This window comes from Plantactinospora sp. WMMB782, assembly GCF_049179135.1.
Taxonomy (GTDB): Bacteria; Actinomycetota; Actinomycetes; order Mycobacteriales; family Micromonosporaceae; genus Plantactinospora.
The window spans coordinates 6,981,355-7,210,996 of record NZ_JBMHMC010000007.1 but is presented as its reverse complement, the minus strand read 5'-3'; the positions used below and the strand labels follow the sequence as shown (position 1 = coordinate 7,210,996).

The 229,642-nt window shown below is 70.8% G+C and carries 202 protein-coding genes, 1 tRNA gene, 2 pseudogenes and 7 riboswitches (2 of these 212 running past the window's edge); of the genes and pseudogenes, 99 read left to right on the top strand and 106 right to left on the bottom strand.

What is annotated here, in order from left to right:
* Window positions 1–1,170 carry the 5' portion of a Dyp-type peroxidase gene (locus tag ACN28A_RS34220; protein ID WP_421402580.1) on the bottom strand. Its footprint begins 54 nt before the window's first position, so only the first 1,170 of its 1,224 coding nucleotides appear in the window; its start codon is at window positions 1,168–1,170; its stop codon lies off the left edge, out of view.
* A 59-nt stretch (window positions 1,171–1,229) separates the two neighbouring features.
* Complete coding sequence (locus ACN28A_RS34215; protein WP_421404800.1) at window positions 1,230–1,757, bottom strand: copper chaperone PCu(A)C; 528 nt, start codon at window positions 1,755–1,757, stop codon at window positions 1,230–1,232.
* 567 nt (window positions 1,758–2,324) lie between these two features.
* Between ACN28A_RS34215 and ACN28A_RS34210 the strand changes: the two genes are divergently transcribed.
* From ACN28A_RS34210 to ACN28A_RS34200, 3 genes are all read left to right on the top strand, one after another.
* Complete coding sequence (locus ACN28A_RS34210; RefSeq protein WP_421402578.1) at window positions 2,325–2,897, top strand: hypothetical protein; 573 nt, start codon at window positions 2,325–2,327, stop codon at window positions 2,895–2,897.
* A 319-nt stretch (window positions 2,898–3,216) separates the two neighbouring features.
* Window positions 3,217–3,864, top strand: coding sequence for a DsbA family protein (locus ACN28A_RS34205; protein WP_421402576.1), 648 nt, complete (start codon window positions 3,217–3,219; stop codon window positions 3,862–3,864).
* A 44-nt stretch (window positions 3,865–3,908) separates the two neighbouring features.
* Complete coding sequence (locus ACN28A_RS34200; RefSeq protein WP_421404798.1) at window positions 3,909–4,511, top strand: vitamin K epoxide reductase family protein; 603 nt, start codon at window positions 3,909–3,911, stop codon at window positions 4,509–4,511.
* Here ACN28A_RS34200 and ACN28A_RS34195 read toward each other — a convergent pair.
* On the bottom strand, window positions 4,490–4,789 hold the full coding sequence (locus ACN28A_RS34195; RefSeq protein ID WP_421404796.1) for an iron chelate uptake ABC transporter family permease subunit: 300 nt from the start codon (window positions 4,787–4,789) through the stop codon (window positions 4,490–4,492). The two genes, ACN28A_RS34200 and ACN28A_RS34195, sit on opposite strands and share 22 nt — an antisense overlap.
* Window positions 4,790–4,916: 127 nt before the next feature.
* Here ACN28A_RS34195 and ACN28A_RS34190 point away from each other — a divergent pair, with 127 nt between their 5' ends.
* On the top strand, window positions 4,917–5,672 hold the full coding sequence (locus tag ACN28A_RS34190) for a zf-HC2 domain-containing protein (protein ID WP_421402574.1): 756 nt from the start codon (window positions 4,917–4,919) through the stop codon (window positions 5,670–5,672).
* A 2-nt stretch (window positions 5,673–5,674) separates the two neighbouring features.
* On the opposite strand, the gene ACN28A_RS34185 is transcribed toward ACN28A_RS34190, so the two are convergent.
* Window positions 5,675–6,244, bottom strand: coding sequence for a sigma-70 family RNA polymerase sigma factor (locus ACN28A_RS34185; RefSeq protein ID WP_421402572.1), 570 nt, complete (start codon window positions 6,242–6,244; stop codon window positions 5,675–5,677).
* A gap of 508 nt (window positions 6,245–6,752) precedes the next feature.
* On the opposite strand from ACN28A_RS34185, the gene ACN28A_RS34180 reads away from it, so the two are divergent.
* The 7 genes from ACN28A_RS34180 (at window position 6,753) to ACN28A_RS34150 (ending at window position 14,220) form a co-directional block, all read left to right on the top strand.
* The gene (locus ACN28A_RS34180) at window positions 6,753–7,880 is read left to right on the top strand and encodes an MFS transporter (RefSeq protein WP_421402570.1); all 1,128 of its coding nucleotides are present in this window, start codon (window positions 6,753–6,755) and stop codon (window positions 7,878–7,880) included.
* Window positions 7,881–8,221: 341 nt separating this feature from the next.
* Window positions 8,222–9,409: a SagB/ThcOx family dehydrogenase gene (locus tag ACN28A_RS34175; RefSeq protein WP_421402568.1), complete on the top strand. Its 1,188-nt coding sequence runs from the start codon at window positions 8,222–8,224 to the stop codon at window positions 9,407–9,409.
* Entirely contained in the window at window positions 9,406–10,683 is a 1,278-nt protein-coding gene (locus ACN28A_RS34170) for an MFS transporter (RefSeq protein ID WP_421402566.1), read from the top strand. The genes ACN28A_RS34175 and ACN28A_RS34170 overlap by 4 nt, the downstream gene beginning before the upstream one ends.
* 212 nt (window positions 10,684–10,895) lie before the next feature.
* Window positions 10,896–11,810 carry an ABC transporter substrate-binding protein gene (locus ACN28A_RS34165; RefSeq protein WP_421402564.1) on the top strand — a complete coding sequence of 305 codons (915 nt, stop codon included), beginning with the start codon at window positions 10,896–10,898 and terminating at the stop codon, window positions 11,808–11,810.
* The gene (locus ACN28A_RS34160) at window positions 11,807–12,895 is read left to right on the top strand and encodes a FecCD family ABC transporter permease (protein ID WP_421402562.1); all 1,089 of its coding nucleotides are present in this window, start codon (window positions 11,807–11,809) and stop codon (window positions 12,893–12,895) included. Before ACN28A_RS34165 ends, ACN28A_RS34160 begins: the two co-directional genes overlap by 4 nt.
* Window positions 12,896–13,681, top strand: a complete 786-nt coding sequence (locus ACN28A_RS34155; RefSeq protein WP_421402561.1) for an ABC transporter ATP-binding protein — start codon at window positions 12,896–12,898, stop codon at window positions 13,679–13,681.
* Window positions 13,682–13,812: 131 nt separating this feature from the next.
* Window positions 13,813–14,220 (top strand): hypothetical protein, encoded by a 408-nt coding sequence (locus ACN28A_RS34150; protein ID WP_421402559.1) that lies wholly within the window; start codon window positions 13,813–13,815, stop codon window positions 14,218–14,220.
* Window positions 14,221–14,353: 133 nt separating this feature from the next.
* On the opposite strand, the gene ACN28A_RS34145 is transcribed toward ACN28A_RS34150, so the two are convergent.
* Entirely contained in the window at window positions 14,354–14,938 is a 585-nt protein-coding gene (locus tag ACN28A_RS34145) for a copper resistance CopC family protein (protein WP_421402557.1), read from the bottom strand.
* 310 nt (window positions 14,939–15,248) lie between these two features.
* Entirely contained in the window at window positions 15,249–16,010 is a 762-nt protein-coding gene (locus ACN28A_RS34140; RefSeq protein ID WP_421402555.1) for a class I SAM-dependent methyltransferase, read from the bottom strand.
* A gap of 456 nt (window positions 16,011–16,466) precedes the next feature.
* Between ACN28A_RS34140 and ACN28A_RS34135 the strand changes: the two genes are divergently transcribed.
* Genes ACN28A_RS34135 through ACN28A_RS34120 form a run of 4 tightly spaced genes read left to right on the top strand, consistent with a single transcriptional unit; the run spans window position 16,467 to window position 20,034 of the window.
* Window positions 16,467–17,552: a FecCD family ABC transporter permease gene (locus ACN28A_RS34135; protein ID WP_421402553.1), complete on the top strand. Its 1,086-nt coding sequence runs from the start codon at window positions 16,467–16,469 to the stop codon at window positions 17,550–17,552.
* A gap of 24 nt (window positions 17,553–17,576) precedes the next feature.
* Window positions 17,577–18,560: an ABC transporter substrate-binding protein gene (locus ACN28A_RS34130; protein ID WP_421402551.1), complete on the top strand. Its 984-nt coding sequence runs from the start codon at window positions 17,577–17,579 to the stop codon at window positions 18,558–18,560.
* Entirely contained in the window at window positions 18,557–19,342 is a 786-nt protein-coding gene (locus ACN28A_RS34125) for an ABC transporter ATP-binding protein (protein ID WP_421402550.1), read from the top strand. The genes ACN28A_RS34130 and ACN28A_RS34125 overlap by 4 nt, the downstream gene beginning before the upstream one ends.
* Window positions 19,339–20,034, top strand: coding sequence for a class I SAM-dependent methyltransferase (locus ACN28A_RS34120; RefSeq protein WP_421402548.1), 696 nt, complete (start codon window positions 19,339–19,341; stop codon window positions 20,032–20,034). The genes ACN28A_RS34125 and ACN28A_RS34120 overlap by 4 nt, the downstream gene beginning before the upstream one ends.
* Before the next feature lie 192 nt (window positions 20,035–20,226).
* Here ACN28A_RS34120 and ACN28A_RS34115 read toward each other — a convergent pair whose 3' ends face one another.
* The 4 genes from ACN28A_RS34115 to ACN28A_RS34100 all read right to left on the bottom strand — a co-directional run bounded on the left by ACN28A_RS34115 (window position 20,227) and on the right by ACN28A_RS34100 (window position 23,187).
* The gene (locus tag ACN28A_RS34115; protein ID WP_421402546.1) at window positions 20,227–20,778 is read right to left on the bottom strand and encodes a hypothetical protein; all 552 of its coding nucleotides are present in this window, start codon (window positions 20,776–20,778) and stop codon (window positions 20,227–20,229) included.
* 61 nt (window positions 20,779–20,839) lie between these two features.
* Window positions 20,840–22,078: a hypothetical protein gene (locus ACN28A_RS34110; protein ID WP_421402544.1), complete on the bottom strand. Its 1,239-nt coding sequence runs from the start codon at window positions 22,076–22,078 to the stop codon at window positions 20,840–20,842.
* Between the two features lie 216 nt (window positions 22,079–22,294).
* On the bottom strand, window positions 22,295–22,534 hold the full coding sequence (locus tag ACN28A_RS34105) for a superoxide dismutase (RefSeq protein ID WP_421402542.1): 240 nt from the start codon (window positions 22,532–22,534) through the stop codon (window positions 22,295–22,297).
* A 38-nt stretch (window positions 22,535–22,572) separates the two neighbouring features.
* The gene (locus ACN28A_RS34100) at window positions 22,573–23,187 is read right to left on the bottom strand and encodes a superoxide dismutase (protein ID WP_421402540.1); all 615 of its coding nucleotides are present in this window, start codon (window positions 23,185–23,187) and stop codon (window positions 22,573–22,575) included.
* A gap of 84 nt (window positions 23,188–23,271) precedes the next feature.
* Here ACN28A_RS34100 and ACN28A_RS34095 point away from each other — a divergent pair, with 84 nt between their 5' ends.
* The gene (locus tag ACN28A_RS34095; protein ID WP_421402538.1) at window positions 23,272–23,724 is read left to right on the top strand and encodes a Fur family transcriptional regulator; all 453 of its coding nucleotides are present in this window, start codon (window positions 23,272–23,274) and stop codon (window positions 23,722–23,724) included.
* Between the two features lie 503 nt (window positions 23,725–24,227).
* Here the strand turns inward: ACN28A_RS34095 and tsaD are convergent.
* On the bottom strand, window positions 24,228–25,274 hold the full coding sequence (tsaD, locus tag ACN28A_RS34090; RefSeq protein ID WP_421402536.1) for a tRNA (adenosine(37)-N6)-threonylcarbamoyltransferase complex transferase subunit TsaD: 1,047 nt from the start codon (window positions 25,272–25,274) through the stop codon (window positions 24,228–24,230).
* 2 nt (window positions 25,275–25,276) lie between these two features.
* A complete protein-coding gene (gene def / locus ACN28A_RS34085) occupies window positions 25,277–25,798 on the bottom strand; it encodes a peptide deformylase (RefSeq protein WP_421402534.1) in 522 nt (173 codons plus the stop codon).
* Window positions 25,799–25,847: 49 nt separating this feature from the next.
* Between def and alaS the strand changes: the two genes are divergently transcribed.
* Complete coding sequence (gene alaS, locus ACN28A_RS34080) at window positions 25,848–28,517, top strand: alanine--tRNA ligase (protein ID WP_421402532.1); 2,670 nt, start codon at window positions 25,848–25,850, stop codon at window positions 28,515–28,517.
* A 17-nt stretch (window positions 28,518–28,534) separates the two neighbouring features.
* Here the strand turns inward: alaS and ACN28A_RS34075 are convergent, their stop codons facing one another.
* The 9 genes and pseudogenes from ACN28A_RS34075 to ACN28A_RS34035 all read right to left on the bottom strand — a co-directional run bounded on the left by ACN28A_RS34075 (window position 28,535) and on the right by ACN28A_RS34035 (window position 35,967).
* A complete protein-coding gene (locus ACN28A_RS34075) occupies window positions 28,535–28,915 on the bottom strand; it encodes a Fur family transcriptional regulator (RefSeq protein ID WP_421402530.1) in 381 nt (126 codons plus the stop codon).
* Between the two features lie 155 nt (window positions 28,916–29,070).
* Window positions 29,071–29,580: a MarR family winged helix-turn-helix transcriptional regulator gene (locus ACN28A_RS34070; protein WP_421402528.1), complete on the bottom strand. Its 510-nt coding sequence runs from the start codon at window positions 29,578–29,580 to the stop codon at window positions 29,071–29,073.
* A 9-nt stretch (window positions 29,581–29,589) separates the two neighbouring features.
* Window positions 29,590–30,330 (bottom strand): urease accessory protein UreG, encoded by a 741-nt coding sequence (ureG, locus tag ACN28A_RS34065; RefSeq protein WP_421402526.1) that lies wholly within the window; start codon window positions 30,328–30,330, stop codon window positions 29,590–29,592.
* Window positions 30,331–30,887: 557 nt separating this feature from the next.
* Entirely contained in the window at window positions 30,888–31,607 is a 720-nt protein-coding gene (locus ACN28A_RS34060; protein ID WP_421402525.1) for a (2Fe-2S) ferredoxin domain-containing protein, read from the bottom strand.
* Entirely contained in the window at window positions 31,604–32,371 is a 768-nt protein-coding gene (locus ACN28A_RS34055; RefSeq protein WP_421402523.1) for an ABC transporter ATP-binding protein, read from the bottom strand. Before ACN28A_RS34055 ends, ACN28A_RS34060 begins: the two co-directional genes overlap by 4 nt.
* Window positions 32,371–33,339, bottom strand: coding sequence for a FecCD family ABC transporter permease (locus ACN28A_RS34050; RefSeq protein WP_421402521.1), 969 nt, complete (start codon window positions 33,337–33,339; stop codon window positions 32,371–32,373). The genes ACN28A_RS34055 and ACN28A_RS34050 overlap by 1 nt, the downstream gene beginning before the upstream one ends.
* Window positions 33,340–33,452: 113 nt before the next feature.
* Window positions 33,453–34,475, bottom strand: coding sequence for an ABC transporter substrate-binding protein (locus ACN28A_RS34045; RefSeq protein ID WP_421402519.1), 1,023 nt, complete (start codon window positions 34,473–34,475; stop codon window positions 33,453–33,455).
* 28 nt (window positions 34,476–34,503) lie between these two features.
* Window positions 34,504–34,682, bottom strand: a riboswitch (cobalamin riboswitch).
* Between the two features lie 189 nt (window positions 34,683–34,871).
* A complete protein-coding gene (locus ACN28A_RS34040; protein ID WP_421404794.1) occupies window positions 34,872–35,213 on the bottom strand; it encodes a hypothetical protein in 342 nt (113 codons plus the stop codon).
* Between the two features lie 41 nt (window positions 35,214–35,254).
* Window positions 35,255–35,967: pseudogene (locus ACN28A_RS34035) on the bottom strand (helical backbone metal receptor).
* A gap of 421 nt (window positions 35,968–36,388) precedes the next feature.
* Here ACN28A_RS34035 and ACN28A_RS34030 point away from each other — a divergent pair.
* The gene (locus ACN28A_RS34030; RefSeq protein ID WP_421402517.1) at window positions 36,389–36,979 is read left to right on the top strand and encodes a hypothetical protein; all 591 of its coding nucleotides are present in this window, start codon (window positions 36,389–36,391) and stop codon (window positions 36,977–36,979) included.
* A gap of 476 nt (window positions 36,980–37,455) precedes the next feature.
* On the opposite strand, the gene ACN28A_RS34025 is transcribed toward ACN28A_RS34030, so the two are convergent.
* Window positions 37,456–38,184, bottom strand: a complete 729-nt coding sequence (locus tag ACN28A_RS34025) for a helical backbone metal receptor (protein WP_421402515.1) — start codon at window positions 38,182–38,184, stop codon at window positions 37,456–37,458.
* Window positions 38,185–38,319: 135 nt separating this feature from the next.
* Window positions 38,320–39,717: a prenyltransferase/squalene oxidase repeat-containing protein gene (locus ACN28A_RS34020; RefSeq protein WP_421402513.1), complete on the bottom strand. Its 1,398-nt coding sequence runs from the start codon at window positions 39,715–39,717 to the stop codon at window positions 38,320–38,322.
* Between the two features lie 107 nt (window positions 39,718–39,824).
* A riboswitch (cobalamin riboswitch) is annotated at window positions 39,825–39,957 on the bottom strand.
* A 260-nt stretch (window positions 39,958–40,217) separates the two neighbouring features.
* Here ACN28A_RS34020 and ACN28A_RS34015 point away from each other — a divergent pair.
* The 13 genes from ACN28A_RS34015 (at window position 40,218) to meaB (ending at window position 56,848) form a co-directional block, all read left to right on the top strand.
* Window positions 40,218–42,917, top strand: coding sequence for a prenyltransferase/squalene oxidase repeat-containing protein (locus ACN28A_RS34015; protein WP_421402511.1), 2,700 nt, complete (start codon window positions 40,218–40,220; stop codon window positions 42,915–42,917).
* On the top strand, window positions 42,914–43,876 hold the full coding sequence (locus ACN28A_RS34010) for a hypothetical protein (protein WP_421402509.1): 963 nt from the start codon (window positions 42,914–42,916) through the stop codon (window positions 43,874–43,876). The genes ACN28A_RS34015 and ACN28A_RS34010 overlap by 4 nt, the downstream gene beginning before the upstream one ends.
* 46 nt (window positions 43,877–43,922) lie before the next feature.
* Window positions 43,923–45,056, top strand: a complete 1,134-nt coding sequence (locus ACN28A_RS34005) for a CbiQ family ECF transporter T component (protein ID WP_421402507.1) — start codon at window positions 43,923–43,925, stop codon at window positions 45,054–45,056.
* A complete protein-coding gene (locus ACN28A_RS34000; RefSeq protein ID WP_421402505.1) occupies window positions 45,053–46,672 on the top strand; it encodes an ABC transporter ATP-binding protein in 1,620 nt (539 codons plus the stop codon). Before ACN28A_RS34005 ends, ACN28A_RS34000 begins: the two co-directional genes overlap by 4 nt.
* On the top strand, window positions 46,669–47,478 hold the full coding sequence (locus ACN28A_RS33995) for an ECF transporter S component (protein WP_421402503.1): 810 nt from the start codon (window positions 46,669–46,671) through the stop codon (window positions 47,476–47,478). The genes ACN28A_RS34000 and ACN28A_RS33995 overlap by 4 nt, the downstream gene beginning before the upstream one ends.
* A 205-nt stretch (window positions 47,479–47,683) precedes the next feature.
* Window positions 47,684–47,901: riboswitch (cobalamin riboswitch) on the top strand.
* Window positions 47,902–48,037: 136 nt separating this feature from the next.
* Window positions 48,038–48,547 (top strand): acyl-CoA thioesterase, encoded by a 510-nt coding sequence (locus ACN28A_RS33990; protein WP_421402501.1) that lies wholly within the window; start codon window positions 48,038–48,040, stop codon window positions 48,545–48,547.
* The gene (locus tag ACN28A_RS33985; RefSeq protein ID WP_421402499.1) at window positions 48,544–49,185 is read left to right on the top strand and encodes a LysE family translocator; all 642 of its coding nucleotides are present in this window, start codon (window positions 48,544–48,546) and stop codon (window positions 49,183–49,185) included. The genes ACN28A_RS33990 and ACN28A_RS33985 overlap by 4 nt, the downstream gene beginning before the upstream one ends.
* A gap of 156 nt (window positions 49,186–49,341) precedes the next feature.
* Window positions 49,342–49,560, top strand: a riboswitch (cobalamin riboswitch).
* A 312-nt stretch (window positions 49,561–49,872) separates the two neighbouring features.
* Entirely contained in the window at window positions 49,873–50,124 is a 252-nt protein-coding gene (locus ACN28A_RS33980; RefSeq protein ID WP_421402497.1) for a hypothetical protein, read from the top strand.
* Complete coding sequence (locus tag ACN28A_RS33975) at window positions 50,121–50,426, top strand: hypothetical protein (RefSeq protein WP_421402496.1); 306 nt, start codon at window positions 50,121–50,123, stop codon at window positions 50,424–50,426. The genes ACN28A_RS33980 and ACN28A_RS33975 overlap by 4 nt, the downstream gene beginning before the upstream one ends.
* Before the next feature lie 196 nt (window positions 50,427–50,622).
* Window positions 50,623–51,597: a MerR family transcriptional regulator gene (locus tag ACN28A_RS33970; protein WP_421402494.1), complete on the top strand. Its 975-nt coding sequence runs from the start codon at window positions 50,623–50,625 to the stop codon at window positions 51,595–51,597.
* Between the two features lie 93 nt (window positions 51,598–51,690).
* Window positions 51,691–53,547, top strand: coding sequence for a methylmalonyl-CoA mutase subunit beta (locus tag ACN28A_RS33965; RefSeq protein ID WP_421402492.1), 1,857 nt, complete (start codon window positions 51,691–51,693; stop codon window positions 53,545–53,547).
* Window positions 53,547–55,769 carry a methylmalonyl-CoA mutase gene (gene scpA, locus ACN28A_RS33960; RefSeq protein ID WP_421402490.1) on the top strand — a complete coding sequence of 741 codons (2,223 nt, stop codon included), beginning with the start codon at window positions 53,547–53,549 and terminating at the stop codon, window positions 55,767–55,769. The genes ACN28A_RS33965 and scpA overlap by 1 nt, the downstream gene beginning before the upstream one ends.
* Window positions 55,766–56,848, top strand: coding sequence for a methylmalonyl Co-A mutase-associated GTPase MeaB (meaB, locus tag ACN28A_RS33955; protein WP_421402488.1), 1,083 nt, complete (start codon window positions 55,766–55,768; stop codon window positions 56,846–56,848). Before scpA ends, meaB begins: the two co-directional genes overlap by 4 nt.
* Here the strand turns inward: meaB and ACN28A_RS33950 are convergent.
* The gene (locus ACN28A_RS33950; protein ID WP_421402486.1) at window positions 56,775–57,338 is read right to left on the bottom strand and encodes a hypothetical protein; all 564 of its coding nucleotides are present in this window, start codon (window positions 57,336–57,338) and stop codon (window positions 56,775–56,777) included. The genes meaB and ACN28A_RS33950 overlap by 74 nt on opposite strands.
* 302 nt (window positions 57,339–57,640) lie before the next feature.
* Window positions 57,641–57,862: riboswitch (cobalamin riboswitch) on the bottom strand.
* Between the two features lie 231 nt (window positions 57,863–58,093).
* Window positions 58,094–58,217: riboswitch (cobalamin riboswitch) on the top strand.
* Window positions 58,218–58,299: 82 nt separating this feature from the next.
* Here ACN28A_RS33950 and ACN28A_RS33945 point away from each other — a divergent pair.
* Window positions 58,300–59,340, top strand: coding sequence for a peptidase (locus ACN28A_RS33945; protein ID WP_421402484.1), 1,041 nt, complete (start codon window positions 58,300–58,302; stop codon window positions 59,338–59,340).
* Between the two features lie 20 nt (window positions 59,341–59,360).
* Window positions 59,361–59,837, top strand: coding sequence for a hypothetical protein (locus ACN28A_RS33940; RefSeq protein ID WP_421402482.1), 477 nt, complete (start codon window positions 59,361–59,363; stop codon window positions 59,835–59,837).
* Between the two features lie 78 nt (window positions 59,838–59,915).
* Here ACN28A_RS33940 and ACN28A_RS33935 read toward each other — a convergent pair whose 3' ends face one another.
* Together ACN28A_RS33935 and metE are read right to left on the bottom strand one after the other, a co-directional pair.
* On the bottom strand, window positions 59,916–61,331 hold the full coding sequence (locus ACN28A_RS33935) for a glycine hydroxymethyltransferase (RefSeq protein WP_421402480.1): 1,416 nt from the start codon (window positions 61,329–61,331) through the stop codon (window positions 59,916–59,918).
* 59 nt (window positions 61,332–61,390) lie between these two features.
* Window positions 61,391–63,628, bottom strand: coding sequence for a 5-methyltetrahydropteroyltriglutamate--homocysteine S-methyltransferase (gene metE / locus ACN28A_RS33930; protein WP_421402479.1), 2,238 nt, complete (start codon window positions 63,626–63,628; stop codon window positions 61,391–61,393).
* Between the two features lie 119 nt (window positions 63,629–63,747).
* A riboswitch (cobalamin riboswitch) is annotated at window positions 63,748–63,963 on the bottom strand.
* 331 nt (window positions 63,964–64,294) lie between these two features.
* Between metE and ACN28A_RS33925 the strand changes: the two genes are divergently transcribed.
* Window positions 64,295–64,807: a glycoside hydrolase family 5 protein gene (locus ACN28A_RS33925; RefSeq protein ID WP_421402477.1), complete on the top strand. Its 513-nt coding sequence runs from the start codon at window positions 64,295–64,297 to the stop codon at window positions 64,805–64,807.
* On the opposite strand, the gene ACN28A_RS33920 is transcribed toward ACN28A_RS33925, so the two are convergent.
* Window positions 64,790–65,593, bottom strand: a complete 804-nt coding sequence (locus ACN28A_RS33920; RefSeq protein WP_421402475.1) for an SDR family NAD(P)-dependent oxidoreductase — start codon at window positions 65,591–65,593, stop codon at window positions 64,790–64,792. The two genes, ACN28A_RS33925 and ACN28A_RS33920, sit on opposite strands and share 18 nt — an antisense overlap.
* Here ACN28A_RS33920 and ACN28A_RS33915 point away from each other — a divergent pair.
* The 3 genes from ACN28A_RS33915 to ACN28A_RS33905 all read left to right on the top strand — a co-directional run bounded on the left by ACN28A_RS33915 (window position 65,592) and on the right by ACN28A_RS33905 (window position 70,058).
* Complete coding sequence (locus ACN28A_RS33915; protein ID WP_421402473.1) at window positions 65,592–66,257, top strand: TetR family transcriptional regulator; 666 nt, start codon at window positions 65,592–65,594, stop codon at window positions 66,255–66,257. The genes ACN28A_RS33920 and ACN28A_RS33915 overlap by 2 nt on opposite strands.
* Window positions 66,258–66,420: 163 nt before the next feature.
* Window positions 66,421–67,782, top strand: a complete 1,362-nt coding sequence (locus ACN28A_RS33910) for an NB-ARC domain-containing protein (RefSeq protein ID WP_421402471.1) — start codon at window positions 66,421–66,423, stop codon at window positions 67,780–67,782.
* Window positions 67,783–67,796: 14 nt separating this feature from the next.
* Window positions 67,797–70,058: a helix-turn-helix domain-containing protein gene (locus tag ACN28A_RS33905; protein ID WP_421402469.1), complete on the top strand. Its 2,262-nt coding sequence runs from the start codon at window positions 67,797–67,799 to the stop codon at window positions 70,056–70,058.
* Between the two features lie 590 nt (window positions 70,059–70,648).
* Here the strand turns inward: ACN28A_RS33905 and istB (ACN28A_RS33900) are convergent.
* The gene (gene istB / locus ACN28A_RS33900; RefSeq protein ID WP_421402420.1) at window positions 70,649–71,440 is read right to left on the bottom strand and encodes an IS21-like element helper ATPase IstB; all 792 of its coding nucleotides are present in this window, start codon (window positions 71,438–71,440) and stop codon (window positions 70,649–70,651) included.
* Window positions 71,440–72,669 carry an IS21 family transposase gene (gene istA / locus ACN28A_RS33895; protein ID WP_421404788.1) on the bottom strand — a complete coding sequence of 410 codons (1,230 nt, stop codon included), beginning with the start codon at window positions 72,667–72,669 and terminating at the stop codon, window positions 71,440–71,442. The genes istB (ACN28A_RS33900) and istA (ACN28A_RS33895) overlap by 1 nt, the downstream gene beginning before the upstream one ends.
* Before the next feature lie 380 nt (window positions 72,670–73,049).
* Between istA (ACN28A_RS33895) and ACN28A_RS33890 the strand changes: the two genes are divergently transcribed.
* Complete coding sequence (locus tag ACN28A_RS33890; protein ID WP_421402467.1) at window positions 73,050–74,168, top strand: hypothetical protein; 1,119 nt, start codon at window positions 73,050–73,052, stop codon at window positions 74,166–74,168.
* Between the two features lie 160 nt (window positions 74,169–74,328).
* Here ACN28A_RS33890 and ACN28A_RS33885 read toward each other — a convergent pair whose 3' ends face one another.
* Together ACN28A_RS33885 and ACN28A_RS33880 are read right to left on the bottom strand one after the other, a co-directional pair.
* On the bottom strand, window positions 74,329–75,990 hold the full coding sequence (locus tag ACN28A_RS33885; protein ID WP_421402465.1) for a UvrD-helicase domain-containing protein: 1,662 nt from the start codon (window positions 75,988–75,990) through the stop codon (window positions 74,329–74,331).
* Window positions 75,987–77,924, bottom strand: coding sequence for an ATP-dependent nuclease (locus tag ACN28A_RS33880; protein ID WP_421402463.1), 1,938 nt, complete (start codon window positions 77,922–77,924; stop codon window positions 75,987–75,989). The genes ACN28A_RS33885 and ACN28A_RS33880 overlap by 4 nt, the downstream gene beginning before the upstream one ends.
* A gap of 144 nt (window positions 77,925–78,068) precedes the next feature.
* Between ACN28A_RS33880 and ACN28A_RS33875 the strand changes: the two genes are divergently transcribed.
* Window positions 78,069–78,296 carry a hypothetical protein gene (locus ACN28A_RS33875; RefSeq protein WP_421402461.1) on the top strand — a complete coding sequence of 76 codons (228 nt, stop codon included), beginning with the start codon at window positions 78,069–78,071 and terminating at the stop codon, window positions 78,294–78,296.
* Between the two features lie 170 nt (window positions 78,297–78,466).
* On the opposite strand, the gene ACN28A_RS33870 is transcribed toward ACN28A_RS33875, so the two are convergent.
* The 19 genes and pseudogenes from ACN28A_RS33870 to ACN28A_RS33780 form a co-directional block, all read right to left on the bottom strand.
* Entirely contained in the window at window positions 78,467–79,669 is a 1,203-nt protein-coding gene (locus tag ACN28A_RS33870) for a TIGR02679 domain-containing protein (RefSeq protein WP_421402459.1), read from the bottom strand.
* Entirely contained in the window at window positions 79,666–82,959 is a 3,294-nt protein-coding gene (locus tag ACN28A_RS33865; RefSeq protein WP_421402457.1) for an SbcC/MukB-like Walker B domain-containing protein, read from the bottom strand. The genes ACN28A_RS33870 and ACN28A_RS33865 overlap by 4 nt, the downstream gene beginning before the upstream one ends.
* Before the next feature lie 119 nt (window positions 82,960–83,078).
* Window positions 83,079–83,498 (bottom strand): hypothetical protein, encoded by a 420-nt coding sequence (locus ACN28A_RS33860; RefSeq protein ID WP_421402455.1) that lies wholly within the window; start codon window positions 83,496–83,498, stop codon window positions 83,079–83,081.
* Complete coding sequence (locus tag ACN28A_RS33855) at window positions 83,495–84,328, bottom strand: IS5 family transposase (RefSeq protein ID WP_421402453.1); 834 nt, start codon at window positions 84,326–84,328, stop codon at window positions 83,495–83,497. The genes ACN28A_RS33860 and ACN28A_RS33855 overlap by 4 nt, the downstream gene beginning before the upstream one ends.
* Before the next feature lie 96 nt (window positions 84,329–84,424).
* A pseudogene (locus tag ACN28A_RS33850) lies at window positions 84,425–85,465 on the bottom strand (chemotaxis protein); the annotation flags it as partial.
* Window positions 85,462–86,625: a TIGR02678 family protein gene (locus ACN28A_RS33845; protein ID WP_421402451.1), complete on the bottom strand. Its 1,164-nt coding sequence runs from the start codon at window positions 86,623–86,625 to the stop codon at window positions 85,462–85,464. The pseudogene ACN28A_RS33850 and the gene ACN28A_RS33845, both read right to left, overlap by 4 nt.
* Window positions 86,622–88,193, bottom strand: coding sequence for a DUF2397 domain-containing protein (locus ACN28A_RS33840; RefSeq protein ID WP_421402449.1), 1,572 nt, complete (start codon window positions 88,191–88,193; stop codon window positions 86,622–86,624). Before ACN28A_RS33840 ends, ACN28A_RS33845 begins: the two co-directional genes overlap by 4 nt.
* Window positions 88,194–88,517: 324 nt before the next feature.
* The gene (locus ACN28A_RS33835) at window positions 88,518–88,901 is read right to left on the bottom strand and encodes a hypothetical protein (protein ID WP_421402448.1); all 384 of its coding nucleotides are present in this window, start codon (window positions 88,899–88,901) and stop codon (window positions 88,518–88,520) included.
* Between the two features lie 795 nt (window positions 88,902–89,696).
* Window positions 89,697–92,501: an RNaseH domain-containing protein gene (locus ACN28A_RS33830; RefSeq protein ID WP_421402446.1), complete on the bottom strand. Its 2,805-nt coding sequence runs from the start codon at window positions 92,499–92,501 to the stop codon at window positions 89,697–89,699.
* Window positions 92,498–95,842: a hypothetical protein gene (locus tag ACN28A_RS33825; RefSeq protein ID WP_421402444.1), complete on the bottom strand. Its 3,345-nt coding sequence runs from the start codon at window positions 95,840–95,842 to the stop codon at window positions 92,498–92,500. The genes ACN28A_RS33830 and ACN28A_RS33825 overlap by 4 nt, the downstream gene beginning before the upstream one ends.
* A complete protein-coding gene (locus ACN28A_RS33820) occupies window positions 95,839–97,074 on the bottom strand; it encodes a hypothetical protein (RefSeq protein ID WP_421402442.1) in 1,236 nt (411 codons plus the stop codon). The genes ACN28A_RS33825 and ACN28A_RS33820 overlap by 4 nt, the downstream gene beginning before the upstream one ends.
* 68 nt (window positions 97,075–97,142) lie before the next feature.
* Entirely contained in the window at window positions 97,143–98,417 is a 1,275-nt protein-coding gene (locus ACN28A_RS33815; protein WP_421402440.1) for a helix-turn-helix domain-containing protein, read from the bottom strand.
* A gap of 543 nt (window positions 98,418–98,960) precedes the next feature.
* Window positions 98,961–100,727, bottom strand: coding sequence for an ABC transporter ATP-binding protein (locus ACN28A_RS33810; protein ID WP_421402438.1), 1,767 nt, complete (start codon window positions 100,725–100,727; stop codon window positions 98,961–98,963).
* A complete protein-coding gene (locus ACN28A_RS33805; RefSeq protein WP_421402436.1) occupies window positions 100,724–102,496 on the bottom strand; it encodes an ABC transporter ATP-binding protein in 1,773 nt (590 codons plus the stop codon). The genes ACN28A_RS33810 and ACN28A_RS33805 overlap by 4 nt, the downstream gene beginning before the upstream one ends.
* The gene (locus ACN28A_RS33800) at window positions 102,493–103,308 is read right to left on the bottom strand and encodes an ABC transporter ATP-binding protein (RefSeq protein ID WP_421404792.1); all 816 of its coding nucleotides are present in this window, start codon (window positions 103,306–103,308) and stop codon (window positions 102,493–102,495) included. The genes ACN28A_RS33805 and ACN28A_RS33800 overlap by 4 nt, the downstream gene beginning before the upstream one ends.
* Window positions 103,309–103,343: 35 nt before the next feature.
* Complete coding sequence (locus ACN28A_RS33795) at window positions 103,344–104,429, bottom strand: FecCD family ABC transporter permease (protein WP_421402434.1); 1,086 nt, start codon at window positions 104,427–104,429, stop codon at window positions 103,344–103,346.
* Entirely contained in the window at window positions 104,426–105,403 is a 978-nt protein-coding gene (locus ACN28A_RS33790) for a FecCD family ABC transporter permease (protein WP_421402433.1), read from the bottom strand. Before ACN28A_RS33790 ends, ACN28A_RS33795 begins: the two co-directional genes overlap by 4 nt.
* Before the next feature lie 62 nt (window positions 105,404–105,465).
* Window positions 105,466–106,461: an ABC transporter substrate-binding protein gene (locus ACN28A_RS33785; protein ID WP_421402431.1), complete on the bottom strand. Its 996-nt coding sequence runs from the start codon at window positions 106,459–106,461 to the stop codon at window positions 105,466–105,468.
* Window positions 106,462–106,478: 17 nt separating this feature from the next.
* Window positions 106,479–108,335 carry an SIP domain-containing protein gene (locus ACN28A_RS33780; protein WP_421402429.1) on the bottom strand — a complete coding sequence of 619 codons (1,857 nt, stop codon included), beginning with the start codon at window positions 108,333–108,335 and terminating at the stop codon, window positions 106,479–106,481.
* Between the two features lie 89 nt (window positions 108,336–108,424).
* Here ACN28A_RS33780 and ACN28A_RS33775 point away from each other — a divergent pair, with 89 nt between their 5' ends.
* Both ACN28A_RS33775 and ACN28A_RS33770 read left to right on the top strand, forming a co-directional pair.
* The gene (locus ACN28A_RS33775; RefSeq protein ID WP_421404790.1) at window positions 108,425–110,017 is read left to right on the top strand and encodes a helix-turn-helix domain-containing protein; all 1,593 of its coding nucleotides are present in this window, start codon (window positions 108,425–108,427) and stop codon (window positions 110,015–110,017) included.
* A 362-nt stretch (window positions 110,018–110,379) separates the two neighbouring features.
* Window positions 110,380–110,862, top strand: a complete 483-nt coding sequence (locus tag ACN28A_RS33770; RefSeq protein ID WP_421402428.1) for an STAS domain-containing protein — start codon at window positions 110,380–110,382, stop codon at window positions 110,860–110,862.
* Window positions 110,863–111,089: 227 nt separating this feature from the next.
* Here ACN28A_RS33770 and ACN28A_RS33765 read toward each other — a convergent pair whose 3' ends face one another.
* Window positions 111,090–111,659, bottom strand: a complete 570-nt coding sequence (locus ACN28A_RS33765) for a polysaccharide deacetylase family protein (protein ID WP_421402426.1) — start codon at window positions 111,657–111,659, stop codon at window positions 111,090–111,092.
* Between the two features lie 50 nt (window positions 111,660–111,709).
* Here ACN28A_RS33765 and ACN28A_RS33760 point away from each other — a divergent pair, with 50 nt between their 5' ends.
* Together ACN28A_RS33760 and ACN28A_RS33755 are read left to right on the top strand one after the other, a co-directional pair.
* A complete protein-coding gene (locus ACN28A_RS33760) occupies window positions 111,710–112,012 on the top strand; it encodes a transposase (protein ID WP_421402424.1) in 303 nt (100 codons plus the stop codon).
* Window positions 112,009–112,905: an IS3 family transposase gene (locus ACN28A_RS33755; protein ID WP_421402422.1), complete on the top strand. Its 897-nt coding sequence runs from the start codon at window positions 112,009–112,011 to the stop codon at window positions 112,903–112,905. The genes ACN28A_RS33760 and ACN28A_RS33755 overlap by 4 nt, the downstream gene beginning before the upstream one ends.
* A 523-nt stretch (window positions 112,906–113,428) precedes the next feature.
* Here the strand turns inward: ACN28A_RS33755 and ACN28A_RS33750 are convergent.
* On the bottom strand, window positions 113,429–113,659 hold the full coding sequence (locus tag ACN28A_RS33750) for a hypothetical protein (RefSeq protein WP_421404893.1): 231 nt from the start codon (window positions 113,657–113,659) through the stop codon (window positions 113,429–113,431).
* Window positions 113,660–114,054: 395 nt separating this feature from the next.
* Between ACN28A_RS33750 and istA (ACN28A_RS33745) the strand changes: the two genes are divergently transcribed.
* The 8 genes from istA (ACN28A_RS33745) (at window position 114,055) to ACN28A_RS33710 (ending at window position 121,692) form a co-directional block, all read left to right on the top strand.
* Complete coding sequence (istA, locus tag ACN28A_RS33745) at window positions 114,055–115,284, top strand: IS21 family transposase (RefSeq protein ID WP_421404788.1); 1,230 nt, start codon at window positions 114,055–114,057, stop codon at window positions 115,282–115,284.
* Window positions 115,284–116,075, top strand: a complete 792-nt coding sequence (gene istB / locus ACN28A_RS33740) for an IS21-like element helper ATPase IstB (RefSeq protein ID WP_421402420.1) — start codon at window positions 115,284–115,286, stop codon at window positions 116,073–116,075. The genes istA (ACN28A_RS33745) and istB (ACN28A_RS33740) overlap by 1 nt, the downstream gene beginning before the upstream one ends.
* 1,750 nt (window positions 116,076–117,825) lie before the next feature.
* Entirely contained in the window at window positions 117,826–118,554 is a 729-nt protein-coding gene (locus ACN28A_RS33735; protein ID WP_421402418.1) for a hypothetical protein, read from the top strand.
* Window positions 118,555–118,889: 335 nt separating this feature from the next.
* Window positions 118,890–119,285 (top strand): hypothetical protein, encoded by a 396-nt coding sequence (locus tag ACN28A_RS33730; protein WP_421402416.1) that lies wholly within the window; start codon window positions 118,890–118,892, stop codon window positions 119,283–119,285.
* Window positions 119,286–119,293: 8 nt separating this feature from the next.
* On the top strand, window positions 119,294–119,953 hold the full coding sequence (locus ACN28A_RS33725) for a hypothetical protein (RefSeq protein ID WP_421402414.1): 660 nt from the start codon (window positions 119,294–119,296) through the stop codon (window positions 119,951–119,953).
* Between the two features lie 23 nt (window positions 119,954–119,976).
* Window positions 119,977–120,288 carry a transposase gene (locus ACN28A_RS33720; protein WP_421402412.1) on the top strand — a complete coding sequence of 104 codons (312 nt, stop codon included), beginning with the start codon at window positions 119,977–119,979 and terminating at the stop codon, window positions 120,286–120,288.
* Window positions 120,285–121,211, top strand: a complete 927-nt coding sequence (locus ACN28A_RS33715) for an IS3 family transposase (protein ID WP_421402410.1) — start codon at window positions 120,285–120,287, stop codon at window positions 121,209–121,211. Before ACN28A_RS33720 ends, ACN28A_RS33715 begins: the two co-directional genes overlap by 4 nt.
* Window positions 121,189–121,692 (top strand): tyrosine-type recombinase/integrase, encoded by a 504-nt coding sequence (locus ACN28A_RS33710; protein ID WP_421404786.1) that lies wholly within the window; start codon window positions 121,189–121,191, stop codon window positions 121,690–121,692. The genes ACN28A_RS33715 and ACN28A_RS33710 overlap by 23 nt, the downstream gene beginning before the upstream one ends.
* A gap of 100 nt (window positions 121,693–121,792) precedes the next feature.
* Here the strand turns inward: ACN28A_RS33710 and ACN28A_RS33705 are convergent, their stop codons facing one another.
* The 3 genes from ACN28A_RS33705 to ACN28A_RS33695 all read right to left on the bottom strand — a co-directional run bounded on the left by ACN28A_RS33705 (window position 121,793) and on the right by ACN28A_RS33695 (window position 123,492).
* Complete coding sequence (locus tag ACN28A_RS33705) at window positions 121,793–122,821, bottom strand: tyrosine-type recombinase/integrase (protein ID WP_421402408.1); 1,029 nt, start codon at window positions 122,819–122,821, stop codon at window positions 121,793–121,795.
* Entirely contained in the window at window positions 122,818–123,165 is a 348-nt protein-coding gene (locus ACN28A_RS33700) for an AbrB/MazE/SpoVT family DNA-binding domain-containing protein (protein WP_421402406.1), read from the bottom strand. Before ACN28A_RS33700 ends, ACN28A_RS33705 begins: the two co-directional genes overlap by 4 nt.
* A gap of 243 nt (window positions 123,166–123,408) precedes the next feature.
* Window positions 123,409–123,492 (bottom strand) — tRNA-Leu (locus tag ACN28A_RS33695).
* A 154-nt stretch (window positions 123,493–123,646) separates the two neighbouring features.
* Between ACN28A_RS33695 and ACN28A_RS33690 the strand changes: the two genes are divergently transcribed.
* The 3 genes from ACN28A_RS33690 to ACN28A_RS33680 all read left to right on the top strand — a co-directional run bounded on the left by ACN28A_RS33690 (window position 123,647) and on the right by ACN28A_RS33680 (window position 125,860).
* Window positions 123,647–124,051, top strand: a complete 405-nt coding sequence (locus tag ACN28A_RS33690) for a RidA family protein (RefSeq protein WP_421402404.1) — start codon at window positions 123,647–123,649, stop codon at window positions 124,049–124,051.
* Between the two features lie 298 nt (window positions 124,052–124,349).
* Window positions 124,350–125,084, top strand: coding sequence for a PIG-L deacetylase family protein (locus tag ACN28A_RS33685; protein WP_421402402.1), 735 nt, complete (start codon window positions 124,350–124,352; stop codon window positions 125,082–125,084).
* On the top strand, window positions 125,081–125,860 hold the full coding sequence (locus tag ACN28A_RS33680) for a 4-carboxy-4-hydroxy-2-oxoadipate aldolase/oxaloacetate decarboxylase (protein WP_421402401.1): 780 nt from the start codon (window positions 125,081–125,083) through the stop codon (window positions 125,858–125,860). Before ACN28A_RS33685 ends, ACN28A_RS33680 begins: the two co-directional genes overlap by 4 nt.
* Before the next feature lies 1 nt (window position 125,861).
* Here ACN28A_RS33680 and ACN28A_RS33675 read toward each other — a convergent pair whose 3' ends face one another.
* The 6 genes from ACN28A_RS33675 to ACN28A_RS33650 are packed head-to-tail and all read right to left on the bottom strand — an operon-like array spanning window position 125,862 to window position 132,398.
* Window positions 125,862–126,995, bottom strand: a complete 1,134-nt coding sequence (locus ACN28A_RS33675; protein WP_421402399.1) for an endonuclease/exonuclease/phosphatase family protein — start codon at window positions 126,993–126,995, stop codon at window positions 125,862–125,864.
* Complete coding sequence (locus tag ACN28A_RS33670) at window positions 126,992–128,050, bottom strand: glycosyltransferase family 2 protein (protein WP_421402397.1); 1,059 nt, start codon at window positions 128,048–128,050, stop codon at window positions 126,992–126,994. The genes ACN28A_RS33675 and ACN28A_RS33670 overlap by 4 nt, the downstream gene beginning before the upstream one ends.
* Window positions 128,047–129,060 carry a glycosyltransferase family 2 protein gene (locus ACN28A_RS33665; protein ID WP_421402395.1) on the bottom strand — a complete coding sequence of 338 codons (1,014 nt, stop codon included), beginning with the start codon at window positions 129,058–129,060 and terminating at the stop codon, window positions 128,047–128,049. The genes ACN28A_RS33670 and ACN28A_RS33665 overlap by 4 nt, the downstream gene beginning before the upstream one ends.
* Entirely contained in the window at window positions 129,057–130,037 is a 981-nt protein-coding gene (locus ACN28A_RS33660) for a UbiA prenyltransferase family protein (RefSeq protein WP_421402393.1), read from the bottom strand. Before ACN28A_RS33660 ends, ACN28A_RS33665 begins: the two co-directional genes overlap by 4 nt.
* Before the next feature lie 37 nt (window positions 130,038–130,074).
* Window positions 130,075–131,094, bottom strand: coding sequence for an NAD-dependent epimerase/dehydratase family protein (locus ACN28A_RS33655; protein WP_421402391.1), 1,020 nt, complete (start codon window positions 131,092–131,094; stop codon window positions 130,075–130,077).
* On the bottom strand, window positions 131,088–132,398 hold the full coding sequence (locus tag ACN28A_RS33650) for an aspartate aminotransferase family protein (RefSeq protein WP_421404784.1): 1,311 nt from the start codon (window positions 132,396–132,398) through the stop codon (window positions 131,088–131,090). The genes ACN28A_RS33655 and ACN28A_RS33650 overlap by 7 nt, the downstream gene beginning before the upstream one ends.
* A gap of 270 nt (window positions 132,399–132,668) precedes the next feature.
* Here ACN28A_RS33650 and ACN28A_RS33645 point away from each other — a divergent pair, with 270 nt between their 5' ends.
* The 3 genes from ACN28A_RS33645 to ACN28A_RS33635 all read left to right on the top strand — a co-directional run bounded on the left by ACN28A_RS33645 (window position 132,669) and on the right by ACN28A_RS33635 (window position 135,299).
* Window positions 132,669–133,670, top strand: a complete 1,002-nt coding sequence (locus ACN28A_RS33645; RefSeq protein ID WP_421402389.1) for a glycosyltransferase family 2 protein — start codon at window positions 132,669–132,671, stop codon at window positions 133,668–133,670.
* Window positions 133,667–134,398, top strand: a complete 732-nt coding sequence (locus ACN28A_RS33640) for a polysaccharide deacetylase family protein (protein ID WP_421402387.1) — start codon at window positions 133,667–133,669, stop codon at window positions 134,396–134,398. The genes ACN28A_RS33645 and ACN28A_RS33640 overlap by 4 nt, the downstream gene beginning before the upstream one ends.
* Before the next feature lie 94 nt (window positions 134,399–134,492).
* Entirely contained in the window at window positions 134,493–135,299 is an 807-nt protein-coding gene (locus ACN28A_RS33635; RefSeq protein ID WP_421402384.1) for an AfsR/SARP family transcriptional regulator, read from the top strand.
* On the opposite strand, the gene ACN28A_RS33630 is transcribed toward ACN28A_RS33635, so the two are convergent.
* The 3 genes from ACN28A_RS33630 to ACN28A_RS33620 all read right to left on the bottom strand — a co-directional run bounded on the left by ACN28A_RS33630 (window position 135,259) and on the right by ACN28A_RS33620 (window position 138,280).
* On the bottom strand, window positions 135,259–136,113 hold the full coding sequence (locus tag ACN28A_RS33630) for a class I SAM-dependent methyltransferase (RefSeq protein WP_421402382.1): 855 nt from the start codon (window positions 136,111–136,113) through the stop codon (window positions 135,259–135,261). The genes ACN28A_RS33635 and ACN28A_RS33630 overlap by 41 nt on opposite strands.
* A gap of 98 nt (window positions 136,114–136,211) precedes the next feature.
* Entirely contained in the window at window positions 136,212–137,237 is a 1,026-nt protein-coding gene (locus ACN28A_RS33625; protein ID WP_421402379.1) for a lysylphosphatidylglycerol synthase domain-containing protein, read from the bottom strand.
* A complete protein-coding gene (locus tag ACN28A_RS33620) occupies window positions 137,234–138,280 on the bottom strand; it encodes a glycosyltransferase family 2 protein (RefSeq protein ID WP_421402376.1) in 1,047 nt (348 codons plus the stop codon). The genes ACN28A_RS33625 and ACN28A_RS33620 overlap by 4 nt, the downstream gene beginning before the upstream one ends.
* 264 nt (window positions 138,281–138,544) lie before the next feature.
* On the opposite strand from ACN28A_RS33620, the gene ACN28A_RS33615 reads away from it, so the two are divergent.
* On the top strand, window positions 138,545–139,003 hold the full coding sequence (locus tag ACN28A_RS33615; protein WP_421402374.1) for an SAM-dependent methyltransferase: 459 nt from the start codon (window positions 138,545–138,547) through the stop codon (window positions 139,001–139,003).
* 65 nt (window positions 139,004–139,068) lie between these two features.
* On the opposite strand, the gene ACN28A_RS33610 is transcribed toward ACN28A_RS33615, so the two are convergent.
* Window positions 139,069–140,484 (bottom strand): glycoside hydrolase family 6 protein, encoded by a 1,416-nt coding sequence (locus tag ACN28A_RS33610; RefSeq protein WP_421402371.1) that lies wholly within the window; start codon window positions 140,482–140,484, stop codon window positions 139,069–139,071.
* A 347-nt stretch (window positions 140,485–140,831) separates the two neighbouring features.
* Here ACN28A_RS33610 and ACN28A_RS33605 point away from each other — a divergent pair, with 347 nt between their 5' ends.
* Window positions 140,832–141,272: a hypothetical protein gene (locus tag ACN28A_RS33605; RefSeq protein WP_421402369.1), complete on the top strand. Its 441-nt coding sequence runs from the start codon at window positions 140,832–140,834 to the stop codon at window positions 141,270–141,272.
* 21 nt (window positions 141,273–141,293) lie between these two features.
* On the opposite strand, the gene ACN28A_RS33600 is transcribed toward ACN28A_RS33605, so the two are convergent.
* Together ACN28A_RS33600 and ACN28A_RS33595 are read right to left on the bottom strand one after the other, a co-directional pair.
* Complete coding sequence (locus ACN28A_RS33600; protein ID WP_421402366.1) at window positions 141,294–143,045, bottom strand: DEAD/DEAH box helicase; 1,752 nt, start codon at window positions 143,043–143,045, stop codon at window positions 141,294–141,296.
* 150 nt (window positions 143,046–143,195) lie between these two features.
* The gene (locus ACN28A_RS33595) at window positions 143,196–143,834 is read right to left on the bottom strand and encodes a hypothetical protein (protein WP_421402363.1); all 639 of its coding nucleotides are present in this window, start codon (window positions 143,832–143,834) and stop codon (window positions 143,196–143,198) included.
* A 126-nt stretch (window positions 143,835–143,960) separates the two neighbouring features.
* Here ACN28A_RS33595 and ACN28A_RS33590 point away from each other — a divergent pair, with 126 nt between their 5' ends.
* Window positions 143,961–144,761: an SDR family NAD(P)-dependent oxidoreductase gene (locus ACN28A_RS33590; RefSeq protein ID WP_421402360.1), complete on the top strand. Its 801-nt coding sequence runs from the start codon at window positions 143,961–143,963 to the stop codon at window positions 144,759–144,761.
* A 15-nt stretch (window positions 144,762–144,776) separates the two neighbouring features.
* On the opposite strand, the gene ACN28A_RS33585 is transcribed toward ACN28A_RS33590, so the two are convergent.
* The gene (locus ACN28A_RS33585; RefSeq protein WP_421402357.1) at window positions 144,777–145,283 is read right to left on the bottom strand and encodes a DinB family protein; all 507 of its coding nucleotides are present in this window, start codon (window positions 145,281–145,283) and stop codon (window positions 144,777–144,779) included.
* A gap of 263 nt (window positions 145,284–145,546) precedes the next feature.
* Between ACN28A_RS33585 and ACN28A_RS33580 the strand changes: the two genes are divergently transcribed.
* The 8 genes from ACN28A_RS33580 to ptsP all read left to right on the top strand — a co-directional run bounded on the left by ACN28A_RS33580 (window position 145,547) and on the right by ptsP (window position 152,414).
* Window positions 145,547–146,308, top strand: coding sequence for a DeoR/GlpR family DNA-binding transcription regulator (locus tag ACN28A_RS33580; RefSeq protein ID WP_421402355.1), 762 nt, complete (start codon window positions 145,547–145,549; stop codon window positions 146,306–146,308).
* On the top strand, window positions 146,305–147,249 hold the full coding sequence (pfkB, locus tag ACN28A_RS33575; protein WP_421402352.1) for a 1-phosphofructokinase: 945 nt from the start codon (window positions 146,305–146,307) through the stop codon (window positions 147,247–147,249). The genes ACN28A_RS33580 and pfkB overlap by 4 nt, the downstream gene beginning before the upstream one ends.
* A gap of 123 nt (window positions 147,250–147,372) precedes the next feature.
* On the top strand, window positions 147,373–148,587 hold the full coding sequence (mtlA, locus tag ACN28A_RS33570; protein ID WP_421402349.1) for a mannitol-specific PTS transporter subunit IIC: 1,215 nt from the start codon (window positions 147,373–147,375) through the stop codon (window positions 148,585–148,587).
* A gap of 69 nt (window positions 148,588–148,656) precedes the next feature.
* Window positions 148,657–148,965, top strand: a complete 309-nt coding sequence (locus ACN28A_RS33565) for a PTS lactose transporter subunit IIB (RefSeq protein ID WP_421402346.1) — start codon at window positions 148,657–148,659, stop codon at window positions 148,963–148,965.
* Window position 148,966: 1 nt separating this feature from the next.
* Entirely contained in the window at window positions 148,967–149,416 is a 450-nt protein-coding gene (locus tag ACN28A_RS33560) for a PTS sugar transporter subunit IIA (protein ID WP_421404782.1), read from the top strand.
* A complete protein-coding gene (locus ACN28A_RS33555; protein WP_421402345.1) occupies window positions 149,413–150,453 on the top strand; it encodes a zinc-dependent dehydrogenase in 1,041 nt (346 codons plus the stop codon). The genes ACN28A_RS33560 and ACN28A_RS33555 overlap by 4 nt, the downstream gene beginning before the upstream one ends.
* A 31-nt stretch (window positions 150,454–150,484) precedes the next feature.
* A complete protein-coding gene (locus ACN28A_RS33550) occupies window positions 150,485–150,769 on the top strand; it encodes an HPr family phosphocarrier protein (protein ID WP_421402341.1) in 285 nt (94 codons plus the stop codon).
* Window positions 150,762–152,414 carry a phosphoenolpyruvate--protein phosphotransferase gene (gene ptsP, locus ACN28A_RS33545; RefSeq protein ID WP_421402340.1) on the top strand — a complete coding sequence of 551 codons (1,653 nt, stop codon included), beginning with the start codon at window positions 150,762–150,764 and terminating at the stop codon, window positions 152,412–152,414. Before ACN28A_RS33550 ends, ptsP begins: the two co-directional genes overlap by 8 nt.
* 205 nt (window positions 152,415–152,619) lie before the next feature.
* Here the strand turns inward: ptsP and ACN28A_RS33540 are convergent, their stop codons facing one another.
* Window positions 152,620–152,844, bottom strand: a complete 225-nt coding sequence (locus ACN28A_RS33540) for a DUF2188 domain-containing protein (protein ID WP_278062141.1) — start codon at window positions 152,842–152,844, stop codon at window positions 152,620–152,622.
* Between the two features lie 176 nt (window positions 152,845–153,020).
* Between ACN28A_RS33540 and ACN28A_RS33535 the strand changes: the two genes are divergently transcribed.
* Both ACN28A_RS33535 and ACN28A_RS33530 read left to right on the top strand, forming a co-directional pair.
* Window positions 153,021–153,839: an ArsR/SmtB family transcription factor gene (locus ACN28A_RS33535; RefSeq protein ID WP_421402338.1), complete on the top strand. Its 819-nt coding sequence runs from the start codon at window positions 153,021–153,023 to the stop codon at window positions 153,837–153,839.
* 243 nt (window positions 153,840–154,082) lie between these two features.
* A complete protein-coding gene (locus ACN28A_RS33530; RefSeq protein WP_421404780.1) occupies window positions 154,083–155,000 on the top strand; it encodes a pentapeptide repeat-containing protein in 918 nt (305 codons plus the stop codon).
* Between the two features lie 57 nt (window positions 155,001–155,057).
* Here the strand turns inward: ACN28A_RS33530 and ACN28A_RS33525 are convergent, their stop codons facing one another.
* Window positions 155,058–156,329, bottom strand: coding sequence for a multidrug effflux MFS transporter (locus ACN28A_RS33525; protein WP_421402335.1), 1,272 nt, complete (start codon window positions 156,327–156,329; stop codon window positions 155,058–155,060).
* Between the two features lie 211 nt (window positions 156,330–156,540).
* Between ACN28A_RS33525 and ACN28A_RS33520 the strand changes: the two genes are divergently transcribed.
* The 6 genes from ACN28A_RS33520 to ACN28A_RS33495 all read left to right on the top strand — a co-directional run bounded on the left by ACN28A_RS33520 (window position 156,541) and on the right by ACN28A_RS33495 (window position 162,133).
* Window positions 156,541–157,602 carry a DUF2332 domain-containing protein gene (locus ACN28A_RS33520; RefSeq protein WP_421402332.1) on the top strand — a complete coding sequence of 354 codons (1,062 nt, stop codon included), beginning with the start codon at window positions 156,541–156,543 and terminating at the stop codon, window positions 157,600–157,602.
* A gap of 40 nt (window positions 157,603–157,642) precedes the next feature.
* Entirely contained in the window at window positions 157,643–157,999 is a 357-nt protein-coding gene (locus ACN28A_RS33515) for an ArsR/SmtB family transcription factor (RefSeq protein ID WP_421402329.1), read from the top strand.
* A 168-nt stretch (window positions 158,000–158,167) separates the two neighbouring features.
* Window positions 158,168–159,307, top strand: coding sequence for a sugar kinase (locus tag ACN28A_RS33510; RefSeq protein ID WP_421402326.1), 1,140 nt, complete (start codon window positions 158,168–158,170; stop codon window positions 159,305–159,307).
* An 18-nt stretch (window positions 159,308–159,325) separates the two neighbouring features.
* On the top strand, window positions 159,326–160,078 hold the full coding sequence (locus tag ACN28A_RS33505; RefSeq protein WP_421402323.1) for an IclR family transcriptional regulator: 753 nt from the start codon (window positions 159,326–159,328) through the stop codon (window positions 160,076–160,078).
* Window positions 160,075–160,701, top strand: coding sequence for a bifunctional 4-hydroxy-2-oxoglutarate aldolase/2-dehydro-3-deoxy-phosphogluconate aldolase (locus ACN28A_RS33500; protein ID WP_421402321.1), 627 nt, complete (start codon window positions 160,075–160,077; stop codon window positions 160,699–160,701). Before ACN28A_RS33505 ends, ACN28A_RS33500 begins: the two co-directional genes overlap by 4 nt.
* A 310-nt stretch (window positions 160,702–161,011) precedes the next feature.
* Window positions 161,012–162,133, top strand: coding sequence for a CapA family protein (locus tag ACN28A_RS33495; protein WP_421402318.1), 1,122 nt, complete (start codon window positions 161,012–161,014; stop codon window positions 162,131–162,133).
* Between the two features lie 33 nt (window positions 162,134–162,166).
* Here the strand turns inward: ACN28A_RS33495 and ACN28A_RS33490 are convergent, their stop codons facing one another.
* From ACN28A_RS33490 to ACN28A_RS33475, 4 genes are all read right to left on the bottom strand, one after another.
* The gene (locus tag ACN28A_RS33490; protein ID WP_421404779.1) at window positions 162,167–163,249 is read right to left on the bottom strand and encodes an ABC transporter permease; all 1,083 of its coding nucleotides are present in this window, start codon (window positions 163,247–163,249) and stop codon (window positions 162,167–162,169) included.
* A 56-nt stretch (window positions 163,250–163,305) separates the two neighbouring features.
* Window positions 163,306–164,190, bottom strand: a complete 885-nt coding sequence (locus tag ACN28A_RS33485) for an ABC transporter ATP-binding protein (protein WP_421402315.1) — start codon at window positions 164,188–164,190, stop codon at window positions 163,306–163,308.
* A gap of 158 nt (window positions 164,191–164,348) precedes the next feature.
* Window positions 164,349–165,086 carry a response regulator gene (locus ACN28A_RS33480; protein WP_421402313.1) on the bottom strand — a complete coding sequence of 246 codons (738 nt, stop codon included), beginning with the start codon at window positions 165,084–165,086 and terminating at the stop codon, window positions 164,349–164,351.
* Window positions 165,083–166,453, bottom strand: a complete 1,371-nt coding sequence (locus tag ACN28A_RS33475; RefSeq protein WP_421402310.1) for a sensor histidine kinase — start codon at window positions 166,451–166,453, stop codon at window positions 165,083–165,085. Before ACN28A_RS33475 ends, ACN28A_RS33480 begins: the two co-directional genes overlap by 4 nt.
* A gap of 196 nt (window positions 166,454–166,649) precedes the next feature.
* On the opposite strand from ACN28A_RS33475, the gene ACN28A_RS33470 reads away from it, so the two are divergent.
* The 3 genes from ACN28A_RS33470 to ACN28A_RS33460 all read left to right on the top strand — a co-directional run bounded on the left by ACN28A_RS33470 (window position 166,650) and on the right by ACN28A_RS33460 (window position 168,953).
* Window positions 166,650–167,762, top strand: a complete 1,113-nt coding sequence (locus ACN28A_RS33470) for an LLM class flavin-dependent oxidoreductase (protein WP_421402308.1) — start codon at window positions 166,650–166,652, stop codon at window positions 167,760–167,762.
* Window positions 167,759–168,373, top strand: coding sequence for an FMN reductase (locus ACN28A_RS33465; RefSeq protein WP_421402306.1), 615 nt, complete (start codon window positions 167,759–167,761; stop codon window positions 168,371–168,373). The genes ACN28A_RS33470 and ACN28A_RS33465 overlap by 4 nt, the downstream gene beginning before the upstream one ends.
* A 112-nt stretch (window positions 168,374–168,485) precedes the next feature.
* Window positions 168,486–168,953, top strand: coding sequence for a hypothetical protein (locus ACN28A_RS33460; protein WP_421402305.1), 468 nt, complete (start codon window positions 168,486–168,488; stop codon window positions 168,951–168,953).
* A 72-nt stretch (window positions 168,954–169,025) separates the two neighbouring features.
* Here ACN28A_RS33460 and ACN28A_RS33455 read toward each other — a convergent pair whose 3' ends face one another.
* From ACN28A_RS33455 to ACN28A_RS33445, 3 genes are all read right to left on the bottom strand, one after another.
* The gene (locus tag ACN28A_RS33455) at window positions 169,026–169,865 is read right to left on the bottom strand and encodes an aldo/keto reductase (RefSeq protein ID WP_421402303.1); all 840 of its coding nucleotides are present in this window, start codon (window positions 169,863–169,865) and stop codon (window positions 169,026–169,028) included.
* 226 nt (window positions 169,866–170,091) lie between these two features.
* Window positions 170,092–171,081: an FAD binding domain-containing protein gene (locus tag ACN28A_RS33450; protein ID WP_421402300.1), complete on the bottom strand. Its 990-nt coding sequence runs from the start codon at window positions 171,079–171,081 to the stop codon at window positions 170,092–170,094.
* The gene (locus ACN28A_RS33445) at window positions 171,078–171,617 is read right to left on the bottom strand and encodes a (2Fe-2S)-binding protein (protein ID WP_421402297.1); all 540 of its coding nucleotides are present in this window, start codon (window positions 171,615–171,617) and stop codon (window positions 171,078–171,080) included. Before ACN28A_RS33445 ends, ACN28A_RS33450 begins: the two co-directional genes overlap by 4 nt.
* Before the next feature lie 174 nt (window positions 171,618–171,791).
* On the opposite strand from ACN28A_RS33445, the gene ACN28A_RS33440 reads away from it, so the two are divergent.
* From ACN28A_RS33440 to ACN28A_RS33425, 4 genes are all read left to right on the top strand, one after another.
* Entirely contained in the window at window positions 171,792–175,004 is a 3,213-nt protein-coding gene (locus ACN28A_RS33440; protein WP_421402295.1) for a BTAD domain-containing putative transcriptional regulator, read from the top strand.
* A gap of 302 nt (window positions 175,005–175,306) precedes the next feature.
* Complete coding sequence (rph, locus tag ACN28A_RS33435) at window positions 175,307–177,907, top strand: rifamycin-inactivating phosphotransferase (protein ID WP_421402292.1); 2,601 nt, start codon at window positions 175,307–175,309, stop codon at window positions 177,905–177,907.
* Window positions 177,908–178,047: 140 nt separating this feature from the next.
* Window positions 178,048–179,064: an ATP-binding cassette domain-containing protein gene (locus tag ACN28A_RS33430; RefSeq protein ID WP_421402289.1), complete on the top strand. Its 1,017-nt coding sequence runs from the start codon at window positions 178,048–178,050 to the stop codon at window positions 179,062–179,064.
* Between the two features lie 104 nt (window positions 179,065–179,168).
* The gene (locus tag ACN28A_RS33425) at window positions 179,169–179,921 is read left to right on the top strand and encodes an ABC transporter permease (RefSeq protein ID WP_421404777.1); all 753 of its coding nucleotides are present in this window, start codon (window positions 179,169–179,171) and stop codon (window positions 179,919–179,921) included.
* A 163-nt stretch (window positions 179,922–180,084) separates the two neighbouring features.
* On the opposite strand, the gene ACN28A_RS33420 is transcribed toward ACN28A_RS33425, so the two are convergent.
* From ACN28A_RS33420 to ACN28A_RS33410, 3 genes are all read right to left on the bottom strand, one after another.
* Window positions 180,085–180,744, bottom strand: coding sequence for a hypothetical protein (locus tag ACN28A_RS33420; protein ID WP_421402287.1), 660 nt, complete (start codon window positions 180,742–180,744; stop codon window positions 180,085–180,087).
* A gap of 159 nt (window positions 180,745–180,903) precedes the next feature.
* Entirely contained in the window at window positions 180,904–181,650 is a 747-nt protein-coding gene (locus tag ACN28A_RS33415; protein ID WP_421402284.1) for an aminoglycoside phosphotransferase family protein, read from the bottom strand.
* Window positions 181,651–181,748: 98 nt separating this feature from the next.
* On the bottom strand, window positions 181,749–182,327 hold the full coding sequence (locus tag ACN28A_RS33410; RefSeq protein ID WP_421402282.1) for a TetR/AcrR family transcriptional regulator: 579 nt from the start codon (window positions 182,325–182,327) through the stop codon (window positions 181,749–181,751).
* 90 nt (window positions 182,328–182,417) lie between these two features.
* Here ACN28A_RS33410 and ACN28A_RS33405 point away from each other — a divergent pair, with 90 nt between their 5' ends.
* From ACN28A_RS33405 to ACN28A_RS33395, 3 genes are all read left to right on the top strand, one after another.
* Entirely contained in the window at window positions 182,418–183,119 is a 702-nt protein-coding gene (locus tag ACN28A_RS33405) for an SDR family oxidoreductase (protein ID WP_421402279.1), read from the top strand.
* Window positions 183,120–183,216: 97 nt separating this feature from the next.
* Window positions 183,217–184,272 carry an SPFH domain-containing protein gene (locus ACN28A_RS33400; RefSeq protein WP_421402276.1) on the top strand — a complete coding sequence of 352 codons (1,056 nt, stop codon included), beginning with the start codon at window positions 183,217–183,219 and terminating at the stop codon, window positions 184,270–184,272.
* 58 nt (window positions 184,273–184,330) lie between these two features.
* Complete coding sequence (locus ACN28A_RS33395; protein ID WP_421402274.1) at window positions 184,331–185,296, top strand: hypothetical protein; 966 nt, start codon at window positions 184,331–184,333, stop codon at window positions 185,294–185,296.
* 93 nt (window positions 185,297–185,389) lie between these two features.
* Here the strand turns inward: ACN28A_RS33395 and ACN28A_RS33390 are convergent, their stop codons facing one another.
* The 6 genes from ACN28A_RS33390 to ACN28A_RS33365 all read right to left on the bottom strand — a co-directional run bounded on the left by ACN28A_RS33390 (window position 185,390) and on the right by ACN28A_RS33365 (window position 191,717).
* Window positions 185,390–187,855 (bottom strand): lanthionine synthetase LanC family protein, encoded by a 2,466-nt coding sequence (locus ACN28A_RS33390; RefSeq protein WP_421402271.1) that lies wholly within the window; start codon window positions 187,853–187,855, stop codon window positions 185,390–185,392.
* Window positions 187,856–187,865: 10 nt separating this feature from the next.
* A complete protein-coding gene (locus ACN28A_RS33385; RefSeq protein ID WP_421402269.1) occupies window positions 187,866–188,849 on the bottom strand; it encodes a phosphotransferase family protein in 984 nt (327 codons plus the stop codon).
* Window positions 188,850–189,061: 212 nt separating this feature from the next.
* Window positions 189,062–189,589 carry a hypothetical protein gene (locus ACN28A_RS33380; RefSeq protein ID WP_421402267.1) on the bottom strand — a complete coding sequence of 176 codons (528 nt, stop codon included), beginning with the start codon at window positions 189,587–189,589 and terminating at the stop codon, window positions 189,062–189,064.
* Window positions 189,590–189,761: 172 nt separating this feature from the next.
* The gene (gene fmdA, locus ACN28A_RS33375; RefSeq protein ID WP_421402264.1) at window positions 189,762–191,015 is read right to left on the bottom strand and encodes a formamidase; all 1,254 of its coding nucleotides are present in this window, start codon (window positions 191,013–191,015) and stop codon (window positions 189,762–189,764) included.
* Window positions 191,016–191,035: 20 nt separating this feature from the next.
* Window positions 191,036–191,320 carry a zinc ribbon domain-containing protein gene (locus ACN28A_RS33370; RefSeq protein WP_421402263.1) on the bottom strand — a complete coding sequence of 95 codons (285 nt, stop codon included), beginning with the start codon at window positions 191,318–191,320 and terminating at the stop codon, window positions 191,036–191,038.
* 112 nt (window positions 191,321–191,432) lie between these two features.
* Complete coding sequence (locus ACN28A_RS33365; protein WP_421402261.1) at window positions 191,433–191,717, bottom strand: DUF427 domain-containing protein; 285 nt, start codon at window positions 191,715–191,717, stop codon at window positions 191,433–191,435.
* 155 nt (window positions 191,718–191,872) lie between these two features.
* Between ACN28A_RS33365 and ACN28A_RS33360 the strand changes: the two genes are divergently transcribed.
* Window positions 191,873–192,613, top strand: a complete 741-nt coding sequence (locus tag ACN28A_RS33360; RefSeq protein WP_421402259.1) for a D-Ala-D-Ala carboxypeptidase family metallohydrolase — start codon at window positions 191,873–191,875, stop codon at window positions 192,611–192,613.
* A 185-nt stretch (window positions 192,614–192,798) separates the two neighbouring features.
* Here ACN28A_RS33360 and ACN28A_RS33355 read toward each other — a convergent pair whose 3' ends face one another.
* Window positions 192,799–193,050 (bottom strand): hypothetical protein, encoded by a 252-nt coding sequence (locus tag ACN28A_RS33355; protein ID WP_278062103.1) that lies wholly within the window; start codon window positions 193,048–193,050, stop codon window positions 192,799–192,801.
* Window positions 193,051–193,731: 681 nt separating this feature from the next.
* Here ACN28A_RS33355 and ACN28A_RS33350 point away from each other — a divergent pair.
* From ACN28A_RS33350 to ACN28A_RS33340, 3 genes are all read left to right on the top strand, one after another.
* The gene (locus ACN28A_RS33350; RefSeq protein ID WP_421404775.1) at window positions 193,732–194,496 is read left to right on the top strand and encodes a helix-turn-helix domain-containing protein; all 765 of its coding nucleotides are present in this window, start codon (window positions 193,732–193,734) and stop codon (window positions 194,494–194,496) included.
* Window positions 194,487–194,675, top strand: a complete 189-nt coding sequence (locus ACN28A_RS33345; RefSeq protein WP_421402256.1) for a DUF397 domain-containing protein — start codon at window positions 194,487–194,489, stop codon at window positions 194,673–194,675. The genes ACN28A_RS33350 and ACN28A_RS33345 overlap by 10 nt, the downstream gene beginning before the upstream one ends.
* Window positions 194,676–194,840: 165 nt before the next feature.
* Window positions 194,841–196,112: an alpha/beta hydrolase family protein gene (locus ACN28A_RS33340; protein ID WP_421402254.1), complete on the top strand. Its 1,272-nt coding sequence runs from the start codon at window positions 194,841–194,843 to the stop codon at window positions 196,110–196,112.
* 127 nt (window positions 196,113–196,239) lie between these two features.
* On the opposite strand, the gene ACN28A_RS33335 is transcribed toward ACN28A_RS33340, so the two are convergent.
* The 4 genes from ACN28A_RS33335 to ACN28A_RS33320 form a co-directional block, all read right to left on the bottom strand.
* Window positions 196,240–199,377 carry a type I restriction endonuclease subunit R gene (locus ACN28A_RS33335; protein ID WP_421402251.1) on the bottom strand — a complete coding sequence of 1,046 codons (3,138 nt, stop codon included), beginning with the start codon at window positions 199,375–199,377 and terminating at the stop codon, window positions 196,240–196,242.
* Entirely contained in the window at window positions 199,377–200,630 is a 1,254-nt protein-coding gene (locus ACN28A_RS33330) for a restriction endonuclease subunit S (RefSeq protein WP_421402248.1), read from the bottom strand. The genes ACN28A_RS33335 and ACN28A_RS33330 overlap by 1 nt, the downstream gene beginning before the upstream one ends.
* Window positions 200,627–202,372 (bottom strand): N-6 DNA methylase, encoded by a 1,746-nt coding sequence (locus ACN28A_RS33325; protein WP_421402245.1) that lies wholly within the window; start codon window positions 202,370–202,372, stop codon window positions 200,627–200,629. Before ACN28A_RS33325 ends, ACN28A_RS33330 begins: the two co-directional genes overlap by 4 nt.
* A gap of 228 nt (window positions 202,373–202,600) precedes the next feature.
* Window positions 202,601–203,815 (bottom strand): helix-turn-helix domain-containing protein, encoded by a 1,215-nt coding sequence (locus tag ACN28A_RS33320; protein ID WP_421402242.1) that lies wholly within the window; start codon window positions 203,813–203,815, stop codon window positions 202,601–202,603.
* A 647-nt stretch (window positions 203,816–204,462) separates the two neighbouring features.
* On the opposite strand from ACN28A_RS33320, the gene ACN28A_RS33315 reads away from it, so the two are divergent.
* The 3 genes from ACN28A_RS33315 to ACN28A_RS33305 all read left to right on the top strand — a co-directional run bounded on the left by ACN28A_RS33315 (window position 204,463) and on the right by ACN28A_RS33305 (window position 208,838).
* A complete protein-coding gene (locus ACN28A_RS33315; protein ID WP_421402239.1) occupies window positions 204,463–205,812 on the top strand; it encodes a helix-turn-helix domain-containing protein in 1,350 nt (449 codons plus the stop codon).
* Window positions 205,813–205,943: 131 nt separating this feature from the next.
* On the top strand, window positions 205,944–207,857 hold the full coding sequence (gene htpG / locus ACN28A_RS33310; protein ID WP_421402237.1) for a molecular chaperone HtpG: 1,914 nt from the start codon (window positions 205,944–205,946) through the stop codon (window positions 207,855–207,857).
* A gap of 42 nt (window positions 207,858–207,899) precedes the next feature.
* Complete coding sequence (locus ACN28A_RS33305) at window positions 207,900–208,838, top strand: diacylglycerol/lipid kinase family protein (RefSeq protein ID WP_421402234.1); 939 nt, start codon at window positions 207,900–207,902, stop codon at window positions 208,836–208,838.
* Window positions 208,839–208,938: 100 nt separating this feature from the next.
* Here ACN28A_RS33305 and ACN28A_RS33300 read toward each other — a convergent pair whose 3' ends face one another.
* Complete coding sequence (locus ACN28A_RS33300; RefSeq protein ID WP_421402232.1) at window positions 208,939–209,694, bottom strand: HAD family hydrolase; 756 nt, start codon at window positions 209,692–209,694, stop codon at window positions 208,939–208,941.
* A gap of 98 nt (window positions 209,695–209,792) precedes the next feature.
* On the opposite strand from ACN28A_RS33300, the gene smpB reads away from it, so the two are divergent.
* A complete protein-coding gene (gene smpB / locus ACN28A_RS33295; protein WP_421404773.1) occupies window positions 209,793–210,359 on the top strand; it encodes an SsrA-binding protein SmpB in 567 nt (188 codons plus the stop codon).
* A gap of 60 nt (window positions 210,360–210,419) precedes the next feature.
* Here smpB and ACN28A_RS33290 read toward each other — a convergent pair whose 3' ends face one another.
* The gene (locus tag ACN28A_RS33290; RefSeq protein WP_421402230.1) at window positions 210,420–210,905 is read right to left on the bottom strand and encodes an FBP domain-containing protein; all 486 of its coding nucleotides are present in this window, start codon (window positions 210,903–210,905) and stop codon (window positions 210,420–210,422) included.
* A 60-nt stretch (window positions 210,906–210,965) separates the two neighbouring features.
* Between ACN28A_RS33290 and ACN28A_RS33285 the strand changes: the two genes are divergently transcribed.
* From ACN28A_RS33285 to ACN28A_RS33275, 3 genes are all read left to right on the top strand, one after another.
* A complete protein-coding gene (locus ACN28A_RS33285) occupies window positions 210,966–211,541 on the top strand; it encodes a TetR/AcrR family transcriptional regulator (protein ID WP_421402228.1) in 576 nt (191 codons plus the stop codon).
* Between the two features lie 201 nt (window positions 211,542–211,742).
* The gene (locus ACN28A_RS33280) at window positions 211,743–212,942 is read left to right on the top strand and encodes an SGNH/GDSL hydrolase family protein (protein WP_421402225.1); all 1,200 of its coding nucleotides are present in this window, start codon (window positions 211,743–211,745) and stop codon (window positions 212,940–212,942) included.
* Between the two features lie 141 nt (window positions 212,943–213,083).
* Window positions 213,084–213,389, top strand: a complete 306-nt coding sequence (locus ACN28A_RS33275) for a hypothetical protein (RefSeq protein WP_421402224.1) — start codon at window positions 213,084–213,086, stop codon at window positions 213,387–213,389.
* A gap of 28 nt (window positions 213,390–213,417) precedes the next feature.
* Here ACN28A_RS33275 and ACN28A_RS33270 read toward each other — a convergent pair whose 3' ends face one another.
* The 12 genes from ACN28A_RS33270 to ACN28A_RS33215 all read right to left on the bottom strand — a co-directional run bounded on the left by ACN28A_RS33270 (window position 213,418) and on the right by ACN28A_RS33215 (window position 226,408).
* Window positions 213,418–214,476: a hypothetical protein gene (locus ACN28A_RS33270; RefSeq protein WP_421402222.1), complete on the bottom strand. Its 1,059-nt coding sequence runs from the start codon at window positions 214,474–214,476 to the stop codon at window positions 213,418–213,420.
* Window positions 214,477–214,553: 77 nt separating this feature from the next.
* Complete coding sequence (locus ACN28A_RS33265) at window positions 214,554–215,171, bottom strand: hypothetical protein (RefSeq protein ID WP_421402220.1); 618 nt, start codon at window positions 215,169–215,171, stop codon at window positions 214,554–214,556.
* Between the two features lie 15 nt (window positions 215,172–215,186).
* Complete coding sequence (locus ACN28A_RS33260; RefSeq protein WP_421402219.1) at window positions 215,187–216,140, bottom strand: hypothetical protein; 954 nt, start codon at window positions 216,138–216,140, stop codon at window positions 215,187–215,189.
* A gap of 45 nt (window positions 216,141–216,185) precedes the next feature.
* Window positions 216,186–217,475, bottom strand: coding sequence for an MCE family protein (locus ACN28A_RS33255; RefSeq protein ID WP_421402217.1), 1,290 nt, complete (start codon window positions 217,473–217,475; stop codon window positions 216,186–216,188).
* Complete coding sequence (locus ACN28A_RS33250; protein ID WP_421402214.1) at window positions 217,472–218,983, bottom strand: MCE family protein; 1,512 nt, start codon at window positions 218,981–218,983, stop codon at window positions 217,472–217,474. Before ACN28A_RS33250 ends, ACN28A_RS33255 begins: the two co-directional genes overlap by 4 nt.
* Window positions 218,980–220,320, bottom strand: a complete 1,341-nt coding sequence (locus ACN28A_RS33245) for an MCE family protein (RefSeq protein ID WP_421402212.1) — start codon at window positions 220,318–220,320, stop codon at window positions 218,980–218,982. Before ACN28A_RS33245 ends, ACN28A_RS33250 begins: the two co-directional genes overlap by 4 nt.
* Window positions 220,320–221,303, bottom strand: a complete 984-nt coding sequence (locus ACN28A_RS33240; protein WP_421402210.1) for an MCE family protein — start codon at window positions 221,301–221,303, stop codon at window positions 220,320–220,322. The genes ACN28A_RS33245 and ACN28A_RS33240 overlap by 1 nt, the downstream gene beginning before the upstream one ends.
* Window positions 221,300–222,349: an MCE family protein gene (locus ACN28A_RS33235; RefSeq protein WP_421402209.1), complete on the bottom strand. Its 1,050-nt coding sequence runs from the start codon at window positions 222,347–222,349 to the stop codon at window positions 221,300–221,302. Before ACN28A_RS33235 ends, ACN28A_RS33240 begins: the two co-directional genes overlap by 4 nt.
* On the bottom strand, window positions 222,346–223,686 hold the full coding sequence (locus ACN28A_RS33230; RefSeq protein WP_421402207.1) for an MCE family protein: 1,341 nt from the start codon (window positions 223,684–223,686) through the stop codon (window positions 222,346–222,348). Before ACN28A_RS33230 ends, ACN28A_RS33235 begins: the two co-directional genes overlap by 4 nt.
* A gap of 7 nt (window positions 223,687–223,693) precedes the next feature.
* Window positions 223,694–224,497 carry an MlaE family ABC transporter permease gene (locus ACN28A_RS33225; protein ID WP_421402205.1) on the bottom strand — a complete coding sequence of 268 codons (804 nt, stop codon included), beginning with the start codon at window positions 224,495–224,497 and terminating at the stop codon, window positions 223,694–223,696.
* A gap of 1 nt (window position 224,498) precedes the next feature.
* On the bottom strand, window positions 224,499–225,248 hold the full coding sequence (locus ACN28A_RS33220; RefSeq protein WP_421404771.1) for an MlaE family ABC transporter permease: 750 nt from the start codon (window positions 225,246–225,248) through the stop codon (window positions 224,499–224,501).
* A gap of 56 nt (window positions 225,249–225,304) precedes the next feature.
* Window positions 225,305–226,408: an ABC transporter ATP-binding protein gene (locus ACN28A_RS33215; RefSeq protein WP_421402203.1), complete on the bottom strand. Its 1,104-nt coding sequence runs from the start codon at window positions 226,406–226,408 to the stop codon at window positions 225,305–225,307.
* 228 nt (window positions 226,409–226,636) lie between these two features.
* Between ACN28A_RS33215 and shbA the strand changes: the two genes are divergently transcribed.
* Window positions 226,637–227,215, top strand: a complete 579-nt coding sequence (shbA, locus tag ACN28A_RS33210) for an RNA polymerase sigma factor ShbA (protein WP_421402200.1) — start codon at window positions 226,637–226,639, stop codon at window positions 227,213–227,215.
* Window positions 227,212–228,324, top strand: coding sequence for an anti-sigma-D factor RsdA (locus ACN28A_RS33205; RefSeq protein ID WP_421402199.1), 1,113 nt, complete (start codon window positions 227,212–227,214; stop codon window positions 228,322–228,324). Before shbA ends, ACN28A_RS33205 begins: the two co-directional genes overlap by 4 nt.
* Before the next feature lie 389 nt (window positions 228,325–228,713).
* On the opposite strand, the gene ACN28A_RS33200 is transcribed toward ACN28A_RS33205, so the two are convergent.
* Window positions 228,714–229,642, bottom strand: the 3' portion of a protein-coding gene (locus ACN28A_RS33200) for a glycoside hydrolase family 11 protein (protein ID WP_421402196.1). 88 nt of this gene lie beyond the right edge of the window; only the last 929 of its 1,017 coding nucleotides appear in the window; its start codon lies beyond the right edge, outside the window — the gene reads right to left on this strand; the stop codon is at window positions 228,714–228,716.

Genomic DNA, 229,642 nt, shown 5'->3' with positions numbered 1-229,642 from the left:
GGCGAAGACGGCGGAGCCGATCGGGGTGATCCAGTCGTTGAGCAGGTCGCGTTCGGCGAGCCGGCGTTGGATCGGTAGGTACTGGCGGGTGATGTCGGCCTGGTAGGCGGCGAAGATGAGGCCGCTGTCGGCCCGTCCGTCGGCGTCCGGCACGCCGTCGTAGTTGTAGGGACGGCGCAGGATCTTGAGTCGGTCGTCCATGACCCGGGCGCGGGTGACGTGCGCGAAGTCCGGCATGATCGGCAGTCCGGCCTCGTTGAGGGCGGAGAAGTCGGGCTCGTCCTGCTCGTGCCGGCCGCTGAGCGGTGCTCCGGTGTCGAGGCGTCGGCCGACGGCGAGTTCCTTGTCGGTGCGGCCGAGTTTGTCCCAGGTCTCCAGTTCGGCGCGGATCCGCCGCAGCACGAGGGTGCTGCCGTCGCGCAGCCAGTCGGGGCCGTCGGCGGTCCAGACGGACTGTTCGAAGGCGGTGGTGCCGGGGCGGGGGTTGGCGGTGCCGTCGAGTTGTCCCATCACGTTGCGTTGGGTGTGCCCGTCGGTCTGGGCTCCTCGGCTGCGGCGGAAGCCGCGTTGTAGCCAGCGGACGGCGGCGAACGGTCGGGCGTCCTTGACCAGCATCCGCTGGGCGTGGGTGACGGTGAGCGGGTCGTCGGCGCAGATCTGGACCAGCAGGTCGCCGCCGGACCAGGCCGGTTGCAGCCGGTCGATGACGAAGACCGGGAGTGTGGTGACCGACGGTGGGCGTCGGTCGTCGCGGTCGGCCGCCGTGTAGAGGGCCGGGCCGAAGCCGAAGGTGATGGTGAGTCGGGCCGGTAGGACGGCGAGTTCCGGTTCGGTGTCGGCGAGCGGGGCTCGGCCCTGGGTCAGCCGGACGGCGTCGTCGGTGAGCAGTCGCATCAGTCGGCCGAGTGCGGCCCGGTCGATGCCCCGGTGCAGGGTGAACGCGACGAACGCCGCGTGCGCCTGCGGTTCGGTGCCGATGCCGGCCTGCCGAGCGCCGTGGAACGGCACGACGTCGGTGCCGACGGCGGTCGCGGCGCCCGGATCGACCGGTACCGGTACCGGTACCGGCGGCTGCCGGCCGGCGGCGGTCGCGGCGACTCCCGCCGCCGCTCCGGCGACGGCGCCGCCGATACCCAGGGCACCGCCGGTGAGCAGGCGACGCCTGCTCACCGAGCGAGTGTCCGCCGACCGGCCGGCGATCTGGTCCGCGACGGTCTCGGAGCGGTCGGTCACGGCGCCGGGCTCATCGTCATGCCCTGGCCGGGGGTCATCGGCATGCCCGAACTCGGGTCGTAGCTCTCCTCGGCGCCGGTGAAGGGCTTGGCCACCGCCGTGAAGTCGGTGGTCTTCCCGTCGGCGAAGGTGAGGGTGAAGGTCAGTTCGTCACCGGCCCGGACCGGCCTGGTCAGCTCCATCAACATGAAGTGGTCGCCGCCGGGTGCCAACTCGTGACTGCTGCTGGCCTTGATCGTGATCCCGCCGGTCTTCGGCTGCATCACCATTTTGCCGTCTTTCATCGTCATCTCGTGCACTTCCATCGGCGAGACGGCCGTGCTCACGCCGGTGATCGTGACGTCGGTGCCGGTGTTGTTGACCAGGGTGCCGAAGGCGGCGGTCATGCCCTTGTCGGCCGCCTTGATCCACGGGTCCCGCACCATGAACGTGGCGCTGTCGGTGCTCGCCGACGGTGCCGGGCTGGGCGCGGCTCCCGATGTGTCGTCGGTCCCGCCGCAGCCAGCCACGGCGAGTACCGCCATCACGGTGACGGCGAACGTGGTTGCCCAGCCTCGTACGCCGGGTGTTACCGACCTGCGCATCTGTATTCCTCCGCTGCTCGCTCTACGTTCTACTACTGGTCGTCGTGGAGCAGCGGTTGGTTCCCGCCCGTTCGGTGGATTCACTGGCTGGGCCGAGTGCCCAGGTTGTCCGCGCCCAACCTCGCCGGGAACCGATGCCCGGGGCGATCCGACTACGCAGTGGCGGACGAACGGGAGCCGCCGCCGGATGACGGTGCGGAGCGGTCGATGGGACGGTGCGGCTGATGGGATGGGATGGACCGGGTGATGGCGCTGGACGGCGCGGCAGGGCTGGTACTTCTGGCTCTGCTCGCGGTGGCCGTTTCGATCGTGCCGGGTCGGCGTGGACGTACGCCGCTGGTTGATCCTGTCGAACGGTCGCGCGGAATCCCGCCAGCCGGCGGCGCGGCGATCGGACACCGGGCAAGGACCCACCAGCGGCTACGTCTCCGGTCTGCCCGGCGGATCCCGCTGCCGTTGCCGCCCGTGCGGGCCCACCGCAGGGGGTGCGGACGGAGCCGGGGGCCGGTGCTGCGCCACCAGGTGGTCGCGGTGCCCGTCGCGCCAGATGTCCTGCCGGGCACCTCTGGCGGTCCGGATCGGCACCTGCTGGCCCTGGCCGGATGTACCGGCGGCTGCCGGGAGGCCGCAGAGCCGCCCCGGCGGCGCTCACCCACGATGCTCCGGGTCGCCCTCCTGGTCGTGCTGCCGATCCTGCTCGTCTCGGTCGGGACCGGCCTTCTTCTGCACAGCCGATCACCGGCTGCGGACCGTTCACCCTGCCCGCCCCGTCGCTCGATGATGGTCAGCGATTCCGACTACACCCTGCGGATCCGGCCGGAGACCGGCCCTGGCGCGCTGGTCGTGCGACTCTGCGTCATCGCCGGCCCCGGATCGGCCGGTCCGGTCCGGGGTTGGTCGGCTACCGCGGAAAGCGGCGGAGACTCACGGACCCGGTTGGCGCTCGCCATTCTTCCGCTGGGTGACGACACGGCGATCGGTACCGGCAGCCTCGCGCCGGGCAGGTCCTGGCTCCTGACGTTCCGCCTGACCGCACCGGACGGCCGGTACTCGGTGATGTCCACCGGCTTGCGGACCTGACGGCGGGGCGGTCCCGCGAGGGGACGGCCACCGGCTTCCGGCGGTTCGGGAACCCGGGGACGGTCCGGCACGACTAAACACGGACGCCCACCTGGGGCGTCCGCCCGGCACCGGACGCACCGACGTCGACTGCCCGCGACACCGGTACGGCGTGACCTGCCGGTACCGGGATTCCTCTGAGAGGAGATTTGGAGTGCCCAAGAACACCGGCGGGCGATCCGCGGTCCGGGCCCCTGGCCCAGGTCGCCCGAATGGCGGAAAGGGCGGCAGCCGCAACAAGAGCAGTGCGAAGGCGGCCAGGGCGATGAGCCGGCGGGGGATGAGCGGTAACACGAAGATTACTTTGGGTTTCTTCGCGGTCATCCTCGTCGGCCTGACCGTGCTCCTCGTGGTGGTCCGCAACACCGAGGACGGTGCGGGCCAGGCCGCCGCCGAACGGCTGGTGCGTGCCGACAGCCACCGGCTCACCTCGGCACCGGACGACCGGGTCACCGTGGTGGAGTTCCTCGACTACGAATGCCCGTCCTGCGGCGCCGCCTATCCCGGGGTCGAGCAGCTCCGGGCCGAGTACGCGGACCGGATCACCTACGTGATCCGCAACTTCCCGCTCGAGTCGCACGCCAACGCCGAGAACGCCGCCCGGGCCGCCGAAGCCGCCGCCCGGCAGGACAAGTTCGAGGAGATGTACCGCAGGCTGTTCGAGACTCAGCAGTCCTGGGGCGGGAAGCAGGAGAGTCAGCAGCCGGTTTTCGAGGAGCACGCCCGCGCCATCGGGCTGGACCTGGCCCGGTACCAGGCCGATCTGACCGATCCCGCGATCACCGAACGGATCCGGGTCGATCGCGAGGACGGCATCGCGGTCGGCGTACAGGGCACGCCGATGTTCTTCGTCAACGGTGAGCGCTTCGAGGGGCAGCCGACGTACGCCGGACTGAAGGCGGCCGTCGACGCGGCCCTGGCCAGGTGAGCGTTCCGACGGCGGTTCCGGTGGACGCCGGGCCACCTGGCGAGGTGACCGAGGCGGTGCCGTTCGCCGTCCGGATCATCGGGTGGGTACTCGCCGTCTGCGGCGTGCTCGGCGGCGTCGCCGCGTTCACCCTCGCCGTGGAGAAGTTCCACGTCCTGGCCGACCAGACCTACCGGCCGAGTTGCAGCATCAACCCGGTGCTCTCCTGCGGCTCGGTGATGTCCACGCCGCAGGCCGAGGTGTTCGGGTTCCCGAATCCGCTGATCGGCGTGGCCGGGTTCGCCGTGGTCACCACGCTCGGAGTGGTCGTCCTCGCGGGTGCGGTGCTGCCCCGGTGGTGCTGGCTGGGGCTCCAGGCGGGAACGGTCTTCGGCGTGGTCTTCGTGCACTGGCTCTTCTTCCAGAGCCTCTACCGGATCGGTGCGCTGTGTCCGTACTGCATGGTCGTCTGGGTGGCCATGATCGTGCTGTTCTGGTACGTCACGCTCCACAACCTGCACCACGCGCACCTGCCGCTGCCGTCCCGGCTACGCAGGCCGGTTTCGGCGGTGGTCGATTACCACACGGTGGCGGTCATGCTCTGGTTATTCCTGCTGGCGGGCCTGATCGGACAGCGGTTCTGGGACTATTGGCGCACGCTGTGGTGAAGGAAGGGGCCCGATCGGGCGCAGGCCGGTCGGCGGATCCCGCCGGACACGGCGACGACTGTACCGGTCAGCAGGGTGGTGACGATCAGCAGTTGCCAGCGCAGCCGGCTGGCGTTGACGCCGAGGGCGGCGCCGGCCTCCTCGCCGAGTACGAGCGCGTGCAGCCGTCGCGCCCGCACCAGCAGCAGGGCGCGAAGACATGTCGATGCGTGGCCAACCGGCGACCCTGGTTCCGCCCGGGTCGGATCAGTCGCATTCGGCGTCGAAGCGCTGCTCAGGGACCACCGACTGTCGCATGCTGGTCGCCGCTGCGGTCGGTCAAGCCTGACTCGTACCGGGACGGCCGTCCGTACCCGGAAGGGGATTGCCGGGAACCGGGCGGCGTTGGCGGCCGACTACCGGTGCATGGGGTGTGAGCAGTTCCGAGAGCTTCTTTCGGCGTGCCTCGACGGCGAGGACAGCCTGGCCGAGCGCGCCGCCACCGACATCCACCTGGCCGAATGCTCTGCCTGCCGCCGCTGGTACGAGGCCGCCGCCAGGATCACCCGCCTGGCCCGCACCGGCCCGGCACCGACGAACGTCCGGGTCGACGACATGGTCCTCGACGCGGCACCCGGTCCGGCCGGAGCCCGTCTGGCGACCGTGCTCCGGTTCCTGCTCGGCACCCTCGGTATCGCCCAGTTCCTCCTCGGCGCTGCCCAGATCGGCGGCTCCACCGTCGCCCACCAGCTGCACTCCGCCAGCGCCGGCGACGGGGGCCACCTGTGGCACGAGTCCGCCGCGTGGAATGTCGCGATCGGCGCCGGCTTCGCCTGGATCGCCCTGCGGCGCACCCGCCCGGCCGGCATCGTGCCCATGCTCACCGTCTTCGTCGGCGTACTGAGCCTGCTCACCACCAACGATCTGATAGCCGGTCGGGTCGACCTCGCCCGGGTTCTCAGCCACGGCATCGTTGCCGCCGGCTACGTGGTCATCCTGGTCATGTCACGGCTCGGCGGCGGCTCCGAGACGCCGCCCGCCGATCGGCAGGACTCCCGGCGGCGGTGGCGGGCCACCTTCGACCCAGAGCCGCCACCGGTGCCAGACCTGCGGCTGATCTCGGGACAGGGCCGACCGTCCGGAACCGCACACGCCTGTGTCGGCGAACGCCGGGCCGCCTGACGTCAGATGGCTCGGAGCCTGCGGGGCGGTTCGGCCATCGCGGTGAGCAGGTCCTCCCGGGCCCGGGCGACCCGGGACCGGATCGTGCCTACCGGGCAGTCACACACCCGTGCCGCCTCCTCGTACGAGAGTCCGAGCACCTGGGTGGCCACGAACGCCTCCCGTCGGTCCGTGGACAGGCCATCGAGTAGGTGGCGTAGCACCACGCTTCCCTCGAACCGGGCAGCTTCGTCGGTCCGGCCGGTACCGGCGGCCTTGTTCCAGTCGCTGCCCCCGACCAGCCTGGGGCGGCTCGCGGCGGCGCGGACCTGGTCGGCCGCGACCCGGCGGGCGATGGTGAACAGCCAGGTGGCGGCCGAGGAGCGGCCGGCGAACGTAGGCAGGCTGCGTAGTGCCCGCAGGTAGGTCTCCTGGGTCAGGTCGTCCGCCTCGGCGGCGCCGGACAGATGGGCGAGGAACCGCCATACGTCTCGCTGGGTCGCGGCCACGAACGCTGCGGCCGCCCTCCGGTCGCCCCGGCCCGCGGCCAGCGCCAACTCGGTGACGGCCGCGTTGCTGCTGATGCCGGTCATCGCGCCACGATTCCTCAATCCACGCATGCTCAGGGGCGCCGGGACAGCCGATGGACCAACATCGTCCTCGTTCCTCACCCTCGCCGTCCAAGGCCAGGGTTAAGAAGACTTCATAGAATCGTAACAAGTCAATAGCCGACCGGCTGATGAGATATGCGAACACGGCGTCGTTCGGTCACCGGCAGGACCGGCCGGCTCAGGAGGTTGGTGGGCGGGCCCGGAACGTCAGGACTCGTGACTCGGGCTCCGTCCCGGCAAGCGGGTAGTGTCCGCCTGATGGCCGTCACCACGAGCACGCAGCTGGGTCGTGCCGCCCGTGGGCTCGGGCCGGGAGGTAGCTGGTGAGCTGGTGCGACGAGCGGCACTCCGGCCCCGGCGAGGCGGCCTCGAGCGCGGCGCGCGTACGGGTCGGCTGATGGCGGCTCCGGCCTCTCCCCGGGCGGGGCCAGCCTCGCGCCGTTGGCCGGGCTCGTTGTGGCGCCACCCCTTCACGGGCGCCCAATTCGCGTTGCTGGCGGGCGGTCTGCTGCTCAACGTCAGCTCCTTCTCCGTCTACCCGTACCTCGCCGTTCTGCTACGAGACCGGATGGGCGTCGGGATGGCCCAGGTCGGCGTCGTGCTCGGCGTCGCCACCCTGGTGCAGTTCGCCAGCGCACCGCTCAGCGCGGTGCTGGCCGAACGGATCGGGTTGCAGCGCGCACTGCGTGGCGCCATGGTCCTCTACAGCCTCGGCGGCGGTGCGTTCCTTCTCGGGGCGGGGACCCCGATGTTCACCATCGCGGGCCTGTTCCTCATCTCCAGCGGTGGGTCGCTGTATTCACCGGCGTACCGCAGCTACCTCATACACGGAGCCGACCCGGAGCAGCGTCCCCGGCTGGTCTCGGCCGGCAATGCCGCAAGCAACCTCGGCGTTGCTCTCGGGCCGGTGCTGGGTGCTCTGCTCATTCGGCATCCGGGCAGCCTGTTCGCGGTCGTCACCGTGGTTTACGTCATTCTCGGCGTCTGGCACTTCCTGCTGCCCAGGGAGCGGGTGGTGGAGGACGTTCCGCCGGTCGAGCCGTACAACCGGATGTTGCACGGCATCGCGGTGCTGCCATTCGTCGTCACGGCCCTGTCGATCTACCTCTACATGCAGTTCTACCAGTACCTCTCCAGCTACGCGGAGGGACGGGTGCCCGCGCTGTTCTACGGTGCGGCGATGATGGGGTACTCGCTCGGTCTGGTCCTCGTGCAACCTCTCGTGGCGCAGCGGGTCGAGCGAATGAGTTATCCAGCGGCGATGATGCTCGGTTTTGGCTGCCTGGCGACGGGGATGGTCGCGTTCGCGGGCGGAGACATGTTCACCATCGGAGCCGGGGTCGCGGCGATCAGCGTCGGCAACGCGGTACTCCTCCTCAAGAACGACCTGATGGCGCTGGCCGGCTCGAAACGGTCCGCGACCGTCGTCTTCGGACAGCAGCGCCTCGCCGTCGGGGTCGGTTCCTTCCTCAGCGGCGTCGTCGGCGGGACCGTGTACGAATCGTTCGAGCAGGCCGGTCGGCTGCCAGGGTTCTGGTTGGCCGTCGCCGCCCAGTGCATCCTGCTCCCGCCGCTGGTGCTGGCGGTGGCTCGGCGGCGGAGTCGGCCCGGCTCCTGACCCACCGAGCCCCTTGCGAGCCCTTCCCCTTGATCAATCGCGCTGGCTTGCGACAGGTGGCATTGATGTTCCAAAATCACCCGGAACTACCGCCTGTCCCGGGGCGACTACTGGATTAACTGCTGTCCAGATCCGGGAGCCGAGGTGCTTCCGGGGGAGGAGGACCGACCATGGTCAAGAAGCGAATCAAGATCGTGGTGCGTCGGAAGAAGACCCGTAGCCGGCTCTTGAACAACCACGGCTGACAGGTCGCCAGCAGGCAAGAAGGTCGCCGCCGGAGTTGCTCTTCCGGCGGCGACCCTTCGACTTCGGAACGCGGCTCCTTCAGCAGGGAGAATGGCATGACGCAAGCGGAGTTCCGACGCGCCCAGACCCTCATGATCTATTGGCACGACGGGGAGTTGACGGCCGAGAACTACCTGGAGAGCCGTTCGACAGATTCCGAGGCCGACAACGCGGTGGCCGTCGACGGGCAGGCGGTGGAACTGCTCGAGCATTTCACCGACTGGTCGACGGTGGACAAGGTGGCGGCCGGACTCGGAGAGTTCGACGCTGGTTCGGTTCGTGACGCGGTCGAGGCGTTGGTCGACGCCGGCCTGCTGCTCGACCGGACCGCCGCCGAACGCGAGGAGCGGTTCCTGTGGGCGTGGCGGGACTGGGGGGAGGAGGCCCGGTTCTTCCACTTCGGCACCCGCAACACCATCTACACCGGCGACAGCCTCGAACAGCGCCGCTCCGACGCCCGCTGGGTTCGGGAGACCGGCGGAACCCCTCCGGCGATCTTCAAGTCGTATCCCTCCGCGCTGCGGGTGTACCTGCCGAGGGCGTTCCTGCCGCTGGCCGATCCGTTCGGTGACGTGCTCACCCGTCGACGTACGCACCGGGTGTTCACCGGGGCGGCGACGAGTCTGGCGCAGTTGTCGACGGTGCTGTTCTACACCTTCGCGCCGATGCAGCTCTACGACGCCGGTGACCTGGGCACGTTGATGTTGCGGACCAGCCCGTGCGGCGGTGCCCGGCACGAACTGGAGGGCTACGTCGCCGTCCTCGACGTGCAGGACGTCCCGCCAGGGCTTTACCACTACAACGCCGAGGCACACGCGCTGGAGCTGATCGACGCCGACTTCGACCGGGCCCGGCTGCACCGGCTGACCTACGAGTCGGAGATGTGCACGCCGTCGGCGTTCGTCTGCTTCGTCACCGTCGTGTTCGAGCGGACGATGTACAAGTACCGGCACTCGCGGGCGTTGCGGGTGACGCTGCTGTCGGCGGGGCATCTGGGGCAGACGTTCGTGCTCACCTCGACGGCGGTGGGCTTGGGCGCCTGGCAGAGCGCGGCGTTCCGGGACGAGGAACTCGACACCGCCCTCGGCGTCGACGGCTTCGCCGAGGGATCCCTCTACATGTTCGGTGCCGGCGACCCGGTGCTGGCGGAGAGCGGTATGCCGGCGGGGATCACCCGGGCCCGGCTGACCGATCCGGCTCGCCTCGTCGCACCACATCCGGCAAACGAGCGCGCCGGCAGGTGAGCGGCTCGTTGTCGGCGTACCGGCGGTTGTGGCGGCACCGGTGGGTGCCGTCACTGCTGCTGGTCGGCGTCTGCGCCCGGGTGCCGCTGCAGGCGTACGTCTTCGCGGTGCTGCTGCTGGCGGTGGACCGGACCGGCTCTTACCCGGCGGCGGGGGTGGTGACCGCCGCGACCGGAATCGGTTACGCCGTCGGGGTGCCGGTGCACGGCCGGCTCGTCGACCGGTACGGCCAGACCTGGCCACTGCTGCTCGCCGCCGGAGCCAACGCCGTCGCGTTCACCGGCCTGCTCGTTACCGCCCAACTGCGGCCGACGACCTTCGCGCTGACGATCTGGTCGGCGGCGGTGGGCCTGTCGCTGCCCCCGGTGGCCGCCGCGGCCCGGGCGCTGTGGTCGCAGGTGATCACCGACGACGACATCCGCCGCACCGCGCTGGCGGTGGACGCCATGGTCCTCGACGTCGCCCTCGTGGCCGGTCCACTGCTGGTCAGCGCCGTCAGCATGCTGGCCGGGCCGGGCTGGGCGCTGGCCGGCTGCGCGGTCGTGCTGCTCGGCGGCACCCTCTGGTTCAGCATGCTGCCGCCGTCGCGGTCCTGGGTCCCGACCCGCCGCCGGGGCAGCCTGGCCGGTCCGCTGCGTTCCCCGGGCATCGTCGTGCTGCTGGCCGTCGGCGTCCTGGCCGGTGCGCTGCTGGGGATGCTGCGGCTCGGCTTCGTGGAGTTCGCCGACCGGGAATCCACCCCGGCCGCGGGTGGCCTGGCGCTGGCCGCCTTCGGCGCGGGGAGCCTGCTCGGCGGACTGCTCTACGGCGCTCGGGCGTGGCGGGCGGACGCGGCCGTGCGAATCCGGCTGATCCTCACCGGGTACGCCACCGGGGTCGCGTTACTGGCGCTGGCGCCGAGCGTGCCCGCGCTGGTGGTGTTGTCGGTGTCGGCCGGGCTTTTCCTGGCCCCACTGGTGATCTGCAACTTCGAACTCGTCGGCCGCTGCGCACCGCAGGGGACCCTGACCGAGGCGTTCGCGTGGGGGATCACCGCCACCTTCACCGGCTCGGCGCTCGGCAACCTCGTCGCCGGTCTGCTCTCCGACGCCGACGTGCCAGCGGCGGTGGTGTTCGCCGTCGCCGCCGGATTCGCCGCCCTTGCCGCCGCTGTCGCCAGCGCCGGTACACGCGCGCTCGGCCGAGGCCGGGCGGAGCAGAGCGTCGAGGCCACGCCGACAGCGCGACCACCGCTGGCGTCACCCACCCCCACCACCGAGAAAGGTGCCCGATGAGATTTCCCCCCGCGTCACCCACCCGCCGTGGCTCCGCACGCGGAACCGTCGGCCATTCGCGTGACCTCGCCGCAGCTGTTCGCGCTGTCGTCGCGGCTACGGCTGTCCTGCTGCTGGTTGCGGGCTGCGCGGACCGGCCGGAGCGCGCGGGGCAGTCCGAGGCGCCGGCAGGCTTCACCCCGGTCACCGTCACCGACTGCAACGGAGTCGAGGTGGCCGTCAAGGCGCCGCCGCGCCGGGCGGTGGTGCTCACCCCGAGTGTCCTCGAACTGTTGCTCTGGCTCGATCTCGGTGACCGCGTCGCGGCGCTCGGGCAGGCGCCCCGGCCGGGAAGCCTGCCGGCCCGATTCGCCGCCCAGGTCGCGAAACTTCCGTCGCTGTCCGGGAAGTACACCGCCGGCAGCGGCTACAAGCCGGTGCCCCGCGAGGAACTCCTGGCCGCCGAGCCCGACCTCGTCCTGGGCGGGTTCAGCAGCAACTTCGAGGCCGCCGGTGCGATGTCGCAGCAGGAGCTGGCCGGCGACGGCATCCCGTCCTACCTGGCGCTGTCGACGGCGTGCAAGTCGGCCGTCACCAGCCCGCAGACCGGGTTCGACCTGGTGTGGCGGGACCTCGACAACCTCGGCCGGATGTTCGGCGTACCGGACCGGGCCGCCCGGGTCGCGACCGAAATGCGGCAGAAGATCGGCACGGTGACCGAGAAGGTCGGAAAGCTCGGCGACGCCGACCGGCCCACCGTCTTCCCGTTCGAGTACGACGAGGGCACCGCCACCCCGTACGCGCCGGGAAACCGGCAGGCGGTCAACGCGGTCATCGAAACCGCCGGCGGCCGTAACGTCTTCGGTGACCGTAACGAGGCATACACCAAGGTCGGCTGGGAAGAGGTCGTCGCCCGTAACCCGCAGGTCATCCTGATCGTCATCTACGACCAGGGCGACCCTGCCGCGAACGCGTCTCGGTTCGCCGAGGCCGAGAAATTCGTGCGTACCAGCGCGGCACTGCGCGGCGTCGCGGCCGTGACCCAGCAACGCTTTGCCCGACTCGTCTACGAGCAGGCATCCGTCGGCGGGGTCCGCAACGCCGACGCGGTCGTCGACCTCGCCGGACAACTGCACCCTGCCAGGTGACAGCCACCCGGCACGGCACCAACGTCTCGGCGCCGGCACGCCCAGGCCGGCGCCGAGGAAGCACCTGGTTCATCTACCCTGCCCTGACCGGGCTGCTCGTCGCCGGACTGGCCGGCTCGGTCCTGCTCGGCACGGTCGACATCCCGGCCGGCACGGTGGCCCGGATCATCGTCTGGCACCTGACCGGCCACGGCGATCCCACCGGGTGGAGCGCCAGCCAGGACACCGTGGTCTGGAACCTGCGGCTGCCCCGGGCACTGCTCGCTGCACTGGTCGGCGCCGGCCTCGCCGTCTCCGGCGCCGCCACCCAGGCCCTCGTCCGCAACCCCCTCGCCGACCCGTACGTCCTGGGACTGACCTACGGCGGCGCGGTCGGTGCCGTCGCGGTCATCGTCACCGGCGTCGCCCCGCTCGGCGGTGCCACCCCCGGTGTCGCGGCCTTCGTCGGCGCGCTCGGCGCGTTCGCCGTCGTCTACACCATGGCCCGTGCCGGCGGCACCCTGGCCCCTCTGCGGCTCGTGCTCGCCGGCATGGCGGTCACCTACGCCCTGTCCGGGGTCACCAGCTTCCTCGTGCTGCAGGCCGACGACCCCGGCACCACCCACTCCGTGCTGTTCTGGCTCTTCGGCAGCCTCGCCGAAGCCGACTGGGCCGCCCTCGGCCTGCCCGCAGCCGTCCTCGCCGTGGCCGTGATCGCCCTGCTCGCCCAGGCCAGACCACTCAACGCCCTGCTCCTCGGCGACGAAACCGCGGCCAGCCTCGGCATCCCCGCCGCCCGGATCCGCCGGCACCTGTTCCTGATCATCGCGCTGCTCACCGGCGTGATGGTCGCCCTCGCCGGCGGCATCGGCTTCATCGGCCTGATCATCCCGCACGCCACCCGACTCCTCGTCGGCAGCGACCACCGCCGACTCCTACCCCTGGCCGCGCTCGCCGGCGCCGCGTTCCTCGTCGCGGTCGACATCGCCGCGCGCACCGCCCTGCACCCCCAGGAGCTACCCGTCGGTGTGGTCACCAGCATCATCGGCGCCCCACTGTTCCTCTGGCTCGTACACACCCGCGCCCGCGACACCACAGGACTGTAAATGGCGACCCTGACCCTGCACGACGTCCACATCACCCTCACCGGCATCCCGATTGTCAGCGGTGTCGACCTCACCGCTCGAACCGGACAGCGGGTCGGAATCATCGGCCCGAACGGCAGTGGCAAGTCCACCCTGCTGCGCGCCATCTACGGGCACCTGCCGCTGCGGCAGGGGAGCATCCTGGTCGACGGCGAAGACCTGTCGCGGCTTCCGCCACGCCGCGCCGCCCAACTCGTCGCCGCGCTACCGCAGGAAACTCACTCCGACTTCGACGTCACCGTCTACGAGATGGCGGCGATGGGACGCACTCCGCACAAACGCCCGTTCGCGCCGGACACCGCCGGCGACATCGGCATCGTCACCGACGCCCTCACCCACACCGGGGTCCTGCACCTGGCCGACCGCCGCTTCGCCACCCTCTCCGGCGGAGAGAAACAACGGGTACTGCTCGCTCGTGCGCTCAGCCAACAGGCACCCGTCCTGGTCCTCGACGAACCCACCAACCACCTCGACGTCCGTCACCAGTTCGAACTGCTCGACCTGGTCGCCGCCACCGACACCACCGTCCTCGCCGCCCTGCACGACCTCAACCTCGCCGCCACCTACTGCGACCACGTCTACGTCCTCGCCGCCGGCCATCTCGTGGCGCACGGCCACCCGCACACGATCCTCACCCCACAACTGATCAGCGACGTCTTCGGTGTGCACGCCCACGTCACCACCACACCAGACACCGGCGCACCCCACCTCATCCTGCGCCCCGGCACCCCCAGCAGGACCGGATAGCCAGCTCGAACACGGCTTCGGTGAGCACCACCCGGCGGCGCCGGCGGAAGAGGTCCGGAACTCGCGACGATCGATGATCGACTACTCCGAGAGACACGATCACCGTGCCGCCTTCGGGGAAGGAAGATCGTATGGACGCCTGCTACGCAAGCCGCCGACGCCACCTCATCACCGGCACGCTGGCGATCGCCGCCGCAACGCTGGTCGTATCCCTCGCTGGCTGTGGCGGCGGTACCCGGTCAGACGCCGCCCGGCAGGCGCCGCCCGTCGCCGGGGCGCCGGTCGAGATCGCCGTCATCGTCAACGGTGGCCGGGTCACCCCTGCGACCGACCGGGTCGACGTCGCCAGGGGCAGCACGGTGCGGATCACTGTCGCGACAGACATCGCCGACGAGGTCCATGTGCACGGCTACGACGTGCGCAAGGAACTGCCGGCACGCGGTGCGGCGACCCTTGAGTTCGTGGCCGACCAGGCGGGGCTGTTCGAGGTCGAAACTCACAGGTCAGGTGTGGTGATCTGCCAGCTGGTCGTCCGATGATCGGCCGGTGGGACGCGTGGTTCCGTCCTGACCCCGCCGAGCCGGCGCACCTGACCTGAGCGGTGGTTCGCGACGGCCGGCCCGCGCGCGGAGATAGTCGAATCGCCCCGTCTGTCCCGGGCGGGTCCTCACGTCAGGTAGTGGGCGACGACCTGCGGCGGCGCAGTAGCAGACCTCCGAGCAGGGCGAGTACGAGCAGCCCGACCACGCCCACCAGCCACCAAAGGGCCGAGGGCGTTCCGCTGTCGCTGGTGGCGGCAGCCGGTGCGGGCGACTGGGCCGAAGGCGTCGCAGCAGCCGCCGTTGGTGTCGGGTCGGTCGTCGGCGTCGGTTCGGCGGTGGCCGCGAACCTGTTGGTGAAGGTGAAGGTGCCCTTGATCGTGTGACCGTCGGCGGACACGGTGCGCCAGGTGACCGTGATGGTGCCGACGGGCAGTGCCTTCACCTTCTGCGTGATGGTCTTGTCCAGGACCTGCGCGTCGGCGTCGCTGTAGGAGACCTTGTCCGGGCCGGTCACCGCCACACTGGTGCCGGGCCTCTTGATTAGTCCGCTGAAGGTGAGCGTCACGGCCGTCACCGCCTTGCTGACGGTGCTCTTGGCCGCGGGTGAGGTTCGGCTCAGCTCGGTGTGCGCGTGGGCCGGACCGGCCGGCGAGACGACGACGAGCGCCCCGACGAGAAGGGCGGCGGCGGAGGCGAGCAGGCGGTTCCGGGTCACCGTGCCACGGTAGCGTCCCACCGCCGTCGAGACGAGAACGCACCCGGTCGGTTGGATAGCTGGCGAGTAGGCCCAATGGCGCCCAGGTCTCGTGGCGAGCCGTGGAGAACGCCGCGAGCGACTCCTGTGATGGTTCCGACTCGTACCGCAGCGCATGGTGCCCTTGGTTCCACTGCTGGACATCGTGACCTGGTGGCCCTGCGTCCGCTTCCGAACGGCAAGCTGACGCACGGGCAGGCTTCCGCAGCTGCCGGATGACTGTCGGGACTGGTCGTCACGCGCGAGGTGTCGACCCGGGCGGTCGCTGACCTCAGCGGACGCCGGCCACGGCGGCATCGGCGCCACCGCGCCAGATGAGTCCGGCTTCCGTGTAGCCGGCGTCACGCAGGGCACGCAGGTGCCAGGAGGCCGGAGGGGTCCACTCGGCGGCGTGCCCGTCGGGGTAGATCCGCTCACGGCGTTCGACCAGCGGCGCCAGGGTGGGATCGGCGGCGACGTGGTCCCACCACGCTCGCCAGGACAGCACCGCGCCGGCGGTGTACCGGGCCTGGCGACGGGCCTCGGCGTCGGCGGAGAGCTGTTTTGTCAGCGTTGGCAGCCCGTCGTCGGGCATGTGGTCGGCGTTGACGAACACCCCGCCCGGGCGCAACAACTCGCGGACCTCGCCGTACAGCAGGGTGAGCCGGTTCGGGGGTAGCCAGTGCAGGGCGGTGGCGGTGAGCACGGCGTCGAAGTGATCGCGCGAAAGCGTGGCAGCCCACTCGGGCTCGTTGAGGTCTGCGGTGATGATGGCCGCGCGGTCAACCAGCGACGCAGCGGCGATGGCGAGCAGGACGGGATCCTGGTCGACGAGAGTGACCTCGGCGTCGGGGAACCGGGCCAGGGCGCGCAGGGTGATGGTCCCGGTGCCGCCAGCGAGGTCGAGTAGCCGTGGCGGGCGCCGATCGGTGTCAGCGGCCACGGCGTCGAGCATCGCGGCGATGCGCTGTTCCCGGTCCGGAAGGTACGCCTCTTGTTGACGGTCCCAGCTCTCCTGCCAGGCTGACGGCGCGGTGACCACGTAAGGATCCATATGCGTAACGGTAGTTACCTAGCCGGTTGGCGTCCAGACCTCGTCGGCGCGCCGCGTTCGTCGAGACGACGCGTCCGCCGATAGCCGTCACGGCGCGGAGTTCGCGGTTGGTGCGCTGCGGTGCCCGATGTTCGCGCAGGTTGTCACGTTGCGCCAGGACAACGTCACAGGGCAGAGGTTGGACGCCAACGCCGTCGCGGACCGGATTGCTGCGGCTCGTGACGCCGGGACTGATCCTGGTCGGGTGCTGAACGCCGCCACGGCGTCGTGCGACCGCCCTGACAGTTACGCACAGCTCCACGAAGAGCAGGGAGTATGTAGCGCTCCCTGCCGTAAGTAGTCGTCCGGGCATGGTGTGAATGAACACCGAATCGGATGCCTTCCACCTCCTTTGATCTTGCTGCTAACTTTTGCCATATTCTGGCAAGAACCACGAGAGTGCATCTGGGAGACGCGATGGCCACCGCCCTGGACAAGGGCCAGCAGGACCTGCTCGGCGTCGTGGCTCAGCGACGCCGGACCGGGCTCTGGCTGATCGCGCTGATGGTCGGGCTCGTCCTGACCGGGGTGGTCGCGGTGGGCTCCGGCGCGATCGGCATCGCCCCGGTGACCGTGGCCCGGATCATCGGCCACCAGCTCGTGGGCGTGCCCGGCGAGGTGACCTGGACCCTGCCGCAGGAGGCGATCGTGTGGCAGGTTCGCCTGCCGAGGGTGCTGCTCGGCATGCTCGTCGGTGCCGGGCTGGCGGTGTGCGGCGTGGCGTTGCAGGCCATGGTGCGCAACGTGCTGGCCGACCCGTACCTGTTGGGTATCAACTCCGGGGCCTCCAGCGGTGCCGCTGCCGCGATCCTGTTCGGGGCCGGTGCCGGCTTCGGGGAGTACGCGCTGCCCGCCAGCGCCTTCGTCGGCGCGCTGGCGGCGTCGCTGCTGGTCTTCCTGATCGCCCGCAGCGGCGGTCGGGTGACCTCGATCCGGCTGCTGCTGTCCGGGGTCGCGGTCGGCTACGCCCTGTACGCCACCACCAGCTTCCTGATCTTCGCGTCCGGGTCGGCCGAGGGCGCCCGGTCGGTGATGTTCTGGCTTCTCGGGTCGCTCGGGCTGGCGCGGTGGGACGCCCTGCTCTTGGTGGCCGCGGTCGTGCTGGGTGGCACGATCCTCTACCTGACCGTCGCCGGACGGCGGCTCGACGTACTGGCCATCGGTGACGAGACCGCGCAGACTCTAGGTGTCTCGCCGGACAGGTTCCGGATGCGGTTGCTCGTGGCGGTCTCGCTCAGCGTCGGCGTGCTGGTCTCCGCCGCCGGCAGTATCGGATTCATCGGACTCGTCGTCCCGCACCTGGCCCGACGCCTCGTCGGGGCCCCGCACGTGCGGGTGGTACCTGTCGCCGCGCTGCTCGGCGCCATCCTGCTGGTCTGGGCCGATGTGCTTGCCCGGGTTCTGTTGGCCCCGCAGGAGATCCCGATCGGGATCATCACCTCCCTGCTCGGTGCGCCGTTCCTGGTCATCCTGATTCGTCGTCTGCACGCCACCGGCGCCTGAACGCCCGATCCGTCGAGGAGAATGATGAAGACGATCCGCCTGGCGGTCACCGCCGCCGTCTCCGCCACCGTACTGCTCGTCGCCGCCTGCGGTGGCGGTGCCGAGTCGACGGCGGCGGGCGACGGGTACCCGCTCACCGTCACCAACTGCGGTGCGCAGGTCACCTTCGACGCCGCGCCGCAGCGGGTGGTCCTGCTCAAGAGCGCGGCCGTGCCGTACCTGCACTCGCTCGGCGTCATGGACCGGGTCACCGCGCGGGCCGGTCAGTACCCGAAGGAGTACTACGACGCCGCGACCATCGCCGAGCTGGACCGGATCCCACTGCTGACCGACAAGACCGACACCAGCGGCCACCTGCAGATCTCCAAGGAGGTGGTGATCAGCCAACAGCCGGACCTGGTGCTCGGTGAGGTCGACAACCTGTCCCGCGACACCCTCTCCGCGGTGAACATCCCCCTGTTGGAGGAGCCCGCGATGTGTCCTGACAGTAAGGCGGTGCCGACCTTCGACGACATCTACGCCCAGATGCAGAGCTACGGCAAGGTGTTCGACCGCGACGCGGAAGCCACCGCCGCGGTGACCGCTCTGCAGGAGCGGATGGCCAAAGTCCAGGCAGAGGTAGGTGCATCGTCGGGGCGGACCGCAGCGGTGCTGTATCCGACGGTCGGCGGCGGTGTCACGTACGCCTATGGCACGGCCAGCATGGCCCACCCTCAGCTGGAGGCGGCGGGCCTGCGTAACGTCTTCGGCGACGTCAAGGAACGGGTCTTCGAGGTCACCATCGAGGAGTTGCTCGGCCGCAATCCCGACGTGCTGATCCTGCTGTACGGCGACGGCGACCCCAAGGCCGTCGAGCAGGGCCTGACCGGCCTTCCCGGTGCGCAGAACCTCAACGCCGTCCGCAACGGCAACGTCATGACGCAGCTGTTCAACTTCACCGAACCGCCCACCCCGCTGTCGATCGACGGTCTGGAGCGGATCGCGCAGCGTTTCAAGGCGAACCCATGATCGAGGCGACCGGGGTCACCTGGCACTACGGAGCCAACCCGGTCATCGACGGGGTCAGCGTGACCGCGAACCCGGGCCGTGTCCTCGGGCTGATCGGCCCGAACGGCAGCGGCAAGACGACCCTGCTGCGGCTGCTCTACGGCGCCCTGCGCGGCAGTACCGGACAGGTCGTGGTCGACGGTGACGATTTGACCGCTCTGCCGTCGCGGGAAGCCGCACGCCGGCTCGCGGTCGTCGTCCAGGAAAGCGGTGGCGAAACAGCGCTGACCGTGGCGGAGCTGGTGCTGCTGGGCCGGGGCCCGCACCTGTCGACGTTCCAGCGCACGGGTACGGCCGACCGCGAGATCGCGGCCCGCTGCCTGAGCCGGGTCGGTGCCGCCCACCTCGGGCCGCGGGCGTTCGTCCAACTTTCCGGCGGCGAGCGTCAACGGGTGCTGATCGCCCGCGCCCTCGCGCAGCAGGCCACCCACCTACTGCTCGACGAGCCGACCAACCACCTCGACATCCGCTACCAGCACGAGATCCTGCACCTGATCCGCACCCTGGACACCTGCTGCATCGTCGTGCTGCACGACCTCAACCTCGCCGCCCGGTACTGCGACGACCTGGTGCTGCTCGGCAACGGTGGGGTCGTCGCCGCCGGCACCACCGACGAGGTGCTGGACGCGGCGGTCCTCGAACCCGTCTACGGCATCGGGATCCGGCGCCTGGACCTCGAGGGCGCCATCCACCTACTGTTCCAGCCCGCCGACCGGAGCACAGGCGAAAGAAGCGCCGCATGAGTGCGCAGGACCGTATCAACGCCTACTGGACCGGCCGCGCGCCGAGCTACGCCGAGTACCAGCAGCGCCCCGACCGTTTCGCCGCAGACCAGCAGGCCTGGTCGGCGATCTGGGAGCGGGCCCTGCCACCGGCCCCGCTCGACGTGCTCGACGTCGGCACCGGCACCGGGCAGGCCGCCATCGTCCTGGCCGGTGTCGGTCACCGGGTCACGGGGATCGACCTCGCGGACGGCATGCTGGAGCGGGCCCGCGAGCACGCCGCCGCCATCGCGAACGGGCCGGTCATCCGGCACGGCGACGCCGTTGACCCGGACTTCCCGGCCGCCAGCTTCGACGCGGTGACCAGCCGGTACCTGATGTGGACCCTCCGAGAACCGGAGGTCGCCGTGGCGAACTGGGTTCGCCTGCTGCGCCCGGGCGGCACGGTCGCGGCGGTCGACAGCACCTGGTTCCCCCACGGCCTCGACAACGCCTCGGAGGACTTCGCCAGCCATTACGACGCACAGGTCCAAGCCCTGCTGCCCCTGGCCGCCGCCAAGTCCATCGACCAGACCGTCGCGGTCCTGGAAGAGGCGGGCCTGCGGGAGGTCACCGTCACACCACTGACATCGATCTACGAACTGGACCGGCGCTTCGGGGTGGCTCCGAACCACGAGCACCAGATGCAGTTCCTCATCACCGGCCAGCGGTAACGCGGCGACACCAGCCCCGTCCGCGAATGTACTTACCCGACGATGGACGTAGCCACTCTGCCGGCCACTGTGGCCACAAGGTAACCCCCGCTGCACAAGCTTGGCGGGCGTTTCCACATTGCGGGTGCACGGAGATCAAGTGATCGCCACAACGATCCGACCCTGTGTCGGCGGCAGCCGCCACAGCGTGGCTCAGTGGCTTGCCGGCGGAGGTTGCCGCGACGACGGCGGAGACAGCAGCCCGGCGACGGCGGGACTGAACCGGCTGATGTGCCGCCACAGGTCCGGCAACTCGTCGGCCCGGGCGGCCACCAGCGGGTCCGTGTGACGGAGGAACGCCAGGTGCCGACAGGCGTGCACGGCCACGTCGACCAGACGGACGATCGCGGGTGTGGGCGCCAGAGGGTCTTCCTGGGACACGACCGGAAGCGGCTCGACGGGGGTGGACTGATCGGCCTTCGGGTGTGGGTCCGGTAGCGCCACGTACGTGAGGACGATTCCGGTGTTCTGAAAGCGCCACGACGTCGAGTGCAGAAGCACATCCGGACCTCGGCGGGACAGGCCGGCGAGGTCGCGGGCCACACCATCCGGGTGTTCGCCCTCGGTCAGCGCCCCGGTGCGTACCCGGAACCGCAGCTCGCCCGAGACGGCGCTGAGCAGGATGGTCTCGACCTCGACCGGCACCGCCGACGCGGTCGGAGTCGTGGTGGCCAGGCCGGGGTGGGTGGTGGTGCGGGTTGTCACGATGCGCAGCATATGCAACTGCTACAAGGAGGCAGCAAGGTTTCCTGATGTCCGGTGTCGGTCACCCGGCCGGGCTGGTCCCGAGGCCCCAACGCGGACCGGTGGGCGTGTCACGCAGGTCGACCCCTGCGGTGGCGAGCGACTCTCGGATGCCGTCCGCGGCGGCGTAGTCGTTGCGCTGTCGCAACCGCTCGCGGAGCGCGACGAGTGGCTCCACCAGTGGGCGGATCCGCTCGCCGGGATCCTGCAGGCCGGTGCTGGCCGCCTGGCCGAGCCGGACGACGAGGGTACGCAGCACGGTGCGGGCCTGCGCGGTGCCTTCGTCCTCCTCGGTGTCGGCCGCCCAGGTGTGGACTGCCGTCTCCAGGTCCAGGACGGCGCTGACCATCGCCTCGGCGTCGCCGTGTCGAACACCGTCGTCGAATCTTGCCGTGCAGGCGGCGGTCGTCTCGGTCAACGTGGGGGTCGCCGGGCCGGACGGCGGTCGTGGCGTGTCATCGGCCGTTCGGTGTCGGGGGATCCGGGACCGGCCGGCGGCCAGGTCCCGCAGCTCGGCCAGGGTCAGGGTCGCGCCGGCGGGGAAGACAGCGCTGTGACCGGCGCGGCGTACCGTCAGGCCGCCCCGGCCTGTCACCTCCAGGCTTCCGGCGTGCAGGTCGAGCAGCACGGCGGTGTGTTCGTCGACGCCGAGTACGGCGGCGTTGTCGGGTAGCTGCTGTTCGAGGGCGCGCAGGCGGGGCTCGCCGAGGTAGGCGTATCGGGTGTCGTGGGTGCCGCCCTCGGTGTTGTCGTAGTGCGGGATGACCGCCACCGGCAGGTCGAGGTGGCCGAACAGGTCGAGCCCGTCGAGCCAGTGCGGCGCCGCGCCGACCTTGTAGATCTCGTACACCGGCACCGTGAACCGACCCATCGTGGCCGCGGCGGCGGAGGCGAACACCAGCACACCGTGCGGCCGAACGAACCGCTCACGTAGTACGTGCGCGGCCCGGTTGGCCCGCCAGCACGTCAATGCGTACGTCGGGCTCCCGGGCCCGGAGAAGATCCAGTCGGCGGAGGTCAACGCCGCCAGCGCCCGGTCGGTATCCCCGTCACCAGTCGCTCCCAGACCGGCGGGCACGGTGACCCGCAGGCCGACACTGGTCAGGAAGTAGGCCCGGGCCTTGGCGGAGATCTCGGCCGCGTTCTGCTGGAAGCCGTACGGCGTGTCCAGCAGCACGGCTCCGGGGGCGGGACGGCCGATCAGGTCGACGAGTCTGCGGTGCACGCTCACCATCGTCGGACTGGTCTCGCCGGACCCCATGATCGCAACCACACCGGACGCTGCCCCGGACCGCACAGGCCACCTCCCGGCAGGAGCCGAACGACGCCTCGACGCGCCGTAACCCTAGCCCGCCGGGCGCACCCCCGTCACGACCAACAAGCCCCCGGACCCGTTACCACCCACCGGCAGACCGCAGTGGCGGGCCAGAGGGGAACCCCCTCCGGCCCGCCACCACCGTGCCCCACCCGCCGGCCGCTACCGGCCCCCCGACGGCGGCTGGTCCGCAGCGGTCGCCAGGTGCAACGACAATTCCCGGACCAGGTCGTCCATCGACTGCCCCGACTGCGCCTGCAACAACCCCAACGCGAGGTCGGCTAGAAGAAAGAAACCGAGGGTCTTCGCCGCTTCGGTGGGGAAGGCGGCGAGGAGGGCTTCGGCGCCGTCGAGGTCGCCGCGTCGGCGTGCGGCGACGACTCCGGCGGCGCGTTGCACCATCTCAGCGGCGTGGACCGGATCGGGGTGGCCCACCGTGGTCAGATCTTGGGTTGGCTGGCTCGGGCGGCGTCGAACCGGGCGGTGACGTCGGTCCAGTTGACGAGGTTCCAGAGTCGGTCGACGTAGTCGGGGCGGACGTTGCGGTATTGCAGGTAGTAGGCGTGTTCCCAGGCGTCGAAGACGAGGATCGGGGTGGAGCCCTGGCCGACGTTGCCGTGGTGGTCGTAGACCTGTTCGACGATCAGCCGGCGGCTGAGCGGTTCCCAGGCGAGGACGCCCCAGCCGGAGCCCTGGACGCTCTTGGTGGCGGTGGAGAGTTGTCCGGAGAACTTGTCGAAGGAGCCGAAGTGTTCGTCGATGGCGGCGGCGAGGTCGCCGTCGGGGCGGTCGCCGCCGTCGGGGGAGAGGTTGTTCCAGAAGATCGTGTGGAGTACGTGGCCGGAGAGGTTGAACGCGAAGGTCTTCTCCAGGCCGACGAGGGTGCCGTAGTCGCCCTTGTCGCGGGCTTCGGCGAGTTGGTCGAGGGCGTCGTTGCTGCCCTTGACGTAGGCGGCGTGGTGCTTGCTGTGGTGCAGTTCCAGGATCTCGCCGGACATGGCGGGTTCGAGTGCGCCGTAGTCGTAGGGCATGTCGGGGAGCGTGTAGACGGCCATCCAGAGCTTCCTTCCCAGTTCTGCCAGAAGAGTGCTTCTGCCACACTATGGCAACAGCAGCGATCGGGGGACGGCTTGGCCGGCGTGACGGAGAACGCACACGATCGCGTGGCGGCGGCCCTCGCCGCGCTACGCGACAGCGGCGGCCGGCGGACCCTGGCCCGACAGGCGGTCCTGCAAGCGCTGGCCAACGCCACCCACCTCAGCGCCGCGCAAGTGCACGACCGGCTCGCCACGGCCGGTATGCGCATCGACCTGTCCACGGTGCATCGCATCCTGAACGCCCTGGTCACGGCCGGGGCCGTTCATGTTGTCCCGGTCCGCGGACGGCTCACCTACGGCCTCGCCGACCATCCCCACCACCACGCCGTCTGCGGCGCCTGCGGAGACCTCCGGCAGCTCCCGCCAGACCTCGTCGACGCCCTGATCAAAGTGATGAACTTCAAGGATTTCACCGTCGACCGGGACGGCCGCGACGGCGGAGTGGTCGTCTACGGCCGGTGCGACGCCTGCCGGCAGCCAAGCGAACCTGCTTGACCGGAACCCCTGCTGACCGCCGCGACGCGACAGAGCAGTCACCCCGATCGGTGCAACGCAGCGAGCATCCCGTCCCGCAGCGACGGGCTGAGGTCGGCCGAACCGGGGAGTCGCGCTTGCGCGTGAGACGGGCGCGTTCGTAGCCGCATCCTGCGCGGATGTAGTAGACCCCGACGGAAGGATCATCACGGGCCGTCGGGGTCCTCAACCACTTTCACCCAAACCGGACTTCCACCACCGGTTAGGACGCGGACGGGGCCACGGCCAAGCGACAACGTCCACCGCAAGTATGAGGTTGTTGCCAAATATGTGCAACAGAGCCTCGGGTCTCCGGGCCAACCGTCGATTGCCGTTCAGCGCCCGGCAATGTCGTCACCTGAGGTCCTCGACCGTGCGGCAAGGCGAAGACAAGATCCGCCGCCGAGAGCTATCCGCGGCCGGGCCGGGATTTCAGTACCCACCTTCGGCGCGCGCCTGCCGACGACCGTCTCCGGCGGCTGCTGTCATCGCCGAGGTAGGCCCGGACCGGACAGCAACGCTCCCCGCAGCGGTGCGGACGGGTCCGCGGCGATGTCGAGCGGGCTGGAGGCGGCGTCGGCGTGGACGAGCAGGTCGCCGACTGCCGCGATCATGGCGCCGTTGTCGGTGCAGAGCGCCGGGCGGGGAACGCGCAGGGTGATGCCGGACGCGGTGCACCGCTTCGCGGTGAGTGCCCGGACCCGGCTGTTGGCCGCGACCCCGCCGACCAGCAGCAGGGTGTCGATGCCGTGCGCACGGCAGGCGGCGACGGCCTTGCGGGACAGGGTGTCGGCGACAGCTTCCTGGAACGAGGCCGCCACGTCGGCGACCGGCACGGGCCCGGGTTGGCGTTCGACCCAGCGGGCCACCGCGGTCTTGAGCCCGGAGAACGAGAACCCATAGGGCGGGTCGGTCGGTCTGGTCAGCGGGCGGGGGAAGGTGATGGCTTTCGGGTTTCCGTCGCGGGCGACCCGGTCGATCGCCGGTCCGCCCGGGTAGGGCAGGCCGAGGAGGCGGGCGACCTTGTCGAACGCTTCGCCGGCGGCGTCGTCGGCGGTGTCGCCGAGGTGGATGATCGGGTCGCGGGCGAGGTCGCCGAGGAGCAGGAGTGAGGTGTGCCCGCCGGAGACGATCAGGGCGACGCAGCGCGGCGGCAGCGGCCCGTGGTCGAGGACGTCGACGGCGGCGTGCCCGGCAAGATGGTGCACGCCGTAGAGCGGCACCCCGAGGGCGAGGGCGTACGCCTTGCCGGCGGCGAGCCCGATCTGTACAGCGGTGGCCAGACCCGGGCCGGCGGTCGCGGCGACGGCGGTGACCTCGGACAGGGCGACGCCGGCCCGGTCGAGGGCGTGCCGGACCATCGGTTGCAGGGCGTGCAGGTGGGCGCGGGCGGCGATCTCGGGTACGACGCCGCCGAACCGGGCGTGCTCGTCCATGCTGCTGGCGAGGGCGTCGCCGAGCAGGACGCCGTCGCGGACCAGGCCGACGCCGGTCTCGTCGCAGGAGGTTTCGATGCCGAGGACGAGCGACATGATCAGTTCCAGAGCCGGGCTTCGGCGAGGAGTTCCTTGCGCTGCGCCTCGGGCAGGTGGTCGACGTAGACGACGCCGTCGAGGTGGTCGGTCTCGTGTTGGAGGCAGCGGGCGAAGTAGCCGGTGCCGGTGACCGTGATCGGGTCGCCGTGCAGGTCGACACCGGTCACGGTCGCCAGGGCGGCCCGGGACACGTCGGCGCGCGGCCCCGGCACCGACAGGCAGCCCTCGCTGTCGGTGCTGATCCCGGCGAACGCGGCCACCCGCTGCGGTACCGGGTTGACGACGTGCCCGACCTGCCGAACGCCGTCGGCGTCCGGGCAGTCGTAGACGAAGATCCGCAGGCCGACGCCGATCTGGTTGGCGGCCAGCCCGACACCATGGGCGGCGTACATCGAGGCGAACATGTCGTCGATCAGATCGGCCAGGGACTGGTCGAAGGTGTCGACCTCGGTGCAGCGTTCGTGCAGCACAGACGTCCCGTAGCGGGTGATCGGGCGGGCGGTTCCCCGGCGAGTCGGCATACCTGCACACTAGCGGCACCTGCAATCGGGTGGCATGTAGGCTGACCGGGTGAAGACGGCGGAAGTCAAGCGGCGGTACCTGGCGCATTTCGAGGCCAACGGGCACACGGTGGTGCCGTCCGCTCCGCTGCCGGCGATCGACGATCCGAACCTGCTGTTCGTCAACGCCGGCATGGTGCAGTTCGTGCCGTACTTCCTGGGGCAGCAGTCGCCGCCGTTTCGGCGGGCGGTGTCGGTGCAGAAGTGCATCCGTACGCCGGACATCGACGAGGTGGGGAAGACGTCGCGGCACGGGACGTTCTTCCAGATGAACGGGAACTTCTCGTTCGGTGACTATTTCAAGGAGGGCGCGATCGCGCTCGCCTGGGACCTGGTCACCAAGCCGGTCTCCGACGGTGGGTTCGGGTTGGATCCGGAGCGGATCTGGCCGACGGTGTACCTGGACGACGACGAGGCCGAGGCGCTGTGGCGCAAGATCGGTGTGCCGGCGGAGCGGATCGTGCGGCGGGGCAAGGCGGACAACTTCTGGTCGATGGGGATCCCGGGGCCGTGCGGGCCGTGTTCGGAGATCTACTACGACCGGGGCCCGGCGTACGGCCGGGAGGGTGGTCCGGCGGTCGACGAGGACCGCTACCTGGAGTTCTGGAACCTCGTGTTCATGCAGTTCGAGCGGGGTCCGGGCACCGACAAGGAGAACTTCCCGATCCTGGGCGACCTGCCGGCGCGCAACATCGACACCGGCATGGGCCTGGAGCGGATGGCGGCGATCCTGCAGGGCGTCGACAACCTGTACGAGATCGACGAGGTGCGGCCGATCCTGGACCGGGCCGCCGAGCTGACCGGCCGGCGCTACGGCGCGAAGTCGGGGCACGCGGCGAGCGAGTCGCATCCGGACGACGTACGGCTGCGGGTGGTCGCCGACCACGTGCGGACCGCGTTGATGCTGATCGGCGACGGGGTGACCCCGGCGAACGACGGCCGGGGTTACGTGCTGCGCCGGATCATGCGGCGGGCGATCCGGTCGATGCGGCTGCTCGGCTGGCAGGAGCGGGCACTGCCGGAACTGCTGCCGGTGGCCCGGGACTGCATGTCCCCGTCGTACCCGGAGGTGGCGACCGAGTTCGACCGGATCTCCTCCTACGCGTACGCGGAGGAGGACGCGTTCCTGTCCACGCTGCGGGCGGGTACGACGATCCTGGACACCGCGATCGCCGAGACCCGTACGGCGGGTGGGGCGAAGCTGTCGGGTGACAAGGCGTTCCAGCTGCACGACACGTACGGCTTCCCGATCGACCTGACCCTGGAGATCGCCGCCGAGCAGGGCCTGTCGGTGGACCAGGACGGGTTCCGCCGGTTGATGGCCGACCAGCGGTCCCGGGCCAAGGCCGACGCGCAGGCCCGCAAGACCGGCCACGTCGACCTCTCCGCCTACCGCACCGTCCTGGACGCGTACGGGCCCACCGACTGGCTCGCCTACGAGACGCTGCAGACCGAGGTCCGGGTGCTGGACCTGCTCGGCCCGCACGGCCCGGTGCCGGCCGTCAGCGAAGGCGACGTCGTCACCGTCTTCCTTGACCGGACCCCCTTCTACGCCGAGTCCGGCGGCCAGGCCGCCGATGCGGGGGTCATCATCGGGCCGGCCGGCACCGCCGAGGTCATCGACGTGCAGCGACCCGTCAAGGGCCTCATCGCCCACCAGGTACGCATCGTCGACGGCGTCATCACGATCGACGACCGGGTGCAGGCCGTTGTCGACCCCGACTGGCGCACCGGCGCCCGGCAGGCGCACTCCGGCACCCACGTCGTCCACGCAGCGTTGCGGCAGGTTCTCGGCCCGACCGCGTTGCAGTCCGGCTCCTACAACCGGCCCGGCTACCTGCGCCTCGACTTCCCCTGGCGCGGCGCCCTGTCCACCACGACCCGCAGCGAGATCGAAGAGGTCGCCAACAGCGCGATCCGCGCCGACCTCCCGGTCGCCGCCCACTACCTGTCTCTTCCCGACGCCCGCAAGGCCGGCGCCCTGGCGCTGTTCGGCGAAACCTACGACGAGACCGTCCGGGTCGTCGAGATCGGCGGTAACTGGTCCCGCGAACTGTGCGGCGGCACCCACGTGACCAGCTCGGCGCAGATCGGCGTACTCGCCGTCACCGCCGAGACCTCCGTCGGCGCCGGACAACGCCGTATCGAGGCTGTCACCGGGATCGAGGCATTCCAGTACCTCGCCCGCGAACGCGACCTGGTCACCCAGGTCGCCGAACAGCTCCGCGCACCCCGCGACGAACTACCCGGCCGCATCGCCGCGCTCGTCGGCCGGGCCAAGGCCGCCGAACAGCGCGCCGAACGCCTCCAACGCCAACTCCTCGAAGCTCAAGCCACCCGGCTGGCCAGCACACCGCTGTTCGTCGGCGGCTACAACTATGTCGCGACGGCGGACCCGGCGGACGCCGATCCGCGCCAGCTCGCCGAACTGATCCGCGATGCCCTACCCGCCGACCAACCCGGCGTCGTCGCGGTCGCCGCCGGAGCCCGGATCGTCGTCGCCGTCAACCCTCGCGCCCGCGACAACGGCGCCTCCGCCGCCGACCTGGTCAAGGCACTGCCCGGCGCCCGAGGCGGCGGCTCCGCCGCCCTCGCCCAGGGCAGCACGCCGGCCGTCGACGCCTCGGCCACCCTCGCCAGCGTCGCCGACCTGCTCAGCGACGCACGCCAGCGGGTCTGACCACTTGCCGGCCGTCCCTAACCGCTGCCGGCGGCGCACCTCGGGCAGCGGCCGAACAGCGCCAGCCCGGTGCCGCCGAGGTCGAGGTCGCTGCACCGCTGCGCCTCGGCGACCGCCGACGCGAGCGCGGCGGCCTGGATCTCGGAGTGCGACCCGCACCGGTCACAGACCGCGTGCACGTGTGGACGCTCGTTGAGCCCGTACAACGCCTCGCCCGGCCACGGCAACGGATGCACCACCCCCAGCTCCGTCAGCGCCGCGACGGTGCGGTGCACAGTCGATACGTTCACCTCCGGCCGCGAGGCGCTGACCTGCTGGTGGATGGCGCCGACCGACAGGTGCCCGGACGCGTTGGCGAGCACGTCGACCACCATGGTCCGCGCCAGCGTCCGTCGCACCCCGGCAGCCGTAAGAACCTCCCACGTCCTCGCCGCCCGCCCTGCACCGTTGACCTCCACGACCCTGAACCTAGTCGCTACGACGTTCCGGTACGCAACTCCCACCCATCGTGACCTGCGTCAAGCACCCCCTGCAGAGACACGGCGCTCGTGGATCACGGGTGGGGGCGGCGTGGATGCGGATGCCCGCCGACCCGGGCACGGTTAGCCGCAGCGCGCGGCCCGAGGTCGTCGCCGACGGTGGTGGCGCCGACGACGACGGCGAACACCTGCCGCGCGATGTCGAGAGCCGGTGCGCCGAGACCGGCGGCGACCTGTTGTTCCAGGTCCGCCTCAAGCTGCCGGTCGATCTCGGTCGCGGTACGACCGGCCGTCGTGATGCGAAGCACCCGATGGCGGATGTCGCCGGCCGGACCGAACCGCCGAACGTACCCGCGCGCCTCCAGCGCCTCCACCCGCTGCGCCGCCTCCCGCAGAGCAACGCCCATCTCGGCGGCCAGGGCGCCGACCGAGGCGTCCCCTTCGGCCAGCGTGCGCAGGATCGGTACAAGACCGCGGTTGAGGCCGGGACACCCGGCCTGGTCCAGCCTCTCCGCGCGGTGCCGCTCGCAGGCATCCTCGGCAAGACGCAGCAACGCGATCAGATTGCGGTCGCCGTCACTCATTTCCGGGCCTCAGCCGAAGTGCCGGTCTGCCCGGCGCAGGTGGCCACGGATCCAGGCGGCGACCTCGGTGGCACCGTCGTCCTCGGCCAGTGACTGGAAGACGGTCGGCAGGTCGCCACGGCGGGCCCGGGCGTCACGGTCCATCACACCGAGATCGGCGCCGACCATCGGGGCGAGGTCGGTCTTGTTGACGACCAGCAGGTCGGCGCTGGTGACACCGGGTCCACCCTTGCGGGGAACCTTGTCCCCACCGGCGACGTCGACGACGAAGACCTGCAGGTCGACCAGCCCTCTGCTGAAGGTGGCGGTCAGGTTGTCGCCGCCGCTCTCGACCAGGACCAGATCCAGCGGGCCGAGCGAGGTCTCAAGCTCCTCGATCGCGTCGAGGTTGGCGGAGATGTCGTCACGGATGGCGGTGTGCGGGCAGCACCCGGTCTCGACGGCGCGGACCCGATCAGCCGGGAGGACGCCGTTGCGAAGCAGGAAATCGGCGTCCTCGGTGGTGTAGATGTCGTTGGTGACCACCGCGAGCCGCAACTCGCCGGCCAGAGAACGACACAACGCGGCGACCAGCGCCGTCTTACCGGACCCGACCGGGCCGCCGATACCGACCCGCAAAGCCCGCCCGCACGCGCGCAGCGGAGGGTGCGGGTCGACGCTCGGATCGGGATGGGTGTGCGGTACCTCGCCGGGTCCGTGCTCGGGTACTCCGGTGCTCGCGTGCTCCTGGTGTCGCCCCTCGGTGATCATCGGTTAGCCGGCCTCGTTTCAGTTCGCAGTCGGAGGGTGTTGAGTGGGGCAGTTGGCCCGATCGGACCCGGAAGGGAATCGTGACGTACGGGTCATGCCGGAGGCGGCACCGATCGCGACGTCGGTGTCGAACCGTGGTTCGCACTCGTGCAGCGCGCACCGTAGGCACTGACAGCGGAGCAACGCCGGTATGCGGCGACGTGTGATCGAGCGGCTCGTCCCCGGACCTTCGACATTGGTGCACAATATCGGCAGATGCAATCCGATCGCATCTGGCCGCACCGGTCACCTGTCGTCCGTGGACGGCCGAGAGCGCCCAGCGTCACGAAACGGTCGCCACGCAAGCGGCCCCGTCAGCGACCGCTCACCGCGCGGGTCGTACGTCGCCATCGCGAGCAGCGGCCGTCATCGGCCAGGACGAGTCAGCCAACCCAGGTCGGGCTGGCGAGCGGATGCGGCTGTCCGGTCCTGGCCGCGGGCACGGTGGCGACGGCGTGCAGGTGGGCTTCGGAGAGTACCCGTTCAGAAGTGGCGGCGAGCCCCTGAGGTCCGGTGGGTCAGCCGCGGCCCTGAGCCCGTGTGGTGATTGGCCGACCGTCGCGGAGGTGTTCGGTGACGATCTGGGTGGCGAGTTCCGGGTCGACGTGGGTGTACCAGGTGTCGTCGGGGTGGACTACGACGAGTGGTCCGAGGTTGCAGGGGATGAGGCAGCCGGTGTTGGTGACCAGGATGTCGTCGTCACCGAGCTGGTTGGCGGTGAGTTCGCCGCTGATGGTGTCGGCGATGTGGTTGGCGCCGTAGGCCGTGCAGCGTGGGCCCCGGCAGACGAGGACGTGACGTTGGTGCCGGGTGATGGTGGACCAGGCCGGGCTGCGGAAGGGACCGGGGTTGCCGGTCAGTGCCGTGGCGGGTTGGGCGAGCGCGGTGATGACGGCGGTGGCCAGGGCCGGCTGGGCGGCGAGTGGTGGGCTGACCGACACCTGGGGTAGGGGATTTCCGTCGGCGCGATCGACGGTCCAGTGGGCGTGGGCGCGGCGGATCCAGGTGTCGAGGTAGCGGTCCGGTGGCAGGTGGGTGGGAACGAGTACGACCTCGTGGGCGCCGTCGGCGCGGGCGGTGTCGAGCGCGTCGTGTAGGGAGGGTCCGGCTCCGTCGAGGAAGCAGGCCCGGACCGGTTCGTCGAGGGCTACGGATACGGCGGCGGCGAGTCGGTGGACGGCGTCGTGTCCGCCGGTATGGGTGACCGACCGGGCGACCAGCAGGATGTGTCGGGTCATGATGTCGGCGGGTGGTAGGTGATGGCGGGACGTCCGGTGGCGGGATGGACCGTGATGTCGGCGGCGACGTCGAACACGTCCCGCAACAGGGTCGCGGTCAACACTTCGGCGGCGGGTCCGTTGGCGGCGACCTGGCCGGCGCGGAGCACGACGAGGGTGTCGCAGAACATCGCGGCGAGGTTGAGGTCGTGTAGGGCGGCCACGGCGGTGATCCCGGAGCGCCGGACGAGGTGCATGAGTTGTAGCTGGTGGCTGATGTCGAGGTGGTTGGTCGGTTCGTCGAGTAGCAGCAGTTCGGGTTGCTGGGCGAGCGCGCGGGCGAGTTGTACTCGTTGGCGTTCGCCGCCGGACAGGGTGTGCCAGCGTCTGTCGTTGAAGCCGACGAGGTCGACCCGGGCCAGTGCCTCGGCGACCGCGGTGTGGTCGGCGGTGTTGTCCGACCAGCGGGATCGCCGGTGTGGGGTGCGGCCGAGGAGTACGACGTCGCGGACGGTGAGGTCGAGGTCAGTTTCGGCGTACTGGGCGAGCAGCGCCACCCGCCGCGCGACCGTTCGGCGCGGCATCGTCGCGAGGCTCTCGCCGTCGAGTGACACGCTTCCCCGCCCGGGTGCGGCGAGGCCGGCGACGACCCGCAGCACGGTGGTCTTGCCGGACCCGTTCGGTCCGAGGAGCCCGACCAGGGTGCCGGCCGGTACCGACATCGACACGTCCCGCAGGATGCGCGCGGCGCGTACCGAGTACGCGATCTCGACGACGTCGAGCATCAGCGGTCTCCGGTACGGCGGCGCAGCAGCAGTACGAACGCGGGAACCCCGATCATGGCGGTGAGGACACCGACGGGCAGTTCCCGGGGTTCGAAGAGCGTGCGGGCGGCGGTGTCGACCCAGATGAGGAAGATCGCTCCGGCCAGGACGAGTACGGGCAGCAGTCGGCGGTGGTCCGGGCCGGTGAGGAGCCGGACCGCGTGCGGCAGGATCAGCCCGACGAACCCGATCGCGCCGCTGACCGCGACGAGGGTGGCGGTGAGCAGGGCGGCGGTGACCAGGAGCAGCCAGCGGGTCCGGGTGACGTCGACACCGAGGCTGGCGGCGGCGTCGTCGCCGAACGCGAACGCGTTCAGCGCACGCGCCTGCCAGAGGACGACGACCAGCGCGCCGGCCAGGGCCGTGGCGGCGTAGCCGAGCGCGGTCCAGTCGGCCCGGCCGAGGGATCCGGAGAGCCAGAACGTGATCTGTTGAGTGGCGTGCGGGTCGGCCGCCCAGATGATCACGAACGAGGTGACGGCGGCGCAGAGTTGTCCGACGGCGACCCCGGCGAGGATCGTCCGGGTGGGGGTGAGCCGGGCACCACGGCTGGCAGCCGCGATGACGACGGCGAACGCGGCGAGCGCGCCGACGAACGCGCCGCTGGTCAGGGACCAGATCGCGGACCCGATGCCGGCGACGATGACCAGGACCGCGCCGAGCGACGCCCCGGAGGAGACCCCGAGCAGGTACGGGTCGGCCAGGGCGTTGCGGGTCAGGGTCTGCATCACCGCGCCGACGAGGGACAGCCCCGCCCCGACGGCGGCGGCGAGCAGTACCCGGGGCAGCCGGAGCTGCCAGACGATGTGGTCCCGCAGCAGCGGCACCTCGGCGTCGCTGAGCCCGAGGTGCCTGCCGATGACCGTCCACACCGTGCCGAACGACAGGTCCGCAGGGCCGACGGTGACCGCCGCCGCGACCGACAACACCAGTACCCCGCCCAGGCTGACGACCAGCGCCGCGACGCCGAGGGCACGGATCCGCCCGGGCGTCGACGGCGGCGGGTCGAGCGGCGCGGCGATGAGCGGCCGGCTCGCGGTGCTCAGCTGCCCACCCGGGCCGGAAGCGCGGTCAGGCCCTTGGCCAGCCGTTCGACGCCGAGCACGTTCCGGACCCCGGCGGCGGTCTCGGAGAACGGGATGACGACGAACCGCTGCCCGGCCACGGCCGGCAGATCCCGCAGCGCGGCGTGGCCGGTCAGGAACGTCCGCTTCGCCTCGGCGCGGTCCCACTCCGCGTCGACCAGGACGATGACGTCCGGGTCCCGTTCGATGACCTTCTCCCAGCTGGTGTCGCCCCAGCTTCCGGTGATGTCGGCGAACGTGTTCGTCACGCCGATCGCCGCGAGTACCATCCCCGGTCCGCCGCAGCAGGCGCCGACGCTCGGCGCGTCGGTGCCGGCGTCCCACCACAGCACCGAGGTCTCCTTCGCGTCACGGACGCTGGAGACGGCGGCGGTGATTCTGGCCTTCTGGCCGTCGATGAGGGCGGTGGCCCGGTCCGGTACGCCGAAGATCGCGGCGATGTCGCGAATCTCCCCGAAGACGTGGTCGATGGTCAACGGCGACGGCCGGGTCTCGGTCGGGCAGCCGGCCGGCGACAGGTACGTGCCGACGCCGAGGCCGGTGAAGGCGCCCCGGTCTCCGACCCCCTCGTCGCTGAACGCGCTGGCGAACGAGGCGTAGACGAAATCCGGAGTCGCCTCGATCAGCTTCTCCTTCGCCGGGTACTCCTTCGCCAGCACCGGGATCTTCGCGTACGCGGCCGCGTACTCGGGCAGGATCGTGTCGTCGAGGTAAGCGGTGCCGACCATCCGGTCCTGCAGCCCGAGCGCGAGCATGATCTCGGTCGCCGCCTGGTTCAAGGTCACCACCCGCGACGGCGGCTCGGCGACCCGTACCGGGACACCGCAGTTGGTGACGGTGACCGGACCGGTGGACGGCGCCGCCACCGGCGTGTCGGGATCGGCGGCGCAGCCGGCGGCCAGCACCGCGCAGATGACGACGATGGACAGTGGCGCGACGGCGCGCCAGGACGTACGGGGTCGCGTCGCGCGCTCGCGCATCAGGACCACCTTCCAGCACCTCGTGGACGGGTCGTTCAGTGCCGTGGCCGGTCTCCTGGCTGACGGGTGACCGTCTCCGGCCGGCCTTCCCAGACGCGAGCGCCCAGTGACCTCATGCGACGAGGGCCGGAGACTTCCCGATCACAGTGGCGAGGGCCGCGCCGGCATTCGACCGGCTTCCCGAGCACCACGGCAGCGCCACCCTAACGTTCCGACCAGCGGAAAGCCATCCGGGAAGCAGCATGAGACGGATCACGGCAGAGTCCTGACCACGCCGGGGTCGCGGTCAACGGACAATGCGGCGTACACCGAGGTCGATGACACCGGGGGTGCTTCAGCGACAGCCGCGGCCGGTGGGCAGCCGACTGGTCGATCCGTTGCTGAGCACGCCGCGAGTCAGATCGACCGCGAGTGCCGGGGCCGCATGATGCGACCGGTCAGCGCGGCCGGTTGGCCGACGATGCCGGGGCCTCCGGCGCTGATCCACTCCGTTACGGCGGTGAGGGTCGTGTCGTCGAGGACCTCGCCGAGCCACACCGGCACGCCACCGGCACGACGACCGGTGGGGGAGGGGTTGACCACGACGACATTCGAGCGCTCGCAGACGTCGAGGCAGTCGCTGGTGCGTACCCGGTGCCGGCCGTCGAGCGCGGTCCGCAGCCGCCGCACCTGGCCGTCATGGTCGACCTCGGGGTGCTTCCGGCTGCTGCCGCAACAGCAGCCACGGCAGACGGTCACGATGCAGCCGGCGGTGCCGTGCGTCGGTCGAGGCGTGTCCGTCATCGTGACGATCCGGAATTGGTGTGCCGGGCGAGTTGGCTGGCCGGTAGCTGCGGAGCTTGAGCGAGCGAAGGGCCGTACCAGGTGAGGTCGCGGCCGGAGACCAGGCCGCACCGTGTACGGGGAAGGGCGTCGGGGCCGTCGACAGCGGTGAACGGATAGGGCTCGTTGGGTAGGACGACCAGCTCCGGGCCGAGAGCGTGCAGGTCGTCAAGCGACGGCTGGGGGTAACGGTCGGTGATGTGGTTGTGGCGGTTGCGTAGGCCGGAGCGGTGTAGGACGTCGGAGGTGTCGGTATCGCCGTCGGCCACGATCCGAGGTCGGCGGCGACAGGTGGAGCGAACCTCTGCAGACGGTGTGGCGGCGGCCCAGGTGGGGCGGGCGGCGCCCAGCCATCCGGGCTTCGTGGAGGCGCCGAGCTCCTTTAGCAGGCCGGCGAGTTCGTCGATGGCCTGGTCGACGGTACGTGGATCGGTGCGTCGTACCCGCACACCCGCCGCTTCGAGAGCGTCCGTGTCGGTGCGACGGTTCTCCTCGACGTTCATGAGTACGACGTCCGGGCGGAGGGCGAGCAGCCGGGCGAGGTCGCGATACTTGCTGTTACCGACGGGGTACGTCCGGGTCGGCGGGGTGGGTGCGTAGTTGGTCGCGCCGACGAGCGTTCCGGCAGGGTGACCGCCACCGATTCGGTCAGCGACGGCACCAGGGACATCAGTCGCGTCAATCGTCTCCTCCTCACGCGTCGTCGTGGTGCGGGCGGCCTCTGTCCGCACCCGACGGCTGTCGGCTGCGGTGCCGACGCTATCGGAGTGGACTGCCCGGACTGCGCCTGCAGTAGCGCCCGAAGGCGAGGTCGGCGAGGCGGTGAAGTCGAGGGTTTCGTCGCTTCGGTGGGCATGGTGGCGAGGAGTGTTTCGGTCCAGTCGGTCAGAGGCCGGCGGTCGGGGTGGCGGATCAGTCTCAGCACCATCGGACCTGGGAGCGGTGCGGAATGGCGCACCGGCTATCTTCCGGGTTGGTGGAGACCCTGACGCGGATGGGGTAGATGACCGGCTCCACTGTTGATCAGGCCATCCGAGACGGCGACGTGGTCGTATACAGCCGTCGTTCGGCTGCCGGCGGGGGGACGCGGAGTGATCGAGGTTCGGCGAGCTTCCGTACCGGTGCTGCTCGCGCACACCGCGGCGTTGCATTCGTTGTACCGCGAGTCCTTCTCCGTACCGCCCTGGTCGGAGCCGGAGGAAAAGCTGGCGGCCTACCCCACACACCTACGGGGACAGCTCGACCGTCCTGGCGCGACCGGTTGTCTCGCGTTCGACGGCGCCGACCTGATCGGCGCGGTCTACGGCTGGCCGGCGCCGCCAGTGCTGGCGCGGAGTACAGAGTTCGAGGCGGCGGTCGCCGATGCGGTTGCGCCGGAGGCAATGCCACGGATGGTCGCCCCGTCGATCGTGGTCGCTGAGTTGATGGTGACCGGTACGCATCGGCGCCAAGGTGTCGCGGGGCGCCTGCTGAACGCATACCTGGCGGGTTGGCCGGCCGGCTGGCTGGTGACGCATCGCGACGGTGGAGCGCCAGCCTTCTACCGCCGAGCGGGCTGGCGTGAGGAGGCAGCGTTCCGGTCGGTCGAAGAACCGCTGCTGCTCTTCACCTGGGCCGCGTCGGCGGCCGGGGAACAACCTGGCCGGGTCGCCGCATCCGACGGCGTCGATCGAGGACCGTAACGTCCGGACACGGCCTGGCCGGTCCGCCACCAGTTCGTGTAGCGGGTGCGGCGGTCGTGTGTTCGCGATGCTCCGATGCGGGCGGTGGCCCTGCGGGTGGTTGGCCAGCGCCAATCCGGTCCTCTCCAGCAACTGCTGCGAGGGCGGACTGTGCCTGGCATACTTACGGGTCAGGCCAGGGGCCTGCTCGACGAACGTTCGCGCCCGGCATGCCGAGGTGTCGCAGAAGAACCGTCGCACGGCCGCGGATGATACACAGTGGATAAGTGTCCGGAGGGGTCAGACCTCATCAGGAAATTTGGGTCAGATCTTTTTCTTGCGCGTCGTCGACAGGTCTGAGTATTCAACCCCCGGTGGAACCGGTCCTCTGTTTTCCGATTCACCGTTGGGGCAACTTGGTTCTTCAACATTCACCGGCGGTGGCGGGGTAGTCGCGGCAGGGCGTGGGGAACGCAACCGGACCGCAGCAGGGCTTGTCAGCGCGGGGCTTCGGGGGGCAGCCGAGTGAGCTGAGTGGTCAGGAGTCGGGGTGCTTCGGCGAGTGAGGGGCCGTACCAGGTGAGGTGCCGTCCGGAGACCAGGGCGCAGGGGGTGTCGGGGAATGCGTCGGGGCCGTCGGTGGGGGAGAACGGGTAGGGCTCGTCGGGTAGTACGACCAGATTGGGTGCTGCGGCGCGCAGGTCGTCGAGGGATGGCCGAGGATACCGTTCGGTGGTGTCGGTGTAGAGGTTGCGTAGGCCGAGCCGGAGTAGCACGTCGGAGGTGAAGGTGTCGCCGCCGGCCACGATCCACGGACGCCGCCAGACCGGAACGATGACGGTGCGTGGCGGGATGGCCGGGGTGACGGCGGCCCAGGCGGCGTGGGCCCGAGTCAGCCACTCCGGCTCCCCGCCGCCTAGGTTCCGGAGCAGGTCGGCGAGTTCGTCGAGGGCCTGGTCGACAGTGCGGGGATAGGTGAGCCGAACCCGTACTCCGGCCGCCTCGATGGCTTCGGCGTCCGAGCGCCGGTTTTCCTCGATGTTCATCAGCACGACATCGGGGCGAAGGGCGAGGAGGCGGTCGAGGTTCGGGTATTTGCTGCCGCCGACGCGGGGCACGTCCAGGTCGGCGGGGTGGGTGCAGTAGTCGGTGGCGCCGACGAGGAGTTCGGGCAGGGTGGTCGCGACGGCTTCGGTCAGTGACGGGACCAGGGACACCACTCGCATCGCCGTTCCTCCTTATTTGGGCTGGTACGGGCCTATTCTGACTGGTGCCGCGAGCCCGCGGAGCGGGGCTCGCGGCACCACTGGCAGAGGGCGTTTAGAGGGCCCGCTGCAGGAGTTGGCGGCGGTGCGGCCAGGTTATGACCCGTATCGCAGGTAGATGACGTCGCCGATGGTGATGGTTCCGCCGCGGGTGGCGGTGGTCGGGGTGCCACCGTCGCGGGATGCCTTCCAGGTGGTGGTGCCGGTGTTGGCGAGTCCGTTGATCGCGGTGATCGTGCCGGTGCCTGAGTTCGGGGTGACGGCGGTGACGCAGCCGGTCGGTGTGGCGCTGGCGGCGGCGGTCAGGACGGCGCCGAGGGTCGTGGTGGCGGCGGTGGGGGTGAAGGTGACCGCGCAGGGCAGGACGGTGGTGCCGTTGTCGACGACGAGGGTGACCTTCGCCGGGATGCCGGCGGTGAACCCGCTCGCCGCGACCCACCTGGGGGCGCCGGCCGTGACCGGGGTCGGTGGTGCGGCGGTGAACCCGCCGCCGCCGAGGGCGCGGACGGCGTCGACGGAGGCGTAGCCGGAGGGGCTGGTGTCCGACGGCAGGTACTTGAAGCCGCCGCTGGCCATCTGCTGGGCGCGGAGGAAGTCTATCGGGGTGCGCCCGGCCGCGGTGGTGAAGTCGACGCCTTGGTGGGGGATGCCGCAGGCGTTGAGGCCGGAGACGGCCCAGCCGTTGGAGTCGGTGTTGGCCCCGAACATGGAGTTGAACGCGCCGGTCGTGTTGATCAGCTTGCTCTTGAGGAAGGTCTTCGCCTGGACCACGTCGGTGTCGGTGTTCGGTACCCCGGCGACGCAGAGGGCGGCCATGGCGGCGCCGGTCATGTCGATGTCGCTGGGCGCGGCGAGCTGTGACGGGTTGCCTTCGGCCTGGTTGAAGTTCCAGCCTCCGTCGTTGTGCTGGTTGTTGCGGATCCTGGTGACGGACAGGTCGAGCAGCCGTTGCGGGATCCGGGCGTTGCCGGTCTGGGTTTTGGCGCCGGCGAGGGCGAGGACGGCGAAGACGGTGCCGTTGAAGTTCGCCGGTGGACCGTAGTAGCCGGCGGTGCCGGTCTGCCAGTAGCCGACCACGTCGGCGATGAGGTTGCGGGAGGCGGCGACGCGGGCGGGGTCGATGCCGGCGGCGTAGGCGTTGAGGATGCCGCGTTCGTAGTCGGTGACGACGGGTGAGCCGCCGGGCCAGGAGGCGGCGCCCAGGTGGGTCTGGTACGCGGCGCGGGCGTTCTTGGTGGTGTCGCCGCCGGGGTAGACGTCGACCGGATGGGTGCCGGCGGCGGCGAAGGCGCTGAACGCCCACTCCAGGGACAGGCCGGCGCCGGCGTAACTGCCGTCCGGGGCTTGCAGGGTCTTCAGGTACGCGACGCCGTTGTTACGGGCGGTGGTGATCTGGGCCTGGGTGGATGTCGCGGCGGCCGGTACGGCCACCACCACCGTCAGGGCGGCGGTAGCCAGTGTGGCCAGGGTGAGGGTGAGGGGTTTACGGCGCATCGGGTTCCTCCGGTTCGGGGCTCGACTCGGCCCCGGAACCCGGACCGGATGGCGACCGGCGGGAGGGTGGGGCGGGCCGGACCCATGGGCGCGTGGGACGGATACCGCAGGTGGCGCGTCGCCGCGCGGGTGTTCGGGCTCGGGCGCGAAGTCGCACCCCTACCGTTGCGCGTCAGCCCCGGACTTGTGACCGGGTTCCCCCACACGTCGACGGCGGTGACGCTACGACAACGATCAACGTCGCGCTGTTACCCAGCCGACATCGGTCGGCGATTGACGCTGGCAAGACCACTGTGTTGCGATGAAGTGCTCCAGCACCCAGGGGAAGCCGGTCAAATCCCGGCACTGGCCCGCAGCCGTAGGTTCCGCAGCGTCGGGACGAGTCGGATTACCTGGCTGGAGATGCGTCAGCGTCGTCGAGGTCACGATGCGGGTACCGCACCGGGCAAGACGCCGGGGCGGCGGCCGTATCTACGCCGCTACCTCTGGAAGAGTCGCCCATGCCGTCCCTCACCCGCCGCTGGTCCCGCCTCTGGACCGCCGTCACCGCACTGCTCACCCTCACCGTGACCGGGGTGGCAGTGGCGGCCGTGGCCGCCGCCGATCCGATCGAGGCGTGTACGCCGAGCCGCGGTGCGATCGTCGCCGTCGACTTCCGCCCCTGGAACGGTCAGGTGCTGCGCGGTTGCGACGCGACCCCGACGACCGGATTCGAGCTGTTGCACGAGGCCGGGTTCACCACGACAGGCACCGCGCACGACGGGCCGGGCTTCATCTGCCGGATCGGCAACGCCGGCTTCGACGGCGGCACGCAGTATCCGACGCCGGAGCGGGAGGCGTGCCAGCTCACCCCGCCCGCGTCCGCGTACTGGTCGTACTGGTACGCGCCGCCGGGGCAGGCGGGTTGGACGTACAGTCCGCTCGGTGCGATGGGGAAGGTGCCGGGCCCGGGTGAAGTGCAGGCGTGGGTCTACGGCGGTACCGACATCGGCGGTACGACGGGCCGGCCGACGTTCACCCCGGACGAGGTCCGGGCCGCCGGCCCGACCCCGTCGCCGACCGTCTCCCCGACCGCCGGTCCCGGCGGGCCGGGCGCCCCGCCGACCGAGGCGCAGGTCGCCGCCGCAGCCTCTTACCTGGTCGGGAAGCTAACCGATGGTGACCACGTGTACAACCCCGACGGGGAGTTCGTCGACTACACCCGCACCATCGTGGTCGCTACCGGCCTCGCCGCCTCCGGCGGACAGGACCCTGCCCTGACGAAGATTCGCGACTACCTTGTCGCGCACGTCGACGCGGCGGTCTTCCCCGACGGCACCGGCGCGCTGCCGAACCAGACGAATGCCGCCAGCCTCGCACTGTTGACCATCATCACCGGCGGCGACCCACGCGACGTCGACGGCCGGGACCTGCTGGCGGTGCTCACCGACCGGGTCTGCGCGGGGGCCGACGTCGGCGCGGGCTGCACCGCCGCCGGGGACTTCGCCGGCTCGTACGCCCCGTCGACGCACGCTTTCGCGCTGCTTGCCCTGGACCGGGCCGGGATCACCCCACCGCAGGCGACCGTCGACCGGCTGCTGCAGTGGCAGTGCGCCGGGGGAGGCTTCGCCGACTCGCTGATCGCACCCGGCGACCCGTGCACCCCCGATCCGGCGAACACCGGCGCGGCGCTGCTCGCCCTGTCCGCCCTCGGCGGCCACAGCACCGAGATCACCGCCGCGAAGACCTACCTGACCGGGGCGCAGCAGGTCGACGGCGGCTACCTGCCCTACCTGGGCGCCGGTGCGGCGGAAAGCTACACCACCGCCTTGGCGGCGCAGGGGCTGCTCGCGGTCGGGGCGGCGGAGCCGGTCGCGGCGGCGCGTGGGTTCCTCGCCGCCCGAACCACCGCCGACGGCGGCCTGACCGCGGACGCGACGGTCACCGAGTCGGATCTGGTCGCGACCTCGGGCGCGCTGCCCGCCCTGGCCGGGCAGAATCTCGCCACCCTGACGCACCGGCTCGGTGGGGAGCCGCCGCAGGGTCCGACACCGGATCTGGCCAAGGGTGTGGCGTGGCTCGTCGCCCCGACGCAGCTCGTCGACGGCCGCTACTACGAATCGTTCCCCGGCTTCCCCGAGTTCGGGCTGACGATCGACGGGGCGTTCGCGCTGGCCGCCGCCGGTCTCGACGACGCCAAGCTGGCGGCGATCACCGACTTCATCCGCGGCGGTGGGAAGGTCGGTGACAGCGAGTTCACCGTCGACACCTGGTTGGGGATCGGTACCGAGTTCCCGTCCGGCGGCGCGATCGGCAAGGTCGCCGTCCTCGCCCAGGCCACCGGCCACGACCCGACCACATTCGGCGGCCACAATCTGATCACCGCGCTGCGGGACATCACCTGCACCCGGGCCGACCAGGCGACCGGCTGCGCCGCTGCCGGGAACTACCGCAACGCACCGTCGGTGTTCGCGCAGGTCCTCGGCATCATCGCCCAACTGCGGGCCGGACAGGCACAGGACGCCGCCGCGCCGATCGGATTCCTCAAGAGCCTGCAGCGGGCCAACGGCGCCTTCCCGAGCCTGATCCCGGCCGAGGGCAGCGGCGACGAGGTCGACAGCACGGCGATGGCCGCGATGGCCCTGGCGATGCTCCCCGACGACCCGGACGCCGTCACCGCCGTCGACAAGGCCCTGACCTGGCTCACCAGCCAGCAGCAGGCCGACGGCGGTTTCCCCGGCGCGGCCGGTATCTCCACCAACTCCACCGCCCTCGCAATCCAGGGGATGACGCTGCGACGCGGCACCTACACCCCTCAGATCGGCAAGGCGCTGGCGTTCCTGGCCAGGCAGCAGAACCCCGACGGCGGGTTCAACGTCGCCTCCGACGGACAGGCCGGCTCCGACGTGCGCGCCTCGACCCAGGTCGTCGGCGGCGCGACCGGAATCTCGTTCGGCACCCTGCTACGCGACGTGCACGACCTCAACCCCACACCGTCCCCGTCCCCGTCGCAATCACCGTCCCCGTCGACCTCACCATCCCCGTCGCCGTCGGTATCCAGCGAACCGAGCGCGACGCCGCCGCCGGACGCGATGCCGGTGACCGGCGGGTCGATCATTTCCCTGGCACTCGCCGCACTGCTCCTGATCGTCGCCGGTGTGGTCCTGCTCCTCCTCGCCCGCCGACGCCGCACCATCACCGACACGGCAGGCCCGTCATGATCCGCCGTATCGGCGCCGCCGTCGCCGCCCTGGCCGTGCTGCAGACGGCGGCGCTCATCGCACCGGCGGTTGCGTATGCGGCGCCGCTGCCGTTGGGTCAGTGCACCACCCGCTCCGGGGTGATACTCGCCGTGGACTTCAGCCGGTGGGGCGGCCCACTGCTGCGCTCCTGCGGCACCACCCCGACCACCGGCTACCAACTGCTGAACCAGGGCGGTTGGAAGACCGCCGGCACCGGACACGACGGACCGGCGTTCATCTGCCGGATCGGGTACTCCGGCTTCCGCAACGGCACTCAGTACCCGCCGCCGACCGAAGAACGGTGTGTGCTGACCCCGCCGGCGTCGGCGTACTGGTCGTACTGGCACGCCGATCCCGGCGCCAACAGCTGGGAGTACAGCCAGCTCGGGGCGATGAGCTACAAACCGAAGCCGGGCAGCGTCGACCTGTGGATCTTCGGCGGGACCGACATCGGCGGCACCAAGGGCCGGCCGACGTTCAGCCCGGACAGCGTCCGGGCGCACAACACCGCCCCGATCCCGAACGCACCACCAGCCCCGGCTCCGACCACCAGCCGGCCCGCCCCCGCCGGCAACCCGCCGCCAGTGCAGGCACCCCCACCACCCGCCACCAGCGACGGCGTTCCCACCACGGCGCCAGTGCCGACCGGTCCGGCCGGCATTCCCGGCACGCCCCCGCCCACCGTAGGGTCGTCCGGCTCGGCGTACCCGAGCGCGTCGCACAGCGGCGCAGGCTCGACCAGCACCGAGGACAACGGCGGCCCGACGGTCGTCGACGCCGTACCCACCCGGGCCGCGCCGGCCGAGCGCGGGTCGGCCGGGCCGCTGCTTATCACCGTCGGTGTACTCGTCCTGCTCGGGATCGGCGGCGCGGTACTCGGCTGGCGCCGCCGCCACACCGACCCCGGCCTTGTACCGCCGGAGGAGCCGGCGCCGTGACCCGCAGTTCCATCAGCACGCGTCCGCGCGTGGCGTCCGGGCCGGCGTGAACACCGCGGGACTGCGCGCCGCGCGGCTGCCCCGAGGGCTGCACCCGGTCGCCTGGTGGCTCTGGGCACTCGCCCTGGCCACCGCCGCCAGCCGCACCAGCAACCCACTGCTGCTGGCCCTCGTCTTCGCCGTACTCGGCTTCGTCGTCACCGCCCGCCGCACCGACGCACCTTGGGCGAGGGCGTTCCACTACTACCTGATCCTCGCCCTGTCGATCATCGTTATCCGGGTCGTGTTCCGGATCGTCTTCGCCACCGGTGTCACCCCCGAGGACCACGTTCTGTTCCGGCTCCCACACCTGCCGACTCCCGACTGGTACGCCGGTATCCAGATCGGCGGCCCGGTGTCGCTGGAGGCGACCCTGTCCGCCGCGCTGGACGGGCTGCGGCTGGCCTGCCTGCTGTGCTGCATCGGCGCCGCGAACAGCCTCGCCAACCCGAAACGTGCCCTGAAGGTGCTGCCCGGCGCCCTCTACGAACTCGGCGTGGCCGTCACCGTCGCGCTCAGCGTCGCACCGCAACTCGTGGAGAGCGTGCAGCGGGTCGCCCGCGCCCGCCGGCTACGGGCCGGCCGGTCCCGGGGGCTGCGGGCGGTACGGGCGATCGCGTTGCCAGTGCTACACGACGCCCTGGACCGGTCCCTGCGGCTGGCCGCCGCGATGGACTCCCGAGGCTACGGCCGCACCGGCACCGCCACCCGCACCTCCCGGCGTCTCACCGGGGCCCTGATGCTGACTGGGATGGCCGGCCTGTGCGTAGGCGTCTACGGGCTGCTCGATCCGAGCGTGCCCCGCTCCGTCAGCCTCGGCGCCCTCACCGCCGGCATCGTCCTAAGCGTCATCGGCCTGGCCGTTGGTGGGCGGCGGGTCTCCCGCAGCCGCTACCGCCCCGACCCCTGGCAGTGGCCGGAATGGGTCGTCGCCGGCTGCGGCATCATCACCGCCGTCGTCCTCACCGCCGGGACCGGCTACGACCCCGCCGAACTCAACCCCGGCCTGTACCCGCTGGCGTGGCCGACCCTGCCCCTGCTTCCCACCGCCGCGATCCTCCTCGCGGCGCTGGCCGCGTTCGCCGCACCCCCACCACCCCGCCCCAGACCGATCGCCGTGCCCGCCGGAGCCCACCCGTGATCCGCTTCGACCACGTCGCCATCACTTACGCCGACACCGGCCGACCGGCGTTGCGCGACGTCACCCTCACCATCGACGAAGGTGAACTGTGCCTCGTCGTCGGGCACACCGGCTCCGGCAAGTCGACCCTCCTCGGCGCGATCAACGGCCTCGTCCCGCACTTCACCGGCGGCACCCTCACCGGCCGGGTCACCGTCGCCGGCCGGTCCACCGCCGAGCACCCACCGCGCGAGTTCGCCGAACTCGTCGGCGTCGTCGGACAGGACCCGGTCGCCGGGTTCGTCACCGACACCGTCGAGGAGGAACTCGCCTACGGCATGGAACAACTCGCCCTCACCCCGACGATGATGCGGACCCGGGTCGAGGAGACCCTCGACCTGCTCGGCCTCGCCGACCTGCGCCACCGGGGCCTGCACGAACTGTCCGGCGGACAGCAGCAGCGGGTCGCGATCGGCGCCGCACTCACCGCCCACCCCCGGGTACTCGTTCTCGACGAACCGACCTCCGCGCTGGATCCGACCAGCGCCGAGGACGTCCTCGCCACGATCACCCGCCTCGTGCACGACCTCGGGATCACCGTCGTCCTCGCCGAACACCGCCTCGAACGCGTCATCCCGTACGCCGATCGCCTCATCCGCCTCGACGGCGACGGCACCGCCACCCACGGCGACCCGGCCACCCTCCTCGCCGACAGCACCGTCGCCCCACCGATCGTGCACCTCGGCCGCCTCGCCGGCTGGACACCCCCACCGCTGTCCGTCCGCGACGCCCGCCGACACACCGCCACGCTGCGGGTGCGGTTGCCGGCCACACCACCGCTTCCGCACCGCACCCCACCCGCCGACGGAGAGGTGGCGCTGACCGCCGGGGGAGTGGTGGTCCGGCACGGCCCGGTCGTCGCCGTCCGCGGGGTCACGCTCACCCTCGACGCCGGCGAGGTGGTGGCGTTGATGGGCCGCAACGGATCGGGCAAGTCGTCCCTGCTGTGGGCGTTGCAGGGCGCCGGCCGCCGCGCCGGCGGCACCGTCCGCACCGGCGGCAGCGACCCGGCCAAGCTGTCGCCCGTCGACGCGCGACGCCTGGTCGGCCTGGTGCCACAGACCGCCACCGACCTGCTCTACCTCGACACCGTCGGCGCCGAACTCGACCAGGCCGACCGTGACGGCGCCACCCCGGGAACCGCCCGGCGGCTCCTCGACGACCTCGCCCCCGGCATCGCCGACACCGCACACCCCCGTGACCTGTCCGCCGGACAGCAGTTGGCGTTGGTCCTGGCCATCCAACTGGCCGTCACACCCCGGGTGGTGCTGCTCGACGAACCGACCCGAGGACTCGACTACACCGCGAAAGCTGCCCTGGTCCGCACCCTGAACCAACTCGCCACCCAGGGGCACGCGATCGTCGTGGCCACCCACGACGTCGAGTTCGCCACCGCCGCCGCCGACCGGGTCGTGGTGATGGCCGACGGTGACATCGTCACCGACGGCCCCGCCCCGACGGTCCTGACCGCGTCACCGACGTTCGCCCCACAGGTCGCGAAGATTCTCGCCCCGCTGCCGTACCTCACCGTCGGCCAGGTCGCCGCCGCCCTCGACACACCCCAGGCACAGCCGTGACCGCCGTACAGGTCCCGGCCCGGGCGACGGCGACGATCGTGATGGCGTCGTTCGTCGGCCTCGTCGCCTTCCTCTGGCCGTTCGTCGTCGCCCCCGGCACGTTCGGCGCCGCCGAAACCCCACCACTGATGTTCGGCGCCCTGCTCGTCCTCGTCCTCGCCGTCGTCTTCGCCGAGATCGCCGACCGGCGCATCGACGCCAAAGCCCTCGCCATGCTCGGCGTCCTCTCCGCCATCAACGCCGCACTACGGCCACTCGGCGCCGGCACCGCCGGCATCGAGACCGTCTTCTTTATCCTCGTCCTCGCCGGCCGGGTCTTCGGCCCCGGGTTCGGGTTCGCGCTCGGCTGCACCTCCCTGTTCGCCTCCGCCCTGCTCACCGGCGGCGTCGGCCCGTGGATGCCGTACCAGATGTTCGGCTGCGCCTGGGTCGGCATGCTCGCCGGCCTACTACCCAAAGCAAGCGGCAAGGCGGAGATCGCGCTGCTGGCCTGCTATTCGGCGGTCAGCGGCTACCTGTTCGGGTTCATGCTCAACCTGTCCTTCTGGCCCTTCTCCCTCGACCCCGCCAGCTCCATCGCCTACCAACCCGGCCTGCCCCTGCTCGAACAGTTCCAGCGGTACTTCGCCTTCTTCACCGTCACCTCGCTCGGCTGGGACACCGGCCGCGCCGTCACCACCGCGATCCTCGTCACCCTCACCGGCCCGGCGGTCCTCGGTGCCTTCCGCCGCGCCGCCCGCCGAGCGAACTTCCACACCACACCCAGCTTCGAGCCCGCCAGGCGGGGCGCCGACCGTGGAGCATGACGACGCCTCCGCCCGAGCACCAAACGACGCCCGCGAGCCGCGGGTCACGCAATCCGGCCGTCCCGACGCGGCGACAGCGGTGTACCCGTGCCCGGCCTGCGCCGCGCTGTGAGCCGACCCGGCCTGCGCCGCGCTGGTGAGACGATCCGCACACTTCCGCGTTGCAGGACGCTTCTGCCTTCCACACAGTGGGACGGCGGCGGCTACCATCGGCGTCAGCGTTGGTTCGCCCCGCCTTGACGGGCGGGGCGTCTAAGAGGGAACCCGGTGAGAATCCGGGACTGCCCCGCAGCGGTGAGCAGGAACGACCGCCGTCACCGGCACTGGGCGCACCCGCGCCTGGGAAGCGACGGCCAGTAGGAGAGCGGACCTCGGTCCGACGTGCCCGCGAGTCCGAAGACCTGCCCGCGCCGCACACGCCGACCGGGTGTGTGCTGCCGCCGGCCTCGCGGGTGGGTCGGGCGGACCGCGTACCCGTCCAGGGCCGCCCACCACGGCGTCCTACGGTCGGTGTGGTCTGCCCTCCTGCCCGAGGGCCACGACCACCTCGAGGAAACCCGTGCGCGACACGATTCTGCCCAGCCGCCCACCGTCCGCGTCGCAGCTGACCCTGTCGCAGATCATGGATCAGCACCACACCAACCTGATGGGCACCGTGCACGGCGGCCGGATCCTGAACCTGATCGACGCCGTCGCCGGCGTGGTCGCCGCCCGCCACTCCGAAGGCCCGGCCGTCACCGCCGCGATCGACGAAACGGCCTTCCTCCAGGCGGTGCGCGTCGGTGACGTCGTTCACGTCGACGCGCGGATCACCTGGGCGGGCCGATCCTCGATGGAGATCGCCGTCACCGTCACGGCCGACCGGTGGGACCGGGCCGTCCCACCCACCCTGGTCGCCACCGCCCACCTGGTGATGGTCGCCGTCGACGACAACGGACAACCGCGACCGGTACCCACACTGTCGCCGGAGACCGACGACGACCGCCGCCGCTACCAGGAGGCGCAGATCCGCCGGGAGCACCGCCTCACGCTCCGCCGCGCCCTCGCCGGCCAGGCCGGCCTGGTATGAACGAATTCGGATACCTGCCGGCCGGCACCCTCGTCGGCTACCTCGGCATGATCACCCTGTTCATGCTCACCCCCGGCCCGGACATGCTGTACGTGCTGGCCAACGCCGTCCGCTACGGCGCCCGGGCCAGCATCGCCGCCGCGATCGGCGTCGCCGTCGGCGAGATCGTCCACGTGGCCATCGCGATCGCCGGGTTGTCCGTCGTGATCGCCAACTCGCCGGCCCTGTACGCCACGATCCGGTATGCCGGCGCCGCATATCTGATCGGCCTTGGGCTCCTGGCCCTCCGTGGACCGGGAAATCCCCGGACGACGCAGCCCGATGCGGTGCCCAGCACCGTCGGGCTGGGCCAGGCGGCCGGCCGGGGCCTGCTGACCAACCTGCTCAACCCGAAGATGATCCTTTTCACGATCGCGTTCCTGCCCCAGTTCGTCGACCTGAGCCGAGGGCACGTCACCGCCCAACTCCTGGTGCTGGGTGCCGTCTTCGTCGCCGTACAGCTCACCGTCGACATCGCGCTCGCATTGGTCACCGGTCGACTCGCCGGCAGACTGGCCACCGGTCGCTCCGCTCGCCTGCTGCACCGGATCAGCGCCATGGCCTTCCTCGGCATCGGCATACACCTCGCCATCGGATAACCCGTTGGCGACTCGCGCCAGCCGCCGCGGTCCGTAGGACGTCTGCCGGGTCTGCGAACGCCGCGACTGGGGCCCGACGTGCCCGGCCACCAGTCGCCGGCCGCCTGCTCATCGACGAGAATCGGTAGCGATCCGACGGCCACCGATGGACGCGGTATCCTTGTTGCCGCAGCCGGTCCGCCACGCCAGCCAGGCGTGGGGGCGTAAGAGGGAACCCGATGAAAGTCCGGGACTGCCCCGCAGCGGTGAGTGGGAACGACCGCCGTCGAGCACACTGGGTCCGTCCGGGCCTGGGAAGTGACGGCCAGTAGGAGACCGGGGCTGTTCCGGCCCGCGCCCACGAGTCCGAAGACCTGCCCGCTGCCCACATGCGTACCGGCGTGTGGCGGGTTCGGCGACCTTCGAGGGCGGGTCGACGGTGAGCCGCAGTACCCTGCGTGACGCTGCGCTCCATCACACACCTGCCTCCTGCCGATATCAGAACGGCCAGCAGAGGAGGCTGAGGTGGATCGGGTGCCGAACGGCTCCGCAACTCCGTCCCGACTCGATTCGGTGACCGGATCGGCCCGCCGCGCCTGCCTGCTGTCGAAGCACCGAGAAGAATTCTCCAATGGCTGTAATCGGCAGCGACCCGAGAGACGTCTCGACGCGCACCTGCGCCACGCGCTACCTGGAGCACCCGCTCCGATGGCGTACCCGCCCCGCACCGGCGACCGTTCCGGCCAGGTCGTCAGCCAGACGGTGACGAGCCTGGCGACTGCGGGCGACGCGATTCGACGGCCCGTGCTCCGAGCACTGGTCGGCCGGGGCGGGGGAGAAACTATCGAGCAGGCCCACCCGATCCGCACTGCGGACATCTCCCGGCCACCGGACGACGACTGCTGCCAGCTACTCGCACCCTCCTGGCCGGCCACCCGGGCGGGAGGGGGTGACCAGTGAGCAAACCTCCCACACCCCAGCGCGCCACGATCGGCGGCGAAGAGGTCGTCATCCTGCCGGTGGCCGACTACGAACGCCTCGCCACCGCACGCCGGCAGCTCGGGGCGCGCGAAGCCCGGGTCCGCCGCATGAACGACCAGATGCACGCCCTGACCGAGCTGGTCACGGACATCCAGCGGATCCTCGTCGACACACCGCCGTGCTGCGAGACGCACCGCGGCATCGACCGGAAGATCGGTCAGCTGATGAACCAGCAGCGACCACATACGCGCTCGACGCCCCGGCCACCCACCACACCATGAGCGTGCGGCGCACCCGGCCGTCCCGGTCACCGACCGCCGCTGCGCGCGGACTGGGCATCCGGCACGCCGTACCGACCGGCATCCGGACCGCGTCCGCGGCTCGAAAACCGCAGACGCGTGCTCGCCGCCGCGGGCCGTACAAGTCGTCGCTGCTCGTGCACATCGCGCGGCTCGATCCGCGGACCGCGAGCTGCTGGTGAACGAAGACAGGATCCAGCGGCAGACCCGCGCCCCGCGCAGCCGGTGCGACCGCCAGCCTGCCGACGGTCCCCAACAATTCACGGCCGCCGGGCTGCGGGCCGGAGCGGTCGCCCGGCGGCTCGGCGTGGCGCCGACAACACTGCGGAGTTGGCACCAGCGATACGGGGTCGGACCCTCTGCCCATCAAGCGGGCCGGCACCGCCGCTACACCCCGGCCGACGTGGCGCTGCTGACGGTGATGGCCCAACTGACCGCGCGTGGGGTTCCCGCCGGCGAGGCAGCCCAGCGGGCCCGCCAACAGATCGAGCTGCTCCGCGCCAGCCCTCCTTCCGTCGACGCGGGCACGCAGGTCGCGGCCCGCAGCCTCGCCCGCGCCGCTCGACGCATGGACGTGTCAGCCCTGCGGGAGGCGTTGATGCTCGCGGCCACCACGCACGGCGTGGTGCACACCTGGCATGCACTGGCCGTTCCCGCCTTCATCCACATCAGCCGGGCCGGTCACAGCCGGCCACGCAAAGCGGTCGCCCGACGCATCCTTGCCCGCTGCCTCAGCGAGGTCCTCGCCGCCGTGCCGCGACCGGCGGCCGGAACACCAGTGTCTGTCCTGCTCGTCGGCGTGAACGATCGACGCGACGAGGCAGCCCTCGACGCGTTGGCCGCCGCGCTCGCCGAGCAAGGGATCGCCTCGCTGTACCTCGGTTCCGGGCTGCCCGTCGAGGCGGTCACCGACGCGGCCGGCCGATGCCGACCCGCTGTCGTGGTCGCGTGGAGTCACGCCCGGCGGCCCGGCACGCCGCACGTGATCGCCGCCCTCAGCAGCCTGCCGGGCCGGCAACCCACCATTGTGACCGCCGGGCAGGGCTGGACATCCCACTTCAGTCGGCCGCCCGAACCGGTGGTCACGTGTACGGGGCTCGCCGACACCGTCGCAGCCGTCACCCGGCTGGTTCCACCTCGGAAGAAACAGTGAAAGTCGTATATCATTTGGTTCGTTCTTTCGTGGTGGCAGTCGCCGGCACTGGCAGATACCGACGATGACCTGCGGTTCCTCTACGATGCGAGCATGATGGTGCCGTCAGCGGAGCCACGTCTCGCCGCCGATTTTCCGACCGCCACCGCCGAGCAGTGGCGGGAACTGGCGCTGGGGGTGTTGCGCAAGATCGGTCGGGTCGACGAGGACATGCCGGCCGAGGCGGTGGAGGCGATGCTGGCCTGGCGGGGGTACGACGAGGTGACCGTCGCCCCGCTGTACACCGCGGACGGTGCGACGCCGCTGCCGGGCCCACCCGGGCTGTTCCCGTACACCAGGGGAGGGCGGGCCGCCGGGGCGGTTCCGGCCGGTTGGGACGTGCGGCAGCGGCACGCCGACCCGGATCCGAAGGTCACCGCAGCGGCCGTGCTCGGCGACCTGGAGAACGGCGTCACCTCGCTGTGGCTGGTGCTGGGCGAGGGAGGTCTGCCGGTGGCAGGCCTGCCGGCCGCACTCGACGGGGTCTATCTCGATCTCGCCGGGGTGGTGCTCGACGCCGGGACGGCCGCGGTCGAGGCGGTGCCGGCCTGGTTCGCCCTACTGGCCGAACGTGACGTGCCAGCGGCGGCGGTACGCGGCAGTCTCGGGGTGGACCCGCTCGGCTGGCGCGCGCGGACCGGCCGGCCGTGGGACGGCCCGATCGGCGAGTGGGCGTACCGCTGTGTGACCGAGTATCCGGGCCTTGGCACGATGACGGTCGACGCGACCGTCCACCACGACGCGGGCGGTTCCGACGCGCAGGAGTTGGGGTGCGCCCTGGCCACCGGTGTCGCCTACCTGCGTGAGCTGACCGACGCCGGGTTGTCGGTCGAGGCGGCCCTCGGCCTGATCGAGTTCCGGTTCGCGGCGACAGCCGACCAGTTCGGCACCATCGCGAAGCTGCGCGCCGCCCGGCGGACCTGGGCGCGGGTCGCGCAGGTGTGCCGGGCACCGGAAGCGGGCGCGCAGCGCCAGCACGCGGTGACGTCCTCGGCGATGATGACCTCCCGCGATCCGTGGGTCAACATCCTGCGAACCACGCTGGCGTGCTTCGCCGCCGGGGTCGGCGGAGCCGACGCGGTGACGGTGCAGCCGTTCGACCACTGTCTCGGCCTGCCGGACGGATTCGCCCGGCGAATCGCCCGCAACACCCAGGCGTTGTTGATCGAGGAAGCGAGCCTGAGCCGGGTCGTCGACCCAGCCGGCGGTTCCTGGTACGTCGAGCGGTACACCGAGGACCTGGCGCGGACGGCGTGGGCCTGGTTCACCGAGATCGAACGTGCCGGCGGCATGGGCAAGGCGCTGGACAGCGGCCTGGTGGCCGATCGGCTCGCCGAGACCTGGGCGCGCCGTGGCGACAACCTGGCTCACCGTCGGGATCCGCTCACCGGAGTCAGCGAGTTCCCGTTCCTGGAGGAGCGGCTACCGGTCCGCCCGCCGGCACCACCCGCGCCCGGTGGTGGCCTGCCCGGACACCGGTACGCGGAGGTGTTCGAGGCACTGCGTGACCGTGCCGACACACACACCGCGGCCGACGGCTCCCGACCGGTGGTGTTCCTCGCCACCCTCGGCCCGATGGCGGTGCACAACGCCCGGGCCGGTTTCGCCGCGAACCTTTTCGCGGCCGGCGGGATCGGCACCGTCCGTCCGCCGGTCGGAGCCGACGAACCGGCCAGGCTCGCCGCCGAGTTCACCGCGAGCGGTGCGCGGGTCGCCTGCCTGTGCTCCTCCGACCGCACCTACGCCGAGACCGCCGGCCCGGTAGCACAGGCGTTGTCCGCCGCAGGCGCAACGCGGGTGTGGTTGGCCGGCCGGCCCGCCGACCATCCGGGCGTCGACGACTACCTCTATGCCGGATGCGACGCGGTGCGGGTGCTGGCGACGACCCTGGACGACCTGGGGGTGGCGTGATGGTTGCCCACATTCCCGATTTCTCGGGCATCGCGCTCGGCGATCCACCCGCCTCCGATCCCGATCTCGACCGGTGGCGGGAACTGGTACGCGCGCAGACCGGTGGTGAGCCCGACGCGCTCACTTGGCAGACTCCGGAAGGTATCGCCGTCGCTCCGCTGTACACCGCCGCCGACCTTGCCGGACTTGATTTCCTCGACACCTATCCGGGTATCGCGCCCTTCCTGCGCGGCCCGTACCCGACGATGTACACCACCCAGCCGTGGACGATCCGCCAGTACGCGGGCTTTTCCACGGCGGAGGAGTCCAACGCGTTCTACCGGCGCAACCTCGCGGCCGGTCAGAAGGGGCTGTCGGTGGCGTTCGACCTGCCGACCCACCGGGGTTACGACTCCGACCACCCCCGGGTCGCCGGCGACGTGGGGATGGCCGGGGTGGCGATCGACTCGATCTACGACATGCGGCAGCTCTTCGACGGCATCCCGCTGGACCGGATGAGCGTGTCGATGACGATGAACGGCGCGGTGCTGCCGGTGCTGGCCCTGTTCATCGTCGCGGCCGAGGAGCAGGGGGTGGGTCCGGAGCGGCTGTCCGGCACCATCCAGAACGACATCCTCAAGGAGTTCATGGTCCGCAACACCTACATCTACCCACCGCGCCCGTCGATGCGGATCATCTCCGACATCTTCGCCTACACCTCGGCGCGGATGCCCCGGTACAACTCCATCTCCATCTCGGGCTACCACATCCAGGAGGCCGGGGCCACCGCCGACCTGGAACTGGCCTACACCCTCGCCGACGGGGTCGAGTACCTGCGTGCGGGACGCGACGCCGGGCTGGACATCGACGCGTTCGCGCCCCGACTGTCGTTCTTCTGGGCGATCGGCATGAACTTCTTCATGGAGGTCGCCAAGCTGAGGGCGGCGCGGCTGCTCTGGGCCCGACTGGTGCGCGACTTCGGGCCGACGAATCCGAAGTCGTCGAGTCTGCGCGCCCACTGCCAGACCTCCGGCTGGTCGTTGACCGCCCAGGACGTCTTCAACAACGTGATCCGGACCTGCGTGGAGGCGATGGCCGCGACCCAGGGACACACCCAGTCGCTGCACACCAACGCCCTCGACGAGGCGTTGGCACTGCCGACGGACTTCTCGGCCCGGATCGCCCGCAACACTCAACTGGTGCTGCAACAGGAGTCGGGCACCACCCGGGTGATCGACCCGTGGGGTGGCAGCGCGTACGTCGAAAGGCTCACCCATGACCTCGCCAACCGGGCCTGGCAACACATCGCGGAGGTCGAAGCGGCTGGCGGGATGGCCCGCGCGATCGACGAGGGGATCCCGAAGCTACGCATCGAGGAGGCTGCCGCCCGCACCCAGGCGCGGATCGACTCCGGGCGGCAGCCGGTGATCGGGGTCAACAAGTACCGCCCGGCCGCCGACGAGCCGATCGACGTGCTCAAGGTCGACAACCGGGCGGTCCGCGCGCAGCAGGTCGAGAAGCTGCGCCGGCTGCGCGCCGACCGGGACGAGGCCGGCTGCGTCGCGGCGCTGGACGCGCTCACCCGGGCCGCCGGCGCCGCGCTCGACGGTAGCCGCGGGTCCGGCCTGGACGGCAACCTGCTCGGGCTGGCGGTCGACGCGGCGCGGGCGAAGGCCACCGTCGGGGAGATCTCCGACGCGCTGGAGAAGGTGTACGGCCGGCACGCCGCGCAGATCCGTACCATTTCCGGGGTGTACCGGGACGAGGCAGGAACCGGGTTCGCGATCGGGCGGGTCCGTGCCGCGACCGCCACCTTCGCCTCGGCAGAGGGACGCCAACCCCGAATCCTGGTGGCCAAGATGGGCCAGGACGGCCACGACCGCGGCCAGAAGGTGATCGCCACCGCGTTCGCCGACCTCGGCTTCGACGTCGACGTGGGCCCGCTGTTCCAGACTCCGGCCGAGGTGGCCCGGCAGGCGGTCGAGGCCGACGTGCACATCATCGGCGTCTCCAGCCTGGCCGCCGGACACCTGACCCTGGTGCCGGCACTGCGTGACGAACTGGCCGCCCTTGACCGCGACGACATCATGATTATCGTCGGTGGGGTGATCCCGCCGCAGGACTTCGACGCGCTGCGTGAGGCGGGCGCGGCGGCGATCTTCCCGCCGGGCACCGTCGTCGCCGACGCGGCCCTGGATCTGCTCGGCAAGCTGGGACAGCAACTCGGGCATCCGCCGCTATGAGCGACGCGGGGCGTCGGACCCCCGACGTGGCGGCGTACGTGGCCGGTGTGCGTAGCGGGTCAGTGGCCTGGATCGCCCGAGCCATCACATTGGTCGAATCAACTCGACCCGATCACCGGGTGGCGGCGCAACGGCTGTTGGTGGCTCTCACCCCGGCGTCCGGAGGCGCCCGGCGAATCGGGATCACCGGCGTGCCCGGGGTCGGTAAGTCCACCTTCATCGACGCTCTCGGCAGTCGGTTGACCGCCGAGGGCCACCGGGTCGCGGTGCTCGCGGTCGATCCGTCGTCCCACCGGACCGGCGGCAGCATCCTCGGCGACAAGACCCGGATGACCCGGCTCGCCGTCGACCCGGCCGCGTTCGTCCGGCCGTCACCGGCCGCCGGCACCCTGGGCGGCGTGGCCAGGGCCACCCGGGAGGCGATCGTGGTGGTCGAGGCCGCCGGCTACGACGTGGTGCTGGTCGAGACCGTCGGCGTTGGCCAGTCCGAGTTCGCGGTCGCGGACATGGTCGATTCGTTCCTTCTGCTCACCCTTGCCCGCACCGGCGACCAGTTGCAAGGAATCAAGAAGGGCGTACTCGAGCTCGCCGACATCATCGCGGTGAACAAGGCCGACGGGCCGCACGCGGTCGACGCCCGCCGTGCGGCCCGTGAACTCGCCGGGGCGTTGCGCTTCCTGCACCCCGTCGACGGAAACTGGATACCACCGGTAGTCACCTGTAGCGCCACGGAGGAGACTGGACTGGACGAGGTGTGGCAACAGGTCCGTCGCCACCAGGACACCCTCGCCGCCTCCGGCGCTCTGGCCGAGCGGCGTCGCCGCCAGCAGATTGGCTGGGTCTGGGCAATGGTCCGCACCGAGGTGCTCGACCGGCTGCACACGCACCCGGCGGTGCGGGCACTCGCGCCTGAGGTGGAGCGGCAGGTCGTCGACGGTACCCTCACTCCGGCGCTGGCCGCCGAGCGACTGCTTGACAGCTTCGCCCGGCCCGCCGGCGCGGCGCTCACACCGGACACACCACCAGGCCCGTCCGACGCGGACAGCGATAGCGCCAGCCTTCCGTCGACGTCCGGCTGAGCATCGGCGCGAGCAGATCCAACAGCCGCTCGCCGGTCCGTTGCGGCAGCGGCCCACCGGCCAGCCGCCGGGCCAGCTCGGCGCGGTGCGGCGCGGTGACGGTGTGCACGCCGGTCACTATCCGAACGTCCGCTGTCAGGCCGAGCTCGGCCAGCACTCCCGCGATCAGCAGGTGACGTGGCGGTCGCCGGAGCAGCGGCTCGCCGGTGAGGGCCGCCATCACCTCTTCGTGCGGTGCGGGCATACCGGGGTCGTCGGCGCAGAGGACCAGCCGGTCGGCGTGCAGCACCATCGCGCGCAGTGCCGCCGGCAGATCGCGGTGCTGGCGCAGCGTTCCGACGCTCACCACCACGTCGTGATGCGCGACCGCCACCTGTGGCCAATTAGCGAGTACCGGATCGACGGTGACGGCGAGTCGGGCGGCCTCGTCCGCCACCCGGGCAAGCCGTTCCGGGGCGGGGTCGATCACCGTGACATGCGCTCCGGCCATGGCCGCCACCACCGCGAACGATCCTGCCGCGATGTCGAGAACACTCTCCCCGGGGCCGATGTGTGACGCCAGCGTCCGCAGCGAATCCTCGTCCGGGAGATGGAATTCGTCCCGTTCGCGTCCTGCCGCGGCATGCCATGCCGCGGCGAATCCACTTGCGGAGACGGGCGTGTCAGGCGGCGACGAGGGCATCTGCTCACCATCCTCCTTGCGAGGTCGTCGCGGAGGGGGCGGCGGCAGGCTCGGTGGTTCGACCAGCCTCGCCTTGGTCCTCCCACGGGACCGACGGCGGCGTGCGGGGTGTCGCGCACGCGATGCGGGCAGGTCTTCGGACTCGTGGGCATGACCGAACGGACCGGTCGCCTAGTGGCCGTCGCTTCCCAGACGCCTGACGTCGTCCAGTGCGTGTGACGGCGGTCGTTCCCACTCACCGCTGCGGGGCAGTCCCCGGAGTCGCACCGGGTTCCCTCTTACGACGTCCGGGCCGGTGAGGGCCAGGGCGTACCAGCACCGGCTCGTATTCTACGGCCTCGACCGTCGGAAGCAGTACCTCGGCGGCAGACAGCTGTGAGATCACCTTTTGCCTGCCGGAACACGGTGCGACCGTTCGGGTACGGGACGGGTCGACCCGCAGCCGCAGGTTGGGCGGCGGAGGTCGCTCCCGACTTCGCGGCGGTGGGACGTCCCGCGACTCGTGTCAATCCTGTCGGTGTCGGCCCGGTGGTTGACGGCACGAGCCAGGATGGACACACTGACTGCAACATCGTCATGTCTGTGCGTCAATGGGGGAAGTCCGGTAACAAGCCGGCGCTGGCCCGCAACGGTAGGCGGCGAACATTCGCCGTGAGCCCGAACACCCACCGACGCACCGCAAGGTTCCTTCACCCGTCGTGGCCCACGGGTCGGAGCCGCCCGGGACGTTCCGGGTCGCGTCGACCGTCGGCCGGAAAGGCCTCGATAGATGGCCGTCCTCCTCCGGCACCGCACCCGCACCCTGCTCGCCGGCATACTCGTCGCTCTCACCCTGTCCACGCTCGTCGCCCGACCCGCCGCCGCACAGCCCACGCTCAACCGTGTCGACGCCGCCGCGGGATGGCTCGCACGTCAGATGGTCGACGGTGAGCGGTTCGAGGTCGTCTTCGACGGCGTCGCCTACCCGGACCAGGGACTCACCCTCGACGCGATCTTCGCCTTCGCCGCCGCGAAAGTCGCCGACACGAACGCCACCAACGCCACCACCTGGTTGGCGCAACCGGCGGTCACCGGCGGCTACATCGGCGACGGCACCGAAGCCTATGTCGGAGCGACCGCCAAACTCGCCCTCGGCGCGCAGGTTCGCGGCCTGAACCCGGCCGCGTTCGGCGGCGTCGACCTGATCGCTCGGCTCAACGGTCTGATGGCACCCGGCGGCAGGTTTACCGACCGGTCCGCGTTCGGCGACTTCAGCAACATGTTCAGCCAATCCTTTGCTGTGCTGGCACTCGACCGGGCCGGTGGAGCACCGACGGCGGCGATTTCCTTCCTGGCCGGCAGCCACTGCCCCGACGGCGGCTTTCCCCTCCAGTTCGCCCAGCCGACCTGCGTCAGCGACGTGGACGCCACCGCGCTGGCGATCCAGGCACTACTGTCCGCCGATCGCCCCCTCGCCGCCCACGCGGCGGCCCGATGGGTCGTATCCGTGCAGGGCGACGACGGGTCGTTCGCTGCGGACGGGGTGGCCAACGCCAACAGCACCGGACTGGCCGCCCAGGCGCTCGCCGCTGCCGGCCGGGCCGTACCTTGGCTGCACGCCCGTCAGTACCTGACCAGCCTCCAGCAAACCTGCACCGCACCCGCAGCGGACCGGGGCGCGATCGCCTACACCGACGGCGGACTCGACCCCGCCACCGCCAACCGCGCCACCGCTCAAACCGTCCCTGGGCTGGCGGGTGTCGGCTTCGCCACCCTGTCCGCCGCCGGCTCCCACCCGGCCGCCCCGACCCTGGCGTGTCCGCACCGATGACCACCACGGGAGGTACACCGATGCACATTCCGATCCGCCGTCACATCGCCGCGCTGATCGCCATCGTCGTCGTCACGGCCGGACTGGTCGCCGCCGACCCGACGCCCCGCCCGGCGCACGCCGCCGCCTGTGGCCCCGGCACGGGGGTCACCGTCGTCGTCGACTTCACCGCGTTCGGGCTCGGCGTCCAGACCGCCTGCTACCTCGGCGACCCACCCACCGGCCTGGCCGCCCTGCAAGGTGCCGGATACACCGTCACCGGCACCCAACGCTGGGGACTCGCGTTCATCTGCCGCATCAATGGACGACCGACACCGGTCGCCGAACCGTGCGTCAACACACCGCCGGCCAGCGCCTACTGGTCCTACTGGCACGCCACACCCGGCGGCACCTGGTCCTACAGCACCCTCGGCGCCACCAGCTACAACCCCGCCCAGGGCACCGTCGAAGGCTGGCGCTTCGGATCCGGCCAGGCACCCTCGATCTCCCCGCCGTGACCCCGATCCGGCTGTCCTGAGGAAGATGGTTGCGTCCTGGTGCGGGTGACCCGGTCGGGGCCACCCGCACCACGAGCATCAGCCGAGGTCGACGGCGGGGTAGAGCGGGTACGGGGCGAGGATCTCCGCGGCCTGCTTGCTCACCCGGTCGGCGAGAGCCGGGTCGAGATGGTACCTGGCCTTGGAACTCCCGTCCGGAACGGTGCCGGTCAGTACGGTGTGGATCAGGTCGGCGACCTGGTCCATCTCGGCTACGCCGAGGCCGCGGCTGGTCAGAGCCGGGGTCCCGATCCGGATGCCGGAGGTGTACCAGGCGCCGTTCGGGTCCTGCGGGATGGCGTTGCGGTTGGTGACCACGCCGCTGTCCAGCAGCGCCTGCTCGGCCTGCCGGCCGGTGAGTCCGAACGGGTGTACGTCGATGAGCACCAGGTGGTTGTCGGTGCCGCCGCTGACCAACCGCACGTCGCGCCGGAGCAGTCCCTCGGCGAGCGCCTGGCTGTTGGCGACGACCTGCCGGGCGTAGGTGGCGAACTCGGGCCGGCGGGCCTCGGCGAACGCGATCGCCTTGGCCGCCATGACGTGGCCGAGCGGACCGCCGAGGACCATCGGGCAACCACGGTCGACCTGGTCGGCCAGTTCCGGCTGGGCCAGGACCGCACCGCCGCGCGGGCCACGCAGGCTCTTGTGTGTGGTGGTGGTGACGATGTGCGCGTGCGGGACAGGATCGTAGTCGCCGGTGAAGACCTTGCCGGCGACCAGGCCGGCGAAGTGCGCCATGTCGACCATGAACGTCGCGCCGACCTCGTCGGCGATCTCCCGCAGCGTCGCGAAGTTGACCTTCCGCGGGTACGCCGAATAGCCGCCCACGATGACCAACGGCTTGAACTCGCGGGCGATCTCCCGCAGCGCCGGGTAGTCGATCTGGCCGGTGGCCGGGTCGACGCCGTAACTGCGCTGGTCGAACATCTTCCCCGAGATGTTGGGTCGGAAGCCGTGGGTCAGGTGTCCACCGGCGTCGAGGGACATGCCGAGCATCCGCTGGTTACCCGACGCGGTGCGCAACTCGGCCCACTCGGCATCGCTGAGGTCGTTGACCTGACGCTTCCCGAACTTCTTCAGGTACGGCACCTCGACCCGGTCGGCGAGGACCGCCCAGTACGCGACGAGGTTGGCGTCGATGCCGGAATGCGGTTGAACGTAGGCGTAGGGGGCGTCGAAGAGGGCTTTGGCGTGCTCGACGGCGACCGCCTCGACGGTGTCGATGTTGCGGCAGCCGGCATAGAAGCGGCGGCCGACGGTGCCCTCGGCGTACTTGTCGGACAGCCAGTTACCCATGGCCAGCAGCACGGCTGGTGAGGCGTAGTTCTCACTGGCGATCAACTTCAGCGACTCGCGCTGGTCGTGCAGTTCTTCGACGATCGCGTCGGCGATGCGTGGCTCGACGGCGCGGACCGCCTCGATCGCGGCGCGGAAAGCAGTCGTTTCGACGTTCACATGACACTCCAGGATCAGGCCGGGCGGGCGCTGCGGAGGGCCCGCCCGGCATGGTGTTGTCAGTTGCCGCGGACCTCGGCGGCGGCTGCGACCAGGTGCCGCAGCGACGCCTCGACCTCGGAGTAGCCACGCGTCTTCAGCCCGCAGTCCGGGTTGACCCACAGACGCTGGGCGGGTACGGCCGCGACGGCCCGGCGCAGCGATTCGACGACCTCGTCGTGCGGCGGCACCCGGGGGGAGTGGATGTCCCACACCCCGGGGCCGACGCCCCGGCGGTAGCCGATCGCGGCGAGATCGTCGAGGACCTCCATCTTGGAGCGGGACGCCTCGATGCTGGTCACGTCGGCGTCGAGGGCGTCGATCGCGGTGATCACCTCGCCGAACTCGGAGTAGCAGAGGTGGGTGTGGATCTGGGTGTCGTCGGCGACGCCGCTGGTCGCCAGCCGGAAGGCACCGACAGCCCAGTCCAGGTACGCCGGCTGATCTGCCGTGCGCAGCGGCAGGGTCTCCCGGAGCGCCGGTTCGTCGACCTGGATCACCCGGATGCCAGCGGCCTCCAGGTCGTGACACTCGTCGCGTAGGGCGAGGGCGACCTGGTCGGCGGTGGCGGCGAGGGGCTGGTCGGTGCGGACGAAGGACCAGGCCAGGATGGTGACCGGTCCGGTGAGCATGCCCTTGACGGGTTTGCCCGTCAGGGACTGGGCATACGTCGACCAGGCGACGGTCATCGGGGCCTTGCGGGCAACGTCGCCGTAGATGATCGGCGGGCGGACGCAGCGGGAGCCGTACGACTGGACCCAGCCGTGCGCGGTGGCGGCGAACCCGTCGAGTTGCTCGCCGAAGTACTGCACCATGTCGTTGCGTTCCGGCTCGCCGTGCACGAGCACGTCCAGACCCAGTTTTTCCTGAAGCCGGATCACGTGCTCGATCTCGGCGCGCATCCGCTCGGCGTACCCGGCATCGTCGAGAGTGCCGGTGCGGAGTGCGGCACGAGCCTTGCGCAGTTCGGCGGTCTGCGGGAACGAGCCGATGGTGGTGGTGGGCAGTTCCGGCAGGTTCAGCCGCTGCTGCTGACGCTCGGCCCGGGTGGCGTAGTCGCCCCGTTGCCGGTCGGTCGGTCGAAGTGCGGCGAGCCGGGTCCGGACATCGTCATGCCGCCACGCTGCGGGGACGGCTGGTAGTGGTGCGGGCAGGTGTGCGGAGCCGTCGCGGAGGGCCCGGCCGAGCAGGACGACCTCGTCGACCTTCTGCCGGGCGAACGCGAGCCGGGCGTGCAGGTCGGGGTCGAGGTCGGTCTCGACGGACAGGTCGACCGGCACGTGCAGCAGCGAGCAGGACGAGGAGACGGCGACGTGGTCGGCCAGCCCGGCGACGGTCGCCCCGGTGACCACGGCCGCGCGCAGGTCCGTACGCCAGATGTTATGGCCGTCGACCAGCCCGGCCACGATCGTCCTGCCCCGCAGCGGTCCGGCGGCGGCGAGTCGTTCCAGGTTGCCCGGCCCGGCGACCAGGTCGATGCCGATCGCCTCGACCGGGGTGTCCAGCAGTGCGGGCAGGGCGTCGCCGAGTTCACCGAAGTAGCTGGCGACGAAGATCTGCGGACGGTGTTTCATCTGGCCGAGCCGGGTGTACGCCCGCCGCAGCGCGTCGATCTCGGCCGGGCTGCGGTCGGCGACGTAGCCGGGCTCGTCCAGTTGCACCCAGGCGACGCCGGCCTCGGCGAGGGCGTCGAGGATCGCGGCGTAGGTGCCGACCAGGTCGTCGAGCCGGGCGAACGGGTTGGCACCCTTGGCCAGCAGCAGGAACGTGGCCGGACCGACCAGCACCGGACGGGTGCTGATGCCCAGCGCGGCGGCCTCGGCGTGTTCGCGTAGCGCCTTGGCGGGATTCGCCGTGAACGTGGTGTCCGGGTCGATTTCCGGCACCAGGTAGTGGTAGTTGGTGGCGAACCACTTGGTCAGTTCCAGCGCCGGCTCGGCGTCCACACCCCGGGCCATCGCGAAATAGGTGTCCAGCTCGGACAGGCCGAGCCGGGCGAACCGGTCCGGGACCGCGCCGACGGCGACGGCGGTGTCCAGCACGTGGTCGTAGTAGGAGAACGTGTTGGACGGGATCGCGTCCAGCCGGGCGTTGCGCAGCGTCTGCCACACCTCGGCCCGCAGGCCCGCTGCCGTCTCCTCGAGCGCGGCGGCGTCGATCCTCCCGGCCCAGTAGGCCTCGACGGCCTTCTTCAGCTCCCGGTTCGCGCCGATGCGCGGATAGCCGAGCACGGTGCTCTGCCCGAATGCGGTGTTCACCTGACGGTGTCCTTCCCTCGAAGCGTCCGACGGACACCCGGAAAAAGGGGGAAGGCTGGGCACGGTGCGGCACCGGCTTCCGCCCGACCCTCCCGAGAGGCCGTCGACGGCGCACACCGGCGGTGTGCGCGGTGCGGGCAGGTCTTCGGACTCGCGGGCGTGACCACGGATGGTCGCCTACTGGCCGTCGCTTCCCAGACCGGAGTCGGTCCAGTGCTCTGTTGACGGCGGTCGTTCCCACTCACCGCTGCGGGGCAGTCCCGGTCTTGCACCGGGTTCCCTCTTACGACGCCCCGGCCTCACGACCGGGACGAACCAGCACCACCGACCATCGTACGGGCAGGACGACGGAAATTCCCCGGAGGCAGTCACCGACGAGTCGGCGACCCGATGTCGCTCCGGCTACTACCGAGACGGATTCGCGGCGATGACAAGATCGGTGGGTTGGCCCGCCCCCGGTCTCAGGGCTGTGCCACCGCGCGGCGGACTCCGACAGTACGGTGCCTGCTCGCCACGAGCTGACTCATCCTGCGAGCACCGGCACCCCCAGGATCACGACCACCCACAACACGTTCTGGCCGAAATCTCCCCGCCAGCCGAGGACCGCCTACAGCAGGGCGCCGCGAGAATCAACGCGCTCGCGGCCGGGGAGTTGACGGGAGACGCATGGGCGGCTGGGACTACGGCTCAAAAGCACTGCCGATCTTTGACGCGGTGGTCGACGAACTCGGCCGCCACGGGCTCATGGTGATCCCGAACAACCATCGCAGCCGCGGCAACTGGTGCTGCGACGAGGCGCACGGCGACGGGTTGTGGCACACCCCGCAGTACCCGGAGTCCGCGTGGACCGAAGACTGCAAGTTCATGGTGGCCCGCTACCGGCACCGGCCGCATGTGATCGGCGCGGAGCTACGTAACGAGATCCGCCCCGATCCCAGTCAGGGTCTGGCCCCCACCTGGGGCGACGGCGACCCGCTCACCGATTGGCGGGCGGCGGCGATCCGGGGCGGCAACGCGGTCCTGTCGGTCAACCCCCGGCTGTTGATCATCGTTGGTGGCATGGACTACCAGTCCAACCTGCGCGGTGCCCGAGACTTCCCGGTCACGCTTGCCCTCTCGCACCGCCTCGTGTACGCCACGCACCCTCGGCCCCCGCTCTCGTCATTGCCGGTTTCGTAGGGTGTTGGTTGCGGCGAGGGTGACCGTGAGGCGCCGGGTGACGAGCCTGCTGGCGAGGGCGAGTGCCTGGTTGCCGCAGCCGGAGATCGCGCTCGGCGGTGGGTTGCGGCGCCCGAGGACGCGCAGGGCGGCGGTGACCACCTGCTCGGGTGTCTGGAAGGCGGCCCCGCCGGTGGCGTCGGTGGTGCCGACGACGTCGAAGTATTCGGTGCGGGTGACACCGGGCGCGAAGGCGAGCACGCGTAGGCCGCTGCCGCGTGACTCGGCCCAGAGCGATTCGGTGAGGCTGAGGACGAACGCTTTCGCGGCCGAGTAGGCGGCCTGGTTTGGTACCGGGGCGTAGGCCGCCACGCTGGTGATGTTGAGCAGGTAGCCGGTGCCGCGTTCGCGCAGCGGGTTGATGAAGGCGCGGCTGAGGTCGGCGACCGCGCCCACGTCGACCGCGATCATGTGGCGTAGTCGTGCTGGGTCGTCGTCGTGGAAGCGGCCCCAGCTTCCGTGCCCGGCGTTGTTGATGAGGGCGGTGAGTGCGATGCCGCGCCGGTTCAGTTCGGTGGCGAGTGCGGCGCCGGGCGCCTCGATGCTTAGGTCGAGCGGGATCGGTGTGACCTTGACGGCGTGCGCTGTACGCAGTTCGGTGGCGAGTGCGGTCAGCCGGTCGGCGCGGCGGGCGGTGAGGACCAGGTCGGAGCCGAGGGCGGCGAGCCGGCGGGCGAACGCCGCGCCGATGCCGGAGCTGGCGCCGGTGATCAGGACGGTCTGGTTATGGTGCTGCGGAGCAGTCATGCCCGGCACCCTACGCCAAGTTGGCACGGTCTGCCAGATTAGCTTGTTCTGCCAGAAGCGGTATGGTTGTTGCATGGTGGAACGAGGCAGCCTGCGAGAACGGAACCGGCGCGCGGTCGAACGGGAAATCAGCGAAGCCGCCATGCGGCTCTTCGTGAATCAGGGCTTCGACGCCACCACCACTGACCAGATCGCCGCCGAGGCCGGCATCTCGCCGCGGTCACTGTTCCGCTATGCCGGCACCAAGGAGGACATCGTCCTCGGCGATATGCTCAATGCCGGCCGCGCGGTGCAAGCCGCGCTCCGTGACCGGCCCGCCGAGGAGGGGCCGTGGGAGGCGCTGCGCGCCGCGCTCCAGGTCCTTGCGGACGACCCCGCCAACACGTCCGAGCGGGTGTTTCGGATCGCCGAGATGTTCCTGCACACCCCCGCCCTGCGGGCCCGCCGCCTGGAGAAACGGCTCGGCTGGCTCGACCTGCTGGTCCCCGAGGTCGAGCGGCGACTCGGTCGCGCCCCCGGCGGGGTCCCGGACCCGGCCGCCCACGCGATCGTCTCCTGCGCCCTGGCCTGCCTGGACACCGCCACCGAGGTCTGGGTCCGCCGGGGTGGGCAGGGCGACCCGACCGAGATCTTCGATGCGGCCATACGCGCCGTACGCGCATGACCATGCGGGCCAGGGCCGCCCGGTGAGACAGGAACACGAGCGGGCACCTCTGTCACCGCTACGGACGTCGCGGCACGTGGCGCAGCGTCCGGCGCGCGGCCGTGTTTCGGAGAGTGCACGTCGCTGTCCACAGACCGCGAACCTGTGGTAAGAGAGTCACCCCATGGCCGCAGAATCCGACGGCAACGTCCTTTCCCTCGGCGAGACGGCGGACACGCCCGTCGGAGGCCCATCGCCGTTCGGGACCTTGTTGTTGCAGTATCGGCGCGCAGCCGGGATGTCGCAGGCACAACTGGCGCAGGCGTCGGGAATGAGCACCCGGGCCCTGCGGGACCTCGAGCGCGGCCGGGCCCGGGCGGCGTACCGGCGGTCGGCGGACGTTCTGGCGGACGCGTTGGGGCTTGCAGGTGGCAATCGGGAACTGTTTCTGATAGCGGCGAGGGTAGGTCGGCGGCGGACACCACGGGGGTGGGACGAGACGGCGTCGTGTTCGCTGCCGCCGGGAATCGTGGACCGGGTGGGACGGGAGCCGGAGCTGGAGTGGTTGCGGACACGGGTCGAGGCCGGCCGGTTGGTGGCCGTCGTCGGATATCCGGGAGTGGGTAAAACGGCGGTGGCCGTGGCTGCTGCGCACCGGCTGGCTCCGGTGTTTCCCGGTGGCTGCCTGGCGGTGGACCTCCACGGCACCGATGAGCGACCGATAGCGGCGAGCGAGGCGCTGGGCAGATTGTTGTCCGCGCTGGGGATGTCTGCGGACCGCATGCCGGTGGCCGTCGCGGAGCGCTCGATTCTGGCCAGGACGTTACTCCACGGACGGCGGATGCTGGTGCTGTTGGACGACGCGGCCACGGAAGACCAGGTCCGCCCATTGCTGGTGGCGGGCCGCGACTGCTCGACACTTATCACCAGCCGGCCGACCCTCGCTGGGCTGGAGTCGGTACGCCGACTGTGGTTGCGACCGCTGATCGAAACGGAGTCGGTGTGCTTGCTGGCCCACATCGTGGGTGCAGGCCGGGTCGACGCCGAGCCGGAAGCCGCGATGACGCTGGCACGGTTGTGCGGGGGCCTGCCGCTGGCCCTGCGGATCGTCGGCAATCGACTCGCCACCCGGCCAAATTGGACGATCGCCGCGATGGTGCGGAGACTGGGCGACCACCGGAGCCGGCTCTCGACGCTGAGGGCCGGTGATCTGCAAGCGCTGCCGACGTTCGACCTATCGTACCGGCGGTTGTCGGTCACCGCGCAGATGGTGTTCCGGCGTATCGCTCTCCTGCCCCAAGTGGAGTTCGGCGACGAACTCGCCGCCGTCGCAACCAACCTCTCCACCGGAGAGGTCCGCGCGCATCTCGATGAACTCGCCTATGCCGGGCTGCTGCGTGCCGATCCCGCCATGCAGCGGATATTTCAGTTCAACGACCTGTTGAAGGCGTTCGCACGTCAGCAGCTGACGGAGATCGAGGGGCAGCACGTCAACAAGGTCCTGCGGGATGCCCTGCTCGACCGCCCTCGTGCAAGCCGCGACTGACTCTTCTCGTCCGGATGGAGCTCTGCCGTTCGATGGACAGGAATCAAGCATCCAAGGATAGGCTCACTTTCGGCGAACTGTTGCGACGCCGACGCCAGGCAGCCGGACTGAGTCAGGCCGCTCTGGCCGAAGCGTCCGGTATCAGCGTCCGTACCTTGCGAGACCTGGAGCAGCAGCGGGTTCGGTCGACGCGGACTCGGACAGCCGAGATGTTGGCGACCGCGTTGGGACTGGTCGATGAGGATCGCGAGCACTTTCTTGGGGTCGCCCGGAACGGAGGCCGACCGGCGACTGCGCCGCCTGGGGTACCGCTGTCCGAGCTTCCACTGTCGCCCGCTGCCCTGGTCGGACGCGAGCGTGAACTGGGACTGCTGGGCGACATCGCCGTGCCGGGTGCGACGGTCGCCATCGTCGGGTCGCCCGGCGTGGGCAAGACCGCCCTGGCCACCTTCGTCGCACGACACCGTGCGCCCGACTTCACGGACGGGCATCTCGCGATCGATTTGCGTGGGGTGGACGAGGAGCCGGTCACCGTCCGTACCGCCCTGGTCCGTCTGCTGCGCGCAGCCGGTGTCTCCTCGTCGGACATCCCACCGTCCGAGGTTGATCAGGTGGGTCTGTACCGCGCGGTGCTCGCGCGGCGCCGTACCCTGGTGTTGCTGGACAACGCTGCGGACGAGGCGCAGGTCCGACCATTGCTCGCGGGTGCGCCAGGTTGCCTTACCCTGATCACATGCCGCCGGGTGCTGGCCGGCCTCGAGGCCGTACGCTGGCTGCTGCTGGAGCCGCTGACCAGCGCGGCGGCGATCGAGCTGCTGGCCGCCATCGCCGGGCCGAGCCGGGTGAGACGAGAGCCGCACGAAGCTGGGGAGCTGGTCGCGTTATGCGGCCTCTTGCCGCTGGCCGTGCGAATCGTGGCTAACCAGCTGGTCGCGCGGCCGAACCTGTCGCTGCCCGCACTCGTACGGCAGTTGCGGGATGAGGGCACCCGGCTGACCCTCCTGGCAGAGGGTGACGTCCAGGTACGGTCGGCGTTCGACTCGTCGTACAGCCGGCTGGCCGCGGATGAGCGGCTCGCGTTGCGGCGGCTGGCCGCGTTGCCGGGCGTCGACTTCGGGGTCGAACTCGCACAGGTGGCCACCGGGATGACCGAACCGGAGGCCCATCTGCAGCTCGACGACTTCGTCGACGCCAGTCTGCTGCTGACGACCGCCGACGAGAGATTCCAGTTCCACGAGCTCATCCGGATCTTCGCCGCCGAGCGGCGGACGGCGGAGGACGAACCGGCGGAGCACGAGAATCAGCTCCGTCGCATGCTCGGCTACCTGCTCGACAAGGCGACCGCCGCCGGGCTGCTGCTCTTTCCGAACGGCGAGCCCTCCGAACTGTTCGCCTCACCCGACGAGGCTGGCGAATGGCTCGCTCGGGCGGAGTCGAACTGGGTCACCGCGCTGCGTACGGCCGCCCGCGGTGGCTGGCACCGCCAGGTCGTGGACCTCGCCAAAGCCATGCACTGGTACTCCGACGACAAGTGGACGAGGCTGCCCTGGCACGAGATCTTCCAGCTTGGCGTCGACGCTGCCCACGCGCTGGCGGACCGTCACGCCGAAGCTCAACTGCTCAACTTCTCCGGGTGGGCGCAGAGACGGTGCGTTGCCGACCTGGCGGGCTCGGTACGTACACATCAGCGTGCGCTGGCAGTTGCCGTCGAGGCGGAGGACAGGCGTGAGGAGGCCTGGGCACACGCCTACCTCGGCACAACGCTGGTCTTCCTCGGCGAACCGGCTACAGCGTTGGGGCACATCGAGCAGGCACGCGCACTATCCGGTCAATCGAGCTTCTGGGAGATGCAGGGGCCGATACGTCTTCGTCAAGGAATGATTCTTCGCGTACTCGGTCGCGCCGCGGACGCGTTGTCCGAACATCGGGCGCTGATCGCCGATGCCGAGCAACGGTTGGACGACGTCGCGCCCAACATCGGACGGCTGGGGATCGCGATGGCGGAGATGGAGATCGGCCACTGCCTGCATGCCCTTGCGAGATGGCGGGAGGCCGCGGCGATCTTCGCTGGCCTCCGCAATGTCTTCGGCAATCTCGGCTCGACCGATCTCCTCGCCGAGGCCGCGCTCTGCGAAGGGAGAGTATGGCGGGAGGCGGGGGACGGCGTCAGGGCGCGTGAATGCTTCCAGGGCGCCCTCACGGCGTACGGCGAACAAACGCTGTCGGCGGCGCGCTCGGAGGTTCTCGAGGAGTTGGCCGAGCTGACCCTGGAGTGAGCGCGACCCCGCGTGTCCCCCGGAGCCGCGCACCCTCCAACCACCGGCAGGTTCGCCGGTGCGAAAACCTGCCGCCCAGCAAACCTTGCATTGACGTATGGCGGCGGAGTTTGCTTGCGTCACGGCCATTGTCTAAAGGAGCATGAGGAGTCGAGAATGCCCCGATCCAGGACGCGATTCAAGAGGAAAATGCTCATGGCGGTCACAGCCGCCGTCGCCAGCGTCTCTCTGATCTTCGCAACGCCAGCACCGGCGCAAGCGATCTACGTCGTGAACCCTGTCGACTGTGCCTGGAACAGCATCTTTGGTAGCGGTGAGTACTTCCAGTTCTGGCTCTCAAATTTGGGGACCGGGCAACGGTTTCCGTTCTGCTACGCCGAGGCTGGATACGATCTAAGCCCAAATCATTACCACGTGTACGGCTTCAAAGCCGGAAACAATGCAGGATTCTTCACCTACTGCACCACCTCCAACGAATGCTACCTCCGGCCGTTTGACAAATGGGAATCTGCACCCGGTGTCGGCGACGCCGGAAAGCGGACCCTGTGGCGGCGTCTGAAATTGGACCCCTTGCCCGTGTTTGACCTTACTCAGTTGTCGGTCTTGGTGGCCGCTGGGACGCGGCCGAGGTCGCGGTCTTTGAGTCGGTAGCTGTCTCCCTTCATGGAGATGACTTCGGCGTGGTGGACGAGGCGGTCGATCATCGCTGCGGCGACGACGTCGTCGCCGAAGACCTCGCCCCACCGGCCGAAGGGTTTGTTGCTGGTGACGATCAGGCTGGCGCGTTCGTAGCGGTTGGAGACGAGTTGGAAGAACAGGTTCGCGGCTTCGGCTTCGAACGGGATGTAGCCGACCTCGTCGACGATGAGCAGCGGGATCCGGCCGAGTTTGACCAGCTCGTCCTGGAGGCGGCCGGCGTGGTGGGCATCGGCGAGGCGGGATACCCACTGCGCGGCGGTGGCGAACGCAACGCGGTGTCCGGCCTGGCAGGCCCGGATCCCGAGGCCGATGGACAGGTGGGTTTTGCCGGTGCCGGGCGGGCCGAGGAACACCACGTTCTCCTTTGAGGCCACGAAGTCGAGGGTGCCCAGATGCGCGATCGTCTCCCGTTTGAGGGACCGTTGGTGGTCGAAGTCGAACTCCTCCAGGCTCTTGCGGGCCGGGAACCGGGCGGTCCGGATGCGGCCTTCGCCGCCGTGGGCTTCCCGGGCGGCGACCTCGCGTTGCAGGCAGGCGGCAAGGAACTCCTCGAACGTCCACGACTCCGTCCGGGCCCGTTCGGCGAGCCGTTCCACCGACGCGGCGAGGGAAGGTGCTTTCAACGCGCGGGTGAGGAACGCGATCTCGGAGGCGATGTTGCGGCTGCTGGTCTTGCCGGGCATCAGGCCACCTCCTCGACGTCGAGGCCGAAGACGTGGTCGTAGTCGGTCAGGGTCCGGTGTTGCACCTCGGCGACGACCGGGGCCGCGCAGGCCAGCCGGTGGGCTTGGCGCAGCTGCGCCGCCGCCGTGCGGTGCGTCGGATCCGTGATGGTCTGCCCAGCAGCCCAGCACCTGGCATGCGCAGCGACCTGACGTCCGTCGCAGGACACGGTGACCTGATCGGCGTCAGCGACGACGTCGACACGTCGGCCCACCACCGCCGGGTGCACCGAGTAGTCGTTGGCGTCCACCCGCACGTAATGATCTCGGGGTAGCCGCGTCGACAGGCACCACCCGGTCACCGGTGCCACCGGTGGCAGGGACACCATCCCCGCCCGATCAGCGTCGATCCGGTCAGCTGGTCGGCATCCCAGGGTGCGGTGCCGACGACCGTTCGCACGAACCAGCCACTGCATGAGCTGGCCGTTGAAGTCCGCTGGACCGGCGAACATCCGACCAGGCAGGAACGACGTCTCCAGGTAGCCGTTGGCCCGCTCGACCAGGCCCTTGGCCTCCGGATCCGCAGGCCGGCACTGCACCACCCGAATCCCGAGGGTGCCACGGAACCCGTTCATCGCATCGGTCAACTGCGGCCGCCCGCCGCGCCACTGCCCGACCGCAGACTCGTTATCCCACACCAACGCCCGAGGCGCCGCTCCCAACCCGGCCAGCAGCGCCCACTGGCCACTCAACAGATCCGGTGCCTGCCGCGACGGAATCATGACCGCCGACAGCCACCGCGAGTAGCCACACACCATCACCAACACCGGCGGACGACCGATCTGCCCCCACCCCAACGGCACGTCCGTCGGCGGGAACCACAGATCACACTGCGCCAACTCACCCGGCAAGTACTCCGTGCGCTGCGCCGGGTCCGGCGAAGTGAACAACGGCCGCAACAGACGAACCCGCTCCTTCAGCACGGTCAACGACCGAGTCCAGCCGACCCGTTCCGCGATCACCGTGGCCGGCATCGTCGGCCACTCCCGCAACAACGCCCTGACTTGCGGCTCCACCGCATCCACGATCGAGCCCTTCGCCGGCCGCTGATACCTCGGCGGCCCCTCAGCGGCCAACGCCCGCCGCACCGTGTTACGACCCACCCCGAGCTTGCGGACGATCGCCTTGATCGGCATCCCCTCAGCCCGATGAAGACGACGGATCTCCGCCCAGTCCTCCATGCTCAACACCCCTACGATCTTCAAACAGGGGTCCAGATTCACCCGTCGATCAGGGGTTCACTTTCGCGCGTCGCCGACAGATGCACGTGGGCGTGCCAGGGACGTCTGTTCTACGCGGATCTCGATATTCGCCATCTTGGGCGGCCACCCTCGGCTCCACCTTGCTGTTCGCCCGCTCGGCGAGTCGGTGGGGATACGCCCGTCGTGGGACCGCTCGTTACTCAAGCACGGTGACGCACTTCCGTGAGGGACACGCCTCGACCGTGGTAGAAGAGGGTGGTTCAGGAACGGCCGCAGATGTGGTGTCGTCGGCTGGCCCTGGCTGGACCGCGCGTTGCCGACGCCTGGCAATCTGGCAAAGTCGTTGTTCCGTCTGGGAGGATCCCGCTGTGACTGATTCGCTGACCGGTCCCGCTGACGCCGGCGACGGTGCTGCGGCCCAGGAGGCGGTTGAACGTGAACGCGCCGAGATGCGGGAGTTCGTCGACGGCCTGACTGTCGACGACCTTGACTCGGGTGCCTGGTTCGCGAAGCTGTGCGCCCGCGCATTGCGCACGCATACGGAAAAGGCCACCTGGGAGTATTTCCAGGGCAAGTACCTGGGGATGCCGGCGGACGGCATCGTCGACCGGCGGATCAAACTGGCGGCGAGATACGCGATGATCGAGGGGGGATTGTCGTCCGCTGCGTACACGGCCGCCGTCGCCGCGACGATCGGCACGCGTGGGGGCGCGAGCCGAGCCATGATCCCGGCCGGCGCCGCCGCGTTCGTGGTCGACATGGCGGTTCTAAGCCAGCTACAGATTCGGCTGGCCTACGACATCGCCGCCATCTACCGGATCCCGTTGAACGTCGACGACCCCGAGGACCTGTGGAAACTCGTCCGGGTGGCGTTCGCGATCAAGACCGGTGAGGTCGCCCGGACTGGTGCGACGAAGTTCGTTCCGGGTGTCGTCCGGCAGGTCGTGAAGAAGTACTACTCGGGTGCGGTCCGGGAATCGGCGATGGCGCTTCCCTATGTCGGGCAACACCTGCTGCAACGCAACGTGATCAAGTTCGGGATTCCCGCGATCGGGATCCCGGTCACGGTGGTCGTCAACCGGTGGACGACGAAGGCCGCGGGACGGTACGCGCGAAGCGTGTTCCGGAACGAGGCCAGGGTCATCGAGGTCGTCGAGACGCTGATCCGGCGCACCCGGCACCCGAAGCTCATACTGTGGGTCGCGTGGCTGGTCATCAACGCCGATGCCACCATCACCGACGACGAGACCCTGCTGTTTCAGCTGCTGACCCGTCTCGTCCGTGAGCATCATCAAGTCACCGACGAGCACCTCGCTCGCGTCATCGACATCAACCCGGGAGAGGTGTGGCGGCGTGTCGCCGCCGAGACCGGAGACCTCAGCGACGTGATCGACGCCGCCGAGCAGGTCGCAGCCATCGATGGGGATATCAATGCGGCCGAGAAGGCCGTCATCGCCGAGCTGCGCGACCGCTGCAGCCGCAGCTGACTCGCCAACCGGCAGGGTTCGGGACCTTTGCGCGCAGTGACGCCCGTGCGGCTCGGTTCATTGCCGCCATCTGCATGATCGTTTTACACGGAGGGCGAACGGGCTTCGGAGCCACCGCTGGCACCACCGACGGTGGAGATACACAAGTGGCGCGTTCCCGTTACTCACTAGGCCAGCCGCCCTCGAGACCTTGGGCGTAGGCGAGCAGTCTGACGTCGGGGTTACGGGTGGTTGACCAGTTCCATGGTGCGCCTTTTGGTTCAGAGCGGTGGTTGGCGCAGGTCAGCAGGAGGTGGCTCTTTGCTCGTGAGACTGCTACGAAGTAGTTGGCACGCTCGTCTTCGTATTTGCCCCAGAACATTTCTTTCTCAACTGCAGGTATAACAACGGCCTCAAACTCAAGACCTTTAGACTTGTGAATGGTCATGATCTTTACCCCGCCGTCGCCGAGCCGGTCTACGGCGGCCGCGAGGTCGCTGCCTGATGAGATCATGACCTCTCGAAGTCGGCCGGCCAGTTCTGTGCTGAGATGGTTCAGTCTCGCCTCGTCGTAGAGGGAACTCAGTGTCGCAAGCATGCTTGCGCCGATCGAGCTAACAAATCCGGTGACAAGTTCGCCGATGACCTCTGGGTCATCTATCCGCTGCAACACAACGGCTCTCGCCGCCTTTAGGCGCTCCTCCCAGGCGTGGTGGCGCCGAAAGGTACGCTCCTCATCCTCGCCGTCGAAGAGACCGCTGGCGTTGACTAATTCGTATGCTGCGGCATTCTGGTTGCCCGTGGCGAGCCTGAGGAATGCCAGCAGGACTTTGGAGAGTGGTTCAGCCAGTAAGTCTTGAAGTTGCTGGTCGTTGCGGTAGGGCACACCGGCTCGATCGAGCTCCGAATAGAGCGGCTGACCATATAGATCTGACTGTTTCGCGAAAAGTACAGCTATCTGGCTCGCCGGTATCCCGGCACCAATACGTTGCTGTATCCATTCAGTCAGGTGGACGGCCTCATCATCGGCGGTTTCAAACCCGAAAAGGTCGATCGTTCCTTCTTCGCCTTCGATGCTGTCTTCCGGTACGGCGGCGGGTGAGTCCATGTCGATGACCATCCGGTTTTGGAGCCGTCGGAGCCGTGGTGCTGAACGGCGGTTCTGGTAAAGGTTGAGCGACATCGCTGCGAAGTCAGAGGAGAATGTTAGGAAGATTCCCTCAAGCGCTCCGGCCCAGGCCATGATTCGTTGTTTTGTGTCGCCGACGGCAATCAGTTGGATTGGCGTCCCCTTAAAGGCTTTCGTGATCAGGGAGTACTGATTGTTGGCGCAGTCCTGGAATTCGTCCAGGAAGATGTAGCTGTACGTCTCGCGTAGTCCACGTAGGACGGCTTCGCTGTTGTCAAGGATCTCGTTGGCCAGGGGCAGGAAGTCGCTATATGTAACCTGCTTGTGTTTGATCCGGTCTGGCCCAACCGTGAAGTCTGGTTCAAGGGCGTTGATTCCCGAGAGGGCGAGCCTGAAACGCCGTATGAGCCTCATCGAGAATGCGTGGAAAGTGTAGCTGTCGAAACGCCTTGCCAATTCGGGTCTGACTCGCCGCCGTACCCTGTCGCGTAGGTTGGCGGCGGCGTCGACCTTGAAGGATATTGCCAGGATCCTTTTGGGCAACGGACATAGTCCGGTCTCGAGGAGGAAGCTTGCCCGTTGGGCGAGCAGCTCCGATTTTCCCGTACCCGGGCCAGCGGTGACCGCCATACTTCGGTCGGTGGTCCTACAGGCAATGTCCGCGTTGGGTTCTAGCTCGATCCCAGGCGATGGTGTCCATTCGGCTGGCGTCATTCGGGAAGCTCCCTGAGCTTGGCCTCGACTGCGCTGATCATGCGCTTGATGGTGTCAGGCATGCCGGTTTCAAGCTGAGCAGCGGCGAGCTTTGACAAGGCCGACAAGTGCTCTGCGGGTTTGCTTCCGTTGATGAAGAGTCGCTGATAGTTGGCGAACTGGCTGGCTTCATCAGAAGTGTACTGGGCTTCCAGTTTCCGGGCTTTGCCGAGGACTGCTCTCAGGGTGTCGTCATCTGGCGGGCCAATGGCATCCTGATCGAGGCCGTAGGCATCTGGGAAGGCCGACAGCATCGCGAAGTCGAGGTCAAGCGGCGTGGAATAGAAGACCCCGTAGCTCTCCAAGGCGGTGATTTCTGTGCTTCCTTCGTCGCGGATCAGGTGTGCCGGGTCGTCCCATTTGGGCAGCGAATCAATCTTGTCATTCGTGATCGTGCTGGGGGTCTCGGGGGCTGCGTGCTCCAGCAGCTGTGTGTAGGCGTATCTTAGGCGGCCCCAGCCTGCTTGGTACCGAGCGACATCCAGGTCGAGTAGCGTGACGTGTGGTATGCCAAGGCGGTTCAGCAGCCGCCAGAAGTGGTTCACGTGCCTACCACCGAGCGGGACAACCGAGATCGAGTTCAGATCGGTGGTGAGCCCCGCCGCTTCGAGAAGTGGTGGGATGACGATCTGCTCGCTGTCGCCTTCGCCTAGAATGACCAAACGTGCGAAGTAGAGCTCCGGGAATGCCTCGACAGCCTCCCGGACGAACTTGTAGGCTTCGTGGCTCTCCGGTGGCAGCTCAATTGTCGAGATCACGGTGCAGCGGTCTTCATTGAGGCGCAGGTGCCTAATGGCGCTTGGGGTGACCCTGCGGACTACCGAGGGCGAATGGGTTGCCACAACGACTTGTGCGTCTGATTGTGACGCGAATTCAGTGAGTAGCTTGGTAACTCGTCCGAGATAGTGCGGCGAGAGGCTGTTCTCCGGCTCCTCCAGCGCTATCAGCGTGAACGACGCAGGCCGCAGCTTGGCGGTGTCGATGTACAGCGTCTGTCCGGCACGAACCTCACGGCCGATTCGGTGGAGCGCTACGACCAGCGTCAGGTACAGCAGGGATTGTTGTCCGTCGCTGAGCCGGGTCCAGTCCACAGGGCCACCACCTGGCGCAGGGTCGAATGTGATGTTGAAATGCCGCAGAACGCTGTTGATATCCGCCCTCGTGAATTCGGTCTGCGGCGTCTGAAAGTAGGTCCCGGCATGAAGACGTGCCCACGCCTGCGTCATGTGGCTGCCGAACGCGGCCACTGCGACGTTGGATCCAAGACAGCTGCTCATCTGGCGACCCAATTCCTCGATGGCGGCGTGTTGTGCACTCCAGTCGATCGAGCGCATGAGTTTTCCAAGCATCGCCCCGCTGGTGTAAGCGATGTGATCGGCTGGATCTCTCCGCGCCGGCAAGTAGTGCACCTGAATCAAACTCCGGTCGTACTTCCCCATCTGGCTGACGGTCACGGGTTCATCGGTAGCCGGATCGATGCTGGTCACGAACTCGATTCGCTCGTCGACCTCGTTCAGGTCATCAATCGCGGCCGTGAGACGGATTCGGGTCTTGGGTACTTCGTGCGCCCCTTGAAGCTGCATGTGGCCAAAGAAGTCGGGTACGGCAAGCTTCTCAGCTTCGTCATCGCCCAACTCAGGGAACGAGAACTCCACCTCGATCCAGAGTTCGCGCTCGGCGACGGTCCCGCTCGTCCCGATCGCTACGTGGAAGTCGTCGGGCTGAATTTTGCGCATGGGGAGCTCAGCCGCGAACATCCTCGCGAGCGCCGTGAGTGCGCTCGTCTTGCCAGAGCCGTTGGGCCCTAGCAGGTAGCTGATGTCATCGATATCGAGCGTGGTGGGCTTGGGCCCGAAGCATTGAAAGTTCTTAACCCGAAGCTTGGTCAGGCGCACGGCATTCCCAACTTGGACTAAACGGCGATTCGAGGGCAGCCGAGTCTACTAGGGCGGGCGCGAGCGCGCTGGCGACCACGCCGACGCTCACCCTTTCGAGGATTCACCACGTCCTAACGGCCAGTCAGCCCGAACGGCAAGACGGTGACGACTGCCGGTGCGAATCGGACGATCCGACCATGGAACATCACCCAACCGACCCGGCCGGTACAGGTGGCCACGCTTCGCAGCCACACCGATGAGATCCACGCCTGCGTCTTCAGTCCAGACGGAGACCTTCTCGCCAACCACCAGAACAGATCGCTTCGTGCGCCTCGGACGAGTCGCTGCTTAACCCCCGGGAAGTCAAGTTTGCCCCGCTTGAGCCGCTGAACCGTCGAGTCCGACCGCTCAGGCAAGCACTACGCGGTCGAACGGGGTCCGGGTGCGGCTTACGCCAGCAGGACATCAAAGTCCACAGCCATCAGAAATGGGAAAATGGTTCGTGTTCGGCCTGATACTTGTACTCCTTCACGACGACCAGTGGAGAGACAGTGCTGGAGCTACCCCGTCGAGCCCTCCAGCCGTGATCGCGGACTGTTCGGATAGGTGGTGGCGGCATCTTCGTATACGGCATGGCTGGCCGGGCTGAGGTCGGTGATGAGGGCTCGAAGTCGGGCTTCCTCATACAGGCCGTCGGCGTCGGGGAGCCATTCGGTGGCGCCAGGCAGTGCGAGCATTTCGCTAAGGAAGCTGCGGCCTGCGGTGTCGCGGTCAGCGGTGACCCGTAGTTGGACGCCGGCGGCGGCGAGGCCGCGCAGCAGTGTCCATGCTGCCGAGGAGGGTCGTCCGTAGATGCACACCAGCGGCAGGGAGGTGGTGCCGAGTTGTTCGGCGGCGGCCTCGGCGACGGCGGGGTTCTCGCAGACGCGCACGACGGTCAGCGCGGGTGCAGGTGCCCAGCCTCCGCGCAGGCTGCGGCTGGTCAGCCATACCGGTTCGCCGTGTTCGGCTGCAGCGCCCGCGATCCGGATTGCTGGGGCTTTCCCGGTCAGGGTGAGGTTGAGGACCAGGACGGTGGCGGAGACCTCGTCGCAGCTGATCCCGTGCTCGGCCCACACGTGCCGCCAACGATCGGCGGTCAGCGCGGTGTCGGCGGCGGAGGCGGCGTTGTCCGCGGTGGCAGAGGCGGCCGCGAGCAGGCGAGCGGCGGTGCGACCGAGGTCGTGGTCGCGGTCGAGACGGTGCGGGTCGCCGTAGAGGGTGTTGGCGATTTCAGCGAGGGGTCGGCTGGTGCCGGGCAGGGCGTGCCACAAGTGTTGCAGGTCGTCGGAGCGGCGGGTGGCGGTGGCGGGGTCGGTGCCGGGCCAGCGGCGTCTGCGGGCAAGCTGTACGGCGTGGTCGGGAAGGCCTGTGATGGTGAGGCTGGTGTAGGCGGCGTCGATGGTGGCTGCGGTGCGGGCGGCGGCTTGTTCGCGGCGGCCGCGGACGTCGTCGATGGCGCCGCCAGTGCGGGTCAGCAGGTCGAGCAGGTCGTCGCCGGTCCGGGTGAGGGCAGTGCGGAGTTTGCCGAGGGTTACGGGCTGGCCGGATGTGTCCCACGCCACGCCAAGATAGCGGGCCATTTGGGCTCGCTCGGTGGCGGTGAGCTCGACGCGAACGGTGACGCCGTTGCCGGTGCGGCGTTCCTGCAGCAGTTCCCGGACCGCGGTAAGGACCTTGTGCGGGCCGGGCTGGGCGGCCCAGCGGTCGGTTGCCGCGCTCATGCGGGCTCGCTTTCGTCAATGCCAGCCGCGTCCGATGTTTCCTCGGTGCCGGTGTGGTGGGCGCCGTTGGTGTGCGGTGGCTCGACCGGTGCCGGGTCAGTGAGCATCGTGGCGAACAAGTCAGGGCCGAGATCTTCGGCGCTGCGGCGTGGGGTGAGCAGCCGGGTGGCGTAATCCCCGACGGGGATCTGTTCAAGGGTGTGCCCGGCCCACAGCATCAGGGACAGGTCGACGCCGGGAATGGGTGCGGGTGCTCGGGTGATGACCCAAACTGCGGCGGCGGGGACTTGCGCGACGGCGACAAGCGGTGCGGGTCCGGCGAGCAGGAAGTCGAGGTCGAAGTCGGTGAGCATCCGCATCATCGTGGCGCGGTTGCCGGGGTCGACGCCCTCGAAGGCTTCGTCGAGCCAGAGCGGCCGGGGTGCTTCTGGAGATTCGGAATACAGGGCGACCAGGGTCGCCAGCAGCGGCTGCAGCAGGGTGACGACTTTGCCGCCGCCGGAATCGACGCCGTGGACTTTCCTGGTCAGGTCTTTCCACCGGTTCTCGTCGTCGTCGCTGTCGCCGACTTTGTATTGGGCGACGACGTCGAACCAGGCACGGTAGTCGAGCAGTTCGGCGAGGCGGTCGGTCCAGTCTTCGGTGCCAACGAGGCCGGCTTCCTGGGCCTCGCGCAGACGGGCGCCGAGTAACAGTTGGATCTGTTGCTGGGCGGCGTCGGATTCGATAGTGCCGTCCAGGAGTGCTTTGAGGATCTTGAAGCCGGGCGCTTGTCCTTCGGCGGGGACGCGGCGTAGCCGCAGCGTGGTCTTGTTGGCGCCGGTCGGATGTTTCTCCAGAACCTCGTTGACAACCGCGAGCAGCGTGATGACCTTCTTCATCCGGTCGGCGAGGTGGTCGATGAAGGTGGAGGAAAGAAGTTCGGTGTACATCTGGTGGAGCTTCTCGTCGTGGGTACGCGACAGGTCGTCGACCAGCTCTTGCAGGTGCAGGATGGCTTCAGCTGGGTCGAGCGAGGTGCCGGAGGCATCGACGATCAAGGTGACCGACGGCAGGGGGTGCTGGTCGTCGGCTTCGGTGATGATGATCGAGCGGCCGCCGTGGGCTTCGAGGACGGTACGCAGCTCGATCAGGGAGCTGCCGAGCATGCGCGAGAGTGCGGCTTCAACGCGTTTGGCCTTGTCGTCGAGCCGGTCGGGCCACATCGGCGGACGCAGCCGCTCGGTGGCGGTACGGGCGTGAGCGAGCGCGGCCGGCAAATCACGGCTGTCCGGGGCGGGCAGGTTACGAGCGGCAGTGAGGCCGGCGTCAACAGGTGTCCACCAGGCGGCAGCCGCGACGTCGCGGTGTTCACCGGCCACCGTGTGGTCCTTGCAGGCGCCCTTCCAGGCGTTCTCGGCTTCACCCGCCTGTTTGGAGCGGGCCAAGCCTTCGCGTCGACTGGCCGAGATCGACGGACCGTATTCCTCGACTTTTCGTTCAAGTTCCTCGGCCTGGGCGAATAGCTGTTGCGCGTCGGCGTCCACGGACTGCTCGGCCAGGGTCGCGTTCGTGTCGGCCAGCTCGGCGGCTGCCGCTTCACCTTCGGTGAGGGTGACGGCGGCGGTGACCCGGCCTTGTTCGGTGGTGAGCCGTTCGGCAGCATCCGTGGCGGCGGCAGTGGCGGCTTTAAGCCCGCGCAGTGCCAGCCGCAGGGAGCCGGCGGCGGCGGCGGTCCTGTCGAGGTCTGCGGCGAGGGTGTCGAGATGCTCCTCGCTGGTGGGGAGCTGGTTATCGACGCCGTACCGGATGACCTCTGCTGCCTTCTCCTCCGAGAGGGTGCGCGCCTGCTCTTCTCGGCCGCGAGCGTCGCGGTAGGCGGTGCCGGCTTTCTCGGCTTCGCCGGTCGCGGCGGTGTGAGCGGCGGCAGCGGCGACGACGTCGGCGTCGGTCGGTGCCTGCTTGGCGCTGGTGCGCAGGTTCGTGACCTGGGTGCTGACGGTGTCGGCTTCGCCGATGAGGCGCTGCGCTTCGTCACGGAACGCGGTTGCTTGCGCGCGTAGGTCGGCGATGTTGCGGCGGCGGGTCGCGGCGCGGGCGGCGGTGCCGATCAGTTCAGCGCCGTGTTCGGCGGGGGCTGCCCGGCCGGCTGCGGCGGTGGTTCGCCAGCGTCCGTCGGCGGCGAGGCACACGGTCGCCGTGAGCGGGCCGTCGGTGGTGTAGCCGATGCCGTTGAGGATCTTCGTGACAGCGTCGGTGAGGGTGGCGGCGTCTTCGGCGGGCTGCAGCACGGCGGCCAGTGAGGTTGTCGCGGCAGGGAGGGTGCCGGTGGTGATGACGGCGTCGTCACCGTGCTCGGGGCTGAAGGTGCCGTCGGTGGTGACCCATGTGTCGAGCAGGCCCGCGGCGGCCAGGGCCGCCTCGACATGGTCGAGGACGGCGGGGTCGAGACCGTCGACCGGGTCGAGCAGTCGCCACAGCGGGGCGCCTGCCGCTGTCGGGAAGGCGGGACGTGTCCGGCGGGTCCAGCGCGCTGGCGGGTCGGGGATGGGGTCGCCGGCGGCGGCGAGGTGGTCGGCTTCGGCGTCCACCGCGGTTGCTTGTGTGGTGGCGGTTCTCGCGCCGGCGCGCAGGTCGGCGGCGCGGGTGATCAGCGGTGAGGTGACCGGGTCCAGCCATTGGCGGGTCAGCAGGGCGGTGAGTAGTTCCCGTGGCCGGTCGGCGCGGGTCTGGTCGGTGACCGCAGTGACCCACTGGGTGCGGGTCTCGGTCGGTGGTGCCCATTCGTCGAGGGCCGATGCCCAGCGTTCCAGGTCGTCCGACAACGTCTGTACGGCTTGGCGCAGGGCGTTTTCGGTGGCGGTGGCGGCGTCCGTACGGATGGTGAGTTCGGTTTCCGCCTTTTGCGCCAGGTCGTCAAGGGTGTTCCAGGTCGCAGCGGCAGTGCTGGCGGCGCGGATGAGTTTGCGCAGTGCAGCGACTTGCCCGCGGCGGTTGGTGATCGCGACGTCGAACCGGTCGACGTCTCCGGCGGCTGCCCAGGCCGGTGCGTGCTCGCCGAACCCTGCGGCGGTGGCGGCCTCGACGGCGTGCCCGCCGGCGGTCTCGACCTCCTGTTGCGCGATCGTGAGCTCGTCCGCCGCCTTGTCGCGGCGGCCGATGGCCTTCTCCAGGTCGCCACGGGTGGTGGCCAACTGGGCGGTCGCCTTGCGGGCGCGCTCAGCCGCGGCGTTGGCCTCAGCGCGCAGGCGTTTGGCGTCGGTGGCGCGCTCGACGGCGGTGGTGTAAGCCGATGAGCGCAGCAGTTGCATTAGTTCGGCGCGGGTGCGCCCGAGGGCCTTCTCTAGGTCGATGGTGTTCTGAGAGGGTGGTTCGGGAGCCTATGTCCGATGTGGGTTTGACCGTTCGTTAGAGGTCCTGGTGGTGGGGGTTACGCGGAGGTCGTCGGCGGGGCGAGGACGAACAGGCCGGCCTCGGGTTCGGTGAGGATTTGGCGGGCGACGAGCCGCTTGAGTTTGGCGCGTAGTCCTTCGGTGTCCTTCGCGGCGGTGCCGGTGCCGAGGGCGTGGCAGATGTCCTTGGCGCGCATCGGCGCGGTGGCGGCGTGGAACACGGCGAGGATCTGCTGGTAGGCGGGGCTGGCGACGGTCGGGTCGGTAGGTGCCGCCGCGTCGAGTGGGCCGCCGAGGCTCAGGAGCGTCTTGCGGGTGATGGCGAGTTCGGTCACCTCGGTCTCGGCTGCGGTGAGCTGCTCGGTCAGGGAGGCGATCTGGGCGCGGAGCCGCTCGACGACGAGGCCGGCGGCGGTTTCGCGTTCGGTGAGCAGGGTCAGCAGCGTCGGCGGGGTCACCGTTGGTCGCGCCAGGACGTGGTGGTGGTGCCGGTCAACCGGCGGATGAGGTTCGCCGTGGACGCCCACCAGGTACGGGACACCGCGGAGGCTGGTCGGCTTTCGTACTCGCGGACCAGACGGCGGTGCAGCATCAGGGTGCCGTGGGTCTGCTCGACCACCCACCGGCGCTTCACCGCCACGAACCCCGCCGTCGTGTCGGACCGAAGGACCTGCTCGACGTCGATACCCCGGATGGCGCCGTGGATCTGCACGTCGTCTTTGAACCCGGCGTCGACCCACGCCTTGGTCACCGTCGGGGTGTGCGCCACCACGTTGTCCAGCAGGCGCACGCCGATCGCGTTGTCGGTGACCGACGCGGCGGTGACCACCACCGCGATGATCAACCCCAGGGCATCCACCGCCAGGCCCCGCTTGCGGCCCGGGACCTTCTTCGCCGCGTCCTTGCCGGTCGTCGCGGCCGGGACGTGGTTGGCCGCCCGGATCGACTGGGTGTCCAGCACCACCGCGGTCGGATCCTCCGCCCGGCCGGCCTTCTCCCTGGCCTGGCAGCGCAGCAGATCATGGATCATCTGGTCGGTGCCGTCATCCCGCCACAACGCGAAGTAGTAGTAGGTTGCGGATTTCGGCGGCAGGTCGTGCGGCAGATACGCCCACTGGCACCCGGTCCGGTTCTGGTAGAAGATCGCGTTCACGATCTCCCGCAACTCGTAACGGCCCTGATGCCCCGACACCGACGGATGCCGGTCCTTCCACGCCTGCAGGAACGGTCCGACCACCGCCCACTGATCATCGGTCAGGTCACTCGGATACGCCGCACGCTCACCCATGATCAGCCCAACGCGGCCACCACGTCACCGGTTACGACCACGACTCACATTCACACGCCGACCCTAACCCACAATGGACGAAACCTACCGAACCACCCTCTGAGCTTCGTCGTTGAGGCAGGCGCGGGCTTGCTTGAGCGTCGTTTCCGCTGCGGTGGCGTCGTCGCCGGCTTTGACGAACGAGGTGTCGGCGGCGATCAGTGTGTCGGCGTGCAGGCGCAGGACAGCGTCGGCCCAGGGCCGCCAGGCCCGGTTGAGGTAGACGGTGATCGCTTTGCGGGCTTCGTCGGCGTGGTCACGGTCGCGCGCGAGTTGTTCGAGTTCCTGCCAGCCGTTGGCGAGTTCGGTCACCTCGCTATTGGCGACCGGGGGCAGCGCGGAACGGATCTGGGAGGTGAACCAGGCCGGGTCGAGTTTCTGTCCGAGGTGTGGGGTGCGCAGCACCTTCAGCATCTCGATCACGGTCGCGTAGCGTTCGGTGTCGTCGAAGCCGAACAGGTCGGTGGCGAGCCGCTCGGTGTAGTCGGAGCCCTTCGGGTAGACGGTGACCCCGGCGATGCCCTCGAGTTCCTTGGGTTCGGTAACCGACTGTCCGACGGCCAGGTCCAGGCCGTCGCGGACGCGGGCGGTGCCGTGGCAGACGACCCAGGCGCGGGTCATCTGCTTCACGCCGCGTTTGGTCTGGGTGTAAAGCATGGTGGTGACGAATTCGGGGGTGCCGAGCGGGCCTATGCGGCCGTATTCGACCCAGGCCCAGCCGCGATTGGTTGAGGTGGAGGCGTCGCGCCGGTCTCGGTCGTCGGTGACGGGTTCGACGTAGTACCGGTATTCCTTCTCGGAGTCGCCGAACGTGTCGACGTACTTGCGGTCGAGGCTGCCGGCGAGCATGAGCAGCGTGGTCAAGGCCATCATGGTGGACTTGCCGGACTGGTTCTGGCCGACGAACTGGGCGCGGCCGTCGGCGAACCAGTATTCGGCGACGTCGAATTCCCACAGGCCGATCACGCCGGCGCGCAGGACCTGCCAGCGGGAGCGGGACGGGTCGGGCAGCCCGGCGGTAGTCACGGCGTCTCGCCAGGCGGCCAGTTGCTCGTCGGTGGCGGCCGGCCCCGGTGCGGGCAGGTCGAGCGTCGTCACCGGGTTGGCTCCGTCGGATCGATCAGGGTGATGTCGGGGTCGCGGTAGCGGCCGGCGACCGGTGACAACATCCACGAGCCGTCCGGGTCGACCTGGAGCAGGCCGAGTTCGGTCAGGATCGTTTCGGCGTCGCTGCGGACGGTGCCGGGCACGGTCTTCTGGTCCTTGGACATGTAGTCGCCGCGCCATGCGACGAGGTCGTCGACGACTTCATCGACCTGTGTCCTGCTCAGCCGGACGGTGCCGGTGGGGGCGCGGGTGCCGTGGCGGCCGGCGAGGTCGGCCATCAGCAGGGCAACCCAGTCCGCGGCGCGGGCGCGCGGCCAGTCAGCGACGCTCGGCTGCCGGTCCGGGTCGTCGGGTAGGGCGAGCAGGAGCCCTTCGGCGCGGGCTTCGACCGTGCCGCCGGTCATCTGCGTCAGATCTGCGGTGCGCAGACCGCGGGCTTTGCGTAGCGCATCGGCGTCGTGTTCGTCGAGGTCGGCGTAGACGACGGCGGGGGTTTCCAGCAAGGCCCGTAATTGCCGCACGGTGCGGGTCGCGGCGAGCTGCTCGGCATCAGCCTCGGGTGAGTGCAGGGCGGCGGCCAGGACGTCGGGGCTGGTCATCAGCAGCAGGGCGTCACGGTCGACGTCGTAGCCGGCGCCGGGCCCAGCGCCGTCTTCGGTCCAGTCGAGCAGCATCTCGTCGCTGGTGCGGCGGCGTAGCACTCCCCAGTCGGCGAGCAGGGTCGCGGCGTCGCGCAGCAGCCGCCGTTGCGGTTTCTGTTCCGGGTCGTATGCGGTCACTGGGGTGCCTGGAGCGCCGGTCAGGTCGCGGACCATGTCGGACAGCTGTTGCAGGGTGACGGTGGTCGAGACTTCTTCGCAGCATGCGGCCAGGCAGCAGGCCAGTGCCAGCAGCCGTCGGCCGTGCGCGCCGGTGGGGCGTGGTGGGGCGGTGACCTTTCCGCCGACGGGTACTCGGATCAGCCGGACGGCGCGGTCCACGCGCTGAATGCGGTAGCCGGCGCGGCGGGCATGGTCGGTGATCTGGCGTTGGTGGCGTAGCACGTGCCGGTGCAGGATTCGGTTGGTGGCCGGGGTGATCAGCGGTTGGGCAAGCAGGCCGAGGAAGGCCTGCTGGGCTTCCTTCTCGATGGCGGAGGTCGCGGTGTTCACGGGCGGCTCGCGGCCGGGGTTATGTGCAGGGCGATGTCGGGATGGACCAGGCGCCCGTCAGGAGTGTGCACAATCGCGGCGGGGGCGCCGTCCGGCGGTGGATCGGCGTGCAGCTGCCAGCGGGTGTCGCCGGTGGTCGCCGACCTGGTGCCGGCCTGGTCGGGGCGGGCGGCGGCGATCGTGCCGAGCAGGACCAGCAGCATCTGCAGCTCGTCGACGCTCACGTTGCGCCATTGCGACAGCCGCTGCCCGGACCGGGCGAGGATTCCGGTTTCGGTGAGCGCGGCTTGCGCGGCCATGCGGGCGGCGCGTTCCCGGGCGGCGCGTTTGGCGCCGGTGCGGTCAGTGAGCCGGGCGGCGGTGCCGGTCACGGCTTTGGGGCCTTGTTTCCGCAGCCGCGCTTCGATCGGGACCGGGTCGGCGTCCCAGAACGACACGGCGCCGGCGCTGCCGGCCGGCGGGTTCGTTTCACCGGGCAGGTGCCGGGCAGCGAACAGGCCGGTCGCGGCGCACCACAGGCGCCACGCGGCGTCATCGTCGGCGGCCGATTCCAGGCGTGCCGCCAAATCGAGCAGTTCAGCGCGCCGGGAGACGTGGCCGCCGACCGCCGCGAGAGTGCGCTGCCCGCGCAGCAGCGGCCCGATCGTGTCGCGCATCTGCCGGCGTAGTTTACGGGCCTGGCAGTCCGGGCCGTCGAACCAACGCCGCAGCGTTTGCAGCGTGTGCTGGTGGGTGTCGACCAGGGCGTCGATGGCCGGGTCATCGGCGTTGGCGCCGAGGGTGTGCACGGCGATACGCCGCCACACGTCGGCAGGCAGCAGGGCGAGTTTCCCGGCGCGGGTGGTGATCGTCTCGGAGTGGGTATCGATGCCGGCGCCCCACATGTCGACGTAGCGGCGCAGGGTTTCCTGCACGGTGGTGATCTTTTCCGGTGTCGGGGCGCCGGCCAGAGCTCCGGCGAGGCGCGCCTGCCAGCTGGCGGCGGCTTTCACCATCGACTGGTGGGTTGTGGCGATCACCGACCACGCGGCGGCGGCTGCGGCCGGGTCGGTGCGGGCGCAATCGTGCAGCAGGTTCAGGTTAGCGGTCAGGATGCCGGGGGCGAGGGTGGCGGCGGCTTCGGCCGCGGTGTCGTCACCGAGGGAGGTAATCGCCCGGTGCAGCTGGGCGACCGTCTCGGTCAGCTGGTACCGGTCGCGGTCGAGGACGAATTCGGCGTCACGGACAGCTTTGTCCTGGAACGTGTAGACGACACCCCAACGTTCGAGCCGGGTCATCCGCTCCTTGAGCCGGAAGCCGGGGTCGTCGAGCAGGGCTGGGTCAGCGCCGAGGTGCTGCAGGCGCCGGCGTAAGAGCTCGGGCAGGGCGGTGGCGGCGACGCCGGTCAGCGTGTGTTCCTGTTCGGCCAGCAGCACGTCCACGATCAGCCGGTACTGCGCCGCGAACCGGCTGGTCAGATAGCTGGCCTGCAGCAGTCCGCCGGGGAGACCGGCGAGCTGCCACAGGTCGAGACCGTCAGCGGGACGTTCGTCGTCATCAACCTCAGAACTGTCCGGCCGCACCCGCATCCCCTTCCCCGCCGCATCCCGGGAACGCGCTGCTGCCCGCAGTGTACGGGCGGGGCGCGCTGCCGTCCGGCGAGCATAGGAGCTGGATGCGACAGGTACCGCTTGGCGAGTTCGTCCAAGTGACGAATCGCACCATGATCAACTGATGGCGTTGCGCAGGCACGGCACTACTGAACATCACCATTACACTCGATACGGGCCAACTGTCAGCTCCTTGACACTCGAGCTCCCCGGCACCGGGCCGCTCGCCCACAGGACCCGGCCCGGGGCCGCTCCACCCGATCGGACCGACGCGACCTGCGCCGTCGTCGATCCACAGCGCGATCAGGCCGCACTCTGCCGTCCGCGCCGCGTCCGGCGCGCTGACCACGGAGCCAGCGCCAGACATGCGCTTCCCAACGCAACGCTGTAGAAGGGATCGTCGCCATCGGCCGTCACGCCCGCCATCCCCGCGAACGGATCCGTGAGCGAAGCCACGACATCGCCCGGGTAGGGGTACTGCTCCCAAAGCAACTGCCAGTCGTCGCCGGCACCCCACAGCCGCCGAGAATCACCCCTCACCGGCTCCGACAGATCCGGGCGATCCAGCGGGTCGTACCACCAGTTCCCCAGCCCCATCGCTTGTCCGGCGAAACGCAGGCGACCCCGGACGAAGAGGCCCGCGAGCAGGGACTGCATGTCGTCGCTGACAGGCGGAATCGACGCCAAGTCAGTCTTCTCCGCCTGCGTCAGGCCGAGCCCGTCGGTTGACGGTTGCCGAAACGGACACCGCTCGGAGGCCTCCCTCAGCTCGAAGGGTCTCGGAGCCCGGCAGAAGCCATGGCTGCGCCGGTCCCCGAAAGCTTGCCCCTGAACCGTGTGACCCGCGCCGACCGGGGGCGGGCGTGGTTGACGGACGACGCAGGCTGCCAACCCATGCCGACGACGTCTTATCGAAAGGCGCTCAGCCCACGACCGCCACCGGTTGGCGCCACATCGCGACGGGGCTCGCAGCGCCAAGGCGGCCGCGAATGATCTGGCCTGGCACGAACTCGTGCCTTTTGTACAGCGCACCGTTGCGGTCGGTCGACGACTCGAGATGGATCGGTTCCCGGCTTACGTCGAGGCGCTGAAGCCGATGTGCGATTAGCGCCCCGCGACCATCCTCAATGGGCTGGAATCCGGTTCGGGAGCGTGCACGTCGCCGTCGCCTATGGGTGTCAGAGTCGATGCGACCGACGGCACAGGGGTATCCGCAGCGCCGACAGCCCAGTCATTGGCGAGCGACCGCCGATCTCGGCAGTAGCAACCGAGCCGCTACCCGAACTTCAGTCACCTGCTGGCAGCGGCGCGCTTCGCCAACATCATCGCTGCGTTGTCTGGGCACCTCGGCGAGGCAACCTCACGCACTATCGTAAAGCGGATGACGCGCCGGCGCGTGAGCGACCATGTGCCGGAAGCTCCGCGCCCGTGCCGGGTGCGGAGCTGGCAGTCGTTCTCGTGCCGCAGCTCGAGCTTCAGAACCTATTCTTCTGCATCGGAGCTGGCTTCCTCATCGGCTGATTGCGCGGTGCGGCGGTACTGCGGATGGTCTTTGTCCATCTGGATTGCCGCGTGCAGGGCGACCGGGTACCGGGCGCGGTCGGACCAGTACATGGTTTGGTGGCAAAGCTGGGCGGTGGCGAACGCGAGCGCTTCGTGGGAGACGCGGTCGTTGAGGGCGATGGGAAAGATTTCCGTGGCGGTCATCGAGTACCACGGCTCGGGGATCTCGCTCTTCCGGCGTTCTTCCTTGTTCTCCGAATTGACGGAATGTTTCGCGTCCCAGCGGGTGTACTTCGCGCCGAGCCGGCCGGAGTTGCCGCCGTCGTAGTTGCGGGGAACGTTGCAAAGCAACCATACAGGGGTGCTGAAGTCCGTCTCGATCTCGTACAGCGCCTTGGTCGTCTCGCCTTCTTTCTCCTCCTCTCGGCTGCTGAGCACGTGAGTGTAGCTAACCGGCGGAGGCACCCGGTCGTCAGCGATGTTGATACGGATAACCGCGTCGGGCTGTTCGTCGGCGGGAAGGGTGAAGCCGGGCAGCCAGTATTTGCTCTTGCGCGTGTCGGGATGCAGCCCCTGCTTGCTGTTCTGCAGACCATCCCAGATACGCCGCGCGCTGTCTTCGTCGACGGTGACGACATAGGGGCGGCCGTCGAGTTCTTCAATGAGGTCTTCCAGCGCCCGTTCGATGATGGCCCCGATGTCGTCCCACCGCTGACGGTGGGACTTCTTGCCGCCAGCCTCGCTCGGGTAGTTCGTGGCGTGGAACTCGTTCTGGGCGCAGCGGTAGGGCTGCCAGCGAGCAGCGGTCGAACTCCAGCCGCGCAGTTGCCACACGTCGCCCGCGACGGCCGGCGGAACCAGTGCGGTTGCGGTCACGACGGCCTTGGGGGCGCCTTTCTCGCGTTTGCGGTTGTTCTGCTGGCGGATGTGGAATCCGACGTGGGCGATGCGGTCGGCGCCGTATGCGGCGTGCCGGGCTTCGGGACGCAGAGCGTTGGCGATGCGATCGTCGATGATGCCGAGGGAGCGGTACAGGTCGAGCAGCGCCATCTCACTCGGGTGGTCGGGCGTTTTCGGCGCGATGACACCCTGCGCGTTCTTGCCGAGCAGATACTGGCTCGCGATGTCCCGGCCAGCCAGGATCGTCTTGGTTTGCGGCTTGGCGTCCAGTTCCTCCAGCTCGGCCGGTTTGCGGCCGGGGGCGTCCTCGGCAGTGGGAACGTGGGTTTCACACCACGTGCCGACCAGCACGCCGCCGCTGGGGTCGAGCGCCGCCTCGGCCGGCTTCAACGCCTTCGTTCTGCCGTGCGGGCTGCCATGGGTGAGAAAATCACCCATGAATCGGAAGACCGCGGTGACCGTTCCGCCGTAAAGGTCGATCTCCTGGCCGTCGCGTGGGTCCAAGCCCTCGGTGGCGAGGCCGTAGGTCTTGGCGAGGGTCGCGATCATCCGCAGGCGGGTCTCGTCGCGGTACCACAGACAGACGAGGCGCAGTCTAGTGAAGCCGGCCGCCTTCACCGCAGCGGCGATGGAGGCGGGGTCGGGGAATGCGGTGCCTTTGCCGCGCAGCCGCACCTCGGCGCCGGCTTCGCGGGCAGCCTTGCGCCGATCCAACTCCGCCTTGGACACCTTCTCCGGGTCGGTGGGCCGGTGCGGCAAGGTCAGGGTAGTGGCGCGCGCGACGATCGGTTGGGCCAGATCACCGAGCCGGTCCACGATGTGCTGGTTGAGCACACGCAGGTGGTGCATGCCGGTGCCGACGCCAATGGGGAACTGCCGGTTCTTCGCCAGCACCGGCCAGATTTGGCTCGGGCGCTCGCGGGAGAACGTCAGCTTGGGTTTGTCGTCGTGGCCGGCCTTGGCAATGGCTTCGGCGCGCATCCGTTGTTCGGCCTGCGAGCGGGCTGCGATGGCTTGCAGGATGGAGTAGTCCATGTCGAGGCGCCCGAGCGCTTCGAGCGCGTATCGGCTGATCGTGCGGGCTCCGCCACCGCCGTGCAGAGCGACCTCGAGGATCGGCCGGTTCTCTCCGGGCTGGACCGCCAGGACCGTCCTGCTGAAGATCAGCGAATCCGAGATCCGGGTCACCCGGGAGGTCACCATGAGCACGGGGTTGACGATGTTCGGCACGGTTTCCAGGCTCAGCGCGGTACGTGACAGTGCGTACCGGCCGCCCTGGTCGCTCTCCCACGGCTTGTCGAGGGCTACGAGGCCGCCGGTGACATCCGGGCGCAACGTGACGCTGAGCCCGTCGCGAACCGCCCACGGGCCGGCCAATTTTTGCGCCAGCCCCCAGGTGATGGTGCGGTACACCCAGTTCGGGGCGACCGGCTGAACACCGTCCTGCGTCCGGATGTGCTGGGCAAGGTACTCCTTCTTCTCCGGCGCATCGGCGATGCTCTGCGCCACCTCCGGGGGCCGCCGCAGGTCGATCTCGTGGATCGTCACGCCGTGGGCAAGGCCGTAGGTGAGGGTGAACACCCGGCACAGCAGCTTGTCGTCGATCGGCTCCCGCGAGGCCAGGAACGGCTGGGGACCGCCGGGCTCGAAGTAGACGTATCCGCCGGTCAGCGTGCTGAGCACGGTGGTGGCGATCGAGTACGGTGCCTGCGCTGATTCGTTGCCGTACCGGTCTTTGCAGGCGCGTTCGAAGTTTTCCCAGAGGGAGCGGGTCTCGGGGCTCAGATGCCGAAGGTACACGGCGTCGTCGCCGACCAGGTCGGGGGTGCAGCGGTACGCGAGCGTGTCGAGGTAGCGACCGGGAGCGCGGCGTTGTGGGGTCACTCGTCCTCTTCTCCGGGAACAGTTGTCAGCGGGTATTCGTTCGGGTCGATTCCGGCGTACGACAGGAACGCGTTGAGTGCTTCGCCGTACAGGGCGTTCATCTGCGCCCGCACCTCGGGCGGCCATTTGGCGTGGATGCGGCGCAGAATCGTGTCGAGATCAGCGCTCCAGGTGTCTTCGTGGAACGCGAAGTCGACCATGTGCAGGACGGATTCCGTGCCGCCGCGGCGGGCCCGTCCGGCGAGCTGGATGAGGTCGACGATCATGCCCGCGACGACTTCCTCCTGCAGCGACTTCTGCATGGAGGTGAACTGGTTGGCCGAGCGCAACAGCAACCGCAACCGCTCCCACGCGGCGTCACGAGCACCGGCGAGCGCGGCGATCGGGTCTCTGCTTCCGCCGGCGGGCAGGGCTCGCATGCCGGCGGCATTGATGCTGGCGTACATCTCCGACGGCTCGTTGAGCAGCGCCAGGGGCCGTACGCACAGGTAGACTGAGCGCACCGCAGAGCGGATGCCCTTGACGATGTTGAGCCCGCGCGCGATAAGCGACAGCGGCACGACCAGGATGTTGCCCCGGTCAGGGAAGGTCTCGAACTCCTCACCGGTCAGCCGCACGGCGCGGTCCTCGCGGGGCAGGTCCGGGTTGAGGCTGTGCCGATCCTCGGCGCGCACTGCCACACACAGCCCGGACCGGTAGGAGCCGGACTGGGAGATGCCGCGGGCGAGCCAGGCGCACTGCTCATAGGAGTTCGCCACCACCAGCACGTGGGCACGATCAGGGTCGTTGACGGCGGCTTTTTCCAGCTCACTCCGGATGTAGCGGTCGTAGAGCTGATCGCCGAGTTCGATCAGCGCATCACGTTTGCGGCTGGTGTGCAGACCGGAGACCTTGATCGGTTCGCCGAACAGCGGGTGGCCCTTGCCGTACTCGACGCGGCGTTTGCGGGCGCGGATGGAACGTGCTTGCGCGTCGGTCATCCACCAGCGCACCGGTGCGTGCACGTGCTCGCGGACCGCCTGCGGGAAGAACGCAGTCGCGGACAGCCCCATGACCGGCCGCTGCGTGCCGGCCAAGCTCAGCGAGACGATCCCGCCGAGTTCGGCGGTGAACAGGTGCGGATCACCGCCGACAGTCTGCGCGACCAGTTCGGCGCTACGTTCCTTGTCATCGAGACCGGTGACCCGGTAGCCGGTCAGGGAGCGGCCGAGCATGCCGATCGGCATCACGGCGGTGATCGCCGAGTTCTGCAACTGTTCGACGATTTTCTGGGCGGACCGCAACCCGGACGACCGGTAACGCTGGGCGGTCTTGCGGACCTCGGCCAGAGCCTCGTCGAGTTCGATCATCACCGCGCGGGTCGCCAGCAGGTTGATGATCTGCGCGCGGCGGTGCCCGTCGGTGATCGCATCTTCCAGCAGCTCGTGCAGTTCGATCTTGATTGCGTCGAGCAAGGTCTCGCCGCGCGGCCCGACCAGCGCGCTCAGCCCGCGCTGGACATCGGCCCAGACCGGCTCGAGCGTGCTACTGGCCCGTCCGTGCCGGTCTTCTTGCTGGAAGCGCTCGGGCATCAGCGCGTTGATCCGTTCGATGACCTCGGCAGGTATACCGGCCTCGCCGAGTTCGAGGTCGGGCCACAGCAGTGCGGCGAGCGTCCGGTCGCGGCCGCGGGCCATGTGCCAGCGGCTGCTGGTCTGGTCCGGAATGCGTTCTGCGGCGCGTTTGTCTTCGACGGCGGTCAGGGTCAGAGCGTTGCGGCAGATGCTGAGCAGCAGGAACTCGGCCATGAGCCGGACGTGGCTTACCGAGGGCAGCAACTCGTTCTCGTCGTGGATGGGCAGCCGTTTCGCGTCGGTGTCCATCGCCTGCGGGGCGGAAGTCCAGTGGCGGCGCGAATGTAGTTTTACATCGCTTGCGCAGCGTTCGATGGCCCGGGACTGGAACTGGTCGACCTCATCGATGAGCACGGCATGGCAGGTGCGCAGCGCGAACTCGGCAGCCGTCATCGTGTACACCGGCCGGCCGTCGAGGTTGACGCCGATGCGCAGGGAACCCTGCAGGAACAGGAAGTGGTTCATGACGACCACGTTCGCGTCACACGCCTGGTAGACCGGGGCGAACTTGCCGCAGGTTGGGATCCATGGGCAGGCCGACATCCCGACACCCTGCCGGCCCAGCGACAGGCACGGTTCGCGACCAGGCGGATAGTCGCCGGTGGCCTCGGTGAATTCCCGCTGCGCGCAGCCGTAGGCGAGCGGGTCGATGTCGCGTTCTCCGCGCAGCCCCCAGTCACCGGGCGAGTCCGGGTCCTCGTCGATCAGCGAGGCGTGCTTGACGGCCCGCTCGTGCATCCCGCTAGTGGACATCAGATGTGCGCAGGTCGGTGTGTGCTCCAGCGCGTGCGTCGTCTGCAGGTGAGCCAGGTCGCCGCGGATGTTCCAGGTCATGGCCAGGCAGGACTTGATGTCGGGCTGCACGATGGCCAGACGCCGATTGTTCAAGGCGAACCAGCTAGCCATGACCCGGACCAGGACGCTCTTGCCGGTGCCGGTCGGGGCGTGGAAGATTTCCAGTCCGCAGGCCGACAGGGTCATCACGTCGCGAGGTGAGACAGTGTCGGTGGTCTGCAAGACATCGAACAGCCCCGACAGCGTGGTGTACAGGAACCGCTTGTCGGCCGGGAACCGCTCGTCGATCTGCGCGGCCAAGCTCAACAGCTCGTGCGTGGGAATGCGCAGCTCGGGCTCGTACGCGACAGTCGACGCGTGTGGCAGCCGGTCATGGTCGAACGGTTGAGTGAAGTGTGGATAGCGGGGGATGCGGACCCGGCCGTAGATCTGACCGCCGTCCTTGACGTAGATCGTCGGGGTCGTCCACGTTCCGGGGCCAGCGAAGTCCGGCGGTTTCGGGCGGGCGCTTGGGCGCCGGAACCGGGCGGTCTGCCGTTCGGCGTACTCCAGCAGGTTCCCTCCCACACGGGGGTACGCGGCATCGGCCTTAAACGGGTTCTTCCCGGCAAGCTCGAACGCCGCCAGAGGCACGGGTCCGTCGTTGTAGCCGGGACCCGACGGTAAGAGGAGGGTGCGGGCGGCGACCGAGAAGGCACGATGCTCGGCAAGGTCGGCCGGGGCGACAGATCCGAGCAGCGCAATGCGCTGCTTCTCGCCATGGGTGAGCCCGTTCCAGCGGTCCCATGCCGTGTACTTGCCGGACAGCAGGAACGCGGCGTCGGCGAACCCGGCGGCGTCACGAGCATCGCCCGCGATACGGCGGGGGAGGTAGTGCGCGGCCAGCGCCAGCGCGGCGTTGACCACGCTAGTCTGCACGGTCGGTTCACTCATGCCCACCTCACCCCCGCCTTCGCGCAGACGAGCTCGCCGAAGGCTGAAGCGGTAATCGCCTTCATGTCGTAGCGGGCACACACCTCGGACAGCAGCGGAATCTGCCCGGCCCGGTAGTCCGGTACCACGAGCCATTCGGCACCGCCCCGGTCGCCTTCCTGCGCGTGGATGAGGCTGCCGAGCGTTGTCGCCGACGTGTAATCCTTGACGTCGACCTTGAACGGCTTGTCGATGCCGGGAACCGTCACACGCAGGTCGTAGGCGTCCAGCGATGGCCAGAGCTCTGCCGCCAGGCCACGCTCGTGCAGCTGGTCGCGCAACGCCAGCTCGGGGATACCCGGGACTGTGGTGTAACGCCACACGCCCCGGACCAAGGCCTTGTGCTTGTCTACCGGCGTCGGCTCCGGGATCGCGTCGAGGTCGGGGAACAGCACCGACTCGCGACCGGCGGGCAGGTCCGGGCGTGGCTCGGGAAGCAGCGCGGCGGCGGATCCGTCGCTGGTCGGCCGGAACAGGTACGAGGCTCCCATCTCGGCGTGCGGGGTGTGCCAGCATCGCGCCGAGCCCGTCAGCAGGCCGGCGCTCTTTCGTAGCACCAGCCGCATCGGCCACCGGCAGATCGGGCAGGCATACCACCAGCCCTGGTGTGTTGAGCCGTACGGGATCTCCTGGTAGAAGTCGGCCACGCTCGGCGGCAACCGCAAGTCCGCTAGATCATCCATGTGCCCGGCCGGGGTTCGGATCAGATCCTCGCGCCCATTCTCGTAGACCGATTGGACACCTTGCTTGCTCAACGCCTGGTAGACCGTCTCCTGCTCGACCTCCTCGCGGAATTCCCGCACGCCCGCCACGCCCGTGGCCCGGTGGAGTTTGTGCAGGGTGTGCAACAGCATTCGCTGCTCGAAGTCCAGGTCGAACGCGTTCTCGGTGATCTGCCCGTCCTGATCGACGACAGCCAGTCCCTTGAGGTCGACCGGTTCGACCCCGGCAGGCAGCAGCTGCGCGAGGTCACCCGAGAGTGCATCGCGGAATCGCCCGAACGGCAGCGGGCTGCCGGGCCCACGCGCGGCCAGGACGCTGCCATGGCACTCCATCAGCGTCTCCAGCCGCTGCTCCGGTTTCCGGCCGGGGCTGGTCAAAGCCTTCGCGGCGTGCACGGCGGCCTTGGTCACGAGATAGCGTGCATGGTCATCGCTCAGTGTGCTGGTGTCGTCATCGACAGCATTAGTCACGTGGGCGGATGCTAGACCCACCCTCCGACAAAAACCGGGCGCGAAGCGACCCGGCCCCGTGTCAGAAATCAGAAGATGCCCTCGATGCCGGTGCAATCCACTCGCGGATACCGCCGACGATAAAGATCAACGAACGCGGCGAGGTGCTGTCGGCCCAGGTCGGTCAACCGCCACCGGAACTCCTCCACGTGCGTCCCACCAGCGGCAAGAACCGCCACCGACTCGATCAGCCCTCGGCTCGGCGGCCCGCCGGCAGCGCTGCGGTAGCCGACGCCGAGAAAGAACAGCGCCCGGCCCGCCAGCCGATCCTCCGGCAGACCGTCGGGCTCGGCCGCCGCAACCCGGACCAGAACGCTCCACAGCCACTCGGACAGTAGATGCGGCTCGTGATCAACTTCCACCGGCTCGTGCAAGCCGGCCCGGGCCGCGGCGCGGCCACGCCGGGTGATCTCCACCAGGACCCGGACCACCTCACCGGCAACCGGGTCATCGACGACATCCTCGGTCACGACCACCAGACCCCGCCGGGCCAGGGCATGCACTGTCGGACCCGTACCCGGATCGTGGACGCCGCGCCGGCGCAACCGCTCCTGCAAACGGGTGTACCCGGTCTGCGCCGGCGCGCCTTTGAACGCCAGCGGAAGCCGACGCCACTCAGCACTCCTCGGAACCGGCAACCGCTGCAGCCTGCGCATCCACATCTCCGTAGCCGTCATGCGGTCGTCGCGCATGATCTCGCCCAGATACACCCGCTGGCGTTCATTCAGCGATGCCCACGCCGCGACCGCAGCGCGCGAAGGGCCACCGCTGTCCGGCGTCTCCACCAGCGGCGCAGGTTCCTGCGGCCGGGTACGCATCCACGCGTCCAGCACCATCCGTACCGGCACTGCGTAGATCCGCGCCAGCACAGTCACGAGACGACCGGCCACCACCGGTGTGTCCCACCCCGGCTCATGAAGCGACTCGCCGTTTTCCAGCGCGGACAGCATCTCAGCCGACACGCGCAGCTCTCGACCAGCCGGAGACGATCCGGCCAGCGCCGCCGCGTCGGCCAGCCTCAACCCCACCGCGAATCGCAGGTCTGCCAACGTCTCACGACCCGGTTCGATATCGATCAGCTCATCAGGGCGGCAGCCGACAGCCCGCGCCAGGCGCTCCACCCCAGCCGGGCCCGCGGCACGCAACCCCTCCTCGTAGAGGAAGACCTCCCGCGCGGACATCGCTGCCAGCGCAGCCACATCGCGCCGAGATAGACCACCCATCAGCCTTCGTGCGCTCAGCGCGCCCGGGATCAGCTGGCGGGCTGACGAAGCGGCACTGTCGGTGCTGAGAATGGCCGTCATCCCAACCACGTCAGCCCGAGATCAACAGACACCACCATCAAAGCCATCGCAACCGTCACCAGCAGCGACGATAGCCCGTCGTTGGCCGCGGCGCAGAAGACCGGCCAATGATCACCGGCTGCGCCACCACGACAGGCTATCGAACACATGTTTCATTCTCGCACGGATGAGCCGGTGGGGTCGAGTAGCCGCAGATCACGGGTTCCATAAAGCCGCAGTACGGTGCACGACCGGCGCCCCGATCATGCGACTGCAATCCACACACCCATCTCAACGACATCGGACCGGCACAGAGCCGGATTAGGCGGCCCCGCAGCTAACTACCTGGTGGGCGGACCCGCCGCTGGAGGCGTCAGACACGAAGTTCGACCACCTCGGCCAGCCTAGTGCATAACATCGACGCTGATAGCTGACTCATCGACACTGACGCGACACAGATCGTGCCGTTCATCTGCGGAAATACCCGGGCGCGCAGGTGCGGCTGGAGTATTAGGTAGATACGTGCGCGGGTGCGAGGTGCTGCGCCAGCGCTGTCTGCCCCGATCACTCCGCCCCTGTTGCCCGACCGATGCTCTGGCCTTCCCGCCAGGCGCTCCACAGCCGCGCGTAGACGCTGTCGGTGGCGAGCAGCACCTCGTGCGTGCCGTTCTCGATGATCCGGCCGTGCTCCATGACCGCGATCCGGTCGCAGGCAGCGGCTTGTGAGAGCCGGTGGACGATCACCAATCCGGTACGCCCCGCCAGGACCGCGTTGGCCGCTCGGTCGAGCAGGCCGGCGTGGACCGAGCCAGCTTCGGCGGTGGCCTCGTCGAGGATCGCCAGTTCTGGGTCGGCGAGCAGCAGCCGGACAAGGGCCAGTTGCTGTGCCTGTGCGTCGGTGAGCGGATGTCCGCCTGAGCCGACCACGGTGTCGAGCCCAGCGGGCAGCAGGTCGAGCAACCCGGTGGCGCCGGTGACATCGAGCGCCGCGCGGATGTCGACGTCGGTGGCGTCGGGGGCGGCGAGGGTGAGGTTGTCTCGCAAGGTCCCGGCGAACACATGCGTTTCCTGGGCGATGACCGCGGTGCGGTCGGGCCGGACGACAGTACCGGCCTCCGGTCGTTGGATGCCGGCGATCACGGCGGCGAGTGTCGTCTTGCCCGCGCCGGAGGCACCGACGACGGCGACCCGTTGACCAGCGGGGATCTCGAGGGTGATGTCGTCGAGCACACGGGGGCCGTCTTCGTAGCGGAATGCGACTTTGTGGAGTCGTACGGCGGCCGCCGCACCTGCGGGCCTCGACGGCTCCCCGGCGTCGTCCGCTACCGGGATGGTGACGACACCGATCATGCGGCTCAGTGACGCGAGGGCTGACTGGAGGGTGTCGATGACGAAGAGCAGTTGATTGACCGGTCCGAGCAGGCGCAGTACGAGCAACATGGCGGTAGTGGCGGCGCCGACGGTCGAGGACCCGTCGTCGATGAGGACGAAGCCGACGACGAGCACGGCGGCCAGGCTCATGCATTCGCCGGTGTTGAGGCGGGCGCTGAGCATGCTTTGCACGATCCGGGCACGGAGCGACTGCACCGCGACATCCCACGCGGTGGTCATGACGGCACGGTGCCGTTGCTCGCCGAGTCCGAAGCCGAGCACTGTGGGGTAGCCGCGCTGCGACTCGAGGATCTGTTGGGCGCGCGCGCTCATCGCCGCGCGTTCGTCGCGGTACACCCGCGGCCCGGTGCGCAGGTACCAGCGCATGGCGAGCGCGTAGACGGGCAGGACGACGATGAAGGCGCCTGCGTAGGGCCATTCCAGCGCCGCGAGCCCGCCGAGTGACACGACGACGGTGAAGGCGGTAACGGTGAGCGCTGGGATCACCGCGGAGGCGGCGTCGGCCACGGCGGTCACGTCGTCGCTGGACCGGGAGATCAGGTCTCCGGCGCCGGCGCGTTCGACGATGTGCTGCGGGAGTGTCATGGCCCGGCCCACGAGTCGTTCGCGCAATGTGGCGAGGATGGTGTGGTAGGTCCGGGTGGCAAGCACGATCGTCACCGCGGTGCCTGCCGCGCCGAGGACTGCCGCGAACGCCATGACGGCGCTGATGGTCAGCACGGTGCCGAGGTCCGCGGTGCCTGCCCGCACGCGGTCGACGAGGTACCCGATCGCCACGGGTGGGATCAGGTCGACGCCAGTGCTGACGATCCCCAGCACGCCGGTCGCGGCGAGCCGAAGCCGGTGGCCCCGGCTGAGCCACCACACCTCCCTGGCGGTCTCCCGACCGCCCGCTACCGGCAGCCCGGCATCGGCTGGCACAGCGCATGCGCCGCTCACTGTGCTCTCCTCGCATCCGCCGGTGCGTCATCGAGCAGCTCGATGACGCGGTCGCAGGCACCGAGCAAGGCCGGAGCCGAGGCGATCAGCAGCGTCGAGCGCCCCCGACGGATGTCGTGCAGTCTGCCGGCGATGGCGTGCTCGGTGACCGGGTCGAGCGCGGTGGTCGGGTCGTGCAGCACGAGCACGGGCGCGTCGCTCGCCAGGGCGCGGGCAAGGGCGACCCGCTGGCGCTGGCCGCCGGAGAGGCGGTTGCCGCCCTCGCCGACCGGGATGTCGAGATCGGCTGCGAAGTCGTCACACGCGGCGGCCCGCAGTCCTGCGTCCCGGTGGGCGGAGTCCACCAGTTCCGGCGTATCAGCGGGGACGGTGAGGTTGTCGCGGATCGAACCGCTGAACAGCGTCACCCGGTGCGGGGCGACCGTGACCCGGGAGCGGTACGCGGCCGCGGACAGCTCCCGCGCCGACAGTCCGTCGAGCCGGACCTGGACCTCGTCGCCAGCCCTGGGGTCCAGCAAGGTGTCGGCAATGTGAGCCGCGGTCCGATCATCCGTCAGGACTCCGACGAACTCGCCCGACTCGACCCTGACGGACGTGTCGTCCCCAGAGCTGTTCGGCATGGACACCTCCAGCACCGGCAGCGGCGCGACCTCGTACCCGGTCGCGTCATCGGGCCCAGGGGTGGACGTGTCGTTGTCCCGCAGCACGTCGAGGATGCGCGCGGCCGAGGCGCGGGCTGTGGCGAGGTTCGGGATGGACGCGTTCGCGATGGACTCGATCTGCGGAAGGAGTGCCTGGGTGAGGCCGACGGCGGCGATCAGCTCGCCGATGCTCATCTGGCCGTCCACGGCGAACCAGCCCGCCAGCCCCATCACCGCGGCAACGAACACACCGGTGACCACCCCCGAGCCCACGAGGAACCTTCCCAGCAGCCCGGCATTGCGTCTGGCGCCGACGAGGGTCTCCTGGCTGGCCTGCCGGTACCGCCTGGTCGCCTCCGCCTCGGCATGCACGCCGATCCCCTTGACCACCCGGTAGCCGGCGACGAGGTCGGTGGCCCGCCCGACGGTGGACGCCAGCAGCTCCTGGTACTCACGGGTGTCTCGCGAGAGCCGCTCGCTGAGCACGCCGATCAGCCAGACCGCGACCGGCGACCCGATCAGCACCACGAGTCCGAGCAGCCAGTGCGTCGCCAACAGCGATGCGGCGATGAATCCGATGGCCGCGATCCTCGCGATCGGCATGATGACGAGGATCACCGCGTTGGCCAGGCGGTCAACGTCGTTCGTCAGCACCGAGACGACGCTGCCGTCCGGCGCACGGGCAGCCCCGTCGACCGGATGCAGCACGCGGGTCGAGAGCGTGCCGCGGAGCCGGTGCTGCAGGAGCCTCACCGCATAGGCGGTCAGCCGCAGCGCGAGCCTTGCGGCCGACGTCAGCGCGACATACAGGGCGATCAGCACGGCGAGCCACAGCATCAACTGCCCGGTGTCGCCAGTTGCGAGGGCTCGGTCGATCGCGAGCCCCATCACCACCGGGACCGCCGACTCGCCCACCTGCCACACGGTCGCGCACAGCATCGCGGGAGTGCTGACCCGCCTCACCGAGACGACCACGCGCAGCAGGAACCGGCCCGGTGTGAGCCTCGTCCCGGCCTTGACCGGCCGAGTGTCGGCGGGTTCGCCTGGGGTGTGGAGGAACACGGGCAGCCAGCGGGTCAGCGGTCCGCGTCCCAGGCCCGCCGGGTCGGTGTCCGGGGCGTGCGTCACGGCTGTCCCCGGTGCCGTCCCAGGGGTACGACGTGTGGTGTGCCGACGACGGGGTCGGGGACTACCAGGCAGCGCAGGCCGAAGACCTCCTCGACGAGTTCGACGGTCACGATCTCCGACGGCGACCCTTCCGCGACGACGGCGCCGTCCTTCATGGCGATCAGGTGGGTGCCGAAGCGGGCGGCGTGATTGAGGTCGTGGAGTACGGCGACCATGGTGTGGCCGAGGTGGTTCAGGTCGGTGAACAGCTCCATGAGCTCGATCTGGTGGGTGATGTCGAGGAAGGTCGTGGGCTCGTCCAGCAGCAGGATGTCGGTGTGCTGCGCAAGCGCCATGGCGACCCACACCCGCTGTCGTTGCCCGCCGGAGAGCTCGTCGACCAGCCGGCCGGACAGCTCGGTGACCGATGCGGAATCCATCGCGCGCAGCACGGCCTGCTCGTCGTCCTCGGTCCACTGACGGAGGAACCCCTGATACGGATACCTGCCTCGGGCCACCAGGTCGGCGACCGTGATCCCGTCGGGGGCGATCGCGGTTTGCGGCAGCAGCCCGACCCGTCGCGCGACCTCTTTGGTCTTGTAGGACTGGATGTCCGCCCCGTCGAGAACCACCTGGCCCGCGCTCGGCTTGAGCAGCCGCGACAGGCCGCGCAGCAGCGTGGACTTGCCGCACGCGTTCGGGCCGACGATCACGGTGAACGACTCGTCAGGGATCGACACCGACAGGCTCTCGCTGATGATGCGCTTGTCGTAACCGATCGTCGCCGAGTCGATGCCGAGCCGGGCCGGGCCCGTGGGGTGCCGCTCGGGCATGACGTCGTAGTCCCTGGTGGTAGAGGCAGACAGGTTCACAGGCGTCTCCTGGCTTCGGTGAACAGCAGCCGGCCCAGGTAGCCGCCGCCGAGCATGACGGTGATGATCCCCACCGGCAGGGGGGTGGGTGCGATGTGCTGGGCGATGTAGTCGGCCGCCAGGCACAACAGCGCGCCGACCAACGCGGCGGGTGCGAGGGTGATCCCGGCGGTGCGGGCGAGCCGACGGGCGATCTGCGGCGCTACCAGGGAGATGAATACGATCGGGCCGGATGCCGCGGTGACGGTCGCGGTGAGTGCGACGCCCACCACGATCAGGCCGAGGCGGGCGGGCGCGACTCGCACCCCTTGGGAGGCGGCGGCGTCGTCCCCCAGCTCCATCTGCCGCATCGGCCGGCTCAACACCACCGCCAGCAGCAGGAGCACAGCAATGCAGGCGCCGCCGATGACCACCCGATCCCACGACACGCCGTTGAGCGTCCCGGCGCCCCACGCGGCCGCGGACATCGCGGCTTCCAGGTCGGCCTTGAGGATCAGCCAGGTATTCAGCGACTCGAGCATGGCGGAGACGCCGATGCCGACGATGATCAGCCGGAACCCCTGCACCCCTCGCCGGTAAGCGAGCACGTACACGGCGAGGGCGGTGGCCATGCCGCCCAACAGTGCTCCGCCGACCAGCTGCCAGTAGGTTCCGTTGACGACCAGGATCACGATCAGCGCTCCGGTATAGGAGCCCTGGGAGAACCCGATGATGCTGGGATCGGCGAGCGGGTTGCGCAACATCGACTGAAAGACCGCACCGGACACGCCGAGCGCGGCGCCGAACACCAGCGCCGCGACCACCCGCGGCAGCCGCCAGTCGACCACGATGTCGTGGACCAGCCCCGTCTCCCCGCCGGTCAGCGCGGAGACCACCTGCCCGGGTCCGAGCTCGTACGAGCCGGTCATCAGCGCGAGCACCGCCGTGAAGGCGATCGCGAGCGCGAGCACGACGCAGACGATGACCGAGCGCCATTCGAGCCGTACCGCGATCCTCCGTCGCCGCAGCACCAGCACCCGGCGGCCGAAGTTCACCTGCTCAGCGGGGTCCGTTGCGCGAGCGGACGAGACGCCTGTGCTCATAGTCCGCTCGCTCGCTTCCGCCGCACCAGCGCGACGAGAACGGGGGCGCCGACGAAGGCGGACACGATGCCCACGGGGATCTCGCTCGGGTACATCACGACGCGCCCGAGGATGTCGGAGGCCAGCAGCAAAATCGGGCCCAGCAGCACGCTGTAGGCGAAGATCCAGCGCTGGTCCGGGCCGACGACCCAGCGAGCCACGTGCGGCACCATGAGTCCGACGAAGCCGATGGGTCCGGCAATCGCGGTGGCGCCACCGGCGAGCAGGGTAATCGAGACGATCGCGAGGATCCGGGTGCGGGCCAGGCGGACGCCCTGGGCGACGGCCAGGGCGTCGCCCAGAGCCATCGCGTTGAGTGAACCTGACACCGCGAAGGCCAAGAGGAGTGCGACCGCGAAGAACGGCAGGATCGGCCACACCAGGTCGAGTGGGCGACCCACGATCGAACCGGCGTTCCAGGATCGCATCGCGTCGAAGGCATCCGGGTTGGTCTGTTGGAGCGCCTCCCTGGCGCCCCCGAGCACCGCGCCGACGCAGACCCCGGCGAGCACCATCACCACCGGCGATCGGCCGCGTCGGGTCGACCCGAGGGTGAGCACCATGAGCGTGACGATCAGCGCCCCCGCGAAGGCGAACCACATGTATCCCTGAACGTCGCGGACGCCGAGCACACCCACGGCGATCGTGACCGCGAAGGAAGCGCCCGCGTGGACGCCGAGGATGCCCGGATCGGCCAGCGGGTTGCGGGTCAACGCCTGGATCAACGCTCCTGCCACGCCGAGCGCAGCGCCCGCGACGAGGCCGACGACGGTGCGCGGCAGCCGGTAGTCACGGATCGCGAACTGGTCGATGTCAGCGGATGGGTGGAACAGCGCATCCCACACCTCTGCTGGCGCGATCGATGTCGACCCGATCATCACGCTTAGCACCAGCAGGGCCAGCAGGGCCGCGAGCGCGACGGCCAGCCCGAGCATGCGCCGACGCGGTCCGGGCACCGTCGCGGGGCCAGGACCGTCGTGGCGCGCGATGAGAGCTGTCACTCCTTGGTGGGCAGGGTCGCCAGAGCGGTGCTCAGCGAGTCCAGGTATTGCAGGACGGGCCCGTAGGAGTTGTTGCCGGGGCAGAAGACTCCGAGTGCGCGACCGGAGCTCACGGCAGGCAGCGCCTTCCAGGTGTTGGTCCCGACCACTGGCGCGAAGGGCTCGGTCGGGCGACCCTGGGCGTCGACTGGGTAGGTGATCACGTCGTACTTGGACAGTCCCGCGATCTGCTCGAAAGGCAAGGACGTCCAGCCCAAGGGGTCTTCGCCCGCGGCCGCCTTGGGGAAATCCATGCCGAGGTCGTCCTGGGCGATTTCGACGCAGCCGAAGTCCGCGATGGAGAAGGTCCCGGGATCGGAGCTCGCCCAGCGGTTGACATTGACGAACGAGGTGTCGTCGATGATTTTGCCGTAAGCCTGCTTGATCTCGGCGACCTTCTTCTCGAACTTCGCCTTCTGTTCACCGAGCCCATCCGTGACGTTGCCGGCCTCGGACAGAGCGCCGGCGAAGGCCTTCCACTCGACGTCGAGCCCCCAGAAGACCGTCGGGGCGATCGTTGTCAGCTGCTTCTCGATCTGCTCGAACTCGCTGTCGGGGAGCTGGGCCAGGATGAGGTCCGGCTTCAGGCTGGCGAGCTTCTCCATGTCGACCTGGTCGCCGCTGGAGCCGAGATTCGTGGCGGCTTCGAACGTGGCCTTCTGTTCTGCGGGAAGCAGGCCGAGTTCGGCGGCGGACACCTCGGTGACGCCCACCGGCCTGCCGCCCATGTCGATGAACGGAAGAATCGTGTTGCCGATCGTGACAACCTGCTGCGGGTCGGTGGGAACGTCGACACTGCCGTTGTCGGCTTTGACGGTGCGTGTCTTCGCGGGCGAGTCGCCGGCGTCTTCGCCGTTGTTGCCGTTGTTGCCGCATCCGGAAAGGACGAGCGTGGCACTCAGCAGGGCGGCGGCCAGGGTCGTACCCCGTCGTCGCAGGGGTGTCATGGTCATGGTTGTGCTCTTTCTCTTCATCGTTGTGTCAGTTCGTGGACGGTGGTGCCCCAGCCGACGGTGTGCTGCGCGGCGCGGACCAAACCGGCCCGCGCGATGACGGCGTCGAGTTCGGCTGCGGTGCGTAGGCCGGACCCGTGCACGGTGAGGGCGAGCAGGTCTGCTTCACCGTCGTGTTCGTCGAGGTCGTCGGTGTCCAGGAGGTCCTCGACCAGCAGCACCCGGCCGCCAGGGAGGAGGTTCTGGGCTGCGCGGCGCAGGGCATGGGCGGCATCGGCGTCGGGCAGGTTCTTGAAGGCGCGGATGATGAACACGGCGTCGGCTGACGGGCTCGGTTCGAAGACCGACTGCTCGACCACGCTGACCCGCGTGCGCTGCTGCTCGTCGGGGATGGTGTCGGGCAGGTCCCGGCGCAGCCAGTCCGCCTGTGCGGGCAACGCGCAGATCGTCACGCGAAGGTCCTCGTGGGCGGCGACGAACTCGCGTACCTGGGCGCCGGCGCCGCCGGAATGGAGCACCAGGTGCCGGACTCCGGTGAGCAGTTCGGACCTGGCGATCGGCTCGGCGAGCGTGGCCTGGAACTTCGCCAGGCGCTCCAGGTAGCGGTCTTCGTAGTCCTGCTCGGCCCGTACCTCGGTGAAGGGTTGGCCCGTGACCGAGGCGTACGACGGCCGACCGGTGCGAATCGACTCGGTGAGGCCGTAGATGCCGAGCATTTCGCGGCCCGCCGCGCCAGCGGGGTGGAGGAAGTCGACCATGAAGTCGAGGGTCAGGACCTCACCTACGGGCGTCAGAGCGTAGTGGCCCGGTTCGGTCTCGGTCAGGATGTCCAGGGCGTGCAGGTAGCGCAACAGCTTGCCCAGCGCCCGCTCGTCGGCATCCACCTTGGCGGCCAGGTCCTGGACGCCGGTCGCGCCGCGGGAGATCAGCTCGGAGACGTCGAGCTCGACGGCGGTGCGGATGGCGATCGGAGCGATCAGCTCGGCCAGATCGTGGAGCTTCTCGAACGGGGTCTTCGTCTTCTCGGGATCGGGCACCGCCGCGTCGTTTTCCAGGGCGACGACCGCGCCGCGACGCCAGTACCCGACGAACTCGATGTCCTGTTTGGCCACTTTCCGGTCCTCGACCAGGTGCCGACGGATGTCCCGCACAGACCGCTGTTCGCCGGCGAGCCACACGAACGGCCTACCGTCCCACCAGCCGCAGTTCCTGACCGCGTCCAACAGCAGGGTGGTCGTTCCGGCCTCGGCGCCTGCGCGCACGAGCCAGGTCACCTCGACGCCGGGCAGCTCACGCAGCTCCTGGCGGTGTTCGTTGTCGGCGATCTCGATGAACACCCGCGCCCTCGTTGCCTCGGGCAGTTCTTCGAGCAGGCGGGCGATCGCGGGGATCGTCGTGTCGTCTCCGGCGACCAGGAGCCAGTCCGCGTCGTGCGGGAGGCTACGAGACGCGCTCGGGCCGAAAAAGTGGATGCGGTCGCCGACCTGTGCACGGTACGCCCAGGTGGTGCCCACGCCGATGCCGTGCTTGACGAAGTCGACGTCCAGCTCGCCGTTCTCGGGATTCCAGCGACGCACGGTGTAGATCCTCGACAGTGGCCGCGGATCTCTCGGCAGGTCCAGCCCTTTCTCCTTCTGCACCGGCAGCACGGGCTCGGCCTGGCCGGGGTAGCAGAACACCAGACGGATGTCATCGTCGAAGCCCGTCGAGTCGAACGCAGCCTGGGGAAGGCCATTTGCCGAGGTGAACTCACCGAGCTGCACACCGGCCAACGTGATCCGCCGCATCGCTGGCGTCACGTCCTGCACGCGGACAACCTCGACCTCTCGCAGGGTCAGGGGGCGCACGGTGAGACGGCGTGAGGTCTTCGGCATGTTAGGAACGGCACCTTCCGCATCAGTGTTATCGTTAGGTAACCCTAACCTAAACCAGTGTGCGCAGGCTGCCATAAAGTTAGGACGTGATGGGTATGGATCTACCTCAGCTGGGCACACGTCGACCGCCACCCATTCCGCCGGTGCGGTCGAGCGGCTTATGGGATCAGACCGAGCACCTGCTGCTCTGGGTCCGCGCGGGCTCGGCGTGCGTCCGGATGGAGGGCCATCCCGAGTTCCGTCTCGCCGCAGGCGAGGGTGTCTGGATCCCGGCGACCGAAGGCAACTCCTGGACGATCATCACTGAGCCGGACACCGTCGCCTTCCCGCTGTTGACGCATCCAAGGATCGCGCCCGAAGCCCCACCCGAGCCGAGGCGGTTCGTCGTTCCGGATGGCTGGCAGGAGTGGCTGATCCAGCACTTCAACCTCATGGTCACGCCGCTGACCGGCCACGGATACTCCCAGGACGCGCTCGTCGACCTGCTCCGCGACTCCGGACGACGACCGCCTACGCTCGCCGGGGGCACCGAGCCGCGCACGGTCGATCCGCCGGTCATGCCGAAAGCCGGCGGCGCCCGAGCAGTGGCCGACGAACTGCTTCGGAACCCCGCGCTCGACCTCACGCTCACCGAATGGTCGGCCCGGGCACTGTCCAGCCCGCGCACCCTGCGCCGCGACTTCCTCGCCGACACCGGGCTGACCTTCGAGCAGTGGCGGCTGCAATGCCGATTGAGCGCGGCTGTCGAGTTCCTCTCCGCCGGGTTCGCCGTCGACCAGGTGGCCGCCCGGGTAGGCTTCGCCAGCAACAACGGATTCACCCGCGCGTTCAGGCAGCGGTTCGGGTCGACTCCCTACGACTTCCGCCGGACGCCCTCCGCGCGCCGAGCCGTCGGTGACCTCTCGCAGCGCGCAACCGTCGCGCGTCAGGCCGATGACCTCGTCAAGATGGTACGGGAAGGCCGCACCTCGCCCGCCGCGCCCGAGTTGCTCCCAGCGACTCGCACGACCTCGCACACCAACGATTCCCATGTGCTCTGCTGGGCGTACCGCGGCAGCGGATACCTCGACCTCGCCGATCGTCGATACGAATGGGGCAGGGGCGGCGCGATCTGGATCCCGGCCGGCATGGAGCACACCATGGGTGTTCGCGAGAACTCGATCTCCCTGCCGCTCGGGAACGCCAGCACCCGCGACCTACAACTGACAGAGCCGCTGCAGGCTCAGTTCTCACCCGCCTGGGACGACTACCTGATGTTCTGCTCTATCAGTGCCCGCACCCCAGTGCGCCCAGACAACTACGACCCCAGTCACATTCTCGACCTGTTCGCCGACCAGGTCGCCGCGCAACGAGCATTGTCGGTGCCGATGCCGACCGACCCCCAGGCACGGGGAGCGGCCATGGAGTACTTGCGCCGCATCGGCACTTCCGGCTGGTCAGGGCTCGACGTGCCCGCCGACATCCACCGGGCCTTCCGCGAACAGACCGGGATGAGCTTCGTCCGCTGGTGCTATGCCGCCCGCATGCGCATCGCCCGCGACCTGCTCGCCGGTGACGCCAAGCCGGTGGCTGTGGCCCGCCGCGTCGGCTACGCCCACCTGCCGACGTTCAGTGCCGCCTTCTCCCGCTTCCACGGCATCTCGCCACGCGAGTATCAGGAACGCGCGACCACAAAACCCTGACCGGGTCTCGCACATCCGCCGGCAATCGCCCAGCGTGCGCCTATCCACACTGTTGGCACCAAAGGTACGAAGCCATGCCGGAACACGCCTGCCTCCTGAGCCGGCCCTTCCCAGGGTCTGTCTCGCCAACGGCCCTGTCTCACACGGCTCGGGCCCGTCCGTGGCGGGCGAGGGCTACCTGCCCGCTGGCGACCCACCACGTGCGATCGGCAGTGCATCAGCGTGTCGGCTCCGCCTGAAAACTGACCCCGTGGTTCCGGGCGTGGAGCAGCGACGTCACGGATCATTACCCACCGGCGAGTTGGTCAGACGGGGCGCGTGCCGTGCTCCATGGGCAGGAATCCGAGAGGAAAACCAAGCCCATGGCGTTCACCACCGCAACGAGCGGCGAGGATCCGTCGCTGATCTTCCTTGAAGGCGAACTGGACCTCGCGACCGTCCCCCAGCTCAACGACCGGATCGATCAGCTACTCGAAACTGGCCACCCGCACATCGTGCTGGACCTGTCGCAGCTGTCCTTCTGCGACTCCACCGGTCTGAGCGCGTTCGTCCGCGGAAGCAACCTGTGCGTCGACGCGGGCGGATGGCTACGCGTCACCGGCGCCACCAGTGTGGTCGCCCGAGTCCTCACCGTCACGGGCCTCGGTCCCTCCTCACGCCCGAGCAACGACCGGCGGACGTCACCGGTACCGGTCCTGGCGACTCCCGCGGCAGCGTGGCCTGACGCCACATTCCTTACCGGTCCGTGCCGGCATCCCCCGGCGGGGCCCGCTCGTGGCGGCACTCGGGTGGCCCCACGAAGGCCTCCAGCCAGGGCGAACGAGATGAGCGCCGGGCCCACCTGATGCGGACCAGTCCTGGTCGGTCGTCCACAGGCCCACCGCTAGCACAGTTGCCGCCGAGACCGCCCGCACACCGAGGGATGGCGCATAACGATCCGCAGGGGCGAGACATCCACCCACATCACTGCTACGACCCGTTATGTCGTGCAGCTCCCCTACCCTGAAGTGCGTTGACGACCGCGTCCGGAGCGCCGTTGCGGAAACCGCCATGGTCAGGGCATATGCTCCGTTTATCGTCGGATTGCCTCGGCAAGGCCTCGGCTGGGTGTGTCCTGAATGGGCAGTGCGGTCATCGAGTACTGCTGGCGGAGCTTGGACAGCATCGGAGACAGCGCTCTTACTGTGTCCATTCGGTTGCCGCCGCCGTCGTGGAGTAGCACGATCGCGCCGTGACGTGCCTTGGCGGTCACCGTTCGGATGAGGGCGCTGCTGCCAGGTCGAGTCCAGTCCCGGGGGTCGATCGTCCAGTGCAGTGATGTCATGCCGAGCCGGCGGGCGGTGGTGACGACCCTCCTGGTCCAGGCGCCGCCCGGCTGCCGGAAGTATTCGACTTTGGCCGTGGGGGCTGCGGCCCGGATCGCCCGGCTCGTACGCATGAGGTCTGCCGCGATGGTGACCTGCGAACGGCGGCCGAGACGTACATCGTGCGCCCAGGAGTGGTTGCACAGGGTGTGACCGTCGTCGGCGATCGCCCTGACCAATTCCGGATGGGCTCTAACGTTGATTCCGACCAGGCAGAAGGTTGCCTTGACTCGGTGCCGTCGTAGCAGGGCGTGGGCCTGACCCGGTTTGACGGACATCCGAGATCAGGGGGCTGTGAGCCCTCGGGAGGATGTTCATCATGGAAGGCATGGGGAAGAAGCCTCGCCGGCCGCGTCGGGCGTTCACGCCGGAGTTCAAGGCGGAGATCGTCGAGGTGTGCCGGCGGGGTGACCGTACGGTCGGTCAGGTCGCGAAGGACTTCGACCTGACCGAGACGGCGGTCCGGGACTGGGTCAAACAGGCCGACCTCAACGCCGGCACACGTACCGACGGGCTGGCCAGCGCGGAGCGCGAAGAGCTGGCGCGGTTGCGGCAGGAGAACCGTCGGCTGCGCGAGGACGTGGACATTCTCAAGCGGGCCACGGCTTTCTTCGCGAAGGAGACCCGGTGAACGTTTACCCGTTCATCGAGGCGGAGAAGGCGCGGCAGGGCAACGTGAAGCGTGCCTGTGAGCTGTTGAAGGTCTCCCGGTCCGCCTACTACCAGCACCGCGCCGCCGGCCTGTCGCCCCGCCAGCGGGTCGACACCGAGCTGGCCGAGCGGATCGCTGACGTGCATGACGCTTCGGCCGGCACCTACGGCTCCCCACGGGTGCACGCCGAACTCCGCGCGCAGGGCCGGCGACACTCCCGCAAACGGATCGCCCGGCTGATGCGCACGGCGGGTCTGTGCGGTCGGGCACCGAAACGGTGGCGCACCACCACCGTGCCCGACCCGGCGGCAATCCCGCGCCCGGACCTGGTCGGCCGGGACTTCACCACCAGCCCTGCCGACGTCGACACCCGATGGTGCGGCGACATCACGTACATCAACACCTGGGAGGGCTGGCTGTACCTTGCCACCGTCATCGACCTGGCTACCCGCCGGGTCGTCGGCTGGGCCACCGCCGACCATCTCCGCACCGACCTACCCGCCCAAGCCCTGTCCAACGCCATCGCGTCACGACGCCCGACCGGGCCGGTGATCTTCCACAGCGACCGCGGCTGTCAATATACGAGCGGCCAGTACGCCCACCTCGCGAAGCGGCACAACGTCCATCTCTCAGTCGGACGCAAGGGGCAGTGCTGGGACAACGCCGTCGCCGAATCGTTCTTCGCCACCATCAAGACCGAGCTACTCGACCGGCGGACATGGCCAACCCGAGCCGCAGCCCGCACGGCGATCTTCGACTGGATCGAGGGCTGGTACAACACCCGACGCCGGCACTCCACCCTCGGCTACCTCAGCCCCGCTGCCTACGAGGCCACCGCCTATACCGGCAGACCGCTCGGCAAGGTAGCGTGATCAACTTATCGACCCTGTCCGTCGAATCGGGTCAAGCCCAGGCGAGGATGTTGGGCGTGTAGCGGGGGTCCGGGCCGTCGTCGAAGGTGAGCGCCACGTCCGGCGAGCCGCTGGTGAGCCTGGCCCCGTACGGGCCGTTCGACTCAGGGCCGAGTCTGTGGACCGAACCCGGCCGTTCGCGCGCGTCGGGGCCGGCAGCAGGAGCAGGCGTGGTAGGTCCAGGTCTCGGCGACGTGTCCACGGACGGGTTGAGGCTGTTCGCCGGCCGGTGAACGGCTTTCGAAGTGATGCTCGCGTTGATGACCAGGCAGGAGCCAACGGGGCTTTTACGTGGATTGTTCAGGAGGCGGTTGTGGGTTCGGCGCTCGACCGGAGGCGACGGTCGGGATGGGTCGACGGCCTGTGGTCGTTGCCTGTGCCGCAGCGGGGCGTGAACCGATCGCTCAGGTGGCGAAACAAACGCTGGTGACGCTCCCTCTCTTGCCGCGTGACTCCTCGGCGAATACCGAGTTCGCAACCTTCCTCATGTCGCGAACTCCACGATTAGCCGGGCCAGTTCGGAGGGCTGGTCCTCCGACAGGAAGATGTATGAATCGGCGACCGTAACCATCCGGGCGCCGGCGGAGCTGAAGCGGCTGCGGCGGGAGAACGCCGAGCTGCGCCGGGCGAATGAGATCTTGAAGGCCGCGTCGGCTTCGTCGCGGCCGAGCTCGACCGGCCTACGACACGCTCGTGTCGCGTGCTGCGTCAGCACGGGCTGCCCACAACCCGACCACCTGATCCGGCGACAGGCGACCTCGACAGACCGGCGGAGCCGAGCCCACCGAGGTCGCCCCGGGTCGCACGCGGTGTCGCCGCCGGGCCCGAGCAATTACACCGGTCTTCGGGCCGGCAGGACGTCCGGGCCGGGCAGCGGAACCCGTGGCGACGGCGTGACCCTCTTCGGACGTGTCAACCAGTGGTCGAGCGCGCCTTATGCTTGTTGGAGCGAGTCACGCCGTGCGCTCCGACCACCCAACAGATTGGGTCGGCAACTAGTAGATCGTCAGCGTCGTGATCCGGTCGTAGTATGCGCCGGGTGTCGGCGACGCGCGAAAGTGAACCCCTGATCGACGGGTGAATCTGGACCCCTGTTTGAAGATCGTAGGGGTGTTGAGCATGGAGGACTGGGCGGAGATCCGTCGTCTTCATCGGGCTGAGGGGATGCCGATCAAGGCGATCGTCCGCAAGCTCGGGGTGGGTCGTAACACGGTGCGGCGGGCGTTGGCCGCTGAGGGGCCGCCGAGGTATCAGCGGCCGGCGAAGGGCTCGATCGTGGATGCGGTGGAGCCGCAAGTCAGGGCGTTGTTGCGGGAGTGGCCGACGATGCCGGCCACGGTGATCGCGGAACGGGTCGGCTGGACTCGGTCGTTGACCGTGCTGAAGGAGCGGGTTCGTCTGTTGCGGCCGTTGTTCACTTCGCCGGACCCGGCGCAGCGCACGGAGTACTTGCCGGGTGAGTTGGCGCAGTGTGATCTGTGGTTCCCGCCGACGGACGTGCCGTTGGGGTGGGGGCAGATCGGTCGTCCGCCGGTGTTGGTGATGGTGTGTGGCTACTCGCGGTGGCTGTCGGCGGTCATGATTCCGTCGCGGCAGGCACCGGATCTGTTGAGTGGCCAGTGGGCGCTGCTGGCCGGGTTGGGAGCGGCGCCTCGGGCGTTGGTGTGGGATAACGAGTCTGCGGTCGGGCAGTGGCGCGGCGGGCGGCCGCAGTTGACCGATGCGATGAACGGGTTCCGTGGCACCCTCGGGATTCGGGTGGTGCAGTGCCGGCCTGCGGATCCGGAGGCCAAGGGCCTGGTCGAGCGGGCCAACGGCTACCTGGAGACGTCGTTCCTGCCTGGTCGGATGTTCGCCGGTCCAGCGGACTTCAACGGCCAGCTCATGCAGTGGCTGGTTCGTGCGAACGGTCGTCGGCACCGCACCCTGGGATGCCGACCAGCTGACCGGATCGACGCTGATCGGGCGGGGATGGTGTCCCTGCCACCGGTGGCACCGGTGACCGGGTGGTGCCTGTCGACGCGGCTACCCCGAGATCATTACGTGCGGGTGGACGCCAACGACTACTCGGTGCACCCGGCGGTGGTGGGCCGACGTGTCGACGTCGTCGCTGACGCCGATCAGGTCACCGTGTCCTGCGACGGACGTCAGGTCGCTGCGCATGCCAGGTGCTGGGCTGCTGGGCAGACCATCACGGATCCGACGCACCGCACGGCGGCGGCGCAGCTGCGCCAAGCCCACCGGCTGGCCTGCGCGGCCCCGGTCGTCGCCGAGGTGCAACACCGGACCCTGACCGACTACGACCACGTCTTCGGCCTCGACGTCGAGGAGGTGGCCTGATGCCCGGCAAGACCAGCAGCCGCAACATCGCCTCCGAGATCGCGTTCCTCACCCGCGCGTTGAAAGCACCTTCCCTCGCCGCGTCGGTGGAACGGCTCGCCGAACGGGCCCGGACGGAGTCGTGGACGTTCGAGGAGTTCCTTGCCGCCTGCCTGCAACGCGAGGTCGCCGCCCGGGAAGCCCACGGCGGCGAAGGCCGCATCCGGACCGCCCGGTTCCCGGCCCGCAAGAGCCTGGAGGAGTTCGACTTCGACCACCAACGGTCCCTCAAACGGGAGACGATCGCGCATCTGGGCACCCTCGACTTCGTGGCCTCAAAGGAGAACGTGGTGTTCCTCGGCCCGCCCGGCACCGGCAAAACCCACCTGTCCATCGGCCTCGGGATCCGGGCCTGCCAGGCCGGACACCGCGTTGCGTTCGCCACCGCCGCGCAGTGGGTATCCCGCCTCGCCGATGCCCACCACGCCGGCCGCCTCCAGGACGAGCTGGTCAAACTCGGCCGGATCCCGCTGCTCATCGTCGACGAGGTCGGCTACATCCCGTTCGAAGCCGAAGCCGCGAACCTGTTCTTCCAACTCGTCTCCAACCGCTACGAACGCGCCAGCCTGATCGTCACCAGCAACAAACCCTTCGGCCGGTGGGGCGAGGTCTTCGGCGACGACGTCGTCGCCGCAGCGATGATCGACCGCCTCGTCCACCACGCCGAAGTCATCTCCATGAAGGGAGACAGCTACCGACTCAAAGACCGCGACCTCGGCCGCGTCCCAGCGGCCACCAAGACCGACAACTGAGTAAGGTCAAACACGGGCAAGGGGTCCAATTTCAGACGCCGCCACAGGGTCCGCTTTCCGGCGTCGCCGACAGCCTGTTGGGTTACGCAGGGTTCTGTTGTTTGCCTGTTGGATCACTCGATTTCGAACCGTCTGTCAAGGCGGCGAGTCGGCTACGCCGACGAGCGGGGCGATCGCCGACCGGTTCTCGCCGCACCGAGCCGGGGCGCGTTGATGCGGGCCACCGCGGAATGGGACCGGTGAGTTGATCGGCGCAGCAGTCACCCGTTACCTGACCCCGAATCAGCCTTGCACGACTGTGCAGGATCGGCGCGAGGATCGCCAGAGCACAGCCGAGCAGCGCGTTCTTGAGCGCCAAGTTGGACTTCTCAATCTCGGTCCGGTGCATCAGGCGCATACCAGGCGACGCAGGCCACCGATGGTCAGGGACAAGGCGACTCCGACCAGCAGCCCGACGATTTGGCTCGTGACGTTTGCTGAAGATAACGGGCAGCGGTTCCGCGACCAGGATCTGTGGCTCGGCCGCGTACGCCGGGCCGAGTCGGTCACGGTCGCCAGGACCGTGACTGCGGTGATGAGGAAGCGGCAGGCGCTGCGGAGCATGGCGAATACTTCCGTCCCGCGTGCGGAGCTCAACATCGGGTCGAGGTGTGCCATCAGGATCCGGCGCAGGTCCCCAGGCGCGCCGCTTCTTCCAGCGTTGGCGTGCGAGGTGCGAACAGGAACACCCACAACCGGCGCCGCCCACCTCCGGGGCGCCGACAGTGGTCGCTCGTCGGTCCGATGTCTTGCCCACAAAGACCCGCTGTTGGGTGGCCAACACGATGTCCGCCGTCGCCCGGGACCCAACAGCGACCCAACAGCGTGTCGCTGTTGGGTCGGTGTTGGGCTCCTGTTGGGTCGCATCTGCGGCGGCGACTCGCTGTTGGGTCGCGGCTGTCCCCTGTTGGGTCGCTGCGGCCAACTGTTGAGTCGTGCCGTGGCAAGAGCGCCGCGCTTCGGTGTGGCGGTCATGCGCTACTGGGCTGCCGCCACCCGTCGTTGGTCAGCGGCGACGCGTTGCTGAGTCGCGGCGACTCGCTGCCGGATCGCGCCACCGCTGCGGCGGTGCTGGCGACGTCGCAACGACATGAACGTTAGGTCGCCCTCGCGAATTGATTCCAGCGGCCTCCGGTCGGCCCTCAGCCGCCACGACGAGGCCATGCTGGCGGTGATACCAAGGCGTCGCGCGAGGCGAGGGTGGCGCCTTCCAGCCGCGTGGTGGCGATGAGGTTCGCCTCGTCAGTGTCGAGGACCTCGGCTGCGACCGCCCGTGCCAGTACCAGGTCAGGATGGTTCCACGGCGCGACGGGCGCAGTCGGACCGGTCGGGCCGGTGCGGATGAGTTGAGTACCGGGGCCTGTGTCACGGGCTCTACGGGCCGCGCGACGGGCCGGCTCCACGTTGCTCCGTGGCCTCGCTGTCTGGCTGCTCAGTGTTGCCCATTGGCTAGTCAACGGCGCGGCGGCTTCCGCCGTTGACTAACAGCGAATCCTGCTGGCCAACAGCCTGCGGCGCTGGGCGACGCCGCCTGGCTGTTGGGCGTCGGCGGAACCCGTTGGGTGGGCAGGGCGGCGCCGCAACAAACCCGCGCTGTTGGGCGGTGTTGGGCGCTGTTGGGTCAGCGGCCACGTGAGCAGGTGCTCTTTGCCGGGCCGGCAAGGCCATTCGTAGATGCGGACACGGCCAGTCAGGCGGGAGCCACCCGCACATGACTGCAGAGCCCCACTCAACGCCGAACGGCGTGGCCTGTCCGAACCCGTCGCACAACATCGCACGACAGCACGACAACGGCATTCTCGTCGGTGGCGACGTCCCGATCGCTGTCCGGCGGCCCGAAAGACGTGACGACACCGCGTTCGCCACCACCGGCAGCCAGCTCGCGTCGCGGTTGGCGCAGCGACTCATCCTCGTGTACGCCCGGCAGGGTGACGCGGTCGTCGGCTTCGACAGCGACCCACAGCTGGAACACACCACCGCGCGTACGTGCAGCTCGTACTTCCGCAGCACCGATCGAAGCGCGGTCGCCAACCTCGATACGATCGCTGACCCGGTCGGCCTCGTCGTCCTGCGACGGCCCCCGTGGGCGCTACCCGCACGCCCGCCAGCAGCACCCATCCGTTCCGCGCCCGACTCATCATTACCGCCGACACCCTGCCCAATCGCCGCCGCATCCGCCGTAGCACCCAACCTGTCCGCTACGGCGGATGCGGAGTATCTCGACGAGCTCATGCCGGCTGCCGGTGCCGCGAATCTGACCCACGTCTTGCAGATCGTCGCGGCCACCGCTCCCCGTCGACGGCGAACATCGACAGCGAACGGCTCCTCTACCACGCCATGCGAGCCGGAGCCGGGACGGCGCGGCAGGGCTGGGCCGCCGCCGATAACGGACCTCGCTGCAGCGTCGACCCTTGGCCTTCACCAGCAGGAGTTGCGATGACTGACCACGACACGCCGTACGTCGCACTCCATGCCGCGAACCTTGAACGCTGCCCCCGGTTGACAAGCGAAAAGGTCTACCGCATCGACCCTCTCGCCGAGCCCTCGGACGTCATCATGAGCGACCTAGATGCACGACAGGTCGGGAGCGGCGGGTCGCGACGCGCCATACCCCGCCGCGGCCACAGCAGCGACCCAGACGAGGTCGCGGGCTTCGGCGCTACCGCTTCGGCAAGAGACGGGACCACCACTTGTCGCGACGTCGGGGACGCATCGCTTGGAAGCGCCAGACCGACATCCCTGCGCCGGACGGGCACTGGCCCGGGGGTGCGGCCCATGCTGGGGCTGTCGATTCCCGAGCCGCCCGATGTCGCGGACGGCACTGGAATCCGCTGCGTGGTCACGCCCGTCGACCGCGATGGGCGGCTGGCCGATCGGTCAGCGCTGAGGTTTATGGGTTGGGCTGCCGGACATACGGTCGAGTTGGCGATTGAGCCTGGCCCGAGCGGCTCGATTGTGGTGGCCCGCACCGGTCGTACAGTTCGCATCAACCCGCGTGGCCATCTACGGCTTCCCCTGACGGTACGGCGCGCGTGTCGCATCGCCGCCAAAGATCGAGTGCTCCTCTGCGCGAACCCGCGACGAAACGAGCTGCTGGTAGTTCCGATGGCCACCGTGCACGACATGGTCGTCCGCTACCGCCAGCCAGACGACAACCGGGCCAGACGATGACCGGGCCGGTGGAACTGCGCGCCGCGCTGGAGACGCTACGCAGCCTGCTGAAGCAGCTGGGTATCACCCCTGAACAACTGCTCGCCGAAACGACGGCAGCGCCCGTGGCGGTTCCGACGTTCGACGAGTACGTATGGCAGGTCGCCGACGCGGTCTCGCCCGGTACTCGCCGGGTATACCACTCGTACTGGCAGCGGATCTGTCAGCACTGGGGCGCCCGGCGGATCACCGAGCCGACGCCGTTGGAGATCAAGCGGCTCGCCGAGGAGATCCGCAGCGGAGTGGTCGTGCGCCGCAACGCCCGCGGTGGCCGTACCGCCGCCGAACACCTGATAGCCGCGATGCGCTGCATCTACCGGCACGCGGTCATGGATGGACTGATCCGGCAGGTCGATAACCCTGCGGCCAAGGTCGCCAAGCCCCGCCGCCTGGCCAGCACCCGACGCGCCATCCCCGAGGCGCAGCTGGCCGCGATCATCCACATCGTGGCAACCACCGGCAACGACCCACACCTGGACAGCGTCCTGATCCGGCTGCACCTGGAGACCGCCTGCCGCCGCGGTGGGGCGCTGGCGCTGCGTCCACGAGATCTGGATCCAGACCAATGCCTGATCTATCTACAGGATGAGCCACCCCCGCTTTCATGGAGCTCCTTGATCATGGTCTGATGGCCGTAGGGAGGAAGTCATCCGTGGCAGCACCGAAGAAATACCCCGACGAGCTACGCCAGCGCGCTGTGCGCTTGTACCGCGAGTCGGATCCGAAGCCGGTGATCCGGCGCCTGGCCGAGCAGCTCGGCGTGCATCACGAGGCGTTGCGGAATTGGATCCGGCAGGCAGAGGCCGACGCGGGCGAGCGCCACGACCGGCCGAGCAGTGACATGCTGGCCGAGAACCGCCGGCTGCTGAAGGAGAACACGGAACTACGCCGGGCGAACGAGATCCTGAAGGCGGCGAGCGCGTATTTCGCGGCGGAGCTCGACCCGACCCGGCGACGGTCATGAGGTTCATCGACGAACACCGTGACCAGTTCGCGGTCGCGCTCCTGCTACGGGTCCTGAACATCGGCGTCTCCACCTACTACGCGTGGGTCAGGCAGGTCGAACTGCCCTGTGACCGTGACGTGGTCGACCTGGGCCTGATCTCCAACATCCACGAGATCTGGGCCGCCTCCGGCATGACGTACGGCGCGGACCGGGTGCACCAGCGGCTGCGCCGTGACGGTATCCGCGTAGGCCGCAAGCGGGTCGAGCGGTTGATGGCCGACCATGGCTGGCAGGGCGCGTTCCTGCGTCGAGGCTGGCGCGGCGGCTCCACCCGGCAGGACCCGAGGGCGACGCCGGCACCGGACCTGGTCAATCGCGACTTCACCGCGACCGGACCGAACCGGCTCTGGGTCGCCGACGCCACCCGCATCCCGTGCGGGCAGGGCGTGTTCTGGCTGGCCGCGGTCCGCGACGTCTTCTCCCGCCGGATCGTCGGCTGGAAGACCTCCGACCGCTGCGACACCGACCTCATCCTCGCCGCCCTGGAATACGGCATCTGGTCCCGCGACGTCCGCGACGGCCAGTTGATCCATCACAGCGACAGGGGCTCGAACTATACGTCCTTCCGCTTCGCGGAGCGCTTACACGACAACGGAATCCTGCCGTCGATGGGCTCTGTCGGTGACTCGTACGACAACGCCCTGATGGAGAACTTCTGGTCCACGCTGAAGATCGAACTGGTCTACCGCACCTCGTGGCGGACCCGCGACGAGGCCGAGAACGCGATCTTCGCCTACATCGACGGCTGGTACAACACCCGCCGCATCCAACGCGAGCTGGGCTACCTCAGCCCCGACGAGTACGAAACCGCCTGGCACACCCGCCAGAACAACCCAGCCGAGCCACCTATCACCACCCCTGCGCCAGCCGGCAGCAGGTAACCACCGCCCCATCAAAGCGGGGGGAACTCAGGAGAAGGGTGGTACTTCCCGCTGGCAGCCGGTCTCACCGACCCTGATGCGGCACCTGCTGGCCCACCACGCCGAGCGGGGCGACAGCGACCGCAACGGCAGCCTGCTGCGATACCGCAACGGCCGGCCGCTGACCTCCCGCCGCTACGACCACCTGTGGCACCGCATCGGTACCCATCTGCCCTGGGTAGCGGCGCAACAGGTCAGCACCCACTGGCTGCGCCACACCACCCTGACCTGGGTCGAACGCACCTGCAGCTACGCTGTGGCCCGCGCCTACGCCGGCCACAGCGGCAGGAACGACATCGGTACGACCATGACCTACGTGCGCGCCGAAGTCCAGGAAGTCGCCGCTGCTCTGGCCGCGCTCACCGGCGAGCCGCACCCCCTGGCCGGAACCGACAACGACACGCCTGGTCGTCGCATCAAGGACGATTCCGCTTCGGCTTGAACAGCACCACGCTGACGCGCTCCTGAACCCGACGGCTCCGGTTCCTGGAGAAGGAGTCCGGTGGCTTCCCTCGTGAGATTGAGGGAGGCCACCGGATGGCCTAACCTTCTGCGGCGAGCGGATGGTCCTCGCCGGTCAACGCAGCCAACGCGATCGCGACCTCCTGCAGCGTCGCCCGCACATAGGTGGCCGTCGCACCGTTCCCGCCGCCGTCGGTGTGGCCGGCGTAGGCGCGGGCGACGGCATGTCCGTAGGTGCGCTCCACCCAGGTCAGCGTGGTGTGCCGCAGCCAGTGCGTACTGATCTGCTGGGTGTGCACCCACCGCAGATGCTGCCCGATCCGCGCCCAGAGAGAGTCGTAACGCCGGTAGGTCAGCGGCCGACCATCGCGGTAGCGCAGCAGACTGCCGTCCCGATCACCGTCTCCCCGCTCCGCGTGGTGCGCCAGCAGGTGCCGCATCAGTGTCGGGGAGACCGGCTGCCACCGGGACGTGCCGCCCTTCTCCCGCAAGAAAATCAGACACTCGTCGGTGTCCAGATCCCGTGGGCGTAGCGCCAGCGCCCCGGCGCGGCGGCAGGCGGTCTCGGTGTGCAGCCGGATCAGCAAGCTGTCCAGCCCCGGGTCGTCGCCCGTGCGGACCGCCACCTCGTTGATCTCCGTCAGGCGGGCGTCGCCGATCGCCCGCCGGGTGCTGGGCAGGCGGCGTGGCTTGTTCACCTTCAGCGCCGGGTTGTCGGCCGCGTCCAGGTACCCGTCCGCGACCGCTTTCCGGTACAGGCAGCGCAGTGCGGCCACCACGTGCTCGGCCGCGGATCGGCCACCCCGGTTGTTGCGCCGCGCCACCACGTTGGCCTGCACCTGGGCGCGTAGCTGCTCGATCTCGGAAGGCAGAGGTTCGTCGATACGGCGGTCACCCCATGCCTGCACCACCTTGTTCCAGTAGGTGCCGTACGCCCGGCGGGTGCCGGGCGACACCGCGGCGGCGACGACCGGCACGTACTCGGCGAACGTCGGGGCCGGGGGTCGGGCCGGCCGTACTTCCAGTAGGTCGGCGGGGGAGATGCCCATCCGCTCCAGCAGTAGCCGGGCGGCCTCCAGTTCGGGCCGGCCGGCGACGCTTTGACTCACGGCGCATTACCCCCTGCCACGGCTTCGTGAACGTCGGCCAGCAGCCGGTCGAGCGTCGCCAGGGGATGCCCCATCAGCACACCGGTGGCGCGGTCGGCGGCAAGCAGAACACGATCCCCGGCCGCGAGCCGGCACCACCGACGCACCGCCAACGGTAGAAGCAGATGGCCGCGGTCGTCGATGCGATGGACGCCATCGAGGGCCGCGCGGACCACGATGGTTCCGGCCCGTTCGCGTACGTCCAGGCGGGTTCCCGGCGCCCAGTCAAACACCCGGACGATGCTGCGATCGGCGACCCGGCCGCTTTTGTCTATCGCGCTCAAGGCGTAGACGGTGTCGCTCACTCGTGCGAAGGGAGAATCCGAGGCCGGCACGGCAAGCGGCGGTCGCACCCGGCCTGGTGGCTCTGAACCGGCAGCGGCGCTGCGGGGAGTCAGCTTGGGAACCACCGGCGGCACAGAGGTGGTCATCGGGGCCACCCCCGCACCTGCAGGGCGATTACCCATAGTGACGAAGGACGGTAGAAGTGGGTGTTCAAGGGGACTTGAACACCCACACGGATACTGCGCACCGATGCGGAAAATCTGTGTCCGAGGGGGGACTTGAACCCCCACGCCCTATACGGGCACTAGCACCTCAAGCTAGCGCGTCTGCCATTCCGCCACCCGGACCTGCATTACGTCGCCGACCGCCACCGAGGACGATCACTCGCCCGTCGGCCGCTCGTGGCGCCGCACGGGGGACAACTGTACACGGCCCCGCTAGATCACGCACGGCGGCATACCCGGTGCCGGTCGGGGCCGCACGGCCCGGAGAATCGGACCTATGATGATCTCCCGCAGCAGCCCGGACGACCTGCATGTCACCCCGGGTTACCATCACGTCACGGTGGTCTCTGCCGGGCGTACGGCCTACCTCGCCGGGCAGTGTCCGTTGGATGCCGATGGTGTCCTGGTCGGGCCGGGAGACTTCGACGCGCAGGTGGACCGGGTAGCCGCGAACGTCATGATCGCGCTCGGTTCGGTGGGTGCGGGTCCCGGACACGTGGTTCGGACGGTGATCTATGTCGTCAGCGCGGACCGGGACGTGCTTGCCGGCGTCTGGCGACGCTTTCTGGAGTCGCCGCTCGCCCCGGCGTTCACCACCGCCAGCACCCTGCTCGGGGTTGCCCAGCTCGGTTTTCCCGGCCAGTTGGTCGAACTCGACGTGACCGCCGCGCTGCCCGCGTGACCCGGGCGGCACGCCGCCGAACGCGTCGTAGCTGGCCGGCCTGACGCCAGCCACCCCGCGCCGCCCCGGCGCCCGGCGCCCGGCGCCGTGACCGTCGTCCGGCCCCGGTGCCAGCGGACGCACCAGGATTGTTGACAATGTGATTGGCAATCGTATTGGTCCACACCTATGATCGGTCTGCCTTCGACGAGAATGGCGGCCTCCGCCGGGACGTGCCGAGCGGGACGTGACGAGCATGGCGGCCCCCGCCGGGACGTACGGACGACGCAGTCGCGGCACCGCCCGGAAAGGATTGTCGATGTCAGCGTCTCCGGACGACCGCGGCCCGATCCTCGTGGTGAGCGCCCATGCTGCCGACTTCGTATGGCGGGCAGGTGGTGCCATCGCCCTGGGTGCCTCCCGGGGCCGGCAGGTGCACGTGCTGTGCCTCACCTTCGGCGAGAAGGGCGAGTCGCAGGGGCTCTGGAAGCAGCCCGGGATGACCGTGGACCGGGTCAAGGAGGCCAGACGCGACGAGGCGGGCCGGGCGGCCAGGGTGCTCGGCGCCGAAATCGAGTTCGTCGACGCGGGGGACTATCCGCTGCGGGCCACCGACGAACTGCACGATCGGGTCGTCGCGACCATCCGCCGGGTCGATCCGGGCGTGATCCTCACCCATCCCGCCAGGGACCCGTACAACCTGGATCACTCGCTGACCTACGAGATCGTGCTGCGGGCCCGGATGGTGGCCCAGGCCGCCGGGCACGATCCGCAGAACCCGCCGATCGGTGCGCCGAACGTGTTTCAGTTCGAGCCGCACCAGCCCGAGCAGTGCGGCTTCGTGCCGAACCTGCTGCTGGACATCAGCCCGGTCTTCGACCGCAAGGTCGAGGCGATGCGGATCATGGGAGCCCAGGGACACCTGGTCGGGTACTACACCGATCTCGGCGTACGGCGCGGGGTGCAGGCGGTGCGCAACGGCGGTGACCGGTCGATCACGCACGCCGAGGCGTACCAGCGGGTCTTCCCGGTGGTCGGCGGGGAACTGCTGTGACCGACCACGTCGTAGTCCGGACCGACGTCGGGCCACCCGCCGACGCCGTGGCGCTGCTCGCCCGGCAGGGCGTGTCGACGGTGCACGAGGCGCAGGGCCGGACCGGGCTGCTCGGGCATCTGCTCCGGCCGATCTACCCGGGCGCCCGGATCGCCGGCCGGGCGGTCACCGTCTCGGCCCAGCCCGGCGACAACCTGATGATCCACGCGGCGGTCGAGCAGACCCGGCCCGGCGACGTACTCGTGGTCGGCTTCACCTCGCCCAGCACGGACGGTGCCTTCGGTGAACTGCTCGCCACCTCGCTGCGGGCCCGTGGCGTCCGCGGCCTGGTCATCGACGCAGGCTGCCGCGACGTCGCCGCGCTGACCCGGATGGGATTCCCGGTCTGGTCCCGGGCGGTCTGCGCGCAGGGCACGGTGAAGGCCAGCCCGGGGTCGGTGAACGTGCCGGTCGTGCTCGCTGGCGGCTATGTGCGGCCGGGCGACGTGGTGGTGGCCGACGACGACGGGGTCGTGGTGGTGCCGCGCGAGCGGGCCCGGGAGGTCGCGGCGGCCGGGGCCGAGCGCGAGGCCGCCGAGGAGGAGAAGCGCCGGCTGCTCGCCGACGGGGTACTCGGGCTGGACATGTACCAGCTCCGCCCGCTGTTGGCCCGGCTCGGCGTCCGCTACGTCGACGCACCCGACCCGCCCGAAGCGCCCGACCCGCCCGACCGGACCGGGACGACCGACCGGACCGACGCGGCCGGCCAGGGCGAGGAGTCGACTCGCCGACCCTGACCTACCCCAGCGAGAGCAGCAGTTGTTGCGGGCGGTGGTCCGAGACGCCGTTCGTAGGGCCGCCGAACCGGTAGGAGTGCACCCGGACCCCGGCCGAGACGAAGGCCCAGTCCAGCCGCCACCAGCGCGGCCAGCCGGGCGCGTCCGACCAGGTTGCCGGATAGCGCGCCGAGGAGGCGTAGCCGGCGTCCCGCAGCCGCCCGGGCACCTTTGCCAGGTCGCCCATCGCCGGACTGGTGTTCAGGTCACCGGCGACCAGGATCGGATGCGGATTGGCCGCCACGTCCCGGTCCAGCGCCCGCCACTGCGGCTCACGCTGCGCGTGCTGCTCCCGGACGACCCGGTAGAACTCGCCGTCCAGTGGGCTGTGCTCCGGCACCAACTGGACCGGCAGGTGCAGGTTGTAGACCGACAGCACCCGCCCCGCCCCGAGGTCGAGATCGGTACGCAGCACCTTGTACCGCCAGTGGTCCGGGCTGGCCCACCGGGGCGGCGGCATGTCCGGAGCGTCCAGCGGCAGGATGCGCCGCACGGGATGACGGGAGAGCGTCACCAACTCGCCGGCCACCGCGACGTGGAAGCCCGGGAACTCGGCGCGCAGCCGGGCCAACTCCGGCTCGCCCGGCCCGGTCGAGCGTTCGTACCAGTATTCCTGGAGCAGATAGACGTCGGCGTTCGCGGCCCGCACGAGTGCGTACATCTGGTCGGTCTGGCCGCCCTCGTCCCAGTACCCGGTGTTCCAGCTGAAGACCCGGACCGCGTCGGCCGGCGGCGGACCGTCGCCGCCGCCGAGGCCGCGCAGGTTCAGCCCGGACAGCGGCCCGCCGAGCAGCAGTGCGGCGGTCGCCAGCAGCGCCACCGGCCGGCGCGACCGGCGGCACGGTGCGGCGGCGACGGCCAGCAGCAGCGGTACGCCGAGGAAGGCCGGCGGCGGCACCGCGTCGACGACCAGCCAGAACCACCACCGCCCGCTGACCACCAGATGCGCCACGGTGAAGGCCAGCCAGAGTGCCGCCGCGCCGACCAGCCCGGTGTAGAGCCACCACCGCCACCCACGCCGCCCCCGAGCCCGCTGCGGACCGCCTGCCGGCTCCGCGTCGGTGCCCGGCCGTGGAGCGGAGACGGCGACTGTCACGCCGGACCTCGCAGCGGGGTCGGGTCGACCGGGAACGAGGCGTCGTAGAGCCGCCGGAAGGTGCCGGAGGCGAGCCACTGCACCGCACCGGTGGCCACCCCGGCGGTGATGGTGACGTTCACCAGGAAGTGCAGGCACGCGAAGAAGACCAGGAAGGGTACGCCGTGCCGGCGCCGGACGAAGCCGTACATGCCGGCGTCGCAGCCGAGCGAGGCGGCCAGCAGCCCGGCCGGGACCACCAGCCCCCACGGGCCGAGCAGCAGCGGCACCGCCAGCGCCGGCAGTACGCCGAAGGCGGCCAGGCTGCCCCAGGCCCGCGCGGCGGTTTCGAAGCCCTGCCCGAAGCGGCGGGCCCGCGCGTAGAGCGGGATGCGTAGCCGGCCCCGGTGGAACAGCTTGCGGAGCAGTCCGCGCAACTCGTGGTCGTGGTCGTGCCGGCCCCGGACCAGCGAGGTGAGCACCAGCCGGTAGCGGCGGCTCAACCGGTAGCCGTAGTCGACCTCCTCGGTGTGCCGCAGTCCGGGGTTGAACGGGCCGATCTCCTCGAAGACGTGCCGGCGCAACACGCAGACGGCGGGGAAGAGGAACGACACGTCACCTTCCGAGCTGATCGACCAGTAGTGATATTGCAGGCCACGGTACCGGGCCACCGCCGTGTCGTGCAGCAGCGGCTCGGGGTCCTCGATCCCGCAGACCGCACCGATCCGGGGGTTGCCGAGGATCAGCCAGACGGCGTTCGCGACCGCGTCCGGCGCCAGCACCAGGTCCGAGTCGACGTAGCAGATCAGCTCGCCGCTGCTGTGCGCGGCGCCGATGTTGCGGGCCCGGCCGCAGCCGCCGTTGCGTCCGGTGCTCACCACCCGGACCCCGAGTGCCTCGGCCACCGCCACCGAGTGGTCGGTCGAGCAGTCGTCGACGAGCAGGATCTCGATGTTCGGGTACGTCTGGTCCAGGATCGACCGCAGGCAGAGGTCCAGCGACTCGGCGTAGTTGTAGTTCGGCACGATCACCGATACCAGCGGGCCCTCGCCGGGCCGCGCACCGTGCACCGTCATCGGGTGGCCACCTCCGGCCGGTCGTAGAGGCCCCGGAACCGGCCCGAGACGAGCCAGGCGGTCGCGCCGGCCAGCGCGGCGACCGCGATCACCAGGTTCAGCAGGAAGTGCATCGCGACGAAGTAGCCGAGGAAGAGCAGCCCGCGTTCCCGGTGCACGAACCGGTACATCGGCAGGTCGCCGGCGAGGCAGGCGGCGAGCGCGGCCAGCGGCACCGCCAGGAACGCCGGGCCGAGAAGCGCCGGCAGGGCGCAGGTCAGCACGGTCAGCAGCGCGGCCACGCTGACCCAGGCGCGCGGGCCGCTGCTCAGCCCGCCGGGGAACTCCGGCCTGCGGGCGTACATCGGGATGTGCAGGGCGGTGCGGGTGAAGACCTTGCGGACGAGTACCCCCAGGTCGGCGTCGTGGTCGTGCACGCCGCGCACCCGGGGGGAGAGCCAGATCTGGTACCGCTGGGCCAGCCGCATCCCGTAGTCGGCGTTCTCGGTCTCCCGCAGCCGGGGGTTGAACGGGCCGATCTCGGCGAAGACCCGGGCCGGGATCGCCAGCAGCGCCGTGTAGAGAGTCATGATCCGTCCCTCGTCGGCGATCAGCCAGTACGACTGCTGGAGGCAGCGGTACTCCTCCAGCAGGCTGTCCCGGACCAGCGGCACCGGGTCGTAGTTGCCGCAGATCGCCCCGATCTCCGGATCGGCGCCGAGCAGCTCGACGGCGTTCGCCACCGCGTCCGGCTTGGCGGCCACGTCCGAGTCGACGAAGAACAGGATCTCGCCGCGCGCGTTCGCCGCGCCGAGGTTGCGGGCCGCCGCCGGTCCGGAGTTGGCCGGGGTACTCAGCACGCGCGCCCCGTACGCCTGGGCGACCGCGACCGAGTCGTCGGTGGAACAGTCGTCCACCACGATCAGTTCCAGGTTCGGATAGCTCTGCGCCCGCAGCGCCCCGAGGCAGAGCCCGAGTGCCCCGGCGTAGTTGTAGTTCGGCACGACGACCGAGACGAGCGGTGTGTTCATGGCTCCATCCAGTTCAGCAGGTTGGGATAGCGGGCACCGAGTTCCGCCAGGGTCAACGTGGTGCCGATCAGGACGGCGCTGGCCACGATCATCCGGTCCCGCAGCAGGGCCCGGATCGGGTCCTCGCCGGACTGCCGGACCAGTACCGCCTGGAGATAGCGGAACGCGGCGAGCAGGCCGAGCGGCACCACCACGGCGAGGGTTACCGGGCGCCACGGCCCGAGCGGGGCGTCGGTGTTCAGGTAGAGCAGGAAGGTGGTGCCGGCCAGCGCGGTGTTCAGCCCGAGCAGGTGGTCGGCGAGCAGCACGTTGTAGCCGGCCAGCGCCGGCCGGTGTGCCGGGCCGGCGGCGGCCAGTTCGTGCCGCCGCTTGCCGAGGATCAGCACCAGGCAGCCGGCGAAGACGGCGGTGAGCAGCAGCCCGGACGGTGCCGCCCCGGTGGCGGCGTACCCCTGGAGGACCCGCAGCACGAAGCCGGCGGCGACCACGCAGATGTCCAGCATCGGCAGGTGCTTGAGCCACCTGCTGTAGGCGACGCTGAGGCAGAGGTAGCCGGCCAGCGGCCACCACGGCAGGGCGGGGCCGGCGACGACCATGCCGAGCAGCAGCCCGGCCAGCCCGGCCGCGAGCAGCCAGGCCAGCGGGACCGGCACCAGGCCGGCGGCGACCGGGCGGTCCCGCTTCACCGGGTGGGTACGGTCCAGCCGCCGGTCGACGATGTCGTTGACGACGTAGATGGTCGACGCGGCAACCGTGAAGACCAGCACCGCCCAGCCGGTACGCAGCACCGCCGCCGCCGTCCACAGTGGTGTGTCGAGCAGCGCCAGCGGTACGGCCAGCAGGTTCTTGACCGCGTGACCGGGCCGGGTCAGCACCAACAGGTGCCGGGCGAGCCGGGGAACCCGCAGGCCGCGCCCCGACGCGGCGGCCGGTGCGGCCGGTACGGCGACTTCGACGGCGGTCTCGACGGCGGTCACCGTCGACTCCGCTGGAGAGCAGACACGTCGACTCCGATCAGAAGAAGATCTTCGCGAGGGAGAGCGCGCCCTGCCGCCACGGGTCGCGGCTGGTCCGCCCACCCCGGGACGGCCGCGCCAGGTGGCGTTGCGCCCGCCACCACTCGTAGCTGCGCAGGATCGCGTCCTCGTTGGAGAGTTTGGGGGTGAAGCCGAGCCGCTCGACGGCCTTGTCGATGCTCACGTACGAGTCGTGCCGGAGCTTGTGCAGCAGCCGCCCGTAGACGGGGGAGAGGCCGCCGCGTTCCAGCAGTTCCAGGGCGAACAGCGCCGGCCGGGCGGGTATCCCGACCACCCGCCTGCCGTGTCCGGCGGCGTCCAGCACCGCCTGGAAGTCCTCCCGGAGGGTACGGAACCGCTCGGCGGCGAGGTTGTAGGTGTCGTTCGCCACCTCGTCCGGCGCGGCCAGCACGGTGAGCACCGCCTCGACCAGGTCGTCCACGGCGAACATCTGGATCCGCACGTCGCCGGAGCCGAGCACCGGGAAGTTCCGGCCCTCCTCGGCCCACTCGAAGAGCATTGCGAACAGCCCCATCCGGCCCGGCCCGAGGAAGGTCTTCGGCCGCAGGATCGCCACCGGCAGGCCGCCGGCCCGGTACCGTTCGGCGATCTCCTCGGCCGCCACCTTCGCCGCGCTGTAGGTGTCGACCGGCTCCCGGGGGTGCTCCTCCGGCGTCGGCACCTGGCGGGGCAGCCCGTACACGGCGGTCGACGAGACGTGCAGTACCCGGCGTACCCCGGCCCGCCGGGCGGCCCGGAGCACGTTCCCGGTGCCGTCGGCGATTATCGAGCGGATCTCGGCGGCCGGATAGCTGGGCAGCGCCGCCGCGCAGTGCAGCACCGCCGTCGCGCCGGCGGTGGCCCGGTCCATCACCAGCCGGTCCCGGATGTCGCCGACCACGCTCACCCCGGGCTCGGCCCGCAGGTCGACCCCGCACACCTGGTGCCCGTCGGCGGCCAGCCGCTCGACCAGCCGGGAGCCGAGCATCCCGGCCGCGCCGGTCACCGTGATCACCACAGCGATCCGACCTTCTGCGCGACGAACCGGGTGACCAGCCGGGCCAGGCCCTGCTCCAGCACCTCGCCGAGCGCGTCGGTGGCCCGCTGCACGTCGGCCGGGTCGGTGACAAGGGAGGGCCCGAGGATAAGCGGGTTGCGGCCGTTCAGGGTGTAGTAGGTGAAGATGTCGTGGTCCCGGTAGAGCGCCTGGATCACCGCGCAGGTGACGAGCTTCGCCTTGAACCTCGGATCCCGGGCCATCCCGGCCGGGGCGAGCCGGGCCACCAGGTCGAGGATCCTCGGGCCGCCGTCGATCTGCACCCCCCAGAGCGCGCCCGCCCCGGCGACCCGGCCGACCGCCTCCGGGTACTCCTTGGCCAGCCGGTTCAGCGCCGGTTCGAGTACCCGTTCCAGCTCGCGGGCCCGGGCCGGGTAGTCGTCCTCGACGACGATGTTGACCGCCTCCAGCGCGGTGACGCACTCCTCGCCCATGCCGTAGTAGGTGGTGCTGGTGCTCTGCAGCAGCGCGTCGGTGAGGTTGTCGTAGGCCTTCCGGAACACCTTTTCCCGGGCGACGAATGCAGAAATCGATGACTTCCCGCCGCCGAATGACTTCGATGTGGTAAGGACGTCCGGCACCAGGCCCGGATACCGCATGAAGTAGAACAGGCTGCCGGTCTTACCCCAGCCGGTGTAGATCTCGTCGAAGATGAGCACGATGTCGTGCCGGTCGCACAGCTCGCGAATCCCGCGGAGGAAGTCTTCGTCGCACCATGTCACGGTGGAGGCGCTGAACGGCTCCACGACAAGAGCGTAGACATCGCCGGGGTGCGCCTCGACGGCCTGCCGGACGGAATCCAGATTCCCATAGGTAAATGGAACTATGCCGGGAATGGTGGGAAAGCTGAACGACGGTTGTCCGGTCAGCCCGCCCGATCCGAGCAGCTTCCCGTGGAAGCCGCAGTCGGCCCGCAGGATCGTCGAACGCCGGCCGCCGTGATACTTGTACGCCAGCTTCACCGCCCCCTCGACCGCCTCGGCACCCGAGTTGGGCAGGAAGGACATCCGCAGGTCACCGGGGAGGAGCTGGGCCAGGTTGTGCCCCAGCGCCGCCAGGTACGGCGAGAAGTACGTCTTGTGCACCTCCATCCGCCGGGCAGCCGCGAACCGTTGCCGGGCGGCCAGGATGCGCGGATGGTTGTGCCCGTGGTTGAGTACGCCCACGCCTCCGGTGAGGTCGAGGACGCGGCGGCCGTCGCGGAGCACCAGGTGTGCGCCTTCGGCGTGGTCGACCAATTCCCGGCCGAACCCGAACGAGGTCATCAGGTTGACCTGGCTCGCGTTGACGTAACGGCGATAGAGGTCGTGCACCTCGCGAACGGTGAGCCGCTCGCAATCGGACAGGCTGACCAGATTGGGCATGTCGGAACGCTATCGATTGGTGCGGGATCTTCTCTGGACCGGTGCTGTACGCAACCTTGACTACGTAAGGCAACGCTTGCCAGTCGAGAAGCGACTGGATAGCTTGGTCGCGACGGAGTAGATCTCGGAATGTCAATGTCCCGCACGTTGTTCCCGCTGAGGTGGGTGAACATGTCGCCGACGGTGTCGGTCATCATCCCCGTACACAACGGCTCGAAGACCCTCCGCGCGTGCCTGGCGGCCGTCTACGCGCAGCGACATCCGGTCACCGAGGTGATCGTCGTCGACGACGCCAGCACCGACGACACCCGCCGGATCGCCGCCGAGTTCCCGTGCCGGCTGCTGGTCACCGACCGCAACACCGGCCCGGCCGCCGCCCGGAACCGGGGCATCCGGGCCAGCGGCGGCGAGCTGCTCCTCTTCGTCGACTCCGACTGCGCGCCCGAGCCGGACGCCCTCGGCAACGCCCTGGCGATCCTCGCCGCGCAGCCGGACGTCGCCTGCGTGCACGGGATCTACGCGCTCCGGCCGCTCTTCGACGACGGGCCGATCGAGGCGTACCGGCTGCTGCACGGGCACTACTGGCGGTTGCGGCACGTCGGGCGGGTCCGCACCACCCTCTTCGCGGTCTGCCTGATCCGCCGGTCGGTCTTCGCCGACGTCGGCGGGTTCGACGAGCGGCTGCGCGCCTCCGAGGACGTCGAGCTCGGTGACCGGATGGGGGACCGGTACGGCATCGTGCTCACCGACACCGTGGTCTGCCGGCACGACGACGACGACCACCTGGGCCGGCTGCTGCGCAAGCAGTTCAGCCGTTCCCAGCTACTCGTCCCGGTCGCCCGGGCCGAACGCGGACCGGCCGGCATCCGGGCCAACACCCCGGCCGGGCTGCTCGGCGCCGCCCTGGTGCCGCTGACCCTGCCACTCGCCCTGCACACGTCCGGGCTGCTGGCGATCCCGCTCGCCATGCTGGCGCTCTTCGTCGCCGCCGACCCCGGACTGCTGCGCTTCGTACTGCGCCAACGCGGCCCGGGTTTCACCGCCTTCTTCTACGCGGTCCACCTGCTCGTCCAGTTGACCGTCGTGGCCGGTGCCGTCGTCGGCGGACTGCGACACCTGCTGGACCGGAACTTCGGGCCGGCCGGGGTGGCCGCCGCGAAATCGCCGCGATGAGCGGCCCGGTCCCTCCGCGAGTCCGGTACTCCGGGCGGATCCGGCTGCCGTACCTGTCGGCCCAGGCGCTGCACTACCTGTTGTTCGCACTCCGCGCCCAGCAGTTCAGGGCCCGCCGGCCGATGCTCGGCGACGGGCACCGGCCGGTCTTCGGGGTGACCGGGCACAGCGTGGCGCTGACCATCGACGACGGGCCACATCCGGAGTGGACGCCCCGGATGCTCGACCTGTTGGACCGGCACCGGGTGCGGGCCACGTTCTTCCTGATCGGCGCCCGGGTCGCCGAGCATCCCGGACTGGCCCGCCGGATCCGCGACGCCGGTCACCTGATCGGCAACCACTCGATGTCGCACCCGCAGCCGTTCGCGGCGTTGCCGGCCGCACGGCTGCGCACCGAGATCGAGGCGGCGCAGCGGCAGATCTCCGACGCCGTCGGTTGCGCACCCCGGCTGTTCCGGGCGCCCGGCGGCAACTGGTCGCCGACGGTGTTGCGGACCACCGCCGACCTCGGCCTGGTGCCGGTGGACTGGACTGTCAACCCGAGCGACTGGCGTCGCCCGGGGACCGACCGGATCGTCCGGCGGCTCTCCCGGAGCCGGGCCGGGCACGTCCTGCTCTGCCACGACGGCGGCGGCGACCGGTCGCAGACCGTGGCTGCCCTGGAAACCGTACTGCCCCGGTTGCTCGACCGGGGGCTGCGGTTCGTCGTACCCGGTGCCGACCGGTAGGTGACGACGTGCCGTGTTGTCGTACGACGACGCCGGGCAGTGCCGCCCGGCCGTGCGGGGGGAAGCTGCGATGCCTGTCTAGGGGGAAGCGAAGATGTCGGAAGACGAGCTGAAAATCCTGCTGCTCGGCCCGATCCGGGCCGAGCGGGGCGACACCAACCTCTACCTGGGTACTCCCCGGCAGCGGGAGGTGCTCGCCGTACTGGCGCTGCGCTGCGGGATGGTGATGTCGGTACCGCAGATCGTCGACGCGATCTGGAACGGGCGCCGGCCCGACTCGGTGGAGAACATGGTGCACACCTACATCGGCCGGTTGCGCCGGGTGCTGGAACATCCCGGCCGGCCGCCGGCGCTGGCCCGGGTGCTCCGCTCCACCCGGCCGGGGTACACCCTCGACGTCCCGCCGGTCGCGGTCGACGTCACGCTGTTCGAGCACGACGTCAGGGTGGCCCGGGCGGCGCGCGCCCAGGGTGAACTCTCCCGGGCGCTCGGCCTCTTCCAGCAGGCGCTGGCCCGCTGGTCGGGCCTGGCCCTCCAGGAGGCGGCCGGACCGCTCGCCGAGGCGGAACGGATCCGCCTCACCGAGCTGCGTCAGGACGCGGTGGAGGAGGCCACCGGAGTACGGCTGCTCCTCGGTGACGTGGAGAACCTCGTCTCCGAGCTGCGCTGCATGCTCGCCGAGCAGCCGATGCGGGAGCGTCTCTGGGAACTGCTGCTTGTCGTCCTCGGCCAGACCTCGCGGCGGGCCGAGGCGCTCACCGCCTTCGAGGACGCCCGGCTGACCCTGGCCGACCGGCTCGGGGTGGAGCCGGGGCACCGGCTCCAGGACCTGCACCGGCGGCTGCTACGCAGCGAACCGGTCAGCGTGCGGCCCTGGTGGGAGCGGCGGGTCCCGGTCTGACCCCGGCGCCCGGTTCGACGCGACCCGGCGGCACCGCCGGCGCGGCCTGAACCGGCCCGGCCTCTGCCGCGACACGGCCCTGGGCCTGCTCGGTGGGATCCATCCCGGCGGATCCGCCGCGCAGCCGGCCCTCGGCGACAGTGGTCGTCCCGGTCGTCGACCGGCCCGAGCGGCTCCCGGCCCGCCCGGTCCCCGGCCGGCCGGTGAGGACGAAGAAGGCGCCACCGGCAGAACCGTCCCCGAGGCGCGCGGGGGCCTCCTCGGCGACGGAGAGTCCACAGTCGCGGACCACCCGGGCGAACTCCTCGGCCGGGGTCTCGGCGTAGATCTGCACCACGATCCGGCCCCGTGGCGTCAGCATCGCCGGCAGCCGGCGGAGCAGGTCGGCGGCCTCGGCCGGGGTCAGGTAGTAGACCACCTCGCGGAGCAGGATCGCGTCGTACCGCCGGTCGGTGTGGAAGCTGCGGATGTCGGCCACCTCGAACGACGTGTCCGGCCTGCCGAGCGCGCGGGCCGCCTCGATCGCCCGGGAACTCAGGTCCACCCCGTGGTAGTGGCGGTAGCGGCCCGGCACCAGCGGCAGGTTGGCGCTCGTGCCGCAGCCCAGGTCCAGGATCGTCGGCCGGGGCGCCCAGGTCTCGATCAACGACAGCGGCAGTTCCCCGTCGGACATGTCGTCGAGATAGCGCCAGAACCCCAAGGCGTACTGCGCGTTCCACCAGGCCGTGTTGATCCGCCTGTTGGACCGGACGAGTACCCGGACGGGAAATCGGATCAGCCGGGCCACCGAGGTACGGACGGACGAACTCGACATGCTGTCACCGACATTTCTCGACGGGGGCCAGGATCGGCCAGGGACAGGATCGGAGCTGTGCGGCGCCGTTTCGGCTGTGTGTCGCGATCGGGCACGGGTCAGCCGGTCAGCGCGGGGTCGGCACTGCGGCGGAGGCCGAGTCGCCGCCGGTGCAGGTACTGGGCGAGCAGCAGGCCGCCGGCACCGACCGCCACCTCGCTGAGCGCGCAGACCAGCCGGCTGGTCAGCACCACCGGAGCGGCGACCGGGACCGGCAGCACGGTGGCCAGCCCGACCATCAGCACGGCTTCCCGGACACCGAGCCCGTCCGGGACGACCATCACCAGCAGGCCGGCCACGGTCGCGGCGGCGAAGCCGGCCACACAGACCAGGTAGGAGCGGGCCGGCGGGGCACCGGCGGTCACCGCGAGCAGCCAGAGGTGGTGACCGGACACCACCCAGGACAGTGACTGGGTGGTGATCGCCCGCCGTACCCCGGCCCGGGAGGCGGTGACCTGTGGCGGTGGCCGGCGCAGCAGTCGTGCCGTACCGGCGAGCCCCCGGTTGAGCAGGTCCGGGCGGACGAAGAGCGCCACCAGCGGCAGTACGGCGAGCAGCATCCACCCGGTCGTGCCACCGAGTACCGTCGGGCCGGCCGCGAGACCGACGGTCATCCCGGTCAGCGCCACCACCACCCAGCTGAGCAGGAAGATCCCGGCCAGCCGGACGGCGCCGACGTCGATCTCCCGACCCATCCGGAGCAGCACGGGCAGCGCCACGAACCGGCCCGGCACGAACTTGGCGAGGAACCCGACGAAGAAGAGCCGGGCTGCGGTCCACCGGTCCACCGCCGCGCCGAGGTCGGCGAAGAGCGCCTGCCAGGAGTGGTACCCGAGCAGCAGCCCGACCGAGTTGACCAGCAGCGCACCGCCGACCACCAGGCCGACCTGGACCGGGTCGAGTCGTCGGGCCAGCTCGCGGACCGGCGCCCAGTCCTGGCCCCGGAGGAACAGCGTCAGGCCGACGGCCAGCGCCGCCACGAAGACCACCACGAGCAGTTGGTTGGCCCGCCGCCACCAGCCGGGCCGCCGCCGCACCGCCGCCCGCACCGCCTCGACCGCCGCGCCGGCCCACCGCGACGTCACCGGGTCGACCCCGGGGTCAGCGGGGCGACCCGGCCGGGCCGGTCGCGCCGGAGCAGCGCCCGGGTCAGCCCGAGCCCCAGCCCGGCGAACTCGCTCAGGTGGGTCAGGAACCGCATCCCGACGGCGAGGAGCAGGAAGCCCGGCCCGCGTCGCCGGAGTGCGAACTCGAGCAGCGCCCGATCCGCCCCGAGGAACGCGACCAGGCCGGCCAGCGGCACCGCCAGCAGCCACGGCGACCAGGCGGCCAGCGGCAGCCCGGCCACCGCGACCGCGCTGCCGAGCAACCCGACCACCGAGCCGACGTCGATCCGGTGTGGCGCCCGTCGGCCGGTGTCGGCGCGGCCCGGAGCGCCGTGCGTCGGTCCCGGGGCCCAGCGCGCCGCGACGACCGCACCGGCGTAGGTGCGGGCCCGGCGGAAGTGCTCCGACAGGTACGGCCCCAGCCGGTCCACGTCGTCGTGCCGGCCCAGCACCCGGTCACTGGTACGGATCTCGTACGCCGTCGGCAGCCGGGTGCCGAACTCGATGTCCTCGGCGTCGCGCAGCCGCTCGTCGAAGCCCCCGACCAGCTCGAACACCGGGCGGGGGAGTGCGGTGAGCGCGAACATCGTGGTCGCGGTGACCCCGACGTCACGGCGCCGCCAGAAGTGCTCGAAGAGCGTCTTGTAGGACTCGACCGGCCCGTCGGCGAAGAGTGGGGTCATCTCGTAGATCCCCTGTACCACGCCACATTCCGGGTGGGCCCGCAGTTCCGCGAGGGCTTCGGCCAGTGCGTCGGGGGCGAGCGCGATGTCCGAGTCGACGAAGAACAGCACGTCCCCGCCGGCCCGGGCCGCCCCGGCGTTCCGGGCCGCCGAGACGCCTCGGTTGACCGGGAACGCCAGCAGGGTGCAGGGGAACTCGGCGGCGATCCGCGGCGAACCATCCGTGCTCGCGTCGTCGACGACGACCACCTCGGCCGGGGGGTGGGTCTGCGCGTAGATCGCGGCGAGACAGGCCCGGAGGGTCTTCTCCTTGTTGTAGTTCGGGACGATTACCGACACCCGCGCCGATCGCGGGCCGACGGTGTGGTCGAGTGGAGACAATGTGCCTGGTCACCCCCCTTTTCCACGGGCCGGTAAACGGTAGCAACCGGTGTATCGCGGTTTCTGGAACCGGCCTGGATTACCGAGTGCGACGGCGGTACCGCACCGGCCGGTCGGGGCGGTCCTGGACGGCTCCTCGGACAGCGTTGTCGAACCCTCGCCGCTCCGCCGGCGGCGGCTGGTCGGACAATGGTGCGGCAGTGCGGAGCCAGGAAGGTGGAGATGAGCTATCAGGTGGAGCCGGTGGCCCGGGTGGTCGGCGGCCGGAGCGAGGCGTTCGAGGACAACTGGCAGGACGTCCGGTCCGTGATCCGGATCGGCGGGCACCTGCCCGCCGACGCGGCCCTCGGACTGGCCGACTTCTCCCACCTGGAGGTGGTGTTCCTGTTCGACCGGATCGCCCCCGAGCGGGTGAACCCGGCGGCCCGGCACCCGCGCGCCGACTCCAGGTTCCCGGTGGTGGGCATCTTCGCCTCCCGGGGGCCGAGCCGGCCGAACCGGCTCGCCGTCTCCCGCTGCCGGCTGATCCGGGTCGACGGGCGGGATCTGCACGTCGCCGACCTGGATGCCCTGGACGGCACACCGGTGCTCGACATCAAGCCCTACCTGCGGGAGTTCGCCCCCCGTACCCCGGTGGTGCAGCCGAGCTGGGCGGACGAGCTGATGCGCGACTACTACTGACCGACGTTCGTCCGGCCTGCGGGGCGCTGCCGCAGATGTCGGGGACCCGACGACCGACGGGTTCTCTACAGCGGCGGCCAGGCGTTCTGTAGCAACTGCCGGAAGTGCGGCGGGAACCACTCGCCGAACATCGGGGCGTTCGGCATCGCCCCGCTGGTCACCGTGGGGAACGGGGCCGGGCGGTAGGTCGGGTCGCACATCGGCTCGTACCGGCGGTCGGGGTTGAGTACGCTGCTGCCGCCGTCGGACTCGCCCGGCGGCTTGATCCAGGCGTACGCGGCGATGCCCGGCGCCGGTGCCGCGACCGGGCGCTCGCCGAGCCCGGCGCCCACCTGGTTGCACCAGTTGCCGAGGTAGCCGCGCCGGTCGGTCCGGCCCTCCTCGACGTACTCCTCGGCGCTTGTCGACGGTCCGGGGCCGGTGGGCCGGTCCGGGCCGCCCCAGCCGTTGCGGGAGGTGTCGACGACCATGCCGACCCGGGAGGAGAAGCCGGCGGCGACCAGCAGGTGCCGCAGTTGCTGGGCGTACGGCAGCTCGTCGACGTAGCCGTTGCCGGCGATCCAGGAGGTGTCCCGGACCGGCTGGCCGTCGACCACGTCGTCGACGTCGAGGTACGGCTCGCGCAGCACGGAGTAGTTGGCGACGTTGACGGTGAAGCCCTGCACGGCCCACTGGGTGCTGCCGGCGGTGTTGGCCGCCTGGTGGAGCAGCGCGGCGAGGGCGTGTCCGTCGGTGGACCAACCGAGTTGGCCGTGCTGGCCGGCGTCCAGGTAGGCGTAGACGTTCGGCACGGTGGCCAGCCGGGCCAGGGCGTAGCCGATGGCGGCGAGGTAGCTGCCCCGGGCCTTGGCCTGGTCGCAGCCGGCGGTCGCGACCGGCCGGGGCGAGGTGTGGGTGACCAGGTTCGCCAGCGAGTTCGGCTCCACGACGACGACGATCCGCAGGTCCCGGTAGCTCGGCTCGGCGAGGATCTCGACGATCGGGTCGACGAACTCGGTCCGGTACCGGTCGACGTCGTCGACGGCCAGTTCGCCGAAGCTGACCCGGCGTTCGCAGTCCCGTCCGGGCAGGTTGTAGAGGGTCAGCTGGACCAGGCCGGCGCCCTGGTCCAGGGCCGCGCCCAGGTGGGCGTCCAGCCCCATCCGGTCGGGTGTGCCGACGATGGCGGCGATCTGGTCCAGCCAGACCGCGGTCGGCTGGTTGGCGACGGCCGCTCCGCCCGGTTCGGCGGCAGCTCGGGCGGACCACTCCGGATTCACGTACGCCCTCGTGCCGAGGTAGGGGTTGGCGACCCGGACCGACTGCCGGCTGCCGTCCGCGTCCCGGCTGGCCGCCGGCGCACCGGTCGGGTCGGTTCCGGCGGCGGCCCGGCCCGGTGCGGCGACCGGCCCGGCCAGCAGGGCGAGCAGGGCCAGCGCGGCCATCGTGCTCCGGGCGCGACGTGCTCCCGCCGACCCGGGTACGGGTAGCCGTGGCGTCATTCCAGTCACCCCGCCAGATCCGGCCGTCAGGGACAGCAATCGATGCATGTGAATCGATAGTACCCCTCCTGAGCCGCCCCGTGCGTCGCCCGGTCAGCCCGGTCGGCGACGGTGCCGGGGTCGTCCGGTCGGGTCGACCGGCGGGTCGACGGCGCTCGCCAGGGCGGCCGGTGGGTCCATACCGGACGGTCGGGCTCGGGTCACCCCGGATGGTCGCTGAGCAGGCCGCTCGATCGGCTCCGGCCCGCGCACGGAAGACGCCCAGGACGATCCGAGCGTACGACGAGCCGCATGCCGTACCCGGGAAAGATGGGCGGCAGAAGCCGGCGGACCCCAGGGTGGCGACGATGACGAAGCAGTGGGAAGGCACCAGCCAGCCGCCCCGGGCCGCCGCGGTGGCCCGGTTCCTCGGCGTGCTCAGCGCGGTCGGGGTGTTCGTCATCTACCTGGCCGGCCTGGCCGTCTCCTACCGGGCCGCGGGCGGGCTGGACGTCGAGGTCTCCGACTCGCCGACCTGGCTCTATCCGGTGGTGGTGGTCGGCCTGGTGATCGTCGGCAGTCTCGGACTCGTCGCGGCCACCATCGACCCGAGGCGGACGTCCCGGGTCTACCCCTGGATCCTGGTCGGCATCGGCACGATCACCCAGATCGTCTTCGGCCTGGTACTGACCGAGCAGGCGCTCGACCCCCGCAACATCGCGGTGATCGTGCTGCCGCCGTTCACCGCAGCGCTCTCCATCGCGGAGTTCGCCCGGGAACTGCGCAACCTGCTCCGCCAGCAGCCCTGATCCGCCGGCGCAGGCGCCCGTTCAGCGGTCGTGCGGCCCGGGGCCGGGTTCGCGGTCCCGGCGCACCGTCGCCTTGCGGCCCTTGATGGTGCTCTGCCGCAGCCGGGTGATCACCTCGTTCGCCGCGGACCTCGGCACCTCCACCAGGGAGAACCGGTCGGCGATCTCGATCGAGCCGATCTCCCGACCGCTGACCTGGGTCTCGCCGGTGATCGCACCCACCAGGTCCTGCGGGCGGATGCCGGCCCGCCGGCCGACCCCGATGAAGAGGCAGGCCATGTCGCCGGAGCGGGGCCGGCCGCCGCGTCGGTCGTCCCGACCACCGTCCCGGCCGCCGTCGCGCCGGGTACGGCCGTCCCGGTCGGTCCGGAACGCCAACTGTGGGATGTCCTCCTCCTCGTCGACCGGGCCGCCCGCCGACTCGTGGGCCAGCTTCACCGCCGCCAGCGCCACCTCCATCACGTCGAACTCGTCGGTAAGCGTCTCCACGATCACCCGGTACGGGTCGAGGTCGTCCTCCAGCAGGCTCTCGTGCAACGCCGCCCGGGTCATCTCCAGTCGTCGGGCCCGCAGGTCGGCCACGGTCGGGATCCGGCCGATCGAGATCCGCTGCCCGGTGGTCCGCTCGATCGTCTTGAGCATCCGGTGCTCCCGGGGCTCGGCCAGGGTGATCGCCACCCCCTGCCGGCCGGCCCGGCCGACCCGCCCGATCCGGTGCACGTACGACTCCGGAGCCGACGGCACGTCGTAGTTGACCACGTGGGTGAGCTGCTCAATGTCCAGTCCCCGGGCGGCCACGTCGGTGGCCACCAGCAGGTCGGCGGTGCCGGCCCGCAGCCGCCCCATCACCCGGTCCCGCTGTTCCTGGGTCATCCCGCCGTGCAGCGCCTCGGCCCGGTAACCGCGCCCGTTCATGGTCTCGGTGAGCCGGTCGACCTCCTCCCGGCTCCGGCAGAAGACGATCGCCGCGGTCGGCGACTCGACGTCCAGGATCCGGCCCAGCGCGGCCGGCTTGTGCGCCCGGGCGACGACGTAACCGGTCTGCCGGACCAGCGGGGCGGTGCCGGTGGGCGCCGGCTGCCGGCCGATCTCGATCCGGGCCGGGTCCCGCAGGTACTGCCGGGCCATCCCGTCGATCCGGGCCGGCATCGTGGCGGAGAAGAGCACCGTCTGCCGCTGCTCGGGTACGTGTTGCAGGATCGCCTCGATGTCCTCGGCGAACCCCATGTCGAGCATCTCGTCCGCCTCGTCCAGCACCACCGTGCCGAGGCCGTCCAGCCGCAGGGTGTCCCGGGCGATGTGGTCCAGCGCCCGGCCCGGCGTGGCCACCACGACGTCGACGCCGGCGTCCAGCGCCCGCAGTTGCCGGGCGATCGGCTGGCCCCCGTAGATCGGCAGCACCCGTACCCCGAGGTCCCGGCCGTACCGGTGGATCGCCTCGGAGACCTGCACGGCCAGCTCCCGGGTCGGCACCAGGATCAGCGCCGCCGGTGCCCCGGAGCGCCGGTCCGGCGGCAGCCGGTGCAGCAGGGGCAGTGCGAAGGCGGCGGTCTTGCCGGTCCCGGTGGCGGCCTGGCCGAGCAGGTCCCGGCCGGCCAGCAGGGGCGGGATGGCGGCCCGCTGGATGGCGGTCGGCTCCTCGTAGCCCAGCGTGCCGAGCGCGTCCAGGAGTTCGCTCCGCAGCCCGAGGTCGGCGAAGGTGCCGGAGTCCTCGTCGGGGTCGTTCGGGCTCGTGCTGACCGGCGGAACGGGCGGTGCGCTGTCGGAACTCATGCCCAACAGCTTTTCACCACGCCCAACCGGGCGTTGCGGCGACCGGCGATCCGGACACCGGACGCCATCCGCCGGCCGGGTCCCGCCGGGCCACTGTGGCCGTGGTCACCGGCGTCGTGGCGGTCGGGACAGCCGCCGCGATCTTCCGGTTCAATGCATCATCGACCGGGTGCGGGGCCAGCCGCCAAGCGTCGGAAACTGGCGAAGGTACCGCTCGCAGCAGGCGGCGAAGTCGGCGTCCGGTGCCGGGCCCAGCCGGGTCGCGGCGACGAACCGGCGCGGGTCGGTCGGCCCTGGCCGGAGCATCCCGATCTCCTCGTCCACGAACCTGCCGCCGGTCAGCTCGGCGGCGGCCAGCGCCAGGGCGGTGGCCAGTACGACGCCGACGCAGGTGCGGTAAGGGCTGAACACCGCGTGGATCCGGTCGTCGTCCTCCGCCCGGTCGCCGTCCTCCGCCCGGTCGCCGTCGGGCCAGGTCGGGTACTCGATGACCATCAGCCACACGCCGTCGCCGGTGGCCGGGACTTCGATCTCGTAGTGCACCGAACCGGCCTGGGTGGCGGAGCTGCCCGGGATCGGGTCGCCGATCCGGGTCGCGGCCAGCTCGGTCGGGTCGAGGCGCCGCCCGGGATCGACCTGCTCTCCCCGGACGTACCGCCGGTCCGTCACCAGACACAGTTCGGGTGCCGGCACCTGGCCGAGCAGGTCGGTCAGGTTGCCCCGGGCACCGGCCAGCAGGGCGGCGAGTGTGGTGGTTCCGGCCAGCGCGGCTGCGACATCGACGGACACCCCGGCACGGTAGCGCCCACCCCGGCCACCGTCCCGCGCATTTCGGCCAGGGCGCTGTGCACCTCGGTCGGTCGGGTGCGGGTGGCGGCTGTCCGGCGCGGCGGGTTCGGCGATACCGTCTGCGTCGTGGCTGCGGAAAACTCGGGACTCGCCCTGCCCGGCGCGGCCGTGGTGGTGACCGGGGCCGGGTCCGGCATCGGTGCGGCGCTGGCCGCCCGGTTCGCCGCCGAGGGCGCCCGGGTGCTGGTCAACGACCTCGACGCGGACGCGGCCCGGTCGGTCGCGGCCCGGATCGGCGGCGAGGACTTTCCGGCCGACGCGGCGGACCCGGCGGCAGTGGCCGAGCTGGTCCGGTACGCCCGGCAGCGGTTCGGCCGGATCGACCTGTTCTGCGCCAACGCGGGGGTGCCGGGCAGCGGCGGGCTGGACGCCGCCGACCAGACCTGGGAACACGCCTGGCGGGTGAACGCGATGTCCCCGGTGTACGCCGCCCGCGAGCTGCTGCCCGACTGGCTGGCCGCCGGGCGCGGTCGGCTCCTCGTCACCGCCTCGGCGGCCGGTCTGCTCACCCTGCTCGGCGCCGCCCCGTACTCGGTGACCAAGCACGCGGCGGTGGCGTTCGCCGAGTGGCTGCGGGCGAGTTACGCCCACCGGGGCATCGTGGTGCAGGCGCTCTGTCCACAGGGGGTCCGCACCCCGATGCTGGAGCGGGGCGAGGGACCCGGGGCGGCCCTGCTCGTCGCCGGGGCGGTCGACCCGGAGCAGGTCGCCGAGGCGGTGCTGGCGGGGCTGGCCGACGACCGGTTCCTGGTGCTGCCGCATCCGGAGGTGGCGACGTACTACCGACGCCGGGCCGCCGACCCGGACCGCTGGCTGCGGGGCATGAACCAGGTGCAGCGCGACCTCGAACGTCCGGCCGGAGACTGAACCGCCGGGTTGCCGCTACTCGCCGACCTGGCCGTCGATCGCCTCCCTGATCAGGTCGGCGTGCCCGTTGTGCCGGGCGTACTCGTCGATCATGTGGTTGAGCACCCAGCGGAGCGAGAGGGACTGTCCGGTGATCGAATGGGTGCTCAGCGCCTCCAACGGACGTCCGGCGGTGATCCGACGGGACGTCTCGACCTCGGCCCGCCAGATCGCGAAGGACTCCTCACCGGTGGCGGAGTCGATGTCGTTGAAGTCCCCCTTGGGGTCGTCGGTGGCCGTGTAGAGGCTGCCGGGATAGTTCTCGGCGATCCCGCCCTGGAAATACCACCGCTCGACGCCGGCCAGGTGCCGCACCAGGCCGAGCAGGGTGAGGTCGGAGGTGGGGACCGCCCGTCGGCGGAGTTGCTCGTCGGGTAGTCCGGCGCAGGTGCGGACCAGCGCGTTCCGGTGCCAGTCGAGGAAGCAGGTCAGCAGGGTCCGCTCGTCGGCGTCGGCCGGGAGCTGGAAGCGGTCGTCATGCACGGCCGGATGATAGGCGCCGGGTGTGTCATCGACAGCTTGCCGGATAGGAACGGACATGGCTGTGGGTTTCGGCCTGGCTCGTGACCGGCTGCCTGCCCGCCCTTCTTCGGCGACGACCCCGGTCTTCACCTGGCCGTAATGCACCGGATCATGCCCAACTGCGTCGCGTAGATGACCAGACTGTTACGTCTGGATGTTGACTCGCCACAACAACGGGCGTAAACAGAAGAGAACCAAAAACAATCGGGCGGGAGATCTTCCGGATGTACGCCGAGGAACGTCAGCAGGAGATCCTGCGCCTGGCCCGCGAGGCAGGCCGGGTCGACGTGGTGACGCTGGCCGAGGGCCTGAACGTGACCGCGGAGACGATCCGTCGCGACCTGACGGTGCTGGAGCGGGCCGGGGTGCTCCGCCGGGTGCACGGCGGGGCGATCCCGGTCGAGCGGATCGGCTTCGAGCCCGCCCTCGCCGCCCGGGACGCCGTACTCATCAGCGAGAAGGAGCGGATCGCCAAGGCGGCACTCGCCGAACTTCCCGACGAGGGCGCGGTCATCCTGGACGCCGGCACCACCACCGCCCGGCTGGCGCACCTGCTGCCCGCCGACCGCGAGCTGACCGTGGTGGTCAACTCGCCGGTGCTGGCCTCCGCGCTCGGCCTGAAGCCCAACCTGACCGTGCTGCTGCTCGGCGGTCGGTTGCGCGGCAAGACGCTGGCCACAGTGGACGACTGGGCACTGCGACCGCTGGCGGAGCTCTATGTCGACGTCGCCTTCATGGGCACCAACGGCTGCTCGGTCGAGCGCGGGATGACCACCCCGGACCCGGCCGAGGCGGCGGTGAAACGGGCGATGATCGGTGCCGCCCGCCGGGTGGTGCTGCTCGCCGACCACACCAAGATCGGCAACGACTACCTGGCCCGGTTCGGCACCCTGGCGGACCTCGACCTGCTGATCACCGACAACGGGCTCGACCAGGAACTCGCCGACGAGGTGGAGGCGGCCGGCGTACGGGTGGTCCGGGCATGATCCTCACCGTCACGCTCAACCCCAGCCTGGACCGGGCGATGGAGATCGACCGGCTGGGCCGGGGTGCGGTGATCCGGGCCACCTCCACCCGGCTGGACCCGGGCGGCAAGGGGGTCAACGTCTCCCGGGCGTTGCTGGCCAACGGGATACCGTCCCGGGCCGTGCTCCCGGTCGGCGGCGAGGAGGGCGACCAACTCGTCCGGCTGCTGGAGAGCGAGGGTGTCGAGCCGCTTGTCGTGCCGATCGCCGGACGTACCCGGTCGAACATCACCCTCGCCGAGCCGGACGGCACGGTAACGAAGATCAACGAATCCGGACCGGTGCTGGCCGGACCGGAGTTCGCCGAGATCACCAGGGCGGTGCTGGTTGCGGCCGACTCGGCCGACTGGGTGGTGGCCTGCGGCAGCGTGCCGCCCGGACTGCCGGTGGCGGCCTTCGGTGACCTCTGCGCCCGGCTTGTCGACGCCGGGGTCCGGCTCGCGGTCGACACCAGCGGGCCGGCGCTGCGGGCCGCCGCCGAGGCCGGGGTGGCGCTGGTCAAGCCGAACCGCGAGGAGCTGGCCGAGGCGGTCGGCACCCCGCTGCGGTCCCTCGGCGACGTGGTCGACGCCGCCGCCCGGCTCCGGAGTTGGGGTGCCGGCAGCGTACTGGCCAGCCTCGGCGCCGACGGCGCGGTGCTTGTCGACGCGACAGCCGTGCTGACCGGCGAGTCGCCGGTGGCGCGGCCGAGGAGCACGGTCGGCGCCGGAGACGCGCTGCTGGCCGGCTTCCTGGCGGCCGGAGCCGACGGCCCCGAGGCCCTCGCCGAGGGCCTCGCCTGGGGGGCGGCGGCGGTCAGCCTGCCCGGCAGCCGGATGCCCGGCCCCGCCGACCTGCTCCGGAACGCCGTCCGACTCCATCCCCGGCCGGACCTGGTCCGGCCGCTGCTGCCGCAGGGGTGAACCGGTGAGCCCAGCGACGCAACCAAGAAGCCGCCGGTGCCGGCCGATCCGGGCCGGTGGCACGACATCCGAACCCGGCCGCGTTCGGTAACGCGGGCCATACCTCTGCGAAGGAGTCCCCCAATGGCCATGTCGTACACCCCGGAGGTCCAGGGCACCGGCTTCAAAGCCCGGGTCCAGCGGATCGGCGGGCACCTGGCCGGGATGGTTATGCCCAACATCGGGGCGTTCATCGCCTGGGGCCTGATCACCGCGCTCTTCATCCCGACCGGCTGGCTGCCCAACGAGGACCTGGCCAAGCTGGTCGACCCGATGATCTTCAGCCTGCTGCCGATCCTGATCGGCTACACCGGCGGCCGGATCGTGCACGGCCAGCGCGGTGCGGTGGTCGGCGCGGTCGCCACGGTCGGCATGATCGTCGGGGCGGACATTCCGATGTTCCTCGGTGCGATGATCATGGGTCCCGCCGCCGCGTACCTGATCAAGCTCTTCGACGGGCTGGTCCGGGACCGGATCCGCCCCGGCTTCGAGATGCTCGTCGACAACTTCTCCGCCGGCATCGTCGGTGGCGGGATGGCGCTGCTCGGAGTCTGGCTGATCGGCCCCGTGGTGGCCCGGCTCAGCGACTGGGCCGGTGCCGGGGTGGACTGGCTGATCGGGCAGAACCTGCTGCCGGTCGCCTCCGTACTCGTCGAGCCGGCCAAGGTGCTCTTCCTGAACAACGCCATCAACCACGGCGTACTCTCGCCACTGGCCGTGGCGCAGGCGCAGGAGACCGGCAAGTCGATCCTGTTCATGATCGAGTCGAATCCCGGCCCGGGCCTCGGCCTGCTGCTCGCGTTCTTCCTCTTCGGGCCGCGTTCGCTGCGCCCGAGCGTGCCGGCCGCCGGCATCATCCACTTCCTCGGCGGCATCCACGAGATCTACTTCCCGTACGTGCTGATGAAGCCGCGGCTGATCCTCGCCACCATCGCCGGTGGCGCCGCCGGGGTCGCCACCTTCATGGTCACCGGTGCCGGGTTGGTCGCCACCCCCTCGCCGGGCAGCATCTTCGCCTACGCGGCGGTCACCCCGCGCGGCGGCTGGTTCGGCATGGTGCTCGGCGTGCTGATCGCCACCGTGGTCTCCTTCGTGGTCGCCTCGGCGCTGCTCGGCTTCGGCAGGCTCAACGGCGAACCGGAGACCGACGAGGCCGCCGAGACCGACCGGGCCACCGACGCCGACGAGACCACCGCTGACGGGAGCGTCCGGGCCGGTGCGCCGGCGCCGGCCGGTGCCGAGGACCGGGACCGCGAGAGCAGCCCGGCGGTGGCCCGTTCGGCCGGCGCCGAGAGCTGAACCGGAAGGTGAGCGCCGCGACGGACCGGAAACCGACCGGACCAGCGAACGAAGGAAAGGGGTACCGCGATGGGCAGCATCAACGGTAAAGACATCCACAAGGTGGTCGTCGCCTGCGACGCCGGGATGGGCAGCAGCGTCATGCTCGCCAGCCAGCTCCGCAAGCAGCTGAAGAAGTACTCGGTCGCGGTGGAGCACACCCCGGTCAACTCGATCCCCGGCGACGCCGACGTGGTGATCACGCACAACGGGCTGGCCGCCCGCGCCCGGGCCGCCGCACCGGGCAAGGTCGTCGTGCCGTTCCAGGTCTTCCTCGGGGACCCGGCGGTGACCGCCGTGGTCAAGGCGATCGAGTCCGGCGGTGAGGTAAGTGGCTGAGCTGACCGGTGACCTGCTCGACCGGCGGGCGATCCTGCTGGCCGAGACCGCCGCCGACCGCGACGCCGCGATCCGGCGCTGCGGCGAGGCCCTGGTCGAGATCGACGCGGTGCATCCGGAGTACCTGCGGAGCATGCTCGACCGGGAACGCTCGGTCTCGACGTACGTCGGCGAGGGGGTGGCGATCCCGCACGGCACGCTCGCCGGCAAGGACCTGGTGCACCGGGACGCGCTGGCGGTGCTCCGGTTTCCGGCCGGGGTGGACTGGGGCGGCCAGCCGGTCACCATCTGCGTGGCGATAGCCGCCCGCGGCGACGGCCACGTCGAGCTGCTGGCCAGCCTCGCCGAGATCCTGCTCGACACCGACCGGGCCCGCGCGCTGCGCGAGGCCACCGATCCCGATGACGTGCTGGCGCTGCTCACGCCGGCACCGGAGGACAGCAACCGATGAAGGCCGTTCGATTCCACGCCCCCGGCGACGTACGCATCGAAGACGTCCCCGAGCCCACCCCGGGCCCCGGAGACGTGAAGATCCGGGTACGCAACTGCTCCACCTGCGGCACCGACGTGAAGATCTCGAAGTTCGGGCACCACCACATCCACCCGCCCCGGGTGATGGGGCACGAAATCGCCGGCGAGGTGGTGCAGACCGGTGCCGGGGTGACCGGCTGGGCACCCGGCGACCGGGTGCAGGTGATCGCGGCGATCCCGTGCGGCACCTGCGCCGAGTGCCGACGCGGCCGGCTGACCGTCTGCCCGAACCAGGAGTCGATGGGCTACCACTACGAGGGCGGCTTCGCGCAGTACCTGGTGGTCCCGGCGAAGGTGCTGGCGGTGGACGGGCTGAACCGGATCCCGGACGGGGTCGGGTACGCCGAGGCGTCGGTGGCCGAGCCGCTGGCCTGCGTACTCAACGGGCAGCAGTTGGCCGCGGTCGGCGCCGGTGACGACGTGGTGGTGGTCGGTTCCGGGCCGATCGGCTGCCTGCACGTCCGGCTGGCCCGGGCCCGGGGCGCCGGTCGGGTCTTCCTGGTCGACCTCAACCGGGAGCGGCTGGAGCTGGCGGCCACGCTGGTCCGGCCGGACGCGGCGATCTGCGGCGCCGAGGTCGACCCGGTCGACGAGGTGCTGAAGCTGACCGACGGGCGCGGCGCGGACGTGATCATCACGGCGGCGGCCTCCGGCGCGGCCCAGGAGCAGGCGGTGCAGATGGCCGCCCGGCAGGGCCGGATCAGCTTCTTCGGCGGCCTGCCCAAGGACAACCCGGTGATCTCGCTCGACTCGAACCTGGTGCACTACCGCGAGCTGACGATCGTCGGCGCCAACGGGTCCAGCCCGGCGCAGAACGCCGAGGCGTTGCGGCTGATCGCCACCGGCGCGGTGCCGGTCTCCGACCTGATCACCCACCGGCTTCCGCTGGAACGGGCAATCGACGCCTTCGGCGTGGTCGCCCGGGGCGAGGCGATCAAGGTCACCATCGAACCCTGACAGATCGATCCTGCGAGAGAGGGAGGCCAGCATGGCTACCCGTACGGTGACTGTCGGTTCCGCCAGCGGCCTGCACGCCCGCCCGGCGGCGCTCTTCGTCGCGGCGGCCGGGGCGGCGCCGGTGCCGGTGACCATCCGGACCGGCGAGCGGCGGGCGGTACCCGCCAACAGCATGCTCTCGGTACTCGCCCTCGGCGCCAAGCAGGGCACCGAGGTGGTGCTGGAGGCCGACGGCGAGGGCGCCGAGGCGGCCCTGGACGGTCTCGCCGAGCTGCTGGCCCGGGACCTGGACGCGGAGGAGCCGGCCGATGCCTGAGCCGGCCGCCCCGGCGCAGCTGCGGGGCATCGGGGTCAGCCCGGGACTGGCCGGTGGACCGCTGCTGCGGGTCGCCGGGGTGCCGGCGCTGCCCGCGCCCGAGCCGGTGACCGATCCGGCGGCCGAGGCCGACCGGGCGGTGGCGGCACTGCGCGAGGTGGTCGCCGAGTTGACCCGCCGGGCCGACCGGTCCGGGGAGAAGACCCTTGTCGACGTACTCCGGGCCCAGGCGATGATGGCCGAGGACCCGGTGCTGCTCGACGCCGTACGCGAGAAGGTGCTGGCCGGTTCCGACGGGCCGCACGCCGTCGACGCGGCGTTCGCCACCCACCGGGCGGCTTTCGAGGCGGCCGGCGGATACCTCGCCGAGCGGGTCGCCGACCTGGACGACCTGCGCGACCGGGCGGTGGCGGTCTGCCTCGGCCGGCCGATGCCCGGAGTGCCCAGCCCGGGGCACCGGTACGTGCTCGCCGCCTGGGACCTGGCCCCGGCCGACACCGTCGACCTGGATCCGGAGCAGGTGGTCGCGCTTGTCACCGAGTCCGGCGGCCCGACCAGCCACACCGCGATCCTGGCCCGCGCGCTCGGGCTGCCCGCCGTGGTCGCCTGCCCCGGAATCCGCGACCTCGCCGACGGCACGACGGTACTCGTCGACGGCGCCAGCGGAGTGGTCCGGACCGGCGTCGACCCCGCCGAGGTGGCCGCCGCCGAGAACGCCGACCGGGAACGGCGGGCGGCGGTGGCCGCAGTCTCCGGCCCGGGGCGGACCGCCGACGGGCATCCGGTGGCGCTGCTCGGCAACGTCGGCTCGGCCCGGGAGGTGGCGGCGGCCGACGGTGCCGAGGGGGTCGGGCTGTTCCGCACCGAACTGCTCTTCCTGGACCGTGCCCGGGAGCCGTCGGTGGACGAGCAGGCCGAGGCGTACCGGGAGGTCTTCGCGGCGCTGGACGGGCGCCGGGTGGTGATCCGCACCCTGGACGCGGGCGCGGACAAGCCGCTGCCGTTCCTCGGCCAGGCAGACGAGCCGAACCCGGCGCTGGGAGTGCGCGGCCTGCGGCTGGTCCGGCAGCGTCCCGAGCTGCTGCACCGCCAGTTGGCGGCCATCGCCCGCGCGGCCGAACAGACCGGGGCGGAGGTCTGGGTGATGGCCCCGATGGTCGCCACCCGCGCCGAGGCGGCCGGCTTCGCCGACGCGGTGCACTCCGCCGGGCTGCCGAAGGCCGGCGTGATGGTCGAGGTGCCGGCGGCGGCGCTGCGCGCCGGTCAGCTGCTGGAGGTCGTCGACTTCCTCAGCATCGGCACCAACGACCTCAGCCAGTACGCCTTCGCCGCCGATCGGCAGTCCGGACTGCTCGCCGAGCTGCTGGACCCGTGGCAGCCGGCCCTGCTGCGGCTGGTCGCCGAGGTCGGCGCGGCCGGACGGGCCGCCGGCAAGCCGGTCGGGGTCTGCGGCGAGGCTGCCGCCGATCCGCTGCTCGCCCCGGTCCTGGTCGGCCTCGGCATGACCAGTCTCTCCATGTCGAGCCGGTCGCTGGGCCCGGTACGGGCGGCGCTGGCGCAGTACTCGTACGCCGACTGCGTCCGGCTGGCCCGGCTGGCCCTGGACGCCGACGACCCGGAGCAGGCTCGCAAAGCGGTCAGCTGACCGGCACCGACCGGGGGATTGCCTGGCCGATCGCTGGACGCGATGAACGGTCCGGTTTCTACCGGGACCGGGGCGTGCGTACGGTGGGACCCGGGGCATCGTCCGGCCGAACCGGAGCACGGATCGGCCCACACCTGCGGATGCTGGCGTGGGCCGATGTGCGGGGGAGGAGAGCGCCGGGTGCCGGCGCCTCCGGAGGCTGTCCTCAGCCTGCGGGCGGGAACGGGTCGTCGCGGTAGGTGTACTCGGTCTCGACCTGGCCGTCCTGCTTGTGCACGACGAGCTGGCTCGGCGGGTCCGCCTTGGCCGCCTCACGACCGGCACCGAGCGCGCTCTCCTTGGTGTCGTAGTGACCGTCCACCGTGGAGCCGTGCTCCACCTTCCAGCCATTGCCCTCGGGTACGACGTGGTACTGCGTCCGCGCGGTCATCTGTCCCTCCTGTGTCGAGTCGCCTATGGCAGGAAGTGCTACCCGGAAGCCCGGATCGGAAACCCCTGATCCACTGGCCGGCCACGGTGATCTTCGATCGAGTTGACATGCAGCCGACTGGCTGCATATGGTTCAGGCAACCAGATGGCTGCATGTTTGTCGTGAGGGTGACGGGGATGGACGAGGTGTTCAGGGCGCTGGCCGACAGCAGTCGCCGCCGGCTGCTGGACAGCCTCAACGCCCGCAACGGGCAGAGCCTGCGGGAACTCTGCGCGGGGCTGGCGATGACCCGGCAGTCCGTCAGCAAGCACCTCGCGGTGCTGGTGGCGGCCAACCTCGTCAGCACGCTGTGGCGGGGCCGGGAGAAGCTGCACTACCTCAACGCCGAGCCGATCAACGCCATCGCCGACCGCTGGATCCAGCAGTACGACCGGGGGCGGGTGCGAGCGCTCGCCGACCTCAAGAGCGCATTGGAGCAGGAACCCATGAGCGAGCGCGAGTTCGTCTACACCAGCTACATCAACACCACTCCGGAGCGCCTCTGGCAGGCGCTCACCGATCCCGCCTTCACCAGCCGCTACTGGGGGGTCACCTTCGAGACGGACTGGCAGGTCGGCTCGGAGATGCTCTGGGTGCACAACGGCGTACGGGTTGCCGGGCCGGAGCAGGTCGTGCTGGCGGCGGAGCCCTACCGGCGGCTGTCGTACGCCTGGCACGACTTCGGGCCGGAGTTCGCCCAGGCGTACGAGATGGATCCGGCCGAGGTGGCGAAGTTCGCCGCCGAGCCGCGCAGCAGGGTGAGTTTCGAGATCGAGCCTCGGGGTGCGGCGGTGCGGCTGACCGTCGTACACCAGGGTTTCACGCCCGGCAGCGCCCTGCTGGAGAGCGTGAGCGAGGGCTGGTCGGAGCTGCTCTCCAGCCTCAAGACGCTGCTGGAGACCGGCGAGCCGCTGCCGCAGGCCGAACCGGAGCCGGTCGCTCCGGTCGCCGGCTGATCCGGTCGCTGGGTGATCCGGTCGCCGGCTGATCCGGTCGCCGGCTGGTCGGCCTGGTGGCGCCGGTCCGATAGGTACCCTTTAGCCAGCTCGACCACGAGACCTGCCCGGCGTCGGCGGCCGGGACCGGCTCGTGCACCCGCTGCCAGGAGATCGACTGTCGTGTCCGGCGCTCCCGAGTCCGCACCCCCGCCCGACGCTACGACCGATCCGCCGACGGAGCCGGCCGGACGGCGGCGGGAGCTGCGGGCGGACTGCACGCGCTGCTTCGGGCTCTGCTGCGTGGTGCCGGCCTTCACCGCCTCCTCGGACTTCGCCATCGACAAGCCCGCCGGCCGGGCCTGCCCCAACCTGCGCTCCGACCACCGCTGCGGCATCCACCGCGACCTGCGACAGCGCGGCTTCGCCGGATGTACGGTCTTCGACTGCTTCGGCGCCGGCCAGCAGGTCGCCCAGGTCACCTACCGGGGCCGGGACTGGCGGACCAACCCGGAGGTGGCGGCCGGGATGTTCGAGGTGTTCCCGGTCGTGCGACAACTCCACGAACTGCTCTGGTATCTGACCGAGGCGCTGGCGCTGCGCCCGGCCGAGCCGCTGCACACCGAGCTGGCCGCCGCCCGCGTCGCGACCGAGCTGCTCGCCGACGGCGATCCGGCCTCGCTCGTCGCACTCGACGTGGCAACCCACCGCCAGGTCGTCAACGAGCTGCTGTTGCGGACCAGCGAAGAGATCCGCACCCGGGACGACCGCACCCGGGACGACCGCACCCGGGACGACCGCACCCGGGACGATCGACCGGGGGGCGACGGGCGGGGCGTCGATCGGCGAGGGGCCGACTTGATCGGGGCCGACCTGCGCCGGAGCAGCCTGGTCGGAGCCAATCTGCGCGGCGCGTACCTGATCGGGGCCGACCTGCGCGGGGTCGACCTGACCCTGGCCGACCTGACCGGGGCGGACCTGCGCGGGGCCGACCTGCGCGGCGCTGACCTGCGCCGAAGCATCTTCCTCACCCAGGCACAGCTCGACGCGGCAAAGGGGGGCCCGCGAACGGCCCTCCCGCCGACCCTACGCCACCCCGCACACTGGCCCGCATCATCGTCAACATCGTCACCACCACCCACCGCCGCCCGCCACCCCCGCCGCAGGGGCGGAACCAGATGATCAGGGAGCGTCCGGCCTGTCCTGACCGGCCGGACGCTCCCTGATCATGGAAGCCGCTCAGTGCGCGGGGGCGACCTCGGGGGTGGTGGGGGTGGTGAGGTGGGCGGGGCGGACCGCCAGGAGGAGCGTGGCGAGCGCGGCGAGCATCCCGCTGGCGATCACCAGGCCCATTCCGACGCTGCCGTTGCCGAGTACGCCGACAAGTGGGGCCAGCAGCGCGCCGATGCCGAACTGCACCGCACCGAGCAGCGCCGCCGCCGTGCCGGCCGCCTCGCCGTGCCGGCTCAACGCCAGCGCCGGGGCGTTCGGCATGGCCAGGCCCGCGGCGGCGAGCACCACCCAGAGCGAGACGAGCACGGCGGGCAGCCCGCCGAACCCGGTCGAGGCGAAGGCGAGCAGCGTGAACCCGGCAAGCGTGCCGACGGTCAGCGCGGTGACCAGGATCCGCTGCGGGGCGTACCGGCGCAGCAGCCGGACGTTGAACTGGGAGGCGCCGATCAGCCCCACCGCACCCGCCCCGAAGACGATCCCGAACTGCTGCTCGTCGAGGCCGTACTCCTCCTGGAAGACGAAGGACGATCCGGAGACGTACGCGAACAGTGCCGCCATCGACAGCCCGGCGACCGCGACGAGGCCGACGAACGTACGGTCCCGCAGCAGCGAGCGGTAGACCCGGGCGGTGCCGCGTACGCCGCCACTGCGCCGCCGGTGCACCGGCAGTGTCTCGGGGAGCTTGACCGCGGCGAGGGTGACCAGGACGATCCCGAAGACGCCGAGCGCGACGAAGACGCCCCGCCAGTCCGTCCAGCGCAGCACCGCGCTGCCCAGCGTGGGTGCCAGCACGGGTGCGGCACCCATCACCAGCATCAGCCGGGAGAAGATCCGGGCGAACGCGGTTCCGCTGAACAGGTCCCGGACCACGGCCATCGCCACCACGGCGGCGGCGGCGGTGCCGAGCCCCTGCAACACCCGCAGTACGCCGAGCACCCCGACGTTCGGGGCGACGACGCAGAGCGCGGAGGCGACCACGTGCAGCACCAGCCCGGCGAGCAGCGGGACCCGCCGGCCGACCGCGTCGGAGAACGGGCCGATCACGAGCTGGCCGAGGGCCAGACCGGCCAGGGTGCCGGTGAGGGTCAGCTGGACCGCGGCCTCGGCGGTGGCGAAGTCGGCGGTGATCGCCGGCAGCGCCGGCAGGTACATGTCGATGGTCAGCGGTCCGATGGCGATCAGTGAACCGAGTACCAGGACGAGCCGCAGCCGTTCCCGCCCGGTCATCAGGTCGCCGGGCGTGGCGGGCGCCTCGACCGGCGCGGCGGTGGCGGTCATGAGGTCTGTCCCGGCTGCTGGGCGTACGTCTGAACGCGGACTGCGAAGATCACACCTGCCTCCAACCACTGGCGCTGCGGGGCATTCCCGCTTGATCAAGAGGTGCTCCAGTTCACAGCCACCGGACCGCCGCGACCCGATACTGGTACGACGTCCCGGCGGGACGGGGACCCAGGCAGGGGACCCGGGGACGGAACCAGGGACGGGGGACATGGCGGCTGGGCGGGAGATCGATCAACTCGCGGGGCACTTCGCCGCCGCACCGGCGACCTTCACCACCTCCCCGCTCTACCGGGCGCTCTGCCCGGTGGTGGCGGGAGACCGGCCGACCCTCGAACTGCTGACCGGCCGGCGCCCGGGGCAGCAGGCGTCGTACCTGTTCTTCGGGGCGGCACACTACCTGCTGCTGGCCGGGGTAGGGCATCCGCTGCGCGACTTCTACCCGTCGCTGGTCGGCCCCGCCGCCGCCCAGCCGGCGGATGCCGGACCGGTACTGCTGGACTTCTGCCGCCGCTACCGGGCCGACCTCGGCGAGCTGATCCGCACCCGGCTGGTGCAGACCAACGTGGTACGCCGGGCGGTCGCGCTGCGGTACGCGCTCCGGATCGTCGGGCAGCACTGCGCCGGGCCGGTACACCTGGTCGAGGTCGGGTCGAGCGCGGGCGTGCACCTGCACGTGGACCGCTACCGCTATCTGGTCGGTGGTCGGACGTTCGGTCCCGCCGACGCCACGGTCAGCCTGGACAGCCGGTGGCTGGGCCGGACGCCACCACCCGACCTGGACGACGTGCCGCAGATCGCAAGTCGGACCGGGGTGGACCTGAATCCGGTGGACGTCACCGACGAGTCCTCGCGACGCTGGCTGCGGGCGCTGGTCTGGCCGGAGAACCGGGACGCGGCGACGCTGCTCGAGTCGGCCCTCGACGCGGTGGCGGCCGACCCGCCGACCGTCGTCGCGGGTGATGCGGTGCAGGTCTGCCCGGAGGTGGGCCGGGCGCTGCCGCCGGGCGAACCGAGGGTGGTGTTCCATGCGGCGACCCGGATGCACGTACCGGCCGAGCGCCGGCCCGCCTTCGACCGCGCCATCGACTCGATCGGCGACGACGGCCCGCTGTACCACGTCTGGCAGGAGCCGCCGTCGGCGCCGCACGGCGGGCAGCTTGCCGACCCGCGTGCCGAGCTGGCTATGCACGGCCCGGACGGCGTGGTCATGCCGCTGCTCCGGGTCGACGGCCACCTCCGCTGGCTGGGCCCGCTGGATCCGCGGAACTGATCCGTGGACGGGCCGGCGTCGCGGCAGCAGACTGGTGCTCGTGTACGCACCCGACGAAGCGCCGGAAGCCGGTAACGAACCGGAGTTGCCGACCGAGGCCCAGATCGAGACGGCGGTGACCGCGCTGCGGATGCTCGCCGAGCCCACCCGGCTCCGCCTGCTCTGGCTGCTGCGCGACGGGGAGTACGACGTCGGCAGCCTGGCGCTGGCCGTCGGTGCCGCCCGGCCGGCGGTCTCACAGCACCTGGCGAAGCTGCTCCTGGCCGACCTGGTCGGGGTACGCCGGGACGGGCGGCGGGCCGTCTACCGGGCGCGCGGCGGCCACGTCCGCCGCCTGGTCACCGAGGTGCTGTACGCCGCCGACCATCACCTCACCGGCGCCCCGGACCACGACTGAGTTCACCCGGTGCGGACCGTGTTCATGGTCACCCGCCGCTGCGTCCACCCGCCGCTACCCCTCCACCCGCCGCTGCTGCGCCGCCGCAGGCTGGTCTAGGGTGGGATCTCCGGCAGGTGATGCAGATATCGAGTAGCTGATGCAACATGTGCATCAGATCGGAGTCCGATGCCTCAGGTCGCGCCGCTCGACGGCCGGTCGACATCGCTCGACGGCCGCTCGGGGCCGCTCGACGCGGTCTGTGTCGGCGAGACGATGGCGATGGTGACGCCGACCCCGGGCGGGCGGCTGGACGCCGAGTCGACATTCGTGCTGCGGGCCGGGGGTGCCGAGTCCAACGTCGCGATGTTCCTCGCCGCGCTGGGCCACCGGGCCGGCTGGGCGAGCCGGGTCGGTGCCGACCCACTGGGCGAGCTGGTCGTCGGGCAGGTCCGGGCGGCCGGGGTGGACACCTCGCTGGTCGAGGTCGATCCGGACCGGCCGACCGCCGTCTACCTCAAGGATCCCGGCCCGGACGGCACCAGGGTCTACTACTACCGGAACGGTTCCGCCGCCGCCGGCATGGATTCCGGGTACGCGGCCAGGGTCGGCGCGGTCCCGGCGGCCGTTCTGCACCTGAGCGGGGTGACGCCGGCACTCTCGGAGAGCTGTCGGGCGCTGGTCGGGCACCTGGTCACCACCCGACCGCCGGGACGGCGGCTGGTCTCCTTCGACGTCAACCACCGGCCCGCCCTCTGGCCCGACCGGTCCACCGCCGCCACCGAGCTGCTCCGGCTGGCCCAGGCCGCCGACGTGGTCTTCGTCGGGCTGGACGAGGCGGCGCGGCTCTGGAAGGTCGCGGAGCCGGAGCAGGTCCGGGCGCTCGTCGACCGGCCCGGCACCCTGGTGGTGAAGAACGGTTCGGTGGACGCGGTGGCCTTCTCCGGCGACCGGGTCACCGTGGAGCCGGCCCGTCCGGTCGAGGTGGTGGAGCCGGTCGGTGCCGGTGACGCGTTCGCCGCCGGTTGGCTCTCCGGTGCGCTGCGCGGTCTCGATCCGGCCGCCCGGCTGCGGCTCGGGCACCTGGTCGCCGGAGCCGCCCTCGGCTCCGTCTCGGACTTCGCCGAACTGCCGCCGGTGGAGGCGATCTGCGCGGCGCTCGGCATCACCCCAGACAACTGGCATCGGACCACGGACAACTGGCATCGGACCACGGACAACTGGCAACCGACCATTGACGACCGGCACCAGGTCCCCGACGAAACACACCGGCCGACCGTCGAGCCGGTCCGGTCCGTCGAGCCGGATCGGCCCGCCGGTCCGGCCTGAGGTGGGGGAGGCCAGGAGATGTCCCAGACCGTGGAACGCGCGCTGCGCATCATCGAACTCTTCGCCGAGCGGCCCCGCTCGCTCGGCGAGATCGCCGACGACCTCGGGGTGCACAAGTCGACCGCCGCACGGCTGGTGCAGACCCTCGAACGCGCCGGGTTCGCCCGCCCGGTCGACGGCCGGCACACCGTCGGGTTCCGGATGGTGGCGATCGCACAGCACGCGGTCGAGCAGCTCGACCTGCATCCGGTCGCCCACCCGCACCTGGTCCGGCTCGGCGACCGGTACGGCCACACCGTGCACCTCGCCCAGCTCGTCGACGACGAGATCGTCTATGTGGCCAAAGTGGACGGTCGTGGCGCGTTGCGGATGCGGTCCCGGGTCGGCCAGCCCGTCGACCCGCACACCTCGGGGGTCGGCAAGGCGATCCTGGCCCACCTCGACCAGCCGGCCCGGGAACGCTTCCTGGCCCGGTTGACGTACCCCCGGCACACCGATACCTCGATCACCGACCCGGCGCTGTTCCGGGCGGAGCTGGCCCGGATCGCCGAGCGCGGCTGGGCCGAGGACGACGGTGAGTTCGAGGACTTCGTCACCTGCGTCGCGGTGCCGGTCCGGGACGCCCGGGGTCGGGTCGCCGGCGCGGTGTCGATCACCGCGTTGCGCGCGCTGGCCCCGCTGGAACGGCTCCGCGAACACCTGCCGGACCTGACCGCGACCTGTGCCGCGATCTCCCGGGACCTCGGCTGGACCGGGGAACACCCACGATGAACGGAGCGACCGTGCCCAACCCGTCGACGAGCTACTTCGAGACCCTCTTCGCCGACCGGCCGGTGATGGCGATCCTGCGCGGCTTCGCTCCGGACCGTACGGTCGAACTCTGTCGGCGGGCCTGGGACGCCGGCATCGACGTGGTGGAGGTGCCCGTGCAGAGCCCGGACGCGCTGCCCTCGCTGCACGCCGCGATCGCGGCCGGGCGGGAGCGGGACCGGCCGGTCGGCGCCGGCACGGTGACCACCCCGGAACAGGTCGCCACGGTGTACGACGCCGGCGTCGCCTTCACCGTCGCCCCCGGTTACGACCCGGAGGTGGCCGCCGAGTGCGTCCGGCTCGGCCTGCCCCACCTGCCCGGAGTGGCCACCTCCTCGGAGGTCAACCAGGCGCTGCGCACCGGGCACGACTGGCTCAAGGCGTTCCCGGCCAGCGAACTCGGCACCGGCTGGCTGCGCGCCCAGCGCGGCCCGTTCCCGACGGTGAAGTTCGTGGCGACCGGCGGGGTGGACGCGGAGAACGCCGCCGACTTCCTCGCGGCCGGCGCCCGGGTGGTGGCGGTCGGCTCCGCGTTGCAGGACTCCCGCCAGCTCGACCTGCTCGGCCGCCTCCTCCGCCGCTGACCCCCGGCCACCCCGCCCACGGGCCACCGTCACCTACGGGCCGCCCCCGCCCACGGGCCACCGTCACCTATGGGCCCCCGCCGCGTTGCGGCCACCGCGACACCGCGACACCGCGACACCGCGACACCGCGACACCGCGACACCGCGACACCGCGACACCGCGACACCGCGACACCGCGACACCGCGACACCGCGACACCGCGACACCGCGACACCGCGACACCGCGACACCGCGACACCGCGACACCCGGCGACGCCGTGGCGGTGCGGCGGGCGGTGTCAGCGGCGGGCGGTTGCGTACCCTCGGCGGATGAATCGCGGCGTGTTGCGGGCGTGGCGGGCGGCGCTGGCCGGGATCGTGGCCGGCGCCGTGCTGCTCGGTTGTTCCGACCAACCGGCGGCCGGTCCCGACCGACCGGGCGCCGAATCGCCCGCCCCGGGGTCCCCGGCCGGCGCGGCGAGCCCGGCCACGCCGAGTTCCGCGCCGACGGCGTCCACCCCGGCCGCGCCGGTCGAGCTGCGGCTGGCGTTCGCCGGGGACGTCCACTTCACCGGGCGTACGCTGCGGCTGCTCGACGAGCCGGCGACGGCGTTCGGCCGGATCGCCCCGACGCTGCGGGACGCCGATTTGACCCTGTTGAACCTGGAGACGGCGGTGACCGACCGGGGCACCCCGCAGCCGAAGCGGTTCCACTTCCGGGCGCCGGAGAGCGCCTACGCCGCACTGCGCGCCGCCGGGGTGGACGCCGCGTCGGTTGCCAACAACCACGTACTCGACTACGGGCAGGTCGGACTGCGGGACACCCTGGACGCGGCGGCGGAGGCGGAGTTCCCGGTCTTCGGCGCGGGTCGGGACGCCGACGCGGCGTACGCGCCCTGGCTGGTCACGGTGCGCGGGGTGCGGATCGCCGTACTCGGCATGTCACAGGTGCACGAGCTGGCCGGGCCGTGGAAGGCGACCGCCACCAGGCCCGGGGTGGCGATGGCCTTCGACACCTCGCGGGCCGACGCCGCCGTCCGGGCCGCCCGGGAGCGGGCCGACCTGGTGATCGTCTTCCTGCACTGGGGGATCGAGGGGAACTCCTGCCCGAGTCGCGAGATGAGGAGCTTCGCCGCCCGGATGTCCCGGGGCGGCGCCGACATCGTGCTCGGCACGCACGCGCACACCCTGCTCGCCGACGGCTGGCTCGGCCGGACGTACGTGCACTACGGGCTCGGCAACTTCCTCTGGTACGGCGACTCGAAGAGCACCGACTCGGGAGTCCTCCGGCTGACCGTCCGGGGCCGTACGGTGGTCCGGAACGAGTTCCTGCCGGCCACCGTCTCCCGGACCGGTCAGCCGGTACCCGTCTCCGGGACCGCCCGGGACCGGATCGAGGACCGGATCGCCGCGGCGAGACGCTGTTCCGGCCTCGCCGCCCGACGATCCTGAGCCCCCGGTTCCCGGCCCGGCGGCACGGCAGGCTCAGGAGACCCGGGTCTCCCGCTCCTGCCACGCGGCCCGCAGCGAGGTCTTGCCGTTGGTGCGCAGCAGCGACCCCTCGTAGAGCCGGGCGGCGAGCGCGATGCAGAGCGCGGCGGCGGCAAGCAGGATCAGCAGGGCCAGCACCGGCTCCCAGGTGGCGGCGTCGCCGAAGAAGAGCCGCAGCGGCATCGCGGTCGGCGCGGAGAACGGCACGTAGGAGAGCGCCGTCATCGCCGTCGGGTTGCTGTTGAAGAAGATCACCAGGAAGAACGGCACCATGATCAGCAACTGGATCGGTCCGGACGCCCCGCTGATGTCCTCCTGCCGGCTGACCAGCGCCCCGGTGACCGCCCAGAGCGAGGCGAGCAGCACGAAGCCGACGACGAAGAACGGGATGAACCAGGCGATCGCCGGGCCGAGCTGTCCCAGCAGCGCGGTGTCGCCGCCGACCGCCTGCATGGAGACCACCGCGACCAGCGCGATCAGCATGACCTGGCCGAACGCGAGCGCGCCGTTGCCGAGCACCTTGCCGGCGAGCAGGGCCCGGACCGGCACCGCCGTCACCAGGATCTCCACGATCCGGGTCTGCTTCTCCTCGGTGACGCTCTGTGCGATCTGCACGCCGAAGCTGATGGAGAGGAAGAAGAAGACCATCGAAAAGGACACCGGCACCAGGAAGGCCAGCATCGGGTCGACCGCGTCGGGGTCGAGCAGCTGCACCGGGGGAGCGCTGCTCAGCGCCCGGACCACCGAGTCCGGAGTACGGTCCATCGCCAGCACCCGTACCCCGCCGCCGTCGCCCGGCACCACCGCGGCGTCCACGTCGCCGTCCCGGACCAGCCGCTCGGCCGCCGCGACGTCGGTGGCGGACACCACCTCCATGCCGGCCCGGTCCAGGGTGCCGGCGGTGTCGCCGGAGCCGACCACCACCGCCACCGTCGAGCCGCTGTTGGCGAAGATCGCCGGCAGTACGGTGCTGGCCGCCGCGATCAGCAGGAAGAGGACGGTGCTGATCAGGAACGTCCGGTCCCGGATCTTGACCGCGATCTCCCGGCCGGCGACCAGCTTGGTCGCGGCCCACAACGAGGTGCCGCTCACCTGTCCGGCCTCGGTCCGGGCGGGCGGCGGGGCGAGCGTCGTCACTGGGTTACCTCCCGGAAGATCTCGGCGAGCGAGGGTACGACGGGACCGAAGGCGCGTACCGGGCCCCGGGCGAGGGCGGCCCGCAGCACCGTCTGGTCGTCGCCGGGGTCGGCGAGTTCGAGCACCACCCGGGCGCCGTCGAGGTCCACTATGGAGATGCCGGGCAGGTCGCGGACCCAGCCGGCGTCGCCGTCGAGTACGAGCTGGTAGCGCGGGGTGGCGTACCGGGTGCGCAGGTCGGTGCGGCTGCCGGCGGCGCGTACCGCACCGGCGGCGATGATCACCAGGTCGTCGCAGAGCCGTTCCACCACGTCGAGCTGGTGGCTGGAGAAGAGCACCGGCGCGCCTGCGGCCGCCCGCTCCCGCAGTACCCCGGCGATCGCCTCCACGGCGATGGGGTCGAGCCCCGAGAAGGGCTCGTCCAGGATCAACACCTCGGGATCGTGCACCAGCGCCGCCGCGATCTGGGCCCGCTGCTGGTTGCCGAGGGAGAGCTTTTCCACCGGGTCGTCGGCCCGCTCGGTCAGGCCGACCCGGTCGAGCAGGTCGTCGACGCTGCGCCGGGCGGCCGGCACGGTCAGCCCGTAGAGCCGGCCGAGGTAGACGAGCTGTTCGCGTACCTTCATCTTCGGGTAGAGGCCGCGCTCCTCGGGCATGTAGCCGAAGCGCTGCCGGACCGCCCGGGTGATCGGCCGGCCGTTCCAGGTGACCGTGCCCGCGTCGGCGGCGAGCAGGCCGAGGATGATCCGCATCGAGGTGGTCTTGCCGGCGCCGTTGGCACCGACGAAACCGGTCATCCGGCCCGGGGTCACCTCGAACGAGATGTCGTCGAGCACTCTCCGGCCGCCGAACGACCGGTCGACGGACGCCACGCGCAGCATCCGGCCTCCTTCGCCAGGTCCTCCACCGGTGCGGGGTGCACCGGCGGAGCCGAGGCTAGTCCGGTCCGGCCCGGCTGGCGTCCGTCGCGCGGCGGAACCGCAGGGATGATCCACTTCCCGAGCGGGTCGGCCGGTTCCGCGCCCGGCGGCCGGGCCGGTCAGCCGCCGGCACCGCCCGGGGTCACCACCCCGTGCTCGTACGCGAAGACGACCGCCTGGGTACGGTCGCGCAGCCCGAGCTTCATCAGTACCCGGGAGACGTGCGTCTTCACGGTCGCCTCGCCGAGCAGCAGCCGCTGGGCGATCTCGGCGTTGGAGGCACCGCCAGCGAGCTGCACGAGTACCTCCCGTTCCCGCTCGGTCAGCTCGGCCAGCCGGCGCCGGTCCAGCTCGGCCGGCCCGCCGCCCGGACCGGGCTGGCCCGGCGTCGGGGCCGCCGCGCCGGCCGGGGCGGCGAAGGTCGCGATCACCCGCCGGGTGATCTGCGGGGCGAGCAGCGCGTCGCCCCGGGCCAGGATCCGCACCGCCTCGATCAGCTCCTCGGGTGAGCCGTTCTTCAGCAGGAAGCCGCTCGCCCCGGCCTGGAGCGCGGCGAAGAGGTAGTCGTCCCGGTCGAAGGTGGTCAGGATCAGCACCGCCGGGCCGTCCGCTCCGGTGGCCGCCACGATCTGCCGGGTCGCCGCCAGCCCGTCCAGGTGCGGCATCTCCACGTCCAGGAGTACGACGTCGGGCCGCCGGGCCAGGGCGAGCTCGACCGCCTGCCGGCCGTCCGCCGCCTCGCCGACCACCTCGAGGTCGTCCTCCGTCTCCAGGATGATCCGCAACCCGGCCCGGACCAGGTGCTGGTCGTCGGCGAGGAGCACCCGGACTGGCGGGTCCGGATCCGGCGCCGTCACGCGCCCTCCCCGGCCCGGCGCAGGCCACCGATTCCGGCCTCGGTGGCACCGGCCTCGGCGATCGGGAAGCGGGCGCGTACCCGGAAACCGCCGTCGGTCCGGGCACCCACCTCCAGGCTGCCGTCGTGCGCGGCCACCCGTTCCCGCATCCCGATCAGCCCGAGCCCGCCGCCGCCCCCCGGCCGGGTTCGTGGGGAGGCGGGTGCGGTACGCCCGTCGTCGGTCACCTCCACCTCGACCTCCCGGCGCAGATACCGGATCCGTACGTCGACCGCGTTCGCCCGAGCGTGCTTGATGGTGTTCGTCACCGCCTCCTGGACCACCCGGTACCCGGCCAGCGAGATCGACTCGGGCAGCGGCACCGGCGTGCCGTGCACGCTGTACTCCACGGCGAGCCCGGCGTCCCTGGCCCCCTGGAACAGGCTGTCGACCTGGTCCAGCCCGTAGCCGAGGGCGGCGTCGCCGGCACCCGCGTCGCGCAGTACGCCGAGCATCCGGCGCAACTCGTCCACGGCGGTACGCGCGCTCTGCTCCACCGCGGCCAGCGCGAGCTTCGCCTTTGCCGGGTCCTTGTCCATCACCCGCCGGCTCGCGCTGGCCTGCACACCCATCACGGAGACGTGGTGCGCGACGACGTCGTGCAGTTCCCGGGCGATCCTGACCCGTTCCCTGGTGACGGCCCGCTCGGCGTTCTCGGCCCGGGACCGGCGCAACTCCTCGGCCTGCACCTCCAGTTCGTGCTGCCGTAGCGCCGAGGTCCAGGTGCGGTTGCCGAGCAGGTAGGCGATGAGGAAGAAGGCGAGGTTGAACAGCACGGTGGTGATGGCGGCGGCGACCAGCGGGGAGATCGGCCCTGCCGCGCCCGGGAAGCTCGACTCCGCCGAGGCGATGCTCAGTCCCGCCGCGATCACCAGCCAGGTGAACATCGCGACGATGATCCCGATCCTGAGCCTGGCCGAGAGCCGGCGGTCCCGCCCCCAGGCGCCGAGGGTGTAGACGGCGACGAAGAGCGACGCGGACGCGACGAACACATCGGGATTGTGTCGTACCTGGGCGGCGATGAAGACCGCGGCGATCACGCTGGTGCTGAGTTCCGGATGGCTGCGTCGCCAGATCAGCGGCAGGCTGCCGGCGACCGTCCAGCCGAGCTGCTCGGGCCAGGCCGGCGGGTCGCCGAGCGGGAAACTGCCCATGCTGTTCGCCAGCACCACGCCGAGCAGGCCGAGCGCCGCCATCGACAGGCCGAGGTAGAGGTCGCGCCGACGCTGCTGCGGGGTCGGCCCGGGGCGGACCCACGGGCACGCCGGCTCGGCGCGCGGTGCGCCGGTCGGTGCCGCCTCGTCCTGTCCTGCGCTGGCTGCCTTCACCCGACATGGATAACGTATCCGCCCGGTTCCGCGCACCCCCGAACCGCCGGCATGGCAGAGATCACGCAGGGTAGCCAACGCCTGTCGGGGAGCCGCACCCGGCCGGCGTCGGGTGGCCACGGAATAGTTGACGACGCAAGTATGTTGTGCGGGGCGACCCGGGGGCTGGCGCCCGGGACCGAGTGAGGAGCGGGCGATGCAGTTCGGGATCTTCAGCGTGGGGGACGTGACCCCGGATCCGACCAACGGGCGGGAGCCGTCCGAGGCGGAGCGGATCAAGGCCATGGTCGCCATCGCGTTGAAGGCGGAAGAGGTCGGTCTCGACGTGTTCGCCACCGGCGAGCACCACAACCCGCCGTTCGTGCCGTCCTCACCCACCACCATGCTCGGGTTCGTCGCGGCCCGGACCAGCCGGCTGCTGCTCTCCACCGCGACCACCCTGATCACCACCAACGACCCGGTGAAGATCGCCGAGGACTACGCCATGCTGCAGCACCTGGCCGACGGCCGGGTCGACCTGATGATGGGGCGCGGCAACACCGGACCGGTGTACCCGTGGTTCGGGCAGGACATCCGCAACGGCATCCCGCTGGCGATCAACAATTACGACCTGCTGCGCCGGCTCTGGCGCGAGGACGTCGTCGACTGGCAGGGGAAGTTCCGCACCCCGTTGCAGTCCTTCACCTCCACCCCCCGTCCGCTGGACGGCATCCCGCCGTTCGTCTGGCACGGCTCCATCCGCAGCCCGGAGATCGCCGAGCAGGCCGCGTACTACGGCGACGGGTTCTTCGCCAACCACATCTTCTGGCCGAAGGAGCACACCCAGCGGATGGTGGGCCTCTACCGGCAGCGGTTCGCCCACTACGGCCACGGCGACCCCGACCGGGCCATCGTCGGCCTCGGCGGTCAGGTCTTCATGCGGCGCAACTCCCAGGACGCGGTCCGCGAGTTCCGGCCGTACTTCGACAACGCCCCCGTCTACGGGCACGGCCCGTCGCTGGAGGAGTTCACCCGGGAGACCCCGCTGACCGTCGGCAGCCCGCAGCAGGTGATCGACCGCACCCTCACCTTCCGGGACTACGTCGGCGACTACCAGCGGCAGCTCTTCCTGGTCGACCACGCCGGACTGCCGCTGAAAACCGTACTGGAGCAGCTGGACATCCTCGGCGAGGAGGTCGTACCGGTGCTGCGGCGGGAGTTCGCCGCGCTGCGCCCCGCGCACGTACCCGAGGCGCCGACGCACGCGTCGATGAAGGCCGCCAGGGACGCGGCGGCCGGGGCGGAAGCCGAGGCGGGAGCCGCCCGATGACGAGCCGGACCCTCGTGGTGGTCTCGGCCGGGCTGCGGGTGCCCTCCTCGACCCGGCTGCTCGCCGACCAGCTCGGCGCGGCCACCGTCGCCGAACTCGACCGCCGGGACGTGCCGGTCCGCACCGAGCTTGTCGAGCTGCGCGACCACGGGCACGACATCGTGAACCACCTGCTCGCCGGCTTTGCTCCGGCGGCGCTCAAGCGGGCCCTGGACACGGTCGCCGCCGCCGACGGGCTGATCGTGGTGTCGCCGATCTTCAACGCCTCGTACAGCGGGCTGTTCAAGGCGTTCTTCGACGTGCTCGGCGACGACGCGCTGGTCGACCGGCCGGTGCTGATCGGCGCGACCGGCGGCACCGCCCGGCACTCCCTCGCGCTCGAACACGCGCTCCGGCCGATGTTCAGCTATCTGCGCGCGGTGGTCGTGCCGACCTCGGTCTTCGCCGCACCGGAGGACTGGGCCGGCGGCAGCGCACAGGGCACCCTGCGCGGCCGGATCGACCGGGCCGCCCGGGAACTCGCCGACCAGGTCGCCCGGCGCGAACCGGCGGAGGCCGCCGACCCGTTCCGGCTCACCACCAGCTTCGACCAGCTCCTCAGCGGAGACTGACACCCGGTCGGGGTGCGGCGCCGGTCCCGGGATGCGGCGGACCGGCCCGGAATGCCGCCCGTCGGTCCGGGGCGCGGCGGGCCAACCGGGGTACGTCCGGTTGAATGTCCGGATGACCCCACCGGTGCCCCGGGCCATCTCGCAGGCCACCCTCCGTGCCGTGGCGGCGGTACGCGAACAGGACCGGGCCGCCCTCGACGAGGCCGCCGGCGAGCTGGCCCTGCTCCCCGCCGAACAGGTCGGGCTGGTGCTCGGCACCGTGCTCCGGCTGCTGCTGGAACAGGCGCACCCGGACGGACTGGCCGGCGAGGACGTGCAGGCCGTACTCGTCAGGTGTGCCCGGAACAACGCCGGCTGGCTGCCGGAGCTGGACGTCGAGGTGCTGGCGCTGCTGCTGACCGGCGCGCTCGGCGTACACCAGCTGGCCGACGGGGTGCCCGCGGCCGAGCCGGCGGCGGTGGCCCGGCACGCCCCGCTGCTCGTCGCCGACCTGCTCGCCGTCACCGGTGCGGCGGCCGGCGACCTGCTGGCCGTCGCCCTGTCCGAGATCGCGGTCGCGGAGACGATGGAGCTGCCTTGACCGCTGGCTGCCTCAGCTGCTGCCTGCCGTAGCCGCTTGCTGCCGCAGCCGCGGCCCGGACTCGCCGCCGGATCAGTGCCCGGTCGCGTCGGAGTCGGTGGCCGCCTCCTCACCCCGGTCGAGCGCGGAGAGCGCGGCGACGTCCTCCGGGGCGAGGGTGAAGTCGAAGACGTCGATGTTGCTCTTCATCCGCTCCGCCGAGGCGGTCTTCGGGATCGGGACCAGCCCCAGTTCGAGATGCCAACGGAGCACGACCTGCGCGGGTGTGCGGCCGTACCGGTCGGCCAGGCCGGTCACCGTGGGATGGGCGAGGAGTTCGCCGCCGTGCCCGATCGGCCCCCACGACTCGGTGACGATGCCGTGCTCGTGGTGGTACGCCCGGGCGGCGTCCCGGGTCAGCGTCGGGTCCAGCTGGATCTGGTTGACGTCCGGCGTCAGGTCGGTGGCGGCGCGGATCCGGTCGATGTGCGCCGGCTTGAAGTTGGACAGCCCGACGGCCCGCACCCGACCCTCCCGGAGCAGGTCGGCCAGGCCGAGGAAGGCGTCGACGTACCGGTCCTGCCAGGGCATCGGCCAGTGGATCAGGTAGAGATCCAGGTAGTCGACGCCGAGCTTGCCGATGCTGTCCTCGAACGCCTCCCGCACCCTGTCCCGGCCGTGCCACTCGCCGTTGAGCTTGCTGGTGACGAAGAGTTCCTCCCGGGGCACCCCGGAGGCGCGCAGGCCACGGCCGACGCCGACCTCGTTGCCGTACTTGTAGGCGGTGTCGATCAGCCGGTAGCCGGTCCCGATCGCCTCGGCGACGGCCCGTTCGGCCTCGGCGTCGGACAGTGGCCAGGTGCCGAAGCCGATCTGCGGGATCTCGGCACCGTTGGCCAGCTGTCGGGTCGGCACGGTCGGCGCTGCGTTCATGTGGTTGATCTCCTGCGGTCCAGTCCGGCCCGGTACGCCGGGCCGGTGCGGTGCGCGTTCTTCCAGATCAACCTACCCGCGCCCGCCGGATCGGCCAGCCGGGGCGGCCCGGTCGAAGCCGGGCGGACCTTCGAGCGGGCTTGGCGGTGGGGCGGCGGGACGCTCGCCACCCGACGTGCGCCCCGGCCGAGCCGACCGCCTGGCCAGGCGGGTCCGTCGACCCCGGTCAGGCGGGTCCGTCGACCAGATCCAGCAGGGTCCGGGTCAGGGTGTTGCGGCCGAGCGGCACCTTGAAGGCGTTGCCCGGCAGCGGCCTGGCCTGCGCGAACTCCGCCTCGGCGGCCGCCCGGAACAGGTCCTCCCGTGCCGGGGCGCCGCGCAGCAGCTCCTCGGCCCGGCTGGCCCGCCACGGCTTGTGCGCCACCCCGCCGAGCGCGATCCGAACGTCCCGCACCGTACCGTCCGCCACGTCGACCGCCGCCGCCACCGAGACGAGCGCGAAGGCGTACGACGCCCGGTCGCGTACCTTGCGATAGCGGGAACGGGTGGCGAACGGCAGTGCCGGTACCTCGATCGCGGTGATCAGTTCACCGTGCGCCAGTACAGTGTCCCGGTCCGGTTCGGTCCCCGGCAGCCGGTGCAGGTCGCCGATCGGGATGCGTCGTCGGCCCCCCGGCCCCTCGGTGTGCACGACGGCGTCCACCGCGACCAGGGCGACCGCGAAGTCCGACGGATGGGTGGCGACGCACTCCGGCGAGGTGCCGAGGATCGCGAGTTCCCGGTGGTGTCCGTCCAGGGCCGAGCAACCGCTGCCGGGTCGGCGCTTGTTGCACGGCGTGCTGACGTCCTGGAAGTAGACGCAGCGGGTGCGTTGCAGCAGGTTGCCGCCGGCGGTGGCCAGGTTGCGCAACTGGCCGGAGGCGCCGGCGAGCAGGGCCTGGGAGAGCACCGGATAGCGGCGCCGGACCAGCGGATGCGCCGCCAGGTCGCTGTTCGGGGTGGCCGCGCCGATCAGGATGCCGCCGTCGGGCAGTTCCTCCACCCGGTCCGAGGTCAGCCGCCGGACGTCCACCAGCAGGTCCGGCGTCGCCACCTGGAGCTTCATCAGGTCGACCAGGTTGGTTCCGCCGCCGAGGAAGGCGCCGTTCGGCGACTCGGCGAGCAGCGCCACGGCGCCGGGAACGTCGTCGGCACGGGCGTACCGGAACGGCCTCATCGCCGGGCCAGTTCCAGGATCGCCGGCACCATGTTCGCGTACGCGGCGCAGCGGCAGAGGTTGCCGCTCATCCGCTCCCGGATCTCGTCGGCGTCCAGCCTCGCCCTGCCCCGACCCCCGTCGCCGCCATCACCGCCACCGTCGCCACCACCGTCAACGGCGGCAGCGGCACCGTCCACGGTCACCGCGCTCGGCCAGCCGGCCTCGGCCTCCCGGAGCATCGCCACCGCCGAGACGATCTGCCCCGGCGTGCAGTACCCGCACTGGAAGGCGTCGTACTGGATGAAGCAGCGCTGCATCGGGTGCAGTTGGCCGTCCGGTGCCAGCCCGGCGGCGGTGACGACCTCGGCCCCGTCGTGTGCCACGGTGAGGGTGAGACAGCTGTTCACCCGCCGCCCGTCCAGCAGGATCGTGCAGGCACCGCACTGCCCGTGGTCGCAACCCTTCTTCGGGCTGGTGTTGCCCAGCCGCTCCCGCAGCGTGTCCAGCAGGGTGGTCCGGGTGTCGACGGTGATCCGGTGATCGGTTCCGTCCACCCGGAGGCTGACCTCGGCATCCATCCCTGCGGCCTCCCAGCGGTCGAGTCACGGACGAACACTCCCAAAACTAGCTATACCAGCTCAGCAAAGGAGTCGAACCCGCAAAGCCCTCGGAGGCCGCGTCCGCTGCCCCCGGCGGCGGTCGCCGACCGGTGGGCGACAATCGACGCCATGCGGTTCGGCATCCTGGGCGCGACCGAGGTGTACGCCGACGACGGCCGGCCACTCGCCGTCGGCGGCCCGCGCCTGCGCGCCCTGCTGGTGCTGCTGCTGCTCGACGCCGGCCGGATGGTCCCGACGGACCGGCTGCGCCAGGGCCTCTACGGTGACGAGCCGCCGAGCCGGGCCGGCAACGCCCTCCAGTCCCAGGTCTCCCGGCTGCGCCAGCTGCTCTCCGGCGTCGACCGGCCGGAGCCACTCGTGGAGTTCCATCCGGCGGGTTACCGGATCGCGGTCGACCCGGAGGACGTCGACCTGCACCGGTTCACCCGGCTGGTGGCCGACGGTCAGCGCGCGTTGGCCGCCGGTGACCGGGGGCACGGGATCGAGCTGCTGCGCGCCGCGTCGGGGTTGTGGCGCGGGGAGGCGCTGGCCGACGTCCGGGAGGCGCCGTTCGCCCGGACCCAGGCGATCCGTCTCGACGAGCTGCGGCTGGCCGCCGTCGAGGACCGGGTGGCGGCGGAACTCGACCTCGCCGGGGCCGGGCCCTCGGTGGCCGAGCTGCGCGGGCTGGTCGCGGCGTACCCGCTGCGGGAGCGACTGCGCGGCCAGCTGATGCGGGCCCTGCACGCCGCCGGTCGCCGGGCCGAGGCGTTGGCCGCCTACGAGGAGGGGCGCCGGCTGCTCGCCGAGGAACTCGGCACCGACCCGTCCCCGGAACTGGCCGCGCTGCACGTGGCCGTGCTGCGGGACGACCCCGCACTGCTGCCTGCCGGGACCCGCCGTCCCGACCGGCTACCACCGCCCGGCGCCGCCGCGACACTCTCGCCCGCTGCCCCGGCCGGCGGGCTGCCGGGGCAGCTCAGCAGCTTCGTCGGCCGGGAGGAGGAGCTGGGCCGGGTGGGCAAGCTGCTCGGCGAGGCGCGGTTGGTCACCCTGCACGGAGCCGGTGGCGCCGGCAAGACCCGGCTGGCGATCGAGGCCGCCGGTCGGCAGCCCGGCGAGGTCGTCCTGGTCGAGCTGGCGGCGGTGTCCGCGGGCGCCGACGTCGCCTCCGCGGTGCTCGCCGCGCTGAACCTGCGGGACGCAGCCCTGCGCGCCCAGGGCGGCCCCCGGGACGCCGCCGACCGGCTGGTGAGCGCGCTCGCCGACCGCGACCTGCTGCTGGTACTCGACAACTGCGAACACCTGGTCGCCGATGCCGCCCGGCTGGTCGCCCGGCTGCTCGGGGTCTGCCCGAAGGTGCGGGTACTGGCCACCAGCCGGGAGCCGCTCGGGCTGACCGGCGAGGCGCTCTGCCCCGTCTCCGGACTGCCCCTGCCGCCGGCCGGCACGACCGCCGAGGCCGCCGGGGCGTACCCGGCGGTCCGGCTCTTCGCCGACCGGGCCGCCGACGTGTCACCGGGTTTCGCCGTCGGTCCCGACAACCTCCCGGCGGTACTGCGGATCTGCCGCACCCTCGACGGCCTGCCGCTCGCCATCGAGCTGGCGGCGGCGCGGTTGCGGGCGCTGCCGGCCGCGGAGGTCGCGGCCCGGCTCGACGACCGGTTCCGGCTGTTGACCCGGGGCAGCCGGATCGCCCAGCCCCGGCACCAGACGCTGCGCGCGGTGGTGCAGTGGAGCTGGGACCTGCTGGACGAGGCCGAACAGACCCTGGCCCGCCGGCTGACCGTCTTCGCCGGCGGCGCCGGGCTGGACGCTGTCGAACGGGTCTGCGAGCCGCTCGGCGCGGACCTGCTCGACGTGCTCTCCAGCCTGGTGGACAAGTCCCTTGTGGAGGCGGGCGGCGGGCGCTTCCGGATGCTGGAGACGGTGCGGGCGTTCGGCGCCGAGCGGCTGGCGGAGGCGGGCGAGGCGGACCGGCTGCGCCGGGCGCACGCGGCGTACTTCCTCGACCTGGCCCGTACCGCCGACCAGCGGCTGCGCGGCGCGGAGCAGCTCGACTGGCTGCGCCGGCTGGACGCCGACCGCGACGACCTGCACGCCGCGCTGCGCCGGGCGATGACCGCCGGAGACGACGCGACGGCGCTCCGGCTGGTCGCCGCGCTGTCGTTCTACTGGTGGCTGCGCGGCCTGCGCGGCGAGGGGGCGGCACTGGCCGCCCGGCTCGTCGAGCGGCTCGGCGGCACCCCGCCCGCCGACCTCGCCGAGGAGTACGCGCTCTGCCTGCTGCACGCCTCGCTCGGCGGGCACGGTGTCGGCCCGCAGGGTGCCGGACCGGCCGGGACGATCCTGTGGAGCCTGGGCCGGCCGCCCCGGCAGCCGTTCCTGCTCTACCTCTCCGGGATGGCCAACGGCCCGCCGCCGGAGCTGCTGGAGACCGTACTCGCCACCCCGGAGGGTTGGGCGGACCTGCTCGGCACCGACCCGTGGAGCCGGGCACTCGGCGGGCTCGGCCTCGGCATGGTCTGGATGTTCGAAGGCCGGTACGAGGCGGCGGACGCCAAGCTCGGTGAGGCGCTGGCCGACTTCCGTGCCCTCGGCGAGCGCTGGGGGACGATCCTGGTGCTGACCCTGCTTACCGAGCTGGCCTACCGGCGGCACGACCACCGGCACACGGAGCTGGTCGACGAGGCGCTGCGGCTGGCCGACGAACTCGGCTCGACACTGGACATGGCGGAGTTGATACGGACCCGGGGTGACGGCCGACTCGGCGTGGGTGACCTGGTCGGGGCGGAGGAGGACTACCAGCGGGTGCTGGAGCTGGCCCTGCCGGCCGGCGCGCCGGAGCTGCTCGCCGCCGCCCACCTGGGACTCGGCGAGATCGCCCGGATCCAGGGCGACCTGGACCGGGCCCGCCGGCTCTGCGAGCAGGCGCTGGCGGAGTGCCCGACCGGCTGGTTCGGAGCGGAGGGGGTCCGGCTCGCCGCGCTGGCCGCCGTGGGGCGGATCCTGGCGGCGAACGGTGACCGGGCCGGGGCGCGGAGGCGGTTCCGGCAGGTGCTCGGTGCCGCGGTCGGGGTCTGGGAACTGGCCACCCTGACGACCGCCGTCGACGGCCTGGTCGGCCCGGTACTCCGGGACGGTGACGTCGAACGGGCCGGACTGCTGCTCGGCGCGGTGGCGGTGCTGCGGGACGATCCGGGTGTCGACGCCGCGATCGACGCCGCGCCGGTCGCCGAGGCAGTCCGGGCCCGGCTCGGCGACCCGGCGTACCAGCGCCTGCGCGAACGGGGCGCGAGCCTCTCCCGCGAACAGGCACTCGCGCTGCTCGACGGCGCCTAGCGCTGGTTTCCCGACTGCGCCGAGATGTGGCGAGGGGCGTGGCGGGCGGGATTCCGGAGCGTAGGGGATTCCGGGGCGGATTCGGGGCGCCAGGAGAAAGACACTCCTTGCCAACTTCAACTTATAGCGGAGTGGGGGGCTTGCGGCAAGACCCCCGTCATACCGCAGAATCGTCGGCCGAGTCCACAAGCTGCGGAAACGGGGACGGACATGTGTTGTTGTCGACGTGCGGGCGGGCTGGATCCCGCTGACTCGAAGGCCGGTGTGCTGCGGCGGAGTACGGGTGCCTCGGAGGTGTGGCGATGATCGAGCGGTACGTGTTGGGTCTCGACGAGGTCGACGGGGCGCAGCTCGCGGTCGTCGGCGGCAAGGGCGCGCAGCTGGGCGGGTTGTCGCGGATCGAAGGTGTCCGGGTGCCGGCCGGCTTCTGCGTGACGACGGCCGCCTTCCGACGGATCATGCGGGAGGCCCAGGCGGTCGACGAACGGCTCGACCGGCTGTCCCGGCTGAACCCCGACGACCGGGAGGCGATCGGCACGCTCAGTGCGGAGATCCGCCGGGACATCGAGGGGATCACCGTCCCGGACGACCTCGGCACGGCGATCGTCCGCGCCCTCGCCCGACTCGGCGGGGACGCCGGCTACGCGGTGCGGTCCAGCGCGACGGCCGAGGACCTGCCGACGGCCTCGTTCGCCGGCCAGCAGGACACGTACCTGAACGTGCGGGGCCCGGACGCGGTCCTGCGGCACGTCGTACGCTGCTGGGCCTCGCTCTTCACCGACCGGGCCGTGAGCTATCGCCAGCGCAACGGCATCGACCACCGGAAGGTCCTGATGGCCGTGGTCGTGCAGCGGATGGTCGTCCCGCAGGTGGCCGGGGTCCTGTTCACCGCCGACCCTGTCTCGGGCAACCGGAAGGTCGCCACGGTGGACGCCAGCTTCGGGCTCGGCGAGGCCCTGGTCTCCGGTCGGGTGAACCCGGACGTCTTCCGGGTGCGCGACGAGGAGGTGGTGACCAGGACGATCGCCAGCAAGCGGATAACCATCCAGGCGGTGCCGGAGGGCGGCATCCGGGACGTGCCGGTCGACCCGGAGCGGCGGGAGCAGCCCGCGCTGACGGATCCGCAGCTGCTCCGGCTGGTCCGGCTCGGCCGGCGGATAGCCGAGCACTTCGGCCGCCCCCAGGACATCGAGTGGTGCCTGGCCGACGACGACTTCCAGATCGTCCAGAGCCGGCCGATCACCACGCTCTTCCCGGTCCCGGCGGTCGACGACGGCGAGAACCACGTCTACGTCTCCGTCGGTCACCAGCAGATGATGACCGATCCGATGAAGCCGCTCGGGCTGTCCTTCTGGCAGATGACGACGCCCCGGCCGATGGCCGAGGCCGGTGGGCGGCTCTTCGTCGACGTCACCCGGGCGCTGGCCGCGCCGACGAGTCGGGCCGCCCTCCTGAAGACCATGGACAGGTCCGATCCGCTGATCCGGGACGCCCTGGAGACCGTCCTGGAGCGTGCCGACTTCGTCCGGTCGGTTCCGGACGAGGGTCCCGGCTGGGCGCCGATGGGCAGTGGCGGACCCGCCCCGGTCGAGGCCGACCCGGCCGTCGTCACCGAGCTGATCGAGCGCGGCCGGGCCTCCGTCGCCGCCGCCGGGCGGGACATCCGGAGCAGGTCCGGCCCCGCTCTGTTCGACTTCGTCCGGACGGACATCGAGGAGCTGAGACGGCTCCTGTTCGACCCGCGGAGCCTCCAGGTGATCATGGCCGGGATGGAGGCCGCGTGGTGGCTCAACGACCGGTTGCAGGAGTGGCTGGGCGAGAAGAACGTCGCCGACACGCTCACCCAGTCCGTGCCGCACAACGTCACGGCCGAGATGGGGCTGGCGCTGCTCGACGTCGCCGACGTGATCCGGCCGCATCCGGAGGTGGTGGCCTTCCTGCACGAGGTCGAGGGTGACGGTTTCCTGGACGAGCTGGCCAGGCTCCAGGGCGGGCCCGAGGCGCGGGACGCCATCCTGGCCTTCCTCGACCGGTACGGGATGCGCTGCGTCGGCGAGATCGACATCACCCGGCCGAGGTGGAGCGAGCGCCCCGGCACCCTGGTGCCGCTGATCCTCGGCAACGTCCGGAACTTCGGCCCGGGGGCCGGCAGGCAGCGCTTCGAGCAGGGACGGCAGGAGGCGGAGCAGAAGGAACGGGAGGTACTCGAACGCCTCCGGGCGCTGCCGGACGGGGCCCGGAAGGCCGACGAGGCCAAGCGAATGATCGACCGGGTACGTACCTTCAGCGGGTACCGGGAGTACCCGAAGTACGGCATGGTCAGCCGCTACCTCGAATACAAGCAGGCCCTGCTGGCGGAGGCCGACCGGCTGGTGCGCAGCGGTGTCCTCCGGGACCGGGAGGACATCTTCTATCTCAGGTTCGAGGAGCTGCACGAGGTCGTGCGCACCAACCGGGTGGACCACCGGCTCCTCGACGCCCGCCGGGAGGAGTTCGACTCCTACCTGGCGCTCACGCCGCCCCGGGTGCTCACCTCGGACGGCGAGGCCGTCGCCGGGGCGTACCGGCGTGACGACGTGCCGACCGGTGCGCTAAGCGGCCTGCCGGTCTCGGCCGGCACCGTCGAGGGGCGGGCCCGGGTAGTCCTCGATCTCGCCGAGGCCGATCTCGAACCGGGCGACATCCTCGTCACCACCCACACCGATCCGAGCTGGACGCCGCTGTTCGTCGCCGTCAGCGGCCTGGTGACGGAGGTCGGCGGGCTGATGACGCACGGCGCGGTGATCGCCCGGGAGTACGGCCTGCCGGCCGTCGTCGGCGTGCTGGACGCCACCCGGCAGATCAGCGACGGGCAGCGGATACGGGTGCACGGCACCGACGGGTACGTCGAGATCCTGTCCTGACGGAGTCGGCGTCGGCGGGGTCTCGGTCACCGGCCCCGCCGGCCGCCGTCAGCGGACGGTGCGTGGCCGGTCAGGGGCTCCGCCGGCCGCCGTCAGCGGACGGTGCGTGGCCGGTCAGCGCGGTCGGCCACCGTCGGGGCATGACAACGCACACACCAGCGGTCGTCGCCGAGGGACTGCACAAGCGGTACGGCCCGACCCGGGCCCTCGACGGCTTCGACCTCGACGTGCCGGCCGGTACCGTGTACGGGCTGCTCGGGCCGAACGGCGCGGGCAAGACGACAGCGGTCCGGATCCTCTCCACGCTGCTGCGCTTCGACGCCGGGCGGGCCTGGGTGGCCGGTCACGACGTGTCCCGGCAGCCCGACCGGGTCCGTGAGGTGATCGGGCTGACCGGGCAGTACGCGGCCGTCGACGAGATCCTCAGCGGACGCCAGAACCTGATCCTTTTCGGTCGCCTGCACCACCTGCCTGTCCGGGCCGCCCGGCGCCGCGCCGACGAGTTGCTGGAGCAGTTCGGGCTGACCGACGCGGCGGGGCGGTCGGCGGCGGAGTACTCCGGCGGGATGCGGCGTCGGCTGGACCTGGCGGCCAGTCTGATCATGACGCCCCGGGTGCTCTTCCTCGACGAGCCGACCACCGGGCTTGACCCGCGCAGCCGAAACCAACTCTGGTCCGCCGTACGCGGCCTGGTCGCCGACGGCACCACCGTGCTGCTCAGCACGCAGTACCTGGAGGAGGCGGACCAGCTCGCCGACCGAATCCTGGTGGTCGACGCCGGACGGGTGGTCGCGGAGGGCACCTCGGCCGAGCTGAAGGCGCGGATCGGGGCGGACCGGATCGAGGTGGTGCTCCGGCAGGCGGCGGAACTCGGCACCGCCGCCGGGATCGTGGAGCGGTCCGCCGCCGGGCCGGTCACCGTCGACGCGGAGATCCGGCAGCTCAGCGCGCCGGTGGTGGACCGGGTGGCGGCGCTCGGCGACGTGATGCGGGCGCTGCGGGACGCCGGGATCGCGGTCGAGGACATCGGGTTGCGCCGGCCGACTCTCGACGAGGCTTTCCTGCACCTGACCGGGCACCAGCCCGGCGCGGCCCGGCCGGATGTGCCGGCGGCGGGCGGGCCGGGAGCGGCGACGACGAGAGGACGGGCGGCATGACGAGTACGGTGCAGACACGCCGACCGGCCCCGCGGCCGGTCACGGCCGGGCGGCCCGCCGGGGCGCCGACCCGGCTCCGTCGGGCGATCGTGGACGGCTGGGTGATGACCGGCCGGAACATGGCGCACGTGATCCGGTCGCCCGAGGAGATCGTGATCTACTTCAGCCTGCCGATCATGTTCGTGCTGGTCTTCGGCTACGTCTTCGGCAGCGGCATGGCGACCGGCGCCGACAACTACCGGGAGTACCTCCTGCCGGGTGTCTTCGTGATGACCATGCTGTACGGCCTCGGTGCCACTGCCAGCGGCATCGCCATGGACGTCAGCCGGGGCGTCGTGGACCGGTTCCGCTCCATTCCGATGGCCCGGACCGCGCTTGTCACCGGTCGCACCGGTGCCGACCTGCTGCGCGCGCTGCTGGAGATGAGCATCCTGGTGGTCTGCGGTCTGCTGGTCGGCTGGCAGTGGCGCAACGGCCTGCTCGACGCGGTTGCCGCGGTCGGGCTGATCCTGCTGCTCCGGCTCGCGCTGACCTGGGTCGGCATCTTCCTCGGCCTGATGGTGCCGAACCCGGACACGGTCGGGGTGATCGTCTTTCCGCTGGCCTTCCCGCTGACCGCGCTCTCCAACGTCTTCGTCGCACCGGACCTGATGCCGACCTGGCTCGGCGCGATCTCGTCCTGGAACCCGCTGTCGGCGACGGTGGCGGCCAGCCGCGAGTTGTTCGGCAATCCCGGCACCGGCGGGGACTCCTGGGCGGCGCAGCACCCGTTGTTGCTGGCGGTCGGCTGGCCGCTGCTGCTGATCGTCGTGTTCGCGCCGCTCGCCGTCCGCCGCTACCAACGACTGAGCCGCTGACGGCGGATCGCGTACCGCCGCGTCGAGGGCTGACCTGACTCCTCGCCCTGGGTTTCCGGCCCGTACCCACGTCGCCGTGGGTGCGGGCCGATTCTGTTCGACGTCGGTACCAGTACCCCCCGCTGCTCGACCTTGCCGACGAGGTGTACCGGGTGGCTGGCCGCTAGGGCCATGCCCGCCACCCCGCGAAGGACACGTGTACTCCGTCCTCCTGGGTGAAGACGCTGACGCACTTCGAATGTTGGTCCAGTAGCCAGCCGGTTGGCCGGCAGGACGTCCCATCATGCCCGAGATCCCACCCCCGACCGATCAGATGTTGTCGGATCTGTTCATGGACGTCGTTCACCGACTGCCCCGGCCCGCCGGTCACAGTGATGGAAATACCGCATGCACCTGACCCACATGCGGAACCTTCTGGCTCCTGGACTGTGGCGGTGAGATTTGCTGGCACCGGCAGCAGTTCATCGGCTGAGGGAAGGTACGGCTCGCTGTTGAACGCGTAGAAGAAGAATGGCGCGCAGACGCAGGCGACACAGGAAGCCAGCACGATCGCGAGCCGGTAGGGCCATGCGCCTCGGTCTGGTTCGGCTCGGCCGAACCGCCGGATCTCGACAGCTCGACCGGCACCGATGATCGCCACTGCCACGGGCAGGTAGGCCACGAACACATCTGCCCGGGCACGTGGAAGGGCGGTGACGACGACGGTCGCCACGACAGCCCAGCCGAGCAGTGCCAGGCCGACGGTCCAGCCAACTCGATGGCTGCGAGCAACGAACCACCACACCACAGCAGACAGCGCGGCAAGCACGACGATCGCGATCACGCGATCAGCGTGGTCGGTTGACCGTCCAAGCGGAACCCGGCACAAAACACCTGCAAGAGATCTCCACAACTCGTCCCCAGGCTTCGGCTCGGCGGTATCCGCCTCTGCCGGCCGACACCCGGCGGCAGAACCGCTCGTGTGCGTCGGGCTCGGGTAGCCTCACATCCGCGCTCTGAGTACGTCGAACTCGCAGCCCGGCATGGACGGGTCGAAGCCGTGCTCGACCAGCCAGCGGACCACCACCAGGCTCCGCCACGACCACCAGCCACGGATCACGTCGCGATCGACATCGGTGCCGTAGCCGGCGAGCACGTCGTCGAGGTGCTCCTCGTGTCCGAGCGTCAGGACGGCGAGGTCGTACAGGGCGTCACCCTGGGCGGCCTCGGACCAGTCGATCACGCCGGTGATCTGGTCGTCGTCGACGAACACGTGGGTGATCTGCAAATCACCGTGCACGAACACCGGTTTCCACGGCCGCAGCGCGGCCTCGGCGACCTGGCGGTTGCGGGTGACCAGTTCGGTGGGAAGGACAGCGTTGGCGAGCAGCCATTCGCATTCGCCGTCGAGCCGGGATGCGAGCGCGTCGAGCTGCCGGCCCGGCCATGGCGGCAGGGGCGCGTCGTGCAGGGTCCGTACAGCCGCACCCGCCGCGGCCCACGCCAGTGAGGACGCGGGCGAGGACTCGCCGAGGCGGCCCAACGCCATCCCCGGCAGGGCCGCGAGCGCGAGCACGGGTGGCCTGCGCCACAGGACCCGCGGGGTCGGGATCGGCGCCAGGGCCATCGCTTCGACCTCGACGTCGGTGCGCGTCGGGTCGGCGTCGATCTTGAGGAACACGTCACCGACGCGCAGCGTCGCGCGCTCGTTGTGGGCGACGACGACCTCGACCTCTTCCACGACGGTCATTATCACCAAACGAACATCGACGCCGCCGCAGGTTTATCGCCGGATGGATCGACATGTGTCACGATGCCGAGGGAACCGACCTGACCGACTCGCACACCTCAGCTGGTGCCGAGCTGGGCGTCCAGCAGCGCCGAGGCGGTGAGCCTGGCCAGCCCGTCCAGCCCGGCACCCTGGGTGACCGCCCGACCCACCGAACCGTCGTAGACGATGGTGAGCTGCTTGGCCAGTGTCTCCGGGTCGCGGGCGCCGGCGAGCCGGGCCTGTTCGGCGAAGAAATCGCTCAGTCGCTGCTTGTGGTCCCGGGCGACCACGCTGGCCGGGTGGCCGGGGTCGCGGAGTTCCACCGCGGTGTTCAGGAACGGGCAGCCGGGGAATCCCGGTGACCGGGACATCTCGTCCAGTCGGCTGAAGACGGCCAGGATCCGGTCCCGGGGGGCGAGCCCGGGGGTCTCCTCCGACAGGTGCATCGCCAGGATCGCCGGACCGGAGGCGGCGAGGCTCTCCGCCACCAGGGCGTCCTTGGTTTCGAAGAGCTGGTACATGGTCCGCTTGGAGACACCGGCGGCCTGGCAGAGCCGCTCGACCCCGGTGCTGGCGATGCCCTCCCGGTGGAACAGGTCTGCCGCTGCGCGCAGCAGCCGGTCGCGCGGGGTATCCGGAGCCTTCACCGAGGTCATCTCCGTAGCGTACCCGCTGCTCTTGCGGTTGGAAACCGATCGGTTTACCGTGGTGGAAACCGATCGGTTTCCGCTATTCGGAGGTCTGTCATGCGACTCGAAAACGCCGTCGTCCTGGTCACCGGTGGCAACCGGGGGCTCGGCCGGGCGATCGCCGCCGAAGCCCTGGCCCGGGGTGCCCGCAAGGTCTACGGCACCGCCCGTGATCCCCGCACCGTCACCGACCCGGGCGTGCTGCCGCTGGCGCTGGAGGTGACCGATCCGGAGTCGGTCGCCGAGGCCGCCCGGCAGGCGCCGGACGTCACCGTCCTGGTGAACAACGCGGCCGGCCTGGTCGGCGCGGGCTTCTTCGACTCCCCGGTCGAGGACGTACGCCGGGAGTTCGAGACAAACTTCTTCGGCCCGCTCGCGGTGACCCGGGCCTTCGTGCCAGGCATGGTCGCCGCCGGTGGTGGCCACGTGCTCAACATCCACTCGGTGCTCTCCTGGATCGCGCTCTCCGGCTCGTACAGCGCGTCCAAGGCGGCGCTCTGGTCGATGAGCAACTCGCTGCGGCTCGAGCTGCTGGCCAAGGGGGTCGGGGTGACCGGGTTGCACGTCGGCTACGTCGACACGGAGATGGCGGCACACGTCGACGCCCCCAAGGTGGCGCCCACGGAGGTGGCCCGGCAGGCGCTCGACGGCGTCGAGGCCGGTGCCTTCGAGGTGCTCGCCGACGAGGTCACCCGGCAGGTGAAGGCGGGACTCTCGGCCGATCCCGCCGTGCTCTACCCGCAGCTCGCCCGCGCCTGACGGCTGCCGGCGAGGCAACCCGTTTTATCGGCGACTTGACGCGAAATAGATCTTCCCTTTATCGTCCTCCTGACGAAAACAGGGGAGGGGGCGCGTCATGGCGGACGTGACCAGGCGGCTGTTCCTGCGACACCTGCGCGGGACGCCGACCACGTGGATCCGGCACTCGGTGCGGGGCAGGGTGCGGCACGAGGGAGTGGGACAGTCCTTCTGGTATAGGCCACTGGTCGGCGTACTGAGCGAGGTGCCGGTCGACGACCGCGAGCTGCCGCTGCTCTTCCACGCCCGGACCAGCGACTTCGCCGACGTGACGGTGCAGGCGACGGTGACGTACCGGATCGCCGACCCGGCGCTCGCGGCGGGCCGGCTGGACTTCTCGGTCGACCCGCACAAGGGGGTGGCCCGGGGTCGCCCGCTCGACCAGGTCGCCACGCTGCTGGCCGAGCTGGCCCAGCAGCCGGCGCTCGACCTGCTGGCCCGGGTGCCGCTGGCCGAGGCGCTCACCGACATCGCCACGGTCCGCGAGGCGGTCTCGGCGGCGCTGCGCGACGAGGGTCGGCTCACCGACGTCGGCGTCTCGGTGGTCAGCGCCCGGGTGGTGGCGGTCCGACCCGAGCCGGAGATGGAGCGGGCGCTCCAGACCCCGACCCGGGAGACGGTGCAGGTCGAGGCCGACCGGGCCACCTATGCCCGCCGGGCGCAGGCGGTGGAGCAGGAGCGGGCGATCGCCGAGAACGAGTTGCAGAACAAGATCGAGCTGGCCCGCCGGGAGCAGCAGCTGGTCGAACAGCACGGCGCCAACTCCCGGCGCAAGGTCGAGCTGGAGGCCGCCGCCGAGCTGGCGGTCGCCCAGGGCAGGGCCGAGCGGGAGAAGGTGGCGAACGCGGCGGCGGCCGAACGGGCCCGGGTACTGGCCGCCGCCGAGGCGGAGAAGGAGCGCACCCTCACCGCCGCCAAGGCGGAGGGAGTACGCGGGATCGGGCTCGCCGAGGCGGAGGCGGAGGCGGCCCGGCTGGCCGCGTACCGGGACCTGTCGCCCGAGGTGCTGCACGCGCTCGCGCTCCGGGAGGTCGCCGGGCAGCTCCCCGAGATCGGTCAGCTCACGGTCACTCCGGACGTGCTGACCGGCCTGCTCGGCCGGCTGTCGCGATGAGCGGGGAGCCCCGATCGGGCCGCGAGACGGTGTTCCCGAACCGCGGCGGGCGGCACCGGTGAGCGCCACCCTCGCTCCGAGGGTCGTCGTGGTGAGCCGGCGCAGCGAGCTGGACGAGCTGCTGGCCCACCACGGCACCCGGGCCGCCGCCGGCTACTACCTGCGGCAGCGGGGCCGCGACCTGGCCGAGGTGGTGGCCCGGCACGAGGCGTTGCAGGCGGCGCTGACCACCGTCGGCGCGGCCGTCCCGGCGGACTGGCGGCGGGGCCGGGCGGACCGGGACGACCTGGCCCGCTTCCCGTTCGCCGCCGAGGACATCGTGCTGGCGGTCGGCCAGGACGGGCTGGTCGCCAACGTCGCCAAGTACCTCGACGGACAGCCGGTGGTCGGGGTGGACCCGGAGCCGGGGCAGAACGCCGGAGTCCTCGTCCGGTTCGGACCCGAGGCGGTCGCCCGGCTGCTGCCGGCGGTGGTGGCCGGGCGGGCGCCGGTGCGGGAGCGGACCATGGTCCGGGCCGTCCTCGACGACGGCCAGGAGTTGATCGGGCTCAACGAGGTCTACGCCGGCCATCCCGGCCACCAGTCGGCGCGCTATCTGCTCTCCACCGCCGACGGCCGCCGGGAACGCCAGTCCTCCTCCGGGATCGTGGTCGGCACCGGGACCGGCGCCACCGGCTGGTGCGCCTCGATCGCCCGGGAGCGTGCCGCCGCACCGCCGTTGCCGGCACCGGACGAACCGGCCCTGTGCTGGTTCGTCCGGGAGGCGTGGCCCTCCCCGGTCACCGGCGCGTCGCTGACGGCCGGCCGGCTCGGTGCGGACGAGACGCTGGAGATCGTCGCCGAACGGGAGCGGCTGGTGGTCTTCGCCGACGGTCTGGAGACCGACCACCTGACGATGGCCTGGGGACAGCGCCTCACCGTCGGTCCGGCCAGCCGCCGGCTGCGCCTGGTCGAGCCGGTGCCCGCCCCGGCCGGTGCGGACGACCGCTCGGGACGGGTGGCGACGCGCGGCCGGAGGCGTTGAGTGAGGCCGGCGTCCGGGCGTGCTGGTGCCGACCGGCCCGACCGGCGGACGACCGCTCGGGACGGGTGGCGACGCGCCGCCGGAGGCGTTGGGTCAGGCCGGCGTCCCGGCGTGCTGGTGCCGCCCGCGGCGACCGGCTGGCGGCTTCCGGCGAGGTTCGCCCGGACGGTCGGCAGGCGCGGCCGGCTGGACCGGCAGGCTGCTCTCCGGCGGTGACGCCGTCCAGGGCAGGACGCCGTCGGCCACGCCGGCCACCCCGGCCTCGGCGAGCAGGGCCTGGCCGAGCCCGGCGACACCGGTCAGCAGTCCGGGATTCTGCCTGGCCCATCGCGAGACACCGCCGCCGCCCCGGACGAGTCGGGCGGTCCGGCACAGCGCCCGGGCGGCGGCGTCGACGGCGGGCGCGTGACGGGCCGGTGTGACGAAGCCCTGCCGCTCGACAGACCTGACGATCATCAGGTTGCCGGCCAGTCCGTGACACAGGACCATCCGGTCCAGCCCGTCCTCGACCAGCCAGCCGAGCGACCGGACCGTCGTGTCGAGACCGGACACGATCTCCTCGCGCAGGTGGGATGCGCCGAGCAGTCGCCAGGTCATCGATCGCCCCAGGGCGATTCCCGGGGCGCCGTGACACCAGGCGAACGCGTACCGACGGCCGCCTACGAAGCCTCGGACGGTCGGTTGGAGCCGGAAGTCGGGCCAGTTGCGCTGGACACGCGAGAATCGGTGCCGCTCGTACCCGACAGCGTCCAGGGCCGCGCTCCGGAACCGCTCGTCGCCGGTCGCCACGGCGAGATCGGCCAGGGCGAGCGCGATGCCGGCGCAGCCGTGGGCGAGCCCGGTCAGCGGTACGTTGCTGCGCACCTGCGGCTCCCGCCAGGCGACGGTGTCGGCGACCCGGACCGCCCGGGTCAGCAGAACCCGGCCGACCTTCTCCGCCACGTCGAGGACCGGGCCGGCCGCCTCCTCCCGGGCGAGCGTCAGCAGCCCGGCGACCGTGCCGGCGAGCCCCGTCAGCCAGTCGTTGCCAGGGCAGTGCAGGTCGCGGTCGAGCCGGTCCCGGACGATCTGTTCGCCAAGTGCCGAAAGCTCGGGGCGGTCCAGCCGGCGAGCGGCCCGCAGCAGGCTCACGGCGACCCCGGACCAGCCGAGATAGTAGCCGGCCTCGCCCGGTGGCATCCGCTGCTCGACCTGTCGGGCGGCACGGCGGAACGCGCCGACCGCCGCGTCGGCGAACCGGTCGTCGTCGACGGTTTCCGCCAGTGTCGCCAGGAAGGACGCCACGCCTGCCGTGCCGGAGTAGACGTCCGCGCCGATCGCCGTCCAGCTTTCGCCGCCGTCCGATCCCCACCAGGTGCACGCGTCGTCCCACCACATCGCCTCGGCCAGCAGCATCTCCCCGATGCCGACGGCGGCCCCGACCAGGTCGTCCGGACCGGGTCCGGCGGCGAACGGCTCGGCCACCGCAGGGCCAGGGCCAGCCGCGACAGAGCCCGGCCCCGAGGCAGCTCCAGCCCCAGGGACCACGGCGACAGAGCCCGGGGCTGGGCCAGCGGCAGCGGTGGCGATCCCGGCGAGCTGTCCCAGCTCGCCGGAGCCGGGGTTCCGGTACGGCGCGACGATGGAGACGCCGTTGGCGCCCAGCCAGCTGACCAGCTCCGCCGCCCGCCGCTCCGGCCCGCGTGCCCGCCGCGCCGCCGGTGTGCAGAGCGCCTCGGCGAGCAGCCGGCACCGGTGCTGGCCGAAGCTCTCGCCGCCGCCCGGATCCTGCGCCACCCCGACACCGCGCAGCAGTGCGGCGGTGAGCGGAGGGATCCGGTCCCCGAGCACCGGGTCCAGCTCCGGACGGCACCCGGCGACCACCTCTGCCACGGCCGGGAACACCGCACCGGCCACGTAGAGCACCGCGGAATCGCAGCGGTGGTAGCCCTCCGGGGTGTCGGGCAGCTTGAGGGCGAACGGTATCGACCGGGCGTTCAACTCGGTGCTCAGCAGCCGGGTGAGGGTGCTGGCGCCGTCGGCCACGATGTTCCAGTAGACGCGGACCGTCGGGTCCACTTCGGATGGCCGGGCGAGGCTGCCGAGGACGTAGCAGAAACCCGGCTGCGCGGCGCGGAGACAGGGCGACTGGCGTACGGTGAGGGCGTCTCCTGGCGAGGTGCCCGGATCCCACTCGGCGACAGCCTCCCGGGGCACCAGGAAGGAGATCCCGTCGCGGATGGCGACCAGGCCCTCCGGGTGTGGGCGGGCGTAACGCCAGTTCCCCTCCGCCGGACCCGCGCCGACGATGCTGTTCCGGATCTGCTCGACGAAGGCGGCGTCCGGCGGGCTGCCGGCCGGCTGTCCCCGCAGGCGCGTGGGGACCGGGCTCCCGGTGACGAAGAAGTGCTGGTAGAGGTGTCTGGCCAGCGTCGACCGGATCGACGGCGGTGCTGCCCGGTCGGCGGTGCCACTCGGCGGCTCGGCGGAGATCCGCTGCCCGAACCAGACGAAGCGGTTGTCGTCGAGGACGCGGACGTGCCTGGCGAGATCCGTCAGCTGCTCCCGGTACGAGGTCACGGCAGGTTCCTCAGCTCAACGGGATACCGAGCAGGTGGCGTACACCCTCGTAGGGGCGCCGGGAGAGGTTGTGCGCGAGTTGGAGCGCCATAACGCACCGAGGGTCCAGGGTCTCCGATCCGACGCTGGCTTCGAAGATCGACCACAGCAGTCTGACGACGGCGAACCGGACGGCGCGGTCGAGCGCCGACCGGCATTCGGCCGCCGGGAGCCGCCGCCCGGTGGTGTAGCCGCGCCAGAACGCCGCCAGCGCCTCCTGCAGCTCGGGTACCGACAGCGCCGACCGGGAGACCATCGTCTCCGCCGTCCCGGTGCTGGGATCCGGCATCGAGCCGAGCCACGAGCCGAGGTAGGCGGCGAGCACGCAGCCGATGTCCCAGGAGGCGTCCCCCAACCCGGCGGACTCGTAGTCGACGAGTACCGGTCGGGCGACCGCGTGGCCGGTCGTGGCCGGCAGCACCACGTGCGGCCATTTGACCTCGCCGTGGATCCAGGTCGTGCGACGCCAGCTCTCCCGGCAGCCGGCCAGGGTGGCGCAGAGGGTCGCGTCCTGCTGTACGGATCGGACCAGCCGCGTCGTGGCGGCGCCGAGATACTCCCGAAGCGCGACAGGTGGTGCGTCCAGCCGCAGTGCCGGCGGCAGCGGCGCCCGCGGATCGTCGGCGGCCGGCGGAAGCTCGTGCAAGGCGGCGAGTACCCGGCCGAGCCGCCGGCCGAGTCGAGCGATCGTACGCCGGGAGGTGATCCGCACCGGGTCGGACGGTCGGGACGGCTGGATCGCCTCCAGCACCAGCAGCGGCAGGTCGGGTTCGTGCCGGATCAGCCGTGGGCCGATGTCCCGGAACCCGGCGCGGTGTGACAGCGCCTGGTAGACCCGGGCCTCGTGCCGGATCGTCGCCTGCTGTTCGTGGCTGGTCGGATGCTTCAGGAAGTAGCGACGGTCCGGGCCGGCCTCGACGATGTGGCTCGGACTGCGGCTGCTTCGGCTGGTCACGACGATGTCGGCGGGGTCGACACCGTCCCGGGGCAGGAGGCCACACCCGATCAGATGATTCAGCAGGCCCGCCGGCGACGACAGGCCCGCCGGCGACGACAGGACTGCGGGCGACGGCAGGACTGCGGGCGACGGCAGGGCTGCGGGCGCCGACCGGCCCGGAACAGCGGTGGGCTGCGCGGCCGCCGGGCGGTTGGCGGTGGACGGTCCGGTCACACCGGGCAGAAGACCGTGCAGAAGCACGTCTGCTGTTCGATGGTTATCTGGGGGCGGCAGAAATAGGGGTAGGTCTGCGGATAGCGAAGGACGGCCTCCGGCGTGAAGCGTCCGCGTCGCAGTCTGGACCGCGACGCCGGAACACAGTCGTCGGACGGCTCCGCCGCGAGTTCGGCCGAGTACGGCCCACGCAGGAAGTCCGCGTGCAGGTCGGCTGAGGTGGTGTGCACGTGTTCGATCGTGGCCGAAGAGCGGACGAAGACCACGCTGGGATCCAGGGAGGTGGCGTCGGCGTCGGCCTGGCGACTGGCGACGACGTCCGCCTCGGCGATCCGTAGATAGCTGTCCAGACCCGAGGTCAGATAGAGGCGCCAGTATCCGTCCTCCCCGTCCCTGCCCAGATAGCCGTGCAGTTCCACGACGTCTGGGGGCGGGTCCTGCGGCACCGACCGGAGGTCGTCGACGAGACGGTCCTGCCGCAATGGCGGGCGGCGGGCGGCCGGACCCGCCTTCTCCTCCGACATGGCGGAACTCCTCTGTGGTGGCTGCGGATGTCTGCACTCGACGGGGGCTGCGGAAGTCGGCGCGGGCGATTCACGCTAACAACGGCCGCCGGTCGAAGTCTCTGTACGCCCGGAACGCTCAGATGGCGCAAAGTCGATCAATCTCGTCGTCCGGCCGAGACCGTCCGAAACGTCAGAAGGTCGCTTTCGGGGCGCCCTGGCCGGGACTGATCCGGGTCGGTCCGGCGGCCGACGGACGTACGTCCACGTCGAAGATCGCCGTCGGCAGGTAGACGGTGGCGCAGGAGTTCGGGATGTCCACCACCCCGGAGAAGCGTCCCTCGATCGGGGCGGCACCGAGGATCAGGTACGCCTGCTCGGGGCTGTAGCCGAACCTCGTCAGGTAGTCGATCGCGTGCAGGCAGGCGCGCTGGAACGCGAGTTGCGAGTCGAGGTAGCGCTGTTCCCCGTCGGTGCTCACCGAGATGCCGGAGAAGGCCAGCCACTGGCTGTACTGCGGAGCCACGATCCCCGGCAGGAAGATCGCGTTCTCCGAGACGCCGTACATGGTCATGCCGCCCTTGATGACGTCCACGTGCAGGTCGACGAAGCCGCCCATCTCGATCGCGCCGCAGAAGGTGATCTCGCCGTCGCCCTGCGAGAAGTGCAGGTCGCCGACCGAGAGGTTGGCGCCGGGGACGTACACCGGGTAGAACACCCGGGTCCCCTTGGTCATGTTCTTGATGTCCTGGTTGCCGCCGTTCTCCCGGGGCGGTGCGGTCCGGGCCGCCTCCGCCGCGACCCGGTCGAAGTCGGCGCCGCCCAGCGAGCCGAGGATGGCACCCTCCGGCAGCGGCGGCAGCGACAGCGGCGGTACCCGGTCCGGGTCGGTGGCCCGCAGCGCCCCCTCCCGCTCGTTCCACTTCGCCAGCAGCGGCGCCGACGGGGCGGTACCCATCAGCCCCGGGTGGATCATCCCGGTGAAGGTCACCCCGGGGACGTGCCGGGAGGTCGCCTGCTGCCCGCTGAAGTCCCAGATCGCCTTGTACGCGTCCGGGAAGTGGTCGGTCAGGAAGCCGCCGCCGTTCTGCTTCGGGAAGATGCCGGTGTAACCCCAGCCCTGCCCGGCGATCGGCCCGGAGTCCTCCTGTGGGATCGGCCCGACGTCGAGGATGTCGACCACCAGCAGGTCACCGGGTTCGGCGCCGTTGACCGCGAACGGGCCGCTGAGCGCGTGCACGATCGGCAGCGGCGCGTCCCGGACGTCGGCGGCGGAGTCGTCGTTGTGGATGGCGCCGTCGAACCACTCCCGGCAGTGCACCCGGAACGACTGGCCGGGGCGGACGGTGGCGACCGGCGGGATCTCCGGATGCCACCGGTTGTGTCCGGTCAACTCCTGCTCGGTGAACCTCTTCGTCGAGTCCAGCGGAAACAACAGCTCCGGCATCGCGGCTTCCCTTCCACCCGTCAGGGCCGTGGCAGCCGGGCGTGCCCGGGGTGGGCGGCCGGTCGGGTCGGCGTACCGCGTCGGCCCGGGATCCGGTCCACCACCGCCGGTGCCTCGGCGCTGCGGCCGGCCCGGTCGAGGGCCGCGACCAGGGGCCGCGGCATGGCGCGCAGCGACGGCGCGGAGAAGACCCGGACGGCCTCCGCCGCGCAGGTCGCGCAGCAGAGCCGCGCCGGGGCCTGCCCGATCGGAAACCGGGCGGTCAGGACCCCGTGCCGGGGACACCGGTACTCGTACGTCGCCACGGCTTCCAGGATCGGACCGGGTACGCCGACTCCGCAGCCGAAAGCCGCAAGTAACCCCTTTCGGTGCCGACCAGCCCGGTAACCGGTCAGGTCGGGCACGCTGGGACCGGGATCACTCGACGACGGTGACGTCCTTCCAGAAGGCGACCCGGTCCCGGACCATCTCGGCGTCCGGCTTCGGCTCGGGGTAGTACCAGACGGCGTCGACGCTGCGCCGGCCCTCGTGTTCGAGGGTGTAGTACGACGCGGTGCCCTTCCAGGGGCAGACGGTGTGCGTCTCCGACTCCCGTACCAGGTCGTCGCGCAGGGCCGTACGCGGGAAGTAGTGGTTGCCCTCGACCACGACGGTGTCGGTGCTCTCCGCGATGACCAGGTCGTTCCAGATGGCTTTCGGCATCAGCCAAGACTATTCCGGCGGCGGGTTAACGGGGCGTCTCCGGCCGGTGAAGGAAACCGCCAGTCCAAGAAAGGTCACCGGAAGATATTGACTTGTGATCGGCGGGCAGCCATCCTCGTCGATATTCACAACCCCCGCTCGGTATGGAGGACCCCTTGTTCAGACGTACCGTCAGAATCCTCGCGACGCTCACCATGGCCGCCGCCGCCACCCTGGTCGCGACCGTGGCCACCGCCGGCCCGGCACAGGCCGACGGCTGCTACACCTGGGGCCGGACCCTCTCGGAGGGCATGTCCGGTGAGGACGTCCGGCAGTTGCAGATCCGCGTCGCCGGCTACCCCGGCTACAACGCGGTGCTCGTCATCGACGGCGCCTTCGGGCCGGCGACCCGGGCCGCCGTGGTCCGCTTCCAGCAGGCGTACGGACTCGGTGCCGACGGCATCGCCGGCCCGCAGACGTTCAACCGGATCTACGCCCTCCAGGACGACGACTGCACCCCGGTCAACTTCAGCTACGCCGAGTTGAACAACTGCAACTCGGACTGGTCCGGCGGCGCGGTCTCGGCCGCCACCGCCCGGTTCAACGCCCTGGTCAACATGTGGAAGCTCCAAGCCATGCGGCACGCCCTCGGCGACCAGCAGATCCGGGTCACCAGCGCCTTCCGCAGCCACTCCTGCAACAACGCCGTCGGCGGCTCGGCCACCAGCCGGCACCTCTACGGCGACGCGGTCGACCTCGGCGTCAGCCCGCACTCGCTGTGCCGGCTCGCCCAGCAGGCCCGCAACCACGGCTGGCGGGAGATTCTCGGCCCCGGCTACCCCGGCCACAGCGACCACACCCACGTGGCGCACAAGTCCAGCCGTACCTGGTCGGCGAGTTCCTGCGGCGTTTCCTGACGCGTCGGCCGCCGAAGGCCCGTCGGCGGCGGGACGGGCAGCGGTGGCCAACATGCCCGGGCGGGGCTCCTTCCATCCGGAAGGGGCCCCGCCCGGCGTTTCGGAGTCCGCCCCGGCCGCTTCGGGGGCGGACGGCGGCCGAGGCGGGTCGGTGGGCCGAGGAGGGCCGGTCGGATGCCGGGGCATCAGCGCGGTGGCGGCAACCAGCCGAGGAACCGAACGGCCAGCGAGACGGCATCGCCGTGCGGCTGGTCGGCCAGCGCGGTCAGCAACTTGCGGGCGAGGTGCATCCGTAGCCCCTGCCGGTCGCCCCGGAACATGGCGAGCAGCACGAGCCGGGCCGGCTGACAGGGCCAGTCCGCCCCGCAGGCCCGGCACCGGAACAGCGGCCGGCTGTGCAGGTGCGGCCGGCGTCGGGCGAGCATCGGCCAGGTCATGCCGCGTCGCCGGATGCGCGCCGGCTCACCGAACTGCACGTTCGGTGCGGCGGCTGCCGAGGTGGTAGCGGCGCTCCGTCGGGGCCGGGGGCCTCCGGGACGGAAAACGGCTGTTCGCGGCCCAGACCCGGGGCGGCGGAGGAGGCGGTTCCGACGGTCGGCCCGCCGCCGGCACGCCGCTCGGCGGCGGTGGATCAGGGGGTACGGACACAGCCCGCCCGCCGCGCCCCGGTGTCGGCGGGTACGGCATCGGAACGAGTTCGACAGAGTCCGGGCAGCGCCAGCGCCAGCCGCAGCGGCAGTAGCGCCAGAGCCGCCGCCAGTCCCGACGGTGCCGGGGCTTCACCCGGTCGGTCCGCGCCAGCAGCACCCGAAGCAGGCGTGCCCGAGTCGTCATTGGCGCCTCCCTTCTTGGTATTCCCAGAATTGGATGCGGGGGCGACGCCGGGAAAATTGCCGTCCCCTCCGACGTCGCCCCCGCGCAACCCCGGCCCGGCCTTGATAAATCTTTTCGGGATTGGTTTCGAGCCGGGGTGCATGTCTTCCACAGTGGCGTGTCGAGCCCTACCCTCGGAAGGCGTCGCGCCGCATTGTGAGTGGTCAGGGCGGATTGTGTCCGGTGTGTGGCGCGCCGGTCGAACCTGTGAGGACGGTGTGGTCATGGATGATCGAATTCGTTATCTGCTCGACGAGTTGCGCCTTACCCGCGACGCGCGCGGATTGTCGCAGGAGGATCTTGCCCAGCATATTCCGTGGGCGGCATCCACCATTGGCATGATCGAAAGTGGCCGCCGCAAACCGCCGCCCGGCTTCTGGGTCGCCGCCGACGACGCGCTGCAGACCGGCGGTGCGCTGAGTCGTCTCGCCACCCGGCTCGGCTCGCCGCAGTGGTTCATCGACTGGTCGACCGCCGAGCAGAACGCGGTGTCCCTGCGGTCGTATCAAGCGCTGGTCGTGCCGGGCCTGTTGCAGACCGAGGCGTACGCCCGTGCGGTGCTTACCGACGCCGGGCTGACCGGCCTGGAGGAGATGGAGCGCCGGCTCGCCGCCCGGCTGGCCCGGCAGGCGGTGCTGACCCGGGACGACCCGGTGGACCTGACCGCCGTGCTCGACGAGGGGCTGCTGCACCGCCCGGTCGGCGGGCCGGCGGTGATGCGCGAGCAACTCGACGCGCTGGTCGCCGCCGCCGCCCTGCCGCACGTGCGGCTGCACGTCGTCCGCAACACGGTCGGCGCGTACGCTGGCCTGAACGGATCCTTCGTGATCGCGACGGCAGCGGACCGCGCCGAGACCGGCTATCTCGACAACCAGTTGGCCGGTCAGGTGGTGGACGGTCCGGACGACCTGGCGGCGTTGCAGCGGGCCTGGGAGGCCGTCCGGAGCGAGGCGCTTCCGCAGCAGCAGTCCACCGAGTTGATACGGGAAGTGGCGGAGAAATGGATCTGACCGGCGCTGTGTGGATCAAGAGTTCCCGGAGCAGTGGCAACGGCGGCGACTGCGTGGAGGTGGCCCGCAACCTGCCCGGGTTGGTGGGGGTGCGGGACAGCAAGGACCCGGCCGGTCCGGCGTTGGCCTTCGGCCCGGCGGCCTGGCGGCTCTTCGTCCGCGACCTCCCGACCCGCTGACGCCCGACGCCCTCGCACCCGCTACACCGGCCGGGTGCGAGGGCGTTGCCGCGTTTCGCCGCCGCCGACCCCGATTTCCGGGTAGCCACCCCCTGAGATTTCTCCGGGTTCGCCGGCCACCATCGACAGATGTGGCCGGGGCCGACTGCGGGCCAGGCTGCCGGTATGCGAAAACCTTCTCGACGCTTGCTGCTCGCCGGACTCGCCGGGCTGCTGGCCGTGTCGGTCCCGGCCGCCGCGCCCGCCGCGTCAGCCCGGACCGAGCCGCCGCCGACAGCACCGCTGCGGCTGAGCCTGCCCGCACCGACCGGCCCAAACCCGGTCGGCAGCACCGAACTGCACCTGGTCGACCAGGACCGCACCGACCCGTGGTCGGACGACGGCCGGCCGAGAGAGCTGATGGTGAGCCTCTGGTACCCGGCGTCGACCGCCCACGGCGGGCGCCCGGCACCGTACCTGCCGCCACTCGCCGGCCGGCACTTCGCCGAGCGCACCGATCCGCAACTCGGACTCGACGCCGGTCAGGTCGATTGGGCCGGAACCGTCACCCACGCCCGCACCGGAGTGCCGGTACGCCCCCGACGCGGCGGCCACCCCGTCGTCCTCTTCTCGCCCGGCGGCGGCGTACCCCGGGCCCTCGGCACGATGCTGGTGACCGAACTGGCCAGCCAGGGGTACGTGGTGGTGACCGTGGACCACACCTACGAGACGCCGGAGGTCGAGTTTCCCGGCGGGCGGGTCGAGCCGCAGCGGCTGCCCGACATCGACCCCACCGAGCTGAACCACCGGATGCTCGACACCCGGGTCCGGGACACCCGGTTCGTCCTCGACCAGCTCGCCGTGCTCGCCCGGGGCGGGAACCCGGACGCCGGGCAGCGGCGGCTGCCGACCGGGCTCGGCGCCGGGCTCGACCTGTCCCGGACCGGCATGTTCGGCCACTCGGCCGGCGGCTTCACGGCGGCCGAGACGATGCTGTCGGACCGCCGGCTGGACGCCGGGGTGGACATGGACGGCAGCCTGGCGTACAGCTTCTCGGCCGGGGACTTCGGCGATGTCGTGCACCAGGGACTCGACCGGCCGTTCCTGCTGATCGGGGCGGGGGAGAGCGGCGGAGTGCCGCACACCCACCAGCACGCCCAGGACTGGGCGGAGTTCTGGGCCAACTCCACCGGCTGGAAACTGGATCTCCATATCGCCGACGGGGAACACTTCACCTTCGCCGACCACCAGGCGCTGCTGCCGGCGCTCGCCGAGGCGTACCCGTTGCCACCCGGCCTGGTCGCCGGCTCGATCGGCACGGTGGACCCGGACCGGGTCGTCAGGTCGCTGCGGGCCTACCTGACCGCCTTCTTCGACCAGCACCTGGGCGGCCGGCCGCAGCCGCTGTTGCGGGACCCGTCGCCCCGGCACCCGGACGTGACCTTCGTGCGACCCTGACCTACCGTGCGGGTGTCCGTCCCGTCGGGCGGGCACCCGCGCTCTCGGCCGGGCCGGTCGGCACGCCCACCTGGTAGCCGGCGGCGAACGCCTCCAGCGCGGCGTCGGTGCCGGACCGGCGCCCTGCTCAAACGGCGGTCCGCTGGTCGATTGCTGCCTCGTAGAAGGCGTCCGCGAGCGCCACGATGACGCCGTTGATGCCAGGGCCGTCGCTGAAGAAGTAGTCGGCCATGGTGTTGTGGGCCTCCTGGTTCTCGACCACTGCCTCGGTGACCGCCGCCTGGAAGTCCTGCGACTCCATGAACTGCTTCTTCGAATTCACCTTGGTCTGGTTGACCAGGTCCGGGTGGGCGAGCAGCCGCTGCAACAGTCCCTGCACGAACTCACGGACCTGGGACTCGGCGAACGACTCGGCGCCGAACAGGTCGTTCATCTTGTCGATGACGACCTGTAGTGCGACGTACTTCGGCTCCTTGCGCGTGCCGGTGCCGGCGGCGCCGATGCCCTTGAGCTGGCCGTCACCGGTCAGCGAGATGTCGACTGCGGTCGCCTTGGTGTGCTTGACTCCGACGAGGACCACGTCGGACAGGTCGACCTCCGCGGCCCAGGAGGATTCGGCGATGACCTTCTCCAGGAGCCGCAGGAAGATCGACAACATCTCCATGTACGGGTCGCCGTAGTCGACGATCTGGCTCATGAAGTCGTAGAGCCGGACGTAGGTGGAGACGTCCTTGCGGAACAGGTCGAGGGTGTTGAGGGTGACCTTGTCGTCGGCCTCGATCGCCGCCGCGTAGCGGCGGGCGAAGTCGTTCTTGGCCGGGCTGATCGCGGCCGAGAGCGCGTTGTTGCCTTTGCGGGCATACCACAGTTTGGCGACCTCGCGCACCTGCTCAGGCGTGTAGATCCCGGCCTGGGCGAGCTTGTTGGCCAGGTGGACGACGATGTACGGGTCGGTCTCGGTCTCCAACGTGGCGTTTGTGAAGTACGGCTCGAACGCGGTCCGGATGTCCTCCGGCTTGTTCACGAAGTCGATGACGAACGTCTTGTGCTTCTGCTCCCCACCCGCAGTGCGGTGGGTGCGGTTGAGCCGGGACAGCGTCTGCACGGCGGTGACCCCGGACAGCTTTCTGTCGACGTACATCGCCGAGAGCAACGGCTGGTCGAACCCGGTCTGGAACTTGTTGGCGACCAACATGATTTTGTACGTCCCGCCCTTGAACGCGGCGGCCAGGTCCGCGCCAGCGCCGGGGTTCAGGTTGGCCTCGGTGAACTCGTCGTCCTTGCTCGGCTGCGGCCCCCAGTCCGAAGCCCACTTCTCGTCCTCGGCCATGGTCACCGAGCCGGAGAAGGCGACCAGGGTGCGGTAGCTGTACGAGGCGTCCTTGGCGGCCCGCTTGGCGATGTAGGCGTCGATCGCCTTCTTGTATTTCACCGCGGCCTTGCGCGAGTCGGTCACGACCATCGCCTTCGCCTTGCCCTCCAGCAGGTGGGCGACGTTGGCGTGGAAGTGCTCGACGATGATCTGCACTTTCTGGCTGATGTTGGTCGGGTGCAGCTTCACCCACCGCATCAGCCCCTTGCGCGCTGCGGCCTCCTCCACCACCTCGTCGCCGTTGCCGCTCTCGGCCCGGCCGGCGATCTTCAACGCGGTGTCGTAGGACTGGTAGCCCCTGAGCACGTCGAGGATGTAGCCCTCCTCGATCGCCTGCCGCATCGAGTAGAGGTGGAACTCGACCAGCGTCCCGTCAGGACCCCTGCGGCCGAACAGCTCCAGGGTCTTGTTCTTCGGCGTCGCCGTGAACGCGAAGTAGGAGATGTGCTTCGACTCGGCCCGCTCGGTCATCTCCGCGGCCAGGATCGCCTCGACGTCGACCTCGCCGCCGTCCTCGATTTCCTTGATCTCCTCCGCGGTCAGCACGGCCCTCAGCTTGGCGGAGATCTGGCCGGACTGCGAGGAGTGCGCCTCGTCGGCGATCACCGCGAACCGCTTACCTCTCAGGCTCCTGTTGGCCCGGATCTCGTCGAGGGCGTGCGGGAAGGTCTGCACCGTCACCGCGATGATCAGCTCGCCGTTCTTCAACGCGGTCGCCAGCAGCCCGGATTTCGACTTCGCCCCCGCCTTGCGGACGTCCTCCGGGCTGATCGTGGCCACGATCTTCCCTGACCCGTCGATCTGCCGGATCGCCTCCTGGATCTGCCCGTCGAGCACGTTGCGATCCACGACCACGATCACCGAGTCGAAGACCTTTTCGTCGTCCACGTGCAGCCGCGCCAGCCGGTGCGCGGTCCAGGCGATGGTGTTCGTCTTCCCCGACCCTGCCGAGTGCTCGATCAGGTAGCGATGTCCCACCCCCTCCTCGCGCACCGCTGCCACGATCTTCGTCACGGCCTCCCACTGGTGGAACCGTGGAAAGAGCATGCTCGTACGGCGTACCGACGTCCCGGTTGCGACGTCCCACTCCTCTCTGGTCTCCACGATCATCAGCCGACCGATGATGTTGAGCCAGGCGTCCTTCTCCCAGACCCGCTCCCACAGGTACGCCGTCGCCGACCGCCCGCCCTCACCCGGCGGATTCCCCGCGCCACTCTCGTACCCCATGTCGAACGGCAGGAACTGCGTCTTGTCGCCCTCCAACCTGGTGGTCATCGCGGCCCGATCGTTGGAGACCGCGAAGTGCACCAGCGCCCGATGCCCGAACGACAACAGCGGCTCCGGCCGCCCGTTGGTCAGCGGCAGCCGATGCCTGCGGTACTGGTTGATCGCCTCGTCGAGAGACTGGGTGAAGTCGGTCTTCAACTCGACGGTGGCCACCGGGAGTCCGTTGACGAAGAAAGCCAGGTCGATGCTGCGCCGGTCGGCGGTGGAGAAGTGCACCTGCCGCATCACCCGCACCCGCATCGCCGCGTACTGCTCGGTGGTGGTCGCGTTCAGGCTGGTCTCGGGGCGGAACTGCGCCATCTTCAACCGGCCACCGCCGATGTACTGCACCCCGTTGCGCAGGATGTTCAGCGTCCCGCCACCATGTTCGAGAGGCTTGTCGAGCGCCGTGGTCAGCACGTCAAGGAACTTCGCCGCCGACCCCGCCGCCTTCAAAGCCTTCGCGTACGCCGCCGCCTGAGTGTCCTCCAGCCACGCGAACAGGTCCTCGGGGAAGAGCGCCCGTTCCCGGTCGTAGCCGGTGTCGCTCGCCGAGTAGAGCCACCCGTGGGCTTCCAGGTATGCGCAGATCTCGGACTCGAAGACGACCTCGTGGTGGTCGGCCATCACACCATCTCTCGTACGTCGATCTGCCCCGTCACCGCCGCCGTAATCAACGCCGCCCGCCGCTCACGCGATAGTTCAACGAACCGCTCCGACTCTACGATGAGCATGTCAATCTTTGAGGTCTGCGCGGCTAGATACTCAGCGATCCGTCGCTGCTCGTCAACATCGTCGGGTGCAGAAACCCGGAGTCCCATCAGGGCTCCAGCGGTCAACTTGGGCTGCGTCGCCCCAGATACGACGGTGGTGACGTCGAGCGCCTCCAACCTCTGGGCCCAGAAGTCGACGTCGCCATCGTTCAGAGGGCGAAGGACGTGGGCATGATTGTTCACCCAGTACCGGCCCTTGGCAGCAAAGGCTATCGGCGTGGAGCGCATTAGGAGATTGGCTCCATCCTCAGAGACCAACACGAGCGGTTCATCGAATAAGTAGCCGTCGACCTGATCGATCACTCCGGATGCTCCGTAGTAGTCAAAGTCACCCCGACGGTCGGCGCGCTCCTCGCCGCTCAGTGGGATGCGCTGACCGTCGAGACTCTCTAGCCAGTATCGGACGGCCTTGACGGTCCAATGGCGCGGGACCAGACCGACGACAGGGTCACCGCAGTCGCGGAGTTCGACGCCCTCGTCCACCCCGAAGCAGACGGCACGGGTCACCAGCACACGACGTCGCTCGCGGAGCATCTCGATCAGGCGCTGCTGCTCCTCGATGAGCGTGTCGATGTGGGCGGTCTCGCGGTCGAGGTATTCTGCGATGGCGCGCTGCTCTTCCAGCGGAGGCACCGGGATCGCCATGCGAAGGAAGGCATCCGGGTAGAGCCGCAATCGCGAGGACCAGATGCCGCGCGAGAGACGAGTCATCTCCATCACGTACGGGGTCGATCGGTAGAGATAGTCATAGAATGCGGGATTGAAGGGCGCCTCTGGGCGAGGGCTGTAGACGCCATAAGCCGGACTCACGAGCCCGGGCTGCCTCGCAACGCCGAGTGCTCCCATCCACGCCCACATCGTGTTGATGACGAGATCGCCGGTGTCCACCAGGCGGTAGCCGTCGAGGTTCTCAGCCGCAGTCATCGTCACGTTCTTCTCCGACTTCGGAGTGATGCCTGTCAGATGCGAAACGCTGAGGAGCTCCTCCGAGCCATCGAAACTGACGTCCTGCGACTCGGCCAGAAGCTCCTTGTTCCGAGTCCAGCGCCAGCGGGCAGGAATGCTGCTGGCCCAAGCCTGCTCGAAATCAAACTGTGCTTGCGTCACCCCTCGACCTCCCGCAGGAGGTCGAGAATCTTGGCTACCTGCTTTTCTAGGTCGGCGTCGATCTCGGCGAGAGGGCGGGGCGGGACGTACTTGTAGAAGTGGCGGGTGAAGGGGATCTCGTAGCCGGTCTTGACCTTCGTCCAGTCGATCCAGGCGTCGGGGACGTGGGGCTTCACCTCGGCCTCGAAGTAGGCCCGGATGACCTCGATCTTGCCGGCCGCACCGGCGGTCGAGCCGCCGTAGGTGAACGGCACATTCTCGGTGTCACGCTTCTTGGTGTCCGGCTTGGGCTTGCCCTTACGGTCGACGACGGGGTTGCCGTCCTCGTCGAGAAGGGGGCGTTCGACGGTGACGGCCCAGTAGCCGAACTCGTCGGTGCGCAGCACCTTGGAGTAGTCCGGATCGGCGTCGGTGAAGTCGGCGTACAACTTCACCACCTTGGCGCGGTCGGCGTCGCTGATCTCGCGGCCCTTGGCGCCGAGGTTCTTGCGCATCTTGGTCCAGAACGACGTGCCGTCGATGAGCTGGACCAAGCCCTTGCGGTCGGGATGCTTGGTGTTGTCGAGGATCCAGATGTAGGTGGCGATGGCGGTGTTGAAGAACATGTTCATCGGCAGCGCGACGATGGCATCGACCAGGTCGTTCTCCAGCAGCCACTTGCGGATGTTGGAGGGGCCGGACTCGGCGGCGCCGTTGAAGAGCGGCGAGCCGTTCATCACGATGCCGGCTCGGCCGCCGCCGTCCTCCGGCTTCCGCATCTTGTGGGCCAGGTGGAGCAGGAAGAGCATCTGCCCGTCCGACGTCGCCGGGAGGCCGGGAGCGAACCGGCCGTAGGGGCCGGCTTCGTCGCGCTCTTTCGTGATCGCCTTGGCGTACTGCTTCCAGTCGACGCCGTACGGCGGATTGGACATGCAGAAGTCGAACTGGCGGCCCCTGAACGCGTCGTCGGTGAGGGTGTTGCCGAAGGCGATGTTGGTCGCGTCGTGCCCCTTGGCCAGCAGGTCGGACTTGCAGATCGCGTACGACTGCGGGTTGTACTCCTGGCCGTACAGGCTCAGCCCCGCGTCGGGGTTGTGTGCGAGCAGGTGCTCCTCGGCCAGGGCGAGCATGCCGCCGGTGCCCGCTGTGGGGTCGTAGAGCGAGCGGACGATGTCGGCCTCGGCCAGCTCGGCGTCCTTCTCGGCGAAGAGCAGGTCGACCAGCAGCCGGATCGCGTCCCGTGGGGTGTAGTGGTCACCGGAGGTCTCGTTCGCGGCCTCGTTGAACTTGCGGATGATGTACTCGAACGCATCGCCCATGTCGGCGTTGGAGACGACGTCTGGATGCAGGTCGACAGCCTGGAAGGACTTGATGACCTCGCGCAGCAGCTCCGCCTTCTCCAGGGCGATGATTTCCTTCTTGAAGTCGAAGTATTGGAACACGTCGACATCGGGCGAGAACCGGTCGATGTAATCGGCCAGGTTGTCGGCCAGCCCATCGGCGTCAGCCAGCAGATTGGCGAAGGAGTAGTTCGAGGTGTTGTAGAACGGCCTGCCGGTCGCCTTCTTGATCTCGATCTTGAGCCGGACGGGGTTGTCGTACTTCGCCGCCAGCGCGCGCACAGTCTCCCGGTCGGGCTCAAGGATGCAGTCGAGGCGTCGCAGGATTGTGAGCGGGAGGATCACGTTGCCGTACTGATTGGGGCGGTAGGGGCCCCGAAGCTGGTCGGCGATCGACCAAATAAAACTACCGAGCGTGCTCACAAGGCTCCTTGTTCAGTCAACGACAGGTGCTGGACACCCAGCGCAAAGCCGCGCGTGCCGTCCGAGCAGGTGGCGTCGCACATTCTGTCGCAGTCGGTGCGTCGTGGGACATCATCGCGCATCACGAGACCGGCATGCCATAAGCCCGGTGGCGGATACCCTCACGGCCACCCGGTGATTGGAAGTGCCCGGACCGGCCCAGCGACGGCCGGCGAGCACGCAGGGCGGCTACGAGGTGGTGATGATTCGTGCTCGCAGGTCGGCGACGGCTGGGCGGTGCATCTCTCGTTCGGGTACGGCGGCCAGCACCTGGTGGGCCACGCTGCGCAGGGTGTCGGTGTGCTGTTCGGTGGGGAGGCGGTCCAGTACGTCTGCGGCGTGTCGGAGCCCGTCGGGGATGTGGCCGTCGCGGATCAGGCCGCAGGCCCGGTGCAACTCGACCTGGGTACGCAGCCGCGCCTGGGTGCTCGGATAGAGCGCCACGGCCCGGTCCTGTGCCGCCGAGGCGGCTGGAGTATCCCCGATGTAGGTGTAGACGAACGACTCGGTGTGGCGGAGCCGCTGCTCGGGCCATATCCAGAGTGAGTCGTCCTCGTCGGCAGGGACGGCGGGGAGCTGCGCGGTGATGTCGACAACTCGGCGCATTTCGGCTCGCGCCTCCTCAGCCCTGCCCTGCATGGCCAGGAGTTGCGCCCGACCGGCGTGCAGATGGGCGATGGCGGGGGATATCCGGCCGGAGGCGAGACTGACCGCCTCCTCGGACATAGGCAATACAGCCTTGGGGTCGCGGCCGTCGTAGCAGCCGTCCACGACGTTCCACGCCCGCACCAGTACCGCCGTGTCACTGTCGTGGGAGTCTGCGGCGGCCCGGTACGCGGTCCGCCACCAGCGCTGGCCCAGCGCAGCCTGCCCACTGTCGAGAAGCAGGAACGCGGCGATGATGGAGAGGTGTGCCGCAGTGTCCGACAGCCGGGCCCGCCGCGCCCCGGTGGTGTTGGCGATCAGCGTCTGGAGCACGGTCAGATCCGACGTCAACTGCTCCATGAGCAGGGCGTGCGGCTGCCGGTAGAAGGCGTGGCCGTAGTCGGCCACCACCTGCTCCCACTCGTCGGCATCCGCCCCGATCGCGGCGCCCATGCCGTGTCGGAGGGCTTCCAGTTGGGTCAGGACAGGCGCGGAGGCGGCGAGCCCGCTGAGCGCACGTAGAACAGTTCGCCTTTGCATATCGACCTCACCAGCGTGGCGTTCGTATGCCTCTACCAGCATGCCACCGCTGTCCAGTGCCCGGTCGCAAGCCGCGGCGATCACCGGTGTCGGAGGCTTGGCCCCGCGCTCGATCTGCGACAGGTAACTGTGGTCGTAGTTGGCCTTTCGGGAGAGGTCCCGCAGGGACAGCCCGGCGGCGGTTCGCAGGCGTCGGAGCAGCACTCCGAAGGTCTCCATGAATCCCCCTGGCAGATGTTGGCAAAGGCGTGGGCCGACTACTCAGCGCTATTGCTGCCCGAGGGTAGTGGCGACGCTACTCCTGTGCAGTCCCGTAATGGGTGGCACGCCAAGGTCGGGTGGGGGCTCATTTCCCCCGTGTGGGCCCCCACCCCAGCAGGCTTGGGAGGCACCTGTGGGCCGGTGGAGTGGAAACGGCAACCGGAGCGGGCCGGATCGGTGGTTGGGTCCGGCGACGATGTTCGCCGCCGGCCGAGGCGCGTACGCCAAGGAGACGCCGCCCGACCGGGCGACCGAGCCCACCGACGAGCAATCCAGCATCGACCGGTCGAACCCGTCCGCCCCGTCCAATCGCTCCGTCCGGTTCCGGACGGAGTGCGGGGCGGATCGGGGCTACCCGCCCGGGTGGCGATGACTCGGCACAGGCCGGAGCCGGCGTGGGGGCCACCGCATCCGCCGTGCCGGCCCGGGTGGCACTGCGAGCGGTGTGACCAGTCGTGGCCGTGCCATGTCGCCCGGGTCCAGTTGGCCGAGCGGTTCGGCTCGGACCGGACAGGGCTGGCCCGGCACATGATGAGTCTGCTGTCCCACGCCGCCCGGGAACTGCCGGCCGCGACCCCGGCCGACCTGTTCGAAAGGTTCGTGCAATGGACCGGCTGACCAGCCGGGGACTCCCCGACGACCTGCCGGTGGGGCGCCGGGTGGCGTACTGGCGTGGCCAGCGCCGGATGTCGCAGCAGGTCCTCGCCGACCGGCTCGGCAAGTCGAAGTCGTGGGTCGACAAGGTCGAGCGGGGCGTACGCACACTCGACAAGCTCTCCGTGCTGCGCGAGATCGCCGACGTACTGCGGATCTCCGTCCCCCAGCTCATCGGCGTTGCCGACGCCGGCCGCGACCGGTCAGGCCCCACACCGGAGGTGGCGGCGCTGCGCGCGGCGTTGACCCGGTACGAGGTGCGGCTCGGCCGGCGGCCGGTGCGCGTGCCGAGCGTGGCCGAGCTGGAGCAGGTGGTGGAGCACGCCTGGCTCTCCCTCGGCCGGGCGGACTACCCGCCGCTGCTGCGTAGCCTGCCGGAGCTGATCTTCGCCGCCCAGTGGCGCCGAGCCGACGCACGGACCGATGCATCGGCCGATGCGCCGGCCGACGCGCGGACCGGGGACCGGGCCGACGGCCCGGAGCGGCGGCCGGACGTACTGCTCGGGCAGGTCTATCAGATCGCCGCCGAGGTGCTGCGCCGGCTCGACGTGCCCGATCTTGCGTGGCTGGCCGCCGACCGGGCGATGGGAGTGGGCGCGGACTCCGACGAACCCTGGTGGGCTGCGCGCGCCGCGATCCCCCTGGCCGACGTGGTGTGCGAGAGCGGCCGGCCCCGGCACGCGTACGAGCTCTGCATCGTGACCGCGCACCGCCTCGCCGGCATCGCCGGTCTGACCCCACTGCCCGCCGCCAGGCCGAACCCGCCGACCGGCGTCGTCGGACCGAATCCGCCGCGCGGCGCCGCCGAACACCTCTCGGTTTACGGAACGCTGCTGTTGCACGCGGCGCTGAGCGCGGCGGCCCTCGGTGACCGGGCCAGCACGATCGAACTGCTCGACCAGGCCAAGGCGGTGGCGCGCACCGTGGGGCGGGGACACGACCACTACCGCACCTGCTTCGGGCCGGCTCTGGTCGAGATCGTCGGGGTGGCGGTCGCCGTCGAGTTGGGCGACGGCGAGCAGGCTCGCGTCGGAGCGGCGGAACGGGCCGCCGACCGGGATCACCAGCGGCTGCCGATCGCCGTACGCGCGGCGTACCTGCTCGATCTGGCCCGCGCCCACCTGCAAGCGGGTGATCCGGTCGCGGCCGGGCGGGCGGTGGTGGCGGCGGAGCGGACCGCGGCGGCGGAGGTACGGGCGCGACCTGCCGCCCGGGCGCTGCTCGGCGCGGTGCTGCGCGCGGCGGACCGTCCCGAACCGTCGGTGGCTCGCCTCGCCGAAGCCTTCGGCGTCACCGTCTGACCGGGCCTTCGCGGCCACCGTGTCGGAGTCAATTACGATGGCGCCGGCTATCCGGAGCGTAACCCGGTATTGATCACCGATCACCGGCGTCGCTCCTTGACCACCGCAGTGGGCATTTCGTGGAGGATCACATGAGCACCGGGACCGAGACTTTCGAGTTCCAGGCCGAGGCGCGTCAGCTACTCCAGCTGATGGTCCATTCGATCTATTCGAACAAGGACATCTTCCTGCGGGAACTCATCTCCAACGCCTCGGACGCGCTGGACAAACTGCGGCTGGCGGCGTTCGCCGACAAGGAGCTGGCGGTCGACACGTCCGACCTGCACATCACGATCGAGGTCGACCGCGAGGCGCGCACCCTCACCGTCCGGGACAACGGCATCGGGATGTCCCGGGACGAGGTCGTCATCCTGATCGGCACCATCGCCAAGTCCGGCACGGCCGAACTCCTCGAAAAGATCAAGGAATCGAAGGACGCGGCCGGTTCACAGGATCTCATCGGACAGTTCGGGGTCGGGTTCTACTCCAGCTTCATGGTCGCCGACCGGGTCACCCTGCTGACCCGGCGGGCCGGCGAGTCCACCGCGACCCGCTGGGAGTCCGACGGCGGCGCCACCTACTCGGTCGAGACCGTCGACGACGCCCCGCAGGGCACCTCGGTCACCCTCCACCTCCGGCCGGAGGACTCCGAGGACCAGCTCTTCGACTACACCGCCGAGTGGAAGATCCGGGAGATCGTCAAGCGGTACTCGGACTTCATCGCCTGGCCGATCCGGATGGCGGTCGAGCGGACCGACAACGACGGCAAGACGACCACCGAGACCGAGACGCTCAACTCGATGAAGGCGCTCTGGGCCCGGTCGAAGGACGACGTCAAGGAAGACGAGTACAAGGAGTTCTACCGGCACCTCAGCCACGACTGGTCCGACCCGCTGGAGACCATCCACATGCGGGCCGAGGGGACCTTCGAGTACGAGAGCCTGCTCTTCATCCCGTCCCGCGCCCCGTTCGACCTGTACATGCGCGGTGCCAAGCGCGGCGTGCAGCTCTACGTCAAGCGGGTCTTCATCATGGACGACTGCCAGGAGCTGATGCCGGAGTACCTGCGCTTCGTTAAGGGTGTGGTGGACGCCCAGGACCTGTCGCTGAACATCTCCCGGGAGATCCTCCAGAAGGACCGGCACATCCAGTTGATGCGCCGCCGCCTGGTCAAGAAGGTGCTCTCCACGGTCAAGGAGATGCAGGCCGGCGACGCCGAGCGCTACCAGACCTTCTGGTCGGAGTTCGGCCGGGCGGTCAAGGAGGGCCTGCTCGACGACTTCGACAACCAGAAGACGATCCTGGAGATCTCCTCGTTCGCCTCGACGAACGACCCGGAGCAGCTGACCACCCTCGCCCAGTACGTCGAGCGGATGAAGGACGGCCAGACCGACATCTACTACTCCACCGGCGAGTCCCGCACCATGATCGAGAACTCGCCGCACATGGAGGCGTTCCGGGCCAAGGGCTACGAGGTGCTGCTGCTCACCGACCCGGTCGACGAGATGTGGGTCTCGGCGGTGCCGGAGTTCGACGGTAAGAAGTTCCAGTCGATCGCCAAGGGGCAGGTCGACCTCGACACCGACGAGGAGAAGGAGACCGCCGGTGCCGAGCGCGAGCAGCAGGAGAAGGACTTCGCCGACCTGCTCGGCTGGCTGACCGACCAGCTCGCCGACCAGGTCAAGGAGGTACGCCTGTCGTCCCGGCTGACCACCTCACCGGCCTGCATCGTCGGCGACGCCCAGGACATGACCCCGACGCTGGAGAAGATGTACCGGGCGATGGGGCAGGACATGCCGACGGTCAAGCGGATCCTGGAGCTGAACCCGACGCACCCGCTGGTCACCGGGCTGCGCGAGGCGCACGGGCAGCGTAAGGAGGACCCGGCCGTCGCCGAGACCGCCGAGCTGCTGTACGGGATGGCGCTGCTCGCCGAGGGCGGGGAACTCGGCGATCCGGCCCGGTTCACCCGGCTGCTCGCCGAGCGCCTCGCGCGTACCCTCTGAGCTGCTGCTTGGTGGTCCGCGCCGCTGGGTAAGACACCGTCCATGACCAGCATGCTGACCGCCGAGCCCGCCGCCGAGTCGGACGCCGCGACCCCGGCCCGGGTGGGCCGGGTCGCGGTCGTCGCACACCGCAAGAAGTCCCTCGGCGGCGGGCTCGACGAACTCCGCTCCCGGCTGCGCGGCGCCGGAATCGACGACCTGCTCTGGTACGAGGTGCCCAAGAGCCGCAAGGCGCCGAAGAAGGTGCGCAAGGCGCTGGACAAGGGCGCCGAACTGGTCTTCGTCTGGGGCGGGGACGGCATGGTCCAGCGCTGCTCAGACGCGCTCGCCGGCTCGGACGCCACGCTGGCGATCCTGCCGGCCGGGACGGCGAACCTGCTCGCCACCAACCTCGGCATCCCGGAGGACCTGGCCGAGGCGGTCCGGATCGGGCTGACCGGGCCGCGCCGACGGCTCGACCTCGGGCGGATCGGCGGGGAACACTTCGCGGTGATGGCCGGCGCCGGCTTCGACGGCGAGATGATCCAGGACGCCGACCGGGACCTGAAGGACCGCCTCGGCCGGCTGGCGTACGTCTGGACCGGGCTGCGGCACGTGCGCAGCGAGACCACCCGGATGCGGATCCGGGTCGACGGCGCCGACTGGTTCGAGGGGGAGGCGAGCTGCGTACTCTTCGGCAACGTCGGCACGATCACCGGCGGCATCCCGGCCTTCGACGACGCCCGACCCGACGACGGCTGCCTGGAGGTGGGGGTGGCGACCGCCAGCGGGGTGCTGGACTGGATGCGTACCCTCGGCCGGATGGCGGTCGGGCGGTCCGACTCGTCGCCGTTCGTCCGGATCACTCGGGGACGGAAGATCAACGTCCGGTTCGCCGAACCGATGACCTACGAGCTGGACGGCGGCGCCCGCGACCAGGTCAGCCGGCTGAAGGCCCGGGTCGCACCGGGCGCGCTGACGGTCTGCGTACCCGAATCCTGATCCTCGGCAGCGGCAGCGGCAGCGGCAGCGGCGGAGGCGGCGGCCGGAAGCGGGGCCGGCGGGGGAGGGCGGCAGCGGAGAGCGGCGGCGGTGCGGCCGGTCAGCGGGCGGTGCCGGCGAGCCGGTCGTCGTCGGCCCGCCGGGCGCGCAGCCGGTCGGGCAGTTCGAAGACCGAGTCGAGCCGGCGCGGCTCCGGCACCGGGGTCCGGCGCTCCGGGTCGATCAGGTACGCCGGGATGCCGGCCCGCTCGGGTCCGACGAAGTCGGGCCCGTAGCTGTCGCCGACGAAGACGGCCGAGCCGGCGTCGATGCCCAGGGCGTCCAGCGCGGCGGTGTAGATCCGCGGATGCGGCTTGCGCCAGCCAAGCTCGACCGAGGTGACCACGACCTCGAAGTGTTCCGTCAGTCCCATCGCCGCGAGCTGGCCCGGCACCAGGCCCGGTTGGTGGGTGTTGCTGACCACCGCCAGCCGGTAGTCGCGGGACAGCCCGGTGAGCAGCTCGGCCATGCCGGTCAGGTAGCGCACCCCGGTGCTCCACTCGCGGACGTACTCCATCACGAACGGGTCGACCTCCGCCGGGGCGGGTCGCCGGTCCAGGATGCCGGTCAGGTACGCCGTGCCGACCTCGGTCATCGAGAACTCGGAGTCGTCGACGTCGCTGCGTCGGTCGAACTGGGCAAAGCACTCCGACCAGGTGGCCAGGAAGCCCGGGTAGTCGAGGCCGGCGCCGAGCTGCCGGAGCAGCGCGTACGAGCCCGGATAACCCTGCTCGGTGCGGCTGGCGGAGTAGTCGACCAGGGTGCCGAAGAAGTCGAAGAGAATGTGCGTCGTCTGGGTGGGACCGGCGGCGGGCATCGACGCATCATCCCATCCGGAGCCCGTCCGGCCGCGCCCGCCGAGCGCCTGGTACGGCCGGGAAATCCGTCGATCCGCCGGTGAGCTGTGCGTATAGTCTGGCGCCCGTACGTCCGCGTGCCCCGGGAGGTCGTGCCGGGGCGGAGGCTGGGGAGGTCGTCGCGTCCAGGGAAGCCGAGCGCAGGCTCATCGCCTCGAACAAGAAGGCGCGGCACGAGTACGCGGTGCTGAAGACGTACGAGGCGGGGATCGTGCTGCGCGGCACGGAGGTCAAGTCGCTGCGGGCCGGGCAGGCCTCGCTCGTCGACGCGTTCGCCCAGGAGCGGGACGGCGAGCTCTGGCTCTACGGGTTGCACATCGCCGAGTACGCCTACGGGACGTGGACGAACCACCAGCCGAGACGGATGCGGAAGCTGCTGCTGCGGCGGGTCGAGATCGCCAGGATCCTGGACCGGATCCGCGATCCCGGGCTGACCCTGGTGCCGCTGGCGCTGTACTTCTCGAACGGCTGGGCCAAGGTCGAGATCGGCGTGGCCCGAGGCAAGCGGTCGTACGACAAGCGTCAGGCCCTGGCCGAACGGGACGCCAACCGGGAGATCGCCCGGGAGTTGGGGCGGCACCTCAAGGGCAGGTCCCCAACTTCCCGGACGGCCCGCAACCGCTGACCCCGGTCGCACGCCCTCACCCGGTGCGCGCCGGTGGCCCGGGTCGGCTGGTGACCCGTCTCAGCTGGTGACCCGGGTCAGGAAGGCGGCGAGGTTCGCGCTCGTGCGTTCGATCTTCTCCGCCAGCGTGATGGTCTCGTCGAGCCGTCGCCCGGCGTCCTTCCGGCCCCGCAGATAGAGCGAGCAGGCCAGGTCGGCGCAGAGATAGGCGCCGACGGAGTTACCCTGTCGGCCCTCCCGCCCTGCCTTGCGCGCGGTCATCAGCGAGACCCCGTCCCCGGTGTGGGTGGTCAGGCAGAGCGAGCACATGCTGCGCCGGGCCCGCCCGCTCTGAGTGGCCACCCGCAGCGCCACGCCGACGAGTCCGCCGCCGGATTCGGCGACCAGGTAGGCCCGCCCGTCTGCGGCGGGGTCCCGCCAGCCGAAGAAGTCGAGGTCGTGCCAGGGCTGCTGGTCGAGGTCCCTCGGCACGGCGAGACGCTTCGTCTCGCCCTTGGTGCAGTTGACGAAGGAGGCGCGGATGGCGGACTCGGTGAGGGATAGCATAGGATCTAGCCTAATAGCTCTAGGCAAACGATTAACGATCCTAGGTATGAGGTGTGGCACATGGCGCGAGCGGGGCTGACCGCCGAGCGGCTGACCGTGGCAGCGGCGGAGCTGGCCGACGAGATCGGTTTCGACAACGTCACCGTCTCGGCGCTCGCCCGGCGCTTCGGCGTCAGGGACGCCAGCCTCTACTCCCACCTCCGTAACGTCCGCGACCTGCGGGTCAGGGTCGCCACCCTGGCCCTGTCGGAACTCGCCGACTCGGTCACCGCCGCGCTCGCCGGGCGGGCCGGGCGGGACGCGCTGGCCGCCTTCGCCGACGCCTACCGGAGCTACGCGAAACAGCACCCCGGCCGGTACGCGGCGGCGCAGCTGGATCTGGACCCTGAGACGGAGCCGGCGGCAGCCGACGCCGCCCGCCGGCACGCGGAGCTGACCCGGGCGATCCTGCGCGGCTACCGGCTGGCCGAACCCGACCAGACCGATGCGGTACGCATGCTGAACAGCACCTTCCACGGCTACGTCAGCCTGGAACGGGCCGGCGGATTCCGGCACCATCCCCGCCCGGTCGACGACTCCTGGGCCAGGACGATCGACGCCGTCGACACCGCACTGCGCAACTGGCCCCAGGGGTGACATCCAGGCACGACGGGTGACGTCGACCCCACAAGGTGACGTCGACCCCCCACAGGTGACGTCGACCCCACGGGCCGACCAGCCGCACCCCGAAGGGGGCTACGCGAACTGCCCCCTATATTTGGTCGGCAGTCGAACCCGTGCCCGTGGCTGTCCCGCCGAGCGGACCGGACGGCTCGACACGACTCCCGGAGGTGGCCGTTGCCCAGCCTGGTGACGCTGCGGGGCTGGGCGACGAGTTGGGCGTGCATGCCGCAGCTCACCGAACCGGACAACATGCCGCCCCCACCGTTCACCGGGCCGGACCGGGTGCTGGCCGACACCACGCTCCGGCAGACCGTCCGGACGTCGGTGGGCGGACCACGGATCCGGCTGCGCCTCTCCAACGCGTTCGGCGGCGCACCGCTGCCGGTCACCGCAGCCACGGTGGCGCTGCCGGCGGGCGGCCGGGCCGGGACCGACGCGATCGTCCCGGACAGCGCGCGGCCGGTGACGTTCAGCGGTCGCGCGTCGGTGAACGTCCCGGTCGGCGCCCAGCTCGTCTCCGACCCGATCGAGATCGCGGTGCCGGCCCGCGCCAACCTCACCGTGACGCTCTATCTCGGGCCGGGGCAGGCGTCGCAGGAAATCACCTCGCATCCCGGTTCCCGGACCACCTCCCACCTGCTGCGCGGCAACCACGTCACGGCACCGGCGCTGCCCGACGCCACCCCGGTCGACCACTGGTGTCTGCTCGGCGGCCTGGAGGTGCCGGCCGGCGCCGACACCCGGGCCGTGGTACTGCTCGGTGACTCGCTCACCGACGGGCGCGGCTCCACCACGAACGGAAACGACCGCTGGCCCGACCAGCTCGTGGACCGACTGCACGGGTACGCCCCGACCGCCAACCTGGCGGTGCTCAACCAGGCGGCCGGCGGCAACCGGGTACTCGCCGACGGGCTCGGGCCGAACGCACTGTCCCGGCTCGACCGGGACGTACTCGCGCAGAGCGGAGTCGCCTGGCTGGTCGTCTTCGAGGGGGTCAACGACATCGGCACCGCCGAGCCGACCGATGCCGCCCAGCGGACGGTCGCCGAGGACCTGCTCACCGCGTACGACCAGATCGTCACCCGGGCGCACGCGCACGGCATCCGGGTGTACGGCGGCACGCTGACCCCGTTCGGCGGCCACGACGGGTACGACGACCCGGCCGGGCTCCGCGAGCAGACCCGCCAGGCGGTGAACCGGTGGATCCGTACCGGCGGCCGGTTCGACGCCGTGCTCGACTTCGACGCCGCCGTCCGGGACCCGGCGGACCCCCACCGGCTGCTGCCGGTCGCCGACGGCGGCGACCACCTGCACCTCAACCCGGTCGGCTACCGGATGCTCGCCGACGCCGTCCCGGCCGACCTATTCCGCTGAACCCCAACGCGGGACCGCCGGGCCGGCCCGGAACCCGGGCGGATGCCCGGCCGGCGCGCCGGCAGTCGCCGGAATGAGCACGCCGGCAGTCGTCGCCCTCGGCGCGACTAACCACGGAACGGTTCGGGTATGGATCGCGGCATGAGCGAAGAGCCGAGTGACCGGGTCGAGAATCGGGCCAACCTGCTGCCGGAGGAGGAGTCCGTGGGCAGCGACGACCCGCAGGCGCAGGCCGCGGCGGTGCTGGCGGACTCCGATTCCCGCGAGGCGGGGGCGGCGGCGTTGGCCGAGTCCGACCCCGGCACCACGGAGGCGGAGCGCCGGATCGCCGAGGCGGCGGCCGCCCCGGACTCGTTCCTGGAACGGCGTACCTCGGAACAGACCGTGACCCCGGAGCAGCCGGCGCCCACCGATCAGCAGCCGGCCACCCCGGAGCCGCCGGACTGACACCCCGGGTCGTGGAACCGCTGCCGACTCAGCCGAGTGGATCCCACTGGCTCGCGTAGCGCAGCAGGGACTGGGCCAGGTCGGGGTGGCTCGCGGCCCACAGGTCGTCGAAGAGGAACCACTGCTGGTAGCCGAACACCTCGTCGATGTGCATGGCCAGTTGGGCGAGGTGCGCCGAGACGAGCAGCATCGACCGCTCCGGGTGCCGGTCGTCGCGGACCGCCGGAAACGCCGCCCGGCGGGCCCGCACCGGATCGTGGTCACCACCACCACTGCCGTCGCCGGGGCTGTCGGTGCGGTCGGGCAGGTCGGGCCAGGGCTCGCAGATTGTCTGTTGGAAGCCCGGCCAGGCGTTGGCCCGGCGCAGCGCCGGCTCGATCGACTCGTCGGCCGGCTCGACAAGCGCCGCCAGCACCTTCAACTCCGGCGGCCAGTCCGGATCGGGCTCACCCGAGGCGGCGAGCCCGTCCCGGAGCCGGGCCGCAAGCCCCGGCAGGCGCACCCCGGGGAACACCTGGGGCGGGGTGGTGGCGATGGACGCCCCGTCGTAGAAGGTGAGCAGCACCGCGTAGCTGTCGCCGGGGCCACCGGCGGGTGGCAGCGCCGGTCGGGCGGGCAGCACCGGCACGAAGGCGGCACCGGGCCGGTCCGGCACGGTCACCTCGGCGGGCAGCGGCCAGGACTGGAACAGGTAGGCCAGCCGCTCCGGCTCGGCGGCCACCACCTCGTCGTCGAGCAGGAAGTACGCCAACTCGACCTCGTCGTCGTCGGTGTACGCCCGCACGGAGTGCTCGGTGACCCGCAGATGGGTCTCCGGCTCCCCTTCGAGATAGAGGTGCTCGGCGAGCAGCTCGTGCAGCTCCCGCCAGTCGCGGGGCGGGGCAAGCTGCCGCACCGCCGCCTCCTCGAAGACCGAGTCCAGTCCGTAGACGTCGACGCCGAGCTGGTCCTCGACCCACTGTTCCGGGTCCTCGACGGCCCAGCCCTGGCGGAACCAGTCCAGCACCCGCACCCCGGGCAGGTGGCGGACGTGCTTGCTCAGCGGCCCGTCGTAGTGCGAGCGGTAGCAGAAGTACACGCCCGGCATGGTGCACCATCCCACCGACACTTCCGCCGTCGGCACCGGCTGGAGCCGACGGCCGGACCTGTGCCGCCCCGGGTCGCTCAGATGGCGGTGGCCCGGGCCACCTTCCACACCCCGCCGACCCGGCGCAGTTCGAGGACCACCCGGTTCTGGTCGACCTTCTCGCCGTCGGTGTTGGCGTTGCGCCGGTACTGGTTCAGGTAGACCAGCAACTCCACCTCGGCGGCCCCGGCCCGGATCACGCCGCTGGCGGAGACCTCGGCGAGTACCACCGCCTGCTCGGCGACGGCTGTCGACTTCAGCGCCGAGGTCGTCTCGGCGTACTCGTCGGCGAATGGGCCGGTCACGAAGGCCCGGCCGTTCGCCACGCTGGCGTCGAAGCTGCGGTAGTCGTAGGAGAAGATCGCCTTGGCGGCGGGAGCGGCGGTGGCCAGCGCCTGGCGTACCGCGGAATCGCGTTGTTCCGCCTGGTGGTGGGCGTACCAGGCGGTGCCGGCGGCCGCCGCGGCGAGCACCGTGGCGACCGCCAGCGCGAGGTGCAGCCGGGAGCCGACATTCCGTCGGCGCCGCCCGGAACCGGCACCGTCGTCGTCGCGCCCCGCACCGTCGGCGTCGCGGTCCTCGGCCTCGGCGGCCGGCTTCTCGGCGGTACGCCACCGGGGGCGTAACCGTCGGGCGAGCGTGGCGATCGATCGCATCGGGAACTCCTCTGCTCAGCCGACGAACTGGAGCCGGGAGACCAGCCAGGTGTCGGAGTCGCCGTCCCTGGTCAGGTCGACCTGGATCCGGTAGTGGGCGGGCCGCCCGTCCGGGGCGTTGACGTTCTTGACGGTCGCGTCCATCGCCACCAGCACCACCGCGTGCCGGCGGTTCCCGGAGAGCAGGCCGGCGCGCAGCACCGTACCCCTGGACTCGACCTTGTTCTCCAGCACCGCCTGCCGGACCTTGGCCTGGCCCCGGACGAACTCCTCCCTGAACTCCCCGGTGGCTCCGGCGGTGATCCGTTGCAGGTCGCTGTCCACACTGGACGCGCTCACCGAGACGAAGTTGACGGTCGTCTGCCGCGCGGCGGCCAGCGCCTGCGTGTGTGCCCTGGCGACCGCGTGGTCCTGCCACCACCGGTTGCCGAAGAACCCGGCCAGGGCGAGGGCCGCACAGAGCGCGGCGACCAGCGCGACCGTCGTCACCGGCGACCGTCGACCCGGTCCGCCACGCCCACCCGCCGCCTCCGAAACCGGATCGGCTCTTCCGCTGTCCGAATCCGGATCCGTACCCGAAGCCGTATCGCGGTCTGTGCCCGTCGGGTCTTCAGCGTCCGTCGCGTCTTCCGAGTCGGTCGCGTTTTCCCGGACCGTCGCGCGTTCCGGGTCGGTCGCGTCGTCCGGGTCAGCTGTGGCGCTCTCCGGCCGGTCGACCGGTTCCTGGTCGAGCCGTTCCAGGATCTCCTCGACCGGGTCCTTGGCGGCCGGGACCCGGCGCGTCACCGTACGCCGGGGCGTCGTCCGCCCACCCCGGGCCGGCTGCCGGATCGCCTCGCCCGACCGGCGGGCCGCGCCGGTCGCGCCGCGTCCCCGACCGTCGGCCTGCCGGGGTACGTCCGCCGTGCTCGACTCGTCCGCCGCCGTTCCCCTGACCAGTTTCAACCTGCGTTCCTCACCGCTTGGCATCGGTCGGCTCCTTCCCGCTTCGCATCGGTCGGCCCTTCTGGTCGGTCACGGCGCGAGGCCGGCGAGTAGGAGTTGTTTCCAGGACTGTTCGCCGGCGAGCCGGTACTGCCCGCCGGTGGAGCCGAAGGAGAGCGGGCCGCCGGCCGGGCCGAGCGCCAGCCCGGTCGCCGGGTCGTAGCCGGCGACCGTGGCCGGTGAGACCGGTGGGGTGTGGTCGCCGTCCGGCGCGTCCGGCTGTGTCAGGGCCGGCCCGCCGGGGCGTGGCGGCGGCGGGTCGGTGCCGCCGGGCCGGGGCGCCGCCGCGTTGCCCCGGACGCTGGAGCCGCGCGCCTGCTCCGCCCGGCTGCATCCGGTGGAGCCGTCGTAGACGCAGGCCGGCGGATCGGCGACGTTCAACACCAGTCCGAAGTGCACGCTGCCGTCGCCGGGCGTGACCGTGAACGCGCCGTCCACCACCAGCGGATAGACCACCAGCAGCTGCTCGATGCCGGGCAGCCGCCGGGCGGCCACCCCGTTCACCGCGACCAGGTTGCCGAGCAGGGTGCCGATCGACGGGTCCAGGTCGCGCAGCAGCCCGACCAGTTCGGTGGCGGCGGGCGGCCCGTCGGCGAGGATCCGCCGCAGGTCGGGATCGGCCGCCCGGACCGTTTCGGCGAGCCGGGCCAACCCGTCCGCCCAGCGGCGCAGCGCTTCGGCGGACTCCTGCTGGGTACGCAGCACCGTGCGCCCGTCCCGGATCAGCGCCACCGTCTCCGGCAGCCGTACCGTCGCCTCGGCCAGCAGCGCGCCGCTGGCGTCCAGGATCCGCCGCAGCGCCGCCTCGTTGCCCTCGAAGGCGACACCCAGCTCGTCGATCACCACCGCCAGGTCGTCCGGGTCGATGGAGCGGACCAGCGCGTCCAGGTTGGCCAGCAGGGTCTCCGGGGCCAGCGGGATGCCGGTCCGGTCCCGGCCGATCACCGCCCCGTCCCGCAGCCACGGCCCGGTGTCGCGTTCCGGCCGCAGGTCGACGTACTGCTCGCCGACGGCGGACCGCTGCGAGACCACCGCCCGCAGCGCGTCGGGTACCCGGACCCCCTCGTCCAGCCGCAGGGTGACCCGGACCGCACCGTCGTGCAGGTCGACCGAGTCGACCCGGCCGACCGGTACACCCCGGTAGCTGACCGACGCGTTCGGGAAGATGCCGCCGGCGTCGGCGAAGTCGGCGTGCACCAGGTAGCCGTGCCCGAGCAGCCGGTCGCCGAGCCCGACGTAGCGGATCGCGACATAGCTGATCCCGAGCACGCTGACCACCAGGAACGCGAGCACCTGGAGCCGGGCGGTACGTCCGATCATCCCCGCGACCCCCCGCCGAGTACGTCGAGCAGCCCGCCGGTCCGCCCCTGCGTCGCCCCGTCCGGCGGTGGCAGCAGGCAGCCGGGGGAGAGGATGGTGCCCAGCGGCAGTTTGGTGCCGGGCGGGAAGATCGTGCCCGGCGGCACCACGCCGCCCGGCGGCAGCAGCCCGCCCGGCGGCAGCAGCGAACCGGGGCGGAGCAGTTCACACCCCTCCGGCAGCTCGCACTCCGGCAGCAGCGGCGGCAGCCAGTCGATCGGCAGCAGTCCGCCGACCGGCAGGCAGACCGGTGGCAGTACGCCGGGGAGCAGTGGACCGACCCCGCCGGGGCGCCCGCCGTCGTCGCCGGGCCGCTGCCCGCCGCCGGTCGCACCGCCCGGCCGGTTGCCGCCGGTGCTGCTGCCGCCGGGTCGGGTCCCCGACGGCGGTTTCGCCACCGGCTTGGCCGAGAAGAGGTTCGCCAGGATGCTCGCGGCGTCCAGGTCGGCGGTGACCGCCAGGTTGATGTAGTCCCCGACTATCGCCCCGGTGACGTTCGGCGGGAACGGGTACGACAGCATGAAGTCGAGCGACTTCGGCAGCGCGTCGCCGGCCCGGACGAGCTGTTCGAGCGTCGGTTGCAGCGCGCGTACGCTCGCCACCAGGTCCTCCCGGCTCTCGGTGACCACCCGGGAGCCGACCCGGCCCAGTTCGCCGAGGGCGGTCACCGCCGCACTGAGCTGTTCCCGCTGCTCGGCCAGGACGGTGAGGCCGGGGTCGAGCGCGTCGAGCGCGTCGCCGATCACGGCACGCTGCCGGGCCAGCCGGCCGGTAAACCGGTCCAGGGCCTCCACCGCGCGGACCAGGTCCGCCTTCTGCCGGTCCAGCCCGGCGACGAAGGTCTCCAACTGGCGCAGCGCGTCCCGGGCGGCCGGTTCCCGCCCCTGGAGGGCGGCGGCGAGTTCCTGGTTGATCGTCTTGAGCTGGGCCAGCCCGCCGCCGTTGAGCAGCAGTCCGAGCGCGGCCAGCACCTCCTCGACCTCGGCCGACCGCTTGGTCCGGGCCAGTGGGATCACCGCGTCGTCGCCGAGTTGTCCGGCCGGCGGCTCGGTGACCGGGGCGGCCAGTGCGACGTACTTCTCGCCGAGCAGGCTGGTCTGCCGGACCGAGGCGGTGGCGTTGGCGGGCAGCCGTACCGTCCGGTCGACCCGGAGCCGGACCAGTGCGGTCCAGCCGCGCAGCGAGATCTGCTGCACGCTGCCCACGGTGACGTCGTTCACCTTCACCGACGCCTGCGGCACCAGGTCGAGTACGTCGCTGAACTCGGCCGTGACCTGGTAGGACGGCCCGCTCGGCGCGCCGCCGGGCAGCGGCAGGTCGGCCAGCTCCGGCACGGTGCAGCCGGCCAGCCCGACCGGGGTCACCAGCACCGCCGCCGCCAGTGCCGCGACCGCCCGCCGCGCCGCCCGTCGCGCCGCCCGCCCGGCTCGCAGGCCCGACGGGCTCTGTGCGGAGTACGGCGGGTTCATCGGACACCTCGCAGGATGCCGCCGAGGGTGCGGTCGAGCGACGCCTCCGGGCCGGGCGCTCCGGGTGCCGGTGTGCCGGTCCCGTCCTCGCCGGTCGCGTCCTCGCCGGTGCCGGTCGGCTCCGGCGTGACCGGGGTGGGCTTGCCCGAGGGTGGCAGGTTGAGCAGCTTGCGCAGCTCCTCCGGCAGCGGCAGCCGTTTCAGGTTGAGCGTCTCGGCCAGCTCGAAGCAGCGCTTCGGCACCTTCGGCGCCGGCAGTGCGTCGGCCAGGCTCGCGCAGACATACGCGGCCGGGTCGTACGGGCCGAGCAGGTTGGCCCGGGTGTCCAGGGTGCCGGAGCGGGCGTTGTAGGCCAGGTTCAGGTTGGACAGCGTCAGCGGCGCCACGTCCAGGATCCTGATCAGCGCCTTCTGCTGCCGGACCAGCACGTTCGTCACGTCCGCGAGCGCGTCCACGTTGGACTTCAGGATCGCCCGGTTGTCGCGGACGAACCGGGTCACCTCGGCGAGCGCGGCGGCCAGGTTGCGCAGCGCGGCGGCCAGGTCGTCCCGTTCGGCGGCGAGTTGGGTGGCCACGTCGGCGAGCCGGGAGTTGAAGGCGCGCACCTGCTGGTCGCTGCGGGCCAGCGCGGTGGTGAACCGTTGCAGGTTCGCCACCGTGCCGAAGAGGTCCTGGCGCCCGACGGCGAGGGTGTCCAGCGCCCGGGAGAGCCCGTCCAGGGTGTCGTGCAGGTTGTCGCCGTTGCCGGCCAGGTTGGCCCGGGCGGTGCCGAGCAGGTCGTCCAGCGCGCCGTCGGCGTTGGCGCCTTCCGGCCCGAGCGCCCGGTTGAACTCGTCGAGCGCCCGGTAGATGTCGTCGATCTCCATCGGCGCCATCGTCCGGTCCACGGGCAGCTCGGCACCGTCGGCCAGCCGGGCACCGCCGGCGTAGGCGGGGGTGAGCTGCACGTACCGGTCGCTGACCAGGCTCGGCGGCACGATCACCGCCGACGCGTCGGCGGGTACGTCGTGCCGGGCGTCGTAGCGCAGCTCCAGCCGGACGGTACGCCCGGACGGGGTGATCGAGACGACCTCGCCGATCCGCACCCCGAGCACCCGTACGTCGGAGCCGGGGTGGATGCCGACCGCCCGTGCGAAGTGTGCGACGAGGCGACGCTGCGGGGTGTCCTGGTGCAGCACAACGAACGCGGTCGCGGCGGCCAGCAGCACCGTCACCCCGGCGGCGAGCAGTGCCCGGCGTCGGCGGTTCGGCACACCCTCGCCGGCCCGGAGCATGCCCTTGCCGGCCCGGAGCACGCCGGCGCCGGCCGGGAGCAGGCGGGTGGAGAAGGGGCGCATCAGCGACCTCCCGTCGGCACGTACGGCTGGAGCAGCCCGCGCAGGTACGAGTCGAACCACCGGCCGTTGCCGAGCACGTTCGTGAAGGCGTCCAGGAAGGGACCCATGGTCTGCAACGTCCGTTCCAGGTTGTCGCGGTTGCGTTGCAGGGTGGCGACCACCCCGCGCAGCCGGCGCAGCGTCGGCTCCAGGGTGGCCCGGTTGTCGGCGACCAGCCCGGAGAGCTGGCTCGACAGGTCGCGGGTGCCGACCAGCAACTGGTGGATCGCGTCCCGCCGCCGGTGCACCTCGTCGAGCAGCAGCGTCCCGTCCGCGACCAGTCGGCGGAACTCCTCGTCCCGGTCGGCCAGTACGTCGGTGACGCCATGGGCCCGTTCCAGCAGTTCGCGCAGCTCGGCGTCCCGGCTGGCGACTGTGCGGGAGAGCCGGGAGAGTCCGTCCAGCGAGGAGCGGACGCTGCCGGGGGTGTCGGCGAAGGTCTCGGCCAGGGTGGTGAACGCGGTCGCCAACTGCCCGGTGTCGATCTCGTCGAGGGTGCCGGCCAGCCCGCTGACCGCCTGCATCACGTCGAACGGCGACGCGGTGCGGGACAGCGGGATCTCGGCGTCCTCGGCGAGCCGGCCCGGCCCGGCCGGGGCCAGCGCCAGGTACTTCTGGCCGAGCACGGTCTTGATCCGGATGGTCGCGCCGGTCTCCCGGCCGAGCCGCAGCTCGCCGTCGTCGACCCGGAACCGCACCCGGACGTACGGGGTGCTGCCGTCGCGGGCCAGCTCCACCTCGGTCACCGCGCCGACGCGTACCCCGGCGACCCGGACCTCGTTCCCCTCGGTCAGTCCGCTGGCGTCCCGGAACGCCGCCGCGTACGCCCGGTCGCCGAGCGCGGTGAGGTCGTCGAGCCGGAACGCCGTCAGCAGCAGGCCGGTCAGCACCACCAGGCCGACCACGCCGACGGCGACGGGATTGCGTTCCCGGAACGGTTTCACCTGGCACCTCCTGGTCCGGCGCAGCGGGCGGCCTGGGAGCTGAACGTGGCGGGGCTGACGGACTGGCCGCCGAGGCTGAGCCGGCCGTCGAAGTCGCAGACGAAGAGGTTGAGCCAGGAGCCGTGCGAGGCGACCCGGGTCAGCGCCTCGTACCGGTCGGGCAGCCGGCCGAGGGTGCCGTCGATGACCGCCGCGTTCCGGTTCAGGGTGCCGGCGAGTTCGCCGAGTTCGGTCACGTCGGCGGCGAGCGCGGGCCGGGCGTCGGCGAGCAGCGCGGCGGTGCTGCCGGTGAGCCTGCCGAGGTTGACCAGGGCGGCGCCGATCGCCTCCCGGTCGCCGGCCAGCCCGGAGACGAACTGTTGCAGCGACCGGATCGTCTGGTCGAGCTCGGCGTCCCTGGCGTCGAGGGTCGCCAGCACCGAGTTCAGGTTGGTGACCACCCGGCCGATCACCGCGTCCCGGTCGGCGAGGGTGTTGGTGAGCGAGGCGGTGTGCGCGAGCAGGCTGGAGACGGTACCGCTCTCGCCCTGCAACACCTGGATGATCTCGTACGCCAGCTTGTTGACGTCCTCCGGGTCCAGCGCGGTGAACAGCGGCCGGAACCCGTTGAACAGGGTGGTCAGGTCCAGCGCCGGGGTGGTCTGGGTGAGCGGGATCAGCCCGCCCGGCGGCAGCGGGGCGCCGCCGCCGGGTCCCTCGGCGAGTGCGACGTAGCGCTGGCCGATCAGGTTGCGGTAGCGGATCTTCGCCTGGACGGTGCTGCGCAGCGGCACCTCCTCGGTAAGCCTCAGGGTCACCTCGGCGACGCTGTCCCGCACCACCCGGATGTCGTCGACCTGGCCCACCTTCACTCCGGCGATCCGCACGTCGTCCCCGGGCAGCAGGCCGGTGACGTCGGTGAACCGGGCCCGGTAACCGGTGCCGCCGAACGAGAAGGAGCCGAGTGCCTGGCCGAGCAGCCCGGTGAGCAGCAGCGTCACCGCCGCGAACGCGACAAGCTTGACCAGCGGGCCGACCGGCACCCGGCGCATCCCCACCCGGCTCATCGGACGTTCACCAGCGCTCCGCGCAGCAGCGGACCCCAGAGCAGGACCGCGATGTCCGGCACCGCCGCCGGCAGCGTGTCGGTGGCCGCCCCGATGATCGGCTTGAGCAGGTTCCGTTCCTCCTCGGTGCCGGCGGAGCCCATCGCCGGTGGGTTGCCGGCACCGGAAGCCCCGCCGGAGGCGCCGTCCGAGCCGGCCGCCGGTTTGCCGACCGGGAGTTTCAGCGGGCCGGGGCGGGGGCCGCCGTGGTCGTAACCGTCCTCGATCCGCACCTCGGGCGCGGGTGGCGTCGGGCGGGGCAGCTCCCGGCACTGCGGCCCGGTCGAGGCGCCGTAGACCGGGGCGTCCCGGCCGGGCTGGTATCCGCCGTTGTCCCGGGTGATTTCCAGGGTCACGTGCATCCGGCCGTTGCGGAACACCTCCTCGGCCAGCGGCTGCGCACCGACCAGCCCCTGCATCAGGCACGGGTACTCCGGCGAGTAGGCGGCCAGCAGTTCGAGTACCGGCCGGCCCAGCTCGCCGAGCCGGATCACCTGCTCGCCGTGCCGGTCCAGGAAGAGCCGGCCCACGTCGGCGGCGTCGGTCGACTCGGCGAGGAAGGCGGCGAGCTGGGTCCGCTGGTCGGCGACGGTCCGGGCGGTCGGGGTGACGTCCCGGAGGATCGCCAGCAGGTCCGGCAGGGCGGCGTCGTAGGAGTCCAGCACGGCGGCGAGCCGCCGGAGGTCCTCGGTGAGCACCGGCAGCTCCCGGTTGAGTTCGGTGAGGTAGGCGTCGAGGTTCTCCAGGGTCCGCCCGAGTTGCTCGCCCCGGCCGTCCAGCGCGGTGGCCAGCGCGGCGAGCGTGCTGGCCAGCTGGTCGGGCCGGATCGACTGGAGCAGTGGCAGTGCCTCGTCGAGTACCCGTTCCAGCTCGACGCCGTTGCGGCTGCGGTCCTGGCTGATCACCGCTTCCGGCCGCAGCGCTCCGGCGGTGGAGCCGGCCGGGGCGACCAGCGCCACGTACCGCTCGCCGAAGAGGGTCTTCGGCAGCAGCCGGGCGGTGACGTCGGCGGGTACCTGCCTGATCAGGTCCGGGTCGAGCGCCAGCCGCAGCCGGGCCCGCGTCCCGTCGCTGTCGATCTCGCGTACGTCGCCGACCGGCACCCCGCGCAGCTTCACCTCGGCGCCGGGACTGAGCTGCATCCCGGTCTGTGCCGTGTAGAGGGTCACCCAGGCGACCGGGGTGAACACCTTCCGATACTGCAACACGGCCAGGCTCAGCGCGGCGCCGAGCACCGCCACGAAGACGATGCCGAGGACGCGCCGGCCCAGCGGCGAGCCCCGGTGCTCCAGGCTCATCCTTGTCTCACCCCGCGATCCGGACGGTCGTGGTCGCGCCCCAGATGGCCAGCGACAGGAAGAAGTCGACGATGTTGATCGCCACGATGGCGGTACGCACGGCCCGGCCGACCGCGATGCCGACCCCGGCCGGCCCGCCGCTGGCGTGGTAGCCGTAGTGGCAGTGCACAAGTACGACGATCACGCTGAAGACGAGTACCTTGCCGAACGACCAGAGCACGTCCACCGGGGGCAGGAAGAGGTGGAAGTAGTAGTCGTAGGTGCCCGCGGACTGTCCGAAGTAGAAGACCGCGATGGCCCGGGTGGCGAGATAGCTGGAGAGCAGCCCGACGACGTAGAGCGGGATCACCGCGACGAAGCCGGCGATCATCCGGGTGGTGACCAGGAACGGCAGCGACGGCACGCCCATCACCTCCAGCGCGTCGACCTCCTCGGAGATCCGCATCGCGCCGAGCTGGGCGGTGAAACCGGAGCCGACCGTCGCCGACAGGGCCAGCCCGGCGACCAGCGGGGCGATCTCCCGGGTGTTGAAGTAGGCCGAGACGAACCCGGTGAAGGCGCTGCTGCCGAGCTGGTCGAGAGCCTGGTAGCCCTGTAGTCCGACCTCGGTGCCGGTGAAGAAGGTCAGGAAGCAGATCACCCCGACCGTGCCGCCGGCCACCGCCAGCCCGCCCCGACCGAAGCTGATCTCGGCGAGCAGGCGTACCACCTCGCGGCGGTAGCGGCGCAGCGCCCGCGGGGTCCAGGCGAAGGCCCGCAGGTAGAAGGCGAGTTGCCCGCCGAGGTCGTCCAGGGTGCGCAGTCCCGGCATCTCACATCCCCCGCTGTGGCACGAGCTGGAAGTAGACCGCGGTGATCACGAAGTTCAGCGCGAAGAGCAGCATGAAGGTGAGCACCACGCTCCGGTTGACCGCGTCGCCCACCCCCTTCGGCCCGCCCCGCGCCGTCATCCCGTGGTACGACGCCACGAGCGCCGCCACCGCGCCGAAGAGCACCGCCTTGACCTCGCCGACGGCCAGGTCGGAGAGCTGCCCGAGCGCCTGGAAACTCGCCAGGTACGCCCCCGGGGTGCCGCCCTGCACCACCACGTTGAAGAAGTAGCCGCCGGCCACCCCGACGACGCTGACCAGCCCGTTGAGCAGTGCCGCCACGAGTGCGGCGGCGACGATCCGGGGCGCCACCAGCCGGTGCACCGGATCGATCCCGAGCACCTGCATCGCGTCCAGCTCCTCGCGGATCTTCCGGGCGCCGAGGTCGGCACAGATCGCCGAGCCGCCCGCACCGGCGATGATCAGGGCGGTCACGATCGGGCTGGCCTCGCGCACCACGGCCAGTACGGAGGTGGCGCCGGTGAACGACTGGGCGCCGAGCTGGCGAACCAGCGAGCCGAGCTGGAGTGCGATCACCGCGCCGAACGGGATCGACACCAGCGCTGCCGGCAGGATCGACACCGAGCTGATGAACCAGGCCTGCTGGACGAACTCGCGGACCTGGAACGGCCGCCGGGCCAACCCGCGCAGTGCGTCGAGGCAGAACGCGAAGAACTGGCCGGCCCCGCCCAGCCCGGCGGCGAACCGGCTCGGCCGGCGGGTGCCGCTGCCCGGTGCCGGCGGCGTGCTCACCGCAACGCCTCCGTCCGCCGCCACCCGCTGTCGCCGTCCCGCTCGCTGCCGTCCCGCTCGCCGCCGCCGTCCCGCTCGCTGCCGTCCCGCTCGCCGCTGTCCCGCTCGCCGCTGTCCCGCACGCCCTGGAATGAGCCGGGCGGCGGGACCACTCCGTTCGCCTCGCACCAGCGGCCCGGCGGCTGCTCGGCCGCCCTCGGCCGCCCGTCGGAGGGGGCGAGTTGCGGCGGGATCGGCGGCAGCGGCGGCAACTGCGCGCCCGCCTCGGCCTCGGCCCGCAGCTCGGCGGAGTCCTTCTCCTCGGCCATTCCGATCGGGCCGACCCGCTGCGCGTTGAGGAACTGCCGGACCACCGGCTCGGTGCTGGAGAGCAGCATCTCGCGCGGCCCGAACATGGCCAGCTGGCCGTGGTAGATCAGGCCGATGTTGTCCGGGACGGTGCGGGCGGTGTTGATGTCGTGCGTGACGATCAGGAAGGTCGCCCCGGTCTGCTGGTTGAGGTCGATGATGAGCTGGTTGAGATAGGCGGTGCGGACCGGATCCAGCCCGCTGTCCGGCTCGTCGAAGAGGATGATCTCGGGGTCCAGCACCAGCGCGCGGGCCAGCCCGGCCCGCTTGCGCATGCCGCCGGAGATCTCGCCCGGCAGCCGCTGTTCCGCACCGAGCAGCCCGACCATCTCCAGCTTCTCGTGCACCACCGCCCTGATCTCCGACTCCGACTTGCGGGTGTGTTCACGCAGCGGGAAGGCGACGTTGTCGTAGATGTCCATCGAGCCGAAGAGCGCGCCGTCCTGGAACAGCACTCCGAAGAGCCTGCGGACCTGGTAGAGGGCGCGTTCGGAGAGCCGGGTCAGGTCCCGTCCCTCGATCCAGATCGACCCCCGGTCCGGCTTGAGCAGGCCGACGAGTGTCTTGAGGAAGACCGACTTCCCGGTGCCGGAGGGACCGAGCAGCACCGAGATCTCGCCGGCGGGCAGGGTCAGGCTCACGTCGGACCAGACCCGTTGCCTGCCGAAGGACTTGGTCAGCCCCTCGACGCGTACCTCGACGCCCATCCGTACCCCGCCCGCCCGCAGTTCCCGGTGGACCACTTCGTCCACCGCCGTCTCTGCTGGACATCGCGCCGGGCACGCTCCGCGCAACAGCGCGGGCTGGTAATTCTTCGATCACTTTCCGTGGGTACGCCGTTGAGCTGCCGAATCGTCGCACGGGCAATCCGCCCCCGCCGGTGGTGCCGTGCGGCGGCGCCCGATACGGTGCGGTTAACCCGCCGGTAACACCCAGGCGTGGTGCCGGAGTGTGGCCCCGACGAAGGTGCGACCCCACAGATGACCGCAGCACCCGAGACAGAGCTCGTCGCGCGGGCGGCTCGACGTGACCCCGAGGCGACGGCGATGCTGCTCGCCGAGGTACGCCCCGGTCTGGTCCGGTACTGCCGGGCCAAGCTCGGCCGGATCGGCGGCGCGTACGCCACCGCCGACGACGTGGCCCAGGAGGTCTGCCTGGCGGTGCTCGGGGCGCTGCCCCGCTACCGGGACGAGGGGCGGCCCTTTGCCGCCTTCCTCTACACCATCGCCGCGCACAAGGTCGCCGACGCGCAGCGGGCCGCCATCCGCGACTCGGCGGTGACGGCGGACGGCCCGCCGCCGGACGAGCCGGACGCCGAGCCCGGCCCCGAGCAGCGGGCCGTCGCCACCGACCTGGCCCGGCGGCTCTCCGCACTGCTGGCCAGGCTGCCGGAGGTGCACCGGGAGATCGTCCTGCTCCGGGTGGCGGTCGGCCTCACCGCCGACGAGGTCGGCGTCATCGTGGGCATGTCGGCCGCCGCCGTCCGGGTGACCCAGTCCCGGGCGCTGGCCCGGCTGCGGGCCCTGGCCGGCACCGCACTGGACGAGGTGGCAGCATGAGTACGCCGCGCGGCGGAGCAGGGCGAGACGACGGTACGGACGCGCGCGGCGGCGCCGTGCCGGGACGGGACGGCACGTTGACCGGCCGGGCAGACCCCGACCCTGGCCTCGGCCTCGGCTCCGACGTGGACCCCGGTCCGGTCGACGTCCCCGAGCCGGATGTCGTCGTCGCGGACGACCTGCTGCTCGACGCGCTGGGCCGGGGCGGCCCGACCCCCGGGGACGATCCGCTGGCCGGCCTGCTCACCGCCTGGCGGGCGGAACTCGACGCCGACCTGCCCCTGTTCGACGCCGATTTGCCCCTGTTCGACTCCGACCCCACGCCCGCGACGCGGCCTCGCCGGCCGCGTCCGGCGGCTCCGCGGCGCCGACCCCGACCCGACGTGCCCCGGCCGCCGGGCGGGCGCGGTGCTGATGCCGGTCCCCGGGCCGCAGCAGCCACCGTGACGGAGCGCGGGCGCCCCGGTGCCGTACCGCAGGCGCGCGGCACCGCCGGCCGAAGCCGCCGCCGAGCGCAGCGACCCGGCGGGCTTCTCCGCAGCCTCGTGCTGTCCGGTGTGGTCGGTGTCGTGGTCACCGCCCTGCTCGGGCTCGGGGTCAACCACGCGGGACCGACCAGCCCGCTCTGGCCGGTCGCGGCGGCGGTCTATCCGGACCGGTCGGCGGTCCGGGCCGTCGAGCACACCATCGGGCTGGCCCGGGAGGCGGTGGCGGAGCGCCGCTACCCGCAGGCGCGGGCGGAACTGGACCGGGCGACGGTGCAGGTGGGGGAGATCCGCGACCCGGCGGAAGCCGATCGGCTGCATACCGAGATCGAGCGGATCCGGCTCGGGCTGCCCGATCCGGCCGACCGGTCCTCGGCGCCCACCGGTCAGCCGTCGACTCCGGCCCGACCGGTGCCGACCGAGCCCGCGCCCGAGCGACCGACCGCTCCGGGGCGTACCCCGGACAGGCCCCCACCAGCCGAGCGTTCCGGTCCGGCGCGGCCGTCACCGTCGGACCCGCCGGACGGGGGATTGTTGCCGTTGCCGGTGCTGCCGACACTGCTGCCGTCCGGGCTGCCGTTGCTGCCCAGTGGCGGCTGCGTCCTGCTCTGCCCGCCCGACTGAACCGGCGGCGGTACGCTGGCCGGCGGCGGGCGCCACCGCCCGCCGCCGCATCCGACGACCGGAGGATGGCGATGGACCGGGAATCTCCGACGGGCCCGGCGGCCCGGCCCGGCATCCGGTGCTTCCCGGCCGGCCTGCCGCGCGGTCCGGGCCGGGTGCGGCGATCTGTCGGGGGTGGCCGGGAGCTGCCGGAGCAGCGGTGTGGCGCTGAACTGCCGGAACAGCAGTGTGGCGCTGAACTGCCGGAACAGCAGTGTGGCGCTGAACTGCCGGAACAGCAGTGTGGCGCGGCGGCCGAGGGCCGCCGCGCCACAGGGGCGGTGTCTGGTCACCGGGTCAGTCCGCGCCCCGGAGGACCGAGGACACCGCACCCCACCCCACACCCAGGGTCAGCCGGTGGAACAGCTCGCAGTGGGTGTGGTGTTGTTGCCGTTCTTGTAGAGCGTGATTCCGAAGTTGTTGCCGTTGCCGTTCGGCCGCGCGGTGATGGTGCCACTGCTGCCGCTGACCGATGCGTTCCAACTGCTCTGCAGGCTCTGGCCGCCGTTGGTGCGGATGCTGACGACCCAGTTGCTCGCGCCGCTGACCGAGAAGGTCGTGTTGAACCGGTCGTTCCAGTCCTCGGCACGGGTCACGCTGACCGAGCAGTTGCCGTTACCGGGCGGCGGGTTGGTCGGGTTGGGGTTCGGGTTGCCGCCGCCGCCCTCCGACACGGTGATGTCCGAGCTGCCCTGGCTCTGGTAGCCCTCGGTGCCCATGACCTGGTAGGCCCAGCTGCTGCCGAGGTTCAGACCGGCGCGGGCCCAGGCGTCCATGTGGTTGCCGAAGGTGATCGTGCCGCTGCTGCGCTTCTGCTGCCGGACGCTCCAGAACTGGTAGAACGTGGCGGTGCCGTCGATCGACGGCTGGTTCACCCGCTGGCTGCGCAGGATGTCGTAGGTGCCACCGTCGGTGGTGACCGTACCCATCCGCTGGGCGCCGCTGCTCGGGTTGTAGCTGCCGAAGTTCTCGACGACGTAGTACTCGATGAGCGAGTTCCGCGTCCATCCGTACAGGGCGAGGTAGGTGTTGTTGTTGCCCGGGTTGTAGTTGCCCGAGTAGGTGATCGTCCGGCGGCCGCCGGTGGACCAGCCCTTGCCGCCGACCCAGTTGTTGGTGCTCCTACCCCAGGAGCTGGAGTACCGGCCGTTCTCGCGCAACACCATGCAGGCGTCGCCACTGTCCTTCCAGAACGAGAAGTAGTACCCGTTGTGCGATCCGGTGCTGTTCGAGCAGACCTGCCGGTCGGCCTCGGCGTGCGCGCTGGGGGCCAGCACGG

Coding starts and splice junctions, on each gene's coding strand:
- ACN28A_RS34215 (WP_421404800.1), bottom strand. CDS start 1,757: ATGGCGGTACTCGCCGTGGCTGGCTGCGGCGGGACCGACGACACATCG.
- ACN28A_RS34205 (WP_421402576.1), top strand. CDS start 3,217: ATGAGCGGTAACACGAAGATTACTTTGGGTTTCTTCGCGGTCATCCTC.
- ACN28A_RS34190 (WP_421402574.1), top strand. CDS start 4,917: ATGGGGTGTGAGCAGTTCCGAGAGCTTCTTTCGGCGTGCCTCGACGGC.
- ACN28A_RS34185 (WP_421402572.1), bottom strand. CDS start 6,244: ATGACCGGCATCAGCAGCAACGCGGCCGTCACCGAGTTGGCGCTGGCC.
- ACN28A_RS34175 (WP_421402568.1), top strand. CDS start 8,222: ATGACGCAAGCGGAGTTCCGACGCGCCCAGACCCTCATGATCTATTGG.
- ACN28A_RS34155 (WP_421402561.1), top strand. CDS start 12,896: ATGGCGACCCTGACCCTGCACGACGTCCACATCACCCTCACCGGCATC.
- ACN28A_RS34150 (WP_421402559.1), top strand. CDS start 13,813: ATGGACGCCTGCTACGCAAGCCGCCGACGCCACCTCATCACCGGCACG.
- ACN28A_RS34140 (WP_421402555.1), bottom strand. CDS start 16,010: ATGGATCCTTACGTGGTCACCGCGCCGTCAGCCTGGCAGGAGAGCTGG.
- ACN28A_RS34135 (WP_421402553.1), top strand. CDS start 16,467: ATGGCCACCGCCCTGGACAAGGGCCAGCAGGACCTGCTCGGCGTCGTG.
- ACN28A_RS34130 (WP_421402551.1), top strand. CDS start 17,577: ATGAAGACGATCCGCCTGGCGGTCACCGCCGCCGTCTCCGCCACCGTA.
- ACN28A_RS34125 (WP_421402550.1), top strand. CDS start 18,557: ATGATCGAGGCGACCGGGGTCACCTGGCACTACGGAGCCAACCCGGTC.
- ACN28A_RS34120 (WP_421402548.1), top strand. CDS start 19,339: ATGAGTGCGCAGGACCGTATCAACGCCTACTGGACCGGCCGCGCGCCG.
- ACN28A_RS34110 (WP_421402544.1), bottom strand. CDS start 22,078: ATGGGGTCCGGCGAGACCAGTCCGACGATGGTGAGCGTGCACCGCAGA.
- ACN28A_RS34105 (WP_421402542.1), bottom strand. CDS start 22,534: ATGGTGCAACGCGCCGCCGGAGTCGTCGCCGCACGCCGACGCGGCGAC.
- ACN28A_RS34100 (WP_421402540.1), bottom strand. CDS start 23,187: ATGGCCGTCTACACGCTCCCCGACATGCCCTACGACTACGGCGCACTC.
- tsaD (WP_421402536.1), bottom strand. CDS start 25,274: ATGTCGCTCGTCCTCGGCATCGAAACCTCCTGCGACGAGACCGGCGTC.
- def (WP_421402534.1), bottom strand. CDS start 25,798: ATGCCGACTCGCCGGGGAACCGCCCGCCCGATCACCCGCTACGGGACG.
- ACN28A_RS34070 (WP_421402528.1), bottom strand. CDS start 29,580: ATGAGTGACGGCGACCGCAATCTGATCGCGTTGCTGCGTCTTGCCGAG.
- ureG (WP_421402526.1), bottom strand. CDS start 30,330: ATGATCACCGAGGGGCGACACCAGGAGCACGCGAGCACCGGAGTACCC.
- ACN28A_RS34060 (WP_421402525.1), bottom strand. CDS start 31,607: ATGACCCGACACATCCTGCTGGTCGCCCGGTCGGTCACCCATACCGGC.
- ACN28A_RS34055 (WP_421402523.1), bottom strand. CDS start 32,371: ATGCTCGACGTCGTCGAGATCGCGTACTCGGTACGCGCCGCGCGCATC.
- ACN28A_RS34045 (WP_421402519.1), bottom strand. CDS start 34,475: ATGCGCGAGCGCGCGACGCGACCCCGTACGTCCTGGCGCGCCGTCGCG.
- ACN28A_RS34025 (WP_421402515.1), bottom strand. CDS start 38,184: ATGCGAGTGGTGTCCCTGGTCCCGTCACTGACCGAAGCCGTCGCGACC.
- ACN28A_RS34020 (WP_421402513.1), bottom strand. CDS start 39,717: ATGCGCCGTAAACCCCTCACCCTCACCCTGGCCACACTGGCTACCGCC.
- ACN28A_RS34015 (WP_421402511.1), top strand. CDS start 40,218: ATGCCGTCCCTCACCCGCCGCTGGTCCCGCCTCTGGACCGCCGTCACC.
- ACN28A_RS34010 (WP_421402509.1), top strand. CDS start 42,914: ATGATCCGCCGTATCGGCGCCGCCGTCGCCGCCCTGGCCGTGCTGCAG.
- ACN28A_RS33985 (WP_421402499.1), top strand. CDS start 48,544: ATGAACGAATTCGGATACCTGCCGGCCGGCACCCTCGTCGGCTACCTC.
- ACN28A_RS33980 (WP_421402497.1), top strand. CDS start 49,873: ATGGCGTACCCGCCCCGCACCGGCGACCGTTCCGGCCAGGTCGTCAGC.
- ACN28A_RS33965 (WP_421402492.1), top strand. CDS start 51,691: ATGATGGTGCCGTCAGCGGAGCCACGTCTCGCCGCCGATTTTCCGACC.
- scpA (WP_421402490.1), top strand. CDS start 53,547: ATGGTTGCCCACATTCCCGATTTCTCGGGCATCGCGCTCGGCGATCCA.
- meaB (WP_421402488.1), top strand. CDS start 55,766: ATGAGCGACGCGGGGCGTCGGACCCCCGACGTGGCGGCGTACGTGGCC.
- ACN28A_RS33950 (WP_421402486.1), bottom strand. CDS start 57,338: ATGGCCGGAGCGCATGTCACGGTGATCGACCCCGCCCCGGAACGGCTT.
- ACN28A_RS33945 (WP_421402484.1), top strand. CDS start 58,300: ATGGCCGTCCTCCTCCGGCACCGCACCCGCACCCTGCTCGCCGGCATA.
- ACN28A_RS33940 (WP_421402482.1), top strand. CDS start 59,361: ATGCACATTCCGATCCGCCGTCACATCGCCGCGCTGATCGCCATCGTC.
- ACN28A_RS33925 (WP_421402477.1), top strand. CDS start 64,295: ATGGGCGGCTGGGACTACGGCTCAAAAGCACTGCCGATCTTTGACGCG.
- ACN28A_RS33915 (WP_421402473.1), top strand. CDS start 65,592: ATGCCCGGCACCCTACGCCAAGTTGGCACGGTCTGCCAGATTAGCTTG.
- ACN28A_RS33920 (WP_421402475.1), bottom strand. CDS start 65,593: ATGACTGCTCCGCAGCACCATAACCAGACCGTCCTGATCACCGGCGCC.
- ACN28A_RS33910 (WP_421402471.1), top strand. CDS start 66,421: ATGGCCGCAGAATCCGACGGCAACGTCCTTTCCCTCGGCGAGACGGCG.
- ACN28A_RS33905 (WP_421402469.1), top strand. CDS start 67,797: ATGGAGCTCTGCCGTTCGATGGACAGGAATCAAGCATCCAAGGATAGG.
- istB (WP_421402420.1), bottom strand. CDS start 71,440: ATGCCCGGCAAGACCAGCAGCCGCAACATCGCCTCCGAGATCGCGTTC.
- ACN28A_RS33885 (WP_421402465.1), bottom strand. CDS start 75,990: ATGACGCCAGCCGAATGGACACCATCGCCTGGGATCGAGCTAGAACCC.
- ACN28A_RS33870 (WP_421402459.1), bottom strand. CDS start 79,669: ATGAGCGCGGCAACCGACCGCTGGGCCGCCCAGCCCGGCCCGCACAAG.
- ACN28A_RS33865 (WP_421402457.1), bottom strand. CDS start 82,959: ATGCAACTGCTGCGCTCATCGGCTTACACCACCGCCGTCGAGCGCGCC.
- ACN28A_RS33855 (WP_421402453.1), bottom strand. CDS start 84,328: ATGGGTGAGCGTGCGGCGTATCCGAGTGACCTGACCGATGATCAGTGG.
- ACN28A_RS33840 (WP_421402449.1), bottom strand. CDS start 88,193: ATGCGGGTGCGGCCGGACAGTTCTGAGGTTGATGACGACGAACGTCCC.
- ACN28A_RS33825 (WP_421402444.1), bottom strand. CDS start 95,842: ATGAGTGAACCGACCGTGCAGACTAGCGTGGTCAACGCCGCGCTGGCG.
- ACN28A_RS33815 (WP_421402440.1), bottom strand. CDS start 98,417: ATGACGGCCATTCTCAGCACCGACAGTGCCGCTTCGTCAGCCCGCCAG.
- ACN28A_RS33800 (WP_421404792.1), bottom strand. CDS start 103,308: ATGCCCGAGCGGCACCCCACGGGCCCGGCCCGGCTCGGCATCGACTCG.
- ACN28A_RS33795 (WP_421402434.1), bottom strand. CDS start 104,429: ATGAGCACAGGCGTCTCGTCCGCTCGCGCAACGGACCCCGCTGAGCAG.
- ACN28A_RS33790 (WP_421402433.1), bottom strand. CDS start 105,403: ATGCTCGGGCTGGCCGTCGCGCTCGCGGCCCTGCTGGCCCTGCTGGTG.
- ACN28A_RS33785 (WP_421402431.1), bottom strand. CDS start 106,461: ATGACCATGACACCCCTGCGACGACGGGGTACGACCCTGGCCGCCGCC.
- ACN28A_RS33780 (WP_421402429.1), bottom strand. CDS start 108,335: ATGCCGAAGACCTCACGCCGTCTCACCGTGCGCCCCCTGACCCTGCGA.
- ACN28A_RS33775 (WP_421404790.1), top strand. CDS start 108,425: ATGGGTATGGATCTACCTCAGCTGGGCACACGTCGACCGCCACCCATT.
- ACN28A_RS33770 (WP_421402428.1), top strand. CDS start 110,380: ATGGCGTTCACCACCGCAACGAGCGGCGAGGATCCGTCGCTGATCTTC.
- ACN28A_RS33765 (WP_421402426.1), bottom strand. CDS start 111,659: ATGTCCGTCAAACCGGGTCAGGCCCACGCCCTGCTACGACGGCACCGA.
- ACN28A_RS33760 (WP_421402424.1), top strand. CDS start 111,710: ATGGGGAAGAAGCCTCGCCGGCCGCGTCGGGCGTTCACGCCGGAGTTC.
- istB (WP_421402420.1), top strand. CDS start 115,284: ATGCCCGGCAAGACCAGCAGCCGCAACATCGCCTCCGAGATCGCGTTC.
- ACN28A_RS33735 (WP_421402418.1), top strand. CDS start 117,826: ATGACTGCAGAGCCCCACTCAACGCCGAACGGCGTGGCCTGTCCGAAC.
- ACN28A_RS33730 (WP_421402416.1), top strand. CDS start 118,890: ATGCTGGGGCTGTCGATTCCCGAGCCGCCCGATGTCGCGGACGGCACT.
- ACN28A_RS33715 (WP_421402410.1), top strand. CDS start 120,285: ATGAGGTTCATCGACGAACACCGTGACCAGTTCGCGGTCGCGCTCCTG.
- ACN28A_RS33690 (WP_421402404.1), top strand. CDS start 123,647: ATGATGATCTCCCGCAGCAGCCCGGACGACCTGCATGTCACCCCGGGT.
- ACN28A_RS33685 (WP_421402402.1), top strand. CDS start 124,350: ATGTCAGCGTCTCCGGACGACCGCGGCCCGATCCTCGTGGTGAGCGCC.
- ACN28A_RS33670 (WP_421402397.1), bottom strand. CDS start 128,050: ATGACGGTGCACGGTGCGCGGCCCGGCGAGGGCCCGCTGGTATCGGTG.
- ACN28A_RS33665 (WP_421402395.1), bottom strand. CDS start 129,060: ATGAACACACCGCTCGTCTCGGTCGTCGTGCCGAACTACAACTACGCC.
- ACN28A_RS33650 (WP_421404784.1), bottom strand. CDS start 132,398: ATGACCTCGTTCGGGTTCGGCCGGGAATTGGTCGACCACGCCGAAGGC.
- ACN28A_RS33645 (WP_421402389.1), top strand. CDS start 132,669: ATGTCGCCGACGGTGTCGGTCATCATCCCCGTACACAACGGCTCGAAG.
- ACN28A_RS33640 (WP_421402387.1), top strand. CDS start 133,667: ATGAGCGGCCCGGTCCCTCCGCGAGTCCGGTACTCCGGGCGGATCCGG.
- ACN28A_RS33635 (WP_421402384.1), top strand. CDS start 134,493: ATGTCGGAAGACGAGCTGAAAATCCTGCTGCTCGGCCCGATCCGGGCC.
- ACN28A_RS33630 (WP_421402382.1), bottom strand. CDS start 136,113: ATGTCGAGTTCGTCCGTCCGTACCTCGGTGGCCCGGCTGATCCGATTT.
- ACN28A_RS33615 (WP_421402374.1), top strand. CDS start 138,545: ATGAGCTATCAGGTGGAGCCGGTGGCCCGGGTGGTCGGCGGCCGGAGC.
- ACN28A_RS33610 (WP_421402371.1), bottom strand. CDS start 140,484: ATGACGCCACGGCTACCCGTACCCGGGTCGGCGGGAGCACGTCGCGCC.
- ACN28A_RS33605 (WP_421402369.1), top strand. CDS start 140,832: ATGACGAAGCAGTGGGAAGGCACCAGCCAGCCGCCCCGGGCCGCCGCG.
- ACN28A_RS33600 (WP_421402366.1), bottom strand. CDS start 143,045: ATGAGTTCCGACAGCGCACCGCCCGTTCCGCCGGTCAGCACGAGCCCG.
- ACN28A_RS33580 (WP_421402355.1), top strand. CDS start 145,547: ATGTACGCCGAGGAACGTCAGCAGGAGATCCTGCGCCTGGCCCGCGAG.
- pfkB (WP_421402352.1), top strand. CDS start 146,305: ATGATCCTCACCGTCACGCTCAACCCCAGCCTGGACCGGGCGATGGAG.
- mtlA (WP_421402349.1), top strand. CDS start 147,373: ATGGCCATGTCGTACACCCCGGAGGTCCAGGGCACCGGCTTCAAAGCC.
- ACN28A_RS33565 (WP_421402346.1), top strand. CDS start 148,657: ATGGGCAGCATCAACGGTAAAGACATCCACAAGGTGGTCGTCGCCTGC.
- ACN28A_RS33555 (WP_421402345.1), top strand. CDS start 149,413: ATGAAGGCCGTTCGATTCCACGCCCCCGGCGACGTACGCATCGAAGAC.
- ACN28A_RS33550 (WP_421402341.1), top strand. CDS start 150,485: ATGGCTACCCGTACGGTGACTGTCGGTTCCGCCAGCGGCCTGCACGCC.
- ptsP (WP_421402340.1), top strand. CDS start 150,762: ATGCCTGAGCCGGCCGCCCCGGCGCAGCTGCGGGGCATCGGGGTCAGC.
- ACN28A_RS33540 (WP_278062141.1), bottom strand. CDS start 152,844: ATGACCGCGCGGACGCAGTACCACGTCGTACCCGAGGGCAATGGCTGG.
- ACN28A_RS33535 (WP_421402338.1), top strand. CDS start 153,021: ATGGACGAGGTGTTCAGGGCGCTGGCCGACAGCAGTCGCCGCCGGCTG.
- ACN28A_RS33525 (WP_421402335.1), bottom strand. CDS start 156,329: ATGACCGCCACCGCCGCGCCGGTCGAGGCGCCCGCCACGCCCGGCGAC.
- ACN28A_RS33520 (WP_421402332.1), top strand. CDS start 156,541: ATGGCGGCTGGGCGGGAGATCGATCAACTCGCGGGGCACTTCGCCGCC.
- ACN28A_RS33510 (WP_421402326.1), top strand. CDS start 158,168: ATGCCTCAGGTCGCGCCGCTCGACGGCCGGTCGACATCGCTCGACGGC.
- ACN28A_RS33505 (WP_421402323.1), top strand. CDS start 159,326: ATGTCCCAGACCGTGGAACGCGCGCTGCGCATCATCGAACTCTTCGCC.
- ACN28A_RS33500 (WP_421402321.1), top strand. CDS start 160,075: ATGAACGGAGCGACCGTGCCCAACCCGTCGACGAGCTACTTCGAGACC.
- ACN28A_RS33495 (WP_421402318.1), top strand. CDS start 161,012: ATGAATCGCGGCGTGTTGCGGGCGTGGCGGGCGGCGCTGGCCGGGATC.
- ACN28A_RS33485 (WP_421402315.1), bottom strand. CDS start 164,190: ATGCTGCGCGTGGCGTCCGTCGACCGGTCGTTCGGCGGCCGGAGAGTG.
- ACN28A_RS33470 (WP_421402308.1), top strand. CDS start 166,650: ATGCAGTTCGGGATCTTCAGCGTGGGGGACGTGACCCCGGATCCGACC.
- ACN28A_RS33465 (WP_421402306.1), top strand. CDS start 167,759: ATGACGAGCCGGACCCTCGTGGTGGTCTCGGCCGGGCTGCGGGTGCCC.
- ACN28A_RS33460 (WP_421402305.1), top strand. CDS start 168,486: ATGACCCCACCGGTGCCCCGGGCCATCTCGCAGGCCACCCTCCGTGCC.
- ACN28A_RS33455 (WP_421402303.1), bottom strand. CDS start 169,865: ATGAACGCAGCGCCGACCGTGCCGACCCGACAGCTGGCCAACGGTGCC.
- ACN28A_RS33450 (WP_421402300.1), bottom strand. CDS start 171,081: ATGAGGCCGTTCCGGTACGCCCGTGCCGACGACGTTCCCGGCGCCGTG.
- ACN28A_RS33440 (WP_421402295.1), top strand. CDS start 171,792: ATGCGGTTCGGCATCCTGGGCGCGACCGAGGTGTACGCCGACGACGGC.
- rph (WP_421402292.1), top strand. CDS start 175,307: ATGATCGAGCGGTACGTGTTGGGTCTCGACGAGGTCGACGGGGCGCAG.
- ACN28A_RS33430 (WP_421402289.1), top strand. CDS start 178,048: ATGACAACGCACACACCAGCGGTCGTCGCCGAGGGACTGCACAAGCGG.
- ACN28A_RS33425 (WP_421404777.1), top strand. CDS start 179,169: ATGACCGGCCGGAACATGGCGCACGTGATCCGGTCGCCCGAGGAGATC.
- ACN28A_RS33415 (WP_421402284.1), bottom strand. CDS start 181,650: ATGACCGTCGTGGAAGAGGTCGAGGTCGTCGTCGCCCACAACGAGCGC.
- ACN28A_RS33410 (WP_421402282.1), bottom strand. CDS start 182,327: ATGACCTCGGTGAAGGCTCCGGATACCCCGCGCGACCGGCTGCTGCGC.
- ACN28A_RS33405 (WP_421402279.1), top strand. CDS start 182,418: ATGCGACTCGAAAACGCCGTCGTCCTGGTCACCGGTGGCAACCGGGGG.
- ACN28A_RS33400 (WP_421402276.1), top strand. CDS start 183,217: ATGGCGGACGTGACCAGGCGGCTGTTCCTGCGACACCTGCGCGGGACG.
- ACN28A_RS33380 (WP_421402267.1), bottom strand. CDS start 189,589: ATGTCGGAGGAGAAGGCGGGTCCGGCCGCCCGCCGCCCGCCATTGCGG.
- fmdA (WP_421402264.1), bottom strand. CDS start 191,015: ATGCCGGAGCTGTTGTTTCCGCTGGACTCGACGAAGAGGTTCACCGAG.
- ACN28A_RS33365 (WP_421402261.1), bottom strand. CDS start 191,717: ATGCCGAAAGCCATCTGGAACGACCTGGTCATCGCGGAGAGCACCGAC.
- ACN28A_RS33355 (WP_278062103.1), bottom strand. CDS start 193,050: ATGACCTGGCCGATGCTCGCCCGACGCCGGCCGCACCTGCACAGCCGG.
- ACN28A_RS33345 (WP_421402256.1), top strand. CDS start 194,487: ATGGATCTGACCGGCGCTGTGTGGATCAAGAGTTCCCGGAGCAGTGGC.
- ACN28A_RS33340 (WP_421402254.1), top strand. CDS start 194,841: ATGCGAAAACCTTCTCGACGCTTGCTGCTCGCCGGACTCGCCGGGCTG.
- ACN28A_RS33335 (WP_421402251.1), bottom strand. CDS start 199,377: ATGGCCGACCACCACGAGGTCGTCTTCGAGTCCGAGATCTGCGCATAC.
- ACN28A_RS33320 (WP_421402242.1), bottom strand. CDS start 203,815: ATGGAGACCTTCGGAGTGCTGCTCCGACGCCTGCGAACCGCCGCCGGG.
- ACN28A_RS33315 (WP_421402239.1), top strand. CDS start 204,463: ATGGACCGGCTGACCAGCCGGGGACTCCCCGACGACCTGCCGGTGGGG.
- htpG (WP_421402237.1), top strand. CDS start 205,944: ATGAGCACCGGGACCGAGACTTTCGAGTTCCAGGCCGAGGCGCGTCAG.
- ACN28A_RS33305 (WP_421402234.1), top strand. CDS start 207,900: ATGACCAGCATGCTGACCGCCGAGCCCGCCGCCGAGTCGGACGCCGCG.
- ACN28A_RS33300 (WP_421402232.1), bottom strand. CDS start 209,694: ATGCCCGCCGCCGGTCCCACCCAGACGACGCACATTCTCTTCGACTTC.
- ACN28A_RS33290 (WP_421402230.1), bottom strand. CDS start 210,905: ATGCTATCCCTCACCGAGTCCGCCATCCGCGCCTCCTTCGTCAACTGC.
- ACN28A_RS33285 (WP_421402228.1), top strand. CDS start 210,966: ATGGCGCGAGCGGGGCTGACCGCCGAGCGGCTGACCGTGGCAGCGGCG.
- ACN28A_RS33275 (WP_421402224.1), top strand. CDS start 213,084: ATGAGCGAAGAGCCGAGTGACCGGGTCGAGAATCGGGCCAACCTGCTG.
- ACN28A_RS33270 (WP_421402222.1), bottom strand. CDS start 214,476: ATGCCGGGCGTGTACTTCTGCTACCGCTCGCACTACGACGGGCCGCTG.
- ACN28A_RS33265 (WP_421402220.1), bottom strand. CDS start 215,171: ATGCGATCGATCGCCACGCTCGCCCGACGGTTACGCCCCCGGTGGCGT.
- ACN28A_RS33260 (WP_421402219.1), bottom strand. CDS start 216,140: ATGCCAAGCGGTGAGGAACGCAGGTTGAAACTGGTCAGGGGAACGGCG.
- ACN28A_RS33255 (WP_421402217.1), bottom strand. CDS start 217,475: ATGATCGGACGTACCGCCCGGCTCCAGGTGCTCGCGTTCCTGGTGGTC.
- ACN28A_RS33250 (WP_421402214.1), bottom strand. CDS start 218,983: ATGAACCCGCCGTACTCCGCACAGAGCCCGTCGGGCCTGCGAGCCGGG.
- ACN28A_RS33245 (WP_421402212.1), bottom strand. CDS start 220,320: ATGCGCCCCTTCTCCACCCGCCTGCTCCCGGCCGGCGCCGGCGTGCTC.
- ACN28A_RS33235 (WP_421402209.1), bottom strand. CDS start 222,349: ATGAGCCGGGTGGGGATGCGCCGGGTGCCGGTCGGCCCGCTGGTCAAG.
- ACN28A_RS33230 (WP_421402207.1), bottom strand. CDS start 223,686: ATGAGCCTGGAGCACCGGGGCTCGCCGCTGGGCCGGCGCGTCCTCGGC.
- ACN28A_RS33225 (WP_421402205.1), bottom strand. CDS start 224,497: ATGCCGGGACTGCGCACCCTGGACGACCTCGGCGGGCAACTCGCCTTC.
- shbA (WP_421402200.1), top strand. CDS start 226,637: ATGACCGCAGCACCCGAGACAGAGCTCGTCGCGCGGGCGGCTCGACGT.
- ACN28A_RS33205 (WP_421402199.1), top strand. CDS start 227,212: ATGAGTACGCCGCGCGGCGGAGCAGGGCGAGACGACGGTACGGACGCG.